This window comes from Sellimonas intestinalis (assembly GCF_001280875.1).
Lineage (GTDB): Bacteria > Bacillota > Clostridia > Lachnospirales > Lachnospiraceae > Sellimonas > Sellimonas intestinalis.
Genome location: NZ_LGAJ01000003.1, coordinates 115344 through 346029, shown reverse-complemented (window position 1 = coordinate 346029; position 230686 = coordinate 115344). Strand labels below are relative to the sequence as shown.

The window sequence follows — 230686 nt, the reverse complement described above, 5'->3', positions numbered from 1 at the left end:
AAAGATCATCTGATGATTATCAGTCCGGATGAAGGTGCAATGCACCGTGCCGTTTACTTCTCCAATGTCCTTGGTGTGGATATGGGGATGTTCTATAAGAGACGGGATTATTCCACCATTGTCAACGGCAAGAACCCGATCGTAGCCCACGAATTCCTGGGCGATGATGTCAAGGGCAAGACCGCTATCATCGTAGACGATATGATTGCATCCGGTGAAAGTATGCTCGATGTTGCAAGGCAGATCAAGGACCGGGGTGCTTCCCGTGTCTTCGTCTGTACGACGTTCGGTCTCTTCACCGAGGGGCTTGAGAAGTTCGACGATTATTACCGAACCGGATATATCGATCGCCTGATCACGACGAATCTGACCTATCTGCCGCCGGAGATCCACAACCGCCCGTATTTCATCGAAGCTGATATGAGCAAGTTTATGGCAATTATTATCGATTCCTTGAATCACGATATCTCCATCAGCTCCGTACTCAATCCGACGGACAAGATCCACGCACTCATCGCAAAGCACAATGCCGAGCGTTTCGGATCTGTAAAATAAAAACGCGGCAGGAAAGAGCAATCAACTTTCCTGCCGTATCTTTATGCCATCTGGCTGTCTTTGAAGAATGAAAGATCAGAAGGATGTATCCGGCTCTTTCCGATTTCCTCCAAAAGAATCAACCGCAGACTGTTCTTGTAGTTTTTCTTATCCCGCTTCATGGCCTCTTTGAGTTCTCCAAGATTCACGCCGCAGGACACCGGGAGTCCATAACTTGCAAGTATCTTCCGAATCTCTTCGGCCGTACCCTCTTTGGTTAGTCCCTGTTCCTCGGAAATCCGGGTGATCTGATACATCCCGATAGCCACTGCTTCTCCGTGGCTCTCCCGCCCGTAGGCAAATTTCTGCTCTATAGCATGCGCCAGTGTATGTCCAAAATTTAAAAGCATCCTCTCTCCGGTGTCAAACTGATCTTCCTCTACAACCCCCCGCTTAATATCAACGCATCTTGTAATGACTTCCGTCATCTTTTCCGCAAGTCTCTCAAAGTTGCCTGCCTCCTTCAAGGTAGCAAACAAAGAAGCGTCTTTGATGCATCCGTATTTGATGACCTCTCCCATTCCATCGTGAATATACCGCTGTGGCAAGGTAGCAAGGACGTCAGGATCGATCAGTACTTTCTTCGGCTGATAAAATGATCCCACGAGATTTTTGCCTTCTTTTAAATCCACCGCGACTTTTCCTCCCACGGAAGAATCTACCTGAGCCAGAAGGGATGTGGGAATCTGGATAAACGGGACTCCCCGCAGATAAGTAGCTGCCACAAATCCTGCCAAATCTCCGATGACGCCGCCCCCCAGAGCGACGATCAGATCACTTCTGGATAGTCCTGACTCCAAAAGCTTGGCATAGACACCTGGAAGGACATTGATGCTTTTGGACGTTTCCCCGTGTGGAAGGATCACCGTGCTGCACTCCCAAGTTGACTTTAGCTGATTCAGAAGCTCTCCTCCATAGATCCTATAGACGCTGTCATCGGAAATGACTGCAATTCGTTTGCCGGAATACACCTCCCGGATCTCTTCCGACGCTTTTTTGAGGAGTCCCTTTTCGATCACAATATCATAACTGTTTTCCCCAAGATTTACATGTAATTTCATCTGATTTTCACGCTCTTTTCTACCATGTCTTCTCTACAATCGGTGCGATCCTGCGGAGCTGCTCTAACAGTACCGCGTATTTTTCCGGTTTCAGGGACTGACCGCCGTCGCACAAGGCGCAGTCCGGATTGTTGTGGACCTCGATCATCAGCCCGTCCGTTCCGGCTGCCAGGGCTGCTTTCGCCATCGTATCTACAAGCCACCATTTTCCTCCGGCATGGCTTGGATCTACGACAACCGGTAGATGGGTCATCTTCTTCAGCACCGGAATCGCCTGAAGATCCAGCGTATTTCTTGTGTAGGTCTCGAAGGTCCGCACGCCTCTCTCACACAGGATGACATTTTCATTTCCGGAAGCCATAATGTACTCTGCTGACATGATCCATTCCTCGTAGGTGGCATTTAATCCTCTCTTTAAGAGAATTGGTCGTTTCGTCCGTCCAAGCTGTTTTAACAGATCAAAATTCTGCATATTGCGGGCACCGATCTGGATCAGATCCACCTTCTCATCGAAGATATCCAGATATTCCCCAGACATCAGTTCCGTTACGATCGGAAGCCCGGTCTCTTCTTTTGCCCTGCACAGCATCTCCAGTCCTTCCAACCCAAGTCCCTGGAAAGAGTATGGGCTGGTGCGTGGCTTGAATGCTCCGCCCCGCAGCATATTGGCCCCCGCCTCTTTCACTGCCTTTGCCACATCGATGACCTGCTCCTCACTCTCCACAGAACATGGTCCGGCGATCATTGCCATATGACCGCCGCCCACCGGAATACCGGACACATCGACGATCGTATCCTCAGGATGGAACGCCCGGTTTGCCAGCTTATACGGCTCCTGAACGTGCATGACTTTATCGACACTTTGATCCACCTCAAAGAGACGCGGATCGATACGGACTGTATCACCAATACAGCCAATGATGGTCATCTCTTCTCCGCGGACAACATGAGCTTCCAGTCCCTTTGTCTCCACCATTTTAATGACCCGGTTTAAATTTTCCTCTGTTGTTCTGGGTTTCAGTACAATAATCATATGCTTTTCCTCCTGCTATCTCACACTCTTCCTGACTTTGAAAATCCTGACAAAAAAACGTCCTCTGATACACTCAGAGGACGATACAATCATCGTGGTTCCACCTCACTTCACAGTCATCTCGCAATGACTGCCTCACCAGGTACGCTGTCTCCAGATATACCCTCGCAGATAACGGCTGCTGCCGGAAATGCCTACTGGTCAATACGTTCAGCACTCTACTCCAAGAGGAATTCGGTAACACTTTCTGTATCCCATTCCACCTTCCGGGACTCTCTGTCACATTCCATGCTGCCTACTACTTCTTTTCTTCGTATTTTCAAAGCAGATTTATAAAGTTGTTCTTATCTTACTTCACATCTTCTTATTTGTCAACACTTTTTTCCACAGCCTCTTTTACCGTTAATATGCCGGACCTGATTTGAATTCTGACTTTTCCTTTCCACTCGCTCTCCAGAGAACTTGTCAGCTCACCGGATAGCCGGATCCGCATCGGAAAATCTCCTGCTTTCGTGCCATCCGCGTCGCAGTCGATCTCATAATCCTCCCCCTCATTCAGATCCCGTAAGAGATCCTCGATCCGGTATCCCGCCTGTTTACTAAGCCACGTCTTCTTTTCCTCTTCTCTTGTCCCTTCTTTTAAGACAGCTTTCGCCTGAAACTCCGGAAGCGCCTCCCCCTTCCGTATTGTCCGTGCTTCTGGCGTCAGCACAATGACTGGTTCCTGTGCTTTATGAAGCCCTGGCACAATCACAAAAAGAAGGTACACCACCAGACAAAAAACGACACCGGCTGCAACAGCGGCCGGCACGTTTCCTTTTACTTTTATTCTTTTCCTATGAAACAGATTCTTTTTCGTCTCTTTTCCAAGACGGAATGTCTCTCTTCTCACTCGTATCTGACCTCGGTTTCTGTATAATCCGATACGATTATAGCGTACTTTTCCTCCTGATACAAGGAAGGAATTCTTAAAATAAATGTAAATCTCTACGATTTTACTTATAGAATCAGTCGTACCTTCAGGACATTCTCAATCCGTAAGAGTTCCTTTTCCAGCTCTGGAAAGGCAGTTTCGTCCATATCAATCATCGTGTAGGCATAGCGTCCCCTGCTCTTGTTTGTCAGATCCGCAATATTGACGCCCCGTTTTGCCAGAAGCATGGTAAACTGCCCGATCATATTCGGTACATTGTAATGAAGTACTGTAAGTCTCGGGTTCTTCCCTTTCTTTCCCATATTGCAGTTTGGATAATTGACGGAATTGACAATATTTCCGTTTTCCAGATAATCCTGTAGCTGACGTACCGCCATTCTGGCACAGTTTTCCTCTGATTCGTCCGTAGAAGCACCCAGATGTGGAATCACGATCACCCGTTCCTTTCCCGAAAGCTTCTTTGTCGGGAAGTCCGTCACATAACTGCGGACGTGTCCTGTCGTCAATGCTTCCAGAAGATCCTCCTCTTTTACGAGAAGATCCCTTGCAAAATTTAAAAGAATGACTCCATCCTTCATCTGAGAAAGTGTCTCCCGATGGATCATCCCCTTTGTATCGTCCACCACCGGTACATGCAACGTAATATAGTCACATTCCCGACAGATTTCCTCCAGATCTCTGACATGATGGATATGGCGTGAAAGATTCCAGGCAGAATCCACAGACAGATATGGATCGTACCCGTACACCTCCATCCCCAGGTGAAGCGCAGCATTGGCTACCAGCGCCCCGATGGCTCCCAGACCGATGACGCCAAGCTTCTTACCTTCAATCTCCTGTCCCGCAAATCGCTTTTTCTCCTTCTCCGCCGCCCCTGCGATCTGCTCCTCTCCAGCGTGTGCTTTCACCCATTCGATCCCGCCGATAATATCCCGGGAGGCTAAAAGCAACCCTGCGATCACCAGCTCTTTTACACCGTTTGCGTTAGCTCCCGGCGTATTAAAGACGACGATTCCTTTTTCGGCACAAGTCTTTAGGGGAATATTATTGACTCCTGCTCCTGCCCTTGCGACAGCTTTTACGTTGTCCGGAAACACTGTCTCGTGTAAGGATGCACTGCGTACAAGCAGGACGTCCGCCTCCTCCATCGACTGTGTCCTCTGATAGCTCTCCGGAAAGAGCGACAATCCCGCCTCAGAGACAGCATTTAAACATTGATACTGATACATTACCCGTTCTCCTTTTCAAATCTTTCCAGAAAGGTCACAAGTTTCTCCACACCTGCATACGGCATGGCATTGTAGATACTGGCACGCATCCCGCCGACACTACGATGTCCTCTCAGATTGACAAGTCCTTCTTTCTCTGCCTCGGCAATGAATTTTTCATCCAGTTCTTTCTTTCCTGTCACAAACGGTACATTCATCAACGACCGGTCCTTCTTCTTCACCGTTCCGGAAAAAAGCCTGCTGTTATCCAGATATTCATACAGAAGCGCCGCCTTTGTCTGATTGCGCTTTTGTATTTCCGGAAGTCCTCCCAGATCCAGAAGCCACCGGAACACCTTTCCGCAGATATAGATACCGTAAGCCGGCGGAGTATTGTAAAGAGACTTGGCGTCCGTATGAATTTTGTAGCGCATCATAGTCGGAGTCCCGGAAAGAACATCATCAGAGATCAGGTCTTTTCGTATAATGACGATTGTCACACCTGCCGGTCCGATATTCTTTTGCACGCCTCCGTACATAATCCCGTATTTTGTAATGTCTGCAGGCTCTGACAAAAAGCAGGAGGAAACATCTGCCACAAGTGGCTTCCCTTTCGTATCCGGAAGCTTATGAAACTTCGTTCCGTAGATTGTATTGTTTTCGCAGATATAGATATAGTCCGCATCCTCTGATACCGGAAGATCACTGACATCTGGAATATAGGAAAAGGTACGGTCTTCCGAAGAGGCAATCACCCTTGCCTCCCCGTACTTTTCTGCCTCTTTCCAGGCTTTTTTCGCCCACTGTCCGGTCACGATATAGTCCGCTTTCCGCTGTTTCATCAAATTCATCGGAATCATGGAAAATTGCAGTGAAGCACCTCCCTGCAAAAACAGTACTTCATAGTCTTCCGGTATCTCAAGCAACGTCCGCAGATCCCTTTCGGCATTCCGGATGATTGTCTCAAAACTAGAGGATCTATGACTCATCTCCATGACAGACATGCCCGACCCCCGGTAATCCAGCATCTCATTTGCAGCTTCCTTTAATACTTCCTCCGGAAGGACCGCCGGCCCCGCCGAAAAATTATACACTCTGCTCATGCTCTCCCTCCCTGCTTCCCATCCAGAAATTCCCCGTCCCCTGGAAGGTATGAAAACTTACTTTTCTACTAAATCCCCCTCATCAAATACCTGATCAATCGCCGCTCCTGGAGCAACCATCGGCCATACTTTTTCATCACAGTCAATCTGACAGTCAATCAGCACTGGTTCGTTTAAACCTCTCGCCTTCTCAAAGATCTGCACAAACTCTTCCCTTGTAGAGGCACGGAATGCTTTTGCTCCCATGGCCTCGGCAAGCTTCACGAAATCCACCTGGTCATTGAGAACGGTAGCGGAATAACGCTTCTCATAGAACAGGTCCTGCCACTGCCTGACCATACCGAGTACATGGTTATTCAAAATGACTTCAATTACTGGAATCTGACTACGTACTGCTGTAGCAATCTCATTCATATTCATCCGGAAACAGCCGTCCCCCGCAATATTCACTACGCATTTATCCGGCCTTGCACATTTGGCTCCGATAGAAGCACCCAGACCATATCCCATCGTTCCCAGTCCTCCGGACGTCAAAAGCGTCCTCGGCTTCGGGTATTTGTAGTACTGTGCGGCCCACATCTGGTTCTGTCCGACTTCCGTCACAATGATGGCCTCTCCCTTTGTCTGACGGTAGATCTCCTCTACCACAAACGGCCCACTTAACACATCTGGATGATAAGTCAGCGGATACTTCGCCTTGTACTCCTCAATCTGGCGTATCCACTCACTGTGATCCTGCTGCGTAAGCATCTCGTTTAGTTTCGAAAGCACGACTTTAATATCCCCGGTCACACCCTGGGTAATGATGACGTTTTTATTCATCTCCGCCGGATCAATGTCGATCTGCAAAATCTTCGCTTTCGAGGCGAATTTCTTCGCATTTCCAGTAACACGGTCACTGAATCTGGCTCCTACAACAATCAGAAGATCACACTCGCTGACTCCATGGTTGGACGTCTTCGTCCCGTGCATTCCCAACATCCCTGTGTAATACGGATCCGTTCCCGGGAAGGCGCCTTTTCCCATCAGGGAATCCGCGACCGGGGCATCCACCTTCTTCGCAAACTCAAGCAATTCCTCAGCCGCATCAGAGAGAACCGCACCTCCGCCTACGAAGATATACGGCTTTTTTGCCTCCTGAATCATATCTGCGGCAGCCTGAAGCTCCACTTCGTCCACACACTCTCTTCTCCTTGGTTGGACGATCTTCTTTGGCTCATATTCTGCCATATTGGCCGTCACGTCCTTCGGAATATCAATGAGCACCGGTCCTGGCCTTCCCCTTCTCGCAATGCCAAATGCTCTGCGGATCGTATCCGCAAGCTGATTTACATCCTTTACAATATAGTTATGCTTTGTGATCGGCATAGTGATGCCAGCGATATCAATCTCCTGGAAACTATCTTTTCCAAGGAGAGAGACTCCTACGTTACAGGTGATGGCCACCACCGGAATGGAATCCATGTAGGCTGTGGCAATTCCGGTCACCAGGTTTGTGGCTCCCGGTCCACTTGTGGCAAAGCATACCCCCACTTTTCCTGTCGCTCTGGCATAGCCGTCTGCCGCATGGGCCGCCCCCTGCTCATGGGAAGTCAGGATATGGCGGATTTCATTCTGGTGCTGATACAGTGCATCGTACACATTGAGGATAGCGCCGCCCGGATATCCGAACACTGTATCTACACCCTGCTCTTTTAAACATTCTATTACAATTTCTGCTCCCGTAAGCTTCATTGTTTTTCATCCTTTCGTCTAGTTTTTCGGAATTTCCAGGATTGCTCCCCGGTTTCCACTTGTCACCATGGAAGCGTACCTTGCAAGATAACCTGTACGAACCTCAGGCTCTTTCGGCTGCCATGCCTGTCTTCTCTTCTCAAGCTCTTCCCCTGATACGGCAAGCTCCAGATTTAATCCTGGAATATCAATACGGATGAGGTCTCCTTCCTCTACAAGAGCGATTGGCCCGCCTACAGCCGCTTCCGGTGACACGTGTCCGATGGAAGCGCCTCTGGACGCGCCGGAAAACCTTCCGTCTGTAATCAGAGCCACGCTGGATCCCAGTCCCATGCCCGCAATCGCTGACGTCGGATTGAGCATTTCCGGCATACCAGGCCCCCCTTTTGGTCCTACATAACGGATCACGACCACGTCGCCCGGATGAATCTCGCCTCCCTTGATAGCCTTGATCGCATCATCCTCACAGTCAAAGACTCTGGCTGGTCCTTCGTGAACCATCATCTCTTCCACAACCGCCGAGCGTTTTACCACACTTCCATCGGGAGCAAGGTTCCCTTTCAGAACAGCAAGCCCTCCCGTCTCACTATATGGATTGTCAATCGGTCTTATGACTTCTGGATTCTTATTGACGCATCCGGCAATATTTTCCTTTACTGTTTTTCCGGTCACAGTTAGGCAGTCTGTATGTAATAGTCCCTTCTTATCCAGCTCCTTCATCACGGCGTAGACTCCTCCCGCCTCGTTGAGATCTTCGATGTAAGTCGGGCCTGCCGGAGCCAAGTGGCAGAGATTCGGCGTCTTTTCACTGATGCCGTTAGCAAAATCAATCTCAAAATCCATACCGATCTCGTGTGCGATTGCCGGGAGATGCAGCATACTGTTGGTGGAGCATCCAAGCGCCATATCCACAGTAAGGGCATTCAAAATCGCCTCTTTTGTCATAATGTCCCGTGGACAGATATTCTTTTTCCAAAGCTCCATCACTTTCATTCCCGCATGTTTTGCGAGACGGATCCGTTCAGAATATACAGCAGGAATCGTACCATTGCCCTGTAATCCCATTCCAAGTACCTCAGTCAGACAGTTCATGCTGTTTGCAGTATACATACCAGAACAAGAGCCGCAGGTTGGACACACCTTGCACTCGAACTCATCCAGTTCTTCCTCTGTAATAGATCCTGCCGCATACGCTCCTACGGCCTCGAACATGCTGGAAAGGCTTCGCTTTTCTCCTTTCACATGCCCCGCAAGCATCGGTCCGCCGCTGACAAAGATCGTCGGAATGTTAATCCTGGCTGCCGCCATCAGAAGTCCCGGCACATTTTTATCACAGTTCGGCACCATGACAAGAGCGTCAAACTGATGTGCCAGCGCCATAGCCTCTGTGGAGTCCGCAATCAGATCTCTTGTTACAAGAGAATACTTCATTCCGATATGTCCCATGGCGATTCCGTCACAGACAGCAATCGCGGGGAATACAATCGGTGTTCCTCCTGCCATAGCGACGCCCATTTTTACCGCCTCCACGATCTTATCCAGATTCATATGTCCTGGCACGATCTCATTGTAGGAGCTTACAATTCCTACAAGTGGCCGTTCCATCTCTTCCTTTGTAATCCCAAGCGCGTTCATTAAAGAACGGTGTGGCGCCTGCTGGCTTCCTTTTGTCACTGTATCACTTCTCATGCTTTTCTTCCTCCTCGTTCTCTGTCTGTCCTGTCTCTTATATCCGCTCACAGATGAGATCTCCCATCTGTTTCGTACCTACTAAAGTGCAGCCCTCAGACAGTATGTCGCCTGTCCGGTATCCATCCAAAAGCACTTGGCTGACTGCCCTCTCCACCGCGTCTGCCTCCTGATCCAGATCAAAAGAGAAGCGCAGCATCATGGCAGCGGAAAGAATGGTCGCGATCGGATTGGCAATTCCCTTCCCCGCAATATCCGGCGCAGAACCACCGCTTGGTTCGTACAGTCCAAACTTACTGTCATTTAAGCTTGCGCTTGCCAACATTCCGATAGAGCCCGTTACCATACTTGCCTCGTCCGACAAAATATCCCCAAACATATTCTCTGTCAAAATCACATCGAACTGCTTTGGATTCCTCACAATCTGCATCGCACAATTGTCAACCAACATATGCTCCAACGTCACGTCAGGATAATCCTTTGCCACCTCCTCTGTCACCTTTCTCCAAAGTCTGGAAGAGTCGAGCACATTCGCCTTATCGACACTGGTCACTTTCTTAGAGCGCTTCTGCGCGATATCAAACGCACGCTTTGCAATCCGGCGGATCTCATTCTCATTGTAGGAAAGAGTGTCCATCGCCGTCATCACACCGCCGATTTCCTCTGTCTTTCTCTCACCGAAATACAGCCCTCCTGTCAGTTCTCTCATAATCATAAAGTCGAATCCACCCTCGGTAAGCTCCGGCTTTAGCGGACAGGCATCTTTCAACTCTTCATAGAGTACTGCCGGCCGTAGATTAGCAAAAAGTCCAAGCTCTTTGCGTATCCTTAAAAGCCCTGCCTCCGGACGTCTGGATGGCTCCAGCTTATACCACGGAGACGTCTTTGCGTCACCTCCGATGGATCCCATCAGAACCGCGCCGCACTGCTTTGCCTCCTCCACAGTCTCGTCTGTCAGCGGAACTCCATGGACATCAATGGATGCACCACCCAACAAAAGTTCTGTATACTCACAGGTGTGGCCAAATCTCTCTCCAACAAGATCCAGCACTTTCATAGCCTCACGGACAATTTCCGGTCCGATGCCATCGCCTTTTATCACTCCGATTTTTAAATTCATTCGTATCCCTCCCAGAAAATCTGTTATCAATTATCATATAATATTTTCGTTTTTGTTTCAACCCTTTACCTTGTAAAAGTGTTTAGCTACATCTTCCAATTCGCCGCAGTGCGCTTCTTGCAAAGCGTTTTTTATCTCATAGGAACACAGTTTCCTAAAAAATAAGAAAAGCAGACCCCGCAAAAAGCGGAATCTGCTCCTTCATTCTTATGCTGTCTCATTCCTATTTGGCATCTCCTGCACCTGGCTTTTCTACTTGCATAATGGCTGCCTTCTGCATCGGGATACGACAGTTTTTATTATTTCCGAATTCTACGATGACGTCCTCTTCTGTGATGTCGATTACAACACCGTAAAATCCGCTTGTTGTCAGAACTGTATCTCCAACTTCCATATCAGCGATCATCGCCGCTACTCTCTTCTGCTCTTTCTTCTGCGGTCTCATCAGGATGAACCAAAGTCCACCAAGAACTACAACATAAAAGAGAATCAAAAAGAGCGGATTCGCAAATAAACCTCCGCTTGACTCTGTCAGTACTGTGTATTCCATCATTCTTTCCTCCTACTTCTAGCTAAACACTATTGCTATCATACACAATTTTTCCCAATTCTTCAAGTACTTTTCCGGATTTTATACATTCTTTACTTCTGGCTTAGGCTCATTCCTTCCAGCTTCTGCTTTTTGTATTCTTTGTAACGTCCTTCCTCAATAGCAGCGCGGATCTCTTCCATCATCGTATTGTAAAAATACAGATTGTGGAGTACGCAGAATCGCATACCAAGCATTTCTTTTGCCTTCAGAAGGTGTCGGATATAAGCTCGTGAATATTTCCGGCAAACCGGACAGCCGCACCCTTCCTCAATCGGACGCTCATCCAGTTCGTACTTCGCGTTGAAAAGATTAAGCTTGCCGTGATTCGTGTACACATGTCCGTGTCGTCCGTTTCGTGTCGGATACACACAATCAAAGAAATCCACGCCCCGGTCTACAGCCTCCAGAATATTAGCGGGCGTCCCTACCCCCATCAGGTAGGTCGGCTTTTCCAGTGGGAGATACGGAACAACCGCATCAAGAATCCGATACATCTCTTCATGGGATTCTCCTACAGCTAGACCGCCGATAGCGTAGCCTGGAAGATCCAGCTCAGCAATCTCCTGAGCGTGGGCGATCCGGACATTTTCCAGGATTCCGCCCTGGTTGATTCCAAAGAGCATCTGATGTGGATTGATCGTATCTGGCAAGCTGTTCAGCCGCTCCATCTCTGCCTTGCACCGTCTGAGCCAGCGGGCCGTGCGGGCAACAGAGCGCTCAATATAATCCCGGTCCTTCGTGCTGGCTGGACATTCGTCAAAGGCCATTGCAATGGTAGACGCCAGATTTGACTGAATCTGCATACTTTCCTCCGGCCCCATGAAAATCTTCCTGCCGTCAATATGGGAATGGAAATGAACGCCCTCCTCCTGAATCTTGCGGAGTCCCGCCAGGGAAAACACCTGGAATCCACCGGAATCTGTCAGTATCGGCTTGTCCCACACCATAAACTTGTGCAGGCCGCCGAGCTTTTTGATAACCTCATCTCCCGGTCTGACGTGGAGATGGTAGGTATTGGAAAGCTCCACCTGCGTCTTAATTTCCCTTAAATCATCCGTGGAAACCGCACCCTTGATGGCCGCTGCCGTACCCACATTCATAAACACCGGCGTCTCAACTGTGCCGTGTACCGTTGTAAAACGGCCTCTCTTTGCGAGGCCGTCTCTTTTTAATAATTCATACATCTGTCTTTTCTCCGTTCTGTCTTTAAAATCTAAAAAGTAACCGTTCAGCCATGGCAGCTTGTATTCGCTGCTACGGGGCTTATATCATCACAAACGTGGCTGAACGGTTGCCTTAAAAATGGCAGATGATCGGTGTCGTCTCATTGATCAGATCATACAGCTTGGCTGCATCGTCATATTTCATATTGATACATCCATGAGACCCGTGTGTCAGATACCAGTCTCCTCCAAATCGAGTCTGCCATGAAGCATCGTGGAATCCAATATCATTATTAAACGGCATCCAGAATGCCACTGGCGATTCGTAGGAATACTTTCCGTTTGGAAGAAGCTGTCCACGAAGCACCGCGTTTTTCGTCTTATAGGTAAGATCATAGCTTCCCTGCGGAGTATCATCCGATCCGTTTGGCTTTCCGGTTACAATGTCGCAGTTCATAATCATCTGACCGTTCTGGAAGAACCAGAATTTCTGTGTCGTCAGATCAACTTCCGCATAGGTATTACCATAGTCATTCTGATCTCCATGATCCGCTCCTCTTCTTGACCACTTCGGCTCTCTTGACACTTCCTGCCCACTTTCTATATTTGCAGTCAAAGCCGCATATTCATCTTTCTGGTTCAGATACCATCCGAAATCCCCGCCTTCTACCTGAACCGTGTCTCCACGACCTGATACAAATGTCCTTGTCGTGCCGACCGTATTGTACTTTGTCGCAAGTTGTGCGATATATTTATTGATTTTCTCAGTATTAAAAGTCACCTGCATCTTGTCATCTACCGTCAGCCACTGCGAAATCATCGTCTTATCCACCACCTCAGTCTTAGGTGAAAAGTCGTAGGTGATCTTCGTCTGGAGATACTTATTCATCGTATCTACTGCCGCCTGTACTTCTGGTGATTCCTTTGTATACGCTGGTGCAAGATAACAGCCGGACGCCTCCATGTCGAGCTCCTTTGTAAAGCCGCTCACCGCTTCCTTTACCTTTGCGGCAAAGGTCTCCTGATTCACCTGGGTGCCGACAACCTCATCCTGGATGACAAACTGATTGCCGTCATAGACCGGCTGCGCATTCTTGGATACAACCTGGTCAGGCGCCGTCACGCATTGTAAAGATGCAAGCAGGCTGTCAAGCTTCCCCTCATCGTACTCGATACCGATCTCTGCTGTAACGTCAGACTCTTTCCAAAACGCCTTCGGCCAGAGGAATGGATTCTGCTTCTCCTTGACTTTCTCAAGGGCATGGTTCTTCTTGTAAATGACATCGATATCCTGTCCGGAAATCTCCTCCGTCTGCCCATTCTTCTCTTTTAACGTCAGAGTATAGCTCTCCACCTGGTTCTTCATATGCTCCTCTGCACTCGCAACGCTCTTCCATGAGAAATCGCTCCCATTGATCGTCGTGTGCGGATAAAAATGACTGTGAAAATAAAAGGCTCCGCCCAGATATACAGCCGCCACAACTCCCACAACACTTCCTAATGTGATAAAAATCCGTTTCTTCGTGTTCTTAGACATTGTTTTTTTCTCTTTTTTCTTTCTTGGCCCTCTTTTATGCTTAATCCTTGTCTTTCTTACCGTCGTATTGTCACTGTCCAATGTATGATCCTGATTCGAAAACTGAAGCTCTTCATTCTGTCTGTTTTCGTTGTTTTCCATAATTCTAATCTACCCCTTGCTTATTAACCTTATACATCGCTATTATAATATGTCTATATGGAAAAGTACAGTGAAAATTTGTTGAAAATTGTCGGATGTATTGCTTACTTTTCGCTGTCTTTCCACAAAATTCGATTGCAGTTTTCCCCCTCCTTCTATATAATATATAACAGTTTATGCAAAATTTTTCGTATTGGGAGGTATGATTATGGCAGGATCATCTTTTGGAACTCTTTTTCAGATTACAACATGGGGCGAATCCCACGGAGCCGGAATTGGCGTGGTGGTGGACGGATGTCCTGCTGGACTTTCTTTGTCCTCTTCTGATATTCAGGTTTTCCTAAACCGCAGGAAACCGGGGCAGACCTCCTACTCCACCATGAGGAAAGAAGCAGACGAGGTAGAAATCCTCTCCGGCGTCTTTGAGGGACACACAACCGGTGTCCCGATCTCTATGCTCGTTCGCAATCAGGATCAGCGCTCCCATGATTATACACAGATCAAAAGCTGTTACCGCCCCGGACACGCAGACTACACCTTTGACGCAAAGTATGGGTGCCGGGACTACCGGGGCGGCGGCCGCTCTTCCGGCCGGGAGACGATCGGCCGGGTGGCTGGAGGAGCTATCGCTTCTTTGCTTTTAAAGAGTCTTGGTATTCATGTACAAGCCTACACCAAGGCAATCGGACCTTACACGATTCCGGAGGAAGAGTACGATTTTTCTGTTCTTACGAAGGATCCGCTTTGTATGCCTCACCTGGGCTATTCCGAAAAAGCGCAGGCATATCTGAATACTTGCATGAAACAGAAAGACTCTGCGGGAGGGATCATTGAGTGTCAGATCACGGGGCTTCCTGCCGGAATCGGAGAACCTGTTTTTGACAAGCTGGACGCTCTGCTTGCCCAGGCAGTGCTCTCTGTCGGGGCCGTCAAAGGCTTTGAAATTGGAGACGGGTTTGCCGCGGCAAAGGCAAAGGGCACAGAAAACAATGATGCGTTCTGCATCCAGAACGGACAATTAGCGAAACAGACCAACCACTCCGGCGGAACGCTGGGCGGAATGAGTGACGGGAGTACTGTCTGCTTCCGGGCGGCCATCAAGCCGACTCCATCGATCTCTTCTGTACAGCACACTGTCAACACTTTCATGGAAGAGGTAGAACTCTCTGTAAAAGGACGACATGATCCGATCATTGTTCCAAGGGCTGTCGTTGTCATAGAGTCCATGGCCGCTCTGACTGTAGCAGACCTGCTTCTGCGCAACATGAGCGCCACCATGGACAACCTGCGCCGGATTTACCAGTAGCTTTTGTTCTATATTGGTTCAACATTCCTCTGAGACTCCAAAAAGGAAAGGAGATTCCCCTATGTCCCGGGAACTGACTTATCTCATCACAGAAGAAAACATCGGAACTTCCCCGCTTACAATCCATGGCTTTTTAAAAGGCCGCGGATATTCTCATGCGGTTCTTGTCTCTCTGAAAAAAACGCCGGAAGGGATTTTGAAAAATGGCGTCTGGGCCAGAGTCCACGATACCCTCTCTCCAGGAGATCGTCTTTTAGTTCGTCTGGCGGAAGAAAAGACCTCCGACCATATTGTTCCAAGACCATTGCCTTTTCCAGTCATCTATGAAGATGAAGATCTGCTCATCGTCAACAAGCCCGCCAACATGCCGATTCACCCTTCTCAGGGGAACTACGAGAATACCCTTGCCAATGCAGCCGCCTGGTATTTCTGTCAGAAAGGCGAATCCTTTGTCTACCGCTGCATCAACCGTCTGGACCGGGATACGACCGGTCTTCTGATTCTTGCCAAACATACTTACAGTGCGGCGCTGCTCTCCCGGATGGTGACAGACCGCAAGATTCACCGGGAATACCTGGCTGTTACAAAAGGTGTTCCGGATGTTTCCGGCATCGTGGATGCTCCGATCGGACGTAAGGATGGCTCGACCATAGAGCGGCAGATAGATTTTGTACACGGAGAAACGGCCAGAACCCATTATGAGCTTCTGACCTCTGAAGATGGATATTCCCTCGTCCGGATCTGGCTTGATACGGGACGCACCCACCAAATCCGGGTCCACATGAAATATCTAGGCTATCCACTTCCGGGCGATTTTCTTTACTGCCCGGATTACACAAAGATAAGACGGCAGGCACTTCACTCCTACCGTCTCTCCTTTTTGCATCCTATCAGCCAAAAGCCGCTTTCCTTTACTGCTTCACTTCCGGATGATATGCGTGCCTTTTTCTCTGCTTCCACATTAGAACAGCTCTAAAGATCAAAGCATCCCCCTCCGATGAACTCCCGTAACAGGGAGTTTGCCGGAATCCGATCTGTTCCGATTCCAAGAAAATAATCCAAAAACTTCAAAAGGCGTTTTGCCTCATGGTATTCTTCCATATCTGGTGTAATCTGAAAGAGAAGGGGCTCTACATACTGCTTAAGCACTGCAAGCTCATAAATCAGGGCCGAATTAAACATAATATCCGCCTCCTCCTGGAACGGAAAGATGTTGCGTTCCTCTCCCCGGCGGACAGAATACCACATGGCAATTGTCCTTGCCGCTGTCGTACCTCTCGTCCTTGCATCACGGACAATCCTCCGGATCAATCTCCCATCTGTCGTCGGAATCCGGTTGTGCTCATCTACATTGAGCTGAGTGAGGGCACTGATATAAATCTTAAACTTCCGGTCATCCGGAAGGGTTTCGGTAAGCTTCGGATTGAGACAATGGATACCTTCGATCACGAGAATATCCCGACTCTCCATCTTCAGCTTTCTGCCGTCATATTTCCTCTGTCCGGTAATGAAATCAAAAGTTGGAATCCCCACCTCTTCTCCCAGAAGCAGACGTCTTAAATCCTCATTAAATTGCTCTACATCGATGGCCTCCAGGCACTCGAAATCATAGTTCCCCCTTTCATCTTTTGGCGTTTGATCCCGGTTGACAAAGTAATTATCCACCGCAAGCGGATGTGGACGCATCCCGTTGACCTTAAGCTGAATCGACAACCGATGTGAGAAAGTCGTTTTACCGGAAGATGATGGACCAGCCACCAGCACAAACTTGACATCGCCCCGCTTTGCAATCTGCTCTGCAATCTCCGCAATTTTTTTCTCCTGCTGCGCCTCCTGTACAAGCACCATATTCTGCGCTCCAGCCTGCACAATTTCCCTGTTTAAATCCCCCACTGTCTCAATATTTTGCAGATCCCCCCATCTCATGGATTCCTTCTGCACCTGGAAAAGCTTCTCTCTTACCGCAAACGGAGGAATCACCCTTGGATTGGCGATTTCCGGCAACTGGATCACAAACCCTTCATCGTACAGATGGAGGGCAAAGTATCTCAGATACCCGGTGGATGGTACCATGTAACCGTAATTATAGTCCTCAAAAGCTCCCATCCGGTACAGATTAACCCGGGAACTTCTCCGGTATTTAAATAGCTCCTCCTTGTCATACATTCCATATTGATGGAATAGTTCTACGGCCTCATCCGTATGGATACTACGCTTTTCGATCGGGAGATCCTGCTCCACGATCCTGTGCATGGTCTCCTCCACCTGCCGTAGAAATACTTCATTCAGGCTGATATCCCCATCGATCGTGCAGTAATAGCCCTGGCCCGCCGCATAATGGATCCTCACTTTCCGAATCCGGTCGTGTCCGGCCGTGTCGTAGACAGCCTTTACGAGCATCAGGCTCATGCTTCTTCGATATGTTTTTAATCCGATATCATCTCCTGTTGTGAGGAACCGGAGGAAACAATCCTTTTCCAGTGTCTTATAGAGCTCCAGGAGCTTTCCATCTGAGATCACGAGCACAATATCATTCTCGTAATGCCCCTGAAAATCCTTCGCAATCTCAAGAAATCTTGTCCCTTCCGGATACTCTCTTGTGGATCCATCCTCCAATGTCACGCAATAACATCTCTTACTCAAGTTGCCACCTTCTTTCCAGCCTTATAAAATTACAGAATACGGCAGTTGTTTTGGCATTGTGAAAATCTCGATCTTTCCTCCTGTCTGCTTCTGCAGATACTGTTTCATGTCCTCCATAAACAGATACTCCAATCCGTAGTGTCCTGCATCCAATACTGCCATTCCCTGGGCAACCGCATCAATCCCGGTATGGTGCCCGACATCCCCGGAAAGGAATACATCTGCTCCTTTTGCAATGGCCTGATCAATCACACTGCTGCCTGATCCGGGACAGACGGCTACCCGCCGAATCTTACGACTGTTTCCAAAACAGCGAAGCTCCTCCAGTCCAAAAATTTCTTTGATACGTTCCCCAAAGGAAAAAAGCTCCTCCGATTCTTCCAAGATACCAAATACTCCGATTCCGCACGGCAATTCCTGCCACTCCCCGGTTTCTTCCAAGGGAACACATTCTTTCAGGCCGATCTTTTCTGCCACAAGTGCTCCCATCCTGCAAACATCATAATTCGTATGCATCGCCTCATAGGCAACGTCCGCCCGCAAAAGCTTTCCGATCCTCCTTCCGATAAACTCTTCGTCAGTGATCCGCTTCACCGCCTGAAACACCAAAGGATGATGGGAAAGGACCAAATCCGCACCCTGCAAAAGTGCCTGGTCTACCGTATTGTCATCAACATCGACCGTGATGAGAATCTTCTTTACTTCCTTATCTGTCCTGCCGAGAATCAGGCCGCTGTTATCCCAGCCCATGGCATATGCCTCAGGCGCGGCCTGTTCCAGCAGGCTTCGGATTTCTTTTACTTTCATCTTGTTTCTCCTTTTAATGATATCTGGCGGCCGCCCTCTCCAGGCTCTCCTTTTCCTCTGTCAGCTCCCTGATACGAGTTTTTCCTCCTCCCCCAAGGTCTGCTCGCTTTGTCAGGCTATCCAGAATCCGCCCCTTTTGCTGTATCTCTCTTTTTAAGAACTCCAACAGAACCGGATGGTTTTCCCTGAGAAGGATACGTCCGTACTTGTACTCTTCCTCCGTATAGGGCACTTCTTCCTTTTTTCCCGGCACCACCCGCATCATCGGGTAAAACTTACCGTCCTCGTATACCATATTCTCTTCTACAATCGCACATGCATGAGCAATGAGAAACTTACGCACTTTCCCGATCTCCGATTGGGGCTGCAAAATACATTCTTTTAGAGAAATCACTATTTCAGGGCAGTCCGATAGTATCTGGATAATAAGAGCGCCGCCCATTCCGGCGGCGATCATGCTCTGTGCTTCCTGAACTTTCAGCTCTTTTAGTCCACTGGATCTTCGGGTCTCGATCTTATGTTCCAGCCCATGCTCTCTAATATGTTTTTCAGCCCGTAAAAGCGGTCCTTCATTAATATCCATCGCAATCGCAGACGGGATCCGCCCCTCTTCCACCAGTTGTATGGGAACATACGCATGATCTGTCCCCACATCCGCTATGATTAGTCCGGGCGAAACAAGATCCGCCACTGCCCGGAGTCTCTTTGATAGTTCCATAGCACTCTCCTAATCCAGGTAGTCTCTTAACTTCCGGCTGCGGCTTGGATGCCGAAGCTTCCGAAGTGCTTTCGCCTCGATCTGACGGATACGCTCTCTTGTAACGTCGAATTCCTTGCCGACCTCTTCCAGCGTTCTTGCCCGCCCGTCATTCATTCCAAAACGTAGTCTCAGAACTTTCTGCTCCCTGTCAGTCAAAGTGTCAAGCACCTCATTTAGCTGCTCTTTTAAGAGGGTTGCAGCAGCAGCCTCAGCAGGAACCGGCACATTGTCGTCCTGGATGAAGTCTCCTAAATGACTATCCTCCTCCTCGCCAATCGGCGTCTCCAGAGAAACCGGCTCCTGGGAAATCTTCAGGATCTCCCTGACACGGTCTACCGGCATATCCAGTTCCTTTGCGATCTCCTCCGGAAGCGGCTCCCTTCCAAGCTCCTGCAAAAGCTGCCTGGATACCCGGATGAGCTTGTTGATCGTCTCTACCATATGGACCGGGATCCGGATCGTCCTTGCCTGATCCGCAATGGCTCTGGTGATAGCCTGACGGATCCACCAGGTCGCATAGGTACTGAACTTAAATCCTTTCTGATAATCAAACTTCTCTACCGCCTTGATCAGCCCTAAGTTTCCTTCCTGGATCAGATCCAAGAAGAGCATCCCACGACCTACATACCGCTTGGCAATACTGACAACAAGACGGAGATTGGCCTCGGCCAGTCTCTTCTTGGCGCTCTCATCGCCTTCAGACATCCTTCTGGCAAGATCGATCTCCTCCTCTGCACTTAAAAGAGGCACCTTTCCGATCTCTTTTAAGTACATACGCACCGGATCCTCAATACTGATTCCGTCCGGCACAGACAGATCGATTTTCTCCATATCGACTTCTTCCTCTTCTTCCGCAAGAATCAGGTCATCTATATCTGCGTCCAGGTCGTCATCACTTCCGATACGCAGCACATCGATATTCATCGCTTCCAGATATTCATATACTTTTTCCATCTGCTCCGGAGATAATTCCAGATCGGACAGAAAATCGCTGATCTCCTGAATTTCGAGAACTTTCTTTTTCTTCTTCCCAAGTTCGACCAGCTCTTTCAGCTTTTCCTCAAATTTTGCTACGTTTTCTTCCATGCTTTTGTCCATCCTCTCATCGCTTGTTCTATCTTTTTATTTTATGGAAATCTGCATCTGAAATAGTTTTTGCAGATCCTTTTTCGCTTCCATTAGCTTCTGCAGTCCCCTGATGTCCGTCGGGCCCAGCGTCCGTCCTGCCTCTTCAATACTGTGGTTCTTTACTCGGATCACCGTCTCTTTGAGCGCCTTTTCCTGCTCTTCCTTCGTAGAAAGCTCTCGAATCTTCGTATGAAACAAGGACGCTGCCTCCCTATGCTCCTCCTCATCGGTAAAATGATTCAGAATTCTGGCAGGATTTACACTTCCTTCTTCGTACTGCTTATAGAGAAGCTCTGCCACTTCCCGGTAAATCCGACCTGTGAAATCCTCCGGCGAAAGATAGGTCTTTACTTGGGAGAACACACTGTGATCCTCGATCATCCAGGTCAGAAGAATCTTCTGGGATTTCAGATTGCCATCCTCCTTCTCCTGAACAGACGTAGTCTGCTTCGGTCTCCTGGCCGGAGCCGCTAGTCCCTTCTCAACTGCCGTCTTTGACACGAGCCTTTTCAGATCCTCAAATGATACCCGGTACGCTCTTGCTACCGCCTCAGTATAATTATCCCGCTCGATCTGCTCTTCAAACTCGCCAAGCCGTGACGCGGCCTCTTTTAAAAATGCGGTCTTCCCTTCCGGAGAGTTTAAGTCAAACTGTCTCTCTAATACTTCCAGGCTGTACATGAAGCCATTTCTGGCCTTCTGGATCCGCTCCTCAAATGCCGGGGCTCCCAGATTCTTGATGAACTCGTCGGGATCCTTATATGGATCCATCCGGATCACCTTCGATGTAATCCCCGCCTCCTTTAAGATCGGCATCGCACGAAGTGCAGCCTTTGTTCCCGCCTCATCGCTGTCATAAGTCAGGTAGACTTCCTGTACATAGCGCCGGATCAGCGAGGCATGCCCAGGTGTAAATGCGGTCCCAAGGGACGCCACTGCATTCGTAAATCCCGCCTGGTGCAAAGCGATCACATCCATATAGCCCTCGCACAAGAGAAAATACGATTTCCTGGAAGTTCTTGCCCGATTCAACCCATAGAGATTGCGGCTCTTATCGAAAATCGGCGTCTCCGGGGAATTCAAATACTTTGGCTTCGCATCCCCCATGACACGTCCGCCAAACCCTATCACACGACTATTGACATCCATAATCGGGAACATGACCCGGTTCCAGAACTTGTCATGGATTCCCTGTTTCTCATCCACGCTTGCAAGCCCTGACTTCACGATCAGCTCATCCGAGTATCCCTGCATCTTTAGGTATCTGCTCAGGTCATCACTATACTTATTGGCATATCCGAGCCCAAAATGTACAATCGTCTCTTCCGTAAGCGACCGGTCCGTCAGATAACGGATCGCCTGTCTTCCCTTCTCAGAGCGGAGCTGTGCATAATAATACTTCGCCGCCAGCTTATTAATAGCAAGAAGCGTCTCCCTTAAATCTGATCTTTCCTTTGCCTCTTTGGAATACTGCTCTTTTGGAAGCTCTACCCCGGCCCGTTCAGCCAGGATCTGAAGTGCCTCCGTAAACGAATCATGCTCATATTCCATCAAGAATGTAAACACATTCCCTCCTGCCCCGCATCCAAAGCAGTAATACATCTGCTTGTCCCGGCTGACAGAAAAGGACGGGGATTTTTCATTATGAAACGGACACAGTCCAAAATAAGAATTTCCTTTTTTTTGCAGTCTCACATAAGAAGAAATCACGTCCACAATGTCGTTTTTCATTCTTACTTCTTCGATAATGTCTTCTGAGTAATACACGCTGTTCCCTTCCTTCTTGTCTGTGTACATTCTCCTACAATATTATATATTCGACAAAAGATGTTGATTTCCTTTTTGTTTTTTTTATTTTTTCAAAAAAAGCGAACAAGCCCGGATTTATTTCTCTTTTTCCTGTGCAATCCGTTTCTGAATAGCATCTACCACTGTCTCAAGAACCTTAATTCGTGCATAATATTTATTATTTCCTTCTACAATAATCCATGGCGCTGACGGCGTGGATGTCTTTACAAGCATCTCTTCTACTGCCCGTTCATAGAGATCCCATTTCTCCCGGTTTCTCCAGTCCTCATCCGTAATCTTCCACTGCTTCTCAGGATTTGCCTGACGCTCTTTAAAACGTCTCTCCTGCTCGTCTTTATCAATCTGCATCCAGAATTTCATCACGATTGCTCCGGAATCCGAAAGCTGTTCTTCCATTTCGTTCATTTCTTTGTAGGCTCGTTTCCATTCCCGCTTCGTACAGAATCCCTCGATCCTCTCTACCATTACTCTTCCGTACCAGGTCCGGTCAAAGATCGTGATATGTCCTTTCTTTGGCATCTTCACCCAGAATCTCCAGAGATAATGGTGCTTCTTCTCCCAGTCGTTCGGAGCCGCCGTGGGGATCACGACATATCCTCTCGGATCCAGTGCCTGGGTCAGCCGCTTAATGGCCCCGCCCTTTCCTCCGGCGTCCCATCCCTCAAATCCAAGGATCATCGGAATCCGTCTGCGGTACAGCTCCCCGTGCAGCCTCGTCAATTCCTTTTGCAACTTTTTCTTCTTCTTTTCATACTCTTCTTTTGTGTAAGCCAGAGACAGATCCGCCTTGTTCAGAACTGACTCCGTCTTTTTCTCGTCTAGCTCCGGCGCCGTTTCATCCGGCTCCGGCTGTTTTTTAACCGCCGTTTCCAGTGCGTGGATTACTGTCTTATAAATTTTCACCGCTGCATAGCGCTTGTCCGTCGCTTCTACGATCGTCCATGGTGCAAAGTCCGTATCTGTCTTTGCCAGCATCTCTTCATTAACTTTCAGGTAAGCGTCATACTCTTCATTTCGTCTCCAGTCGTCCCCAGTTACTCTCCATTTTGTCTCTTTGGAATCCGCCAGCTTTTCAAACCGCTTCCTCTGCTCACGTTTGTCGATGTATAGGAACAGCTTAATGATGACCATCCTGTCATCGGTCAGTTCTTTTTCAAAAGACTGAATCACATGATAGGCTCTTGCCACCTCGTCCGCAGACATTTGATTTTCGAAACGCTCTCCTAAGACTTTACGGTACCAGCTTGTATCAAAAATAGAAACCTTCCCATGCTCCGGGATTTTCGTCCAAAACCGCTTCATATAAGGATAGTACTTCTCCTCTTCCGTCTCTTTCTTCACTGCGAACACTTCAAAGCCTCTCGGATCCAGTGCCTGAATCAGCTTTCCAATCTGCACGCCTTTCCCCGAAGCGTCCAGTCCTTCAAACACAATCATCACCGGAATTTTGGCGCTCTGACAGATTCTTTGCAGTTCACCGAGCTTCACCGAAAGCTTGTTGATCTCTTCTTTATATTCTGCTTTCTTCATCTTTTTTGATAAATCAATTTTTTCTAACATTATCCTTCCTCCTCATAGAAAAAATTTTTTCATTTTTTTGTTGACATTACTCTCCTACTATAGTATTATATTTTTCAGACAGCCGATAAGAAAGGCTTTGCGGAAGTGTCGGAACTGGCAGACGAGCAAGACTAAGGATCTTGTGACTATTGCAGTCGTGTGGGTTCAAGTCCCATCTTCCGCACGGAAGAAACCCTTGCTTTTATAGTAAGGGTTTTTTATTTGTTTTGGCAACAACGTAAAACGCAGGCTTACCAAGGGTTCTGGCGACCGCTTACAATCTCAGAATATGTCATCCATCAGTTTTGGTGTTTCTTCCATGAAATATACTTTTATTTCTGATTTTGCCACATTATCTACCTGTAGATCACCTTTTTATGTTCCTTTGTTCTCCACCTTCCTCCCCTATAATCCGGCAAATACCGTTTTCTTTCCTCCCATTCGCTTCTGAACATATGGTAAGAATATCATATCATGTGCCAGGGCAGATTTCAATCAATCTGATAATTACCATCCTCATACATTTTTCGGATGTGTACAAAACTCAAAAAACAATATTTTACGATTTCTGCTTGACATTACCCTTCTACTATAGTATTATATTTTTCGGACAGCCGATAAGAAAGGCTTTGCGGAAGTGTCGGAACTGGCAGACGAGCAAGACTAAGGATCTTGTGACTATTGCAGTCGTGTGGGTTCAAGTCCCATCTTCCGCATTTTAAATAGGGTGTTGCAAAATTATCTAAACTGATAAAATTGCGGCACCCTATTTTTTCCCCCACTTCATTTCAACCTTATTTTTTCCCTATCTCTGAGCTTTTATATATGCTGCCGCATGGATGGCTGCTACCGCTCCGTCTGCCACAGCCGTGGCCGCCTGCCTTACCTGTTTGACACAGATGTCCCCAGCCGCATAGACGCCTGCAAGATTCGTCTCCTGCTTTTCATTTGTGACAATATATCCGTCTTTCGTCTCAAGTTCCGGGTAGTCTTCTGTATTCGGAGTGGATCCGGCATAGATAAAAATGGCGCATCCTGGTGCTTGAATCGTTTCCAGCGCCCCTGTATGCTCATCTCGTATCACAATCTGATCCGCTTCCTCTTTTCCATTGATTTTGATAAGGCGGCTGTGAAGGCGTACTTCCATATTCCCTGTCTGCCTTACTTTATTTGTAAATTCCGGAATCGCCCCCAGGGTGTCTTCGAAATGAATGATAGTAACTTTTTTTGCGATTTTTGCCAGGTAAAGAGCTTCCTTGACCGCACCATCCGCTCCTCCGACCACAAAGATGTCCTTGCCCACATAACGAGCACCATCTTTCGCCGGATTCATCCCGGTTCCCCGGCCTTGAAACTCCTCTTCACCCTCAATTCCCAGCCTTCTTGGCCTTGTTCCTGCCGCAATAATCACTGCTTTCGCTTCATAGCTGCCCTGATCCGTCTCGATGATCTTAACCTGACCTGTAAGCTTTGCTTTCTTCACCTGTTCCATCACAATCTCTACACCTGCCCCCTCAGCCTGTGCTTTCAATCTAGCTGCAAAGGTCTCTCCTGTCTCCTCCTCGATGATCCCTGCGTAATGCGTGACGGTAGACACGCCCCCAAGCAGTCCTCCTACTGCCTTTTGCTCCAGAACAATCGTCTTTAACCCTCTGCTTACAGCATAGATAGCGCTGCTGATTCCTGCCGGACCTGCCCCGATGATACAAATATCATACATCCTTCTTCCTCCTCTTTCTTTTTCTATAGTCAGCTTTTCTGTAGTCAGAATAGCACAATTTACCCATAAAGAAAAATGATATATTCTTATCATTCCATAAATTTCCTTTATTATTCAGCCATGTGATCAGAAGACACTCGTTTACTCATACATCGTGGTATATTTTCATACTGCTCTTTTCCCTGCTTCAGAGGATATATCTTCATATCTCAGGAATCCTATGTTTGTAAAACAGGAAAGAAAAAACAGAGGCCATGCCCCTGTTTTCCATATCTTCTATATAATTAAGCCTGGTTTCCCTTTGCAAGCTCTGCAAGTGCCGTGAAGCCTGCCGCATCGTTGATTGCCATATCAGCAAGGATCTTTCTGTTGATCTCAACACCTGCAACCTTTAAGCCGTGCATCAGTTTGCTGTAGGATAATCCATTCATTCTTGCCGCTGCATTGATACGTGCGATCCAGAGCTGACGCATCTGACGTTTCTTCTGCTTACGTCCTGCATAGGAACTTGCGAGCGCTCTCATCACAGACTGTTTTGCCACTCTGTACTGTTTGGAACGTGCTCCTCTGTAACCCTTTGCCAGCTTTAATACTCTATTATGTTTCTTCTTTGCGTTCATTCCGCCTTTAATTCTTGCCATGTCTTACTCCTCCTTCTATTCTTCCAACTCTTATAAGTATGGTAATACTTTCTTCATGTTCTTTACATTTGTAGAATCAGTAATGATAGCCTTTCTAAGATTTCTTTTTCTCTTAGTAGACTTCTTCGTTAAGATATGGCTCTTGTAAGCTTTATTTCTCTTTAATTGTCCTGTTGCTGTTTTTTTAAAGCGCTTTGCAGCCGCTCTATTTGTTTTAATTTTTGGCATAATGATAATCCTCCTTAATATTGTAAAATTTATTTTTAACGTCTTTCAGTTAAAACCATGCTCATGCTTCTGCCTTCCATCTTGGCCGGCTTTTCTACTACCGCAATGTCCTTGAGATGCTCTGCAAAATCATCCAGAATATGTTTACTTTGCTGAACGTGGGCCATCTCACGTCCACGGAAACGAAGCGTCACCTTCACTTTGTTTCCTTTCTGGATAAACTTCTTTGCGTTGTTTACTTTCGTGTTCAAGTCATTCGTATCAATATTTGGAGATAATCGAACTTCCTTTACATCTACAGTCTTCTGCTTTTTCTTTGCCTCTTTTTCTTTCCTTGTCTGCTCATATTTGTATTTACCGTAATCGATAATCTTGCATACCGGCGGCTTTGCTGTAGGAGCAATCTTCACGAGATCAAGCTCGGCTTCCAGCGCAATCTTCTGCGCTTCTCTTGCAGACATAATTCCTAATTGTTCTCCATCCTGTCCGATCAGCCGCACTTCTCTGTCGCGGATCTGTTCGTTAATCATTAAATCGCTAATTGTAGTACACCTCCATGTTTTAATACTCATTCCTTGCCATAAAAAAATGGATAGTACAGACTATCCACATGATCTCTCTTTACAAATCCTCTCCTCTAATGTAAAAATACATAAGATTCGGCTGTAATTCAATATCAAACCATCAGTCACTCAATCGTGCTGCGGTGAGAGTGGATACTCTGCTTTCTTTTCACACAAGTTGTATATTAGCATATTTGTCACAGACTGTCAATGGATTTTTTACCTTTTTCCACCTTTTTATTTTCTTACATTGATTCTGCTCCTACTGGTATAAATTCTGGAAAGCCGGAAAGACTTTTCTATATCAAATATCAGATCACGGGAGGAAAAATATGAAGGTTTCCAGAATCGTACAGGAAAATATTGCTTACATGAACGAGCTGCTCCCCGTACAGGAAAGCTATGACATTGTAGAGAGAGACATTGTCATCGGAGGACGGGAAAGCTGCTTCTTTTTTATAGATGGATTTATGAAAGACGAGGTAATGTCCAAGCTGATGGACACATTTTTCAAGATTACCGAGGATCAGATGCCCGACACGGCCACAGAATTTTCCAGATCCTTTGTCTCTTATGTGGAGATTGATACATTTTCCGAATATGACAAAGTCATTAAAAATCTGCTCTCCGGTGCAGCCTGCCTTTTTGTAGAAGGGTACGATGCCTGCATTATCATTGACAGCCGGACGTATCCGGCCCGAAACGTCGGAGAGCCGGAGCAGGACAAGTCGCTGCGTGGATCCAGAGATGGGTTTGTGGAGACCATCGTTTTCAACACTGCCCTCATCCGGCGTAGGATCCGGGATCCGCACCTGACTATGAAAATGATGGAAATCGGGAAATCTTCCCGGACAGACGTGGTGCTCTGTTATATGTCCGACCGCGTAAACACGGATCTTTTGGCTCTTCTAACCCGTAAGATTGAGGAGATGCAGGACGAGGATCTGAAGATGAACCAGCAAAGTCTGGCCGAACTTTTATTTAAGCGGAAATGGTACAATCCTTTCCCCAAATTCAAATACACGGAGCGCCCGGACACAGCCACAGCCTGTTTGTTGGAAGGAAAAATCGTGCTGATGGTAGACACCTCACCTTCAGCCATGATTCTTCCCACCTCCATCTTTGACATGATCGAGGAGGCAAATGACTACTATTTCCCGACTCTGACCGGGATCTACCTAAAGCTCTCCAGAAGCCTTATTACTATTATGACCATTTTCCTCACGCCTCTGTTTCTGCTCTTTATGCAGAATCCGAAATGGATTCCCGATATTTTCGAATTCGTTCTTGTGAGAGATACGGTCAATATTCCCTTGTATTTTCAGCTTCTTCTTCTGGAGCTTGCCATCGACGGTCTCCGGCTTGCCGCCTTAAACACTCCAAGTATGCTCAGTACTCCTTTAAGTGTGATCGCCGGTATTGTCATGGGAGAATTTTCCGTCAAATCCGGTTGGTTTAATTCCGAGGTCATGCTCTACATGGCGTTCGTGGCTGTGGCAAACTATACTCAGCCAAACTTTGAGCTGGGCTATGCACTGAAATTCATGCGTCTGCTGCTTCTTACCCTCACTGCCCTCTTTGACTGGGTTGGTTTTGCGGCAGGTTGCATCATTACCGTCTGCTCCATCTGTTTTAACCGCACGGTTTCCGGAGAAAGCTATCTGAAAATCAGCAAAAATTAATATAAAAATTCATTCTCTCTTCCAGTATAAATCTTTTGCGTCCTGCCATAAAAAATGGTATGATAAGAAAAAACAGGGCGAGGAGGTTACAGCAATGAGAGACTTTGTCATTACTACGGACAGTACCGTGGATCTTCCGAAAGAATGGCTGGAAGAACACAGGGTTCCGACGCTTAGATTAGCATATACGATTGACGGTGAGACCTATCCGGATATGGAGGGTCTGTCAAAGAAAGAATTTTTCGACCGGATCCGAAACGGATCTCTGCCGACGACTTCCCAGGTTACTCCTGGACAGGCAAGAGAACTATTTGAATCTATTATTAAAGAAGGGAAAGACATCATCCACATCGGGTTTTCTTCTGGACTGAGCGGAAGCTGCGGAAGCGAACAGATCGCCGCACAGCAGCTTTCGGAAGAATACCCGGACGCACGGATCACCGTTATCGATTCTCTCTGTGCTTGTCTGGGCGAGGGACTTCTTCTCTACTATGTCTTAAAGCTTCAGAAAGAGGGAAAGAGCTATGACGAGATCGTAACATGGGCGGAGAAGAATAAACTTCATGTTTGCCACAATGTCACGGTTGACGACTTGAACCACCTGCACCGTGGCGGTCGGATTTCCAAAGCCACTGCGATCCTCGGCACAATGGTAAAGATCAAGCCGATGATCCACGTGGACAATGAAGGAAAGCTCAGTGTCATTGGAAAAGAGCGTGGACGAAAAAAATCCCTCAACAGGATCGTGGATGTCATGGAAGAACAGATGAAAGGCTGGGACAATGAGATTGTCATGATTACTCACGGGGACTGCGAGGAGGACGCACAGTATGTCGCCGGACTCATCCGTGAAAAATACGGGATTGACAACATTCTGATTAACGATATCGGAACTGTCATCGGAACTCATACCGGTCCGGGCGTAATAGCCACTTTCTGTATGGGAAATCACAGATAAGAACTAATTGCGGGCAGATCCCCGATGGGATACGCTGCCCGCTTTTTTGTACTGGCAACGGTCCAAAGTCCGGGCTTGCCCGAGACCTTGGCGACCGTTTACAATCCCGGAATGTGCCTTCTGGCACTTCCGGTGATTCATTTCTCTTCTACTGATAAATCGGATATCTGCCGCAGATCTCCGTCACACTTCTTCGTATCTCATCTGCCCGATTCTCAAAATCTTCTGCCGCAAGCCGGATCAATCTTGCAATTTCCTTCATCTCCGTTTCCCTTAATCCCCGTGTCGTTACCGCCGGCGTTCCGATTCGAATACCGCTTGTAATTCCCGGTTTTTGTGGATCGTTCGGAATTCCGTTTTTATTCACTGTGATATAGACTTCATCCAGCCGGCTCTGCATCTCTTTTCCGGTAATGTTCTGTTTCCTTAAATCCACCAGAATCAGATGATTGTCCGTTCCGCCGCTTACCAGATCAAAGCCCTCTGCAAGCATAGCATCTGCAAGCGCTTTGGAATTCTTTACGATCTGCTCCTGATACGTTCTGAATTCCGGCTTCAATGCCTCCCCGAAACAAACTGCTTTCGCAGCAATCACATGCTCCAGCGGTCCTCCCTGGGTACCCGGAAAGACTGCCTTGTCAATCTGCTTTGCGTACATTTCTTTACAGAGAATCAAACCGCCCCTTGGTCCACGCAGGGTCTTATGGGTGGTGGTTGATACCACATCCGCATATGGCACCGGACTCTGATGGAGCCCTGCGGCTACCAGTCCCGCAATATGAGCCATATCTACAAACAAATAAGCGCCGACCTCCTTCGCAATATCGGCAAACAGATCAAAACGGATCTCACGCGGATAAGCGGAAGCCCCTGCCACGATCAGTTTCGGCTTACATTCCCTCGCAATCGCCCGGATCTCGTCATAATCAAGAAATCCATTCTCATTGACATTATATGGTACAAAATGATATAGTTTTCCGGACTGATTGACCGGCGAACCATGGGTAAGGTGTCCTCCATGATTGAGATTCATACCCATCACAACATCCCCAGGCTGAATCAACGCCTGGTAAACCGCCATATTCGCCTGGGCTCCCGAGTGCGGCTGTACACAAGCGTGCTCCGCGCCGAACAACTTTTTCGCCCGCTCGATAGCAAGTATTTCCAGCTCGTCCACATATTCGCATCCGCCATAATAGCGTCTGCCAGGATATCCTTCCGCATACTTGTTAGTCGGCACAGTCCCCATAGCAAGCATCACTGCCGGACTTACAATATTCTCCGACGCGATCAGCTCCAGATTCCTTCTCTGGCGTGCCAGTTCCAGTTCCAGTCCTTTCCCCACTTCCGGATCATATCCACTGATATAATCCATGACTTCCTGTACCAGATTCATTACACATCCTCCTTTTTCTTATATCGTAGTACTTCCAAAACCTCCGTTTCTGATGCCTTTCGCATCATCATCGAGGGTAATGCCATATTCTACAAAAATCCCCTGCATAAAGCCCTCTCCCGCTTTCAAACTGATCGTCTTCCCTTCATTTGTATCATTTGTCAATTTAGCAAAAATATGTCCTTCGTTGTCCGAGTAATAATAATCGCTGTCAATGATCCCCACGGTATTATTGAGCTGAAGCCGGTACTTAAATCCAAGACCACTTCTCGGATAACACTTGAGCACCCACTCCTCTTCCATCCAGACACGGATCCCGGTCGGGATCTTCACTGTCTCTCCTGGTGCGATGGTGATCGGATATGGAGTGAAAAAGTCATACCCTGCAGAGCCTTTGGTCGCGCGCTTTGGCAGCATCAGCTCTTCATACGCCTTTTCAGCATCCCGACTTATCAAAATCCCTTCTGTCCCTTCCAGGAACTGCTCTTTACTTACTTTCTGAAATCTTGCGATTCTCTTCATCATCGTTCTCCTTCTTCTGCCTTTTTCTACAAGTTTTTCATTAATTTCATCATACTATTCCGTCCGAGGAAAGTCAAATGATATTCCATAGAAAAAGGAAGCGCACACTCACGCTTCCCTTTTTCATAAAACATATTCCATTAATTTCCACACTCAATACTGATTTCATTGAAAAGATTCAGAATCATATCCACGGTCGTCTCTTCCTTTTCCTTACCTGCCCGGTCAAGAATACATTTCCCCTGATGCATCATCAACATCCGGTTGCCGTACTCGACCGCATAGCGCAGATTGTGTGTCACCATAATAGTGGTGAGCCTCTTTTCCTTTACAATACGGTCCGTCAGCTCCATAATGATCTCGGCTGTCTTCGGATCCAGAGCCGCCGTATGTTCATCGAGAATCAGGAAATCGATCGGCGTCATGGTGGACATCAAAAGCGCTATAGCCTGCCGCTGTCCGCCGGACAAAGTGCCGACTTTTACATCCATCTTATCTTCCAATCCAAGATTTAACTGACGCAGCAACTCGCGATAATGCTCCTTTCTTCCTTTATGAATCCCACGGCCAAGTCCATAGAATTTCCCTTTGTTGTCCGCCAGGGACATATTTTCCAGGATCGTCATGGATGGGCAGGTGCCAAGGGCAGTATTCTGATACACCCGTCCGATCCTGCGGTTTCTCATATATTCCTTCATTCTGGTGATATCTTCCCCATCCATCAAAATCCTGCCCGAATCCACCGGGATACTCCCACAGAGAATATTCAGCATGGACGTTTTGCCGGATCCATTGCTGCCTACGACAGAGACGAACTCGCCTTTCCGGACGGTCAGGTTGAAATCCTGAAACAGGCACATCTCATTTACCGTGCCCGGATTATAATATTTTGTAATTCCTCTTAATTCAAGCATTTCCCTTTACCTTCTTCTTTCTTTCCATTCCAACAATCAGTATGACCAGGAACAATACCGCCGTAATCAGCTTCATGTCCTGTGGCTCGAAGAATTTCAATGCTGCCGCAACGCAGGCTTTATAAATAATGGCACCGATCAGAACCGCCGTTGTCGCTTTCATAAAGGTCAGTCCCTTAAACAGACTCGTTCCGATGATGACACTTGCAAGCCCGATGACAATCGCTCCTGTACCACTGGAGATCTCAAAGACTCTCTGTTCCTGGCAGAAGATACATCCTGCCAGTGCTACCAGCCCATTTGCAATGGCAAGACCGAGAATCTTTATATTCCCCTGATCTTTTGCAAGAGACGTCACCAGATGTTCATTGTCTCCTACTGCCCGTAGAAGAAAGCCGGACTTGGTCTTCAGATACAGATCTAAAACTATCTTGGCAATCACTGCGATCACAAGGACGATCACACAGACTTTGTAGGAGGCTAGTGTTCCATGAAAGATCCCGTTCATATTGTCATTGTCAAAAATACTCTCCTCCCCAAAGATCGGAACATTCGCTGTCCCGGCAATCCGGAGATTGATCGTCCAAAGTGCTGTCATCATAATAATCCCGGAAAGCAGATCCCTTACCTTGCATTTCACATGGATCAGCCCCGTGCAGACCCCTGCAAGCACACCTGCCCCAAAGGAAATCAAAAGTGTCAGGTATGGATTGACTCCCCTGACAATCAGAGCCGCCGTCACAGCCGCTCCCAGCGGAAAGCTGCCATCCACCGTCAAATCCGGAAAATCCAGAATCTTGTATGTGATATACACTCCCAGCGCCAGGATTCCGTAAATCAATCCCTGCTCTACTGTTGTTACTATAAGGTTCATTTGTCTGCCTCCCGTTATTCCTTTATGATGCGGAAATCTCATCAAAGCTTTCTACAGCCTGACTTACCAGTGATTCATCAATGGTGATTCCAAGATTCTCCGCCGCTTTTGTATTCACATAGAGCCCCGGCTCTGAGATGGTCTCGTATTTTATCTCAGAAGCTTTCTTCTCGCCCTTTAATACCTGTGCTGCCATCTTTCCTGTCTGCTTACCAAGTTTAATATAGTCTAGACCCTCCGCTGCCAGACATCCAAGCTTCACCTGCTCAATCTCGCTTCCGAATACCGGAATCTTCTGCGCATTTGCCTTGTCAAGGATCGTTGCCAAAGAATTGACTACGGTATTGTCCGTCAGGTTTGTCAGACAGTCTACCTCGCCTAACAACTCTTCTGCAGCAAGAGAGATATCTGCTGTCTGCGTCACACCTTTTTCTACGATTTCCAGATCGTAATCACCTGCAAGCTTCTTGTATGTTGAAAGCGCAGATACGGAATTTGCCTCGCTCGTCGTGTAGAGGATGCCGACCTTCTTTGCGTCCGGAAGAATTTCACGGATCATCTCCAACTGCTCCTTGATCGGAAGCTCATCACTCGTTCCTGTGATTTCTCCTACCGGGTTCCCCTCATCGTCCACAAGCTTCGCCTCCGCCGGATCTGTTACAGCCGTGTAGATTACCGGAATATCAGAATTCATTGCTGAGTTAAAAGCTGCCTGGGCGCTTGGCGTCGCAATCCCGCAGATCAGATCTACCTTGTCAGATACGAACGTATCACTGATTTGCTTGGCTGTTCCCTGATCCGCCGCCGCGTTTTTGTACTCGATTTTGAGATTTTCCCCTTCTTCGATACCTTCCTCTTTCAGTCCTTCTATAAAGCCTTCTCTACAGTTATCAAGGGAGCCGTGCTCTGCAAACTGTGAGATCCCAATCGTATACTCAGCATCTCCTGATTGACTGTCGCTGCTTTTGCAGCCCGTAAGAAGTCCCATTGTCATCATTGCGCTTACCAATACTGCTACCATTTTTTTGTTCATGTTTTTTCTCCTTTTCTACTAAAATATCGTTACGCCGGAAGTTATATGCCAAACATCCGGCTCTGTCAGTAAGAAAGGAAGCGGCGTCCCGACAGATAATAAAAAGGTTCCTGGCAACTCCGAACTTTGGCCTATCAGGATACAAAAAATCCGCCCCAAGCTACTGCTTGAGACGGTAATAAACTCTTATTATCGCGGTACCACTCAAATTGGCATCTCTGCCCACTTTCTCATGTACTAACATACACTCCTGATTGATAACGGGTTCGGTTCCCGACAAACCGTACTCACCATTCGGCTTTCAGGCTGCCCTCGAAAGTCCATTCAACCGTCCGCTCCATACAGCAGTTCCACCATCTGCCGCTCTCTGTGATCTCGCCTGACGATCTACTCCTCTTTCTCATCGGTTTGAAATATAAATCTTGTATATACTTTATCACACTGCTTTACTGCTGTCAAGTAATTTTTTAATCTCAATTGCAATCTCATCTGCGCTTTTCTGATCCGTCACTACTTCCAGATCTGCTGCTTCCCGATAATATGGCTCTCGCTCCTTCAAAAGTTCTCCGATATGTTCCGGCGTTTTATTCTGTTCCAGAAGTGGTCTGTCATGGTTATCCTTCACCCGCTCATAGATTGTCTCCGGGCTAGCCGTCAAAAGTACAACGATACCGCACGCTCTCATTGTTTTCACATTTTCTCTGCGTAGAGGCACACCCCCGCCACAGGATACAATGGCTCCCTCTCTCTTTTTCAGTCCCTCCAGGAAACTGGTCTCACACTGCCTAAACCAGGTTTCTCCTTTCTGTACAAAAATCTCCGGGATCGACATTCTTTCCATCCGTTCAATCTCCCGATCCATATCGATCACATCGCATGAAAGTATTTCCCGCAATGCTTTGGAAATCGTAGTCTTTCCCGTCCCCATAAATCCGGTTAAAAAAATATGCTTCATTCTGTCCCTGCCTTCCCTGATCGATTGACATTCCTTTTTTCATTCTTTATAATCTTAGCATAATCAAAACCAGATAGAAAGAGGGAATCCCAATGTCATTACAAATCAGCGGGCACACCGGGCTGCTTGGCTTCTTCGCAGATCCTGCCGCCCACTCCAAATCACCTTTCATGTACAATACTGCCTTTCAAAAGCTTGGAATGGACTATGTCTATCTTGCCTTTCAGATCGATCAGACATCTCTTGCAGATGCGATCCGTTCCATGCGTACCTTGCAAATGCGTGGAGCCAACGTCTCCATGCCGAACAAGACGGCTGTCATACAATACCTGGACGACATTTCCACAGAAGCCAGACTGTGTAATGCAGTCAATACGATTGTCAATGAAAATGGCCGTCTGATCGGGTACAATACCGACGGAATCGGAGCAATGCTCGCTCTCTCCCATGCAGGCGTCTCCATCCAGGAAAAGCATCTTATCATCCTGGGCGCCGGAGGCGCCGGCACTGCTATTATCACTCAGGCTGCTCTGGATGGAGCGTCGAAAATTTCCGTGTTTGTACGAAAACAAAGTTTCTGGAAATCTGAAGACTTCCTGGAAAAGATCCGTAAGAAAACAGGGTGCCGGATTGCACTTCTGAATTTGGAAGATCCGGATCTTTTAAAGGCCGAACTTGTCCACGCAGATATCCTCATCAATGCGACCAGTATTGGAATGGAACCAAATCCGGACTCCTGTGCGGTGTCCGGTCCGAAAGATTTGGGTGACCATCTGTTTGTTATGGATATCATCTACTCCCCTGAGGAGACAACGCTTCTTCGGTATGCCAAAACAGCCGGCCTGAGCTGCTGCAACGGTCTCAGTATGCTGTTATATCAAGGAGCCGCTGCCTTTCGTCTCTATACCGGAGAAGAGCTCCCGGTAGAGGACGTCAGAAGAGCATGGGGCATCTCTACACTATAAAACTGAGGCTGCTAATGCAAAAGCCGGAAAGCATGGTACTATCAACACTCATGATTTGCAATTGCGGAATTAGAAAAAGACTTGCAAGGTTTCTGACCTTACAAGTCCTCCGCCGCATCATAGTACCACTGACGGCCCTCTTCCGTTAATAATTCCCCCGCGGTATATGAGCTTTGCCTTGTTCCTTGCCCCACTAAGGGCTTGCAAACCGGAATTTTACTATAGTGTTTTACTATACAAAAAATATGTTAATGGAACTTTCCCTTTCGACATGTCCAGTACAATCTGTTTTTCCTCTCTTATGTAACTATCTATTTATCATTTGCCATACAAACTAGAAGTTGTTACTTTAATACGAAATATGAATCATATTCCATCCCATCATGTCCTATTAGTTTCTCCTCCGACTGTTTAAAGCCTAACGCTTTTAATGCTGAAATCCGTTCTGTTGCTAATGCGATAGCTTTTGTAGCAATTTTATCACAATGAAAAAGTGCATATGCAGGTTCGATTATCAATTTTAGTATTTTGACAATCTCACTGGCAATTTCATAATCACTCCGAATATCCAATCTAAGCAAGCCACAATTTGTAAAATAATCTTCAGCGTCTCTATGGAAAAGCTCTATCGTGCCGATTGCTTCTTTTGTTGCTTTTGAAACAATCGCCCAACGGACAAACCCTTGTCTATCATATTCCCAAAGCCAATATTCAATCGCCTGTGCCATTCGGTTTTCAGTTGTATAGTGAAAGTTATCTCCGCCACAATTATCACTATTAAAAAATGATACAGCTTTTTCATCAGAATATACCTTTAACAAATCCAATTTATCCGCCTTATCTACCATTCTCAATATATAATATTCATTTTCAAAACTAGGACAATTTTTATATACATCAACCACCATGCTAATTTCCCTCCAAAAATTCCGAATCGATGTCGCTATTTTAAAAATTTCATCACTTCTTCCATAGAACTTTTTCCTAATGTAAATTGTTCTAGTGTTATGTATCTTTTCTCAGCCATAGTATATTCTCTTTCATACAATTCCTTTACCATGTTCTCTTCATTATCTAAAGGCTCGACAATACTTGATTTGGTCTGATAAGCTTTAAAATATCTAATGCCAAACCTTCTTTGAGACTCTGCATTGATATGGATACCATCTGGATTAGGGTATAATTTTTCCCCTGTTACAAAATAACAATTCCTATTATTTTCTACATATTTAAGTAATTCCTGATTAATCAAATCATACTCTACACAACTTCTTCCAAAGCCAGACTTACTTAAATAATTTCCCAAACCGCCAACAATAAACGGAACTTCCAAATCTCCCAGCTCTTTTCTGAATGAATTAACTAAAATATTAAGTTTGTGGTAATAATTTTTGTATTTTTTGCTTCGACCATCGCTTTCTCCTTGATGCCACAAAATTGCAATCAATTCACTGTTTTCCATAGCGAATTTTGCTTCACTGACGGCATGGCGAAATAGAGTGCTTTCCTTACTCCATTCATCAATAGAACTTCCTCCTTCCGCACAAGGGATAAGCCCAATTTGTTCATTTTTATTTGCGTTACACCATGCCTGTGCAAATGACGCTGCAGGACCAACGCCAGCCACTGAGCGGTCAAAGTGGATTGGCTCAGTCATCATCTGCCATCTGCCGTTCCTAAGCATAAAAATATTTTCATTGTAAATTGGCGTAACCTCATGCAAATATCCACGTCCTGCCATATTTGATTGCCCTATAAGTAAAACTGATTTCATTTTTCTCCTATCGTTTAGTTGTTAAACTCTTTCTGTATTCTGCCTCTTTGTCCTGTAGACAAGAAGTATTCCTCGTTTTCAACCCGGTCAATTCCAATTTGCTAATGAAAGTCAGCCTCTAATACTTCTACTCGAAAAAGTAGCTATCTTGAAAACGTTCTTTATCAAAATTCCATTCAGACTACATATTTGAACTCCCATAACAGGAGTTCCCTTACTCCCATTGTACTCCCAAACTTACGATGTTACCCGGTGTTTTCAACATTTTATAATAAGTCCGAATTACAAAATTACCGAGAAACCCGCATTAAAATGGTGTTCCTACCAAATCATACGGTGTGATCTGATATACGTAGTAATTCAGCCAGTTTGTATACAGATTGTTGGCATTGGACCGCCAAGTAAGAAGCGGCCGGTTTTCTGGATTATCATCCGGGTAATAGTTACAAGGAATCTCGATCGGAAGCCCTTTGGATTTGTCCCGTTTGTACTCTTCATCCAGCGTCATGCGATCGTACTCAGGATGTCCCATAACAAAGATCTGCCTGCCGTCCTTTGTCATAGCCAGAAAGACGCCCGCCTCGTCTGATTCTGCCAGAACCATGAGATCTTCACACGCTTTGATCTTCGCAGGATCAATCTGGGTATGCCGGGAATGCGGTGCATAGAATACATCGTCAAATCCGCGTACCAGTGGAATCCTCCGATTCATCACCCGGTGCCGAAAGACGCCAAACAGCTTTTTCTTCAGCGGATATTTGTCGATCCCAAAGTGATAATAGTAGGCTGCCTGTGCTCCCCAGCAAAGATAAATCGTAGAAGTAACGTGGGTCTTGGTCCACTCCATAATTTCCTTCATCTCTTCCCAGTAGTCAACTTCCTCGAATGGAATCTGTTCGATGGGTGCCCCAGTAATGATGAAACCATCAAAATTCTGGTCTTTCACGTCCTGGAACCGAACATAAAATTTATTTAGATGATTCGCGGATGTATTCTTTGACTGGTGATTGGACACCATCACGAAAGTCACATCCACCTGAAGCGGCGTATTGGAAAACGAGCGCAAAAGCTGAAGCTCTGTATCCTCTTTCAGCGGCATCAGATTTAAAAGCCCAATTTTCAGCGGACGGATGTCTTGATGGACAGCACGGTGTTCATCCATCACAAAGATATTTTCTCTCTCCAGAATCTCCTTTGCCGGAAGATCATTTTGTACTCGAATCGGCATCTTCTGTTCTCTCCTTTATATCGTCTTTTACATATTGGAATGTTCCATTGTCATCCAGATATTCTACCCTTCCATAAGCTTCCGTGTCTGCAGGCATCTTTTTCTTCTCCAATTTCTGCTCTACCACCATTTTCACGATATAGTAAATCACGGCAAACGTCGGTACTCCCGCAATCATGCCGACAAACCCAAAGAGTCCGCCGCCAAGCAGAATCGAAAATACGACCCAGAATGCGGAAAGCCCTGTAGAATCCCCGAGAATTTTCGGTCCAATCACATTCCCATCTAACTGCTGAAGTGCAAGAATAAAAATCAGAAAATAAATCCCCTTGATCGGATCAGCCAGTGCGATCAGAATCGCACTGGGGATCGCTCCGATATACGGTCCGAAAAACGGAATGACATTCGTTACCCCGACAATAACGCTCACCAGTAGGATATATGGCATATCCAGAAGTGTCAGTCCCAGGAAACACAGTACTCCGATAATTGCGGAATCAATGATCTTTCCGATGATAAACCCTCCAAAAATTTCATTACTCTTTCTCGTAATATGTAAAGTCATATTGGCGTGCTCAATGGACATCACTCCATAGAGAATCTTCTTCATCTGCGCCGCAAACAGCTCTTTACTGAAAAGCATGTACACAGAAACAATGCAGCCCACGAGAAAATTGAATACCTCGCTCAGTACATTCATAGCCCCCGTAGTAATATTGGTCATCCAGATATTCATCTGCCGCAACAGATCCGTCTGAATCCAGTTCTGAAGCGTCTCAGAAGCATGATTCAGAATATTGCCCAGAAGCAATCCCATAGTAGACTGTTCTTTTTGCAAATTCTCAATAGCCTCAATACCACTGTTCAACTGTCCCGGCAATGTTTCCATAAGGTTCCGGATGCTGTGAAAAAGCTCCGGTATGAGCATATTTAGCAGGGCAAAAATCACAGCAAACAGAACCAGCAGGGCAAACAGGATCCCGGCCGCCCTGGAAAATTGCCGTGCCGTCTTTTCTTTTTTGATTTTTTTCCTTAAAACAGGCAACAGATACTTGTCTGTCTCTTTTACAATTGGATTTAAAAGATATGCGATAGCAAAACCATAAATAATCGGTTTTAAGATCTCAATGATCGTTCCTGCTACCGAAAAGAGAGTATCTGCTCTCAAAAATGCAAAATACAGGATAATACAGGCTGCGATCACAAGAAAAATAGTCAGTCCCCTCCCAAAAGACTGCCGAATCCTGGACGGCCCTTTTCCACCAAAGGCAGGTATCTTCCGGACTTCTTTGTCTTTTTTCCCGACTTCATTTTTGGTATTGGTTTCTTTCATTTCCATCCTCCCGGTCTCCATACACATATACTTCATTATAGCGAAACCTCGGGAAAGCGTCAATCACTGGAAATGGCCAAATGGAACATTCCGAGATTGCAGCTGTGACAAACCTGGATTTTAGCTCCTCTCTGGAGCAACAAAAGAACAGGCGGAAAATCCGCCTGTCCCAATTTTTGCGTCTTAACGGCACTGGAAAGTAGCACACTCAGTGTCTTTGCAGGTACATGCCCCGCCGCCTTCCACACTGATTTTTCCGGCATTACATTTGCAGTTTTCGTTATAACAGCATTCCTGAGCTTTACAGTCGATCGTACTCAGCGGAGAAGCCTCCATAGACGCATTTGTAAACGTCCCGGATTTTCTCTCCTCAAAGCTGTCGCAACATGTGTCGGCAGCATTCTTTGCCTTGTCCCCACCAACCTGAATAGCATCGAGGTTACAGTAATAGTTCTGATTGTGCATACAATTCTGTACAGTACATCTTAATTCTGGCATCTTTTCATCCTCCTTCTAGTTTTCAGAAGGTAGTATGCCCGAATTTCAAGACTTTATTCTTTAGACTCCATGCTTCTTCTTACTTTTCCAGAAATTTCCTTTTTCAAATCACAGAGAAAGTCTTTCAGACATTTTTGCCCTTCATCTCCCGCAAATCTGCTTCTGACGGAAACTTTGCCTTCCTCTTCTTCTTTCGCTCCCACTACAAGCATATATGGGATCTTCTGCATCTGCGCCTCGCGGATCTTGTATCCGATCTTCTCTGCTCTTGTATCAATCTCCACACGAATTCCGGCGTCTTTTAAAGCGGCATAGACTTTCTCACCATACTCCAGATGCTTGTCGGAGATCGGCAGGACTTTTACCTGAACCGGTGCAAGCCAGGTCGGGAATGCTCCCGCAAAATGTTCAATCAGAATTCCGATGAAACGCTCAATAGAACCGAATGCCACGCGGTGTATCATAATCGGGCGGTGCTTCTCTCCGTCTGCTCCTGTATATTCCAGGTTAAAGCGCAGCGGAAGCTGGAAGTCGAGCTGGATGGTTCCGCACTGCCAGGTCCGTCCGATGGAGTCTTCCAGATGAAAGTCGATTTTCGGTCCGTAAAATGCTCCGTCTCCTTCATTGACTACATAGTCCATGCCAAGGGAATCCAGAGCGTCTCTGAGGGCATCTGTTGCCAGTTTCCAGTCCTCATCGCTTCCCATGCTGTCTTCCGGTCTTGTGGAGAGCTCTACATGGTACTTGAATCCGAACATCTTGTATACTTCATCAATCAGAGTCGCAACCCCTTTGATCTCGTCTTTTACCTGCTCCGGCGTCATAAAGATGTGGGCGTCATCTTGTGTAAAGCAACGCACCCGCATCAGGCCGTGCATCTGGCCGGATTTCTCATGACGGTGTACGATACCAAGCTCGCCCATACGAATCGGAAGATCCCTGTAGGAACGCGGCTCAGACTCATATACCAGGATTCCTCCCGGACAGTTCATCGGCTTCACAGCAAAATCCTGCTCGTCAATAACAGTTGTGTACATATTCTCCTTATAATGATCCCAGTGTCCACTTGTCTCCCACAAATGTCTGCTCAACATAATCGGAGTAGAAATTTCCACGTATCCGTTCTTTGTATGAATTTCACGCCAGTACTCCAGAAGAGCGTTTTTGAGCGCCATACCTTTAGGCAGGAAGAACGGGAATCCCGGTCCTTCTTCTCTGAGCATGAAAAGTCCCAGTTCTTTTCCAAGTTTTCTATGGTCACGCTTTTTCGCTTCTTCCAGCCTCTCCAGATATTCATCCAGATCGGCTTTTTTTGTGAAAGAAGTTCCGTAGATTCTTGTGAGCATCTTGTTCTTTTCATTTCCGCGCCAGTAAGCGCCCGCAAGGCTTGTCAGCTTAAACGCTTTGACCGTCTTTGTATTCATCAGATGCGGTCCCGCACACAGGTCCGTGAATTCACCCTGCTTATAGAAGCTGATAATTGCGTCTTCCGGAAGATCTTCAATAAGTTCTACCTTATATGGCTCTTCTTTCTCCTTCATCAGAGCAATCGCTTCCTCTCTTGGAAGCGTAAAGCTCTCAACCGGAAGCGCTTCTTTCACGATCTTCTTCATTTCTTTTTCAATCTTTTCCAGATCTTCTGTTGTAAATGGAATATCTCTGTCCACATCATAGTAAAAGCCGTCCGCAATGGCTGGCCCAATAGCAAGCTTCGTCTCCGGATAGAGGCGCTTTACTGCCTGTGCCAAAATATGCGAGGATGTATGACGGAAGGTATCTTTCCCTCCTTCATCCTGAAATGTCAGAATATTCAGCTCACAGTCCTCGGACACTACCGTTCTGAGATCCACTACTTCCCCGTTTACTTCTCCTGCCATTGCCACTCTGGCAAGTCCTTCGCTGATGTCAGATGCAATCTCATACACTGACATACTTTTGTCGTACTCTCTTACAGAGCCGTCTTTTAATGTGATTTTCATCTTGTTCTTCCCCTTTCTTTCCTAACATACTTTCACCCGATCCCGATCCGGGTGTTCTCCCGACCACCCTGCAGGAGGCATGGTATCTAGTTCAGACATCTCTAACCCGGTCAGTTCAAAGTCAAAGATGTCCTGGTTATTTTTCATTCTTTCCTCGGAAGAGGCTTTTGGAATCGGGACGATGCCCTTTTGCAGCGCATACCGAAGACAGATCTGTGCCGGCGTAACATGGTGCGCTTTTGCAAGCTCTTCCACCAGCTCATCATCCATCACACGCTTTCTTCCAAGCGGACTCCACGCCTGGACGAGAATCCCTCTCTCTTGACAGTAGCAGACGGCGGCCTCCTGGCTGTATCCGGGATGAAACTCCAATTGATCCACCGCAGGCACGACTTCGCAGGAGGAAAGCAGGTTCTCTATGTGATGCGGAAGGAAATTACTCACTCCGATTGCACGAACCCTCTTTTCCCGGTAAAGCTTCTCCATGGCTTTCCATGTTTCCACATCCAACTGCTTCCACTCCTTCGTATCCGGCGAAGGCTTCGGCCAATGGATCAGATACAGATCCAGATAATCCGTACCCAGATTTTCAAGTGTCCGCTCAAAAGCCCGGAGCGTACCATCATAGCCCATCTCATCTTTCCATACCTTAGAGACAAGGAAAAATTCCTCCCTCCTGATCCCACTTTCAGCAACTGCCTCTCCCACATAAGTTTCTGTCTCATAGAAGGATGCCGTGTCCAGATACCGGTATCCGCAGCGGATCGCCGTCTTGATGATCTCAGACGTACTTCCTTCCGCCGCCTTATACGTTCCAAATCCCAGGCAAGGGATTTGCACTCCATTGTTCAAGCTCCATGTTTCTTTCATACTTTTCATTTGAACCATCCTCCTTTCAGACTTTCCGCACTTTCTTTTGTCCGGCACTGTCACTTTTCCGGAAACAAATCACCGTAAGAGCCAAAGAGCTCATGTTGGGATTGTAATCGTTCAATAGGTTTCCCCGCAAACCCGGGCTTTGCTCGTCGCCGCCAATCAAAAAAAGCCCCTGCAGCTTTCCGGCTGCAGGGGACGAGCTTTCACCCGCGGTTCCACCCCGCTTATGTCCTCTCCATTATAAACAAGGAGAAAACATCTCTTGCTAATAATGATAACGGTATTAAACCGGACGGTTTTTCCGCCGCTCAGAGGTAGTCTTCAGATGCTCCGTGATAAGAGGCTTCCAGCCACGGCCTCTCTCTCTGAATCCGGTCTCACACCCTACTCGTCTCGTCAACACGTTTCCTACTCAAATATAGAGTCATTATAATCACTTCGTTATTATTTGTCAATGCCTGATTATGTATCTTTTAAGCGGAAGCATCAAAACTGCCAGCGCTTCCCTCACTACATAATTGAAATACAACACCGGCTCTGATCCGGCAGGTACAGAAAAAAGTCTTTTGTAGCCCACTTGCTTCCCGAGCAGACACGCTCGGTAAATGTGAAAGCTGTTCGTCACCACTCCCACGCGCCTTGTGACTAATCCTGGGAGCATTTGTGCTGTGAAGCGCAGATTTTCCTCTGTCGTAGAGGACTGATCCTCCAAAAAAATCCGCTCTCGTTTCATCCCCCTTGAGACCAGATAATCCGCCATGGCTTTCGCCTCCGGGATGTCCTCACCCCTTCCCTGGCCTCCGGATACTACAATTCTGACGCTAGGATTTGCGGTTGCATAAGTATATGCCCGGTCAAGACGGAGCTTTAGGGAACTCGTAATCCGGGTGCCATCGACTTTTGCCCCAAGGACGATGAGATACTCCAGATTTCCTGCCGCCTGTCGGTGTCCGAATACTGCCATGCGAATCCAGACGGCCAGAATGACTACCCAGAACAGAATCCAGGCGAAAGACAGTGCCTGAATCATCACCGTCGGGAACCATCCTCCCGCTATACCGTAACAGACGGAAACCAGTCCGCAACAGATCCAGAATCTGGAAAAGGTGGAATTCCATCTTCCTACATACCGGCAGATCATCAGGTAATATAACAGGCATACCGCCGCTGTCACAAAAGGCATTATTTATTCTTACCGCAGCAGTGTTTGTACTTCTTGCCACTGCCGCACGGACATGGATCGTTTCTTCCGATCTTCTTTCCCTCTCTTACGAAAGTATGCATCTTTTTCGCTTCTTTATACAGTTCCTTCTGCCGTTCCTCAGAAAGAAGAATGTTCCACTGCGGAAGCTGGTAGAGCCAGTCTGCCTTCGCGTCTACCATGTTCTTGTAAAGTTTCTCTTTATCATAGATCAGAGTGACTTCGGTATCCTCCTCCATCGTCTCAATCGGATTCTCATTGATAAGGCTCTCGTTGATTCCGTCAAGAAATCCTACCATCGTCAGCACTTCCACGCCATATTTCTCCGCCAGTTCTTTGACTGTACCTTTCACCTTCTCATCCGGGTTGGAAAGTAATTTCTCATAAATCCCCTTTTCCGTCTGAAAATAAGCGCCCCAGAATGATTCAAGCTGCTGCTTTGTCATCTCTCTGGAATACGCCGTCTCTCTCCACTGCTCTAATAACGTACTCATATCAAATTCTCCTTTGATTACAAATTGTCTTCACAGAGTTCATTATATAACAGGATATTTTATATTGCAAGGGAAACCACCTGCCTACCATTCGCCGTATCATGTCTCCTGTGTTCTGCATTGCTTTATTCTCCCACATTCTATATAATTATCATAGAAGAATCCATGAGGAGGTTTTTACTATGAAACAAATACGGCAAATTCTGGCCATTCTTGGGATCGTTGTTCTGGTTGCCATGTACACAAGTACCCTTGTGTTTGCGTTTCTTGACCACTCCGCTTCCCTGGGACTTTTGAAAGCGTCCATCGCCTGTACGATCTTTGTGCCGGTACTGCTTTATGGTTTTACATTATTTTCCCGTCTGTTGCGGCACGATGATAAGGACAGCGATCATCCGGGCGGCCCATCCGACTGATCCATCCTTGGCGGACTTTGACTCATCGCCAATACAAAGCAAAACAGTGCATCCTACGGGGAGTTCCCGTGGATGCACTGTCTGTCTCTTTGCGCGGACTTTTGTCTCACACAATAGACTTATCTATTTTATTTCATGCCAGACTAAAGAAAAGGATCGGATCAGTGTCCGCCCCGCTCTCTTTGTCCTGATGGCTTTTTTCTTTTTCCTTTTTCTCTTTTCTTTTGTTTAGGTACTCTTCCATCGATATTGCTTCCATACACCCCGGTATACTCCTTTGCTGCATAAAATAACCTCCTTTTTCTGTTTCCCGGTATCACTATTATATGAAACGAAAAACTGCTTTATGACTCCCCCTTTACGGTTTTCACTTTATCATGTAAATATGTCTGATGTATGGCGGTGTTCTAAAATTTTTCTAATCACTTTCTTAAAATTCCATCCGCCTGCTCTTTTCTCCATGGCAACCATACTTCTGTCTGTCATTGCTTTATGTACTTCTCTTCAACGGCACTTTAACTCTTGACAATACGAAAGTTTTTATGTAAACTAGAAATAATTTTTTTAAAGGAGGACTCAAACATGGAACATTTAACGATACCAGAAGGTTACTGCCCGCCGCTTTCCATCCGTGAGACAGAAGTCGCCATCAAAGAGGTAAAGGATCACTTTGAAAGATCCCTTGCAAAGAATCTGCATCTGACGCGTGTATCTGCTCCTCTTTTTGTGCGTCCGGAGTCTGGACTGAATGACAACTTAAACGGCGTAGAACGCCCGGTAGCTTTTGGAATCAAGGAGCAGGATGATAGGGAGGTGGAGATCGTCCACTCACTTGCAAAATGGAAACGCTATGCATTGAAGCGCTACGGCTTTCACTCGGGCGAGGGACTTTACACTGATATGAGCGCGATCCGCCGGGACGAGGACACCGACAATCTTCACTCTATCTATGTGGATCAATGGGACTGGGAAAAAGTAATTTCCAAAGAAGAGCGTAATGATGAGACACTGGAATATACGGTCCGCAAAGTTTACGCAGCTTTGAAAGAGACGGAGCATTATATGGCACGCCGTTATAATTACATCGGAGAAGTCCTCCCAGACGACATTACTTTCATTACATCTCAGGAACTGGAAAACCTCTATCCGGACTGCACGCCAAAGGAGCGTGAATACCATTTCGCGAAACAGAAAAAGGCTATCTTCATCAAGCAAATCGGAAAGATACTTACGTCCGGGAAGCCGCACGACGGACGTGCGCCGGACTATGACGACTGGGAATTAAACGGTGACATCATCGTCTACTACCCAGTTTTGGATACAGCTCTTGAGCTCTCCTCTATGGGAATCCGTGTGGATGAAGATGCGTTGCGGCGCCAGCTTTCCCTTGCAGGCTGCGAGGATCGTGCCGAGCTTGATTTCCAGAAATCTCTCCTAAACGGAGAACTTCCGTATACCGTAGGCGGTGGTATTGGTCAATCTCGTATCTGTATGTTCTATCTGCGTAAGGCACACATCGGAGAAGTACAGTCCTCCATCTGGCCTTCTGAGGTGGCAGAAGAAGCTGCTACAGGTGGAATCCAGCTTCTCTAAGTTTCCTGGTGGAGCCGGAGTTCCGGTCAGAGTCAGATTTTGCTTCAGGTTTAGAAATGAGGTACTAAAAAAGTGGCTGTATGAACACTCTCATGCAGCCACTTTTTAGATTTTTCTTTATCTGTAAATAATATCATCACGTCCCGGTCCGTTGGATACCAATGTGATCGGATAGCCAATTTTCTCTTCCACAAATTCGATATACTTCCTACAATTTTCCGGCAGTTCTTCATAATTCTTAATTCCACGGATATCGCATTTCCAACCCGGCAGCTTTTCAATCACCGGTTTTGCTTTCTCGAGAAGATAAGTCGGTGGAAATTCTGTCGTGATCTCACCATCAATATCATAAGCAACACATACCGGGATCTCATCCAGATAACCGAGCACATCCAGTACTGTAAAGGCTACATCCGTCGTTCCCTGCATCCGGCAGCCATATTTGGACGCAACCACGTCAAACCATCCCATTCTTCTCGGACGCCCTGTTGTCGCTCCGAATTCTCCGCCATCTCCGCCACGACGTCTCAGCTCATCCGCTTCCTCTCCAAAAATTTCACTGACAAATGCACCTGCTCCGACCGCACTGGAATATGCCTTGCATACTGTCACAATCTTACTGATCTCATACGGCGGAATTCCTGCTCCGATCGCACCGTAAGCAGCCAGCGTAGAAGAAGATGTTACCATCGGATAAATACCATGATCTGGATCTTTGAGCGTACCAAGCTGGCCTTCCAGAAGGATCTCCTTTCCTTCTTTTAATGCTTCGTGAAGAAATAAAGATACATCGCATACATATGGCTCAATCATCTTTTTATATCCCATCAGCTCTTCATAGAGGTCTTCCGGCTGAATCAGCGGTTTATGATATAAATGCTCCAGAAGGACGTTCTTCTGCTCTGCAATACGTACTACCTTTTCTCTTAACAGCTCTTCGTCAAACAGCTCACTTACCTGAAATCCGATCTTTGCATACTTGTCAGAATAAAACGGGGCGATTCCAGACTTCGTAGAACCAAAAGAGTTCTTTCCGAGACGCTCCTCTTCGTACTGGTCGAACAGCTTATGGTAGGACATCACCATCTGCGCACGGTTAGACACCTTGATTTTCGGCATCGGGACGTCTCTGTCCACAATCGACTGAATCTCACTGATCAGAACTGGAATGTCCAGTGCGACTCCGTTCCCGATAACACTTGTTGTATGATCATAGAACACACCGGATGGTAGTGTATGAAGTGCAAACTTTCCATAGTCGTTGATAATCGTATGTCCGGCATTTGCTCCTCCCTGAAAGCGGACGATGATATCGGCCTGCTTTGCGAGCATGTCCGTAATCTTACCTTTTCCCTCATCTCCCCAGTTAGCACCTACTACTGCTTTTACCATAACATATCCTCCTGTATGTGAATCTTTTATTACCACCTAAGCATTATACTATATTTTTCCTTAAATGTACATTTGAATTTCTGTTTTTCGGAAGTTTTTCCACTCGGGCAAGCCAAAAAGAGCCCCCTGCCCCTACATCAGAGGGGCAAAGAGTCTTAATACCTGTCCTTCGATCTTCTCTTTCATCGTTCTTTTCTGTACGTCTTTAAGCGTCACAGAACGACATTTCAAAAGTGTCTCCTGGAAATCCTGTTCAATATCTGCAATTACTTCATTATTATAGATAAAGACTCCATCCTCAAAATGGAGATACAAACTCCGGTAATCCAGATTAATCGTTCCCACAGTGGCCGTGTCGTCATCAGAGACGAAAACCTTCGCATGGACAAATCCCGGCGTATACTCATAGATCTGAACCCCGGCCTCAATCAGCTCTTTATAAAAGGTCTTCGCCACAGCAAAAGCGTATGGCTTGTCCGGAATGTGCGGCATGATAATGATGACTTCCATTCCACTCTTCGCTACACGTGCCAGTGTCTTTGTCATCTCATTGTCGAGAATCAGATACGGCGTCATAATGTGAACATATTCTTTGGCATGGTTCAGAATGTGGAAGTACACCTCCTCGCCTACATTTTCATTGTCATACGGATTGTCCCCGTACGGAAGGACGTAACCGTCCTTCGGATCGAACTCCTGCGCCGGGGGCAGCAGATATTTGTCGTAATCGTTGATTTTCTTCTCCCCGATATTCCACATCTGGAGAAACATGATCGTAAGGCTCCGCACAGCATCGCCCTCCAGCATGATCGCCGTGTCCTTCCAATGTCCAAACCGCTCTCTACGGTTAATGTACTCATCTGCCAGATTGATGCCTCCGGTGAAGCCGACCTTCCCATCGATCACGCAGATCTTTCGGTGATCACGGTTATTCTGAATGGTGGACACGATCGGGTTGATCGGATTGAATACTTTGCAGCGGATCCCTCTTCTTCTCAAATACCACGGGTAGTCGGACGGCAGCTTGGAAATACTGCACATACCGTCATACATAAAACGCACTTCCACACCCTCTGTCACCTTCTCCTCCAGAATATGCCGGATTTCGTCCCACATTTCTCCACCTTCGACAATAAAGTATTCCATGAAGATAAAATGCTCCGCCTTCCTAAGCTCTCGCTTCAGCGCCTCAAACTTATCTTCTCCAAGAGGATAATACTCAAGCCTCGTATTCCCATAAGTAGGAAAGCCCAGATGCTTTCCAAGATAATAGGAAAGATTTTTATTTGCGAGCTTACTCTTCTTCATGGCGTCAATGATTTCCATATCCTGGCGCATATACTCTTCGGTCTCATCCTTGAGAGTCTCCAGTCTCTTTCCGATATATCTCGTACCGATCTGTGCTTTCACATAAATATAGAAAAAGGTTCCGAAAATCGGGAGGGCCATAATACACAGCACCCAGGTCAGCTTAAACGCCGGGTTTTCCTCCGAATTGATGATATAGATTACGGCAATCGTACCGATAATACTAAAGACTCCGTACAGATAGGTCCAGTTGTCCGTAAGGAAATAAATCCCGAAAAACATGACAAGAATCTGGACCAGGATCAGAAGAAGAATGATAGCAGTTCTGCCGTAGATGACGCTGAAAAGTTTCTTTTGTACTTTTCTCTTTTTTCCTGATTCCAACTTAATTACCTCTGTTCTTTTTAAATACGGTTTATTCTACCACATTTCTATCCCGGTCTCAACTCCAATCGCTTCAAACATTCCTTAACTATTCTAAATTAATATTAAGAAAGTATAAAATTATGAATCTTTTCTTTCTTTTTGAAACCGAAAGTATTACAATAAGAATAGTATTATGAATCAAGAGAAAGGAGTTACCCTTTATGGCAAAAAAATGGACAAAAGGTATCGTCGGACTTGCGGCGATCGGCGCGGCAGCGGCCGGGATTCTTTATATGAAGAATAAAAAGGATAATGAAGATCTGGAAGATGAATTTGCTGATGATTTTGAAGATCTCGACTTCGATCTGGATGATGATTTAAGCGACACATCCGGACGCGAATATGTACCTCTGAACAATGCTGTTTCCTCTGAAGAAACAGATGCGGATTCCTCCAGTGAAGAAAATTCATCTGAAGAAACAGAAGCTGTATCCGAAAATCCAGAGGATGACAAGAACGACAAGGAAGCTTAAATCACCAGAAGTGCCAAACGGTACATTTCTGGATGACAGGCGGTCTCTAAAGTTTTGGACAGCCCCGGACTTTGACTTGCCGCCGATACAAATGAAGCGCTGCTCTGGTAACCAGAGCAGCTTTTTCTTTTTTGAAAAGGAGGCTGATAATTTTGACAGATTCTGATCTTACTCTTGTCCCAAGCGGTCATCTAAAGCCATTGGATGTGATCTGCGGCTTTCAGGTGCGCCCCGGATTTTTCCTCTCCCCGGGTACAACCGTAATTCCTGGGGGAGTTAATTTTACGATCCAATCCCAGCAGGCGACGTCCTGCGAGCTGCTTCTCTTCCACCGGGAGGCAGAGAAGCCTTTTGCTGTCCTGACGTTTCCGGATACTTACCGGATCGGTTTTGTCTATTCCATGATTGTCTTTGGTCTGGACATCGAGGAGTTTGAGTATGCCTATCGGCTGGACGGCCCTTACGATCCCCCTAGCGGGCTTGTTTTTGATAAGACACGGATTCTTCTGGATCCCTACGCCAAAGCAGTCACCGGACAGAGCCGCTGGGGATGTAAAAACGACCAGAAACACGGCTATCGTGCCCGGGTCGTAAGGAGTAATTTTGACTGGGGAGAACATAGACAACCAATGATCCCTATGTCCGATACAATCATTTATGAACTGCATGTAAGGGGATTTACAAAAGACGCTTCCTCTAAGGTTAAGGCTCCCGGCACGTTTGCGGGTCTGATCGAGAAGATTCCATATTTACTGGAACTAGGAATTACAACGATCGAACTGATGCCGGTCTTTGAGTTTGATGAAATGCGGGACTGCCGTCTCTTGGATGAGAATGAACTTCTGGATTACTGGGGCTACAATCCGGTCAGCTTTTTTGCTCCAAATACAAGTTACGCTTCCACCTCGGAGTACAACCGCGAAGGGAACGAACTAAAATGCCTCATCCGGGAATGTCATGCCCATGGGCTTGAGGTCATCTTTGACGTAGTATTCAATCACACCGCCGAAGGTGATGAGCGTGGCCCTTATATTTCTCTAAAAGGCTTTGACAATCAGATCTACTATATGTTGACACCGGACGGACACTATTATAATTTCAGTGGCTGCGGAAATACGCTCAACTGTAACCACCCGGTCGTCCAGTCCATGATCCTGAATTGTCTCCGGTACTGGGTAACAGAATACCGTGTTGACGGCTTCCGCTTTGATCTTGCCTCTATTCTTGGGCGCAATGAGGACGGTTCGCCGATGAGCCGGCCGCCGCTTCTGGAGTCCCTGGCCTTTGACCCCATCCTTGGAAATGTCAAGCTGATCGCCGAGGCGTGGGACGCAGGAGGGCTCTATCAGGTCGGATCTTTCCCGTCCTGGAACCGCTGGGCAGAGTGGAACGGAAAATACCGGGATGATCTGCGCCGCTTTTTAAAAGGAGACAGCTATCTGCTTCGTGCCGCCGCCAGACGGATCACAGGTTCCCCGGATCTGTACCCTCCTCAGGGGCGCGGGAGCAATGCTTCGGTCAACTTTTTGACCTGCCACGATGGGTTTACTTTGAACGACCTGTATTCTTATAACGTCAAGCATAATGAGGCCAATGGATGGCAGAATTCGGACGGCACCAATGACAACTATAGTTGGAACTGCGGGGTGGAAGGTGAAACAGAAGATCCTGCTGTCCTCGCCCTTAGAAAACGCATGATGGAAAATGCCTTTGCCGTTCTGCTCTGCAGCCGGGGCACCCCGATGTTTCTCTCAGGGGATGAATTTGGCGACACAAGATATGGAAATAATAATCCATACTGCCAGGATAATCCCATCTCCTGGCTGGACTGGACTCTTCTTGAAAAGAACCGTCCGCTCTTTGAGTTTGTGAAATATATGATTGCCTTCCGCAAGCGGCATCCAGCCATCCGGATGGATCTTCCTTCCGATCGCTTTTCCTTTCCATCAGTCAGTCTTCATGGTGTTCACCCTTGGCAACCGGTACTGAATGAAGACTCCCATATTCTCTGTGTCTTATTTTCCGGGTCTGACCAAGAACAAACAGAACAGGATACCGTCTATCTTGCCATTAATACCTACTGGGAACCCGCCAGCCTTTTGCTGCCGGATCTTCCTTTTGAATGGTGCTGGCAGATCGCAGTCAATACCGGAGATCCTTCCGGCCCTGCCTTTTCGGAGGATACAATGCCGGAGGCATCTCACACTGTTCTTCTTGGCGAACGTTCTGTTATTCTCTTTGTCGCAAAAAGAAGGAGTGTCTGATAAACAATCAGACACTCCTTCTTTTTTTCGTGTGCCGCCGCTAACCTACATAGGCCAGAAGCCCCGGCATCTCTTTCGCGATTCTGTCATCGAGCTTTGCAATCATTTCTTCCCGGTCTCTCGGAAGCACTCCCCTTACACGGAATTCTATCATATCGTGGAATCCATCATAGATCGCCTCATGCTCCCACGGTTTTAACAGCTCCAGAAGTCTCCTCTCCTCCGTCAGATTTTCTCTTTCATCCGCCGGATGGAACCTGCCTTTTCTGATTTCCTGATACAGAGGCGCCCTTTCATGGAGAAACATGGAAAAATTAATCATTCTATAGGGCTGTGTCCGGTTAAAAAACTCGGCAGTATGCTCCGCATTTTCGATCCCTCTTCCCTTTCCGGCAATTCCAGTCATAAAGTGAGCATCAAAAACAAGACCTGCTGCTTTCATCCTGTCAATCTCATAGTACGCCTGCTCCAGCGTGTGGTCTTTGTTCATAAAAGCAAGTACATCATCGAGCCCACTTTCGATTCCCAGATACAAATGCCGGACTCCTGCATCGTAAAGCTGATGCAGCTCTGTGTCACTTTTCCTGCTGATATCTGTCACAGTCGCATCCATATGAATACTCTGACAGCCTGGGAAATAGAAATGAATTTTCTCCCCTATCTTTAACAGTGTTTCCGTGGAGAGTCCGAACGCATTGCCGTCACCAAGAAAAACGGTCTTCGGGTTGCCGTTTATCCGGCTCACCCTTTTTAGCTCTTCTTCGATCTGATCCATTGATAATTCTCTGAACTTCAGATGTTTAAACAGTGTGCAGAACTTACAGCGGTTATATGCGCACCCTACCTCAACCGGAAGCATGAAAGAAGCTCGTTCCATTGGTCCCCTACAGATCTGTCCCTCATAATTCATGGTATCACCTGAACCTTTCCTGATTTCATTATACACCGAAAATCAGTAGAAATGCAGAGGAATCTTTGAGAATCTTTCGAAATTTTTAAGAATTTTGCCAAAATCACTTGCAGTCAAACCATGTTCTAGTATAGTATATTCATGTTTTATAGTTTGCAATACAAAGGAGGATGTTATGTCAAATTCAACTCACCCATCTCAAGGCAGGCAGTATGCCTCTGTGTTTGATCTGAATGGGGTTCCCCGGTTTGGTCAGGCGCTGCCGCTTGCGCTCCAACACGTGGTTGCCATGATCGTGGGATGCGTCACTCCGGCGATCATTGTATCCGGTGTGGCTGGCTTAAACGAACACGATCAGGTCATTCTCGTACAGGCCGCATTGTTTGCGTCCGCAATCAGTACTCTGCTCCAGCTTTTCCCATTCATCCGCTTCGGGAAATTCCAGCTTGGCTCCGCCCTTCCTGTCATCATGGGAATCAGCTTTGCCTATGTGCCAAGTATGCAGGCCATTGCGGAGACCGCTGACGTCGGCACAATTCTTGCCGCACAGCTCGCCGGAGGATTCATCGCGATTTTGGTCGGACTTTCCATCCAGAAAATCCGGATCCTGTTTCCGCCGATTATTACCGGGACTGTGGTCTTTACCATCGGACTGTCCCTTTACCCGACCGCCATCAATTATATGGCCGGCGGTACATCAAGCCCGGATTACGGCTCCTGGAAAAACTGGCTTGCAGCATTCTTTACTCTGGCTGTTGTCGTCGGACTGAATCATTTTGCAAAAGGAACATTAAAGCTTGCTTCGATTCTGATCGGCATTATCACCGGATACATCTTTGCTTCGTTTCTCGGGCTGGTAGACCTTTCCGGTATTCAGTCAGCCGGATACTTTCAGCTTCCAAAGCCGCTCCACTTCGGCCTGAACTTCGATCCTTCTGCCTGCATCGCGATCGGCGTCCTCTTTGCTATCAACTCAATACAGGCGATCGGCGACTTCTCTGCTACTACGGTAGGAAGTATGAACCGGCAGCCAAAGGACAAGGAGCTTCAGGGCGGTATCGTAATGTACGGTGTTACCAACATTTTGTGTTCTCTGATCGGTGGTCTTCCGACTGCCACCTACAGCCAGAATGTCGGGATAGTTACTACAACCAAAGTCATCAACCGCTGTGTTCTCGGACTTGCGGCCGTAATCCTTCTTATTGCAGGATTCGTACCAAAGTTCTCCGCACTTTTGACGACGATTCCACAGTGCGTGCTGGGAGGAGCAACGATCTCCGTCTTTGCTTCCATCGCCATGACCGGAATCAAGCTCATCATGCTCCAGGAGATGAACTACCGCAACACCGCCATTGTAGGGTTGTCCGTAGCTCTTGGTATGGGAATTACACAGGCACCTGCTGCCCTTGCTACATTCCCTGCCTGGGTAACAACTATCTTCGGCAAATCTCCGGTTGTTGTGGCAACTCTGGTGGCAATTCTGTTGAATACCATTCTTCCAAAGGAGAAAAAAGAGGCTTAATACATTGATTGCATCGTAAAATAGCGTGAAACAAAAGAGCCATAGTATGCTGGTTTCCCCACATACCATGGCTCTCATTTCTTCCCGCCGGATATCCTTCTATTCTCTGTGCATGGAAAAGCTGTCCATCTGATAATGGCTCAGATTCTCATGGATACCTCTATCGTCCGCCTGACTGATAAGGGAATCCCTGCTCTTTTTGGAGGAAAACTGATCATTATATGCGCTCGGTCCTCCCACACATCCTCCTTCACATGCCATTCCTTCGATAAAGTCAGCCGGAAGCTTCGCCGCCCGCATCAGAAGTAAAGCTTTCTTGCACTCGGCCGCGCCATTCGCCTTATGGACTTTCACATCCACATCTGCATTGGCCTCTTTCATACTCTGGAGCACCGCCGCCGTCACACCGCCTGCATTGGCAAAGCGTTTGCCAAATGTGGAAGCGATCTGATTCTGGTTCTCACATGGCTTCAGCTCCACATTTTTCGCCCGCATAATAGCACGAATCTCACTGTATGTAAGCACATAGTCCGCATTCCCTTTGATCTGCTGGTCTACCACCTCAGATTTTTTCGCCACGCATGGCCCGATAAATACGGTCACTGCCTCCGGATCCTGTGCCTTAATCAATCTGGACACTCCGCACATTGGAGATACCGTCGCGGAGACACAGTCCGCAAGCTGCGGAAAATGCAGACGCACCATATTGACAAAGGCCGGACAGCAGGAAGTCACTTTTTTCTTTCCTTCTTTGTAGGCTTCGGTCCACTCTTCCGCCTCATATGCAGCCGTCATATCTCCACCAAGTCCCACGTCATAGAAATCCTCAAAACCGACTTGCTTCATCGCTTCGGCCCAACTATCCATCGTGATGTCCGGTCCGAACTGGCCTTCTGTGGCAGGCGCCGCCATCGCATAGACGTGCTTTCCCGACTTGATCGCCTCAATCACCGGTACCATAAAACTCTTCGTTCCAATCGCACCGAACGGACAACTGTGAATACATTTTCCGCAGCGGATACATTTGTCCTTGTTGATGACCGAAAGCCCGTATTCATTGTATGTGATGGCATCTACAGGGCAACTGAACTTACATGGACGTTTCAGATGTGCGATCGCATTATACGGACATGCTTTGGCGCACTGTCCGCACTCCTTACACTTGGAGGCATCAATATGGGAACGAAATCTTCCCGGCTCAATAGCCCCAAACTTACATGCGTTGATACATGCTTTACCAAGGCAGTTCTGGCAGTTCTCCGTCACGGTATAACTGGAAATCGGACAATCCTCACAGGCAGAATTGATAACCTGGATAATATTTCCATCATCCTCAATCCCCGGAGCCTTCCCTTCCGCCAGACGTACTCTCTGACGGATGATTTCTCTTTCCTTGTAGATACAGCATCGAAACTGTGGGAGCGGTCCCGGAATCAGTCTCTCCGCAATATGATCTCTTTCCTCGTCAAGCTTCCCTTCAAAAGCAAGCCGCGCCACTTCAGTTAATACCCTGTGTTTGATTGTGATTACATTTTCATCCGCGTACATGATTTTTTCTCCTGTCTTTCTCCTACTCTTTTCTCAACTCGATGCCTATATTATAAAAGTTTCCAGGTCAAAAGGAAAGTGGTACATATGTATTTATTCAGAAACACATTGCCGTTTGAAACAAGGATGCTTTCGCCTGATAATCCGTGATCCCCGCCCCACTGTTCGGATGAATCAGGGAGAACACAATATCTGCGGCAAAAGCCATCAGAAGCAGGATACATAAAATCCTCGCCGTCCTTTTCGGTATCCGTCTGTAAATCTCATCAAAAAAAGGAGCCGCAATATAAATAAACGCACAGCCTCCAAGGCCAAACACCAACAACCCTTCCGCACAGATCCGGCCATGAAGATTCAGAAAATATCCTGTATAATTCCACCAGTACATTCCCTTGATCTCCCAAAGCAACCATGCGGATAGATACTCAACAACACCGCATACAACAATAGCAAGGAAAAATGTCAGCAATGGCTTTTTTGCAAATCGTTTCAGCAGTACAATAACCAAAATCCCTCCCGTCCCATAGATAGGCAGCCACGGTCCGTGAAAGAAGCCCCTGTTTACAAAAACACCGTCTCCGAACAAATGCAAAGAAACCTCCCACAGCCATCCAATCACTGAAAAAGTAAAAAAGATCAAAACAAGGGAACTCCAGGAATAGGCTCTGTCATATTTTAACCGAATCCATTTTCTTACCTTGGGATTATAGAGCTTATATCGTTCCACCGGATACTCTTCCAGTCCTGTATCTTCATATAGTTGTTTATCATCCAGATAATGAATTCCCGGAATCTGCTTTTCAAACGCCTCTTTTCGAAGTTCTACATAAAGTTCTGCCTCTGTCGTCTGCATATAAGGTGTAAGAAAGGCTCTCCTTAAAATTCCAAAAGTAAACAGATCCAAAACATACCAGCCAAGGAAAGACAGGTCAAGAGCAAAAGCTCTCATCTTGTTTCCTTTCATCATCTGTCTCGAAAGAAGAAACGCCTCCCGATGCGGAATATCCGGATTCTCTGCCACAATATACGGTATCATCTTGTAAGAATATCTTTTAATAAAGCCTCCGATAATCGTATAATCCCATAAAAACAGAAAGATGTATTTTTTCAGCATGATCAACATCGTGTTTTTCCAGCGATTTACACGCCACGGAAAAGTGAGCCTCCCAAGTCTCACCTGGCCGTATATCCGGTTCTCCAGCAGAAATCTGCAATATCCCACTTGAAGCACGCCGGAAATAAAAACCTGAAACATCATCATAAGAAGGGCCCCGATCAAAATGAGAACACCTTCCGTAATCTTATCTTTGAAAAGAACATCGTTCAGTGCATTCAGTAAGCCAAAAAAAGCCGACCGCTCCTTCGTCATATGATTATATACACCGGCGAGCACTCCTTTTTTCGGTGTATAATGTTCACCTAAAAAGCCCAAGATCTGTCCTGTTTGTGTGTCCTCACTCTGTTTGACGCTTGAGAACCAGTCATTCAAAATATGAGCATTACTTTGGGTTCTAACATTTACATCCAGAACCATGGCCACTCCCTCAGGCGTCCGATAAATCACCCTCATCCCTCCGGCCAGAAAAGCCAGCATCAGACTAATGCCAATAAGCCTCCACCAGTTCTTTTTCAGAGCTTCTCTGCCCCGTTTTTTCAGTTGCTTTCTGTTCCACATCCATTTTCCCTCGTTTCCATTCCTTTATCTTTTGCAGCCGCTCCTTGACCTGATGTTCCGCCCCTTCATCCGTCGGTGCATAGTAGATCCGGTCTTTTAAACTGTCCGGCATACACCGCATACGGGTCAGCTTTTCCTCGGTATTATGCGCATACTCATATCCTTTCCCATAATTCAGTTCTCTCATCAGCCCCGTAGGCGCATTTCTCAACACCAACGGCACTGGCTCTGCGGGCTGTTCTCGCACATCCCGCCTGCATGACTCACACGCACGGTACAACGCATTTGATTTTGGCGCCATAGCAAGATAGGTGACTGCATGTGCCAGATGGACATCGCACTCCGGCATCCCCAGGAAATGACATGCCTGATAGGCTGCCACCGCTATCTGAAGCGCTCCACTGTCCGCCATTCCTATGTCTTCGCTGGCAAAGCGGATCAGCCTGCGGGCGATATAAAGCGGATTTTCCCCACCCTCCAGCATCCGGCACATCCAGTAAATGGCCGCGTCCGGATCACTGTTTCGCATGGATTTATGAAGCGCCGAGATCAGATTATAGTGCTCCTCCCCAGTCTTGTCATACAGAAGAGATTTCCGGCTGATACATTGTTCCAAACACTCGTCCGTAATCCGGATCCCTTTTGCGCTCATCTCTCCGTTTAATACCGCCATCTCCAGCGTATTCAGCGCAGTGCGGGCGTCCCCATTGGCAAAGGCGCAGATAGCTTCCTTCTGGTGTTTTTGAATCATAATATGCTGTCCGCCAAACCCGGATGGACTTGTAAGCGCATGATCCAGGAGTTTCATCAAGTCCTTTGGCTCCAGCCCTTTGAGAACAAAAACCTTACACCGGGAGAGCAAAGCAGAATTGACCTCGAAAGACGGGTTTTCCGTAGTGGCACCAATAAGAATAATACTTCCCTTCTCTACAAAAGGCAAAAAAGCATCTTGCTGCGCCTTATTGAAGCGATGGATCTCGTCCACAAACAGCACAGTTCGTCTGCCCATCTGACGCCGCATTTCCGCTTCATTCATTACTTCTTTGATCTCCTTGATGCCACTTGTCACCGCGCTGAAATTGACAAACTCTGCTTTCGTCTTTCCGGCAATAATACTTGCAAGAGTCGTTTTTCCCACTCCCGGAGGTCCCCAAAAGATCATAGAAGAAATCTGATCTCTCTCAATGAGTTGTCTTAGAATCTTTCTCTTTCCTACCAGATGCTCCTGCCCTACAAAGTCTTCCAGCGAATCCGGACGCAGTCTTGAAGCAAGGGGCGCAGTCCGTTCTCTGTCGTCAAATAGTGATAATTGTTCCATCTTCCTCCCTGCCTTTCCTGTTTTAAGCGCTTTCTGACATACTGCTTCTGCACTGCCATCCATGTCCGATTATGACTGGGACATAGTAAAAATCTGCTGCTTCAGATATGGTTCAAAATACGCTTTGATCGTCTCCAACGTGTATTCCTCCCCCGTGGCTTTCGGTACTCCGCTTTTTGCCGCCAGTTCTTCGGTATAATCTTCAAGCGGATACACCCCATAACCTACGAACCCCGGCTCATAATGCATGACAAGCGGTTCCATCGAATATTGCTCCACACGGACCTCGCCGGTGTCCGGATCTTTCTGAAATGTAATATCCGCCATCCCCTCCAAAAGCTGGGATGCACCCTGCTGCCCGGAAACAAAATTTCCAAGAGAATAATATACCAGCATCTTCTTGCCGTCCTGACGCTCCATCTCCCCGTAAGGACGGATAACGTGCGGATGCGTGCCGATCACCACATCGACACCAAGACTTGCTAAATATTCGATCCTTTGCTTCGTGGCCTTGTCCGGCTCACTTTGATATTCAACCCCGGAATGAAGATATACCATTACGATGTCCGCTTCTGCCTTCGCCTTTTCCACATCCGCTTTCACTGTCTCTTCATCGTAGACATCCACGGCATAAGTTTCATTTTCCGGTACCGGAGCTCCGATATTAATGAGTGTAGTATAATTCATCATAGCGATTTTAAACGCCTTCTTCTCAATGATTTTCACTCTGTTTTCTTGTTGGTCCTTGGCGCTTTTGTGGATACCAAGTACGACAGGAGGTGTTTCCCTGGACTCCCAGAACGTAAGTGAATCCAAAATACCTTCTTTTCCTTTATCGTAGGAATGATTAGTAGACATAGTAATGACGTCAAATCCGAGATTCGCCAAAGCCTGCCCACCCTCCTGCGGCATCCCAAACGTTGGATATCCACTCGTCTCCTCGTGAGTATTTACAATCGGTGTCTCCTGGTTTACTACAGCCAGATCCGCGGCTTCTATCTTCTCTTTCACAGGCTCGTAAATCGTATCGTAATTCCATTCCCCGCTATCCTTCTGTCCGTCAAAGATCACAGTGTCATGGTAAAAATGATCCCCAACCGCTACCATATGAAGCGTATGTTCTTCTTTCTCTTTTGCCTTGGCTTCGGCCTTTTTCCTTTCCTCTTTTTCTTCCTTTTCCTTCCGAATCCGTGCCTGCGTTTCTACCGCCTCCTGATGGCAGGACCGGATAGCAGAGATCACAAAAATGATCAGTGCCAGAACAAGCATCATCCCCGCAATTACAATTCTTCTCTTCCAGATCAGTCTCCTGCGCCGCTTCTCCTTCTGAATCTTTCCGCGCCTTGCGGCTTCCCTTCTTTTTTCTTCTTCTGTCAATAGTACTCCTCTTTTCTCTTTTGTAACATTCCTTTTTCTGATCGTGATAGCATGACTCTGTTCTGATTTGTCATGTTTCACGCACGGGAATCAAATAATACTTCGCGCCGCTTGATTCCATGTGTCACATATATTATACCATGGCTGCTTTCCAAAATGTGGGTTATTTTCCGTAACAGTTCAGACATGCAAAAAGCAGGGCTCCGGCTTCTGGATCCACCACTGCGGATCTGTCTGCCGGCCCCCTGCCAATGAGCTTTCATTTATTAAGATTCACTTTAAAACACGTATTCGTTGAGACGGCGAAATGCTTCCTGCACTCTGCTAAACGGCAGTGCAAGGTTCACACGGATGCCGTATTCTGCGTGGAACGGACGGCCGTCCTGCCATGCGACTCCGACATCCCATCCGGCTCTTAAAAGCTCGTCCGTTGTTTTCCCGTGCTTCTTGCACCATTCCTCACAGTTCAGGAACAACATGTAAGTACCCTGCGGCTTCGCAAGACTAATGCCCTCAAAATGCTCCAGAATGTAATTGTACGCATAATCTACATTCCTGGAGAGTACCTGGCGCAGTTCATCTACCCACTCCTGTCCTTCCTTCTGGTATGCTCCCACAAGTGCATGCATGGATAGAACATTCATGGAATTGTAGTGACATTTGCTGCTGCTTGCCAGCACCCGATCCCTTAAATACGGATGATAGATGATGTGGTAGCTTCCAATTAACCCCGCAAGATTAAATGTCTTACTCGGCGCATACAGTGCGATCGTACGATTTTTTGCGTCTTCACTGACAGACTGTACCGGTGTATGATGGTATCCTTCGAGAATCAGATCCGACCAAATCTCATCCGCAATGACAATACAGTCATTCTCCTTGTAAACTTCCATTGCTTTCTGAATCTCTTCCGGCTCCCAGACTCTTCCTGTCGGATTGTGCGGATTACAGAATACTGCTACGTGGATCTTGTTCTCCTTGAGCTTGGCATCCATATCTTCATAGTCCATTCTCCAGACTCCCTGCTCGTCCCGTTTCATCCGGCTATGTACAATCCGATATCCCGCTCCTTCAATACTCTTTGTAAATCCGATATAAGTCGGACTATGAACAAGCACGCCATCCCCGTGGGAGGCAAACGCATTCAGTGCCGAAACAAGTCCGCCAAGGACGCCGTTTTCGTATCCGATTTCTTCTTTTGTCAGCCCTTCAACCCCATTCCGCACTTTCTGCCAGTTGATAATCGCATCGAAATAAGCGTCTGACGGTCCAAAATATCCGAAAGCCGGGTGGGAAATCCTTTTCTGGATGGCCTCAATAATCGACGGTGCTGTGGCAAAATTCATATCCGCCACCCACATCGGGATCAGATCAAAACCTTCCTTCGGCCCACCCGGGGCAAAGCCGCCTCCCTTCCCCGGAAGATCCACCGCAATGGCGTCCTTTCCCCGTCTGTCCATAATGGTTGTAAAATCGTACTTCATGTTGCTAAACCTCCTCCATCTTTGTATCATATAAATGACATGCGGTCCAGTGCCCTTTTTTGACTTCCCTCATCTCCGGCTCCTCTTGGCGGCAGATCTCCATACAGTTTTTACAACGTCCGGAAAACCGGCATCCCGCAGGCGGATTTACCGGACTTGGAACATCGCCCTCTAAAATGATCCTCTTACGCCTTCTGGAGACGTCCGGATCAGCAATCGGAACCGCCGTCAGAAGCGCTTTCGTATAAGGGTGGAGCGGACTGTCGTAAAGCTGTGACGCTTGTGAAATTTCGACCATCTTTCCAAGATACATTACGCCAATCTTGTCCGAAATATGCTTCACTACCGAAAGATCGTGTGCAATAAAAAGCATCGTTAGTCCCTGTTCTTTCTGAAGCTTCATCAGAAGATTGACAATTTGCGCCTGAATCGATACATCCAGCGCAGAGATCGGCTCATCACAGAATAAAAACTTTGGGTTCACTGAAAGTGCCCTGGCGATCCCAATCCGCTGTCTCTGTCCACCAGAAAACTCATGCACATTTCTTGCCGCATGTTCCGCAGTCAGTCCTACCATCTCCAGAAGCTCAAATACTCGTTTTCGCTCTTCCTCTTTATTTGCGGCGAGTCTGTGGATCTGGATTCCTTCTGCTATTATATCATAAACTTTCTGGTGTGGGTCAAGAGATGCGTACGGATCCTGAAAAATCATCTGTACGTCTTTTGTAAACGCAAATCTGTCCTTTGTAGACATACTATGGACGTCTTTTCCTCTAAAATACACCTCGCCGCCACTCTTTTGGAGAATTCCGATGCAGGTTTTTCCACAGGTCGTCTTTCCGCAGCCGGACTCCCCGACAATCCCAAGCGTTTCTCCCTGGAAAATAGAAAATGAAACGTCGTCCACCGCTTTTAGATATCTTCCTTGACCAGCCTTATAGTACTTTTTCAGATTCCTTACTTCCAGCTCGATCTTTTTTGATGTACCATCATTCATCTTCAGTCCTCCTGTCTATCTCAAATGGCACGCCTTCCCGGTTCGCCCGACGATCCAAAAGCCAGCAGGAAACCTCGTGTCCGTCTTTTAAATCCCATGTCGGCGGCTCATGCTCTTTACAGATCCTCATCCCATACGGACACCTCTGACAGAATGCACACCCTTTCGGAGGGTTTGTCATATCTGGAATACTGCCCTCTATTGTCATCAATGTCTGACCATGATAGTCGATCCGGGGAACGGATTTCAAAAGCGCCCATGTGTACGGGTGAGACGCATGATAGAAAATATCTCTGCACCGCCCTCTTTCTACAATTTTCCCCGCATACATGACGACAATACAATCCGCAACGTCCGCTACCACGCCGAGATCATGTGTAATCAAAACCACAGACATATGTAGTTTCTTCTGAAGATTCTTCAAAAGCTCCATAATCTGCGCCTGAATGGTGACGTCCAGGGCGGTCGTCGGTTCGTCCGCAATTAAAAGTTTCGGCCGCGTCACTAGCGCCATTGCGATCATCACTCTCTGACGCATCCCTCCAGACAGTTCGTGTGGATATTTCTCCAGGCAGTTCTTTGCTTCCGGAATCCCGACCAGCTGCAGCATCTCCTGTGCCCTTGTCCGTTTCTCTTGTTTGGACAGCATCGTCTCGTGGTTATCCAGATTTTCTATGATCTGACGTCCTACTTTCATGGTCGGATTCAGGGAGACAAGAGCGTCCTGGAAGATCATTCCGCACTCTTTCCCACAGAACGTATTCCACTGTTTTTTCGTATACTCCACCAGATTCTCTCCCTGGAAGAAGATCTGACTTCCTTCTTTTATTTTTCCCGGCTTTTTAATCAGCCCCATAATTGATTTCGCGGTCACAGTCTTTCCACAGCCGGATTCTCCGACAATGGCTGTCGTCTGGTTTTTCTCTACGGTAAACGATACGCCCCGGACTGCCTGGACTTCCCCCGCATAAGTAAAATAGGATACCTTAAGATCCTGTACTCTTAATAATGTGTCCATTCCTCTTCCCTCCTATTTCACAATCTTCGGTTCCAGAGCCGTTCTCAGTACGTCGCCCAGAAGATTGAAACTTAAGACAGTCAGCATGATCAGCACTCCTGGCAGAATTGCAAGTCTTGGTGTGTCCAGAATATGCACCTGAGCACTTTGAAGCATACTGCCCCAGGATGCCACCGGGATCTGTACCCCAAGTCCAAGGAAACTGAGCGAAGATTCCATCAGAATCGCGCTCGCCACTCCGAGACTCGCCGCCACAACTACCGGACCTAAAATGTTGGGGATAATGTGGTTAAAGGCAATTCTAAGACTTCCCGCTCCCAGGTTTTTTGTCGCGATCACATAATCCCTCTCTTTGACTGACATTGTCTCAGCCCGTGTGATTCTTGCCACCTGCGCCCAGGAAAAAAGGCTCAGTACGAAAATGAGCGTCACCAGTCCTGGCTGCAAAATCGCATTGAGTACGATCATCAGAAGCATACTTGGAAGGGCCAGAAAAATGTCAGTAAACCGCATCAGAATCATATCCAGCTTTCCTCCGATATATCCGGAGAACACGCCGATAGTTGTTCCTATGATTACCGTAATAAACATGGAGCAAAATCCGACAAGCAGAGAGACCCTTCCACCGTAAAGTGCTCTTGTCAGGTAATCTCTTCCATAATCATCCGTCCCAAAGATGTGACTCGCTGACATGCCCTGCATCTTCTGAGAAATGTCGATTTCGTATGGGTCATACGGGCTTAATGGTGCCAGCAAGACAGCGATCAGAATGACCGATAAAAAGACCATGCTGAAAAGCGCCGCCTTATTGGAGAGAAATTCTTTCCGGATTTCTTTCCACACACTGTGCCTGTAGCCTGTCACCTGTTCTGTTTCTTTTTCTTCCAGTCTCTGGAAGGATTGTTCTGTAATTGTTATCTTATCTTCCATTTGAGCTGTCTATCCCCCGTTTTATCCTTGGATCTGCAAATGCATAGAGCATATCCGCCGCAAAGTTTCCAATAACAAGGATGAATCCGGAAAGCATGACATACGCCATGATAATCGGATAATCCCGTTTCCCGATCGCCTCCATTGCAAAGGTGCCGATTCCCGGCCATCCAAACACACTTTCAATGATAAACGAACCACAGACCAGCGTAGCCAGATTCATGCCGATCAGAGTGATAATCGGGAGAAGTGTGTTTTTCAGCACATGGTGGAACAAAATCTTTGATCCCTTTGTTCCTTTCGCCTGCGCCGTGAGCACATATTCCTCTCCCAACTCTCCTATAGTACTGGAGCGGATATACCGAATAAAGGTTGCCAGATTTCCCAGACTTAGCGTGATACACGGCATGATCATATGAAGGAATGTATCCCATGGCGTGTTTACTCCTACCGTATTCATTCCGCTGGATGGCAGAAGATGCAGCTTTGCGGTAAAGACAATCACCAGCACCATCCCAAGCCAGAAAGACGGGATGGACATTCCGATATAGGACAAGGAGCTGATAGCATTATCGACCCAACTGTTTTTCCGATACCCGGACCAGAGTCCTAGAGGGATCGCAAGTACAATGGACAAAAAAAGCGCCGTCCCCATCAAAAGCAGAGTTGCGGGAAGCCGGCTTAAAATCTGTGGCGTCACGGAAGTACGATTGGCAAGGGAGACTCCAAAATCCCCTTTTACCGCCTGTTTCAGCCACCCGAGATACTGCTCCGGCATACTTTTATCCATCCCCAGATGCTCCAGTACCGCCTCTTTCTGCTCATCTGTCATCTCCTGTGAAATATACATACTGGAAATATCTCCCGGCGCAATATAAATCACGGCAAAGGAAAAAAAGGAAATCAAAAGAAGGACGACCGCCAGTTCTACAATTTTTTTCAAACAGTATTTCCACATGTTGTATCCTTTCTGTTATAAAACGGGGGATGTCTTAACCAAGCAGTCAACACAGCCCCCGTTTTCTCTATTCTACTTTCATAGAAAGCCAGTCCGCAAATTCCGGAACGATTGGAGAAGCATCCAGACCCGTCACATTTTTCTGTGATACCATAACATAGTTCGTATAGGTCAGTGGGTATTCCCAGTACTCTCCAAGCGCCTGATCCTGAAGCTCATACCAGAGCGTCTTGGATTCGTCGGCATTTGCCGTTGCGTTTGCTTTGATTGCCATGTCTGTCGTTGTCTGACTGAAGCCCCATGCCTCTGAGTTCTTCAGATAGGAAGCCGCCTGACCTCCACTGGTTCCCCTCTCAGAGTCCCAACCGTTCGTTCCAAGATCCCATGTATTCTCTTGTCCGCTGTTATACATGATTGCGAAGAATCTCTGGAAGAAAGACGTGGAATCCAGACCTTCAATGCTCAGATTGACGCCGATTTTGGCAAGCTGCTGCTGGATCACGGTTGCGACCGCCTCCATATTCGCACGGTCCGCATTGTAAATGTAAGTAAGCGTTTTCCCTGAGAGCCCGGAGGATTCGGCCAGCTCTTTCGCCTTGTCAAGATCCTGTGTATATCCCGCACAATCCGGGTTGTAGTCTACCTGGTCCGGTGTAAGCAGGCTGTTTGCCGGAGCGGCAAGCTCGTCGCTTCCGTAGGCCGCATCCACGATTTCCTGCCCGTCCAGCGCCAGGAAGAGCGCCTTTCTGCCCTCATCTGTTAAGACATCTTTGTTTGGTCCGTGGGGATTTACCTGTAAGTAATTTAATCTGGATTCTGTGATGGAGTAAGTATTATATTCGTCAGAATCACTGTATTTTTCCAATTCCTCTTTTGTCGTAACACGCATGTAGGAAATTTCTCCATTTTCAAATGCCACCTGTCTCGAACTTCCGGATCCTGTATTTCTGAGAACAATCTTTTTCACGCTCGGATCGCCCCGGTAGTAGTCGTCTCTTGCCACGTAAACAATACTGTCGTCATTGATCTCGGAGACCGTATACGCTCCTGACGTCGCCATATCTATTTCATTAAAATAACCGCTGTCATCCACCTTGGACGGATCGTTGTCAAACGCATGGGACGGCATAACCAGTACCCTGTTAGATAAGGTGGTTACATAGCTGGCGTAAGGCTCAGGCAAAGTGATCTCCAGCGTCTTCTCATCGATCTCATTGAATTGTACCGGTTTTCCATTGATGGTATTGTAAGACGATTTTCCGCCGGATGAACGTCCCGCATAATTAAAGGAAAACAGAATATCCTGTACTGTCACAGGTTCTCCGTCACTCCAGTTAGCGTCCTCGTTCAGATGGATCTTGTATGTCAGTCCATCTTCGGATATCTCCAGACTGTCCGCCAGGTAGTACTCAATTCCATCTTTCGTATCCAAAAACAGCGGATCGTAGATCGGCCTCACCATAGAAGTGTAGTCGTCACTTGCTGTATCAGGTTGTAAGGAATCCGGCATATAACTGATTGCCATTGTAAATGTTCCTGCTTCCGTGTTTTTCTTGATACTGCCTCCGGATCCACCGTCACCATCTTGCGAACCACCGCATCCTACCAGCACCCCTGCTGTCATCGCTGTTACCACGAGTATAGACAGCAATTTTTTCTTTCTCATTCGTCGTGTCCTCCTTTTGAGTTATAATAATTCTTATTTAGTATATATTGTATCCCTCTCCGTACACAAATTGATTTTTTCGCTGAATCATTTTACTTATTTGTCAAACAAATAAACAGGGTGGAAATTCCGTAAAGTTTTCACTCACAGAACTTCCACCCATTTTCTTTTCTAATTATTCACCTTTCATCTCATAACAGATTATTTCGCCATTTTGCTCCATAAATACCTGATATGCCTCCTAGGCTCTTTCATCTGTCTCATAAGTATAATTCTTATTCGCAACCCATTGATAGAGATCTGTCTCTACCCGGATTGGAAAATCCTGCTCCCTGGACAAAATTGCTGCTGTCTGTAAAGCTCTCGTATAAGAAGAAGTCAAAATCTCTCAAAATCGTCCTTTTCGTTAAATATCGCTACACTTGCGTCTTTCCACTCCTCAAAGAAATCGGCAAATGTCATATATCGATCCTTCTTGTCAAGACTGACAGCTCTGGCCGCAACCTTGTAACTTTTCTCGTTTAATTGCCAAGTAGAAAATGAACATGGAAGAAACTGATTGTTTTTATATCTCCGGGCAATTTCTTCATCAGAAAAGTAACCAAAACATTCAAAAATCAATGCACCAAGAGTAAAAATATTTGTCTGCTCGTCGATAGCACTTCCTTTTATATATTCTTCTGGTGCTTTAAGGCGTTTTGTTCCAAACCACTCCAATCCTTTATCGTTAATAACAGGTGCCATCTGAAAGAAATCAATATCACAAATCGTAGTTGTGTCTGTCGAAAAATCATACATAATACTTCCATCATAAAAATCAACAGCAACATAACCCCTTTTACTTACATTCTGTAAAAAAGAAAACAACACATCTACTGCATCTAATTTTTTACCAACTGGTAATTGCTTGAATTTATCTTTAGGGCTTTTCAGAGTAGTATCTCTTTGGTATTTATCAAAATTCCAGTGATCAAATAAGCACTCGCCTTTTGCCCATTCAAAAATGGTAACATAGAACTGATTATATTCATAATCTTCTATTATTTTCACTAAATGAGGATGTCTTAAATCATAGTACAGATGGGCAGACTGTTTTAATATTTCAACAGATTCTTTTGGTGAAACCTCTGCCTCAAGTGTATTGACTCCCGCAATTTTGCAAAAATATTTTTTGTTTCTATTCTGCATACCAATACAAATACATCCCGAACCCGTCTGATCAACAACCCAAAAAGCCGTACCATATTTTTTCAGCCAGGTAAAATCATGTAACTCTTTCAGTCTGAATTCGATAGAATCAAGTTTATTTATAATCATTCTTCCTCCTAAATCTGACGGAGGGTTATGCCATGCTGTTCCCCCTCCAATTATTTTTCATGTAACAAATGTTTTTCATATTCATTTACAATCATCCCCTTTTCAATTTCATATCTATCTTAACGCTATCAGAGAATTAAAAATATAGTAATTTTTTCTCTCAAGCGTGAGCTGATTATACCACAGATCTATATCATTATCAATTAAAAGTATGAGGTAGCATTGCCATCGGAAGAACAGATTAAAAAAGTAATATTACAACTCACTCTCAACACAGAGCACCGTCCACATGTCCCAAGGAGATATAGAAAAATAAGCGGCACTCTGTTTTTACAAAGTACCGCTTATAATTAACAAATAATCAACTAATGAACGAGTATTTCCCGTTTTTTACTACTTTCACCAGCTTCTAAAAATCCCGTAAATCCGGCGTTTATTAGAATTTGCCAGCCTTAGCGGCTTCCTCAATGGCAACTGCTACCGCTACGGTCATTCCAACCATCGGGTTGTTTCCTGCTCCGATAAGTCCCATCATCTCTACATGGGCCGGTACAGAAGAAGATCCTGCAAACTGTGCGTCAGAGTGCATACGTCCTAATGTATCTGTCATACCGTAGGAAGCCGGTCCTGCTGCCATGTTGTCTGGATGAAGTGTACGTCCTGTACCACCGCCGGACGCAACAGAGAAGTATTTCTTTCCTGCTTCTACACACTCTTTTTTGTATGTTCCTGCAACCGGATGCTGGAAACGTGTTGGGTTCGTGGAGTTTCCTGTGATAGATACGTCTACGCCCTCTTTCCACATAATCGCAACACCTTCACGTACATCATTTGCTCCGTAGCAGTTTACTTTGGAACGAAGTCCGTCAGAGTATGCGGTACGGGAAACTTCTTTGAGCTCTCCTGTATAATAATCGTACTCTGTCTGTACATAAGTAAATCCGTTGATTCTGGAAATGATCTTTGCAGCGTCTTTTCCAAGCCCGTTTAAAATAACACGGAGAGGTTTTTTCCGTACTTTATTTGCTTTCTCAGCGATACCGATGGCTCCTTCCGCTGCCGCAAAAGATTCGTGTCCCGCAAGGAACGCAAAACAGTCCGTCTCCTCTTCCAGAAGCATCTTTCCAAGATTACCATGTCCCAGACCTACTTTTCTCTGGTCAGCTACAGATCCCGGAATACAGAAAGCCTGAAGACCTTCTCCGATTGCTGCCGCTGCGTCTGCCGCTCTTGTACAGCCCTTTTTGATTGCGATAGCGGCGCCTACGATGTAAGCCCAGCAAGCATTCTCAAAACAGATCGGCTGAATTCCTTTTACCTGATTATAAACGTCAAGTCCTGCATCTTTTGTAATTTTCTCCGCCTCTTCGATGGAAGCGATTCCATAACTGTTCAATACAGCGTTGATTTTATCAATTCGTCTCTCATATGATTCAAATAAAGCCATTTCTAAAGTCCTCCTCTCGCCTATTCCTGTCTTGGGTCGATGATCTTCACTGCATCATCCACACGGCCATACTGTCCCTGCGCCTTTTCCCATGCTTCGTTCGGTGTGTCACCTTTCTTGATGAAATCTGTGAATTTCCCAAGGCTTACAAACTTGTAACCGATGATCTCATTGTTTTCATCTAATGCGATTCCTGTCACATAGCCTTCTGCCATCTCCAGATAACGAGGACCTTTTGCAAGGGTTCCGTACATCGTACCAACCTGGGAACGAAGACCTTTCCCTAAGTCTTCCAGTCCTGCACCGATCGGAAGTCCATCTTCAGAAAATGCGCTCTGTGTACGTCCGTAAACGATCTGTAAGAAAAGCTCTCTCATAGCAGTATTGATTGCATCGCAGACAAGGTCTGTATTTAATGCTTCGAGGATCGTCTTTCCCGGTAAGATCTCGGAAGCCATGGCGGCAGAATGTGTCATACCGGAGCATCCGATTGTTTCAACCAGTGCTTCCTGGATAATTCCGTCTTTGACATTGAGTGTCAGCTTGCATGTACCCTGCTGAGGAGCACACCAGCCTACACCGTGTGTTAAACCGGAAATATCTTTAATTTCTTTTGCCTGTACCCATTTTGCTTCTTCTGGGATTGGAGCTGGTCCATGATTCGCACCCTGTGCTACTGGACACATCATTTCTACTTCGTGTGAATAAATCATCTCAAGGACTCCTTTCAACTATATGTAATCTCTCTTGGAGGCCGTCTTTTGTACAGCCTATATCCGTGTTAATTTTCTCACAAAAAGGAGGTTTCGTCAATCAGCTAGTTGCACAAAACATCTCTTTTTTTACCTATATAGATCCCACTATCTTACCTGTCCGCAGCGAGCAGACATTCCCGCAGAAGAATGAGTGCTCTTGCCACTGCGTACTCACGGTTCTTCTGACGATTCCCCGTAAAGTGGAACTTCTCTACTTTTGTCCGTCCCTTGACCATGCATCCAATATAAACAAGTCCCACCGGCTTTTCCGGCGTTCCACCTTCCGGACCGGCAATTCCTGTCACCGCGATGGAAGCATCCGCCCCGGATAACCGGCAAGCTCCTTCTGCCATAGCCCGTGCTGTCTCTTCACTCACTGCCCCATACTGCTTTAAAATCTCATGTGGCACATGAAGAATCCGTTCCTTTGCCTCGTTAGAATAGGTAATGTGGGCTTCATTAAGAACACTGGACGCACCCGGCACATTTACAAGCCTGCCGCAGAGCAGTCCTCCGGTACAGGATTCCGCCGTCGTAACTGTCATCTTTCTTTCCTCCAGCATCTGGATGACAGCTTCCTCCAATGTCACTTCCTCTTTCGTCGTATAAATGTGATCGCCAAAACGTTTTTTCAGTTCCTCCAGCATGGGAGCCATCAGACACCTCGCCGACTCCTCGTCCTTTGCCTTGGCTGTCACCCGAAAATGTACTTCTCCGGTTTTTGCGTAAGGGGCAAGGGTCGGATTCGTCTGGGCGTCCATCAGGTCCGCCACCATTGTTTCTGCCCTGCTCTCTCCGATGGCGCATACTTTTACCATACTGGAGTAAATCCCTTCCGGTTGAAGGTCAGACAGATACGGAGCAATCTGAGTTTCAAACATGGGAATACACTCATTTGGGGGGCCGGGAATCAAAATTGCCCTCTTTCCTTCGTAGCCGCTGCCTTCGTCCCCAATAACAATCAGCCCTGGCGCCGTTCCATTCTGATTCTCTACAATGATCGCTCCTTCCGGGATAAGCGCCTGTTTCCAGTTATTCTCTGTGATCTTCTCCCCGTTATGAATCTTTTGGAAGAATTCCATGATCCGCTCTTTTGTGTGGGCATCCTCACAGAGCGCTTTTTTGAATACCTTTGCCGTCACTTCTTTTGTCAGATCATCCTTGGTTGGCCCAAGTCCTCCTGTGAGAATTACAACGTCGGACCGCTCCAACGCGCGGCGTATCGTATCTTCCATACGCGCTTCATTGTCCCCTACCACACTTTGGTGATATAAAGACAAACCTAGCAGAGCACACTTCTCTGCTAGGTAAGCTGCATTGGTATTTACGATATTGCCGAGTAGAATTTCAGTACCGACGGAAATCAACTCTGCAACCATCTTACATCCCTCCTTTTGTCAACACTTCTTTGTTCTTTGCAATATAATCAATCAGGGATACTACAGTCAGGATCAGAGCCAGGTAGATCAGCACTGTCTCAATCATTACCGCGGTATGTCCCGGAAGATCCAGAATCAAAAAGATAATCATAAACATCTGTGAAACCGTTTTAAACTTGCCCCAATAGCTTGCGGCAATGACAATCCCGCTGTCTGACGCCACCAGCCGGAATCCGCTGATGATGAATTCACGGCTGATAATGACAATGACGATCCAGGCCGGAAGTTTGTCCATCGGAATCAGGCAGATCATAGCCGCTCCCACAAGAAGCTTGTCCGCAAGCGGATCCATAAACTTTCCGAAATTTGTTACCAGATTGTATTTTCTTGCGATCTTTCCATCCAGCATATCCGTAAGACTTGCCACACAGAAAATCACAAGAGCGATATAATTGCTGTACTGTCCGCCCAGATCCGTCAGCATAAAGACAACGAAAAACGGAATCATAATCACACGCAGTACCGTAAGTTTGTTTGGCAGATTCATTTACATCAACTCTCCTATCAAATCATATTCGCACGCGCCTGTCACCCGGACTTTAGCAAAGTCACCTGACAACAGTTCCGTGTCCGTATTTACGAAAATCAGCCCGTCTACATTCGGCGCGTCTTTGTATGTCCGGCCTACATAGGCATTTTCGTCCGCAACCTTTCCCTCGATCATCACAAGCACTTCCCGGCCAATCATCTGCTCTGCCTGGTCAAATGCAATTTCCTGCTGAAGCTCCATCAGCTCTGCCCTGCGGGCTTCCTTAACGCTTTCTTCTACCTGATCCGGCATCTGTGCCGCCGGGGTGCCGTCCTCTGCTGAGTAAGTGAACACACCAAGCCGACCAAACGCCATCTCATCTACAAAATCCATCAGCTCTTCATGCTGCTCCTTTGACTCCCCCGGAAATCCGGTGATCAGCGTTGTGCGAAGCGTGATGTCCGGGATTTCTTCCCGGATCCTGGAAATGATATGAATAAGCTCCTCCTTTGATGTACGGCGCCCCATCCTTTTCAGGACGTCGTCGCTGGCGTGTTGAATCGGAAGATCCAGGTAATGACAGATCTTCGGCTCCTCTTTGATCGTCTGGATCAGTTCTTCCGTAATCTCCTCCGGATAGCAGTACAAAATGCGGATCCAGCGGATACCGCTGATTTTGCAGAGCCGGCGCAAAAGCTCCGGAAGTTTTTTCTCTCCATAGAGATCCTTCCCATAAAGCGTCGTCTCCTGTGCTACCAGGATGATCTCCTTCACTCCGTCATCCGCAAGCTGCTTTACCTCCCGGAGCAGATGCTCCATCGGAACACTCCGGAAATTCCCCCGAAGCTTTGGAATAATGCAGTAAGTACAATGCTTATCGCATCCTTCCGCAATCTTGAGATACGCATAATGCCCTCCTGTCGTCACCATGCGATGAGTATTCACAAGAGGAAGTGTATCCAGCGGCTCCATTTTTAAATAGGATTGCCCTGCCAACGCCCCGTCTACCGCGTCCAGGATATGCCCGTAAGAAGCAGTTCCAAGGACAGCGTCCACTTCCGGGATTTCCTTTGTGATTTCCTCCCGGTAGCGTTCAGCCATACACCCCGTAACGATCAGCGCTTTCAGGCTGCCGGACTTCTTATACTCTGCCATCTGAAGGATCGTTTCAATGCTCTCCTCCATGGCATCATGGATAAAACAACAAGTATTCACAATAATGACATCCGCATCCTCCTCGGTGTCCACAATCTGATATCCTCTGGAGGCAAGAAGTCCCAGCATGGTCTCAGAGTCGGCAAGATTTTTGTCACACCCCAGTGAGATAAATAAGATCTTCATGTATTCTCTCCTAACATTTCATAAGGCAGATACTTGTTTCAAAAGCACCTGCCTTGTTGTCTCTTATTCTTCGGTATCTTCTCCGATTACCTTTAACTTTCCACTGTTCATTTCATCGATCGCAACGGACAACGGCTTTTCCCCGTCTTTTGTCGGTACGAGTGGATCCGCATGGTCGATCAGCTGTCTTGCTCTCTTTGCGGTGGCAAGTACGATGGAATACCGGCTGTTTACAATTTTGGTATCTCCCTCTTCTACGTCCTGATTCACCACTTTCATTAAATCTGTATAAGATGGATGCAGCATAACATCATTCTCCTTTCTTCTACTTTTACAATTCATTTAATTCTTTTCTGATTTTCGAGATGAACTCCCCGTTCCTTGCGACTTTTTTCTTTTCATTCTGGATCACCGAATGAAGCTCGTCTACACAGCTCTCCAGATCGTCGTTCACAATGAGACAGTCATAATCGTCAATTCCTTCTGCCTCCTCTTTCGCACGGGCAAGCCTCTGTTCAATCACTTCCATGGACTCTGTCCCCCGTCCGATCAGACGTCTGCGAAGCTCTTTGGCACTTGGAGGGGTAATAAAGACTAAGAGCGTATCCGGAAATTTCTCCTTCACCTTCAGCGCCCCTTGGATTTCAATCTCCAGTATCACGTCTTTTCCATTCTCCAACTGCTCCTCCACATAAGAGCGCGGTGTCCCATAATAATGATTAACATATCTAGCATACTCTATTAATTCGTCTTGTGCAATCATTTTTTCAAATTCTTCTGTCGCTTTGAAAAAATATTCTCTTCCGTCCACCTCGCCTTCCCGCGGATTTCTCGTGGTGGCGGAAATAGATAAGGCGTAATCATCGTATTTCTCCATCAGGCGTTTCATTGCCGTCCCTTTACCTGCTCCGGAAAATCCGGACAAAACTGTCAGTATCCCCTTTGGCATCGTTTTCCTTTCCCTTTCCTGCTACTCAATATTCTGAATCTGTTCCCGTACTTTCTCGATCTCCGTCTTTAAATCTATCCCGTAATTGGACACCGTCAGGTCATTTGCCTTGGATAAAATCGTATTTGCCTCCCGGTTCATCTCCTGGGCAATGAAATCCAGTTTCCGTCCGATTCCCTCTCCTGTCAGGAGTGTGGCCCTCATATGGTCGATATGGCTCTTTAAACGGACAAGCTCCTCATCTGTACAGATCTTGTCCGCAAAAATCACAACCTCCGCGGCGATACGGCTTTCCTCGATCTGAGTATCCGCTAGGAGCTCCCTTACTTTTTCCTCCAGATTCGCCCGATACTCGGAAAGAATCTGCGGGGAACGCTCCTCGATCTTCTCCACAAGGGCTTTCATGGCATCAAGCTTTCCGGTCAGATCGTCGCGAAGCTTCTCCCCTTCGGTTTCTCTTGCCTTTACAAACTGCACGCAAGCGCCGTCAAGGGCCTCTTTCAGTCCGTTCCACATCTCGTCTTCGTCCACATCCTGTTCTTCCATCGTAAAGACCTCCGGATAACGGGAAAGCGAAGAAATCCGGACATCATTTTCCAAATTGAATTTCTCCTCCATCTGGCGAAAATAATCCAGATATTCCGCTGCCAGCGCCTCATTGTACTTTAAGGACATCTGCCCCTGGGAGAGATCCTCGTAGGATATAAAGATATCTACCTTTCCTCTCTGAACGTACCTCTTCAAATATGTCCGAATTGCGGTTTCAAAAAAATAGAGCTTTTTCGGCATACGGATATTGGCATCCAGATAGCGGTGGTTGACCCCCTTTATTTCGACCGTAAATTTCTTCTCCCCTCTTTGAATCTCGCACCGGCCAAAGCCCGTCATACTTCTAATCATGGTATCTTCCTCTATATGTTTATTTTGCTGGTTTTCATTATAATTCATTTAATTTTTATCGTCAACTATGTTATACTGTAAAATAAAATGAAAAAACAACGATTCTGCCATGCGGATCAGATTCGCATGACGACTGAATGGTTGGCAAAAAAGGAGAATACCTATGGCATTAGATGGAATTACCATTGCAAATATTGTAACTGAACTGCGCTCCTCTCTCCTTGGAGGGCGGATCGCGAAGATCGCGCAGCCGGAGGCAGATGAGCTCCTCCTCACCATCAAGACGTCCGGAGGTCAAAAAAGACTCTACGCATCCGCCAGTGCTTCCCTTCCCCTTGTCTATCTGACCGGAGAGAATAAACCGAGCCCTTTTACTGCTCCAAACTTTTGTATGCTGCTTCGCAAGCATATTGCAAATGGACGAATTATTTCTATTATACAACCGTCACTGGAGCGGATCATTGTCCTGGAGATCGAGCATTTGGATGAGCTTGGAGATCTCTGCCGTAAGAAGCTGATTCTGGAAATCATGGGAAAACACAGCAACATCATCTTCTGTGATGCGAACAACCGGATCCTTGACAGTATCAAACATGTTCCGGCACAGATGAGTTCCGTGCGCGAGGTTCTCCCGGGACGGACGTATTTCATTCCGGACACGATGCATAAAGCCGACCCACTGACTGTCAGTGAAGATGATTTTGCGGCACTGTTAACAGAAAAACCGACCGCACTTTCAAAGGCTCTCTATACGAGTATGACCGGAATCAGCCCGGTAGCAGCGCAAGAGATCTGCTATCTGGCAGGTCTCGATTCTGATTTGCCGCCATCTGAGCTATCTGAAGACCTGATGACCCACCTGTACCGACAGTTCACGCTGTTCCTCGATCAGGTGCGCCAGGAAGATTTTCATCCTGCAATATATAATCGGAACAATGAGCCTTATGAATTTTCTTCCGTCCCTCTCACTCATCTGACCGGGTGTTCCCATCAAGACTACAGAACGATTTCAGAAGTGCTCTCCTCCTACTATGCGGTGAAAAACCGGATCACCCGGATTCGCCAGAAGTCTGCGGATCTTCGGCACATTGTTCAGACCGCATTGGAGAGGAACCGAAAAAAATATGATCTCCAGGCCCGCCAGCTTCAGGATACACAAAAGCGTGAGACCTACAAGGTCTACGGTGAACTTCTCCAGACCTACGGCTATCAGGCAGATCCGGAATCCAAAGAATTAGAGGCACTCAATTATTATACGAATGAGATGATCCGGATCCCTCTGGATCCTACAAAAACACCTCTGGAAAACTCCAAGCGGTATTTCGAAAAATATAATAAGCTGAAACGGACATACGAAGCTCTTTCCCGTCTCATAGTGGAAACGAAGGATGAAATCATCTATCTCGAGTCCATCAGCAACGCCCTGGATATCGCCCGTACCGAAGACGATCTGGCAGAGGTAAAAGAAGAACTGACTCAGAGTGGCTACGTTCGCCGGAAGTTCACAAAGAAAAAGGAAACATTTAAAAGCCTCCCTCTTCATTATCGTTCCAGCGACGGTTACGATATCTATGTAGGGAAAAACAATTTCCAAAACGAGGAGCTGACCTTTTCTTTTGCGTCTGGGAACGACTGGTGGTTCCACGCAAAAAAAGTGCCCGGATCCCATGTAATTGTCAAATCCAACGGGGAAGAGCTTCCGGACCGGGTCTTTGAAGAAGCCGGAAAGCTTGCTGCTTTTTATTCCAAAAATAATGGAAGTCCAAAGGTAGAGGTGGACTATGTGGAGAAAAAGCACGTCAAAAAAGTGAAAGGCCAGAAGCCGGGATTTGTCATTTACCATACAAACTACTCCCTGGTTGCTGACACCGATATCAGCATGTTGCAGGAAATATCGGAATCCTGACCGGAAACGTTCAAAAAGGAATCAAAAGGTCCTGCGGCTAAACGCCGCAGGACCTTTTCTAAATCCTATTTCTATAACGAACGGATAAAGCGCTGGAATGAAGCTCTTCCCTCTTCCGTGCACTTGTAAACCCCTGCGTCTTCCAGGACATGCACAAAGACTTTTCCGATTTCCTGCTGTAAGATTTCTTCGATGTTTGCTTCGTTGACTTCCGGATAGGACGGAAGGAAAGTTTCTACCCAGTCCGCATGTTTTTCGATCTTTTCGTTGCTTCGGACGTCCTTGCCTGTCAGGATGTACTCTTTTAAAAGCTCCATCTCTTCTTTCAGGCGGGCCGGCAGCACGGCAAGTCCCATGACCTCGATCAGTCCGATGTTTTCTTTCTTGATATGATGGTACTGCACATGTGGATGATAAACGCCAAGCGGATGTTCCGGAGTCGTAATATTGTTCCTGAGCGTCAGATCCAGTTCATATATGCCATCCCTCATTCTGGCAATGGGTGTAATCGTATTGTGCGGCTCTCCATCTGTCTCGGCAAAGATAAACGCCTCTTCATCCGTGTATCCTCTCCAAACTTTCAGCACATGATCCGCAAGATCGATCAGCCGTTTTTCGTCTTTATGGCGGATTCGCAACACGGACAGAGGCCATTTCACAATTCCTGCCTCCACATCCTCATAGCCCGGAATTGTCACTTCCCTTTCGATCGGAGCCTTTGCCATGGCGAAGGTATAATGTCCTCCCTGAAAATGGTCGTGGCTCAAAATGGAGCCTCCTACGATCGGAAGATCCGCATTGGATCCGAGGAAATAATGCGGGAACTGTTTCACAAAATCAAAGAGCTTTACAAAGGCAGGCCGGTCAATTTTCATCGGGATGTGTTCTCCGTTGAATACAATACAGTGTTCATTGTAATAAACATACGGTGAGTACTGGAATCCCCATTTTGTTCCATTGATCGTAAGTGGAATAATCCGGTGATTCTCTCTGGCCGGATGATCCAGTCTCCCGGCATACCCTTCATTTTCCAAGCAGAGCTGACATTTTGGATATGCTGTTGCCTTTGCGTTCTTTGCCGCTGCAATGGCTTTCGGATCTTTCTCCGGCTTGGATAAATTGATCGTAATATCAATCGTTCCATACGGACTTTCCACTGTCCATTTCTTATCCTTTTTTACCCGGTAGCGACGAATATAATCGCTGTCCTGACTGAGTTTATAAAAATATTTCGTCGCTGTCTCCGGGGATGTTTCATAGGCCTCCCAGAATTCTCTCTGCACCTGAGCAGGACGGGGTACAAGACAGTTCATCACCTTGGTATCAAAAAGATCTCTGTAAGCAATACTGTCCTCAATTAGTCCTCTTTTCACTGCCTCATCTAATAAATCTGCCAGTACGTTTTCCAGATCCACATGCTCCTTTGTTTGTTCCGGCTCCACGTAGCTTTCCTCACAAAACAGATCCAAAAGCAAGTTTGTCGCGTAAATCTTCTCACACTCCGGGAGCAGTCCGGTCTCGATCCCATATTGTATCAGTTTGCTGATAGATTCATTTAACATTTTTTCTTCCTTCTTTCCTATAATCTTCTTGCGCCGTCACCGATCTCTACCACATAGAATTCCGCCTCATGTCCTGTCTGCTCTTTGTAACCTTTTCCAACCTGCTCGACAAACGTCTCTACCGCGTCATTTTTCACAATGCTGACAGTACATCCTCCAAATCCTCCTCCTGTAATCCGGGAGCCGACCACACCATTGATCTTCCACGCAAGATCTACCAGAATGTCGATCTCTTCACACGACACTTCATAATCGTCCCGCAGAGAGATGTGGGACTGATTCATCAGACGTCCGAACCCGGCAATATCATTCTCCTTTAACGCCTTCACAGCACGAATCGTTCTCTGGTTCTCGTAAACCGCATGTTTCGCACGCTTCTTACAGATTTCATCTCCAATAGCGTCCTTATGAATTTCAAACTCCTCTTCCGTCAGATCTCCGAGTGTCCTGATATCCACTACTTTCTGAAGATCCTTAAGCGCTGTCTCACTTTCTCTTCTTCTGTCGTTGTAAGCAGAATCCACAAGACTATGTTTTACCTTGCTGTTTGTAATAACAATCTTAGCATCCTCAAGCTTCACAGTCGCATACTCATATTGAAGCGTATTCGTATCAAGGAATACCGCACAGTCTTTTTTCCCCATAGCTACAGCAAACTGATCCATGATACCACAGTTGCATCCGTTATAATGATTCTCAGAATATTGTCCAATCAGGGCGATGTCCTGCATGGAAATTTCAATATCAAATAAATCTTTCAAAATCACGCCTGTCAATACTTCCAAAGAAGCCGAAGAAGAAAGTCCAGATCCGTTTGGAATATTACCATAGACCAGCACATCCATCCCCTGGGCAATAGAATATCCCTTCTTTTCAAACGCCCAGATGACACCCTTTGGATAGTTGGTCCACTTTGCAGCCGGAGACGGTACGAGATCGTCAAGGCTTGTCTCCATGACGCCCAAACCGCTAAAATTGTCGGAATAGAAACGAATCTTTCTGTCGTTTCGCTTTCTTGCAATTCCATAAGTACCAAGAGTCAGCGCACACGGGAAGACATGGCCGCCATTGTAGTCTGTGTGCTCTCCAATCAGATTGACTCTTCCCGGCGAAAAGAAGGTCCGTATATCCCCCTCTCCTCCATACAGCTTTTGAAATGTCTCCATTAGTTTCTTTTCCATACTTCATTACCTGCTTTCTCTTTGTTTTCTGATTGATTTTCTTTAAGTAAAATTATAATGCGTTTTCCAAAACATAACAACAAGGATATTGCTCAAAACTATAACGATATTGAGTTTTTGTAGGTTGATTTTCTCCGGATACCAGCGTATGATACAAAGGAAGAAAACGAAGTTCTTTCTTCTTGATGAAACAAAACATATTCTCGGAATTTCCGGGCAAACCGGAGCGGATTGTAATTGGAGTTTGACAAATCATGCAGATACAGATTAACGAAGAAAAAAAGGAATTAAAACAACACGGGGATTACACATTTCCGGTTCATCTAAGTGGTGAAATGCTTTCCCGCTATGAGGGAGGCTCTTTTTTCTGGCACTGGCACACAGAGGTGGAGCTGACTCTGATTTTAAAAGGGCAGATCGAATACCGGGTCAATGAGCGCACCTATCATCTCAAGGCAGGGGAGGGGCTTTTTTGCAACAGCAACGCCATGCATGCCGGAAAACGGATCGATAATCAGGACTGCCAATACTTTTCCGTCACCTTTCACCCCCGCTTTCTCTATGGATTTGAAAGCAGTATTCTCCAGACAAAATACGTGGATCCTATCCTGAATACGTCCTCTTTCTCCTCCGCCGCCCTCCTTCCCTCAGAAAACTGGGGTGCAAAAGTCGTGCCGCTTTTAGAAGAGATCTTCGGTCTCTACCATACGCCATCTCCGGACCAGGAGCTGCGGCTTCATATCTTGCTCTCGGAAATCTGGAGGCTACTGTACGGCCACTTTACAAGCTGTTCCTTTAAAGAGCCTGCCTTCTCTGATTCCATCGGCCGCCTGAAAGACATTCTCTCTTTCATCCAGGCCTCCTATGCCAAATCTATTACCCTGGCGGAGATCGCAGACTATGTTCATCTTTCTAAGAGTGAATGCTGCCGCTTTTTCAAACGGCATATGAATATGACCTTGTTTGATTATCTGTTATATTATCGGATTCAGCAAAGTCTTCCCTTGCTGCGGGAGGGATTATGTACCATTTCCAAAGCCGCGGAATCGTGCGGATTTTCCAACGTCTGCTATTACGGAAAGCTATTCAAACGCTATATGAACTGTACTCCCAGACAGTATCAGTCCCGGTTCCGCTCCTAATGAGCGTACCGGGACTTTTTTGGCTTTCCTTGATTGCTCTTTCCTTGCGTCAGTCCAGACTGATCGCGTCTATTCTTGCAAGCTCTTCGTCCGTAAACGGCGTCCGGCTGATTTTGGTGGCATTTTCCACAAGCTGGGATGGGCAGGACGCTCCGACAAGGACACTGGTCACCTCATGATCTTTTAACACCCAGTTCAACGCCATCTGAGAAAGAGTCTGCCCTCTCTTTTCGGCTACATCCTGTAAGCCGCGGATCTTCGCCATCCTCTCTTTTGTCAGTGCGTTTTCATTCAGGAAACGTCCGTCCGTGCGGATTCTGCTGTCAGCCGGGATGCCATTGAGATACCGATCCGTCAGCATCCCTTGCGCCAGCGGACTGTACGCGATGATGCCTTTTCCCAGGCTCTTTGCTGCCTCTTTCAGTCCGTTTTCTTCGATCGAACGATCAAAGATCGAGTAGCGGTTCTGGTTAATGACAAACGGGCAGTGGGCTTCCTCCAGAATCTCCGCCGCCCTCCGCATCGTTTCTCCATCATAGTTGGAAATGCCCACATACAGTGCCTTACCGCTCTTCACGATCGAAACCAACGCTCCCATGGACTCGTCAAGCGGCGTATCCGGATCCATGCAGTGATGATAGAATATATCCACATAATCTAACCCCATCCGCTTCAGGCTCTGATCTAGGCTGGCGACCAGATACTTCCTGCTTCCCCCAGATCCATACGGACCATCCCACATATCGTAACCCGCTTTGGTGCTGATGATCATTTCATCCCGGTATAGTGAAAGTTCCCGCTTCAAAATCCGCCCGAAATTCTCCTCTGCACTTCCCGGAACCGGGCCGTAATTATTTGCCAGATCAAAATGGGTAATCCCCAGGTCAAAGGCAGCAAAGCACAACTCTTTCATGGTGTCATACGCCGCGTTGCTTCCAAAATTGTGCCACAGTCCAAAAGAAACGGCTGGCAGTTTCAGCCCGCTTTTTCCACAATTTGTATAACTCATCTGCTGATATCTCTTCTCTGAAGCCTGATACATGATTCTCCTCCTTAATTCCCTCTCTCTTTGATAGTACCGGACCGGTATGCTCCGATCAGTTCTTTTAACTCCGCAATCTTCTTTAAGAGCTGCTTTCCATTATCTGTATCCCCCACCGTCTTTCTTTTCTGATTGTAACTGACTGCAATTTGGTGGGATACAATATCTGTCTCTTCCTGGATCGCGATCTCGGTCGTCTCAAACGGTTCATGCGCCGCAAGAGACATACCATAGGAATTATAAATCAGCGTATATCCAGCGATTCCTGTCTCCCGATGATACGGTCTGGAAAATCCGCCATCGATAATCAGAACTTTTCCTTCACATTTGACCGGGCTTTCCCCCTCTTTTTGATGAATCGGAACATGACCGTTGATAATACGTGGGCTGTCGCCTTCCAGGCCAAATTCTTTCAGAATCAGCTCCGCCGTCTCTTTTCTTTCCAGCAACGTATAATAAGCATTTTTCACCTCTCGGTGAGTCTCCTTATCTTCGATCAGATATCGTTCAAAGGTAGCCATCTGACTTCTGCCATAGAGCGGGGATCCCGGAGCCGACCAGAGAAACCAGAGAATATGTTTGCCACGTTCTTTTTCCTGATCTTCCATAGAGAAAAACGCCTTCCGCACATACTGCTCCAATACGTCATACAGCTCTTTCCCCTGATAATATGTCCCATAGACAGGGACTTCCATCAGTGTCCCATCCCCGTTCATCGGCATACAGCCGTGATAGAGCAGATTGCCATTATAAACTTTGTAAAGGCTTCCCTGCTTAAGCAGAAACTTCACATGCTTTTGCAGTTTCTCACAGTTTTTAAAGGCACGTGTCAGCCGTTCCATTACGTTTTGTTCTTTCTCTGTCAAAGCGTATGGATCTGACGGATCTATCGTCGGAAATATAGTATCCAGAAGTGCATACTGCTTTTGCCCGATCTTCACCTGCATCGTATCATAATCGATCCGCTCTAACAGCCTTCGCCCGTCCATACCGAACTCTGGATTCTCCATGGCGAGCTTCCCCTCGATTTTAAACTGGATCACAGAGATCGCTTTGTGCATACGCTGCTGAAGCGCCAGCGAAATATCTGCTTTCTCCTCCGGCGTCTTAATTGCAAACTGCGCCGCGTCATCGTCACCGTAAGTCTCCAGGGCAAAGGTCACAAGGGGCAGCATGTTGATACCGTATCCGTCCTCCAGGATATCCAGATTGCCATACCGCAGGCAGAGGCGGATCACTGTAGCGATACACGCCTGCTGTCCGGCAGCAGCCCCCATCCAGAGCACGTCGTGATTGCCCCACTGGATATCCAGAGAATGATAATCCATCAGACAGTCCATGATCCGGTGCGGCTGCGGTCCCCGGTCAAAAATATCTCCAATAATATGTAAATGATCCACCACGAGGCGCTGGATCAGCTCTGCCATAGCGATGATAAACGGCTCTGCCCGTCCGATATCCAGAATCGTCTGGATAATTGCCTCATAGTAAGCTTCCTTGTCAGAGAGCTCCGGCTTTTCCGTGATGAGCTCTTCGATCACATAGGCATAATCCTGCGGCAATGCCTTTCTGACCTTGGATCTTGTGTACTTGGACGACACTACCCTGCAAAGCTCGATGAGACGGTAAAGCGTCACCCGATACCAGTTCTGCATATCCTCCCCGGACTGACGAAGCTGCTCTAATTTTTCTCTTGGATAATAAATCAGAGTCGCCACGGATCGCTTCTCTGCCGTCCCCAGCGTATGTCCGAATACATCGTCAATCTTCTTACGCACAGCACCGGATCCATTTTTCAGCACATGGGAAAATGCCTCATATTCCCCGTGTATATCGGAAAGGAAATGCTCCGTACCTTTCGGCAGGTTGATGATCGACTGGAGGTTAATGATCTCTGTGGACGCTTTCTCAATAGTCGGATATAATTCCGCCAGATACTCCAGATATTTATTTTGTTCCATGATTTCCTCCTTTTAGTTCGGATTAGAACGCAGACGAATCTCTGGGGCTTTCTTTTCAACGTATACACACACCTCACAGATCTTCGCACTCCTCCGCATGATTAGGATGATTATATCATACTTTTGGATGTTTGCGGGAGAATAGATATACAACTGACAATCACGTTACCAAAAGAAACCGCTCACGACTTTCCCTTGGAACTGATTTTTCTGTTAGATATCATTTCTGTATTCTTATCATTTTTCTTTATAGAAGAATGATTCCACACTCTCTACAGTCCCATCTCTTCCATCCACTTTTTCACCTGTGCCTCGGACACAGAAGCGTTCATCTTCCTCCCTGCAAGCACGTTTGCCGCCGGACATACCTTTTGCAGAATCTCACTTGTTTTCCCCATACCGCTGCCACCGGACGTTGCGAATGGGACAATGGTTTTGCACGTAAAATCATATTCCTCCAAAAACGTATGAATGATGCGGGGAGCTTCATACCACCAGATCGGAAATCCTACAAATACCGTATCGTATTGATCCATGTGATCCACATGCTCTGCGATTGCCGGACGGGATGACGGATCGTTCTTTTCCAGAGTAGAACGGCTTTTTTTGTCCGTCCAGTCCAGATCCTCACTTGTGTACTTCTGTACCGGTTCAATTTCAAACAGATCCGCTCCTGCCGCCTCTGCCACTGTTTTTGCAAGTCTCTGAGTTACTCCGCTTGCGCTGAAATATGCTACTAATGCTTTTTTCATATCTTACACTCCTCTACTTTATCATCTCTAATTGATCTTTCATCCTTGTTATAATCCGGATCTTCATCGCTGTACGACCCAGATGAAACAAACTTATACAGATCTCCACCTGACCGTTCTGCCGTATATGCCGCAATAGACTTTGTATTGCCTGTCATAGAAAAATATGATATAAGAACCATCCCGTCTTGCGGCGCCTCTGTCCAGGATATTCCCTCATTCATCTATCTCCAGTAACTTCTTGGCCGCTGAAAGAGTCATGTCATAAATGGAAAAACAGTGAACTGGGACTCCTGCCGCCTCCATAGCTGCCTTTTGCTTTGGTGTTATTGAAGAATAAGGGTAAATCCCATACACAAAAGGGAAAAACGCATAGAGAAATTTTATACCGTCTTCTTCTGACAGTTCCGGTATGCAGCGGCTGGCACATTCCGCCGTCAGATTTAACGATTCCCCATACACCTGTTTAAAGTCTATCAGTTTCTCGATGCTGCTATTCTCTTCAATATCATACATATTCATGGAGAGAAGTTTCAGCATCAGTTCCCGTTTGGACAAGGTCTCGGCCAGCAGAATAGCAAAATCCATACGGCTCATAGACGTCTTCTTCCGTAGAGCGCTCCTTAAGTCAATGTTCCAGTGCTCATATTCCCTCTGTAGCAAAGCAAGAAAAATCTCCTCTTTCGTCTGAAAATAATTATAGATCGAAGTTCTTGTAAACGATGTGGTTTTTCCGATTTCCTTGATGGTAATCTCCTTAAAGCTCTTTGTTCTATAAAGTTTCTTACAGGCGTCTATAATTTCGTTTTCCCGCTCTTTCGTCAGTTCTTCCGATCCTTTTGGCATAGTCTACTCCTTTTATTCTGACACTGTGTCACTATATGCAATATAACACTATTCTGACACGTTGTCTACACATGCCGCATATCATAATGGAGATTTGGTGATATTTTAATAGTCTCTCTACATTTCCTGTGGTAAAATCATAGTAATCACTTAATAGACTTCTCCGGACAGGATGTGGAAGCGTTATATTCCCTTTATCGTAATGCAGGAATCGAATTTCTGAAAGGCCATGCTCCCAAACCCAAGCTGTCAGGAAGAATGATAAGGAGGAATCCTATGCAATACATTAGTCATTATTCATCTCCTCTCGGAAATATTTTGCTGGCGGCAGATGAGACTGGCCTGACCGGATTATGGTTTGAGGGGCAAAGATATTTTGCCCTCTATCTTGATAAGGTGTATGAGGAAAAAGAACTGCCTGTACTGAAACGGACGAAACAATGGCTGGATCTATATTTTTCCGGAAAAGAACCGGATTTCATAGTACCATTTCATTTTACAGGAACGAATTTTCAAAATGAAGTGTGGGAAATTCTCTGTACAATTCCCTATGGAAAGACCGTGACCTACGGGCAGATCGCAAAACAGATCTCTGAAAAGTATGGCAAAAAGCAAATGTCTGCCCAAGCTGTAGGTCAGGCTGTGGGACACAATAAAATCTCCATTTTGGTTCCTTGCCATCGTGTAGTCGGAAGCGACGGCAGTCTGACCGGATATGCGGGAGGTATAGAAAAAAAGCAGCTTTGCTGACTCTGGAAAAAGCAGATCTGCACAGAGATAGGTAGCGGCACCAAAGCGGAGTTTAGACTCTATCTGTCAGACGTCAAGAACTGCTTTAACCCAAACTGAATACGGATGACCGGGCAGAAGTGAGGTGACTTGCTTCTGCTTTTTCTCAACCACTCACCTCGAAACTACCACGATACATTCCGTATGCTCAGTATGCGGAAATAAATCTACCGGCTGGATCATCTGTACTCTCCACCCTTTTTTCTTCAAAAACTCCAGATCCCGTTTCTGTGTCTTTGGGTTACAGGAAATGTAAATGAGCTTCTCCGGATTCATCCGGCTGACAGCGTCAAGAAATTCCGGTGTGCTTCCTGTCCGCGGCGGATCCAGAAAGACCACATCCACCCGTTCTCCTCTTGCCACAATCTTACGGATTGCTTTTGTCGCATCCTCGTTTAGAAAGTGCGCGTTGTGGATCCTGTTATCTCTGGTATTCTGGATCGCGCACCGGATGGCGCTTCCATTCTTTTCTACACCCAAAACACTTTTTGCATAGGCTGCCGCCGCAAGTCCGATTGTTCCGACTCCACAGTATGCATCCAGAACTGTCTGCGTTCCATTGAGACCAGCAGCCTCGATCGCCGTCCGGTAAAGAATCTCCGTCTGCACCGGGTTAATCTGATAAAAACTAGAAGCCGCAATCCGAAACCGGATTCCGCAAAGTTCGTCCACAATATAACCTTTTCCGTACAGAATCTTTTCCGAAAAGCCAAGCACGGCGCTAGTGGATCTGTTATTAATATTTTGCACGATCGTACCGACTTTCGGACAGAATTCCCTCACCCTCTTTACAAATGTTTTCGCTCCCGGAAGGAAAGGTGACGCTGTGACCAATACAATCAGTACTTCATCCGTCAGAAGACTGTGCCTTACCAGGACATGGCGTAAAAGTCCTGTCTTTCTATCCTCATCGTAAGGACGATACTTACATAGTCTCGCCGCTTTCCGAACCGCCCGAACCGCCTCATCAAGTCTTGGGTGATGCAGCAGGCAAGTGTGAACAGGAAGGACATAATGAGTACCACGGGCATAGATCCCACTGATCAACTCACGCCCCGGTCCTTCCGCAAAGGTTGAAACTGCCTTATTCCGGTACTGCCAAGGATACTCCATCCCAATCACCGGACGCACTTTCCCAAAATTCCCCATCAGTTTTTTCATTTCCTTTTGTTTCATATGAATCTGCTCTTCATAAGGAATGGAAAGGAGCGGACATCCTCCACATCCTTTTTCCTGTAAATGACATCTGTTTTCCTGTCTATCCATGTTCCACCTCTTCTTCCGTTCTCTTTCCTTATTTTATCATAAAACACGCCACAAAACAGCAAAAAAAGCTTCGACAGCACCGACGGTCTATCCCCTTTACTCTCAGTCCGTTCCTACTGCCAAAAGCTTTTCTCACGTTTTCTATCGCTGGTAGATGCACTCTCCGTTCATATATAATGCTTCCACTTTCACCTGATCGATCTCTTCCTTAGGAATAGTAAACAGGTTCCGGTCCAAAATGGCAAAATGCGCCTTATACCCCTTCTTCAACTGTCCGATTCTCCGAAATCCCGCCGCTTTTGCGGATTCCCCTGTGTACAGTTTCACTGCCGTCTCCACATCCACTTTCTGATCCTGCCCGCAGTCCGTACCGTCATACGCCTTCCTTGTGACAGCAGCCTTTAAACATGGAAACGGGTCGTATGGAACCGCCCAGGATGTGGCGGGAGCGTCTGTAGAAAAACAGAGCTTCACACCCTGATCGAGTATCGTCCTAACCGGATAGCACTGTTTCATCCAGGTTTCTCCCAGATTTTTCAGATAGCTTTCAATCTCTGCATAAAGGAAAATCGGCTGCATCACAAAGAAAATGCCTTTCTCCGCCGCTTTGCGAATACTCTCCCATGGCGGATCAGTCAGATGTTCCAAACGGACATACGGAGTATCATCCAGCATCCAGTTTTCCTCCCGGTATGCTCGTTCCACGGCTCTTGTGATGGCCTGTCCACCCATAGCATGCATGGAAAGCTGGCAATGATATTGCTTGCAAAAAGCAACAGCCGATTCCATCAGAGTATCCGAACAGGTGGAAATCCCGTATTCCCTGTCAGTGTCAAGATATGGCTTATCCATCCATGCCGTTCGCCCTGACACACTTCCATCTCCGATCAGTTTCAATCCTGCCACAAACACCTGTCCGTTTTTATTGCGGCGCTCTTTTGGAATCCTAAACTTCGGATCATCAGCAAAATAGTCCCACATATAATAGATAGCGGTTTCCTGTTGATATCCATGCCGTATCGCTTCTTGATACAGTGAAAAATTGTCCCCGGTGTCCAGATTGCCCATATCACATACAGCCACTATTCCCTGAGATTTCAACCGATTGCCAAGATCCACCAAGTTCTGCACTTTTTCCTCGTAAGTCTCCTTTGGGATAAACGGAAGCACAAGATCTCTTGCGGTTTCTTTGAGCACTCCGGTCGGTTCTCCCGATGCATCTCGTTCGATCTCACCGCCCACCGGATCCGGCGTATTTCGTGTGATCCCGGCAAGCTCCAACGCCCTGCTGTTGACACAGCGAATATGTCCGCACGTCCTTGTAATGGAAACCGGGGCGCCGGCACTGCTCTCATCCAAATCATAGCGGTTTAAAGAACGCTTCTCCTCAAACTTTCCTTCATCATATCCCCATCCTTCGATCCATTCCCCGGCTTTTTTAGTCTTGCGGACTTGCCGGATTCGCTCTTTTAATTCTTCAATCGAATGGACTTCCGGTGGAAGTGCAGAAATCTTTTTGCTGAAATCTGCCAGCATAACCGGGTGCATATGTGCGTCTATAAAACCAGGAACCACACAGGCTCCCTTTAGATTCACACGCTCATAGTCTCCCTCCGCAATAGCTTCCCGTTTCCCAATCCACTGAATCGTTCCGTCAGAGACAAGCATGGCATCTGCATAAAGGTTTGTGTCGTCGGATGTAAAAATCATTCCATTTTCAAATAAACAGTCTTTCATCTCTTTTCCTCCTGCCCCTTATTCATTCAGTATAAGGTCTTCCATTTTTTCTTGCAAGCAGGATAAAGAAGAATTTTTATTATTTACGGTATTAGTCGAAGATGGTTTATGCCGCCGAATGACCTCTTTGACTACCTTTCTGGCAGGCTGCGGCAAATTCACGAAGCTTTTGCTCTGCTTCCGGTGTCAGTGTATCCGGCACCTGAATCTGAACTGTCACATACTGGTCTCCATGTACGGAAGGTTGATTCATCCGGGCGACCCCCTTGCCTCTCAATCGGATTTTCGAGCCGGACTGTGTCCCTTTTCGGATTTTACAAAGTACGCGCCCTGTCAGTGTCTCCACCATTACTTCTCCTCCAAGTGCCGCTGTTGCAAATGGGATCTGAACCGTCGTATAGAGATCGGCACCTTTTCTCTCGAATCCAGGTCTTGCGCCGACATGTATTTTCATAAACAGATCTCCAGGCTGACCGCCTCCTGCTCCTGGCATACCCTTTCCCTTAAGCCGGATGCTTTTTCCATCCTCTATCCCCTCAGGGATGTGTACTTCCAGTGTCTGCGTCGTGCCGTCTCCTCTTTGGATCCGGATTTTCTTGTCACAGCCAAAAGCTGCCTCCTCAAAGCTTATTGATACATCGGTATGAAGATCCTCTCCCTTGGTCTGATGAGACCGCCCCCGAAATCCGCTCTTTGTATATCCTCCGGACCCAAAATTCTGTCCTCCAAAGCTGCCTCTGTGGTGGAAAAATTCACCAAAGAGATCGCCAAACATATCATCCATGTTGCCGCCTTCAAAATGGTATTCCCGGTATTCGCCATCTTGTCGGCTATCATCGTGAAACCTGCCAAAGCCACCGAATCCTCCAAAGCCCTGCCCGGTTCCCTGCGCTCCCTGAGCACTCTGATCAAAAGCTGCTTGACCAAACTGGTCATACAGTTTCTTCTTTTTAGGATCACTCAACACATCGTAAGCTTCCGTCACCTCTTTGAATTTCTTCTCTGCATCCGCATTTCCCTGATTTGTATCTGGATGATATTTCTTCGCCAGTTTTCTGTACGCTTTTTTAATTGCTGCTGCATCTGCGTTTCTGCTAATACCAAGTACGTCGTAATAGTCTCTTTTTGCCGCCATACTGTTCACCCTCTCTTCCATCGATTCTGATTTCTATTACTTTGAAAATACCCCGGAGCAATCCGGGGCACATCGTCGTCTGTTCTATTTATAATATAACAACTGTATTTTCCAAAGTCAATAGGGTGACTACATTTTATAAAAAATATCCTGATGGTTTCAGGATTTCTACCATCTGGCTGTCTGTAATCAAAAAAGTCTGACATGGATTTCCCCCGATGACAGACGGTCAGTGCTGCCATCCTCATATTGAACAAGAAGGTGACAATCCTCATCCACTCCGGTAGCTACTGCTTTTCGCTCACCTTTTGGCGAAAATATGATAATCTCTCTTCCTACTACCAGACTTCGTCTGCGGTACTCTTCCACATAATCTTCCCGTTTGATTCCTTGATAAATACTCAGAAACCGATTCAAAAATTCAGCCGCCAGATGGTTTTTTCCATCATTTTGTTTCTTGTCAAAAATCGCGCCTGCACTCTCCCGGATCTCTTCCGGGAAGCCCTCCTCCGGTACATAGATATTCATTCCAATCCCAAGAATCACATATTCAACACTGCCCGTCTCCATACTGACGGACGCCTCTGTGAGTATGCCGCTGATTTTCCGGTCATCCAGATAGATATCGTTCACCCACTTGATCTGCGCCCGTCTGTTCGATACCAGTTCCACTGCCTCGCAGGCCGCCACAGCCGCTATAGTGGTAATCTTTGACGCCTGAGTGGGCTCCGCCTGCTCAGGCCGCAATAAAATGCTCAGATAAATGCCGGTGTCTGCCGGAGAATGAAAGCTTCGACCAAATCTTCCTCTGCCTTTTGTTTGTAAATTAGCGATCACAACACTTCCTTCCGGTTTTCCAGCATCCGCCCATTCCCGAAGCAGTCCGTTTGTGGATTCCACTTCCGGAAGTACATTCAAATTCAGAAAACCGCATAAAGGAATCAGATATTTCCGGATCCCCTGTGCGGAAAGAATATCTGTCTCCGCCGAAAGACAGTAACCTTTATTGGAGACTGCCGTAATCTCATAGCCATCCTTACGAAGACTGTTGACCGCTTTCCACACAGCCGCCCTTGAAACAGACAACTTCGCCGCAATCTCCTCTCCGGAAAAAAAGACACCCTTATGCTCTTCAAACAAAGCCAGGATACTTTCTCTGGTACTCACGTTTTCACCTCCTTTTCTTCTTGTTGCTGGATATCGAGTCTCATCTACGTTCCAGATATCAGTTTATATACTCTGATTTTCCCATCTTCTCTTCAAAAGCACGATGCTTTCGACATGTACGGTGCCAGGGAACAAATCGACGCATCCGGCCCGCTCCGGCACATACCCTCTACCTTTCAAAAGCTCCAGATCCCGGGCAAGACTGGTCGGTTTACAGGAGATATAGAGGATTTTCTCCGCCCCAAATCCAATGATTTTCTCAAGCGCCTTCGGATGTACGCCATCCCTCGGTGGATCAAGGATAATGAGATCCGGTACCTCATTCAGCTCATCCACTACTTTCAGTACGTCTCCCGCCCAGAAGTTACAGTTGTCAAGCTTATTTAACGCTGCATTTTCTCTCGCCGCTTCCACGGCTTCTTTCACGATCTCCACACCGACTACCTTTTTTGCCACCGACGCCGCAATCTGGGCGATAGTTCCCGTTCCACTGTACAAGTCGAACACGACTTTGTTCTTTGTATCTCCGATATAATCTCTCGCAGTCTCATAGAGCACCTCCGCCCCCAATGAGTTCGTTTGGAAAAAAGAAAACGGTGTGATCTTGAATTTCAGGCCTAGAAGCTCTTCGTAAAAGTAGTTTTCCCCGTAAAGTGTAGTTGTTCCTTCATCTTTCACGGCATCCGCCAGACTGTCGTTTCTCGTATGTAGAATCCCGGCAAAGGTTCCTTTAAGCGGAAGATTAAGCAGTGCCTTCTTCCATCCTTCCAGAAGCGTCTCCTCCCCGAAATAGGAACTGGTCGTAATCAGATCTGCCAGGATCTCCCCTGTCTTTACCGCTTTCCGGACAAGCAAGTGTCGAAGATACCCTTCATGGTGCATCCGGTGATAAAATGGGACTTCCTGCTTTGCGAAGAACGCCAAGGTACAATCCAGAATTTTCCGAAAATCCTCATCCACAATCCGGCACCCCGATACCGTCACGATATCGTGGAAATTTCCCCGCTTGTGCATTCCAAGGGCGAGCGGCCCGTCTTTGTATTCATCTCCAAAGGTAAACTCCATCTTATTTCGGTAAGCCTCCCGCACCGGACTTTCTTTGATCCCCTCAAAGATCTCGTCCGGAATCCGGTCTTTTAACAGATCCCGGACCTGATTTTCCTTTAATTCCAACTGTTTTTCGTATGGAAGACTCTGGTATGCACAGCCTCCACACATCCCGAAATGCGGACATGGGGATTGCATTTCCTCCGGCGATGCTTCCAGCACCTCCAGGATGCGGCCTTCGGCTTTCCCTTTTCTGACCTTATTGACCAAAATTTTCACTTTCTGTCCGGGAATGGCGTATTTTACACTAACTTCCTGCTCTCCATTCTCCACGCTTACGACTCCTTTATTGGGGAATTTCACGCAGCGGACAATACCCTCATAGATCGTTCCTTTTTTCATACTTTCTTTCTCCTATCAATTCTCAAAAAAATAAGGCAGGAAGCTGCTTTCCTACCCTATCTTCTCTTTCTTTTTCTGTCATTATTCTACTTCATCTTCATCATCGAAGAAGTCGTCATCAAAGTCATCGTCAAAATCTTCTTCAAAGTCTTCCAGATAATCCGGTGTAAAGAATGAGTATACGGCATAAGCAATCGCCGCGACAGCCGCAACGGCTCCGATAATAGCCAGTACCCAAACAATCACCTTTTTCGTATGATCTTCATCTTTTTTCTGTAATAATTCGCTTAATTTGGAAGCTGCCATAATCTCTTCGAATTTTCCGCTCATGCTCCCTCTCCTTTCTGATGTTGCCATCTCAACGCTTATTCTTTTTCGTAATTATACCACTATCATAAACAGAATACCATCTTTTTATGTGAAGTTTTCCTGTTTTTGTCAGAATCCCGACTCATCAATTTTCTGTAGTTTGGCAAATGCGGCAAACATCTTTTTCACACCAAACCGATCAAACTCCACTGTCACTTCGTAATCGCGACCACCTTCCGTAATTGCGGTGACAAGTCCCTCTCCAAATTTCATGTGCCGAACACGGTCTCCCACATCATAGCCCGGGCCTTCTCCGGAAGCGACCTTAAACTGCTGAACCGGCCTTTTAATCCCAAAAGCCTGGGAATGAAAAGCTGCCTTTGCCTTAGCATAAGTCTGGTTACGGGCAATCTCCATCTGCGGCCGTTCCCGCAAAGTCCCTGATGCAGTTCCAATAAGGCTCTCTGGTATTTCCTTTAAAAATCGGGACGCTATATTGTACTGTGTTTCTCCGCGGACCATCCGACGCTTGGCACAGGTCAATGTCAGCTCTTTCATGGCACGTGTGATCCCCACATAGCAAAGCCGTCTCTCCTCCTCCAACTCCATCGGGTCATCCGCCGTAATCGTCATATAACTTGGGAAGAGGCCGTCCTCCATCCCTGCCAAAAAGACATACGAAAATTCTAGTCCCTTGGCACTATGCAATGTCATAAGCACCACATAATCGCTCTCTTCGTCCAGATTATCGATATCTGCCACCAGCGCCACTTCTTCCAGAAATCCCGAAAGTGTCGGCTGCTCTCCGGCCTCTTCACAGCTCTCCTCGTAAGAAGCGAGCTTACTCTTTAATTCTTCGATATTCTCAATCCGGCTCTCGGCATCCTCCATATCGATCTCTTCTAAGTAATTTTCATAATCCAATGTCTCAATGATATCTGTAAGGAGGGCAAGGGGCGTCAGCCGTCCTGCCTCTTCCTTAAAATGCTCAATCAATGCCACAAAGGATTCCAATTTTGAAAGGGCACGTCCGATCCCTGGAATCAGATCCGCTGCCAGAAGTGCCTCGTAAAACCCCGTTTCTTTTTGCAGGGCATATTCTTGTACCCGGTTGATGGAAGTCAGACCGATCCCACGTTTTGGCACATTGATAATCCGGCGCACCGCCAGATCATCCCGCCCATTTTCTATGGTACGAAGATAAGCCAACAGATCCTTGATCTCCCGTCTGGCATAAAAGTTCACTCCGCCTATCACCTTATACGGAATGTTCGTGGAGACAAAGCGCTCCTCAAATATACGGGACTGTGCGTTAGTTCGATAGAGAACAGCACAATCCTTGTAGGAAGCCCTCTCCTCCTTGACCTTTTTCTGGATCGCTGCCGCAATATAATCCGCCTCGTCATATGCATTATCAAACTGCTTACAGGCAATCTTTTCCCCCTCCGGATTTTCTGTCCAGAGTGTCTTGTCCTTCCTCCCTATATTGTTATGAATCACCGCATTGGCCGCATTCAGAATATTGGAAGTAGAACGATAATTCTGCTCCAATTTGATGACCGTCGCATCTGGAAACTCACTTTCAAAATTCAGAATATTCTTAATATTGGCTCCCCGGAACTTGTAGATGGACTGGTCGTCGTCCCCCACGACACACAGATTCCGATACTTGGAAGACAGAATCCGGATCAAATGGAACTGTACTGTATTCGTGTCCTGATACTCGTCCACCATAATATAGCGAAACCGCTCCTGGTAGTAATCCAGCACATCCGGCTGGGTCTCAAACAGTTGTACTGCCCGCACCAGAAGGTCATCAAAATCCAGAGCATTGTTCGCCCGAAGTTGCTTTTCGTATTCCAGATATACTTCAGCAATCTTCTGTTTGGAGAAATCACCCTCCGCCTGCAATAAAAACTCCTGCGGACTGATCATCTCGTTCTTCGCCGAGGAGATGGCATTGAGAAGTGCACGTTCCCGGTAGGTCTTGGTGTCAATCTGCAGGTACTTGCAGACTTCCTTCATCAAAGACTTCTGATCGTCTGTATCGTAAATCGTAAAATTCGTATCGTATCCAAGCCGGTCGATAAAACGCCTCAAAATCCGTACGCAGGCTGAATGAAATGTACTCACCCAGATACTCTCCGAACCGAATCCAACCAGATGGTCCACCCTCTCTCTCATCTCACCCGCCGCCTTATTTGTAAATGTGATCGCAAGAATATTCCACGGGTTCACCCCCTTCTCTTCAATCAGATACGCAATTCGGTGAGTCAGCACTCTCGTCTTTCCCGATCCTGCTCCTGCCAGAATCAGGACCGGTCCCTCCGTCTGAAAGACCGCTTTCTTTTGCATCTCATTTAAGGAATCGTAAATACTCATTGTCTTGGTACTCCCATCTCTGCTCGTAGTTTATTCAGTATACCACACATTTGTTCGGTATTTCAAGAGATTGGAAGATTCTTCTTCCGCCCATTTTTACAAATAGCTTGCCATCTAGTTTTGAAAACTATATAATGTATCTATAAAGTTTTGTTATGAGGGGTTGTGCATATGACGATTGATACCAATGATTTACTGAACAGTATTTTACAAAGCCTTGAGCGGATCGATTATATTCATCCTGAAGAGATTCCGAATATCGACCTTTATATGGATCAGGTCACTACGTTTATGGAGACACAATTAAGATCTACTAAGCGTTACGAGCAGGACAAGATTCTCACGAAAACGATGATTAACAATTACGCCAAGAATCATCTGCTCCCACCTCCGGTGAAGAAAAAATATTCCAAAGAACATCTTTTGGTGCTGATCTTTATCTACTATTTTAAAAACCTGCTCTCCATCCACGATATTGAGACCCTGTTAAAGCCACTGACGGACACATATTTCCAGACAAGCGATAATTTCGACCTGTCTGCGGTCTACAAAGAAGTCTGTCACCTGGAAAAGAGCCGCATCTCCTCAGTACAGGAGGATATTAAAAAGCTCTGGAATGAATCTTCCAAAAGCTATCAGGATGCGCCGTCTGAAGATCAGGAATATTTGAAGCTTTTTGCTTTCATCTGTTCTTTAAGCTTTGATGTATATATTAAAAAGACCATTATCGAGAAGATGATCGATTCTTTTGCTGAGAAGACGAACGACAAATAACGGGAACATAGCAGGACACAAAGTAAGACGCTGATGTCATCAAAGCATCAGCGTCTTTATGATTACTCTTTGTTTTCAATTCTGTCAAATACCATATCGTATCCGTCATTTCCGTAGTTCAGAGAACGGTTCACACGGCTGATCGTCGCGGTAGAAGCGCCCGTCTTCTCCGCAATCTCCAGATATGTCTTCTGCTCTCGCAGCATTTTCGCCACCTCAAACCGCTGAGACAAAGATAAAAGCTCATTGATCGTACAGATATCTTCAAAGAAGATGTAACACTCCTCTTTGCTCTTCAGGCTTAGAATCCCTTCAAATAGATTGTCCACAGCCTCTGTCTTAATTTTCCTACTCATATCTACCCTCCATATCGTGTTCGTCGGGCATTCTTTCTGCCAGCTACTATTTTAACACACTAAACTCATAAAGTCCAGTACTTGTTAACCTTTCTGTCTGATCAGACGGGAAAACTTCTCATAAGACGTTGTGGCAATCAGCTCTTCTGGGAAATCGGCCTCCTGAATGAGCTTTTCGATGCAGCTAAACCCACCAACATCGATATCAATGTGAGCGTCGCTTCCTGTTGTGATATAGACGCCTTCTTTTTTACAAAGCTCCAACATTACTTTTGCGTTTTCCTCTGTATTGACCCGGAATCCTTCCGGTCTCTGAGAGGAATTATTCAGCTCCAAGAGAGTGTGCGTCTCCTTTGCCCCTCTCACCAGCCTTTCATAATCTAACGGAAAACGTCCGTCGTCCGGATGCCCAATAATATGGATGTACGGATTCTTCATCACATTCAGGTACGCCTGGGTATTCAAATCCCGACTCCCTTTTTCGATAATTTCGGAATTCGTACTATAACAAGGTCCGTGGATACTTGCAATGGCAAGATCCAAGGACTGTAATACAAAGTCCGGAAGATCTACTGTTCCGAGTTCATCCAGAATATTAAGCTCCGCGCCCATGAAAATGTGCAGTCCGTCCACTGTCCTTGGTACCACCGGATAATTCTGAAAGTAAAATTCATGGCATGTTCCCGGCATCTTCGGTGCGTGTTCTGTCAAAGCGAGTGCCTCTAATCCTTTTGTTTTGGCCGCCTGAATCATCTCCATCCTCGTACTGTAAGCATGTCCACTTACAATCGTATGAGAGTGTGAATCCACTAAATATTTCAAAAAAGATCCCTTCTTTCTTTTCACTTTCCTGCTTTAGTTTAACATATTTTGCCACTTAGAACAACAATACATAATTCTTTTGATTCTGTCCATACTCTTTGTTGAGGTGATCCACATGGAAAAGAATTCTGTTTCAAAGAAAAACCGACAGGTCATCGATTCCTACGATTACCTGGGAAATTCTGCCTCTGCAAATGACTGTACCGGACTCATTCCGTCCGCTCCGCAGTCAGAGGCAGAACTTCAGTCCTATGAAGATGTCTATGCATTTACCTCTCCTAAAATCAGGGCGAAAAAGGAACAAAAGGATTCCTGACAAAGAAGCCATTTTGCAGGGACACTGCAAAATGGCTTTATTTTCGATACGATTCTCTATAATATGCTAAAATAGTGTCATCTGTCCGGTACAGTATCGCACCTGCTTGGCCATCCGAACCTCGTCTTCCGGCCGCAGACGCCCAATCAGAAGCGGAGATTCCGGATCATGCTCCCTCATATTCTGCCGTACCAGTTCCCTATTTTCATTCGCATAGCAGTAAATACAACCATGACCGCATGTATTATACGCTCCAATATCGCTGCCAAGAAGACACCCACAGCCATCCCGCTGCGTCTTCTTCCCTGCCGGAACCCGAATCTCCATTCCGATAGCGTGTTCCAGAATTTCCCTCGTCATGCATCCGGAGACATCGATCCCGAACTGACAAAGATGAGTCCCCTCGCAGCAGGAACGAATCCGGATTCCATAGCTTGCCCCTATTCTTGCAAACTCCCTGCCGATTTCAAGCCGCTCACTTTCCGGAACGTTACACACACCTGGGAAATTCCGCTTTGTCTTCTCATAAAGATCAATAAAACTAATCACACACTGATCCACATATCCACACAACGCCTCACACATCTTCTCAAATGCTGCTATGTGAAAAGAAACGCTGTACTTCTCGGACAGAAAGACCGGGTCATACCGCCAGCTTACCGCCTGCCGTCCAAGGGCGTCTGACAAGGTTCGAAGTGACGCGATCACGACTCTCTTATCCGGAACATGTGGCTCAATCTCTTTCCCGTATGGGGTAATCGTAACAAACCAGAATTGATGAAAATTCCGCAACTCCTCAAGATGCCCCAGCATCGGCTGTGGATTCTTTGTACAAAAGGCCAGACAGTCCACCACGTCAGGAGTCAGCCGAAATCGTGTAACCTGCCGGGGAAAGTACGGATTCCTGACCAGAACATATTTTTCCCGAATCCGTCGAATCAGCCATTTACTGTAGTATGCCGGGATATCGGTTCTCATTCCGGTGTTTACAATCACTTACACCACACTCCCTTCCCTTTTACGACTACTTCTGTCTTTTCCTCATCCGATTAGGACAGTGTAAATGCCTCCTCTGTGCCTATCGTGTCAATGAGGGCTGTCACAAGGGCATCAATATCCTCTGACGGGATCTCCCACACATTATCCTTTTTACTTTCCTGAACATGGACTGTGATCATCGATTTTTCGCCGTACTGCGGATCCTCCAGCACTTGACTCAGACACTCGTAAAGCATTTCCCCTGCTGCCTCTGTCATCTCCTCATCCGTCGGCGCCGCCTGATTGTTCAGGATCTGCTCCTGCACCTTGGCAATGTACTCCTGAAGTTTTTGCTTTAATTCCTCTTCCACACCACCAATCATCTTCACTGGCTCCACTTCAACGCCCACCTCAAAGTTTCCATCTTCCTGCTCCTTTGCTTCCTGAATAGTGTACTTCGTCTTCTTCATCAGATCCGGAATATAGGACCGGAACTTTTCTGTCAGCTCGTCCGAAAATCCGAGGGAATCAAACTCCTGCATATAAGAACTGATCACAGCTTCATACTGCTGCCTTGCCTCCTCCTCGCTGGTATCAGCGAACCCCTCATACGCCTCCGTCTCTCCTCGTGTAATCAAATCCAGAACAGCCTGTGTATATCCGGTAGCATCAAATGGCTTCTGACATCCTGTCAGCACTACAACTGCTGTCGCCACTAGCAAAACAACGACGTTTCTTACATACTTTCTCATTACTCTCTCCTTTCTGCTTTTACTCAGTATAACATATTTTAGAAATCCTGTCATCCGCACAATCAGGAACAAGACAGCGGCATACATCAAGCACCGGGAGCACTAAAAGACATATTACGGAATGGTAAGTCGTCGCCAAGTTCCTTGGCAAGTCCGGACTTTGGCGCATCGCACGCTACAAAAAAGGCTGCCTGTTGCGGGCAGCCTTTTTTGTAATCCTATTCTATGGCTTTTAAATATCTAAATTAATCAATGAATTTATATAAATAAAAGGTACATACAATTTCGATTATAATCTGGTCACATTGACAGCCTGAGGGCCTTTTTCGCCTTCTGTTACTTCAAATTCAACAGCCTGCCCTTCATCCAGGGTCTTAAATCCATCCATATTCAGTCCGGTGTAGTGTACAAAAACATCTTTTCCGGATTCATCGCTGATAAACCCATACCCCTTTTGATTGTTGAACCACTTCACAGTACCCTTGTTCATAGTGCTACCTCCATAAAAAATAAAACAATAAGCAAAACATCGTCTATACGATGTTCCTAGAGCATAGCACTTTTCTTATGAAAAGTCAACGATTTGTCGAGGAATACATAGAATAAAAAGTAAATTGTCCGAATTTCAATAAAATTCAGAAAAATCAGAGACAGATGACAGAGCTTTTCACACTTCATTTATCAGATGCATACCCTGAAATTATAAATGATTTGCTGGAGGCAATTATGAAAAAGAAACTGTTATCAGTACTTCTTATTACCGCCCTTGGGGCATCACTACTTGCCGGATGCTCTTCTGAGAAAGACTCCGTTTCAGACAAAACAGAAAAAAAGGTGGAAGAAAAACTGACCAAAGTTACCTTAAACGAAGTCGCCCATTCCATCTTCTATGCACCTATGTATGTAGCAATTGAAGAGGATTATTTTAAGGATGAAGGAATTGATCTGGAGCTTGTGACAGGATTTGGAGTTCACAAATTAGGCGAAGATTTACCCTCACAAACCGCGTATTTCCGTTATTTTGAAGATTTTTTCTTCAAAAATATTATCAAAACATATGTTTGCTTTTTTCGTTATGTTTCGTAAAAGATGATACAATATTTTCTCCCTCCGAAGTGTATGCCCCGGAGGGATTCTTCAAAAACTTTTCGTCCTTAAATCAGAAATTTATTGACAAAATATTCCTGACCTTTTCCTGTGATTTTAGGTGTTCTTGTAATTCTGTTACACCCGTTCCCGTCTATGTGCACTGATTCTTTGATTTCAAACAGATTTTGTTCCATGCTACGCTGTGTTGGTAAATTCCAGTCCGTCCCTTTTCGTTTAATCAAATACCCATTCTCCCGCATCCACTGGAAAAGACGTTTTGCTCCGATTTCGATTCCATTCTGTTTTAGAATCTTTGCAAGATCACCTACAAGAATTGACGTATTTGCCGTTGTAATTGCTTTTCCCAGTACGGCATGTGGTTTCATTTCCTCGATCTGTCTTTTGTTTTCCTCGATCTTGCTTTGTGCTACCATCAAGGCTTTTGCCAAAAGTTCATCATCGCTCATGTTCTCCTGCCCTGCCATATATCCGCCATGTTTTCGGATTGCTGGAAGGACTTCACTTGTCACCCAGTGTTTGAACCTCCTTGCTGATTCAAGCTTACTTCCAAAGATAAGCGCATATAATCCAGATTCATTAATGACAATCGCCCCGTTATTATTAATTTCGGAGGTTGTAGATGTACACCCTCCAAATGCTCTCTTAGGCAAATGCTTTTTATCTTCATCGGCTACATTTACCCTGATTGCCTGTTTTGTGTCCACATACCCTAATGCCACTGTTACGTCCTTACCCACAAACCACGGCTCATTGTTAATAGTTACTGTCCGGACTTCTCCGAATTCTTCACTTTTGAAAATCTGTAATTCATTCATCTTCTTGACCTCCATGTATTGCAAAAGGCGGAGATTTCTCCCCGCCTTATGACTTCTTTCTTTAATTTTTTACAATCCGGATCTGTACTCGGTCAATCCCAATTCCATAAATTCCGGCGTAGGCATCCACGCCCGTGCTGTACTGGCTGGACCAGGAAAGCCATCCCGTCCGGTCGGTGAGCTGTACTCGTACCTCCGCATGATATCCCGGTTTGTTGACAAGCTTTACCTGGATTCCGTCGATGACGTGTCCATAGATCCCGGCGTAATCATTCGGAGCCTTTCCGGATGCGTCTGTCACCCACGGCAACCACCGGCCTCCTCTCAGGTGTACCCGGTACTGTAAATTTCCAACTGCGGACTGGGAGCCAACTGTATACGCTTTCAGTCCGGTGATCGCCCTGCACGGAATCCCTGCGTAGCCGTCTGAACTGACATTATTATAGTTTGTCACCCAAGGCAGCCATTGCCCATTCACATATGCCTGATACCGGACATTGATTCCGGATGCGGACACAGATCCTCCAGTGGACGGAGCAGACGGCTTGCCGGATGTACTGGAACTTCCCGTATCCGGCGGCAGATCTTTGTCCCCGGCTACCATGCTCTTGAAATAGCTCCATGTTACCGGATCATCGTTCAGTACAAACGGATTCGGACAGTATTTCCCGACCACATCATAGTGCCGGACCACACGGGACAGGGGAACATTGTACTTCTTCATCAGCCCCTGCACCAGCTTCACTGTGCTGTTGATCGTGGCGTTTTCAAAGTACCAGTCCTTGGACGTATCACTTCGGCTCCCGGACGTCCTTACACACATCTCAATATTGATGCTGTTGTAGTTGGTGCATTTCCCATAGACGCTTCCGCCGGCTGTTCCCGGATACTTGTTTCCACCTACCGACCAGGCCGCCAGACTGTCAGACACACTCTGCCAGACCTCTCCGGAGTACCCGACAAAATAGTGGGCGGACGCCCCACGGTATCCAGTTGAAAAATAGGTCGCATTGTTTGCGGCACTTCCCGGAGCCCCGGTATAATGCACTACGATGTACTTGATCCCGTTCCCGTACCGGCTGGACGCATTGATCGTCTGAAGCTTCTGGTTGATCGGCAATCCGTTGATGGACGCCGCCTCCGCCCGGATCGGCGGCGCTAAGGCCATTGTCCCCAAAATGAGGGTACAGAAAAGGACGGCTGCCAACGCAACCGCCCTTCCTCGTTTCAGTAATTTATTCTTCTTCGTCCGCATCTGCCTCATCCCCCTTGTGCTGGAATCTCCAGAACAGATCTGCCACATAGGTCCAGCCCTTGGTCGCTACCAGCGCCAGGACAAATCCGATCACGATCATGGCAATGACAAAGTACCATGTCACCGGGAAGCCCGTCATATCCACATAGGCAAAGTACGCCACCAGGGTAAACACCACAGACAGCACCAGAACCTGTAAATCGGTCGGGATGCTGCGCAGTCCCGGCAGTCCTTTTGTCACCTGGGTAATCACGACGGTCAGGAAACAGATGACCCCTGCCACAAAAATCAGGAGATTGAGATTCTCCATCACCATTTTAAAAATATCCAACTGCATCGCTTCTACCATAAGTCACTCCTCCTTTTATTCACTTTTTTCCAACTTATCAATTCTGTGATGTGCTGATTTAACGGACTGCTCCACAGCCGTGATCCGGCTTCCATGTTCCACGATTTCCTCCCTCAGTCTGTCAACATTTTTTGATGTTTCCCGTACATCAGAGGCAATATTATCCAGTTTTGTACTGATTTTAGTATTCAGTTCCGCTCGTTTCACTGCATCATCTATATCTGTTTTTTTGCTGTTTTTATTGCTGTAATATACTGATGCCAAAAATCCCAACAGCGATATTATAAGCGCAATCCACTGAGTATTCATACCCACTTCTCTCCTATCATTTTTTGCACAAAAATAAGACCGGTTCACGGTCTCGCTCTGATCTCCATTCTTCATTACCCCTTTTATTTTCCTAGTTCTTCTTTCACTTTTTCCTTCCATAAAGTAGGAACCTGTTCTAGTTCCATGAACCCTTTTGCAATTCTATCTACATAAAATGCAACCATTACTTTTCTCCTCCTTCCGCAATTTCAGATACAACTTGGCCAAGATCTTCTAATGCTCCATTTTGAATTTCCTGTCCCCTTTCAATCGCATCCACTCTCTTTTCCAACTCCGTTTTCTCTCGAAAAGCAATAACGGAAACCACATTTCCATCCGGCGTCATATCTGCTTCTTGAAACATAGGCCTTTCCAGATATAAGTCTTCATATTCTCCCGTCACCTCATCGTCTGTTTTAAATTGTACCTTAGCAAGATTCCCTTCTTTTTTGAGCGCCCCTGCTATCTGATCCAGTGCGGCAAAATTATCTGTTTGAATCCGAATGTAATCCAGGCTTGCTCCATCCATAATTTCCAGTTCTGTGTTATCAGTTAATACAAGTTTTTCCATTTTTTCTTCTCCTCTCTGCTCTTGAAAATTCATTATGATTATAAACCGATTGCAATGACCTGTAGCGCAAATGCCGATGCAGTAGGTCTATATTTTTTTAGCGTGAACTGTGTTGTCGTTATAGCATCCGCCCATACTGAGGTATCATTCTGCCCAGTCTGTGCCTGTACAATAACACACGGTGCTTTTGTAAACGCTTTCGGGAATTTTATTACTTGATCCTCCCAAGTATTTGGTTTTGATATATTGACTGTTTTAACTGCAAAAGCCTGAATATTTCCCAAAGAAGTATTGATCGTTTTAATTTCACTATTCAATGTCTTCGTTTCAGATGCGATTTTATCACTCAGCGTCTTCCCCTGTCTTGCATCCAGGACACTTCCCGCTGCTGTGGTAGTCAAATTATTTGCCACAGCCTGTTTTGCGGCACTGCCCAGTGTTTTTATATATTTTTTGTAAAAATACTGTAGTCCGGTTAAATCCAAATATTTCATCGTCTTTCCTCCTTAACTTGATAATGCATCAATATCTGATGTTGTAATGGACTGTACATTCGCATCCGAACCCGCCGGCCCCCGTGGTCCTTGCGGTCCAGTAGCTCCGGTCGCTCCTTTCGGACCTTGCGGGCCGGTGGCTCCTGTCTCTCCTTTTGGTCCCTGTGGGCCGGTAGCTCCGGTCGCTCCACGCGGGATTGTAAAATTGAATACGGCAGCACTTGCTGTACCTGCATTTTTGACGGATGCCTCACTTCCCGCTTCCCCGGTCGTAACAGTTCCCACTTTAATACTAGCCGCTTCCCCGGTTGCTCCTTTCGGACCCTGCGGGCCGGTGGCTCCTGTTTCTCCTTTTGGTCCTTGGATTCCCTGCTTTCCTTGTGGACCTGTCGGTCCGGCTGGGCCGGTGGCCCCTTTTTCTCCGGCTGGTCCTTGCGGTCCAGTGGCTCCGGTCGCTCCTTTCGGACCTTGCGGGCCGGTGGCTCCACATGGAATTGTAATATCCAATACAGCCGCATTTTCTGTACCCGAATTAGTTACTTTAGCACTGCTTCCTTCCTCTCCCGTCGTTACTTTCCCGATTTTAATGGTCGCCGCTTTTCCGGCCACGCCAGTCGGCCCCTGTGGTCCAGTTTTCCCCTGCGGACCTTGTGGACCTTCCGGTCCTGTCACCAGCCCTAAATCAACTTCTTTTACTGCCATAATCCCCTCCTGCTATTCATTTTCATAGCTAACCATCAGATGACCCCTTTCATCAATCCGAAATGTTGGCGTCTTCCCATCCGCCCCCTTTGGACCCTGCGGACCAGTTTCACCTTTCGGCCCCTGTGGGCCGGTGGCTCCTGTTTCTCCTTTTTGTCCCTGTGAACCTGTTTCACCTTTTGGACCCTGTGGGCCTTGAATCTTTCCCACATTATTCCATGTACTCCCATCCCAGACATACAGATTCCCGTCAATAATATATCCGTCACCTGGTTCCGCATCTTCCGGTAGTTCTCCTGTTGTTTCATACGATCCTTTAATATTGACCGATTTCCCATCTTCTCCTTTTGGTCCTTGCGGACCAGTTTCACCTTTCGGGCCTTGCGGGCCGGTAGCTCCTGTTTCTCCTTTCGGCCCCTGCGGGCCGGTTTCGCCTTTTGGGCCCTGAGGGCCAATCACACTACCCAAATCTAATTCCTGTGCCATATTTCCCTATCCTTTCTATGAAATTGTATATATCAATTTACCATCTCTTATTGACAATGGCGGCGCCGGTTCATTATCATTATGTGTCATTATCAGATGCCCCTCTTCATTCACATACATTCCAAACATTCCCGGATTCAGTTGTGTCACAGATGCCACTCCGTCTTCCCCTTTTGGACCCTGCGGTCCTGGCGGACCTGTCTCTCCCTGAGGCCCTGGCGGACCTTGTGGACCTGTCAACTCTCCTGATTCTATTTTCCCTTGTATCTCTCTTGTGATGTCCTCTGCCTTCTTTGATGCATTATTCGTTCTCGTAATCGCATCAGTAGCTTGTCCTATCAACCCCAACAAGACAGATTCTTCTTCCGGATCGGGTTCTGGCAATTCTCCTTCCAGCCCTTCCAATACTTTACATTGGCGATTCACAGTCGTGTTCCATTCATTTTTCAGTGTTCCATCATCGACCGCTTTTTTAGCACATAGAATAAACTTCACATTGCCTTTGTATTTTGTTACTTTCCTCGACAGAAGCCACGAAAACAGGATATTTCCCTCTGATAGTTCTACATCATCAATGCAATACACCCCAAATTCTCCATTGGCGTTTTCATAATTGATAAACAGAATCAGTTCGGATAAATCGATATGATCCCCCACCATCTTGGGACACTGAAATAAAACTCTTTCTACTTTTTCATCCGATTCTACGCCCAATAACTGGATAGCATCAGGAACAATAATCTCTCTTGTCTCCGGATCGATTCTGCATCGTTCTGTCTCCTGAATCTCCTCTTCTTCCAGATTCATCTCCGCAAAAACTTCTTCTAATCCAGTCATTGCCTCACCCCTTCCTGGTGTATAGTTACGGAATTTGTCGTGATCCGGTATCCTTCCCTTTTCCCATACAGTCGCACCTCAAATGACGTAAATGTCAGCGCTTCCTTCGGTATCTGACACCGTCCATTTATCACAGGAGCATAATATTCTTTTCCCAGTTTGGTAAATCCGGCTACTTTTTTGCATCCCTTCCATTCATTACTACAAAAAAATTCCGCATTGAGATATCCTTCTGTCTCCGCTACAATTCCACTAAAATCGCATTGCTGGTCCTTCACAAGGTTCTGGCCTTTCACATGAAATTTCAAGATACGCATCACGAACCGCCTCCCAACGCATCAATATCTGAATTTTCAATTTGTTCTACACCTTCCACCTCCCCAGGCTCCCCTTTTGGACCCTGAGGGCCTTGCGGACCGGTCGGTCCTTGTATGCCTTGTTTCCCCTGCGGACCCTGCGGGCCTGTCGCTCCCCGTTTCCCTGATAGGTCAACCAGAAACTCATACCCCTGGCTCCGTTTCTTATATACTGCCGCATTTTCATCGTCTTCTACATTTCCCGTGTTGACAATCACCAATGACCCTTCTGTCAGTCCGTCTGAAGAAAATCCCTCATTCATATCCTCTATGGAACCATATTCTTTTAGTATATTCATGCTATACATAGTTTCTGTTTCTCCATCATCCAGATCGTCAATCTCTGATTCAGAAATCTCGACTGGATCAATATGTTCCAACCTTCCAAGCGCATCGATCAACGCCTCGTAATCGTCAGAACTCGTTATATTGGACATTGCTACCAAGTTCTGGCTTACTTGAATATGAAACTCAAAAGAGGTTACAACTCTGCTTTTATCCATCAAATGAAGCTGCGCTTTTACTGTCCCACTCTCTGCCAGCATCTGTTCCGTTAATCCAAAAAGTACACAATAATCATTGAATACGGTGCCTTCCGTATATGTTTCTTTCCCAGACGGTTTTTTACAGTAAACACGAGCTTTATAAATCATTCCCTCTGTCCCTGACAGAAGCACCTTAACCAAACGCCCGGTATCATGCTGTGTCGCAAAGATCACATTTGTAATCCCTTGGGCTCTTAAATCCAAACTTAAAACTTTTGTTGATTCCATCGTTCCTCCTCCCTTTTATGCAGGAATCCACCGTACAAACGCTACATTCTCAGGTTCTGGAGGTGTCACACTTCCTCCGCCTGGATATCTCAGACAGTATCCCCACGGATAGTTATAATATCTTGTAACCCAGATCTCTTGTCCTGTCTGGTCTCCTGTCTGTCCTCCAACCGTTCCCCCAAACTCATTGATGCTTGCCTGTACGACCTGGCCGTCTCCGATGCTCATGGCCGTGTGCCCTTTTTGCCTGGTAATTAAAACGTCTCCGCGAATGATTCCAGAGCCTGACCGGAAGTTCACCTGACTTGTCACATCTTGGAAACCCGCCGCCATAAAATAGCTTCTCATATTTGCGGTATTAACTGCCGTTCCTCCGCCGATAGACAGACCCGCTTTTCGGTACGCCGTTGTCAGAAACGAGGAGCAGTCATAATCCGGTCCCCATCGATTCCCTTGGTCATATCCGTGCGAGCTGTCATTTGCTGTATCAATGGCCCATTGTACCGCTTCCTCCACAATATTTTTCAGGATGCCATCAATTCTTGTATCCCATTCCCGCGCATAGCGAAGCCGGTTCTCCATCATTGGAGTCCCGGCTCTTTCATAGTTTGCCTCCCACGCATAGGTAAGCCATTCGATATCCCTTGATGATTTTATGAAATCATTAAAGGAAATATTGTAAGCGCTTGTCGCATAGTACTGGATCCCTGTTCTTCTTTCATAATCAGTAACCGCAAGCTGGCAGTCGATGGTCAAATAATCCGTCCTCCCGATCGCCCGCGCTCTAGTCTGTAGATTCGTTCCCGGTGTCCACTGATTCAAGCCTACGCCAGAATTCCAGTTTCCTTGTCCGCTCTGAAAGGAGGCCGGATTGAGGTTGGACTCCTGCTGGGCATTTGCCAGGTACGCAACAATCGGATTTCTAGCCCATCCGTATTGTTCATTTAGCTTTTTTGCTATCTCTGTTCCATTCTCAATGTATCCCATCAGACAGTTCCCCCTTCGGCAGTCTTCCCTCCTACAAAGATTCCATCTACGAAGTCCATATAGGAGCCGTCAGAGAACTCCGCCCTCCCGGTTTTTGTTGTCTTCTCATCAACTCCAACAGTACCAATATGAATATTGTCTGTCTGTACCACATCCGCCTCTATCCGACCCGACCGGAAATGGGTCTCTCCCGTTTGTCCATCCGGCCCTACTATCGCTCTCCAGTACGAATCACTTGTTGTCTCTCCATGTTTCATATAAAGGAATCCATTAGTCGTCACCTCAAATGGCCCAATAATCATTGACTGCGCATTTATAATTCCTTCATCCAGATCAAAATAATTATTTCCCAGCTTGTCCGACAACTTTCCGGCAACGATCAGATCCGCTATGATTCCCGCTGCTGTAACGGCTGTCTTCCAGTCCCACGTCCCATCCGGCAGCTTCTCTTTCGCCACCCGAAGGCCTTGTGTTCCCGCTTCCATCGCCCCATATAACGCTGATAGTTCATCCAGCACTTCGATCAAAAACGCCGCCGAATTTGTCTTTTTTGCGGCCGTTGATTGTGCGTACAGGTTTGCTTTCATGGCATCAATCGTCCCCTGAACCTGCTCCGCAACCAGGGAACCATCTTCCCGGATTGTCTTCTCCACTCTCTGTGCTACCGATGACATCTCTTTTAAGTAGTTATAACGGAACTCCCCCAGCTCCACTTTGGAATTCTTTTTTCTGACGTTATCGTAAGTGATCGAAATCGCCCTCGCTGTAGTCGTGATTCCCAATTTCTTATTTTTGCATTGTACCGTATCTCCAAGCCCGATCGCTTCCAGGCCTTTTACATTTCGGTATTGTTCTGTATTCTCGATTGCGTACATATCACAAGAATAACTGCATTTCGGTTTGTCCACACCTTCCTGAAATTGTTCCTGGCATCGTCTTACAAGTTCTCTCCTCAGCTCCTCTAAAGAATCAAAGCTTTCCTCTCCTTCTTTGGCATCTGTCGCCAGCTTTACGTCTTTAAACTCTACCGTTTTCGTATAGATCACTGGGTAATTGCCAATCAATGGACTATCCACCCACGGGGTTTCCCCGTCAAGCATGTAATCGTTATACGCCACCGGAACAATCCTTGTTATGACATCCGACATATCAATCTCTTCTTCGATCTCTTTGCAATTATATCCGAATTCCGCCCTTGCCCCATTATCTTCGCCGATCTGCTCATTGATTATCATTTCATAATTGTCATAGAACACCTCCCCTCCGAACTTCTTCAAAAAGGAATGATCGCCATCACCTTGTACAGCCTCAATCAGGTTTGTCCTTATACATTCTACATATGCTGTTTTTATAATATCAGAGGATGCCCGGTACTTTTCCTGCCCTCTTGTCATATAGTTCAATACCTGCTGCCCGGTTCCCGATATTTCCAGCCTGTTCAGATATAGTTCCTTGGCCGCGTCATATAGAATCGGTCTCGCATACGCTGTGACGCGTATCCTGTTTTTTTTCTTTTTGTAAATCCGAAAAAGCTGCTTTTTTGAGTGAAACAAAGGAGCCGCAATCACGGCCCCTTCCTGTATCAATGTCCATCTCCCATCCGGGTCTATTGGATGTGATAATTCCATTTCCCAACTTCCGTTGAGTTCGCACTCTGTTTCACAGCTTTCAGGCAACAATGTCATATCCCCGTTGTGCAGGAAATCCTCGTTTCCCGCCTCATAAATTTCAATCATTATAACCGCCTCCAGTTTGGTATGACCTGGACCTGGAAAGCACCATGATATCCGACTTCATTTTCTCCAGGAAGCAAGAACAGATCTTCAAAGTCCCCTTTCGCGGCCTTATTCACTACAGTCCCATCCGACCTATAAACCAGCTTTCGCTCGGTGTCAATGTATGCTTCTCCGGTAAGTTCTACTGAAAATGAATTCCCATTCACAGAAAGCTCACACACTCCTCTCCCGGAAATATGATATGTTGGATAGGCCAGCAGATAAGGATTATACCTCACCGCTTTACAACTATATTCCGCAAGCCCATCCTGCAAATAGGATAATCCATCCTTTGATATAAATACCGCCTTGAACGATCCTATCCGCCTGCTGCTTCTCTCATTCGTGTCAATTTCTACTTTGGAAATTCTGAAAAAATAATTTCGGTCATCACCCAGAATCAAATCCGTATTCCTTTCAGAAAGCCATCCCTGGATCAGCCTCCACCGTTCCATCCAAGCATCTTCTGGCCCAATATAATTCATCGGAATTTCAATTTCAGATTCTTCATAGGCCTCTTCCTCCAGGTAGAGCATCCCGTCTCTTCCCGCAATCTCAATACTCTCCATCTTCTTTTTCGCCGCTGGAATATCTGGTCTGTCTGATATGCAGACCCCAAACTCAGAGGCCCGCCGTCCACCATAACAGATATCATACATTGCCTTTACTCTCCTTTCGCCGCTCGATATGCCCGATGCTTCTGCCCCATTTTATCCAGGATCATGTCCGTCATCACAGACACTAATTTCGTATCTCCAAGATAAATATTGTTCTCCGCCACAATCTGGAGATCTTTTATTACTTCGGACAATATCTGTGCCATGATGCCATTGTTTCTGGAGTTTTCCTCTCTGATATAAGATTTCAATAAGTCAATCGGAAGAACGGCTTCTTTTCCTGCTTCCCCGCCTCCCATTAGCGTACTACCGTTTGCACCAAATATGGTCGGGCGGTTCAAAATCCCACCTTTCGCATACCATGTGATCGGCATGGATGGTGTACGCAATGACAACGGGTTCACAGAACGGCTTTTTTTGCTGCTTTTCTTTTTGCTCTTCCCACTGGATTTTTTATCTCCAAAAGAAAATAAGTCCTCAAAAAATCCTACTATTTTTTCGACTTTATCCTTAATCCAGTCTAAAATAGGGTCTACCAAATCCCGGAACCACTTGCATTTATTATACAAAGTCACAAGACCGCCCACTAACACACTGATCAGCGTTATCGCTCTGGAAATAGGATTTGCGTTTATTACACCCCAAACCGCTTTGATCTTAGGACTTAGCTTTTCAAATCCCTTCATCAAGTTTCCTACCCCCGTTGTCATTAATCCAATTCCCGTCAGCGCGGGTGCGATCGCCGCAGTCAAGAGGACTATCACTCCGATGATCCTCTGTGTGCTTGGTGGAAGTGCATTGAATTTTTCTAAAAGCCCTGCCGCAATCTGAGTAATCTGCGTAATAATCGGAGCCACTGTTTCCGCAAGCTGTGCGGTTGCTGCCTGAAAGTCTGCCGTTGCCTTATTTCCCTCTACCAGATTTTTGTTATTTTCCTGCCATTTCTGCCCTGCCTGCATCAGTCCCTGGTTTGCCAATTCCTGCATGATAAGGTTTGTCCTCTCAGATTCCGTGCGGCAATTAGCCAGTTTTTCATTAAACGCATCTTCCGAGGTCCCTGCCCAGTTCAGGACATCCGCAAACGTTCCTGTTACTGCTGCTGTTCTTGCTGTTTCATTGATGGATTCTGCCAGCCCATCAATTGGAATACTATCTCCGTACTTCGCCCATGCCCCAATCGTCCCGTTTACCAGTTGGGTAAGTTGCTGTTGGGAAAGCCCCATTGCCTGCAAATTTGCCGTTGTAGTCGCTGCTGTCTGGTCATCCCCAAGAACGCCGAACAATGTCTGATAAATCCGCTTGGTTTCCTCTGCGCTGTATCCTGACAGTTCACTTGACACTTCCAGCGATCCCATGATTTTTCGGTATTCCTCAGTGGCAGGTACTGTGGCCGCTACCGCCCCGATGATCCCCGCCGCCGCTGCGGAAATTCCGCTCATCTTTTCGCCTGCACTTTTCGCCTTATTCCCAACATCATCCAACTTTTTGGCATAATCATTCATTCTGGCGCTTCCGCTTTTTAACTTGTCTTCGACTTCATCCAGCCCTTTTTTGTAGTTATTCAGCGATGTCTTTGCCTGATTCAGTTGATTTCTCTTATTTTGGATTGCTCGTTCATCCCGGTTCTCTGCCGCCTCCAGTTCATCCAGTTGTCGGGACAGTAAAGTCACTTTATCGGAATAATCTTTTGTCTGCTCTGACAAATATTTTTGTGTTTCTTTCAGTTTCTCCGCCGTCTTTGTGCTGTCATCCCATGTTGACTTCACCAGTTCAAATGCGGTCCTGTTTTCCTGTATGGATGCTGTAACTTCCTTCAGGCTTTTATTGAAATCCACAGACCCGTCCGCCTTAAAGACAAGACCTACTCTTTGTAGCTTATCCGACATATAGTGCCTCTACCTCCCTTCTTCTATCTTTCTGGAACACTTCATAACATTCGTTAAAAAAGATCGGGTCTGAATTCCAAAATTCTTCTTCACTCATTCCCATCTTTCTCGCCGCCACCATATATTCCGGCCAGTTTATTTCCCCGGCATCACACTCGACTGTGCCTGTTTTTTTTTAACATACCGGTCATATTCTTCCTGGAATACTTGCAGTACCTTTTCTAATTGTTCCGTATCTGGAGGGACAAGGGAAAGCGCTTCGTCAAATCCTACTGTTTTCCCATTGCTTCTTAAGATTGCGTAAATCACATAGGCCGCCAGCTCAAAGCTTTCTTCTTCCGTCAGTTTCTTTTTGTTTTTCTCTGCTTTCTTCTGGATACGATAAAATCCTTTCTGTTTTTGCAGGTAATAGATCGTCCCAAAATTTACCCTGACAGAAAGCCTTGTGCCGTCTGTCAAATCAATAAAATTTTCCTTCATGCCTCTCTCCTTTATGAACCGGAAACCGCTGACGTCAAATCCTCTTTTGTCAGTATTGGTTTTTCAAAAAACTTTTCTTCCGTCAATCCTGCCGGAAATGCGGATGAGGAAGAATCGACCATCGCTTTGATATCTTCATTATCATTAAAGGCATATGCCTTAATGGTAATCGTGTCTGTCTGTTCAGAAAAGCTCTCTTCCCTCGTTTTCGTTTCGTCTGTATTTTCCGCGAGCCTGCATTTTGGATACCACTCCAGACGTATTTTCCCTTTTTTCAGTTTTACAACCTTTCCATATGCAAAAAATGGACGAATTCCTTTCCCTCCCGAAAGAATCAGACCACCTTCATCCACTGTATCTCCCCGCATTTTAGCCAGTGTTTCTGCCGGGAACGCAATCACTTCTACTTCAATATCCGTTGAAGAGACGCTGGAATCTGTATCGTATACGATGCCACTTGCATATACATCTGTGTTTTCCGCGTTTTCTGTTACAGTTACACTTTTTACCACTTCGGTGCACTCCACCTCTTCACTATATTCCCCTGAATATTCTCCGTCTTCCGACTGATCGAAGCAGATATACTGCGCCCCGACCGTCTCTTTAATTGGCGGTTTCTTTGTCGTAATTGCCATTCTTTTTTCTCCTTTACTTCCATAATTCCTTGTCAATCGCTTGATAATACTTCTGTTTATTTTTCTGGAATGTCGGCATCACATGCGGAACCGCATCTGCCCTCACTGTTCCATTTTCTACCATTGGGCCATAATATTTCCCCCATCCGACTTCTATTTCACCTTTCGTTCTCCTTGTCGTTACGGTATCTAAAAGATGTGTGTATCCGGACCCGGTCATCTTAGAACGTGGTTTTGGGAGTTTCCTTACATCATCGGCCAGCATCTTAGCTCCTGTTTCTATAGCTGACAACGCCTTTTCATCTGTTACCTGATACCGCTGCATAAGGTCTTCCATGAAGTCCAATCCACCCGTGTAAAATTTCATGTCAGACATCTTCTATCACATCCACGGAAAAGTAGGTGTGCCATGTTTTTGAGAATACAGGATCTTTTTCCACATATTCGTGCTGAAATGTAGGGTGAATCCCCTGTTCTCGCAACTTCTTCCGTAACTCTTTATATTTGTCATGCTGAGGTGTGCGGGCAAAGAACGAGATCTGGTATGTAACAACATTCTGGTATTCATTTCCGGAGGCCATTTCGTCTTCTTCCAGATACGGCCAAAATACAATCCTTGGATATTCGTTCGTGTTCTTATCGCTTGTAATTCCTTCATTTACCGGAACTCCCAAACTTTTCAGTAAACTGCTTAATTCCTGTTTTGTCATTGTATTTTCAGCTCCTTTTCTGGACGAATCAACGTAAGTTCCGTTTCCTGAAATCCGTCTTTATCCGTCACATGCGTGGCATTATAAACATGGTGCTGTTTCCCTTCAATCATACATACACACCTGCTATCAATGCCCTTATACACTGGAATCCGAATCTTCATCGTCACTTCTTTCCCGCCCTGATCGAATTCATACTTTGTCCGATCAAACACTGATAATTCCCGATACCATATGTCCCCAACATTGGAATTCTCCAAATGCTCCTCTGGATAATCCTTGGATTCGTCCTGCCGGATGTAATAAAGCTGCATTGCTCCTGATGTATATTCAGGCATCTGCATGTGTCTTCACCTCACTTCCCATCTGCCAGCTTAAAATTAGAGCCTTATAATTATCTTCCCATTCATTCACTTTGTGATGGTAAGCGTAATACACATAGTTTTTTAACAACATTCGGAAAGTATAGTCATCATCCAGACTTTGTCCTGGATTCAAAAAATCCAATCTTGCTTTTCCCTCTTCCAGGTATCTCATTAATCCTGTATCCTGAAAATACGGCGGGATCTGATAATCCTGCCGTATTTCTGTAATCAGTTTTTCCAGCTCCAACGTCATCCCCTCCTGCTACTTATTCCAAAACAGCTTTTTCAAAATTGAAAGTAATTACTTCCGATTCATCCACTTCGATCTTCCATGTATCTTCTTTGGATACTCTCAAAATGATTTCTGGATCAAACGTCATGTTTTCTTTTCCTTCTGCTGCCACTCCATTTTTCTTTAAACTCATTTTCTTTCCGGTCTTTGTAAGCTTGAACGGGAAATAATGCCCGCTTTGTTCTTCCTCTTCGGAGGAGAATCCCGTGTATCCGGTAACAGCTTTCAGTGTTCCTTCAACGGTTCCATCTTCATATACACAAAGATCCTCTCCTACCAAATCAGAAGCTTTCTTACCTAATAAGTCCTGACCTGCCGGAAACAATGTCATAATGTCAGGACTGATTATTTTCCCTGTTCTGGAGTTGTCGCTGTCGTTACTGGAAGCTTATATTCTTCCAGCTTTGTGATATCAAATACAACCGCGCAATTATCATCTACCGCACGCCCGTTTGCATAACACTTTCCAATCACCAGATCCGCGTCGTCCATTGCTTTTGTCTGGTCATACTCCTTTACCTCGAAAGATGTTGCTCCCATCACATAGACATTCGGAATGGTAAAAATTCCCTTCCCCTGCGGGCAGTTCGCGTCCACATGCTTTACAATTGGCATGAAAGATGTATTTCGGTATCCTCCTGTTAATGCCTCGCCATAAAGCGCCGGATCTACATATTCTGCTTCATCTAACGGGTTACAGATCAGATGCAGCTCAGAAACGGTTCTCTTCCCATTATTTGTCAGCGTTTTTCTGACTCCCGCTAGGCCTTTCGGAGAAAACTTTTTCACTGTATTAATCACCGCTTTATCGTCAGCCGTCCCGTCTTCTTTGAATGTTTCAATCTGCTTCATAATCCCGATTGGTCCCGTCTTTCCATCCCCGGAAAGATATCCCGTCACAAATCCATCCTGCATGGCTTCTGCCAGAACTGCCGTAAAATACCGATCAACAAATGGAAGCGCCAGATCCCGGATTGCTTTAGGGATGACAATATACGCTGTCATCTTGTGCTGTTCAATATTCAAGCCGGTAATCGATGCGGATAGCTCGCCCTGAACCGCATCGGTCAGGTTCCCCCAGACTGCTTTTCCGGAGTGTTCCGCTACGATCCATTTCTTTACATCTGCCGGCGCCATCTGTACCATGGACAGAATATCGCTGCTTTTTTTGATATCGTCCAATGTACGGTCAATAATCGATGTTGGAAGGATATCGATCTGCTCTGCCGTAATCGCCTGTTTAATATCCTTGAATTTTTCATAAAAGGATGTTTCCTCTTTTGTCAATACCCGAAGACCCAGCTTCTTTCTGTAGTCTTCGTCCGCCGCTGCCCTTGCGTTCTCCTCTACCAGTTCGCTGATCAGATGCTTATGCTGCTCTTCGGCAATCATCACAGCCGCCTGATAAATCGCTTCACTTTTGTCTTCCGCTTCATTCAGCATGGTTACGACTTTCTGCTGAAGTTCTTTGTCCAATGTGTCAATTTTCATTCTTTTATTCTCCTTTTCCTGAATTAAAAAAAGCACTGAATCCAGTGCTGTCCCCTTGTTCCTTACTATTTTCTTTGATTTGTTTCACAACTTTTTCAGTGACCTTTTGTGCGATCCTGTTTTCGATTTCAGAAGTATCCCGTATTTCCAATCTCGCTTCTGATCCATATAAAAGTCTCTGTTGGATCCATTTCATCGCGGACTGGCTGACGCCTTCCGGCTTTTCATCCATGATCCCCGTTGCAAATCCTTTCTCTTTGGCTTCTTTTGCTGTCAACCATGTTTCGTCATCCATGAGCTGCTTGACTTCTTCTTCGGTAATCGTACATCTACTCATGTACGCATTGACAGACGCCTGGGTAATCTTATCCAAATCATCTGCTTGTTTTCTGAAATCATTCGCGTTTCCCACTCCATATGTCCACGCATTATGAATCATAAGAAGGGAAGCGTCATTCATCACTCGTTCTTCCCCTGCCATAAATATAACAGATGCTGCGGAACACGCAAATCCGTCACAATAGGTCCGCACTTTTGCGTTACTGTTTTTCAGGACATTATAAATTGCCAGACCTTCTGCCACATCTCCCCCATAAGAATTGATGTGGACATTCACTGTCTCAACCTCTAACTCTTGAAGTTCTTTGACAATTCCATAAGCATCTTTGTCTTTTTCATTCCACGGCCAACTCGTAATCCTTCCGAAGATATAGAGATCCGCTTCTTTCCCGGCTGTTTCCAGGGAATAGTATTTCTCCATCTTGCCTTATTTCTCCTTTCCTAAGCGTTATTTACTGTTTCACCCACAGTTGGGAGACCACCGGATCACCTCCTTCCTTCTAAGTTTTTAATTGTCCGCATTTTCTTTTCCACTCTTCTCACCTCCCAGATCATTGGTATAATTCTTTGTAATTACTCTCTGCTGGCTAAACTCCGTATTCAAACATTCCCAACCTGCCATTTCCCGTACCTCATCAAAATTGAATCCGATGCTTCTCAACTTATCCAAATTGGCCGCGCTCTCAATAATATCGACATGTTTATACTTGCTCATATCAATCCAGATCATTTCGCCTTTCAGATAGTCTTCTTCTCCTACCAGTTTTGCGTTCAATGAATCATTCAGCAATTCTACGATCCATCCTACAGCATAGGTAATAAATTCATTGGTACTATCTGCTTTTTCTGTGATTTCTCCAAGAAAGACCGCTTTGGGAATATCAAAGGCAAAGGCACACTCTACCATGATTTCATTTGCCAGCTTTACGATATCCTCACTGGATACGTTTGCCTGTGCCTGAAGCTGGGACACTTTTAGTCCTGACGAATTTGTAAGCACTTCTATTTCATCTGATTCTAACAACTTTTTAATGTCAGATTTATATTGGTCGATTGTAACAACTTTTGGTTTTCCTTCTTTGTCTTTTGTATGAATCACCGGCATCGATCCCTCTACATCCAACGTATATCTTGGAATACTTGAGATCTTCTTGGCCGCGCACATTGCACTGATCGTGCTATTATAAATATTTAACACTTTTTCAAGAAACCCTATAATTTTTTTGTTTCTGCTCCTGAGATGGATAATCTCATTTGATGTAAACCCCCTTTGCAGTTTTATTGTATTATCATTGGATATAATCGTGACATTACTATAGGTCTCTGGGACCATAACAGAATTATTTACTGTAAATGAATCCGCAATGTATAGATGATTTCCTACATAGCAAATCACACACTCCTCATCAAGCAACAAACGCCGGATAGCTTCAATCCAGAAATCCGTGGCCGTTTCATTTGGATTTGGCCGAATATTCAGCAGCCAGTAAATATGATCCTTTTCTCTTTTCCCTTTTCTATTGACGATAAACTCGCTTTTCGCTATTGCATGTGCGATCATTCCTACCGCCTTTTCAATAGCCATTTTTGCTACTTCAAGCTTTTTAATGTTTACGGTAATGCTATCTGTATATGATACCAAATCTCCTTTTTTATTTTGAAATAAGAAATCAAACATATATCACTTTCTCCTTTATTAAATCCTTGGAATACATCGATACCAGAAACGCCATAAACCCATCATTTTTTCTTAGCTTCGGTTCTATTTTCCCATACTGCTTGTTTCCATACCGATCTGTCAACACCTCTGTATTATTGGTATACCACCGCATAATGGCAGACGCTCCATAATTAATCCTCCCTTCCGCAAACAGCTTTTCTATCTCCGGTGCTATAATCCCACACACGGATCCAATCTTCCTTATGAGCCGCATCTGCCCATACGGGTCTTTTTTTGTTTCTTCGCGAATTCCATAAGACTCAAATAACATCTTAAACAATCGGTATCTGTATGTATCCATTGTAATTTTAAGTACATAATATTCATTCATTCGATCCATACACCACCGCACTATATTTTCTGGAGGAATTACCTGTCCTGGTGTGATCTCATAATCCGAAAATTCCGGCTGTCCCATATTTTGAAATATTGGAAATTTAATGGATTTTAAAAACGGGGACTCCTCACATATCCATGTGTGTTGTCTCCAGATATATTCTCCATCTTTCTCCGTCAAAACTCCTGCTGACGCAAAATCCCTAACATCTGCATAATCAATCCCAATGACCGCAAGCCTCCCTTGGGTATCCGGTGTCTCCCGTATCGTCTTCTTTTTGATATCCGAATAACAGCATCGCAAAATATTTTCCCAGGAAGCTACTGTTGCTTCATCATTCCTGTCAGGCCAGTTCATCCTCTTTGTCATAAACTCCGGCCTTTTGCTTGGCAGCTTTTTCATTTCCAGATAATCCTGAAGGATCTGGTGCTCCAAAATCGGCATATATTCCATTGAAGGATTTGGCTTATGCCATGCTAACCGATCATCCGCTTCCTCAATACCGTCAATCTTGCAGATAAAGGGGAAATATCCTAACTGGTTTTCTCCGGTTTCCAGTATTTCCTCCATCAGATCCAACAATTCATCCATTGGCCCCTCTCGTACATACCCATTTGTAGTCAAGATAAATTCCCTTGCATGCTTTACCTTTCCAAACGCGGATTCAAATACATTGATCTGGTCATAATTTTCATAAGCATGAATTTCATTTAAAACCAGACACCCTGGACGTTTCCCATCTTTTGTCGCCGCATTTGATGTGTTATACTTCATTTCTGATCCAGTTGCTGTGTTTGTAATTAATTCTTTCGTAACTTTGAACTTTCCTTTCATGGCTGGAATATTCATCGCATCATACGCTACTTTAAAGGTATCTTTTACCTGCTGTTCCGAATTTGCCACAATCTCTACATGATAATTCTTCACCCCATATAATGGTGTCTGGAAAAAATTGACCAGTGGCACTATAAATCCATCTTTCCCATTCCCTCTTCCCATCATAATAAAAAACTTTCGAAATACCGGCCTGTCGTCCACATACATAAAGGCAAAGGCATAGATGAATTTCTGATATGGAAAGAACTTATAGTAGTGTTTTTCGCAATATTTTAAACAGTTTTGATATGTTTTTTCGTCAAAAAAAACATCATTTCTCCGTAATGTCGGCAAAACGATGTTCTTGATCAGAAGCGATCTCTCCCGATTTATTTTTTTAGGGTTATCCTCTACATACCTAAGATATTCTTCAATTTCTTTGCAATTAATCATTACAAATAATCATCCTCTGCTGAAGAATTTGAAAGAGGTTCTTTTAAATTCAGATCATTTAATATTTTCAGCATGGCAGTTGTGATCTTTGGCAGATTTGTCACGGATTCATTGGGTTTTTCGACCTTGATACCATTTCCATTGACCGTGTCGTACCGGATTCCTTTTTTCCGGATATCTGTAATCAACTTCTTTTTTAGACTCCAGTAATCCATGTAATCACTAACCAGATCCAGATAAAAATCGGATGTTTTATTCTGTAATCTTAACTGTTCTAAAAGCGATTCTTTAATCTCTGTTTTTGTCACACTACCACCTCCCTTTGCGTCAGATATCTTTTACCATTTTTCTTCTGTAGGGAACACATCAATTATCTCAAATTGTATATTTGAATGTTGATATTTTTCATAAATATCTTCATTGGAAGATAATGTACATTCTATATTTTTTATATCCCTCTTCCTGTTTCTCCTGAATATATTTTCATAACACTGTTCCCAACTTGTATTAATCCATACATATTTCACATTTCTATCCGTAAACATTTCCCGCTCTTTTGGGGTTGGAAAACAGGTAATATGAAACACATCTTCCCCTTTATTGTCCATATTCAACGTAAATTTTATCTGTTCGTTTTTATCACCGATTAAATCATAATCGCTGATAATTCCTCCTTGCTTTTCACACCATGTACTCTTTCCACTTGCAATCATTCCACATACACATATAATCATATATACCCCTTTCACGCGCGCGCGAAAATTTCTCCAGAGTCATACCCACATCCCCGTTCTCCACTAAAAAATTTTTCATTGAGAATTCACCCGGGGGGATTTCTTTTTTATTCCGAAATTTTTCTACCATTTTTCTTCTGTGACTGGTTCTTTCTTTTTCACAAATCTTTTTGGTTGTCTCCCATGCCTTATGTTGTGACACTGTGTACATAAGCTAATCAGATTCTCTTCATCAAATGCAAGCTCCGGATTTTCTTTTAGTTCCTTGATATGATGGACCTGTGTCGCCCTCCGGATCTTTGCATCTTCCCCGAATAATCTTTCTTCTTTTTCTGCTGCCGTCCGCAACCTTTGAATACAATCCTGACACTCATGCCGATCCCTAATTAAAATCCTATCCCTAACCTGCTGCCATCGCGCCGAATTATAGACCTGCTTTACTTCCTGATCTGTCATGTAAATCTCCTTAACTATTCTCATATTAATTTACTACATGTAAAAAGCATCCGGTTTCCCGGATGCTCTCTTCTTATTCCTTATTCGATTGGTCTATAAACTCCTTCATCATCTTAGTGATCTGTGTCCCCATCGCAATTCCTTTGCTTTTGCACACAGCCCGAAACTCTTCTGCCACTTTTTCATTTACTTTGTAGGTCTTTGGGACAAGCCCCGCCTTTGCATCCCACTTATCCTGTGGCCTAACCTTTTTCTCTTCCATCTCTCACCTCGTATACAATATTCAAAATATTAGATATCACGCTTATGATCAGTGCAGTTCCAATGATCCAGTCAAGCCCTTTTGTCACAGCGTAGTATCCAAGCAGGAAGAGAGATAATAAATTTGATACAATTATACTTTTTCTCATAGATTTATTTGCTGAGATGACTTATAATATAGGCGATGGGTGGCAAGCCCACCGCCTAGCACCTATTTGAAAAACGTCTCATAGATTAAGCAAATCGCAGTTACCAGACCGTTTATTATGCTGACTATGAGTGCCGCTTTTTCAAGTCGGTGCTTTTTCTTATGTTTTTTAGCCATCTCCATTCTCCTTTCCTCATTTCTTGATTCTATTATACTATATACGTATACGTATGTCAAGGGTTTTAGAGGAAATTTCCAATAGAAACGGCAGGACTCGAACCTGCAACCGCCCGGATATAAGCCGTTTGCTCTTCCATTGCGCTACGTTCCCCTGTAAAAAAAGCACCTGACCTTTGTCAGATGCTTTATGCCTTAAATGAGATTCGATTATTATCTTACCTGCGCCATTTTGCTAAGCGCATCCTGCAATACTTTTGAACAGCTTATTCCATTCTGTTCTACAAATGTATTCAGCCATGCAGGAATTGTCAATGTTTTCTTGACTGCGTTGCTTCCGTATTTTGCTGCGTATGCGTCCATGTCCAGAGCAATCAGACTCACGAACTGCCCTTCTTCCGTTGCAACCTCATTGATTGCGGTTGCTTCCGGTGCTTTATTTCCGTCTTCAAGTTCTGTCAGTACCCATCCGCTTGCGGCATCTTCTGCCATAAATACAGCCTCTGCCATACTGTCTCCTCCCGTTACGCATCCAGTAAGATCTGGAAATTCTACTGCGTATCCACCGGACTCGTCTTCATATGGAGTAAATACTGCTGGATAAACTAATTTCATAAGCACACCTCTTTCTTTCATCTTTCAGGCACTGGGGCTTTACAGCCCCGCCTGTTTTAATATTTTCTTTGCTACTGTAAGGTTTATGTCCTTCCCTCCGTGTTCCGGTACTGTAACCTTTCCCGGCTTTGTTGGATGTTTATACTGGTGATGGGAGCCTCTCTGTGAAACTTCGTACCACCCGTCTTCCTTAAGTATCTTATCCATTTCTCTGAATCTCATTTAATCCCTCCTTGTGATTATATAATAACACGTATTGCACGTATTGTCAATACTTTTATACATATAATACGTATTTTGAGATTCACGAGGTGCGCAAAGAAGCACCCTGTCATTTCTGGTAAGGTGCTTCCCCTTTTGTTTCTTTTCGATGATATCATAATATCACATATCCGGCTGAACTTCTATGAACTCTTTTGGTAATTCAAAATGTGCAAGTGCTCTTCCATGAAGTTGATATATCCATCTTTCTGAAAAACTCATTTTTTCCGCAATCTCCCACCAGTCGAGTCCGGTTATATAGCGATAGAAAAGTATGTCCTTCTCATTCTCGGATCTCAGCTTCTTGATCTGCCTTACAATCTGCTGGTATGTTTTGATCCTGAGATACCGCTCGTGCTGCAACTTCAGAATCATTTCGTCCAGATCTGCTGCATATCCTGATAAGTCCCCCTGCCCTCCGCTGCCATGCGGCATCCCATCATTAAACATCATCCCTGGATACATTTTCATAGATCTAAGTTCCGCAATCTCCGCATTGATTCTATGAATTCTTCTGACATGCTGACGGTAGCTCCGTAGATATTCCTTTTTCTTGTCATTTTCACTCATGGTTTTCTGTTCTCCGTCCATCGGCATCACCTCCAATCCCGAACTTTTTCGCTATGTACTTCGCCACATCAACCGACTTATACGGCTGACGCTTGAAATTCTTCCTGGCATCCTCCCGCACATCCGTCTCCAGGCATTCATAGTGATTCGCTGTATCAATCTTCTTTTCGTGTTCCATCCTGTTTCGTTTCAATTTCTGCTCCTTTCTCCGATCGGTATAAATCTGGAAGAGGTCGCCATGCGATAACAACATATACTTGTCCCGAGTCGTCAAACCATGCGCCGTCTGGACTGTACTTTAGAGTTGTTGCGCGGCTTGCCCCTTTTATTGTTACGTTAAACTCTGGACAATACTCGTCCTCCATATCGTCTGGCACTTCCGGCAAACGCTCCTCCACCGGAATCCAGCCGTCATTTCCCATGTGCTTGTGGATGATATCTACCATCACATTGTAAAAATTATCTGTTCCATCTTCATATCCCTGCGAATACCCGTTGAGGATTTTTCCTTGCTCGTCCTTTGGTGGATACTTTGCGTATAAGTTTTCTTTCCTGTTCCCATCTTTAATTTTCTTCATCTCTTCCAGAATCTTCTCTAATTCCTGCATGTCAGTTCATCCAACCTCCTTCTCACTTCTTCCGGTCCGCAATAAAAGATTAGTTCATCCAGTATAGTGTCAAGAAAATATACTGGCGTTTCTTTCTCCGGATCCTCCCACTCGTCTGCGGAACAGTCAAATACTATTGCGAATTTGTACCCCTGCCCGCCGTATCTCCTGTATAATTCTTCATGTATTTTCTGTGGGTTTGCATCCTTTCCCTTTATCCATATGGGATAGTTTCCAAATCTGTCAGTCTTTTCATCTTCGAATATGTGCATGTCAGTCCTCCTTTTCAAAGAATGTCCTATAGTCAAACCACTTATCTTTTATGATATTACCGATAATTTCAATCGTACTTTCCAAGTCTTTATGAGCAATCCGTATGTATTTCCCTTTTAGCTTCAAAAGTTCACTTTCGCCTACCACATCCATAATTCGCATAATCGCTTCGCAGCCTTTTGAGGATCCTTTAAAAAAATCATCATCCGCTCCGACGTATCCTTTACCCAGAACATAGCCACCATACACGCATCCACAGCCGTCCCATTCCAACGCCAAATCTAAGCACAAACAGCCATGATTTTCCATATTAAGCGACACATTAGTAATCTTTGCGTTTTCAATCCTATACCCTTCATCTATAAGTTGCCATTGATTCCATTTTTTCATCGTTTATTCCTCCCATTTCAACCTCTGTCCGCAATCTGGACAAAAATCGTATTCCATATTTTCTTCGTAGTAGTACACATTGGGACTCTCACAATAAGGGCAATACGGAATATCATCCGCATCCCTTTTTACTCTTTTCGCCGTATCCCGCTCTTTCAGCTCCTGCCACTTCGCAGCTTCTTCGTTGTCAACAGTTCTGCTTTTTCCACTCTGTCTGGATCACCCTGTGCAATATAGAAATCAACGAAAAAATCAATAACCTGATTAACTGTAATTTCATCTCCAAATATATTTTCGAGTTTCTGAACTGCTTCTTTCAACTCCATGATCTGCTCCGGGGTAAGTTCGGTGTCCTCGTATTTCTTTAACGACCAGTAAATAGTCATTGCTTCTTTCCGTACTTCTCGGGCGTCAATGATGGCTCTTCTTAATCCGCCGTCTATCTTCTTATCTGGTATTGTTAATCTCTCCATCTCTGATCTCCTTAATCCTCGAATAAGCCACCGCAGACAGCCTATCCACAGCAAAATTTAGCTGACATACAATCTCTTCGACATCAGTCGAGACAGATATTCTGTTTATGTTTCCCCGCAGCATATCAAGAATCTGCCTCTTTTCTTCGTTCGTATATGGTCTGTTTAATAACTTCGCCATCTCTGATCTCCTTTCGTTTGTTGTGATTTAATTCTCATCACCACAAATTTCATCTAAGAACATTTGACCTGGTATATCATCATTTCCCATCCACCAGCTAAAAACCTCTTCCCCTGTTTCCCATTTGCTTTCTTTCCCTCTTTTGTTTCGCTCTTTAAGCATCCGTTCAAACGCATGTATATATAGGCTTTTGTATTTTGGAAAGTCCGCAAATTCTTTCCAGCGTTTCTTGCCCATCATAGGGCATCCAATACAGCCCACACGGTCGTATCCCATTTTATACAATTCGCATGTTTCAATATGTTCTGAATGGATATACTCCCATACATCGGTATGCGTCCAATCAATAATCGGGTTGACTACCATTTTATTCTTTCGCATACATAACTCTGTCATTCGGCGGGATGCTGTATTGTCGTTCATCAGCATGACTGCATCAAATTTCTCAGTTTCTTTTTTTGTCTTTCCAAGTCTCTCAAATTCTCCGCGATCTGATCTTGCTATACTTTCGTCCCATCTTACTCCTGTTCCAATATATCTATTTTTACATCCCGTTTCCTTTAAGACAGAACAACAGTATCTCACAAGCCGTGTCGGTGGCATAAGTTTCTGAGGTATCAGTTCCCACATGCTTGTTCTTTTTCCTTTGTAGGTTGGTTTCTCAATTTCGCACGGGATACCCTGCATTTCCAAAGCCCGGAATACCTTCCGAATATGCTGAACTGTTTGGGGTGCGTCTGCTGTGGTATGGCTATTATGTACCTCAAATGGGATCTCGGATCGCTTAAAAAGCTCTAATATCACATCACTATCCTTACCTCCGCTATACGTGCAAACAAGCGGTTTTCCATAGTGATGTAGGCTCATTTCACTTGCCATTTTTATTCTCTCTATTGATTTTTTCTCTTTATCCATTTTTCTAAGAAGCCCGGTATACCCTTGCCACGGCCGGAGGCTGGCTCCTTTCGTTTGTTCTGGTTTAAACCCTTTTTAGTTTCCGCCTTGCACTGTTCAGGTACTTCGAAAACGCAGACTGTCCAATCCCAATCATCTGGCCACATTCCTCTTGGGTCTTCTCTGGATGCTGAAACCGAAGCAGTACCGCTTCCCGCTCTTTCTCCGTAAGATCTCTGTTTCGGATCAGATCATGCACTGTTTCCGACATCCCAAAATGGTCTCTGGTATCTGCAATCGTGTCTCCCAGTGTCAATCCTTCTGCCCCACTGACCGGATCCCCAAAATACACGACTTTTTTTCGTCTGTTCCTCTTCCTCAGCTCCATCCGGATCTCATTCTCCATGACACGTACCGCATAAGTGCTGAAACAGAAGCCACGCTCCTCTTCAAAGCTCATTGCCGCCTTGACAAGCCCATACTCCGCTGCCGACAGGGCATCCTCCCACTCTATCCCAGCTTGCTTCACCCAGCGTTTCGCAACGTACCCCGCAAGCGGGACACTCTCTTCTACCAATCTAATCTCTTTTTCTGTCATCATTCACTCAGGAGAAACCGGTTATTATGCGCGCAACTCGCTCTCCTTCCGTTTGTTCTGGTTAATTATCGTCCTTTTCTGGATAGCCTTTCCCATTCATCCGCATAGACTTCCACTGTATTCCACTTATATCCACATTCCAGGCATTTCCGTCTCCGGATGACTCTGTCTACTTTTTTCCGATATCTGCGATCTATAACTTCTGTCTGGAGTGACCCGCATCTCCGGCACTGATCCCCCTCGATCTGCATTTTTTGTCCCTCCTTTCTATTTCCTATGACGTTGTTCCACAGTCTTCCAACGCATACTCCTGTTTTCTTCTCTTGCAATCCTGTACCATACCTTTGAGAATCTCTATCTCCTCTTCATTCAGATAAATGTAATACTTTTCCAGCATTTTCAATACATGGAGCTTTCTTGCATACATTTCATCCTCTTCTTTCGTTGCGGTGTCCAGGATGCTTTCTGTTTTCTGTTCCCGAATCGACGCTTTCTCTTTTGTATCCTGCCGCCCCGGATCCGGGTTCTCCCTATCTTGCCGCTGCCGCTCTTCCTCTACTATCCTCTGAATCTCACTCGTTTTTTCGTCCGCTATGTCTGGAGTGTCTACTTCTTCTGATTCTTCCAGGTAGTCCTCCTCCCTCATCTGTCCTGGGATCTCGTCCTCTTCCTCGCACTCTTCTCTGTGCGTTTCCGCACTTTCCTGTGTTTTTTCTTCCGGCTCTTTCCTGCTGCCCCGGATTTCCATTGCGGTCATTCCCGGATCCACCTCTTCCAGCTTTTCCTCCGGGAGGTACAGCATCTCCTGTAGCTGGCTCTTGTTATACCCCTTATATTCTTCCGCCAGATATGGACTGTATCCTCCTTCGGAGAAACGCCGGTTAATCTCCATCCATCTGCTGGCGGTCGTCCTGGTGATCCCAAACTGGTCTTTCGCACAATCCCAGATTGTTTCATATCCATCCTCTTGATATCCTTCTGTCTCTTTGATCCTCCGCAGGAAGTATCCTACCTTGACGAAGGAGTTCCGGATATTTCCCAGCTCATCCCGTATGATCTCTTTCGCGTCCTCATAATTCGCTTCCTGATACCATTTCCGCGCTCCCGCCGCTTGGATGCTGTTTCCATTCAGCATCTCTATTACATCAAATCCTGCCATGCCATCCACCTCTCCTTCTCATCGGTTTCCCGTGTAGTTTCCTCCAATTATTCGTTTCCTCTCTTTCGATCTTCGCAAATTTTTCTGCAAGCTTTTTCGCAACAGCTTCTATCTCCTGCTCCCAAACTTTGTGAAACTGATCCCATGAGTCCATAGCCTCTTGTGCTGTTTTCCCTATTTCTGAAAGCGCATCATTGAATGACTCTATCTCCTCCACCAGCTCTTGTTCCTGATCTGGTTTCCCCTCACTCTCATCGGGAACCCTTTCACACGCGCTTTCCTCTTCCTGCTTCTTTGTCATCTCTTTTCTCCTGGGTTTCCGGATCCATTCCAGAATTCTTCTACAAATTTCCACCTTCTCTTCCTTCCCTCATCTCCAAAATAGTCTTTGGCGCTTTTACATACTGTTCCAGTGCACGGATCGCCTCGTTCCCACCATAACAGACCAACGCCTGATAGCCCTGGATCGTCAATTTCTCCAGCCAGTCTTTCTGGTTATTACTTGGCCGGTTCTCCCCGACTTTTAGTTCAATGTACAGTCCGGCGTATCCGGCGCGGGGAACCGGGAGCACCAAATCCGGCACCCCTGCCCTCACTCCCATCCGTTTCAATTTGGACGCCTCAGCTTTGTTCCTGCTGCCCCCATTCGGCACATGGTAGAGCAATTCCAGGTCCGGGTAAGCGTTGCTCATCAGTTTGGCCCAGCATACCACCTTCTCCTGCTCTGCATCTTCCGATCCGGTGAGCTGGATCCGGCCATCCGGTGTCTTTCTTTCCTTGACTCGGTAATTTCTCACTTCTTTCTCCTCCACTCCTTTATCATCTCTATGGCTTTGTTCCACTCTCTGGAGAATCTTTCCTTGTCTTCCAGTGTCATGGTTTCCGCTGCCGTTCTCTGATATGTCGTAATATGCTCTTTATTCAGAAAATCCCGGAAGGACCTACTGCTCCCAATCTCCCATTTTTCTTTTACAATTCGATATGACTCTTCCGCGTCATGCTCCCACGCAATTTCTGTGACCTCTTCCAGATGTTTCCGCAAGGTTTTTCTTGTGATTCTTGGCGCTTTTTCCACGGTCGGTCCTCCTTTCTGTGATCTCCACTTCTCCGGTCTCCAGATTCAGGATATAAGATTCTTCCCTCTGCCGTTCCCGGTCTGCCTTGTTGTCCGGCAGTTGTACCAGCGTGTAGGAAAAATACAAATACCCTGTTATCTCGTGCCAAGCCTCCCGGATGCTCTCCTTATCCACGTACCATCCGGCCGGAACCTCAATTTTATGGCTATAGGCGTTCCGTCCCCGGATCTTCTTTTTCTCCGGTTCTGGAATGATAAGATTTTTACTGCTACAGTATCTTTTGTTGATGAATCCTTGCTCCGTCTTCATGGTCTTGTCCGAATACTTGATGAAATACCCGGCCAGTTTCCGGTACTGCCCGCTCTTATCCAAAGGCTTAATACAGATCCATCCCTTTTCCCATAGATCTCTTATGATGTGTGATATATGATCGATCCCATTGACAACAATATGAAGGTGTGCAGCTCCCCTCTCCCCTTTTTCCGCCGTCCATATGTATTTCAGTTCTTTTCCGTGTTTCCGGTAGATCCTCCGCAGTTTTCGTAAAAGTGTTCGGATGTCCCGGTTCAATGTCTCCCGATCCGGCCGCTTCTCTTTCCGGTAGCTGAGTGTAAGGTAATAATCCTCCCCGGAAAGGTTGGCGTTCATCAATCGGGTGAGTTTTTTCTCGGCCATCCTCCGGTTGACTTGTCTCTGTGCTTCTGGAGTCCTGTTCTCTTTCTTTTTCCGGCTCCCCCCTTTCTGGTCAAATCGATATGAATAATAAAATTCATACTCTTTTGTCTTTCCCGCCTTGCAGGTCGTCTTGATGTATGGCATCTCCTCTTTCCTCCGGTTTCTTGTCCTTGAAATAATACCCTTATCGAGTCTCAAAGGGGATTGGCTTCCCCCTGTTTCAAATGCGGATCCGTACCCTCCGGAATCCTGCGTTGTCTTTTCCCGCCATACATGCTATACTGAGTATGTCTAAGATGTATGGCTTACCCTCCCTTGAGCTGTCGGGCTCCGGGAGGGTATTGTATTTCCTATTTCTTCTTTCTGTTCGGATTGTCCTATCTCAGATAATGAAATATCCGGTCCCTTTCTTTTCCGCTTCTCTCTGTGCGTACTCCTCAGCCGCTTGCCTTGTCCCATACAGGCACCCGATATCTCCGTTTTCATAGCGGACAATCCAAAGGATTTCTTTTTCTTCGTTTCCATTCTTTTTCATCTTGGAATTCCGATTATGATAGTTGTACTTTTATGTAAAACAGCATCTGCAAGCTCCATCTGATCCTGATCGAAAGGGTTCTCACCCGTCAGATGGTCTATTAGTTCTCTTGTAATCTCCGCCGCGTACCCACAAATCTCTATCTTTTTCTCCTCACTTGTTTTCTTCTGGTCGCATATTCTGTTTGCTGCCAAGAAGATCAGTGTTTCCAGGTCTTCTTTGGTCAGTTCATATTTTCTTTGTTTCTCCATTTGCTTTTTCCTTTCTTATCTGTCATAATAAAGTTGGTTATTTTAGCGAGTGTATATCTGGGATTGCCGTCCCTATGCACTCTTTTTCATGCCCTGCTGCCGGTGTCTCCGGCGCAGTTCCCTCATCTGGAGATAATGCTTCTCCCGTTCTTTCACACAGTCATGCGTTATGTATGCTACTATCATCATGTCCAGCGCGATCCCGAACGCCATAAAAAACTCTGCCGTTGAGATAATGTTCTGGCTGTAACTGTCAGCGGATCCGGCCATCACCAGTACGGCAATTCCCCCGACCACTGCACAGATGTCTTTCAAGATCCGGTATTTCCGCAGTTTTCTTCGATGCATCGTTATCACCTCCCTCTTCACTTTCCTTTCTCCGGTTCATTTACACCATAATCTCCATATAAAACCCCATCGCTTTAGCAATCTCCTGTGGATTATACGGCGGGACGTGCTTCTTTCCGTTTTTGGACTTGAGCATATCCCTGTAGTTGTAGTAATCCGTAAATGCCAGGATGTTGACCCGTTTCAAGTTTCCATCGCTTAAAATCCCGTAATTTCCATATCGGTCTTTCTGATCTTCCATTTCGCGGACGATCGTTCTGACCGTCCGGTCGCAGATATGGAACTGCTCCGCCAACTGGGGTATTGTTGCGATTGCGTTTCCGTGTAAGATTCGCATGGATGTTATATTCACGCTTTATTCCTCCTTCTCTTTTAATCTCTTGTCATCCTCCAACCGATCTCCTATACTTTAGATACAGGCACTGCCATGCCGAGTACAAAGAAAGGAGACCTCATATGGATAAAAAATTGTTAAAAAATTTGAAGAACTTTTCTTCCGATGACTATGTAAATATTGAGTCTTTTTTGTCATTCACAAAGGATACCCAAGAATTGAGAGATTCCCTTGCTTCTCTTGAGAGCCTCGGATATATCAAAGTGGTTTATTCAAGTGGGCAGATATACGAAATCGTCTTACTACCTTTATGTATTGAATATTTCAAAACGATTTAGTTTATCTTCCGGCCACTCTTTCTGAAGTGGCCGGTCCATTAATTCCCAATCCTTTGCCACCAAATCGTCTCTTGTTGGATTCCAGTGACTCATTATATCTACGACCTTGCCATCTTTTATTTTTGCAATAAGGCACGTCACATATGAGTCTGTCGGAAGTATCCCAATTATAATTTTTCCGTGTATCTGCATTACATTTTTTCGATACATCATTTTATTTTCTTTAACTGCTTTTTTTGTTGCTTGGTGTATATACACGTTTTCACCTCCCTCTCTGCCTATTCATCATCCTGTACCTCAATCAACGCCAAAACCCTGTATGACCACGGTATGTATACATAACCTCATCCCCTTCCTGCTTGTCCATCTGGTTGACCGCCTAAGCGGTTTTCTCAATTTCGTATTTGATTTCTACACCCTCCTGTTCTTCAAGAAGGCTGATTAATACTTCAATGACCTTTTCCATATCCATATCATCACCTCTCTAAAATCTATTCCTCACGGATTGTCCGGGTTGCATTGTCCTTAACTCCTGTTCTTTTTCCTTTTTCTCTGGTATAATTTTCTTATCAATTAATGAAAGGACGGATATCATGCCTTATAAATTTACCCCTGAATACTCAATTCTCTCTTCTATCAGGAAAGAATTAGATCCCGTAAAGGAACTTGCTTCTTCAGCCGAAAAACTTGCGAAATCATCAGAGGAACGCTCTCAAATAGCCGAAAGGCTTGCCAATTCTTCCGAAAGCATCGCTAAGTCATCCGAGACTCATGCCAAAGCTTCCGAAACGCTCTCATCTCTTGCTATCAAAAAAAGCTAAGAAAGCCGACATCAAAGGCTGGATCGCTGTTACTGTTTCTGTTCTTACTTTTATTATGGAAATTTGCGATAGGCTCGGCCTATTCTAAAATGATTCCAGAAAGAACAAATAAAAAGTTTAATATCGCTAATACCAGAGCCACATCCGAAACCGTTATCTTTGACGGTTTCTTTTCTTTTTTATCCTTCTTCATACTTCCCCCTCCTTTTCATCTATCTGGAATAAGTAGGTTTCTCATACTTTGATGGAAATGAATACCTGTGTAAAGATGTAGTTAAAATCGAAATCCCTGCTTCCTCAGTTCCTGTATTGGTTGTAAAATTGAAAATATATAGACTTAATCAGAGAGATGTGTTATTTGTGTATCTCTCAAATCGTGTATGAATAATTTTTCAAAACAGCCCTTGACATAGTTCCCCATATCTTTGTCTCTGTATAAAAGTCCGGTACAGTATTTTTTGCACTTTTGTCGCAATTCCCCGTAATCTTTTGATTCTTCTTTCAAATCTTTGTACGCTTTGGTAGCTAAATCTCGTACTTGTAATCTAAACTTTTCATAATCCATGCTTTCACACCTCCTTAGATTGCTCTTATCTTCCTTGCAGACTTTATTTCGAAGTTCATCCCCTGAATAGTTCCAATCATCAGCCGTGAGGTCATCTGCTGTTGGATTCCATGACCTCGCGGCTCTTTCCGCTTTTCCATATCTGCTTATAATCAGTTGACACGTTTCATAACTATTTGATGGTTTGATCACAGCGAATATTTCTGATTCAGTTCTTCTCATAGATTTTCGGAAGATTATTCCATTTATCTTCATTGCTTCCCTTACAGCTTCATGTATGTACATCTCTATTACTCTCCTTTCTTTCCTGTGATTTTTTTGTATACTCTTGCTATCAAATGATGAAAGGGTATATTAAGGTTCAACAATTAATTTTTCATTTAATACAGACCGACCTTATAAATTTTTAAATTCTTCTTTTGTTCTTTCGACTAATGTTTCTAAAAACATTTCATAAGAACTATTAGTTCTCGATACAGGGACGTTCTCGGCAGATATTTCAACCGATAGCGTTCCTTCTTCTAATTCAAGCGTCTTTTTTATACTTTTTTGAGTTTTCTCCTCCATCTATACCACCTCCTTCTTGTCTGGATCATCCGTTTGGAACAGATAATCCAATGTTTTATCGAGAAATCCTTGTATTTAGAATTTGTTCATTTCATTTATAGAGCTTTTATACAAGATATTGTGCTTTTAAATATTTTTCTGTTGATTTACTCACCCCAATACTTTATACTATATTCAGAACATATATTCGATCAGAAAGGTGGTGAACATATTGAAACACTACTACTTCAACATTCATGCTGACACAAATGGATACCATGAAATTCATACGGAAGATTGCTCTTATCTTCCTTCTCTGTTAAACAGGGAATACATCGGGTATTTTGGTTCGTGTCAATCCGCAAAGCTTGAAGCAATGCGGAAGCATCCGAATAAAACTTTTGACGGTTGCTATTTTTGTTGTCGTGAATGTCATAAAGGATAATAGGGATGGCTGGCTATATTGTCAGCCTTTCATTATTGCATTCTTTCTATAAATCTCTCGTATAACCTCACATGCTTCGTCCAGATTTTCCAATGTCATGTGATTTTCAATCATACATCGAGAAATGACATTACTTAAAATTGCTTTCTGTTCTTCTCTAGAAACACTGTCAAGATTTTTTACATCCATCTATTCCTCACCTCCTCTGTTTTCTCCAAATAAGGTATCTACATCGTAATTAGGGAAAAATGCGTTTCTTATTGCCAATGCTTCATCGATAGAAAACTTGCTTTCTCCGTTTATTTTGTTGTAGACACTATTACGATGGATTCCAAGAAGATTAGCGATTGATTCATTTGTAATATTTTTTTTCGCCATCTCCCCTTTTAAATTCATGTATGCCACTTCTTCAGTTCTCCTTTCTACTCAATTGAGTAAATTTATATTTTTAATATACACGCACTTGAGCATATTGTCAATAATTATTTTTTCACTTGAATATATTTTTGTTTACTTTTCTACTCATCTGTGTTATGTTGTTCATATAGGAGGCATGATAGTATGGGAATTGGAAGCAAACTGACAAAATTAATGAAAGAACAAGACACGAATGCGAATGAATTAGCTTCTAAGGCTGGCGTTCCACCAACAACTATATATTCTTTGATCCGTAGGGACAGCAATCGAGTTGATATAGACTCATTAATTAAAATTGCAAGGGCGCTTGGAGTTACGGCAGAATATTTTTGCAATGAAGAACCAGAGCCTCATACCCGCGCCGCCCACTTTGATGGAACTGAATTCACTGAGGAGCAGCTCGACAGAATAGAAGCTTTTGCGAAATTCATCAAGCAGGAAGATAAGTAAGTCCAGTTTATTACACACCTCTTCTAAATATACTGTAAAATATGGAGGGATTGCCGTGAATAAGCTGGAAAAATTAGAACAGGAAGCCTTTGAAGATAAAGTAAAAATACATGATTACTACTTGGGAGAAGAGAGTCTAAAAGGTATATACATAGATGGCAATATTGCCATTAATACATCAGTATATAATACAACAGAAAAAATCTGTGTTCTTGCAGAAGAGCTTGGACACCATCATACATCAGTCGGAAATATCCTAAATATGGAAGATCTGTCAAACCGGAAACAGGAACGACAGGCTCGCCTGTGGGGATATAACAAGTTGATCGGGCTGACCGGGATCGTCAACGCTTTTGAATCGGGATGCCAGTCAGCATATGAGGCTTCTGAATTTTTAGAAGTAACAGTAGAATATTTACAAGAATGCATCGACTGCTATCGTGATAAGTACGGTATTTGTACCGAAATAGATAATTACATAATTTATTTTATTCCGAATCTGGCAGTCATGGAAAAGGTATAACCGCATAAGCGATTATATAAATGGGTTTACTCAATGTAAGGGGAAAGGGAGGAAAAATGGCATTAAGATTTAGAAAAAGTTTTAAAATTGCTCCTGGCGTAAAGCTGAATCTTAACAAAAAAAGCACCAGTATTACGTTTGGAACTCGTGGTGCCCATTACACGATCAATTCAAAAGGGAAACGCACCAAAAGTATTGGAATTCCCGGGACTGGAATCAGTTATGTAGAAACATCCGGAAGTAAAACATCTTCTACTTCCCACTCTACATCCAATACTCCACAGGCTGATTCTAATTTTCCTGACAATGATGACAAGAAAAATAAAGGCTGCTTAGTATATCTTCTGTATTTTATATTAATTCTTGCAGCGATTATTTTGTCACCAATTTTATGGCTACCAGGAATCTTTATTACTATATTTTTTGCTATTCGAAAGAATCCTGATAAAAAGAAAAAGCGAAAACACATTTTGATTTCAGGATGTATAACATTGGTATCTCTTATTTTATGTATAAATTTACCCTCTACCCCAGACTTGGAAAAATTACATATAAGTTTGGATAAAAAGGATTTTGCAATTACAGAAAAGCCGTCTATTACTTTAGATCTCTCTCCAAAAGATGCGAATATTTCCTCTTTGGATATATCAGATAATGATATTGCATCTGTCAAATACAAAAACGGCAAAGCCATATTGACTTTTAAAAATGAGGGAAGCGCTGATATTTACTTGATTGCAAATGATTCAATAAAAAGTAATAAAGAAAAAATAACCGTTACCGATCCTGACAAAGAAGCCAAACGAAAACAAGCCGAACAAGAGGCAAGGCAAAAGGCCGAAGAAGAAGCTCGCATCCAAGCCGAGCAAGAGGCAAAACAAAAAGCAGAAGAAGAGGCTCGCATCCAAGCCGAGCAAGAGGCAAAACAAAAAGCAGAAGAAGAGGCTCGCATCCAAGCCGAACAGGAAACTCAAAATCAAACATCTTCTCAACAGCAAGTTCAAACTGGAGAGACTGTATATTGGGTGGCAAGTGGTGATGTTTATCATTCAACTCCAAATTGTCCAAGTTTAAGCCGCTCAAAGAATATATATAGTGGTTCTATTTCGGAAAGCGGAAAATCCAGACCTTGTAAAGTTTGCCACTAATTTCAGAGATATAAAGGTAAGTTATTTTAAGGATAGAACAGGTAGCTATCACGCCCTAGCAATCTTAAAGAGATGCCAGAGTTCCACCCGGCTGAATAACTTATCTTTTATAAAATACAAAGCTGTTTATCGGCAATAGTATATACAATCAGGGTAATACTCATATTTAGAAAGGATGTGTCGCACTATGCCATTACCAAAAGAAAGCCATTTTACTATTGATGATATCTATGCACTTCCAGAGGGGGAACGGGCAGAACTGATTGACGGCAATATTTACTATATGGCGCCGCCAAGCCGTAAACATCAGGAATTCTTATTGGAGCTTGCTGGAGTAATACGAGAATACATCAAGAAAAAAGGTGGTTCCTGTAAGCCATATATTGCCCCGTTTGCTGTTTTTCTGAACGAAAATGATAAAACATACGTGGAACCGGATATAAGCGTGATTTGTTCTCCTGAGAAGCTTACAGATAAGGGCTGTAACGGTGCGCCGGACTGGATCATAGAAATTGTATCACCTGGAAGCCGACGCATGGACTACTACACGAAGCTTTTCAAATACCGTACGGCTAAAGTACGGGAATATTGGATTGTAGACCCTGAAAAAGACAGGGTTACAGTTTACAATTTTGAATCAGAGGATACGTCAGAGTATACCTTTTCCGATACGATACAAGTCGGAATCTTTGAGGATTTGAAAATCTGTATTTCAGATACTTTATAAAAAAACCGCCCCGGCGCGCCAACACCAGGACGGGATACATATCCGAAGATATGCGTATATTAAGTCAAAAATATTGTATCATCTTCGGAACAGCCTTACAATCCAGAACTTTTGTTCTGTTTTGGCTGTTATTATTATACAATTACATAAAGGAGATGATACCGTGTCTGAAAAAATCAAACGCTGCGCTATTTACATTCGTGTATCCACATCAGAGCAGCTCGTACATGGAAAATCACTTGAGGCTCAAAAAGATTATCTCACTTCTTATGCAAAGGATCATGGGATGATTCCTGTCGGAGTCTATGCAGATGAAGGTAAGACAGCCAGGAAAGAGCTGAAAAAGCGGAAAGCCATTCATGCCCTCCTGGAGGATGTCAAAGCTGGTAAAATTGATGTAATCCTCTTCTGGCGTTTGGATCGATGGTTTCGTAACATGTCCGATTTCTACAAGGTACAGGACATCCTAGATGAATATAAGGTTTACTGGATTTCTGCATCTGAACCAGGAATCAATATGGAAACCCGTGACGGTCGTCTACAGTTGAATGTCGTACTGTCGATCGGACAAAATGAAGTCGATACGACTTCTGAGCGTATCAAATTTGTAAATGAAGCTTCGATCCGTCAGAAGAAGGTCATCTTTGGAGAGGCCAATATGCCAAGGGGATATAAGATCGGTGTGGTAAACGGCCAAAAATGCATGGTGAAAGATCCTGATCAGGAAGAGCTAGTGAACGCTTTCTTTGATTACTTTGAAAAACATCAGGGAAAACAAGCTACGCTGCGTTACATACAAAGCCATTACGATCCTTCCTTTTCATACAGTTGCCTTCGTACCATGCTCTCAAGCGAGTTTTACAAAGGAACGTACCGAGGAATCCCATATTGTCCTTCCTATGTTTCTGAAGTACGATGGGCACGTTTGCAGAAAATCAGCAAAAAGAACATTAAAAATACACCATCCGGACGAATCTATTATTTCACTGGGATGATCCGCTGTCCTGAATGTGGACAGATTCTGGCCGGTACTGGCTGTCGGTCAATTATCAATCGTAAGACCGGTGAAAAACGAGATTACTGCTACTACCGTTGTAATCGTGCTATGATTGACCGAATCTGCACGAACAGGCACAAAGTAAGCCAGAATCTTATAGAAACATATCTGCTTGAAAACCTGGAAAGAGAGTTCGAGGAATATAAGATTCGTGTGGATGAGATTCAAAAGAAAAACAAACAAAAGCCAAAAGTTCGCACAGAGGAACAAATCGAAAAAGAAATGTCCCGGCTTAATCTTCTCTTTCAGAAAGACCGTATCACCTGGGACTATTATAGCAAAGAATACGATGCTCTTGAATCTGAAAAAAACGGCTTAAAAGCTATTATCATAGAGCCGGAAAGCGATTATTCCTCCGTAGAATCACTTCTTCAAAAAGATTTCCTTGCCATCTACCATTCTCTAGCCGAAGAAAACCGACGGACTTTCTGGCGTAATATTATCCGGCAAATTCACCTAAAGCCGGACTATACCATTAACTATGTTGATTTTGTTCAGAGTGTCTCTGTTTAAGGTGTGGATACGTTTTTCCGTATCTTACAGAGAAAGTCTCTGCCTAACATGTTATCCCCGTTTGGCGCTGACAAAACAATGACCGCCGTTCTTTCCAACCAGGCAGATATCGGATTCATGGGCTCTGAGTCCTCCATCTACACGTATAATGAGGGCGCAAACGATTATGTGGTGAATTTCGCACAGCTTACCCAACGTGCAGGAAACTTCCTCGTATCCAGGGAACCAATCGAAGATTTCTCGTGGGAAGACCTGAAAGGAAAATCTGTACTTGGTGGCAGAAAAGGTGGGATGCCGGAGATGGTATTCGAGTATATTCTGAAGCAAAATGGAATCGATCCGCAAAAAGACTTAGCGATTGACCAGAGTATTGACTTTGGTTCCACCGCCGCAGCTTTCTCCGGCGGGCAAGGAGATTTCACTGTAGAATTTGAGCCGGGTGCCACCACCCTGGAGTCTTCTGGCAAAGGCTATGTAGTTGCTTCCCTTGGAAAAGAGAGCGGTTATGTACCTTATACAGCCTTTTCCGCAAAGAAAAGTTATATTGAGAAACATCCGGATGTGATTCAGAGTTTTACCAATGCGCTTCAAAAAGGAATGGACTATGTCAACAGTCATACACCGGAAGAAATTTCTAAGGTGATTCAGCCACAGTTTAAGGAGAATGATCTAGATACAATCACGACAATCGTTTCCCGGTATTATGAGCAGAAAACATGGAAAGAAGATCTGATTTTCAATCAGGACAGTTTTGAATTGTTACAGGATATTCTGGAGGACGCAGATGAGCTGGATTCTAGGACACCTTACGGAGACCTTGTTACAACGGAATTCGCAAAAAAGGCCGTGAAATAAATTTTTAATACTTTTTTGATATTTTGAACACACTTTTTTCACATTTCAAAGGTATGATTAAATTACAAAGTAGAAATACTTTGTGAATAAACTTTTTCATAACTTTTTCCCTCAGCCAGTACATTCCCTGTACTGGCTACTAAAATGTAAAAAACAGGAAAGATTCCTATATCCACGAATCTTTCCTATTTTCTATTTTCATGCGATTCCCGTTCCAGGTTCTGTACAAAATACCCTGCGGCAATTCCTCCTATCACATTTCCAAGTGTTACGAACAACAGTACTTTCAGAACATCTCCGATGGATGTCCCAAAATTCAAAACATATACGGACAGATAATACATATCTGCAATGATATGTTCAAATCCACAGAAAACAAAAGCAGTGATGAAAAGCCAAACATAAAAGATCTGAGCAAAAGTGCCCTGCTTTTGGCGGATACCTCCTACAAAAACCGCAAAGGCTACAAACAGTGCACAGAAGAGTCCAAGTATTGTCAGGCTGACCGGAGAGTCTGCAAGCTTTGGAATTACAATCTCTTCAATCCGACCTAGTATTCCTGCTTCAAATCGTGTGAAGTGAATCAGAATGGCCACAAGAGCTGTGCCAATCCCATTGCCGATCCACGCAATGAACAGATCGCCGGGACGATAAGAGCCGTTATATGCAAAAAGTGGGCAGACTCTTGTGAAAAGTCTGTTGTGTAAGTTCAAAACGAGTAAAATTCCCGTTGCAAAAAAGAGACTCGCCGCAAGTTTGTCTGAAATGCTTAAATATACCATAGCACCCATAGCGATATAAATACCTGCCATGATACTACTGATCCATTTTTCTTTCATAGGTATTTCCTGTCCTTTTCCTTTGTGATATATGATATGCCGCAAAAATTGTACTCGTATTTACAATAAAAATCAAGTCTTATTTGTCTTTTTATAATCAGTCTCTCTGTGATGCCGGGAAAGAATATGGAAATCTGATTAAAAAATTGAAAATGATACAATAAGTCATTCGATTACCAACAGCTCCGGCCTGATATATTCTGTAACCTGTTCCATTTTACCTCATCCCTCCCCCCCAAATACGTCCGGCTTCTCTATCAATTTATGCAAAGCCCTGGATTTAGAACAACAAGCAGCACCTCTTTATCAGAAATTTCACAAAAAAACCGGTTTTGTCCCATGAATTGTTGACCTTTATCACACTTTTGTGTTAGCATAACTATAGGTATTCATATAATGTGCAGAGTATGTACAGAAGTACCCTCCCGGACAGTGCATACGGATGCGGCAGCACCTTTCCGGAAGAAAGTAAAGAAGAAAAGGAGACGCAAAAATGAAAGAATTTACTTATGTAATTACAGATCCAGAAGGAATCCATGCAAGACCGGCAGGACTGCTTGTAAAGGCCGCAGCAGGATTTAAGAGTGACATCAAGATCGAAAAAGACGGAAAAGCAGCCAATGCAAAGACAATTTTCGGCGTAATGGGACTTGGCGTTAAGAAAGATATGGAAATCAAGGTGACAGCAGATGGCGAAGATGAAGCAGAAGCTGTAGAAGCACTCCAAAAATTTTTTAATGAAAATTTATAGAGCAAGCAGAACGCAAATATAGAGACTTCGCAAGGGGAACGAAAAGCTTGAGAATCCGCAGGTTTCCCCTTGCATTTTTTCTCATAAGTGATATACTATACTTGTTCGCAGATATGGTTCATCGGTAGAACGCTAGCTTCCCAAGCTGGAAAGGCGGGTTCGACTCCCGTTATCTGCTTACAAAAAGCCGGAAACATGGAAAGATCAGTGTTTCCGGCTTTTTAAGGCTACCTCCATCAGGCAGCCTTTTTGTGTTCTTTCATATTCTTTTTTCTCTAGCGGTTTGCCCGGTAAGCTTCATCTGCCTCCCAAACGCCGAATCCGCTTTCGTTTAAGATGTGTGCTGCTCTTTGTGGTTCATTCGTCTTTAAAACGGCAGATGCGTCCTCGCCGTTTGCGAAAGCGTACATATACTCTACATTGATACCACCCTGCACAAGCTGGTGCATCGCTTTACTTAAAGATCCTGTATCGTGCGGAACCCGCAGGGCAATCACCGGCGTCAGCATAGCCATGATACCGATTTTTTTCAGTTCTTCTCTTCCCCTTTCCGGGTCGGAAACAATCATCCGAAGCATCCCGTACTCCGTGGTGTCCGCAAGACTGAGCGCCACAATATTCACTCCATTGCTTCCCAGTGCATCAAGCACCTCATCCAGTCTTCCTTCTCTGTTCTCCAGAAAAACAGACAACTGTTGAATTGTACTCATCCTGATTCCTCCTTCCTACAGATTACGGTTGTCAATCACTCGCTTGGCTTTTCCTTCGCTTCTCTCGATAGTCTTTGGCTCCACCAGTTTGACTCTGACAGAAATGCCAAGAGCCTGTTTTAAGACGTCGCCGATCCGGTGGCGGAGTGCATCCAACTGCCTGATTTCATCAGAGAAGAATTTTTCATCTACTTCTACCATAACGGTCAAGACGTCCATGTTGTCCTCCCGGTCAATGATCAGCAGGTAGTGCGGAACGACTTCCCCGATTCCAAAGAGCGCCGTCTCTACCTGAGTCGGGAATACATTGACTCCCCGAATAACTTTCATATCGTCCGTCCGGCCTTTGAACTTGGAGATTCTCGGCGTAGTCCGACCGCATTTACATGTCTCGTGTGTTATGCTTGTCAGGTCTTTTGTCCGGTAACGGATCAGCGGTACAGCTTCTTTATCCAATGTTGTAAAGACAAGCTCTCCGGTTTCACCGTCTTTGATTGGCTCATGAGTAAGAGGATCTAATACTTCCGGATAGAAGAAATCGGAATGGATGTGCAGTCCTTCATGGTGGATACAGTCCATGGCAACGCCCGGTCCACTGATCTCACAGAGGCCGTAAATATCAAAGCAGTTGATCTTTAAGATCTCCTCGATCTTATTTCTCATCTCTACCGTCCACGGTTCCGCACCACACACCGCAGCCTTGATCTTCATCTTATCTACTACTCCTGCTTCCTGCATAGCTTCCGCAAGATGCATGGCGTAGGATGGAGTACAGGCAAAGGCTGTCGCTTCAAAATCTTCCATACACATCAACTGGCGTTTCGTATTTCCCGCTGACATGGGAATTGCCATGGCCCCCAATTTCTGCGCGCCGAAATCAAGCCCCATTCCTCCTGTAAACAGGCCGTATCCATAACAGACATGAATCCGATCCTTGGCGGTCAGTCCTGCCATTGTCAGACAACGTGCCACACATTCTCCCCAGACATCCACATCCTTCTGGGTGTATGCCATCACCGTTAGTTTCCCGGTTGTTCCGGATGTCCCCTGAACTCTTACGACCTGCTCATTAGGCACCGCAAGGAATCCAAATGGATAATTGTCCCGCAGATCGTCTTTCGTCGTAAATGGAAGCTTTGTGATATCCTCAATGCTTTTGATATCCCCCGGTTCTACACCGAGTTCTTTCATCTTTTCCGTGTAAAACGGGACCGTTCCATATACCCTTTTTACCAGTTTTCTTAATTTTTCTCCCTGGAGAATTCTCCGCTCCTCTTCGCTCATGCACTCAGCATGTGGATCGCGGATTCTCTCCTCCCACTTTTTCTCTGTGATCATTCCTGTTCTCCTCCTACAACTCTTCATCAGAGACCAGCCTGACCCCTTCTTGCAAAAGAATCTTTCCGGCCCGGTCCATGTCATCCGTCGAAAATACCATCACAGGGGCACTCCCGTCACGGATCACAAAAGAATAGATATAATTCAGATTAATCTGTCCGTCTGCCAGAATAGAAAGCATTCTGTTCAGATTGCCTTTTTCATCTTTTAACTCCACTCCAACCACGTCAGTAATCCGGACGACAAATCCAAGATGGGTCAAAGTCTCTTTGGCTTTCTGCGGATTGTCCACCACCATCCGAAGAATCCCAAACTCCGGCGTGTCAAAGGAAGAAACGGCCCGGATATTGATCTCCGCCTCCACAAGCTTTGATGTGACCTCCATCAGACTTCCCGGTCTGTTTTCTACAAATACGGATATCTGTTTCATCTTCTCCCTCCTACTGTGCCGCCCCGGTCTCAAATGCCTTTTTATTGATTTCGATTGTCTTTGGCGGTACAGCTTTCTCAATCACCTGATACCACTGATCTCTGGAAAAATCCATGTGACGGGACGCCATTCCCAGGACGATCATATTAAACACTCGTGGATTTCCCAGTTTTTTAGCCTCCTCCGTAGCATTGATGGTATAGACTTTATGAGTCTGTTCCAGCGTCTCGATGATATGCTCCGGGTATTGTGCCGCTCCGATTACCACCGGCATTGGATCAATTCTCCAGTCGTTTAAAATCATTACACCGTCCGGTTTCAGAAAATGAGCGTACCTAAGCGCCTCCAACCGCTCAAACGCAATGATCACATCTGCCAATCCTTCTTCCACAATAGGCTCCGCCACCTGATCTCCGTAACGTACAAAGGTCACAACACTTCCTCCTCTTTGTGCCATACCGTGTACTTCGGACAGTTTCACGTCATATCCTGCATCCATCGCAAGACCTCCGAGAATACGACTTGTGAGGAGGGTTCCCTGTCCGCCCACGCCGACAATCATGATATTCTTTGTCTTCATTATTGCTCACCTGCCTTTATAAGCCGGATTGCCCCAAATTTGCATAAGGATTCGCAAAGTCCGCATCCGGTACACATCGTATCGTCAATTCGGATCGTATTGTCCGCATTTCTTGTCATGGCCGGACAGCCTGGTTTCATACACATACCACATTTCTTACATTTGTTTGGATCAGCCAGATACACCGGCTTCGGAGATTTATCCAAAAGTACGCACGGCGTCCGTGTAATAATGACAGAGACCTCATCTTTCGCCGTCTCCTCCCGAATGGCTTTTTCCAGTGCTTCAATATCAAACGCATTAATGACCTGCACATTTTCTACCCCGATAGCTTTGCACAGTCCCGGAATATCGATAGCATATGTCGGTTTCCCCTGCAAAGTCTTTCCTGTAGCCGCATGATCCTGATGTCCGGTCATTCCGGTCGTAGAATTATCAAGAATCAGCACTGTGCCCGTTGCCTGGTTGTAGACCATATTCATCAGAGAATTGACCCCGGTATGCAAGAAGGTGGAATCCCCGATAACGGCCACCCAGTTTTTCATGTAATCCCTCCCCTTTGCCTTTTCCATTCCATGTAGACTGGAAATGCTGGCTCCCATACAGATGGTCGTATCCACAACACTAAGAGGTGCAACTGCTCCGAGGGTATAACATCCGATATCTCCCGCCGCGTGCATCTTCAACTTATTGAGTACATAAAAGACGCTTCTGTGCGGACAACCCGGGCAGAGAATCGGAGGTCGCTGCGGAACATCCGCCGCAGAGTCCATCGCAATCTCTTCTCCCAAAATGGCTTTCCTGATCATGTTTGCGCTATATTCACCCTGGATCGTAAAGATTTCCTTGCCGATAGCCGGAATCCCCCAGGATTTCACCTGCTCCTCAATGACCGGGTCCAGTTCCTCCACGATATAGAGTGTCTCCACCCGGGAGGCGAAATCCCGGATCGTCTGCTCCGGAAGTGGATGAACCATGCCAAGCTTCAGAACGGATGCTTCTGGCAACGCCTCCCGTACATACTGATATGGAATTCCGCTTGTAATGACACCAATCTTCAAATCCCGCAATTCTACCCGGTTAATAGCCAGGGTCTCCGCCGCCGCTTTCAGCTCCCTGTTCCGCTTTTCAATTTCCACATGCCGGTATTTGGCATTCCCTGGCATCATTACATTCTTGCGTATATTTTTCTCATACGGCTTATCCGGAATCTCTATCCGTTCTTTCAACTCCACCAGTCCTTGGGAATGTGCCAGTCTGGTGGTAATACGGAAGATCACCGGGCGGTCGTACTGCTCGCTCAACTCAAATCCGATTTTCACAAACTCCTTCGCTTCCTCACTGTCCGACGGCTCCAGTACCGGCACTTTGGCAGCCCTTGCAATCATTCTTGTATCCTGCTCGTTCTGGGAGCTATAAAGCCCAGGATCATCCGCCACCATAAAGAGTAATCCTCCATTCACTCCCATATAGGACACCGTATAGAGCGGATCGGATGCCACATTGAGTCCCACATGCTTCATACACGCCATAGCACGTACGCCCGAAATACTGGCTCCGATGGCCGTCTCTGCCGCCACTTTTTCATTAGGCGCCCACTCAGCGTAAAGATCCTCCTTATACTGGACGAGGTTTTCACTGATTTCTGTGCTTGGGGTTCCCGGATATGCAGAAGATACCTTAACTCCCGCCTCATAAGCGCCTCTTGCGATCGCTTCATTCCCAAGCATAATGACTTTCTTTGTATCTGACATCTTATAATCCATCCTTTCGTAAATCCCGGATTCTTTTTGCCTTTCCTTCGAATCTCTGAAGAGAATAAGGCGCTACCAGCCGGATTTCGGTTGCAAGACCAAGCTGAGATTTCAGTCCCGCCTTGATCTTTTTTTCCAGCTCACTTAACCTTCCATAGCTGTCAAGCAGCCGGTCATCGATCAGCTCTACCGTGATCGTCATTACATCCAGACGGTTCCTTCTCTCCACAAGGATTTCATAATGCGGTCCGATCTCCTCGATCTTTAAAAGCACTTCCTCGATCTGTGTTGGAAAAACATTGACGCCTCGGATCACAAGCATATCGTCCGCCCTTCCTGAAAGGTTCTCCATCCGTACGGTTGTTCTGCCACATTTGCACGGCTCATAAAAAAGTCTCGTCATGTCTCCGGTCCGGTATCTCACAATCGGAAGCGCTTCCTTACCAAGGCAGGTCACCACAAGCTCTCCCCGCGCTCCCGCAGGCAATACTTCCTCTGTTTTCGGATCAATGATCTCCGGAATGAACCAGTCTTCATTAACATGCATTCCACAAAGTTCCCTGCACTCGCCTGCCACACCTGGTCCGCACAGTTCACTCATTCCATAGTTCTGGGTGCAGAAAAACTGCTCGCCCCACACATGACGCATTTCATCCCGCATCGGCTCCGTCATTCCCTCACCTCCGAAAAGTCCGGTCCGAAGATACAGATCCTTTGCCGGATCCAGTCCCATCCTGCGAACCTCCTCCCCTAAGTGCAGTGCATAGGACGGAGTGGCCACCAGAAGTGTCACGCCCATATCCTTTAAAAACATGATCTGCTTTTTCGTATTTCCAGACGACATTGGAATTACGGCAGCTCCGATCTTCTCCAGTCCTCCGTGCAGTCCCAGCGCTCCGGTGAAGGTCCCGTATCCAAAAGAGAGCTGTACGATATCTTCCCCGCAGGCTCCGCCCATGCAGGCGATCCTTGCCACGTTACTCAGCCACATCTCCAAATCATTTTTTGTATATCCGACGACGGTCGGCTTACCCGTCGTGCCGGAGCTTGCGTGGAACCGTATCAATTCCTTTTTGTCCACCGCAAACAGCCCCATCGGATAGTGTTCCCTAAAGTCCTTTTTACTTGTAAATGGGAGTCTCCGCAGATCATCCAATGTACGAATATCTTCCGGTCTGACTCCTGATTTTTCCATTTTTTTTCGATAAGGAGATACCCGTGCATAGATGTAAGAAACGGTCTTTTTCAGTTTCCGAAGCTGAAGCGCCTCCAGTTCATCTCTTGGCAACGTCTCCTCCTTTGCCCATATCATCTTTTCTTCCTCCTGGTCTGATTAATTCCGGAAGCCTTTCCTCTTCTGCTTCATACTTTTTGTATTTGCCAAGGCCTTTGGCAACCCGCTCTTTTTCTCGTCGCTTTTGTAAAGCAAAAAGAGGATACTCCTCTCAGGCTTATCCTCTTTATTATATCATAGTCCTTTATTCATTTAAAGCATTAATCCGCAAAATCGAATAAGGAGAGCTGATTGGATTCCGGCAGATCAGAAAGAAGTCCTAAGTCCGCCATCTTGTCGATGACCGTCTTACTTGCCTTGGTCCGCTGCCGGAAATCATCCTTGGACAGATATTTTCCGTCCCTGGATGCCTGTTCCACCGCCTCCGCCGCCTTATCTCCCATACCGTCGATACTGGAAAGAGGCGGCATGAGTTTTCCGTCAATAATCCGAAATTTGGTTGCCTTCGCCCGATAAATATCAATAGGTGTGAATTCCAGCCCTCTTGCGTACATTTCCTGCACGATCTTCATATCTTTCATCGTATCCTGCTCTTTTTTACTTAAGTGATCCTGACGACTCTTATACTCCCGGTAGTAATAATTTAGCGTCTCTTTGCCCTGACACATGATCTCGTAGGAAAAAGCATCCGCGCGGATCCCAAAATAAGCCGCATAATAAGCCAGCGGGTAGTTCACCTTACAGTAAGCGATCCTGTAAGCCATCATAACATAAGCCGCCGCATGGGCTTTCGGGAACATGTATTTGATCTTCTTGCAGGACCAGATGTACCAGTCCGGTACCCCGGCTTCCTTCATGGACTTCTCAAACTCCGGAGTCAGTCCCTTCCCTTTTCGCACCTTCTCCATAATAGTAAAGGAAAGCTCGCTGTCCATCCCTTTATTAATCAGATAGGTCATAATATCATCACGGGTACAGATGGCCGTAGAGATCGTCGCTTTCCCCTCCAGAATAAGAGTCTGGGCATTATTCAGCCACACATCGGTTCCGTGAGACAGTCCGGAAATCCGGATCAGGTCTGAAAGCGTCTTCGGCTTCGTATCCACCACCATCTGAATAACAAAATCCGTCCCAAATTCCGGGATGCCAAGGCAGCCAACCGGACATCCGTCAATATCCTCCGGCGTAATGCCAAGAGCCGATGTATTGGCAAACAGCGACATGACATCCGGGTCGTCCAATGGAATATCTCTGGCGTCAAAGACATGCTCTTTTCCATCGTATTCATTTTCCATCGCGTCCGAATTGATGAGCTCTTCGAGCGTCTTAATCATGGTCGGATCATCGTGTCCCAGAATATCGAGCTTTAACAGGTTGTGGTCGATGGAATGATAGTCAAAGTGGGTTGTGATAATGTCCGTCGTCATATCGTTGGCCGGATGCTGTACCGGAGTAAAGGAGTTGATATCCTCACCGTGGGGAAGAACAATGATTCCTCCCGGGTGCTGCCCCGTACTTCTGCGGATTCCAGTACATCCCTGCACGATCCGGTCAATTTCGCAATTCCGCTTTCTGCTTCCCCGTTCCTCATAATAATTCTTCACAAATCCAAAGGCCGTCTTATCTGCCAGGGTTCCGATGGTCCCGGCACGGAAGGTCTGCCCCTTTCCAAAAATAACCTCAGTATACTTATGCGCGTTACTTTGATAGTCTCCGGAGAAATTCAGGTCGATATCCGGCTCTTTGTTTCCCTTAAATCCAAGGAATGTCTCAAACGGAATATCAAATCCATCCTTAATCAGAGGATGTCCGCAGACCGGACAGTCCTTATCTTTCATGTCCCATCCACAGCCCCCGGCAAAAGCTCTCACTTCCTCCGAATCAAAATCACTGTAATGGCAATGCGGACAATAGTAATGCGGACTTAAGGGATTGACCTCCGTGATCCCAGCCATAGTAGCGACAAAGGAAGAACCGACGGATCCACGGGACCCTACCAGATAGCCGTCCTCATTGGATTTCCATACCAGCTTCTGGGCTATAATATACATCACGGCAAATCCGTTGGAGATAATAGAGTGAAGCTCTCTCTCCAATCGCTCCGTTACCACATCCGGAAGGTTCTCTCCGTACATCTCATGCGCCTTCTTATAACAGATATCCCGTAGCTGCTGGTCGGAATTGTCGATGACCGGGGGACACTTATCCGGCCGCACCGGAGAAATCTTCTCAATCATGTCCGCAATCTTATTCGGATTTTCAATCACGACTTCATGAGCCTTTGCCGTTCCCAGATAAGAAAACTCCTCCATCATCTCCTCCGTCGTATGGAGGTAAAGCGGTGCCTGCTCGTCGGCATCAGTAAATCCTTTTCCTGCCATAATAATTCTCCGGTACACCTCGTCTTCCGGATCGAGAAAATGCACATCGCAGGTCGCCACCACCGGCTTTTGGAACTTCTCCCCCAGCCGGACGATCTTTCGGTTCAAATCCCGTAAGTCTTCCTCGCTTCTTACATTAGACACCCGGTCGCTCGCAATCATAAAGCGGTTATTCCCGATTGGCTGAATCTCAAGATAATCGTAAAAATCCACAAGCTTCGCGATCTGCTCCTCGGACTTTCCGTTTAATACTGCCTGAAACAGCTCTCCCGCCTCACAGGCGCTTCCGATGATAAGCCCTTCCCGGTACCGCAGGAATTCGCTCTTCGGAATCCTTGGCATCCTGGAAAAATACTGGAGATGGGACATGGAAACCAGACGATACAGATTCACACGTCCGGTCTCGTTTTTTGCCAGAATCACCGCATGATGAGATGGGAGCTTTCTGATGGCATCGGGATTCATGGAGCCAAACTGGTTAAGCTCCTTTAATGTATCGATCTCCCGTTCTTTCAGCATCTCCACAAAACGGACGAAGATCTCTGCCGTCGCCCCGGCGTCATCCACCGCCCGATGGTGGTTTTCCAGAGAGATATTCAGTGCCTTTGCCACTACATTTAATTTATATTTAGAAAGGGTTGGCAACAAAACCCTGGCAAGCGCTACCGTATCCAGGGAGATGAACTCCCGCTCAATCTCCTGGTATCTGCAGTTCTGCTCAATGAAACTGACATCAAATCCGGCATTATGGGCTACCAGGACAGCATCCCCTATAAAGTCCAGAAACTTCGGCAGCACAACATCGATCGTCTCCGCATCCACCACCATATCATCGGTGATACTCGTAAGCTGTGTAATCTTAAACGGAATCGGAATCTTGGGATTGACAAAGGTACTGAACCGCTCCGTGATAACGCCTCTCTCCACCTTGACCGCCCCGATCTCAATGATCTTGTCCTGGATCGGGCTGAACCCTGTCGTCTCCAGATCAAAGACCACATAGGTGCCATCAAGGGACTGACTCCCGGCACCCGGAGCGATCTCTGTCAAATCATCCACCAGGTATGCCTCCACCCCGTAGATAATCTTAAACGGATCTTCTTTATCAAGAGACTGGATGAAATGATTGGCGTCCGGGAACGCCTGCACTACTCCATGATCTGTAATAGCAATAGCCTTATGCCCCCAGTCGTGCGCCCTCTTAACAATGTCATTCACCTCTGACACTCCGTCCATGTCGCTCATCTTCGTATGGCAGTGAAGCTCCACCCTCTTTTCCGGATAAAGATCCTTTCTCGATACGGTAAAATCATGGATCTTTCGGATCCCTGTCACGGATCCAATCGTCAATTCACCATCAAATTTGTCGATAGTGGTGATTCCCTTGACCTTTAAAAAACTTCCTTTCTTGATATCGCCAAGAAGATCCGGAAGCTGATCGTTTCTGGCAAACATCTTCACTGTAATCGTATCGGTAAAATCAGTAACGGCAAACATGAGGATCGTCTTTTCATTCCGGATCTCCCTCGTATCGAAGCTGATAACCTTTCCGCGGATCGTGATCTCACCCATCTCGCCCACCACCTGGGAAAGCTCTATCGGTGTATCGTCAAAGTCCCTCCCGTAAATCATATTCGGATCGTCGGACTTTCTGAAATCCCGTCTCATAATCGGCTTTTTCATCTCTTTTCCAAACCGCTTCTCTTTCGGCATCTTCGGAACAGGCGGAGACTTCTCCTTTCCAGAATCATTTCCACCATTCTCTGATTCCCCGGCTTTCTTCTGTTTCTCTTTTCTGAGCGCTTCATTCCGCTCAATGATCTCATCCACTTCTGCCTGAAGCAAAAGATCGTTAAATTCCAGCGCGCTCTTCTTTTTCGGCGGCAGATAGCCTACCTTTACCGAAAGCGGCACATGAAATCGATTGTTAAACACTTCCAGCAGCAAATTGACGATGGAATCCTTTTTCCCTTCGGCTACGATAGAATTCTGAAGCTTTAAATTGAGCACACCGTCCTCAAACTCGCAGTCCGCATGTTCAAACATACTACGCTCCACTGCGCTTCTTTGCTCCAACTCCAGAAGAATACTTTCGTAATATTCATTCATCAGATTCTCCGGTGTATACTGCCCGGAAAGCTGATAGCTCTCCAGAATCTCTACCTGAATTGACGAGCGGTCAAAAAGCTGATGCTTGATCGAATACTCCAGCTCATAAATCTTTTTTTTCTGTAATAAATGAGTAGAAAACAAATAAATCCGAATAAAATCTCTCGTTGAATTTGTAGCAACCTTGGTAACCCGCACATCTTTCAGAAGAAACCTGACATCTTCCGGAAGATTTAATGTCGGAAATACCTCAAAAAAGTCTTTTCCCATATACTAAGCACTCTCAATCTTTGTTCCAGTGTAAGAGCTCCTCCCGAAGCGCCGGTAAAAGCTCGTCCTCTTTTAGCTTCTTTATAATCTGCCCTTTTTTGATGAGAAGGCCTTCCCCGATTCCGCCCGCAATTCCAATATCTGCTTCCTTTGCTTCTCCCGGTCCGTTGACCACGCACCCCATGACGGCCACTTTCACATCGTCAAGGGGAATATCCTGTACCATATCTTCCACCTGGTTGGCAAGTCCGATCAGATCAATCCGCGTCCTTCCGCAGGTCGGACAGGATACTACCTCGATTCCTCCTTTTCTAAGTCCCAGCGTCCTCAAAATAAGCTTTGCTGATTTGATCTCTTCCAACGGGTCTCCGGTCAGGGACACCCGAATCGTATTACCGATTCCCTGATACAGAATAATCCCAAGACCGATGGAGGATTTTACATTTCCAGAAAGGATCGTTCCCGCCTCTGTAATTCCTACATGAAGCGGATACGCACACTGTGGCGCCAACAGCTCATGTGCCTTGACGCACATAAGGACGTCAGATGCCTTGATGCTTACAACCAGATTGTTGTAACCCAGTTCCTCGATCATATGTACCTTATCAAGGGCACTCTCCACAAGCCCCTCTGCGGTCACACCGCTGTACTTCTCCACAAGATCCTTCTCCAAAGAACCGCTGTTGACTCCCACACGGATTGGCACCTGGTATTCCTTTGCCTTGTCCACAACCATCTTCACCCTATCCCGACCGCCGATGTTGCCCGGATTGATCCGAATCTTATCCGCCCCGTTTTCTATGGCAGCGATGGCAAGTCGGTAGTCAAAGTGAATATCCGCCACCAGCGGAATGTGAATCTGTTTCTTAATCTCACTAAGCGCCTTTGCGGCCTCCATCGTCGGAACCGCACACCGGATGATCTCGCATCCTGCCTTTTCCAGAGCGAGAATCTGGTTGACCGTAGCCCCTACATCTTCCGTCTTCGTATTTGTCATGGACTGGATGGCAACTGGATAGCTGCCTCCGATCTTTATATTTCCAATCTGAATTACTTTCGTCTGTCTTCGCAGCATGATCTTCCTCCTTTACATGAATAAAATCCCCTCTACCCAAGTCACACGCTATATCCGTCTTCCTGTATAGAGGGGAAATCATCTATCTTTTATCAAATATCATCTGTTCACCGTACTCCCGGTCTGTCAGTGTCAGCGTCTGGCGCTCCATGCTGTAGTCGAACGACGTCACAAACCTGGAAAGCGCTGTCTGAAGCACACTCTCTGTGAGCTTTCCATCGTGCTTCTTTAAAATCTCTTCGATCTCACTTGGCTGAAGCCCCTTTATCACCAGCGTCTTCTCGGATTTATCCACCTGACAGTCCATCGTTACTTCAAGTCCTGACACTTCCTGGAGATTCTGAAACAAAAGCTTGACTTTATCATCATTTTGAATTGTCATAGTAATATTGTCATCCTGGTACTCCCAGGTCCCCGCAATCGGATTTCTTGCAAAGGACCGGATCAGGAAATACGCTGCAACAATAATGATGAGAATAGTCGCCGTCCAGATCACAATCCTGAACAAAAAGCTTCTCTCTTTTTCATCATTTTTGGCAATTAACATCTGGATAACCTCCATCTTTCTTCTTCCATTATTCTAAGTAAATTATAAAATTTTTATGCACCTCTGTCAACACGGGATTCTTTTCGTCTGTTTTGTTTCTTTTCGGCACTTTTGCCATAATCTGTGTTGCATTACGGCACAGTTCCTGTTTTACCCATGCATCTATTGCTAAAATGTAGCCACACTAAAGATAGGAGGCTATATATGGGGTTTTCAAAAAGGCTAAAATTACTTCGAAAAAACGCAGACGTTACTCAGGATGAGCTGGCACAATATCTCCAGGTATCCCGCTCCACCATTGCAGGATACGAGACGAAAAACCGACAGCCAGACTATGACAAACTATATATGATTGCACAGTTTTTTCATGTCAGTACCGATTATCTCATTTCCGGCAGCGACATCCGCCCGGTGGAAGTGTCAACCGTCGATTCATCTATGAATGAGCGGATGCTGAAATATCATCTTCGGACAATCTATGCCACGTTGTCGCTCAAATCCAAGCAGGATCTTCTGGAATATGCCAGACTCCTCGCCATGCGAGACGAGCATTAGATGGCCTTCCCTGGATATCTCTCATCAGCATGAAAGGAGGAATCACCTGTTTGATTCCTCCTTTTTTTATGTTACGACTTCAGAATCTCCTCAAGAGCCTCATAGAGCGTCTCCATCTCCTCTTCGGTCCCGATAGTGATCCGAAGATACTCCCGGATCTTTGACTGATTCCAATGTCTGACATAGATCTGTCTCTGTCGCAGCGCTTGAAACAGCACTTCCCCATCGTACTTCGGATGCCGTGCGAAAAGGAAGTTTGCGCTGGAATCCGGAAATTCAAAACCAAGGGCAGCCATCCTTCTCTTTGTCCGCTCTCTCGTGGCAATAATCTGACTTGTCGTCTTCTGGAAGTATGTCTCATCCTCCACTGCTTTTGTCCCACAAAGAATAGCAAGAGCAGACAGGGTGTAGGAATTAAACGAATACTTTACATCCAGAAGCCACCTGATGAGCCGTTCGTTTCCAATAGCAAACCCAATCCTCACACCTGCCATGGATCTGGATTTTGAGAAAGTCTGCGTAACAAGCAGATTTTCATAGCGGTCAACTAAGGAAACTGCCGATGGCTTCCCAGCGAAATCGATGTATGCCTCATCCACGATCACCACCACACCCGGATTCTCTTTTAGTATCTTCTCAATCACATCAAGACTCTCATACAGTCCTGTAGGTGCGTTGGGATTCGCAAGGATGATGCCGCCGTTTTCTCCGCAATAGTCTTCTGCTCTGATGTGCATGGTTCCATCCAGAGACGGGCATGTATACGGAACCCTGTAAAGCTCGGCCCATACCTTGTAAAAAGAGTAGGTAATATCCGGAAACAAAACCGGCTTTCCGGAATTGAAAAATGTTAAAAAACTCATGGCCAGCACATCGTCCGACCCAACGCCCACAAACACCTGCTCCGGCCGCACCTGATAACGGCTGGCAAGACATTCTGTCAACATTTTGATCTCCGGATCAGGATACATCCGAAGCTTCTCCGGGTCCATCTGATGCAGCATCTCCATTGCTCCAGGAGCCGGTGGGTATGGATTTTCATTTGTATTAAGTTTAATGACTTTCTGACGCGGCTGCTCCCCCGGGACATACGGCGTCACGTGTCTGATATTTGCTTCCAGTCCCATAGGCTTACTCCATTTCCCGGTACTCCGCCGCCAATTTTTCAAACTTCGGGAGAGACCGAACGATGGTGTCGTATGCAACGCAGTAGGCAAGCCTTACAAATCCCGGACATCCAAAAGAACTCCCCGGCACCAGTAAAAGATTGTACTTTTTGGCTCTTGTGCAAAATTCTTTCTCATCTTCCACTGGAGATTTGACGAAGAGGTAGAAAGCACCCTCCGGCTTAATACAGGAAAATCCTGCCTTTTTCAGTCCTTCATAGAGGGTCTCCCGGTTCCGGTCATAAAATGCAAGATCCGCTTTTTCGTTTAGGCATCTCGCCACTGCTTTTTGCTGAAGGGTCGGGGCATTGACAAAGCCTAAAATTCTCGTCGCCACATTGGCAGCCGAGATCACTTCCTCACTGTCCGTCACTTCATCTGGGATAACCAGATATCCAATTCGCTCTCCCGGCAAGGACAGCGACTTACTGAATGAATATCCGATAATCGTATTGTCATAGTATTTTGTCAAAAACGGCACTCTGGCCCCACCGTACACAAGCTCCCTGTATGGTTCGTCTGAGATCAGATAGATATCCGTTCCATACTCTTTCTGCTTCGCCTCCAAAATAGCAGCCAGCCTTTTGATGGTCTCTTCCCCGTAAACAACGCCGGTCGGATTGTTTGGATTGTTGACAATCACCGCCTTTGTTTTGGGGGATATTTTTTCTTCAAACTCCACAAGTTTTGGCTGAAATGTCTCCGTATCCGGGGAAATCTCCACCAGCACACCGTCATAATTATTAACATAGCTTCGGTATTCTCCAAAATACGGTGCGAACACAATGACCTCATCCCCAGGATTTATAAGTGTCTTTAATATCACGTTCAGTCCTCCCGCCGCTCCGACTGTCATAGTAATATTCTTCCCTTCAAAAGATGTGCCATACCGTTCGTTTAAGTTTCTTGCTACCGCCTCCCTGACGTCTGCATAACCGGCGTTACTGTTCGTATAACCATGAAGCTCCACCGGATCTTCTTCTAAAAGGACGTCCTTCATTGCTTTTGTCAGTGCCTCCGGAGCCGGAATATTCGGATTTCCGAGGCTGAAATCATAGACATTCTCCGGCCCGTAAATCTGAGCCAGACGGTTTCCTTCCTCAAACATCGCACGGATTGCGGAGCTGTTCGCTACCATCTCTTTCATCTTTTCTGCAATCATTCTGATACCTCCAGTACTTTTGTTACGATTCCTTTTTCAAGCAGCATTACCGGCTTGTAGGAGAGCTTCGCCTTTCTCAGCCCCTCCTCCCCGGCATCGTCCTCTCTGTTGACATAGCGGTATCCCTTACACTCATGCTCCACAAACTGCTGGTTGATCATGGTGTATGCCCCGGGCACTTCTGCAAATGCCTTTTCGATATGCACGACAAAGGTGTCCTCGCTTACTGGTTCCCCTACAGTAAACGCGACAATCTCACTATGGACACGCAGAACTCCTCCCCTTAAATGGAGTTCACGGAACAGCCGCAGGGAATTGAGTGTTACGCACATCTCACAGTTTTTCTCCTCGTCATCTTCACATCCGTTTTCGTTTCTCCACTTGAGCGCCATCTGAAAACATTCCTCCAGATTATCCTCTTCAAGTGGTTCATAAGCCCAGTCTTCATAGGTAGCTTTGAACTTATTGATATGATTACGCTTTCCATGGAGCTTTTTCCCGGAAAGCGTGCAAAGCTTCTCCGACTCGTAAATATAGTCAGCCGCGTCCCTGTCGTACTCAATCTGATATCTTCCCGGATACCAGCTATCCAGAAGCGCAAACTGCGCTTCGGAAAGTCCGTACATCAGAAACTCTCCGCCATGTTTTTCACAGTACATTTCCATCTGAGGGATCAGCTCTCTGATCTCCTCCTCAGAACCCGCCGGCCATGCAAATCCATAGCCGCGCTCGTCCTCCTCCCGGAATAAGAGCGCTTTCCCGGTGTCGGCAAATTTCAGATTGTAATGTCTTCCCCAGAGCAACACCCCGAAAAATGTCCGGTCACAGCTTCTTTCCGGGTATTTCCGGAAGTACTCCTCAATGAGCTTCTGATCTTCTATTCCGACACGCTTAAAATTCCATTCATCCATCCTGTCTCTACCTTCTTTTCTTTTACCCAAAATGCAAAAGCCCTACATCCGGGTCATACCGGTATAGGGCATCCTGCCTGTTAGTTTTCCTGCATATTCGCCAGCTTCGCCGCCTGGTCCGCAGCGATCAGCGAATCGATGATTTCATCCAGATCTCCGTTTAAAATCGTATCCAGCTTGTGAAGCGTAAGCTTAATCCTGTGGTCTGTCACACGGCCCTGCGGGAAATTGTAAGTCCGGATCTTCTCGGAGCGGTCTCCGGTTCCGACCTGGCTTCTTCTGGCCTCAGTTTCCGCATCGTGCTGCTTTTCCTGCTCCAGCTCGTATAGTCTCGCACGCAGTACTTTCAGTGCTTTATCCTTATTCTTGAGCTGAGACTTCTCATCCTGACAGGAAATAACGATTCCGGTCGGAAGATGAGTCAAACGCACAGCAGAGTCCGTTGTATTGACACACTGTCCCCCATTGCCGGAAGCACGGAATACGTCGAACTTACAGTCATTCATATCAATCTGAACATCTACCTCTTCTGCTTCAGGCATGATGGCAACGGTAATGGTTGAAGTATGGATCCGACCGCCGCTTTCTGTCTCCGGCACACGCTGTACCCGGTGTACACCACTTTCGTATTTCAGTCTGGAGTACGCTCCCTGTCCGGAAATCATAAAGACCACTTCCTTGAAGCCTCCGATACCATTCTCGTTGAGGGAAATCATCTCACACTTCCATCTTCTCCGCTCTGCGTAATGAATATACATCCGGTAAATCTCCGCCGCAAATAAAGCCGCCTCATCTCCTCCGGCTCCGGCACGGATTTCAACAATGACGTTCTTATCGTCGTTCGGATCCTTTGGAAGAAGCAGAATCTTCATCTCATGCTCCAGCTCCTCCAGGCGTCTTCTGGCGTCGGAAAGTTCCTCCTTTAAAAGCTCCCGCATTTCCTCATCGCTTTCATCTTCCAGCATGGACAGACTGTCGTCGATGGTCTCATTGCATGTCTTGTATTCTTTATATGCCTCCACAATCGGAACCAGGTCGTTCTGTTCTTTCATCAGACTGCGAAACCGTGCCTGATCGTTGACAACATCCGGTTCCTGAAGCTCTCCCATGATTTCTTCAAAACGAATCAGCAAATCTTCCAGTTTGTCAAACATTTGTTAATTCCTCCTCATTTTCTCTTGCTTTATTGTACACGCCGCCTACTACACGGTCAAGCCCTGCCAGATCCTTTTTTACCCGGATCTGCTCAAAACCTGCCTCCTTAAAAAGCCCTGATACCTCTTCTGCCTGATCGTACCCGATCTCAAAGAGAAGGCTTCCTCCCTTTCGTAAATACAGTTCGGCCTCAGAGATCATACGACGGTAAAAATACAGCCCGTCCTCTTTTCCATCCAGTGCCTCGTATGGATCATAGAGCCTCACTTCTTCCTGAAGCTTTTCGATCTCCTCTGTCCGGATATAAGGCGGATTGGAAACAATCAGATCATAGTCTCCCTCAATCTTTTCAAACAGATCACTTTTAAAAAATGTACATCGTTCTTTCGAGATACCAAGCTTCTCCCGATTCATCTCGGCGACTTTCAGAGCGTCCCCTGAGAGATCCGATCCGACTCCCCTTCTTCTTTCATCCATCTTTAGCAGACTTAAAAGGACGCAGCCTGATCCGGTACAGACGTCCAGAATCCGCTCTGCCTTACTCTGTCTCGCCACACGGTCTGCCTCCTCCACAAGGATTTCCGTATCCTGCCTTGGAATCAATACCGTCTCATCCACGGCAAAAGGATATCCCATGAATTCCTGGACTCCTGTAATGTGCTGAAGTGGAATCCTCTCCCCTCTTCTTTTGATGTACTCTTCATATGCTTTCCGTTTGGCGGAATCCATCTCTTCCTGATCCCTTACATAATACTGGGTTTTTGTCATCCCTGTGACATACTCAAGCAGAAACCAGGCATCCAGATCTGCTTCCGGAATACCGGCATGTCTAAGTATTTCTTTTCCCCAGTTCCAGACTTCCCGATATGTCATACCTTCTCCTTTTCTTCCTGATCTGCCGGTCCGGACGGGAAATTCTCCATGAGATAAGCCCGCCAGTCAAAAACCGCCTCCACAGAGGCGATGGCCACTTCAATCATGGAGTCGTCCGGCTCTTTCGTCGTCAGTCTCTGAAGCATCAGCCCCGGCTTACTGAGGAAATTCACCACTGGATGGTCGCTGCTGCCTGCCACACGGATGATCTCATAGGAGATCCCTGCAATGATCGGTAGGAGCGCGATCCGGATCACCACACGCAGAATGTGGGACTCGGTCTTTACAAAGAACAACAACACAATGCCCACGATCATAACAAACATCAGGAAGCTGGTTCCGCACCGCTTGTGCTCCTTCGAACTCACCCGGACATTCTCTACCGTAAGCGGCAGCCCGTGCTCAATGCAGTTGATACATTTATGCTCTGCTCCGTGATACTGATAGAGCCGTCTGATATCCTCCATCCTGGAGATCAGCCAGATATACGCCACAAAAATCGCTATCCGGATGACTCCTTCCAGAATAATTCGTACCAGATACGATGGAATCACCTTACGAAACAGATTGGAAATCCCGTATGGAAGAACCATAAAAATCGCAATGGCAAGCACAAAGGACACTACCATCACAATCCCATTCATGATTCTATCCGCCCTCTCCTTTTTTCCTGCTTCCTGCTCTGTCAGAATGTCTTCCTCCTCTTCAAACCCGGCAGACCAGGTGAGCGTCCTCATTCCAAGAACCATAGAATCAATAAATTGAAAAATCCCCCGGACAAACGGAATCTTTAGCAGACTATGGTAATTCCCGACTATACTTCGATAGTCCTCCCGGTCGATCTCAATCTCCCCGTCAGGCTTTCGCACCGCCACGGCATAGCGGTCTTTGTGCTTCATCATCACACCCTCCAAAACCGCCTGTCCTCCTATATTTGATGACTTCATAAGTAATACCTCTTTCTATCTGGCTTCAGGCTTTTACCGGAATGAAAAAGAGCTGAGATGTAAAAACCTCAGCCCTGTACTTCTGAATCTTATTTGCTTTCGATTCCGTATTTCTTGTTAAACTTATCAACACGGCCACGAGCCTGAGTTGCTTTCTGCTGTCCTGTGTAGAATGGATGGCATTTGGAGCAGATTTCAACGTGGATATCTTCCTTTGTGGAACCTGTTACAAATGTATTCCCACAGTTGCATGTTACAGTAGCCTGATGATATACTGGATGGATTCCTTCTTTCATGTTTTCACCTCTTCTTGCTTTTATTGTCTCACACAGAATTCTCTGTGACTAATTGTCTCTTAAACAGCGGATTCATTGTATCACACCTGTATTGCTTTTGCAAGCATTTTTTAAATAAACTTCATTTTTTTCACTTTCTGAACCAGTTCAGAGTTTTGCTTCGTCTGCTGAAACAAATTAAGAATCGTATCCACAGCCTCGTCAGATTTCATGCCGTTTAAACCACGCCGCATGATATAGACTGCATCCTGCTCATCCTGGGTAAGAAGAAGATCTTCCCGTCTTGTCCCGGATTTCGGAATATCGATGGCCGGGAACATTCTCTTTTCGGAGAGCCTGCGATCCAGAACAAGCTCCATATTGCCGGTTCCTTTGAATTCCTCATAGATGACATCATCCATCTTGCTTCCGGTATCCACAAGGGCTGTCGCAAGAATTGTCAGACTTCCGCCCTCTCTCATATTTCTGGCTGCTCCGAAGAAACGTTTCGGCATATGCAGTGCGGCCGGATCCAGACCTCCGGAGAGGGTACGTCCGCTCGGCGGCACGACCAAGTTGTATGCTCTTGCCAGTCTCGTGATACTATCCAGAAGGATGATAACGTCCTTTTTGTGCTCCACAAGACGCTTCGCGCGCTCGATAAGCATCTCGGACACCCGCTTATGATGCTCCGGCAGCTCGTCAAAAGTAGAGTAGATGACTTCCACATTCTTACCGCGGATCGTCTCCTTGATATCCGTTACCTCTTCCGGGCGTTCGTCAATCAAAAGCACAAGAAGATGCATTTCCGGATTATTTCGCAAAACAGAGAGCGCTACTTCCTTTAATAAGGTCGTCTTTCCGGCTTTCGGCGGGGAAACGATCATTCCTCTTTGTCCTTTCCCGATCGGAGAAAGAAGATCCACAATCCGCATCGATGTACTGCTGCGCTCATTTTCCAGTTTCAGTCTTTCATTTGGAAAAATCGGCGTCATATCTTCGAAGTTACGTCTTTTTACCGCAATCGCCGGCGGCAGTCCGTTGATCTTTGTTACAAATAACAGAGCGCTGAATTTCTCAGACTGAGTCTTGATTCTGGTGTTTCCGGAAACAATGTCTCCTGTCTTTAATCCGAATTTACGAATCTGGGATGGAGACACATAAACATCATTCTCCCCCGGAAGATAATTTTCACAGCGGATAAATCCATAGCCGTCTGGAAGGACTTCCAGAATCCCGTGGGCGGTGATACCGCTGTCCAAGTCTGCAAGCTCCAGTACAGCGCTTTTCTCCGTTCTTCCCTCATCCCGTTGCGTATGCTCGTGCTCACGCCGTACTTCTCTTACAGATTCCGTTTTTTCGGTCTCTGTCTCTTCCGTGTTTTGCGTTTTTCTATCCTCTTCAAGGAGCCGGTCAATCAGCTCTGACTTTTTCAGTGTTGATGTTCCTTTAAGTCCCCTCGCCTTTGCTACGTCTTTGAGTACTGCCAGTGAAAGTGTTTCATATTTTTCTTTCATATCCATCATATTCTGTTTTCCTTTCTATTCCGGTCTGTGGGGAAAATAGTCTGACTAGACCTATGTGACTTAATGCATCAAGTATACATCACATTTTTAAAATTGAAAAGTCTTTTTTCAAAATTTAATTGCACCCCCGTTTTATCAATGGTATGATGGAAGAGATGAACAAAAATGACAGTACATTAAAATAGAGAAGAAAAGGGGATCGAAATGGCTGAAAATCATACATTGGAAAAAGCATTGAACATGCATGAAATCTGGAATGGTAAGATCGAGACAACGGCAAAGGCGCATGTCCGGTCACGGGAGGATCTTGCGGTAGCATACACCCCGGGCGTCGCGGAGCCCTGTAAGGTCATCGCCAAAGACCCGGAGGCCGCATACAAATATACAATGAAGGCAAATACCGTGGCGGTTGTCTCAGACGGAAGCGCAGTTCTTGGACTTGGCAACATCGGTGCCCTGGCCGCCATGCCGGTAATGGAGGGAAAAGCTGTCCTCTTCAAGGAATTCGGAGGGGTTAACGCTGTACCGATCTGTCTTGATACTCAGGATACGGAGGAGATCATCCGTACGGTTGTCAATCTTGCTCCTGCTTTTGGCGGGATCAACCTGGAGGATATTTCCGCGCCAAGATGTTTTGAGGTCGAGGAGCGTTTAAAGGAGCTTCTTGACATTCCGGTCTTCCACGACGACCAGCACGGGACTGCTATCGTCGTCCTGGCCGGAGTTATCAATGCACTGAAAGTCGTAGGAAAAACAAAGGAGAATTGCCGTGTAGTCGTAAACGGTGCCGGCTCGGCCGGAGTTGCCATCACAAAACTTCTTCTGACTTACGGATTTTCCTACATTACGATGTGTGATATCAACGGTACGATCTGCCGGGATTCAAAACATCTCAACTGGATGCAGCAGAAAATGGCCGAGGTGACAAACCCGGATCAGCTCCACGGCACGCTCGCTGACGCACTAAAAGGTGCGGATATTTTCATCGGGGTATCCGCTCCGAACATCGTTACCAAAGAGATGGTGGCGTCTATGAACAGCGACGCGATCCTCTTCGCCATGGCAAACCCGGTACCGGAGATCATGCCGGATCTGGCAAAAGAAGCAGGCGCCAGAGTGGTCGGGACAGGCCGGAGTGACTTCCCAAACCAGGTCAACAATGTTATCGCTTTCCCAGGTATTTTCCGAGGTGCTTTGGAAGGACGTGCTTCTCAGATCACCGAGGAGATGAAGCTGGCAGCCGCCAATGCCATCGCGTCACTTATAGGCGAGAACCAATTAAGCGACACCAATATCCTGCCGGAAGCTTTTGACCCACGTGTAGCTGATGCTGTAAGCGCCGCCATCAAGGCCCTGATCCGTTAGGATGGAGAGAAGAATGTGCTGGGGCGAGAAACGCTACTATTCTCTCGATTACTATCTGAAAGAGACATTTCACGAGAAGCTTTACAAACTCTCCTTAAATGCAGGCTGTACCTGTCCCAACCGGGACGGTACCTGCGGAAGCAGAGGCTGTATCTTCTGCAGCCGGGGCGGAAGCGGCGACTTTGCCGCAAGCCCTTTCCTTTCCATTGCGGAACAGCTTCGATCAGAAAAAGCGCGGATCGCTTCCAAATACCGAGGCCACGCCTACATTGCCTATTTTCAGGCTTATACCAATACATACGGTCCCGTGAACGTTCTGGAACGTGCTTTTTTCCAGGCTATTGAAGATCCGGAGGTGAAGGTGCTTTCCATCGCCACCCGGCCGGACTGTCTCCCACCTGAGATTCTTAATCTTCTTGGAAGACTGAACCGGATCAAGCCAGTCTGGATTGAGCTTGGATTACAGACGATTCATGCGTCCACTGCCGCCTACATTCGACGGGGCTATCCGCTTTCTGTATTTGAGGAGGCAGTGCGAACTCTTCGTGCCATCGGAATTTCCGTGATCGTCCATACGATCTTATATCTGCCTGGTGAATCGAAAGCCCAGATGCTGGAGACAATAGAATATCTGAACCTTCAAGAGATCCAGGGCATCAAGCTGCAGCTTCTCCACGTTCTTAGGGATACCGATCTATATAACGATTATCAAAGATATCCTTTCCCGCTCCCGTCCATGGAAGAATATCTGGATTTTCTCGGGACATGCCTGTGTGCGCTGCGGCCCGACATTGTCGTCCACCGTCTGACCGGTGACGGCCCCAAGCCCCTTCTTGTGGCTCCGCTCTGGACCAGTAACAAGCGGCTGGTGCTCAATCAAATGGGAAAGGTGTTCAAAGAAAAGGATATCTGGCAGGGAAAAACCTGTCGTACTCTTTAGAAAGGAAGTGTACACCATGTCAGAAACATTTACTCTGTATAAGCTGATCATCCTGTACATGCTCAGTAAAGTGGATTTTCCTCTTACCAACGCACAGATTTCCGATTTTATTCTCGGAAAGGGATATACGACCTACTTCACTCTCCAGAAGGCGCTCTCCGAGCTTACGGAGTCCGGCCTGATCCGTGAGGAAACAACGCACAACCGAACACTGTATCATCTGACGGAGGAAGGCGACGAATCTATCTGTTTCTTTGAAAACAAGATCTCCGACGCCATCAAAAAGGACATCAGCGACTTTTTCATCGAGAAGAAATTTTCCCTCAAAAATGAGGTTTCTGTCAAATCTGACTATTATCGGAATACAAACGGGGAGTTTTCCGTTCACTGCCAGGTAATCGAACACGCTATGCCGCTCATCGATCTGACCGTCACCGTTCCGTCACGTGAGGAGGCCGAGACCATGGCTGCCAACTGGAATGCACGAAACCAGGAGATTTATGCTTATATTATGACGCATCTGCTGTAATAACTGCCCTAAATACAAAAGATGTAAACTGGGATTGGAAGAAGTCTCCATTTTAAAAAGGAGCGGCTCCGACAGCGACTGACAAGCTGTGGTACCGCCCCTTTTTATGTTCTTTTCTATGTTCGAATATATTGAAGCCACTCTTTGATTTCTTTTTCTTTCCCCAAATCTCCCGGATGATAAAAGACAGATCCCTTGATCTCGTCCGGCAGATACTGCTGTTTTACATAGTGGTTCGGATAATCATGGGCATACCGGTACCCAACGCCATGACCCAGATTCTCGTGTCCTCCATAATGGGCATCCTGGAGATGTGCAGGTACAGACGTCCTTTTTGTCTGGACGCTCTCCATTGCTTTGGAGATCGCCATTACCGCCGCATTGCTCTTCGGTGCGGACGCCACGTAGAGCACTGCCTGGGAGAGAATAATCTGGGCCTCCGGCATCCCGATCCGCTCCACAGCCTGGGCCGCGGATACCGCCACCGTAAGTGCCATGGGATCGGCATTTCCTACATCCTCGGAGGCACAGATCATAATTCTGCGGGCAATAAAGCGGATATCCTCCCCTGCGTAGAGCATCTTTGCCAGATAATAGACCGCCGCATCCGGATCAGATCCCCGCATACTTTTGATGAATGCGGAAATTGTGTCGTAATGATTGTCTCCATCCTTATCATAGCGTACAACCCGCTTCTGAATACATTCGGAGACGACCTCAAGCGTCAGGTGAATCATCCCGTCTACACTCCTCTTCGTCGTCAATACGGCAAGTTCCACCGCATTCAGAGCAAGTCTTGCGTCTCCTCCCGCCATATCAGCCAGAAACTGAAGGGCATCCGCTTCGATCTCGGCGTGATAGCTTCCCATTCCTTTTTTCTCATCGTATACCGCCCGCCGGATCAACACTTCGATTTCCTCCAGAGAAAGTGGCTTTAATTCAAAGACCGTAGATCTGGAAATCAACGCCCGGTTTACCTCAAAATACGGATTCTCCGTCGTAGCTCCGATCAGAATCACCGTCCCATCCTCCACAAATGGGAGCAGGTAATCCTGCTGCCCTTTATGAAATCTGTGAATCTCATCAATGAACAATATCGTCTTCTGCTGGTACATTCCCCGTGTCCGCTTGGCTTCCTCAACGACCGCTTCCATATCCTTCTTCCCAGCCACCGTGGCATTGATCTGGCAGAATTTTGCGCTGGTGGCATTTGCGATCACCTTGGCGAGGGTCGTCTTTCCCGTTCCCGGGGGACCATAAAAAATGACAGAGGTTAATTTATCCGCCTTAATCGCCCGGTAAAGCAGCTTGTCCTTCCCGATAATGTGCTGCTGTCCTACGACTTCTTCCAGGGTCTCTGGTCTCAGCCTTGAAGCCAGAGGCGACTCTGTTTCCTTTTGCTTCTCTCTCGCATATTCAAATAAATCCATCTCTTCGTTTCCTCCTTATGCACATCCACTGAGATTTCGAATCACTTCTCCTGCGATCATCAGTCCTGCTACCGGCGGCACAAAAGAGACACTCCCAGGGACAGACCGCCTTTCGCCCTTATCTTCCTCGCTGGCCGCCTCAGAAATATCGATGGGTTTTTCTTTGGAATAAAGAACAGTAAGACCTTCGATTCCTCGTTTTTTCAGCTCTTTTCTCATCACACGGCAGAGCGGGCAGACGGATGTATTGCGGATATCATCAATCTCAAAGAGCTCCGGATGGAGCTTGTTTCCTGTCCCCATGCTACTGATGAGAGAGATCCCGTGCTCCTTCGCATAACGGGCCACCGCCAGCTTGGCTGTCACCGTGTCGATAGCGTCCACGATATAATCCGGACGGATGGCAAACACCTGCTTCAGATTGTCTTCTAGCACAAACTCCTCGTACGTTGTCACCGAAATTTCCGGTGAAATATCAGCAATCTTCGCCTCCATAACCTTTGTCTTATATTGCCCGATGGTGCTGTGAAGGGCAATCGACTGGCGGTTGATATTTGTCAGCGACACCGTATCGTGATCCACAAGCACAAGGTGTCCTACCCCGCTTCTTGCCAGCGCCTCGATACAATGAGATCCTACCCCGCCCACACCAAGCACGGTAACGGTCGCCTCTTTCAGCCTGTCCAGTGCTTCTTTTCCCAATAATAATTCTGTCCTTGAAAACTCATACAGCATGTTTCTTCCCGTTCCTTCATCTATCATAAATTCTATGATTCGTCCACAATTAATCCATAATCAGTTCATCGACTGTGACGAACTGATATCCCTCCTTCTGTAGGGCATCAATGATCTGAAGCCCTGCTTCTACTGAGGTGCCGTAACAGTCATGTAATAAGATAATACCATTTTCTTCTGCCCTCGTCACTACCTTTCTGACGATTTCCCCGGTACTTTTCGTACACCAGTCCAGCGGATCAATATCCCATTTGACCGGAATCAACTCCACATCCTTTAGTGTTTCTTCCCTCAGTTCCCCATAAGGTGGACGGATATAGGTGACTTTCTCTCCTGTGATCCCTTCGATCACTTCGTTTGTCTTTTTGATCTCTTCTTTTTCAGTCTCCATATCCACCCTTGTCAGCTCCACATGGTGATATGTGTGGTTCCCGATGAGATGTCCCTCCTTATACATCCGTAAAATCAGCTCTGGATGTTCCTCTGCTTCCTTTCCGATCACAAAAAAGCTCGCCTTTACCCCCCGTTCCTTAAGTCCGTCCAGAAGCTGCGGGGTATAGGTGCCATCCGGGCCGTCGTCAAAGGTAATGGCGATCCTTTTCTCCTCTTTCTTTGCCACATCGCTGATACTCTCCATCGTCTTCTTCGTGTTCTGCCACATACCAGTCAGACAGACCGCCGCAATCAAAAGGATCTCCCCGATCAATTTCCACCATCTTGTTTTCTGTTTCACTCGATACGCCACTCTCCTTTTCTCTCCTGTAAATGTATTCCGAAGAAAAGACAGATAGAACCCGGAGTACTGGCGCCCTTGCCTGCACTCCGGGTTCCGGATGGATCTTTATTATTTCTTTTTCTTCTTTCTGACGCTGTAGCCAAATGTGCCGATCTTCTTTCCCAGTCCCAGGTATTCTCCATGGGAATAGGCCAGAAGTCCTGTTTTGTTCAGCTCAAACTTTCCATTTTCATTCATGTACCTGCTGCTTACCTGCACACCCGTCACATCCGCTAAAAACATATCATGTGTTCCCAGACGCAGAATCTTGCGCACTTTGCACTCGATGTTGACCGGGCACTCCGCAATGGCAGGAGCATACTGAAGAGAGACGGCCGCTTTTCTCGTCAGACGTGTCTCCTCCCACTTATCCACATCTCTTCCGGATCGGACCCCGCAGAAATCTGTAGCTCTTGCAAGCTTCTCCGTCGTCAGGTTGACGACAAATTCTCCTGTTTCCTCGATCATATGGTGGGAAAACCGTCCCGGACGGACCGAAATGTAAAGCATGGGCGGATCCGAGCAGACCGTCCCGGTCCACGCAACCGTAAGAATATTGTCCTTTCCTGATTTATCCGCACAGCTTACCATGACAGCCGGAAGCGGATAAAGCATATTCCCCGGTTTAAAAATCTCTTTCTCACTCATTTCTCTCTCCTCTACTGCTGCATCTCGCTGACCAGCGTTGGGATAAGCTGCTTCTTTCTGGATACTACACCGTTTAAAATGATATCCTCTGTATCCTCGGAAAGCTCAAAGGCATCCATCACAGTCTCTCTAGCATTCCCACCGCTGCATAGCAGTTCTGTGGACTGTTCTACAATATTTGTCAACATAAAAAATACCATATCAAGTCCGCTTTCCTTGAGCACTTCTACCAGCTTTGGACAGATCTTTTCTTTGATCTCCTCCAGTTCCTCTTTGTCCATAGAATTGATCTGACCTACACCGAATGTCAGCTCATTGACGTGGAATTCCTTAAAATCCTGAAAGCAGATTTCTGCAACAGATTTATTAGCAAGATTGCTGCCCGCTTTAAACATCTCTTTCGCAAACTCCACAACGTCGATCTGCGCAATCTTTGCCAGCGTCCGTGCAGTTGCTTCGTCCATCGGCGTACAGGTCGGCGACTGGAATAAAAGCGTATCCGAAAGGATGGCAGCGCACAGAAGTCCCGCAATCTCTTTGGGCGGCTTGATCTGATTTTCCTGGTACATCTGATAAATAATCGTCGCTGTACAGCCAAGCGGCTGGTTCCGGAAATAAACCGGCCCCATCGTCTCCAAATTGCCAATTCTGTGATGATCGATGATTTCCAGGATCTCCGCCTCCTCAATACCGTCCACCGCCTGGGTTTTTTCATTGTGATCCACTAAAACGACCTGCTTGCGCTTTGGCTTTAACAATCTCCGTCTGGAGATGAATCCGGTAAATCTTCCTTTCTTGTCAATAACAGGAAAATCCCGGTAGCGCTTTTTCGTCATCACTTCCTTGACCTCTTCCAGATAGTCATTTACGTGGAATGTGGTCAGGTGATCCCGCGTCATAAAATGCTTTACCGGAATACTCTGGTTAATCAGGCGGGCCGTCGTAAAGGTGTCAAACGGAGTACTGATGATAACAATATCCCGCTCAGACGCCAGCTTTTTGATCGTCCTTGACACCTCCGCTCCTTGGCAGATCACCAGACAGCTTGCGTCCATCTCAATGGCGCAGAGTTGGGACTCATAGCGGTTTCCCACAATCACCAAATCATCCGGTTCAATAAAATTCTCCATCATATCCGGGGAGGACGCGGCAATCACGACTTTCCCCTTAATGAAGTAAGCGTGCTCATTTCCCGTAATGATCTCCCCGCTTAAAGTATCCTTGATACTCCGGTACTGTGTTCTGGCTTCGGACAACAGATGACTGTCGTGGAGCTCCATGTAGGAATTAGCGATATCGCCAATCGTGATAATCCCTTCCAGCTTTTGATCTTTTAACACCGGAAGGGTTCGGATACTATTCTCTTTCATCATAGCCCAGGCTTCCTTTACAGACGCCTGACTGGATACTCCGTCAATTTTGCGGATATCCACATCTTTAAGCTGCTGGAAAACATTCTGTAAAAGCGCCGGTTCCTGGACATGAAACTGATTCAGCACAAAGAGCGTCTCCTCGGAGACGGTTCCCGCCCGCTTTGCCACATAATTCTTTCCTGTGACCCGCCTTTTCAGCTCCGCATAAGCGATAGCAGAACAGATCGAATCCGTGTCCGGATTTTTATGTCCTACCACATATACCTTTCTGTCTTTCTGATTATCTGACATATGATTTTTATTTCCTCCCACAAAAATCTGCCGTATCGGCAGATCATTTCCTTGATATAAACCTAGATTATCATTTTTTTGATGCCCCGCCAACTGTTTTTTTCTGATTTCGCCAAAATAATCCTCCGCTGTGCCGCAAACTATGATATACTGGCTAAAGAAAACACGAAAAAGGGGTGTATCACCAATGAATGAAGAATTAGAAACAACGACACCGGAAATGGAGACCCGGACAGAGTGCATGAAAGATTATGAAGATCAATTTGATATGTCTGATCCATGGCATATTGTACAGAGATATCTGGACGAAAAGACGAACCTCACCCTGAAGGTGGAAGGTGTTGTCAACGGTGGAGTCATCGTCAAGGTAGAGGGCCTTCGCGGATTCATTCCAGCCTCCCGCCTGTCTCTTTCCTATATTGAAGACCTCGAATCTTACCTCCTCAAGGAGATCACTGTCCGCGTCATCGAGGTGGATCCGGAAGAACACCGGCTTGTGCTTTCCGCACGGGAAATCTTAAAGGAAAAAGACGCAAAAGAGCGCTCCGCACGCATCTCCAGTATCCAGGTTGGAACTGTGATGGACGGTGTAGTAGAGTCTATCCAGTCCTACGGTGCTTTCGTCCGTTTTGAGGATGGACTCTCCGGTCTGGTTCATGTTTCCCAGATCTGTGAAAAGCGTATCAAGACTCCGGCTGACGTCTTAAAGATCGGTGATCCGGTCAAAGTAAAGGTCATTGGAATCAAAGATGGAAAGTTGAGTCTGAGCATCAAGGCACTCCATGAAGAAAAGGACGAGGAAGACGAAAATCTCCACGTAGAGATTCCGAAATCTGAAGAGATCGGGACAAATCTTGGCGATCTGTTCAAAAATATTCGGTTATAGGAAAAGAAAAGGCGGACGCCCCGGGATCTTCCGGATGCTGCATCCGCCTTTTCTTTTTACTGTGCTCTCCTCGCTTACGTTCTACCGTTCTTCTTTTTCTATGCGCTCCAGATCGGAGATCCAAACCGCCGCACAGGCGTCGCTTGGCATCCTCCAGTCTCCTCTCGGCGAGAGGGCGACGGTTCCTACTTTCGGTCCGTCCGGCAGACAGGAACGCTTAAACTGCTGGGAGAAAAATCTCCAGTAAAACTTCTTCAGCCACTTCAGGATTGTTTCATCGTCATAACTTCCAGCAAACGCTTTCTTCGCGATCCGGTAGATCTTGGATGGCTCGTACCCGAAACGTAGCACATAGTAAAGATAAAAATCATGCAGTTCGTAAGGTCCCACCAGATCCTCCGTCTTCTGGGCAATCTCTCCCTCTTTTGGCGGAAGCAGCTCCGGACTTACCGGAGTGTCCAGCACATCGAGAAGTACCTCCCGAAGCTCCCGGTCCCTGCACGTATCCGCATAATATTGAACAAGATGACGCACCAGTGTCTTCGGTACAGAAGCATTTACTCCATACATGGACATATGGTCACCGTTGTAGGTTGCCCATCCAAGGGCAAGCTCCGACATATCCCCGGTTCCGATGACGAGACCTCCAGATTTATTGGCAAGATCCATCAGCACCTGAGTACGCTCCCTGGCCTGTCCGTTTTCGTAGGTCACACTATGATCCTCAAGGTCCTGGCCGATATCCCGGAAATGCACTGTCACCGCCTCCCGGATCGGAACCTCCATCAAAGTAGCTCCAAGCTTTTCGGACATCCGGCAGGCATTCTGATATGTGCGGTCAGTCGTCCCAAAGCACGGCATCGTCACCGCATGGATATTGGCTCTTGGAATTCTTGCCATGTCGAAGGCTTTCGCTGTCACTAGAAGTGCAAGCGTGGAGTCCAGCCCTCCGGAAATTCCTACGACCGCACTGGTAGTCTTTGTATGAAGAAGCCGCTTTTTCAGTCCCATGGCCTGAATCATCAAAATCTCCTCACATCTGTCTGCTCTCTCACGCTCATTTTGAGGAACAAAAGGCGCCGGCGAAAATTCCCTCGTCAAAACAGTCTTCTCCTCCTTTGCGGAGAAGAACACAGCCGGCAGTGTCTTGTGCAGCGCCGAGCGGAAAGTCGTATTCTTCCGACGCTCCGACAACAACCTTCGAATATCAATCTCACTGTAGATCGTCTCGTTGACAAACCGTCCGGACGATTTTAAAATCGTCCCATTTTCCGCAATCAGATTGTGTCCGCCAAAAACGACATCCGTGGTAGACTCCCCTTCTCCCGCATTGGCATAGACGTAACCCGCGATCAATCTTGCCGACTGCCCGGAAATCAGTCCTTCCCGGTAACGGTCCTTTCCGATCGTCTCGTCACTTGCAGAACAGTTTACAAGAATGAGCGCTCCTTCCAGCGCCGCCCGGATACTTGGCGGAACTGGTGACCAGACGTCCTCACAGATCTCTGCCGACACAACCAGATCTTTGGTCTCCCGGGAAACAAACAGAATTTGGGGGCCAAACGGTACTCTCTTCCCGTCAAAAGCGATCTCTCTTGTCACATCCGGTCCCGGCGTAAACTGACGCATCTCATAAAACTCTCCATAATTTGGCAGGAACGTCTTGGTCGTAAACCCAAGGATCATGCCTTTATTCAGTGCCGCCGCCGTATTATACAGCTCTCCATCCACCGCAATGGGACATCCTACAAAAACAAGCGCCTCCAGATCTCTCGTCGCTTCAGTGATCTTCAAAAGACCGCCCTTTGCCGTTTCCAGGAGAGCATCCTGGGTAAACAAATCCCCACAGGTGTATCCGGTCACACACAGCTCTGGAAAGACGATGATCCTGGCGCCGTTTCCCGCGGCCTCCCGCATTCTTTTGATAATTTCTTCCGTATTAAACGCTACGTCTGCCACACGGATATCAGGCGTAGCTGCCGCCACTTTGATAAAGCCCTGTTTCATGCCCTATTCCTCTTTTCCATTTGATTTTTCAGTCTGACTGATGCTCCTAGTTTTTCTTTGCATGGTGTAAAAGCTTTTCCAGCTCTTCCACGGTAAAGGTATATGCCGTATTACAGAAATGACATTTGACCTCAATGTCCTTCCCTTCCGCAATCATCTCTTTGATGTCCCTCTCCCCGATACTTACGATCGCTTTCTCGATCTTCTCTTTTGAACAGTCGCATGCAAATGCTGTCGGAAGCGTATCCGTGATCTCAATATCCATACCTTTTAATACTTCCTGAAGGAGAGACTCCGGTGTATGACCCTGCTCTAAAAGCGCGGTCACAGAATGAATCTTACTGATATTTTCCTCTAGCCGGACGAGTACCTGCTCCTCCACAAACGGCATGACCTGTACGATGAACCCACCTGCACAGCGTACTGTATTATCCTTTTCCATCAAAACACCCAGTCCCACAGAAGACGGTACCTGCTCGGAATTGGCGAAATAGTATGTCAGGTCATCCCCGATCTCTCCGGTCTGGAGAATCGTCTGACCTATATACGGCTCTTTCAGTCCCATATCTTTGATGACATTTAAGATACCAAGACCCAATGCTCCGCCTACATCCAGCTTGCCGTTCTTTGGCGGGAGCATCACGTCCGGGTTTTCTGCGTAGCCCTTGACGTTCGCTTTGCTGTCCGCTGTCACGGTAAGTCCCTGGATCGGCCCGTCGCACTTGATCTGGATCGTCAGTACGTCCGTATCGTTTTTCATCATACTTCCCATCATACCGCCCGCAGTCAGAAGACGTCCCAGTGCCGCTGTTGCCACCGGGCTCGTATTATGGTATCTTCTTGCCGTTTCCACCAATTCTGTGGTGGACGCGGCAAAAGCACGGATCTGACTGCCTGCCGCTGTTGCTCTTACAATATAATCTTTCATCGCTTTTCCTCGTTTCTTTTTATTTCCTGTATTGTATTCTGTCCGGCATTTTTATCTGGACACTTCGCAGCACTTCCGGCACTCTCTTGCTACTACGCAGACGCGGGCGCTATCTTCCCCCGGTTCTTCTCTCGTGAAATCATCATATAAGGCGACCAGTTCAAGACCCGCCTCCCTCAGTGCATCTGCCACCTCTGAAACAGTGTACCCCCTTTGAAAGTGTGTCTCCTCAAACTTCCGGTACAGCTCTCCCTCCCGCACAAAAATCGTCAGATCGTATTCATTGATCCGCTCTTGGAGATCATAGTAGTTTTCCCAGATAAAGCTGCACTCCTCGCGATTCTCCGCAATGGTCGTATCCCCGAGAAGTTCTCTGTACTTATACTCCGTATTGAAGTCAAACAGGAAGAGTCCTCCCGGATCCAGATAATTATTCACCAGGGAAAAGACTTTCACAAGATCCCCCGGTTCTGTCAGGTAATTCACGGAATCGCAGGCACTGATAACCGCCCGGACCGTGCCGTAAAGCTCGAACTTACGCATATCCTGAAGAAGATATAGGATGTCCTGTCCGGACGCGGCGCGCTTTTCCATCGCCAGATCCAGCATCTCCTCGGAATTGTCCACCCCGATCATATCATAGCCCTGCTCCGCAAGCAATTCTGTCATACTCCCGGTTCCGCATCCAAGATCGAGAACGATCCCGTCCATGATCCCATGCTCCCGCAGAATCTCCTTATAATAGTCCGCCCACTCTTCGTATGGAACGTTGTCCATAAAGGTGTCATACACCTGTGCAAATCCTGTATATGCCTCCATCCAATCATCTCCTGCCGACTATAAATCCGGCTTATTATAGCACGATTTTGCCAGTTTTAAAAGGGGCAAAATCCTCCGGACTTTTTGTTATCCGGAGGATCTGTCTGATTTCCTTATTCGATTACATGAATCCAGCCTTTTGGTGCTTCGATGCGTCCCATCTGGATTCCGGTCAGTGTATCGTAAAGTTGCTTTAGTACCGGCCCCATCTCATCCATACCGCTTGCAAAGCAGATCTCCTTGCCGTGATCCACGATCTTTCCTACCGGGGAAACGACAGCAGCCGTACCGCAAAGACCACATTCCGAAAATTCCGGTACTTCCTCAAGCGGCACTTCCCTCTCTTCTGTCTCCAATCCGAGATATTCTTTTGCCACATAGAGCAGGGAGCGCCTTGTGATAGACGGAAGAATCGAGGAGGACTTTGGCGTTACGATCTTTTTATCCTTTGTCACAAAGACAAAGTTGGCTCCACCTGTCTCTTCTACCTTCGTCCTGGTAGCTGCGTCCAGATACATATTTTCCGCATAGCCTTCTTCGTGTGCCGTTACAATGGCATGAAGACTCATAGCGTAATTGAGACCCGCCTTGATGTGTCCAGTGCCATTCGGCGCCGCTCTGTCAAAGTCAGATACCTTGATCGTGATCGGCTTTGCCCCGCCTTTAAAATATGGTCCGACCGGAGTGGTCAAAATACGAAACTGATACTCTTTTGCCGGACTGACGCCGATCACCGGACTGGACCCGAGCATGTACGGCCGGACATAAAGGGTCGCACCAGAACCAAACGGAGGCACCCACGCTGCATTTGCTTTGACAGTCTGTGTGACGGCATCGAGGAAACGATCTTTCGGAAACGCCGGCATCTCCAGCCTCTTTGCGGAATCCATCATACGCTCGGCATTTAAGTCCGGACGAAACGTGACGATTCTTCCATCCTCTGTCGTGTAGGCTTTCAGCCCCTCAAACACGGTCTGTGCGTACTGGAACACACCCGCACATTCATTCAGCACCACATTGGCGTCTGATGTCAGACTTCCATCGTCCCATTTTCCGTCTTTATAGTTGGAAACATATCTCTTATCCGTCTGAATATATTCAAACCCCAGATTTGACCAGTCTAAATTTTTCTTTTCCATTTCGATCCACTCCCATCTTATTATCTTATTTTTCTAGTATAAAACTGTTTGAAAGAAAATTCAAGAGTGCGCTCTGTTTTTATGTAGCGATTCAGCCGTGCAATCTGAAGCAATCTGGTCTGTAGCAAGCTTGCAAATCTGAGCCGTATGGCCGAATTGTTACCTTTATCGCTCAGCCATACTGATGGCTTCGATTCCAACGCTTCCGCCACGCACAACTTCCACATCCCGAAATTCCTCCCGTAAAAGCTTCACCACAGCATCGTTTTTTGTGGCTGTCTGGAGAAACTCCAGAAGCATACTGTCCTTACCGTAGTCAATCACTTCTGCCCGGAAAGTCTGTGCAATCTGAAAGAGCTCTGTCTTATCCTCCAATGTACATTTACGGATCTTGACATAGAGTATCTCTTTCATGCAGACGGATAGATCCGTAAAATCAATGACCTTAATGACTTCCACCATGCGATTTAACTGCTTTTTGATCTGTTCAAATGTCTCCTCGTCACAGTGAGTCTCTATTGTCATCCTGGAGATTGTCGGATCTTCTGTCCGTCCTACTGTAAGGCTCTCCAGATTATAACACTTTGCCGAAAACAGCCCGGAAATCTTAGAAAGCACACCAATCTGGTTTTCCACATAAAGAGAGATCCATCTTTTTTTCAACATTCCATTCATCTGTCCATCCTCCTTATCTTAGCAGTCCATCAGCATTTCCTGTAATGTTCCGTTTGGCTTTACCATCGGGTATACGACTTCTTCCGGATCAATGAGAAATTCGATCAAGGTCGGCACCTTTGTCTCGGCTGCTGCTGCCCGAAGCGCCGTTTCCACGTCTTCCTTTTTCTTTACACGGATGCCCTTTGCTCCGTAGCTCTCGGCAAGCTTTACAAAATCCGGCGTATATTTCGGAAGCTCCTCATCACCTCTCCGAAGTGCGGCCCCTGCAAGAAGGTTCGTCATGGCGTATCGTTTCCCGTAGAAGAGCTTCTGCCACTGACGCACCATCCCAAGGTAAGTATTGTTAAGAACGCAGACTATGATCGGAAGCTCCTCTAACACTGCTGTCGCAAATTCCTGAATGTTCATCTGCATCCCGCCGTCCCCGGAAATGACAATAACCGGTTTATCCGGATTGCCGATCTTGGCTCCGATACCGCCCGGAAATCCGTATCCCATCGTTCCAAGTCCTCCGGACATGAACAGACGTTTCTTTTCCGTAATCTCAGAATACTGAGCCGCAAACATTTGATGCTGTCCCACATCGGTTACGAGGATACCCTCCTCGAACACACAGTTAATTCCCTCTATAATATCTTGAGGCAACAAATTGTTGCCTTTTCTTTTCATTCGCAGCGGATGTTCTTTACTCCACCCGACGATCGCCTTCATCCATTCTATTGTATCCTTCTCCTCGGCATACTCCAGCATCTTCTCAATCGCCTCTTTGGCATCCGCTACGATTGGTACATCCACGTGGATATTTTTAGAGATAGAAGCTGTATCAATATCAATATGGACAATCTTTGCGTTTGGAGCAAAGGCGTGCAGCTTTCCTGTAATCCGGTCATTGAACCTCGTTCCGATGGAGAAGAGGACATCGCACTCTTCTACCGCCATATTGGCCGCGTAGGCACCGTGCATTCCGAGATTTGCCACATAGTAAGGATGATTTGTCGGAATGGCTCCTCTTCCCATAACCGTCGTCACAACCGGGATCTTCGTCTTTTCCACTAATTTTGTAAACGCTTCGTTGGCTCCTGCGATATTGACGCCGCCTCCTGCCAGAAACAGTGGCTTTTTCGCATGGTTTAAAAGCTTGACCGCTCTCTTAAGCTGTCCGATATGAACGTTTGTATTTGGCTTATAGCCTCGGATATTGACTTCTTTCGGATATTCCGGAGATCCAAGCTCTCCCATCACATCTTTTGGCAGATCTACAAGCACTGGTCCTGGCTTCCCGCTGCGTGCAATGTAAAATGCCTCCTTGATGATCCTGCCCAGTTCTTCCCTGCGGTGTACCGTCACCCCATACTTTGTAATACTCCTTGTGATTCCTACAATATCCACCTCCTGAAACGCATCGTTTCCAATCAGATGACGCGCCACCTGCCCGGTAAAGCATACAAGAGGTACGCTGTCATAATTGGCCGTGGCAAGCCCTGTCACCAGGTTCGTTGCTCCCGGTCCGCTTGTCACCAGACAGACGCCGACTTTTCCAGTGGATCTTGCATAGGCATCGGCCTCGTGAACAAGTGCCTGCTCATGTCTTGGGAGAATAACCTTAATGTCTCCCTGTTTGTAAAGCTCGTCGCTGATATCTATTGTACATGCACCGGGATAGCCAAAGAGCGTATCCACCCCTTCCTCTTTTAAAGCCTTTACCAGAAGCTTATTTCCACTGATCTTTCTCATGCCGTTTCCTCCTTCTACATTTCTTTCCCCAACTCCGCCATGCTTCCGAGTCAGACAGCGACTCTGCCATACGTATCCGTCTGCAATATAAAAAATCCTGTTTGGCAGGATTCTCCGCCTGCGGCGGGCCGCTTGAGCGGCAGCTTCTACTCCGCCGCAGTGCGATCCGTGCGGAGCGTTTTTTATTTCATAGGAACGCAGTCCCTATGAAATAAAAAAGACGCCCCAAGCATATGCTTAGGGCGAATAAATCCGTGATACCACCTAACTTCAGAATCTCTCTGCACTCAACCAGTACTTCCATACTGTCTCCGATAACGCCGGAACCACGTCGGAGCCTACTCACATCTTACTTCCTCTATGGAATAAAACCCTTTCAGTCCGCTGCTCGTGGGCCAGTTCCCACCCGCCTTCACGGAAACTTCCACCATCCGTCTCCTCTCTTTGCATCCGGTCGCGAGGTACTCCTCCCAGTCACTACATTTCTCTGTCTCGTTAAAGTAATTACTGCCATTATACGAGGTGGCAGGATCAGTTGTCAAGCTTTTTCTCGGCCTGTTTTCTTCTATATCTCGTAAAAACATATTCCAAGTCAAAATATGTCTGCTCCTCGCTCTCATCTTCCAGCTCCCATTCTGGATCCGCATCCAAATCCGGGAAATAGGTATCCGCCGCATAGCTGTGACGGATCCTTGTGATATACGCCTCCTTGCAGTATGGAAGCAGCATCCGGTAAATGCTCTCCCCTCCGATGACATAGATGGATTCCTCCGGAAAAGACTTTAATTGCTCCAGAAGCTCTTCTAAACTGTGAACGACAACGGCGTCTTTCACCTGATAGCTTTCATCCCTTGACAAGACAATATTCGTTCTCTTTTTCAAAGGCTGTCCCCCCGGAAAACTCTCCATCGTCTTTCTTCCCATGACAACAACATTACCCTTTGTCATCTCCCGGAAAAACTTCATATCAGCAGGAATACTCACCAGAAGCTTATTTCGGTTTCCAATCGCCCAATTTTCATCTACCGCAACAATCAGATTCATCTTTGTCTCCTCCATTTCCTAAACCGCAATCGGAATATCCTTGATCTGCGGACCTGTCACGTAATCGTCCAGGCGTACATCGTCCGGTGTAAAATCATAGAAATCTTTCACATCCGGATTCAGCCAGAACTTCGGTGCCGGATGCTGTTCTCTTTGAATCAACTCCTGCACAAGCGGGATATGGCGGTCGTAAATATGAGCGTCCGCAATCACATGGACAAACGCCCCCACCTGCATATCGCACACCTGTGCCAACATATGCATCAACACTGAGTATTGGCAGACATTCCAGTTGTTAGCCGCCAGCACATCCTGGGAACGCTGGTTTAAAATACCGTTTAAGACAAGTTTATCGCTTTCCGGCTGTTTTGTCACATTAAATGTCATGCTGTACGCGCACGGATACAGATTCATCTCATGCAGATCCTGGTGTACATAGATATTGGTCAGAATCCGTCTGCTGTACGGATTGTGCTTTAGATCGTAGATGACCCGGTCCACCTGATCCATCATGCCCTCCTTGTACTGGTGCTTTACCTGCATCTGGTATCCGTAAGCCTTTCCGATAGATCCGTCCGGATCCGCCCAACTGTCCCAAATATGGGGCTTTAAGTCGTGAATATTATTGGACTTGCGCTGCCAGATCCAGAGCATCTCATCGGTACAGCTCTTGATCCCGGTTCTCCTAAGGGTCAGCGCCGGAAATTCTTTGGAGAGATCGTATCGGTTTACCACCGCGAACTGTTTGATTGTGTAGGCCGGGGCGCCATCCTCCCATTTCGGGCGTACCTTCTCTCCCTCCGTACTCGTACCGTTATCGATAATGTCTTTGCACATACGGACAAATATCTGATCTGCATAACTCATCTTCTTTCCTCCATTCTGAGATGTTTATTGCGATTTCATCAAGGCAAAAACTTTTGCCCTGGCTAGTGTCTTTGCTACGAGGTAAAAAAGCACTGCCTCTACCGGCACCATCACTAATTGCTTTAACAGTCTGGCCGGAAGAAGCGCCACAAAAGAATTTCCGTACATGACGGTAAGCCAGTACGTATTCAGGCAAGTGTTGACAAGGATAGCAACCACCACTTTCGCCGCCACGATCCGCCAGACGGTAAGCGGCTTCTTATACAGGATCAGCCCGTAAAGAATACCTCCTGCCACTGCACTGACCGTAAATCCGGGGAAAAAAGCCCCCACAGGCTTCACCAGATATTTCAGGATGTCAGCTACTCCAGCTACAATTCCACCGACAGACGGTCCAAACAACATGGCCGCAATCTCATTTGGCAGGAAAGAAAATCCGATCTTTAAAAAATCAGTCACCTGCACCGTCCCAAAAATCGCCAAAACAACCGCCAGCGCCAGAAGCATGGCGATCACTGCCATCGTATGGCTGTCTCTTAGCTCCGAAAGTGATTCCCGGAACATGTCTCGTAGTTTCTTACTTTTTTCCATAAAAATATACCTCCTTTGCAGTAGTCCTTTTGCCACGCACAGCAGGTATTTTGCTCTCTGTCTATGTGCAGCAGCGGGATGCAAAATATGTACCGCAAGAATACTCTTTTCGTCCACCGGCAACTCCCCGTCCGTATGGCACTTAACGCACATATTTCTACTCTGCCTGTTCGTTTCGTTTTTGATTATAGCACGAACTCTTTTTATCGTAAAGACATTTTCTGACGATTTTCCCGCCACCTCCATATCGCTTCCCGTCTTTACTCTCTGGTTTTAGTATTCCATGGCTTCTTCCCGTGTCATCCAGAAATGGATCCCGTGGGTAGAATCTTTCCAGCGGTCGTCGGTAAAAGCATCCGCATAGACCCACTCTCCCCTTCGGTAGACGAAGTTTTCATCTACCAAAGACCATGCCTCGTCAAACTCCTGCCTACAGTCAAAGCTTTTAATCGTGAGAACCTTTGCCTTGTCACAGCGGCAGGCCGCCCCGGTGGCAGAACTTCTTTTGGCATCCGCCGGAATCAAAAGCTGGACAATCCGGTCATAAACACATTTCTTGTAGGCTACAAAGGCGCCTGTTTCCGGGCAGCGCATTGCATACCCCTGCGTTGTCTCATCCATCTTGGCTTGTGTCAGATCTGCATTTTCCAGAGCACAAAGCCGAATATCCGCCTCTCTAAAATCAGCATAGCAAAGGATACATCCTCTAAGATCCGCTCCCCGCAAATTAGCTCCCCGAAAATCAGCTCCGGTAAAGTCACACTCCCGGAACCGGGAGTTCACAAGATTCGCCTTCTTAAAATCCGCGCTCCGAAAACTGATTGCAGTGAAATCTCCCCACTCCAGATTCTGTCCATGCAAATCTGATCCGTCCATCTTCCTTTTTTTCCACCTGATCTTCTCCATCCTTTTTCCCTCTTTCTTCCACTCTATCCTCTGTTCGGCTCTTCCATCCTCGCATCCCTGTTTCCCGAACTAATACAGAAAGCCAAAATTTTTCCAAAAAAGTTGTTGACATTTTCTTTTCCTTATAGTATCATAATTTTTGTTCCGAGTGAACAGCTTTTGATAAGCGACAGTGGCTCAGTTGGTAGAGTACGACCTTGCCAAGGTCGGGGTCGCGGGTTCGAGCCCCGTCTGTCGCTCTTCTTTTTCTAATTTCATAGTGTATGCGACAGTGGCTCAGTTGGTAGAGTACGACCTTGCCAAGGTCGGGGTCGCGGGTTCGAGCCCCGTCTGTCGCTCTTCAACACGGTTCTTTGGAACCGTGTTTTTTTGTAGAAAACTGGTTCCTATAAAATAAAAAACGCTCCGCCGTAGGCGGAGAATCCTGCAAAGCAGGATTCTATGCTTCTCCCTCGGATACTTTGTCCGATTTCAGCACACCGATTCCCAACTCTTCCAGCTGCTTCACAGCAACCTCGGACGGAGCTTCGAGCATCAGATCCGATGCGTCCTTTACTTTTGGAAACGCGATGACATCACGGATACTGTCCGCCTTTGCCATCAGCATAACAAGACGGTCCAGCCCATATGCCAGTCCGGCGTGCGGCGGCACTCCGTATTTGAACGCATTCAGCAGGAATCCGAACTGCTCTTGGGCCTCCTCTTTTGTAAATCCTATGACTTCAAACATCTTTGTCTGAATGTCATTCTGGTGAATCCGGACGCTTCCTCCGCCGATTTCCGTACCGTTTAATACGATATCGTAAGCTTTGGCGCGGACTCTTCCCGGATCACTGTCCAAATACTGGAGATCTTCTTCCATCGGCATGGTAAACGGATGATGCATTGCCACGAAACGATTCTCATCCTCGTTCCACTCCAGAAGCGGGAACTCCGTTACCCAGAGAAAGTTGTACTGGCTCTTGTCAAGAAGATCAAGCTGTCTTGCAATCTCCAGACGCAGGTTTCCAAGCACATCCCATACAACCTTATTTTTGTCCGCCGCAAAAAGCAGAATATCCCCCGGCTGTCCATCCATAGCCTGAATGAGAGCAGACAGCTCCTCTTCTGTCATAAATTTCGCAAACGAAGATTTCACACTTCCATCCTCAGCAATCGAAAGGTAGGCAAGCCCTTTCGCTCCATATTCTTTGGCAAAGTCCACAAGTTTATCGATTTTCTTACGCGGCATTGCCCCCTGCCCTTTGGCATTGATTCCTCTGACGCTTCCGCCCTGATCCAATGCTCCTGTAAAGACGCCGAATCCACAGCCCTTTACCACTTCACTGACATTGATAAGTTCCATGCCAAACCGGGTATCCGGCTTGTCAGAACCAAAACGGTCCATTGCTTCCTGCCAGGTTATTTTCGGAATCGGCAGGGTAACATCTACATCCAGTACTTCCTTGAACACATGCGCAAGAAGTCTTTCATTAACATCCAGGACATCGTCTACATCCACAAAGGAAAGCTCCATATCGATCTGGGTAAACTCCGGCTGACGATCTGCCCGGAGATCTTCATCACGATAGCATCTGGCAAGCTGGAAATAGCGATCGCATCCGGAACACATTAACAACTGTTTTAATGTCTGAGGGGACTGTGGAAGCGCATAAAAACTGCCCGGGTGGACACGGCTTGGCACCAGGTAATCTCTGGCTCCTTCCGGTGTACTCTTCACCAGAGTCGGCGTCTCAATCTCCAGAAATCCTTCGTCTGCCAAAAACTGTCTTGTCAGCGTCGCCACCTGGCTCCTCATAAGGAGATTCCTTTGCATGTCCGGTCTTCTCAGATCAAGGAAACGGTATTTCAGACGCAGTTCTTCTTTGGTCTTACTGTCCTCTTCGACCGGGAATGGCGGGGTCTCAGACTCGGAGAGAACCCGAATCTCCCTGACACGGACCTCAATCTCTCCGGTAACCAGGTTTTCATTGACTGCTCCGGAACGTGCTTCCACAGTTCCGACCGCCGCAATGACGAACTCACTTCTAAGCTTCGCGGCTTTCTCAAATCCCTCCTCATCGATGCTGCCGTTCTCAAATATTAACTGCAGGATGCCGGAACGGTCTCTTAAATCCACAAAAATAATCCCGCCTTTGTTTCTGTTCTTCTGTACCCATCCCATAACGGTGACCGTTTCCCCGATGTTTCCTTTCGTAAGCTCGGCGCACCGGTGCGTTCTTTTCAGGCCCTTCATTGATTCTGCCATATCTCTTCCTCCATCTCTTTTGCTCTATTCCTCGCCCTGCGGCGCAAATTCCCGTACAAAACACTCTTTCACATCGGTATATCCGTCCTGTGCAAGCTGGTCTTTCTGGAATTTCTTATTTTTCTTCATATTGGAAACCAGTACCTGATATCCCTTTGCCCGCTCTTCCTTCGCAAGGGCTAAAATCCGGGTCACACCTTCAGAAGGCATCCCTTTTTCAATCAGATAGGCTTTCTTCTCTTTCTTTGTCGGAATCTGGTAGCCGCTCTCTAAAAGCAGAAGGACAATGCGTTCAAATCCGATGGAGAATCCACAGGCCGGGGTATCCTGTCCCGTAAACTTTCCGATCATCTTATCGTAACGTCCGCCGCCTCCCACAGATCCACCGAACTCGTCCATGGAAATTTCAAAAATCGTACCGGTGTAGTAGGACATTCCCCGAACAAGCGTCGGATCGAAGCGCATCGCAAAGTCCGCTTCCTTCGTCTCCTCCACGGTGGAGATAATCGTCTCAAGCCCCTCTGCCACTTCCGGCTCCAGATACCCGGCAAGCTTTTCTTTCAGGTAGTGGATTCCCTCCAGATCGTTCGTCACTTCTTTAAATAAGGTCAGGTAGGTATCTACGACGTTCTCCTTATATCCCGCTTCTTTTAACTCCATCTCCACCCCTTCCGGACCGATCTTATCCATCTTGTCCAGAATGATGAAAACCTCATCAAAGCTCTCCTTAGCAAACCCGCTGTAACCAGCCATAGCCTTTAAAATCTGTCTGTCATTAATACGGATCGTAAAATGTCTGAAATCCAGCTTTCCGAGCAAAGTGCTGGTAGCAAGGATCAGCTCTATCTCCGCAAGATTAGACGGCTCGCCCAGAATATCGATATCGCACTGCATAAACTGGCGGTATCTTCCTCTCTGCGGACGGTCTGCTCTCCAGACATTTCCAACCTGGAGCGCCTTAAATGGGGACGGCAGCTCGTTTGCGTGGTTAGCATAATAACGGGACAGTGGTAGTGTCAAATCATAGCGCAGCCCTCCATCTACCAGATCTGACTCCGTCTTTGCTGTCTCCAGATTCAGCTTTGCCCCACGCTTTAAGATCTTAAAGATCAACTGCTCGTTCTCTCCTCCCTGTTTACTGAGAAGATTTTCGATATGCTCCACACATGGAGTCTCAATCGCGGAAAATCCAAAGGTACGGTATGTATCCTTAATCATCTGTATCACATAGTCCCGGATCTCCATCTCCCGTGGGAGCATGTCATTCATTCCGGTGACCGGTTTTTTCTTTAATGCCATAGCCATTCTCCTTTTCGCTCTATCATCTCATCGATCCGGGCGATGTACTCGTCTACCTGCTTCACATTTTCAATGCGGATCAGATTCGTCATCTTGTGCTTTTTGCTACCCGGCATCTCGACGGCTTTGGGGAGGACAATCTTCGTAGAAGCGCCTGCTCCGGCCGCCACAATGGACTGCTTTTCCTCCATAATTAGTATATTGTAAATTCCCGCTTTGTCAACCTCTGCATATCCGACATTCTCAAAATTCCCCGCCATATTTTTCTGTCGGTACAGATAATACGGCACAAGCCCCATCTCGCCTGCACAGCGGTAAGCCGCGTCAATCATTGCGGTAAGATCCCCGGCGCTTGCTGTATGCCCGGTAAATCCCTCCCCGCTTCTTTGCTCCTGCCGAAGCCTGGAAGCACGCTTGATGGCAAGAGCATGTACCGTCAGGCTGTCCGGGCCAAGTGCCTGGACCTTTGTCAGGGTGTCTTCCATATCCTCCGGCGTCTCCCCAGGAAGACCTGCAATCAGATCCATATTGATATTGTCAAATCCAAGTTCTCTTGCCACACGAAATGTCGTAATCACATCCTCCACTGTATGCCGTCTTCCAACCAGATCCAGTGTCTTTTGCTGCATCGTCTGCGGGTTGACGGAAATCCGCCCAATCCCGTGCCTTTTGAGCACTTTAAGCTTCTCCCTCGTAATACTGTCCGGACGGCCTGCCTCCACGGTAAGCTCCAGAAGATGCTCATAGGAAAACTGTTTTTCCAGATGGGTGAAAAGTCTGTCCAACTGATCAGCTCTAAGAGATGTTGGAGTCCCACCGCCAAGGTAGATCGTATTGAGCTTTTTCTCCCTGGAAACTGCAGCAATATAGGACAGTTCCTTACAGAGGGCTTCCAGATACGCATCTGTCTTCTCCAGATACTGACTGATCGGGTAGGATGTAAAAGAACAATACGAACAGGTCGTCGGACAGAATGGTATCCCAATATACAGGCTGTATCCATTCTCATAGTCTAACCGGGAAAGAAGCCTTTTTTCCCGCTTGGCAATGTCAAGCCCTAGTTTGGCTTTCTCCCCGGAAACAAAGTGCTCCTTTGTGATCCAGTCCAAAATCCTGTCATCCGGTACTCCCTCTTCTAATTTCTGCATCAGCATCTTAGTCGGGCGCACACCGGTCAGACTCCCCCAGGGCAGGCTCTTTTTCGTGGCTCTGCACAGCTTTTCATAAAGCGAACGGACTGCCAGATGTTTTTTCTCTCCTCTGTCCATCTGCAAAAGCTCTGTTTTCTCGCCGGCCAGCGTGACGCAAAAACAAGAATCACAGTCTGATTCAATTCTGATCTGTGACTCTTGCTCCTCGTCTACCTGCTGTTCGATTTCTTCGTCCGGATAAAAAGCTTTCAACAGATGATACGCATCATAAGTATATAAAGTATCATTACATGTCAGCTTCATTATGATTTCTCCTACACATGTCTTCTCAGAAATGGATTGTATTTCTTCTCTTCACCGATCGTCGTAGCATCCATATGTCCCGGCAGGACTTTCGTCTCATCCGGCAGCGGCAAAAGCTTATCCTCGATGCCCCGCACAAGATCTGACATACTGCCGCCCTCAAAATCCGTCCGTCCAACCGAATGGTGGAACAGTGTGTCGCCACTGAACAAAATCCCTTCCGACGCAACATAATAGCAGACTCCCCCCGGTGTATGTCCAGGTGTGAAAAACACCTGGAAATCGTATCCCGCAAGCCGAAGAATCTTCCCGTCCTGTACATAGACCGCCTCAGAAAAAGTATAGCCCTTCGTATAGATATCGGACTGGTTCCAGTGGGCGTCAGTAATCAATCCCGCTTCTTTCTCTCCCACATAGACCGGCACATCATAAACCTTGCGGAAACCATCGATCCCCATAATATGGTCAAAATGGCCGTGAGTCAGGAGGACTGCCTTCATGGAAAGTCCCTCCTCCTCAATAAAGTGCATCAACTTCTTTGTACAGGCGGCCGGATCCACAAGTACGGCCTCCTTTGTAGTCTCATTGTACGCAACATATGTGTTTGTGCCGATAATCCCTGTTACAAACGTCTCTATCTTCATTTGGTCCTCTTTCCGGCCTCTAGCCTGTTGTCCTTTCTATATCAATCACATTTTCAATCTGTCTGAGCTTGCCGATCAGACGTCCCATCTCTTCTTTGCCTCTTACGACAAAGCCCATCTCCACAGTAGAAACGCCCTTCTTACTTGTGCGGACATTCATCGTCTTAATATCGATCTCTGTTTCCGTAAAGACTCTCGAGATCTCCATCAGCGTCCCGGGCTTATCCTCGACATACATCTTGATCTCCGCAAAATACTTGCCTTCGGAAGCCTCATCAGCATCTGCCTCCCACTCCACCGGAATCAGTCTTGCCCGCTCCCTCTCCGTCAGGTGCAGGACGTTGATACAGTCCGTCCGATGGATCGTAAGCCCCCTGCCTCTCGTCACAAAACCCACAATCTCATCTCCCGGAAGTGGATTACAGCACCTGGAAAACCGTACCGCCATGTCGTCAATCCCTTTGACGATGATTCCGCTCTTGGATTTGGCAATGTGAACTACATTCTTTGATGCCTCCGCTACTTTCTCCAGAACAGCCTCATCCGTAATCTCCTGTCTGTGATCTTTATTGTACTCATCCGCAAGGCGGTTTACAATCTGGCCTTCTTTGAGTCCTCCATGCCCGATAGCCGCCAGGACAGAATCCCAGTCCTTAAAACCATATTTCTGCTGTACGATCTGCTGATATTTTGGCTTCAGCAGATTGCCCTGTTCCAATCCTTTGGACTTACAGTAGGAGACCAGCATCTCTTTCCCACGAATGATATTTTCTTCCTTAAACTGCTTCTTAAACCATTGGTTGATCTTATTCTTCGCCTGGGTGCTCTTGACAATATTGAGCCAGTCCCGGCTTGGTCCTTTCGAATTCTGGGAGGTCAGGATCTCGATTCTGTCTCCGTTCTGGATTTTATAATCCACTTTCACAAGCTTTCCATTCACTCTTGCACCTACCATTTTATTACCTACCGCACTGTGGATGGCATAGGCAAAGTCAATCGGTGTCGACCCGTTTGGTAAATTTTTAACGTCGCCGTTTGGCGTGAAGCAATAGACATCTTCAGCAAACAGATCCAGGTCTCCCTTGATTAGGCTTAAAAACTCCCGGTTATCCGACATATCTTTCTGCCAGTCCAGAATCTGGCGGAGCCAGTTCAGCTTCTCCTCCTCCTGCGCCTTGATATTCTTTTTCCCGTCGTTGGACTCCTTATACTTCCAGTGAGCCGCAATACCATACTCTGCTGTCTTGTGCATCTCTTTCGTCCGGATCTGGATCTCAAACGGCTGTCCTACAGTACTCATCAGTGTGGTGTGAAGTGACTGATACATATTGGGCTTTGGCATGGCAATGTAGTCCTTAAAGCGTCCAGGTACCGGCGTATACATCTCATGGATCACTCCCAGGGCCGCATAACAATCCTTAACTGTATTCACGATGATACGCACCGCAAAAAGATCGTAAATCTGATCCACGGTCTTATCCTGGTTTACCATCTTTTTATAAATGCTGAAGAAATGCTTCACACGGCCATTGACTTCTGCCTGAATATTGGCGTTCTCCATATGCTGGGAGACTTCTTTTACAATCTGTGCCACAAACTCTTCCCGCTCAGTCTTTCTCTCGTTGATCTGCTGCACCAGGTCGTAAAAAACCTCCGGGTGCAAATATTTCAACGCCAGATCATCAAGCTCGGTCTTGACCTTGGAAATACCAAGTCTCTGGGCAATGGGAGAGTAGATATCCATTGTCTCCCTTGCCTTTTCCTTTTGTTTTTCCGGTTTCATAAACTGGAGTGTCCGCATATTATGAAGCCGGTCCGCCAGCTTGATGATAATAACCCGGATATCCTTTGCCATAGCAAGGAACATCTTCCTTAAATTCTCCGCCTGCATCTCCAGCTTATCCGAGGAATAAGAAAGCTGCCCTAACTTGGTAACGCCATCCACCAAAAGGGCCACATCCTCCCCGAAATCTCTGGCAATATCCTCCTTCGTCTCTTCGGTATCCTCTACCACGTCGTGCAGGATGCCGGCAGCGATTGTCTCCTTATCCATCTCCAACTGTGCAAGGATAATTCCAACCCACAGGGGGTGAATGATATATGCCTCCCCGGATTTTCTGAACTGATTTGCATGTGCCTTACTCGCCAGCTCATACGCTTTCTCTATCATCGAAACATCTGCCGATGGATGATATTTACGAATATGCCCGATCAGATACTGGTACAGTTCATCCGGATCTTGATAATCTTCAGGCTCTTTGACCGCATGACCGTCTACAATCCGCAGTCCCTGGCGGACTTCCGTCGTCACTTCTTCCGGTCTGATTTTTTCTGCCATATCAATCCCCTCCTTTTCCTGTTTTTCTCCCGCTTTACTCTCAAATATCATGTCGTTTTTTGGAATATATTTTTTAGTATATCATTATTTCAAAAAAGTGTAAAGCAAAGCAAGAATCCATTTTTCGTATGACCTGGCCGTATCCTTCTCTTTTTACAGTATTACCGATAATCCAAAATGGTAATCTGCAATGTCTTTTTCCCCATATATTCATTGACGCCCGGATAATAAGTGACATCCATGAAAAGATCCTGTCCTCTTCCGGAAAGAAGCTGCTCTCTGGCGTCTGGGCCGTATTTTTCTGAAAGACAGGAGAAAAACGACTCCATCTCTCCGAAAAAGACAGCTTCCATAATAGTATGATCCTCGTCCATCACTTCCAGCTTGAGAACGTTTTGATGTTTCCCGAGCAGTCTGCCCCGCAAAAGGGAAAGCTTCCTCTGTGCAAAGACCGGTTTGGTATTCCCTTTTCCAAACGGTTCCAGAAGCGAAAGTTCCTTGATAAACGATTCCGTCACCTCACAAAGCGGAAGCTGCATATCAATGACTATCTTCTCCGTCAGCTCCCGTTCGGTCAATGTTGTCTGGTCATTGAGTGCTTTTCGCAAAAAGAAAATGTTCTCTTCCGGCAGGGAAAGCCCCGCCGCAAGCCGGTGCCCCCCGAAACGGGTGAGAAGATTCCTGCACTTGCACAGTTCGTCATACATATGATATCCCTCAATGGAACGACCGGAACCTTTGGCTCCTTCCTCAGCCCTTGTAAGGACGTACACCGGCTTATAGTAGCGCTCCCTCAGACGACCTGCCACAATCCCCGCAATGCTCTCATGACATTCCGGCAGATAAACGACCAGCACCTTTTCTTCTTTCAGTCCGGTTGTCTCCACCTGGATCACAGCTTCTTTGACCGCCTCCTCGGTCAGATTTTTCCGGCTGTCATTTAGGGCTTTTAAGTCTCCCGCCAGAAGATCTGCCTCCTTCTGCGTACCGGCACACAGAAGTTCCAGCGCCCGTTTTGCGGTATCGAGACGTCCGCCCGCATTGATGCATGGACCGATGACAAAGCCGATATGGTAGGCTGACAGGCACTCCTTGTTGACTCCGGTACATTCCATCAACGCACGCAGCCCCAGATTCTTTGTTCTTTTCAGCATCTCGAGCCCCTGCGCGACGAAAATCCGGTTCTCATCCCTCAGATCCATAACATCCCCGACGGTAGCGATGGCTACATTCTCCATCAGATAATCCACATCCTCCGGGTCTTTTCCCATCACGTTGTACAAAGCCTCGATGAGCTTATAGGCTACTGCTGCTCCGCAAAGCCCCTTGTACGGATACAGGCAGTCCTCCCGTTTGATATCCACCACCGCGTCTGCGGGAGGAATCTGGAACACCCTCGTCCCATCTTCCTTTTCTTCATAGGGTACCTCGTGATGGTCGGTAACAATGATGGACATCCCCATGCTTTTTCCGTAGGCAATCTCATTCTTCGCCGCAATCCCGTTATCACATGTAATAATCGTATCGATATCATCATCCAAAGCCCGGTCGATCAAATCAATATTCAGCCCGTAGCCATCCCGGATCCGGTCTGGAATATCATAATCCACCCGGGCTCCAAGGCCGGTAAGCCCTTCCAGAAGAATATATGTGGCATTGACGCCATCAATGTCATAATCCCCGATAATGCGGATGCTCTGACCTTCTGTGATCTTCTCTTTCAACAAATCGACAGCCTTGTCCATGTCTTTCATCAGCATCCCGTCGTACAGATCCGCAATGGTTCCGTTCAGGTACCGGTCCACCGCTTCCTCCCCGATAATATCCCGGTTGCGGATCAGTGCCGCCGTCCTTGGATGAATATGAAACCGCTCCCCTATTTTCGTAAAATTGCCGCCCTTTCTGAGCAGTACCCAGTTTTTCATCTGTATTCCTCCACTGAAAAGCAAAAGGATGCCGCAAGATCCTGGTGATCCATCCTGCCGCATCCCTTTATTCGCTCTATTTCTTTTTCCCTGTTTCCGTTTTTACAACCTCTTTCTTCTTTCCGACTTTGGTCTTCATCACATACCAGAGCGCACCTGTAATGCACACCGAAGAGTACGCGCCACAGATGATACCCGCCATCAGAGGCAGGGCGAACTCTCTGACCGAAGCAACTCCAAAGAGGAACAGGAAAAATACCATGATAAAGGTCGTAAGAGAGGTGTAGATACTTCTTGTCAGCGTCAGTGTAATACATCTGTTTACAAGCTCGGCAAGAGCTTCTTTCTTCTTTCGTACCTTTAATTCTTCACGGATACGGTCGAAAATCACAATCGTCGCATTGATCGAGTATCCGACGATGGTCAGCATACAGGCGATAAAGGTGCTTCCCACGGTAATTCTGGATACTGCATAAAACGCAAGTACCACCAGTACATCGTGTACTAAGGCCGCCACCGCACTGGTTGCAAACCGGATATCCTTAAACCGGAGCCAGATGTAAAGAAGCATACAGATGGTGGAAATCACAACCGCAATCACCGCATCTTGTCTCATCTCCGCACTGATGGTAGAGCTGATACTGGAATAGGTAATTTCCGAATCCTTGATTTCAAACTTATCTGCCAGAGCCTGGTTTAATGCCTCTCTTTGCTGAAGGCTCAAAGCCTTTGTTCTGATGATAATCTGATTACTTTCCTTTACTTTCTGTGTCTGTACTTCCGAATCTCCTGTTGCCTCCTCGATAACCGGAACAATCTCGGACTCGATCTCGGAAATGCTGTAGTCTTCATGGAACGCTACATTCGTGGACGTACCACCCTGAAACTCCAGACTGTAGTTCAGCATACCGTTCCCTTTGATCTGGTGATATCCCATCACGCCAAATCCAACCACGATGACCGCCAGAGAGATGGCAAAACAGAGCGCTTTCTTGCTGAGGAAATTGACCGGCTTTCTCTCTTTCCATTTCTTTGCATAGAATTTCTCATCCCGGATTCCCACTGCATAGAAGGAGTATACAATCATCCTTGTAATTACCAGAGCCGTAAACATCGATATGACGATACCGAGCGCCAGTGTCTGTGCAAATCCACGAACTGTACCGGAACCACGGAACCAAAGTACTGCAGCTGCAATCAATGTCGTAACATTACCGTCCACAATGGCTGAGAGCGCTTTATGGAAGCCGCCTTTTAAGGCGTTTCGCACACTCTTTCCCGCGGAAATCTCCTCCTTCACTCTGGCGAAAATGATGACGTTTGCATCCACCGCCATGCCAATGGAAAGAATGATACCGGCAATTCCCGGTAAAGACAACGTAATATCAAATGCATTTAGCAGCATCAGCACAAGCCCTGTGTAAATCAAAAGTGCAAGTCCCGAAGCAAGTCCCGGAAGCAGATAGACGATCATCATAAAGAGGATCACAACCGCAAGTCCGACGGCACCCGCATACAAGCTTGTGCTGATCGCCTCTTCACCGAGCTGGGCTCCCTCTACCTGGGAATTCAGCTCTTCCAGCTCCAGGGAAAGTCCGCCGATCCGGATAGAGGCCGCCAGGTTCTCTGCTTCTTCAAAAGTTGCCATACCGTCAATATATGCTGTTCCTCCGGTGATCGCCTCATTCACTCTTGGGGAACTGATCGTCTCCCCATCATAAATAATGGAAATCTGGTTTCCTATGTTCTCCTTCGTAGCCTCGGCAAACTTCTTGGATCCCTCTTTATTGAGCTGGAGCTCTACCATATACTCGTTGGCTCCTGTAGTCTGATCCTGGCCGCTTTTTGCCTCAGCAGTCTTGATATCGCTTCCCGTAAGTACCGTTTCCCCGTCAGACGTCTGGAACTCAAGAGTTCCCGGCTGACCGAGTTCTTCCAGGATTTCATTGGCGTCCGATACACCCGGTATGGAAATACTGATCCGTCTGTCGCCTTCCTGATATACACTCGCCTCCGTGCTGTAGGTCTCCACACGTTTTTGCAGCTTGTAGACCGTATCCCTCATATCTTCATCCGACGGGTTCTTCTCCTTCGTCTGATAGGTGATACTGACCCCGCCGGCCAGATCCAGGCCAAGTTTGATATTTTTCATAGCCCCACTGTGGGATCCGCCCCATCCGAAACTCACTGTATAGGCCAAGAGTGCTATCATCAGAATCGTCCCAAGAAGTCCTGCGATCCCTCTGCTTTTCTTCATATCTTACACCCCCTTCTCTTTAAGCCTGCCGGCTCTCTTCCCCGATGTCCGCCAAAGCAGCTTTTATCATAATCGCACACTCTACTCTTTTTCTCTCCATCTCACATCCGATATCATAAGCATCATGTAAGGTTCCCTCGAAATGGTAGGAGTTTGCCATACAGCCGCCGCTGCAATAAAATCTGGCGAAGCAGTTACGGCATTTCTCCTTGGAGTATACATTGCAGCACCGGAACTCATCCGCAATCTCAGGCTTTGTAATGCCATCGTCTACATTTCCCATCAGGAAGTCCTCATCCCCTACAAACTGGTGACATGGATAGAGATCTCCCCACGGCGTTACTGCCAGGTACTCTGTGCCGGACCCACATCCGGAAAGACGTTTGGCAATACAAGGACCTCCTTCCAGATCGATCATAAAATGAAAGAAATTGAATCCTTTTCCTTCCTTTTCTCTCTGGATCATATAGCTTGCAAGCTTATCGTATTCCTCGAAAATCTGCGGCAAATCTTCCTTGCGAATAGCATAAGGATCTGTCTCATCCCCTACCACCGGCTCAATGGACATCTGCTGAAATCCCAGATCTACGAAATGGCGTACGTCCTCGGAAAAGTCCAGATTCTGTCTGGTAAACGTTCCCCGGACATAATATTTCTGCTGGTTCCTGCTCTTTGCAAGCTTCTGGAATTTCGGAACAATCAAATCATAGCTTCCTTTTCCATTGCGAAATGGCCGCATCCTATCATTGATCTCCCGTCTTCCATCCAGACTTAACACCACATTGTCCATCTCCTGATTGATAAACTCCTGGACCTCGTCGTTCAAAAGCACGCCGTTTGTGGTAACAGTAAATCGGAAATGCTTGTCGTGAATCTTCTCCTGCTCTCTTCCGTATGCCACCAGGTCTTTGACAACCTGCCAGTTCATCAGAGGCTCGCCGCCAAAGAAATCTACTTCCAGGTTTCTTCTGCTGCCGGAATTGGCGATCAGGAAATCCAGTGCTTTCTTTCCGACCTCAAAAGACATAAGCGCCCGTCTTCCGTGGTATTCTCCCTCTTCGGCGAAACAGTACTTGCAAGCCAGGTTGCAGTCATGCGCGATGTGGAGGCAGAGCGCCTTCACTACTGTCTTTCTTTTCATTACGTCCTGGATGCAGGCTTCGTGCGTATCCGGTGCAAAAAGCTGTCCGGCCTCGGTAAGCTCGGCAAGATCGTCAAGAACCGTGTCAATTTCCTCCGGCTCATATGTATTTTCAAACTGTGCTTTTATTGCTTCTCTCGTTTTGGCCGTCTGTATTGTGCTGGCCGTCTGCTCCGGATGGATCGCATTTAAGGCAGCGATTACATCGTATCCCATCTGGTCTACGACATGCACGCACCCACTGTTGACATCCAGAACAATATTGTATCCGTTATTCTGGTACTGGTGAATCACTATCGGTACCCCTTTCTTTTTTCTTTGAACATCAAGAGACAGCGACCAAAAAGCCGCTGTCTTTGTACCCTTCGTTTATAAGTCCTGACTGCCTATTTCTTCTGCTCGCAGGTCTGGTTTCCTACTGTACAGGAAGTCTTACATGCTGACTGGCAGGATGTCTGGCATTCTCCGCATCCGCCCTTCTTCATCGTGTTGTTTAAGGTCTGTGTATTTAATGTTTTAATGTGTTTCATCCTGATTTCCTCCTTCTGCCTTTTGCTAGAAGATATTATAGCATAGCCTCCTTCTTTTTAAAAGCCCTTTTTTCGCAATCTCACGGATGACCTTTGCAGGCCGTTTGATGGCGCCGCACATCTTTTGTTCTCTATGACAACATACCGCCCAACATCCCACCTGCGGCGCACAGTACCAATGTCGTCACGATCTGCATCACATCTCCCTGAAGGGTGTGATATACGCCAAAGGAGACCAGTACCAGCAGAAGGAAATACAAAATCCCAAGCATGAGCCCCCAGATAAATTTGCGGACTTTCTGAAGCTTTCCGATTAAAAATCCTCCGGCAAATGCGGAGACAACATAAATTCCGGTAATCCCTGCCGTCACTTTGCCCTTATCCAGATTCAGTTTATAAAGCAGCACTGCCAGCACCAAGAGCAGGATTCCGGTAATGATATAAGATACCAGAAGTGCCTGAAAAATCCGCATAACCCCTGATTTTTGTCCCTTTACTCTCATCGCATCCTCCTTGTCCTGTTTCTAAGACTATTGTATGATGCGGGCTTGCGCTTTATGACTATGCTTCCATCTGACTTCCGAGAAATGTGGCAGCACACTGGGCAAGCTTCTGACAGATTTCCTTGGATGCTCCCTTCTCCTCTTCCTGCCACAAAAAAACGACAGCGCCGATCACATCGCCTCCCGTAAGAACCGGGCACACCAGGCTCTCAAGGTAGTCCAGATTCTTATATTTCAGCAAAGGAACCATCCCCTTTTCTCTCACCCCTTTTTGTACCATCCGGCGTTCCTCCAGAAGTCCCACGAACTCCTCTGAAATCTCCTGGTCCGCTACATCCTTTTTCCCTGCCCCGGATGCAGCGATCACCTTTTCCATGTCTGTGATACACGTCAGCACTCCCGATGCCTGGGAAAGGCTCTCCGCATAATTCTGTGCAAATGTATAAATTTCTCCAAGCGGGGAATATTTTTTCAGAATCACTTCTCCATCTTTTCCTGTAAAAATCTCTAAAGGCGTGCCCTCCCGAATCCCCAGTGTCCTTCGGATTTCCTTTGGCACGACGACTCTTCCAAGATCATCGATTCTTCTTACAATTCCGGTTGCTTTCATATCGGTCTTGTTCCCTCCATTTCACAATATAACCGTTATTTTCCACGGTTCCACATAAGGCTAGTATCCGCAAAAGGAAAAATTTTATTCTGTTTGCACTTTTTCTTAAGAGATAGTAAAATAGAAAAAAACACGAGGAGGTCGAGCAGACGATGAGTAAAATTGACGACGTAAGAAAAGAAATGGTCGTTGCCATGAAAGCCGGCGACAAAGCAAGAAAAGAGACGCTCTCTTCTCTTCTTGCCGCTCTCAAAAATAAAGCTATCGACAAACGGGAGGATCTGACAGCCGAGGAAGAGGTGCAGGTTGTATTAAAGGAGATCAAGCAGACGAAAGAGACTCTGGAGATGACCCCGGCGGACCGCGCTGAGATCATCGCCGAGTGCAGGGCTCGCATCGCAGTCCTCGAAGAGTTTGCGCCAAAGATGATGGATGAAGAAGAGATCAAAACTGTGATCTCCTCCGTCCTCTCCGATCTGGAGCTGACAACGCCGACTGCAAAAGATAAAGGAAAAATAATGAAAGAGCTGATGCCGAAGGTAAAAGGAAAAGCCGACGGGAAGCTCGTAAATGAGCTGGTCAGCACGTTCTTTGTATAACGCCTTCATCAGATGATAACCATAAAAGAAGCAGCCTACTCGGCTGCTTCCTCTGCGTTATCTGTATTGTCCGTATTCTCGGAATCGTCTGTATTCTCTTCATCCGTACTGTCTTTACTAGTAGAGTTATCCGTACTGTCGGAGTCATCCTCCGCTTTCTTCACCGCAACCCCTTGTTCGTTAAAGTCGATTTTTTTCCAGACGTCCTTATTTTCCTTAATCTTTGTATCGTCTTTCCATCCCTCGACGATCTCATTGTAACAGTCATTCTCCCGTTCGGAGATGATCTGCTGCTTCTTATTATCTGTGGCTGTCTGATCAAATGTGGAAGTCACCTTTGCCACATAGTATCCGGAATCGGTCTCGATCACGTCTGTCACCTGTCCTGCATCCAGCTTGTCAGCCGCAGCGATGACTTCCTCGTTCGGAGACGTCGTCTCAGAATCAAAGGTCAGATCCAGCGCGGAGGTTTCCTGGTCTTTTGCTGCCTGCTCAAAATCCGTGCCTCCCTTAACTGCATCTAAGAATGTATCTGCTTTTGTCTTAGCCTCTTCCTTTGTATCGGATGTGCTCTCAGAGTCCTCGCTCTTTGACTCCTCGGAATAAGTAAATGCCACATACTGCATCGCTTTCTGAGCCGCCTCTTCATCGGAAACCTTGCGGTCTACATCCTTTAACATCTCTGTCCGCATCTTCTGCTGGATCGTAAACAATTGAAGAACTTCTTCCACCGTCTCTTTATCCCCTGAGATCACTTCCCGGACATTTTCGCCGTTCGCTTCTACGAAAGCATCTGCTGCCTCCCCGATTGCTTTTTTCTCGTCCTCTGTCAGGGAAACATCATAATCCCCCACGTGTTCATTTAAAAGATAAAGCTCCTCCAGAGACTGCATAATTGTCTCTTTCGCCGACTCTTCATAAGTCGTATCGTCGTCGACTTTTGTCGTCCACATATTTTCTCCCAGCATGGAACTGTAATAAGTCTCATACATTGCCTGCTGATATCTTGCAAAGAAATTTGCTATATTCCCTTTAATCTCTGTTTTACCTACTGTCGCAACAACGTCGCTGTCCTTAATCGTCTCTTGCCCGCAGCCTGCCATTGCCCCCGCCGCTATCACGGCAGTCAGAAGGACAACTGCCAAACGCTTTTTCATAATATCAAAAGCCTCCTTCGTATTTCTAACTACCCTATTATATCCGGTTTCCCTTTTACAATCAATGTTTTTATGTCATTTAACAGATTTTTCACGACTTCCAGGATATCCGGATCTTTCTCTTTGCGATTTCGCTTTTTCTGCTCGTAAAGGAAATATGGAGGTGCGTCATTTTTGAATAGCAATTCTCCTTTTCTTCGCTCCAGAAGTTTGGGAATCTCCTGAACCTGCACTTTTGCCTTTTCATACATCGTGATTTTGAGTGTGCTGCCTTTTTGCTCGATGGCCGTCACATACACGGAGTGGGCAAGAGCCTTGATCCGTGCAATCAAGATGAGTTTCTGTACTTTCTTAGGAATATCCCCGAAGCGGTCGATGAGCTCTTCCATCATATCGTCCATCTCGTCTTCTGTACTGATGAGGGCAATCCGCTTGTAAATATCGAGTTTTTGGTACTCGTCCGGAATATAGGAGGCCGGAATAAATGCATCCACATTCAGGTCGATCGTCGTGGTAAAGCTCTCCACCTCATCCTGATCTATACCTTGTTTCATGCCTTTAACTGCCTCGTTTAACATTTTACAGTAGAGATCATACCCTACTGCCTCCATGTGGCCATGCTGTGCTTCTCCGAGAAGATTTCCTGCTCCCCGTATTTCCAGATCCCTCATGGCAATCTTAAATCCCGATCCCAGATCGGTAAACTCCCGAATCGCCGCCAGACGTTTCTCCGCCACCTCCCGTAAAAGCCGGTCTCTCCGATAAAGGAGAAAAGCATAGGCCATCCTGTTGGACCGTCCTACACGGCCCCGAAGCTGGTATAACTGAGAAAGCCCCAGTTTGTCCGCGTCGTGGATAATCATCGTATTGACATTAGAAATATCAAGCCCGGTCTCAATAATGGTTGTAGAGACGAGCACGTCGATATCCCCATTGATGAAATCATACATGATCCTTTCCAACTGATGCTCCCGCATCTGCCCGTGAGCGTAAGCCACATTTGCCTCCGGAATCAGGCTCTGGATACGGGCTGTGATCTCCGCAATGTCTTTTACCTTATTATAAACATAATAGACCTGCCCCTGTCTGGAGAGTTCCCGCACGATGGCCTCCCGTACCATCTCATCCTGATATTCCATGACATACGTCTGGATCGGCATCCTGTCCATCGGTGCTTCCTCCAGCACGCTCATATCCCGAATTCCGATGAGGCTCATGTGGAGGGTTCGTGGAATCGGGGTAGCCGTCAGTGTCAGAACGTCCACATTTTCCCGGAGCTTTTTTATCTTCTCCTTGTGTTGAACACCAAAACGCTGCTCCTCGTCAATCACCAGAAGTCCCAGATCTTTAAACGTCACATCCTGACTTAAAATCCGGTGGGTCCCCACAAGAATATCCACCTGCCCTTTCATCAGATCTTCCAGTGTCTTCTTCTGCTGAGCAGGCGTCCGGAAACGGCACATCAGATCTACCCTGACCGGAAAATCCTTCATTCTCTGCACAAGTGTGTTGTAATGCTGCTGTGCCAGAATGGTGGTCGGCACGAGAAATGCAACCTGCTTATTCTCCTGTACAGCCTTAAAAGCGGCTCGGATCGCCACCTCAGTCTTTCCAAATCCCACATCTCCGCAGATCAGACGATCCATAATCTTATGGCTTTCCATATCCTTTTTCGTGTCCTCGATGGCCGCCAACTGGTCATCCGTCTCCTCAAAGGGAAACATCTCTTCAAACTCTTTTTGCCATACAGTATCCGGCTCGTAGGCATAGCCGTCCTTTTCCTGACGCGTCGCATAAAGCTCTACGAGATCTCTTGCAATCTCCTGTACGGCTTTTCGTACCCGCGTCTTCGTCCTCTCCCAGTCCTGGCCTCCCAGCCGGTTCAACTTGGGCTTCTTTGCATCCGCGGAAGCGTACTTTTGGATCAGATCCATCTGGGTGGCCGGAATATAAAGATTGCCGCCCCCGGCGTAGGAGATTTTCATATAATCCTTCTCAATCCGGTCCACTTCAATCTTCTCGATTCCCTGATAGATACCAAGGCCATGATTTTCGTGTACCACATAGTCCCCCGGCTTTAAATCCGTAAAACTCTGGATCTTCTCCCCCTCATAGATCTTTCTGCGCTTCTTTCTCTTCTTTTTTCCGAAGATATCCGTCTCAGAGATAACGGTGAATTTCAGCATCGGATATTCATAACCCACTGCCACGTGGCCGTAGGAGACAAAAATCTCCCCCGGCTTTACCAGGCGGTTTGGATCTTCATCATAAAAGCTGTTTAAATCATAATCCCGCAGATCTTCTGCCAATCTCCTGGCTCTTGTCCGGGAGCCACTCAGAAGGATCACCCGGTATCCATTTCGCTTCAGCCGCTTCAAATCCCTTGTCAGGACTTCAAAACTGCTGTTATATGGGTTGACATTCTTTGCCAGGATACTGTAAGTCTCCCGCACATGGAATTCCTTCAGTTTTCCTTCCAGCGCGGTAAACCCAATACTATGATAGCTATTTAAAAGCCCCACAATCTCACGCACCGGAAACATCCGGATCTCATCCTCCTCTGTCTTTGAGGTCCGCTCCGCTTCCTCTCTTCTTTCCTGCGCCTCTTTGACCTCCTCCTCGATTGTCAGCCCTCTCTCATATAACCTTGCAGGCTCATCCAAAAACAGAAGTGTCTCCTCCGGCTGAAAATACTGCAAAAAAGAAACTCCTTGTTTTCCGGAGACTGTATCCGATGCCGGGTAGAAAGTGATCTCCTCCCGGTTTTCCACAGACCGCTGCGTCTCCACGTCAAACGTCCGGATGGAGTCGATCTCGTCATCCCAGAATTCAATCCGCACCGGCATCTCTTCTGTCAGGGGGTACACGTCCAAAATCCCACCTCGTACAGCAAACTGCCCTGGTCCTTCAATCTGGATTTCTCTGTCGTATCCCATCTTGGAAAGTCTGACCTTTAATTCCTCCAGGTCCGACATGTCTCCCACGCGCAGGGTAAAGATCTGTCCATTGATGCCGGACGGAGGACGGACGCCGTCCATCAAAGCATCGATTGTCGTCACCACCGTGACCTTCTCCTCCTCCCGAAGCGCCCGAATCACTTCCATCCTCTTCTGAGTCAGATATTTTCCCCGGATATCCGCACGGTAAAACAGAAAATCCTTTGCCGGGTAGAAAAAGACCCCGGCATCCAGAAACTGGTATTCCTCCAAGATCTCCTTTGCCTTTTCCTCATCCTGCACAACATAAAGCACCCGTCTGTCCTCCCTGGCAAGGGCATAGGCGAGGTGTCCTTTCTGTGATCCGGTACTTCCGGCAATCTGAATCATCCCCGGTTCCCGGTATTTTGTCTTCTGAATAGTATCAAACTCCGCAAGCTCCAAAAGAGGCGCCGTAAAAGCCTTCATCGTGTCTTACTCCCTTCCATCAACCTTTGCGGTTAAACTGATTCATCGCCTCACAGACGTCACCATGTAAAGCCATCCTCACGGCCTGTACCGCCTTTTCGTAGGCTTCCTCCATCTTCTCTTTGTCCTCTCCTTCAAAATGTCCCAGCACATAATCCGCCAGATCGTAGCCCCTTGGCTTTTCTCCGACTCCGATCTTGATCCGCAAAAACGCGTCATGTCCCAGATGGGAGATGATGCTCTTGATACCATTATGTCCGCCGGCGCTTCCTTTTTTGCGGATCCGGAGCTGTCCCACATCCAGGCTGATATCGTCATAAATGACAATCAGATCCGTTTCCTCGTCCACCTTATAATAGTCCACCAACTCCCGGATACTCTCTCCGCTCAGATTCATAAAGGTCTGAGGCTTTGCGAGTATCACTCTGAAGCCGTCGATCACACCCCTGCCGATGAGCGCCCGGTGCTTTCTCGTGTCCACTGCTATATGGTATTCCTCCGCAATTTTGTCTATGACATCAAACCCTACATTGTGCCTGGTCCCTTCGTATTTTAATCCCGGATTTCCTAATCCTACGATTATAAACATGACTTTCTACCTCTCTTTTTTCGTATCTTTTTATTTTACCGTAAAAACCCTCTTTTGGCAACGCTGCATACAACGTACACAAAAATCTTCGTTTTCAAACAAGTTTGAACTCAGATTTTTTGTGACTTTGTGCATGGCTGAACTGTTACTTTCATATATAGTATAAAGGCAACATCTCACTGTACTGCCAGATTTGACATCTTACCGAAAGGAGAGCTTTTGACTTATGAGTTCCAAAACAAAAATCGTCGTATTTCACATGAAGGAGATCATCTACACCGCCATTTTTGCCGCCCTTGGGATCCTCCTCATCCTGCTTCTGCTCTTTATGTTCCTGCCCGGACATACAAAAGGAAAGCAGACATCCAAAGACTATAAGCCCGGAATCTACACTGCCAGCATGACACTCAATAATACACCTCTGGAAGTGGAGGTGTCCGTGGACAAAAACCATATCAATTCGATCCGGTTTGCCAACCTGGACGAAAGCGTGGAAACGATGTATCCCCTTGTCCAGCCGGCCATGGAAGAAATCGCCGGACAGATTATCAAGTCCCAGTCGACAGACAAGATCAAAGCCGGCGAGGATGACTCCTATACATCCAATCTCATCTTGGATACAATCCAGAAGGCACTGAAAAAAGCCGAGGCAGACTGATATGCTGCCCCGGCTTTTCCTATCCTTCCACGACCAGATACTGTCCTCCCGGAAGTGCGAACACTTCGGATGCGTCCTCAATCTCCCCAAGTGTCATACCGTCCACATCCGCTCCGTACTCATCCAGATAATCTCGAACCTCTTCTAAAGAATCCAGTACGACTGCCATACAGTCCTCCAGAAAAGCCTCCGCCTCCTCCGGCGTCTCCGCCACCGGCTCGTCAAATAGCTGGGATTGTTCTCTTAAGAACACTTCCAAACATTCTTCACTAAATCTCTCCATGCGTCTCCTCCTTGCCCTTTTGTACTGTCACCACCGAAATCAGCTCTTCCGGGTGATCGATCACCACATGGGCCCCTGTCTCATACAGAAGCTCTTTGGAACGAAATCCCCAACTGACACCGACAGTTTTAACTTTTGCATTGTTTCCGGTGTGCATATCCACATCCGAATCTCCGATGTAAACACACTCCTCCCGTGTGATGCCCGCGCGTTCCAGAATGGAAAGCACTGCCGCCGGATCCGGCTTTCTCGGAATCCCTTCCTTTTGTCCCTGCACGGCATCAAAGAAATGATCTCCGAAAAAGGTTCGTACCACATCCCTCGTTTGGCCGTCCGGCTTATTGGAAAGAACTGCCAGAAAGACCCCTTCTTTCTTTAATCGCTCAAGCATCTCTTTGATTCCATCATATGGCTTTGCGTGATAGGTGCAATATTTTGCAAAAACATCGCTGTAAACTGCCATGGCCTCTTCCATACGGGACATCTCTTCATCCCCACACGCCCGCAGGGTACACTCCAAAAGCTTTCTAGCGCCGTTTCCCACAAACCTCCTGCACTGTTCCATCGTAATTGGAGGAAGTCCCATCCTTTCCATGGTCAGATTCACAGAATAAGTAATGGATTCTAATGTATCTGTCAATGTTCCGTCCAAATCAAAAATACAAGCTTTATACATCTTTCTTACTCCATTCTCTTGTTTCATACCATTTACAAGTATAGCATAATATAGGATCTGGAAAATTTCAACACAAAAGAACGCCCCCAGGGAAAAGTTAGTCGCTGTTCCCTGAAAACGTTCTGTTGGTTTTTCTGTCTGATCGTTTCTTTTCAATCCAGATACTGGCGCATCAGACGAAGTGCGTTTTTCTCCAACCTGCTCACCTGCGCCTGGGAAATTTTCACTTCCTTTGCCACCTCCATCTGAGTCTTCCCCTCGAAGAACCGAAGGCGGATAATATATTTCTCTCGCTCATTTAGGTGCTCCATCGCCGCCTGCAAGGACAGATCCTCAATCCAGCGCTCCTCTTTGTTTTTCTTATCGCTGATCTGATCCATCACATAGAGTGCATCCCCGCTGTCATTGTATACCGGTTCGTTTAGACTCACCGGAGCCTGAATGGCGTCCAGAGCAAAGACAATATCCTCCTTGGAAATGCCAATTTCCTCGGATATCTCCTGGACAGTCGGCTCCCGAAGATTCTTCTTGACGTAGTTTTCCTTGGCGTAGATCGCCTTGTACGCCGTGTCCCGCAACGAACGGCTGACCCGGATGGAATTATTGTCCCGCATATACCTGCGGATTTCACCGATAATCATCGGCACCGCATAAGTAGAGAAGCGAACATCCAGCTCTGTATTAAAATTGTTGACCGCCTTTATCAGGCCGATACAGCCAATCTGAAACAGATCGTCCGGATTTTCGCTGCTCCCCGCAAACCGCTTGATTACACTTAACACAAGTCTTAAATTTCCTTTAATGTACTTCTCTTTTGCTTCCTCATCGCCCTCCTTAATCCGGGCGAAAAGTTCTTCCTTTTCTTCCTCTTTCAGAAGCGGAAGCTTTGAGGTATTCACTCCGCATATTTCCACCTTGTTCAGTGCCATCGTACATCCTCCTGTCACAGCAAATCTGCCTTTCTAACAGAAATGATGTGCATACCGGCACACTCTTATACAATGATGGAAAAAATAAAAAAACTTTTAGTCCTTGACATGTTGCACGTTCGGATACTCTGATCAGTCGTTCCGATCCCACTTGTCTGCAAGATTTAAAATCTGACTTTCCAACTTAGCAAGATCTTTATTAGATAGCCCTTCGTTTTTCATTACCACGTCAAGCAGCCTCTTCGCCGCGGATACCGCACGGCCAAATATCTGATTTGCCCGGATTCTGGCAGGTTTTTCCGCAGATTTCTTCGGAATCCTGAGTCCCTCGCTTAAGATCTCATCCGTCAGAAGATCCACGGCTCCCCCAGAAAACGGAGCAAAAGCCTCATATCCGAGCGTCTCCTTGATGGAAGCCGCAAACTCGTCGGTCACCTGATCCTCCCCGTGGACGACAAACACATGACGGATCGGAGTCTCAAAGGCGGACAGCCAGTTTAAAAGCCCGTTTTTGTCCGCATGTCCACTGATACCCTCCAAGGCGCAGATCCTGGCATTAACCTCCACATTTTCACCGAAGAGTTTCACACATTCCGCACCTTCGATGAGTTTTCGCCCCAAGGTGCCGGCCGCCTGGTAACCCACGAACAGAACCGTACACTCCCTGCGCCACAGATTGTGTTTCAGATGATGGCGGATTCGTCCCGCCTCACACATACCGGACGCCGATATGATAATCTTTGGCTTCTCGTCGAAATTGATCTGCTTGGACTCTTCACTTGTAGTCGTCAGTTTCAGTCCTGGAAAACGGAGCGGGTTAACGCCCTTTTGTACTAGTTCCATGGCCTCCTCGTCAAAGCAACCCAACATGTTTTTATTAAATACATTGGTCGCTTCGATTGCCAGCGGACTGTCCACATACACTTCAAAATCCGGATATTCCGGCAGCAGGTTTTTCTCCTTGATCTCCCGGATAAAGTAGAGAACCTCCTGGGTACGGCCCACCGCAAAGGATGGAACGACCACATTTCCACCTTTTGCAAACGTCTCCCGGATCACTTTCGTAAAGTCGCCTACGTAGTCCGGAATGCCAGCCCCATGAATCCGGTTTCCGTATGTAGACTCAATCACTACATAATCCGCCTCCTTCACGGTCATCGGGTCCTTGATGATCGGTTGATTGATATTCCCCACGTCACCGGAGAAAACAATCTTCCTCGTCTCGCCCTCCTCCGTGATCCATACCTCGATACAGGCAGAACCAAGGAGGTGGCCCACATCGTTGAAGCGCACCTCCACACCATCGCAGAGAGAGATCTTCTGTCCATAATCACACGGGGCAAAAAGCGCTGCCGCGTCCACTGCATCCTGCATTGTATAAAGAGGTTCGTAAAACGGCGCCCCGCTTCTTCTGGCCTTGCGGTTTCTCCATTCTGCCTCAAATTCCTGGATATGCGCGCTGTCACGGAGCATGATGCCGCAAAGATCCGACGTTGCAAAGGTAGATACAATCTCTCCCTGGAAACCCTGTTTCACAAGGAGAGGCAGATTGCCGGAATGATCGATATGGGCATGCGTTAACAACACATAGTCTATCTCCGAGGCTGATACCGGGATCTCCTGATTTTCATACAGATCCGGTCCCTGCTCCATTCCACAGTCTACCAAAATGTGCTTTCCGCATACCTCCAAAAGATGGCAGCTTCCTGTTACTTCATGTGCCGCACCGATAAATCTCAATTTCATACCATCGCCTCTTTTCTTTTCGTATCGTATGTAGATATTGTATCACTTTTTTTCAGATAATAGCTATATTTTTATTCCAATTTTGCAATTTCTTTTTTCAACCTCACCATGATTTTCTTTTCCAGTCTGGAGATGTAGGACTGGGAAATTCCAAGTACATCCGCCACTTCCTTTTGCGTCATCTCCTCACCGTCCGGAGTTCCAAGACCAAAACGCATACTGACGATTCTTCGCTCCCTCACAGAAAGCCTTCCCACCGCACGGATCAGCATACTTTTCTCCGCCTCGCTCTCCATATCCTTATAGATCGTATCTTCCTCCGTCCCCAGAATGTCCGAGAGCAGAAGTTCATTCCCGTCCCAATCCACATTCAGCGGCTCGTCAATAGATACCTCCAGCTTTGTCTTATTATTTCTCCGCAGATACATCAGGATCTCATTTTCGATACACCGTGACGCATAGGTCGCAAGCTTAATATTCTTCTCTGGATTAAATGTATTAATAGCTTTAATAAGACCGATGGTCCCAATGGAAATCAGATCCTCCACTCCTACCCCTGTATTGTCAAACTTCTTTGCAATGTACACTACCAACCTTAGGTTATGCTCAATGAGCTGCTTTCTGGCATGTTCATTATGTTCGCTGCAAAGTTGTTCGATTGCCCTTGCCTCTTCCTCCATCTCCAGAGGAGGAGGCAAAATATCCGATCCCCCTATATAATAGACTTCCTGCTTTTCCGGAAATAACCATGTCCGAAACGCAGGCAGGATCTTTTGTCTGAACGCACTTGGCACTGTAAGACTCATAATCATGAATATCCCCTCCTAAAAAATATCCGGATTGACAAGCATCCGGTAAGTTCCATCTGTCGAAATCCGGGTATCAGAAATTCCAATCCATACATCCCGGATCTGCTTTTTGCTCTTTCCCCACAGGGTCAGACTTTCCATCCGCACAAGAAGAATCTTGGCATTCGTATTCCCTACGGATCGAAAACCGATCTGCCGCTGCTCCTTCGCCTTCTCCAGAAGTTCCAAAACCGCCTCTCGTTCCACGATGCATACCGGCTGCCCGGAGAGCGGATCTTTCAGCCTGTTTCCGGTATCAATCAGTCCCTGAAGCCGGATCCGTTTTCCCGCTGTTTCGATCTGCGCCTCGCAGGTATACCCATTCTGCCTATGAACCTGCCGAAAAAAGGCCCACACCGCCTCCAACACTTCATAGCTGACAACAGCAAAAAGGAAAAAAAGGCTCCCTGTACGAATATATTGTCCAAAAAAGCTAAAAATACCTCCAAGCAAGAATCCTCCCCCGTAGAGCATCAGCAAAGCCTTCACGAGCTCCCGGGCAGACTTCACACCAAGTCCTGTCATAACCATAGCTGAATTCACTATCAAATGACACAGAATCAGACGCACGATCCCGCCTGTCGGGATTATAATCACAAGACAGGTAAGAACCGCTCCCATTAAGGCCCCCAGAAGCACCCGCCGCCTCTTAAACTCCATGGACAACATCCGGCAAACCGCCGCAAGAAGCAGATAATCCATCATAAAATTGATGAGGAAAAATACATCAATATAGATTTCATAGTACATCCTTCACACTCTTTTCTCCCGTCGCTGCTAAATCGATTCAGTATACGAACAAAGAGTATTATAAGAAAAAACCACTTGAAAATTTGTCAGAAACTGACAGAGAAATGCGTTTTCTTTCGACATGATTTGTCTATTCCTTCGTGGAGGTGTGTTCCGATGCATCTGGACACATCTCCCTTTTTATCTTAAAGAAAAATGGTAATTTTGCACAGAAAAAGGTATGGAGGCTTTTCTGTCTCCATACCTTTCATTCGTCTTGTAGTCTGTATGATATCTAAAGTGCCAAATATCGGATCTCTTTGTATGTCCGAACCTTCGATTCCTATTTCTTGAAGAAGTCCGGAATCTTGATGGTCTGCTCTTTCACCCTTCCTGTCCCCGCTGTGTAAGATGGTGTGGAAGGTGCTGTAGGAGCATTTGTCTCTGGAGCTGCTGTAGTTGTTCTTGTCTGTTGTGGCATCTGAGTCACTCTTCCCATATCTGTCTTGAGTGCTGTATGTGCCTGTGTATCAGTAGCAAATACAGATCCGGCCGGCTTTGTAACTCCGATCTTGGATTTTAGTCTGGATGCAGTACTCTCTGTACTGTTATGTAAACCTGTCGCAATGACAGTCACTGTGGCCTCGTCGGACTTGGTCTCATCGTACATTGCACCAAAGATAATATTTGCCTCTTCTCCTGCAAGCTCCTGAACGTACTCTGCCGCATCGCTTGCGTCCATCAGAGTGATATCTCCGGAAATGTTGATAATCACGTGGGACGCACCGGAAATGGTCGTCTCAAGCAGCGGACTTGCCACAGCCTGTTTTACAGCCTCAAGCGCCTTGTCGTCTCCTCTTCCATGTCCGATACCGATGTGAGCAATGCCCTTGTCGATCATAACGGTCTGGATATCCGCAAAATCAAGGTTGATCAGAGACGGTACATTGATGAGATCTGTAATGCCCTGGATACCCTGCTGAAGAACTTCGTCCGCCTTTTTCAGAGCGTCCGGCATCGTTGTTCTTCTGTCAACGATCTCAAGAAGCTTATCATTCGGAATGACAATCAGTGTGTCTACATTTTCTTTTAACTTTTCAATACCAGCGAGGGCATTGTTCATACGTGCCCTGGATTCAAAACGGAACGGCTTTGTAACAACGCCGACTGTCAGGGAACCCTGTTCTTTTGCGATACGTGCTACTACTGGTGTCGCACCTGTACCTGTACCGCCGCCCATGCCGCATGTAACAAATACCATATCTGCACCTTTGAGTGCTGCCGCAATCTCATCCGCGCTCTCCTCTGCTGCCTTCTCGCCAACTTCCGGCTTTGCTCCTGCTCCAAGTCCTTTTGTGAGCTTGTCTCCGATCTGCATCAGTGTAGGAGCCTTGCAGAATGAGAGAGCCTGTTTGTCTGTGTTGATGGCGATAAACTCTACGCCTGCAATCTGCTCATCTATCATGCGGTTGACAGCATTGTTACCGCCTCCACCTACACCAACGACGATAATTTTTGCTGCTGCTTCTGATTCATTTGTCTTAATTTCTAACAAGAGTGTCTCCTCCTTTGTTATGCTTTATTATTTATACACCCTACTAGTACATGTATTCTGCCATATATACTATATAATATAGTCTTTCCGGGCAAATTTCAATAGAATTTTTTCTATTTTTCGATTTTTTTAGTAACAGTTCAACCATATACAAAGCCGCAAAAATCTAAGTTCAAACTTGATGAAAATCATAAATTTTTTATGTACTTTGTATATGTGGTTTATCTAAGCGGGATTTTCGCCACAAACCCCAAAAGCTCCTTCTTCCCGCAGTTCGGAAGCATTTATTCCTTGGCCGCTTCACTTTTTTCAAAGCGGATCGTCTCTGTCAACTGCCCGTAATGCTCCAAGTACAATGTACCGCTCTGGTCCTCCAGCTTTTCCAGAATCGACGGAAGCTGCTCAGCCTTTTCTTTCGGATCTCCACTTCCAAGTTTGGCGCAGATCTTCCCAAAATAAAGGGTGATATTCTCTCCGTCTGTGACAATCCGGTCCGGACTTACCTTGTATCTGGTAAGAATCTCCTGAATCTGGACAATATATTCAAAAATAGAGGAATCCTCCACCGGAAGTTTCTCTCCCTGCTCCACCTTTGAGACGTCCAGTCCTTCAACCAGGCTCACACCATCCCTTGGAGCGTCCGTAATGCCAAGTACCGTCCCCTCATTGTCAAAATAAATATAGCTCTCTTGGTTCTGTACATATCCGGCAGGGGATTTTTCCTTGACGACTACACGGATCGTCCACGGATTGACCATGTGGAACTTCATACTCTGAACAGTCGCCGGCTCCGGGAAATCCCCAAACTTTGTACTAAGTAGCAGGACAAGAGAATTGCCATCCCCTCCCTGCTCACGGATATACTGTCTGATCTCACCCTCCGTGAGAAAATCAGACCCCTCCACCCGAATTTCTCTGAGCTGAAATAAGAGGAGAAACAAAATGATGGCAGCAAGAACCGCCGCCCCGCTTCCCAGTCTTTTGATGATCTGCCTGCGCCTGGTACGTTTTAATTCTTTTCTCTTCTCATCCCTTTGCACGACCTGTTCATTCATCGATGTGCCTCCTGTATGTTCCATCATTAACGTTTCTATTTTACCAACTGGCCACGCTGAATACAAGCCCCATTTCCACAAGAAGAAAGACAACCGACGTCCCTCCATAGCTGATAAAGGGGAGCGTGATACCAGTATTCGGAATCGTATTGGTCACGACCGCGATATTTAAGATTACCTGTATCATCATGTGCGCCATGGCTCCTGCCGCAATCAGCGCGCCGAACAAATCCGACGCATGGGAGGCAATCACGAAAAAACGCCAGATCAAAAGGAAAAACAACAAAATCACAAGGATAGCCCCCACAAGTCCGAGCTCCTCACAGATGATGGAAAAAATCATGTCGTTTTGTGCCTCCGGCACGAAGCCGAGCTTCTGGATACTACTGCCAAGCCCTTTCCCGAACAGGCCGCCGGAGCCAATGGCAAAGAGTCCCTGGAGCGTCTGGTACCCTTTCTCATATTTCTCCGGATTCTGCCAGATGGCGATACGCTCCAAACGGTAACTCTCCAGTCCAAGAAAGATAGCCATGAATCCAATCCCTGTCACCGCCATCCATATGAACTGGGCATATTTCGGACTAGCGGTAAAGATCAGGATCACGGCAATGCCAAGAATAATCACCGCCGTGCTTAAGTTGCTGGCCCCCACAAGTCCTACAACAGGAAGGGCAAACAGCATGATCCTGAATAATGTGGTAAGCTTTCCGATTTTTTTGACGTTTTTTGTCACCAGCCATGCGAGAAATACAATCAACGCAACTTTCACGTATTCTGACGGTTGAAAAGAAAATGGCCCCAAAGACAGCCATCTTTTGGAGCCATTATATTCATCGCCGAACAACATGACGGCAATGCAAAGTACAATTGCCATCAGATACCCCGGCACCGCCAGCTTTTCCCAGATATGATAATCGGTTCTGGCGACCGCATACATCCCGGCCAATCCAAGGGATGTAGCGAAGATCTGTTTTTTCAAATAGTAAAAAGGATCTCCGAACTTTATCTGTCCATTATAGGAACTGGTACTGTAAAGGATTATCAGTCCTATTATCACAAGTAAAAAAACAATCACCAGAAGCACCTTATCCGTCCCTCTGGATTCCGGTTTTTCCGCCTGCTTCAATCTATCCCTCTCCTTACAGCGATTTTACCAAGTCTTTAAACTTCTCTCCCCGTTCTTCGTAGCTTCGGAACATATCCCAGCTTGCACACGCCGGCGAAAGCAATACAGCATCCCCCGCTTTGGCTTCTTCTTTCGCACACCGCACTGCATCCTCCAAACTATCCGCAAAGGCGTAGTCGGTAAATCCATATTTCTCCGCAGTCATTGCAATTTTCTCCTTCGTCTCCCCGAGCAGGATGAGTTTCTTTACTTTTCCCTGAAAGCTTTCGATCCATTCATTGTATTCAGACTGCTTATCATAGCCCCCTCCGATCAGAATGGTTGGACGATTCATTGCGGTAATACCACGGATTGCTGCGTCCGGATTCGTCCCCTTCGAATCGTTATAGTATGCCACTCCATCTTTTTCCATCACGAATTCGATCCTGTGTTCCACTCCTGAAAACCCCTTTATGACTTTCCGGATTGTCTCCATCGGTACGCCATAGAGCGCTGCTATCGCCACCGCCGCCATCACATTTTCATAATTATGGGTACCAAGCAGCATGAGCTCCTCCACACGGCAAACCGGAACCACTTCCTGATTCCGGTAGATAATCTCCCCGTCTTTTAAGTAAATCCCCACCGGAAGTTCCCTTTTACTACTAAAATAAAATGGTGTCGCTTCTGTCTCTTCCCCGAACACCCGGAGCACGTCATCTTCATAATTCAGCACACAGTAGTCATCCTTCGTCTGGTTTCTTGTAATGGCCTCTTTGGCGCTGATATAGTTCTCCATGGTGTGGTGTCTGTTCAGATGATCCGGCGTAATATTTAAGATCGCGCTGATCTTCGGTGCAAACCCATGAATCGTCTCCAGCTGGAAACTGCTGATCTCCGCAACAGTTACACTTTGCTCTGTCATCTTCATAGCCTCCATGGTGTACGGATTACCGATGTTTCCAACTACAAACACCTCACTTTGATGAGCCTTCATAATCTCACCAAGAAGTGTCGTGGTGGTCGTCTTTCCATTCGTCCCCGTAATAGCCAGTACATCTCCCCTGCCATAGTGATATGCAAGCTCAATTTCTCCCCAGATCGGGATCCCGTCCGCCTTCATCTTCTCCACAACCGGAAGATCCACTGGAACACCTGGACTTAAAACCGCAAGACCGATTTTTTCCATCTGATCCTCCGGAAACGGTCCGAATATTATTTCCGCCTTACTGTCTTTTGGCAGACGCCTCCGGATTTCTTCCGGATCGAGCTTTTCATTTCCATCATATAAGATCGTATCAACGCCCTCGTGCTCCAGAAGCATCACCGCACCAATCCCACTCTTTCCAGAGCCGAACACGAGTACCTTTTTCCCGTTTTTTAACATTACTCTTCCGTCCTTTCTTCTTATAGTGCCAACAGCGCAATCAGACACAGAATCGCCGTGATAATGGAAAAGACTGCCACGATCCTCGTCTCAGACCATCCACAGAGCTCAAAATGATGATGAATCGGAGCCATCTTAAAGATCCGTTTTCCACCTGTCTTCTTAAAATAAGTAACCTGAATCATCACCGACGCCACCTCTATCAGATAAATCATTCCGACAATGATGATGAAAATGGGCATCTGAAGCATATATGCCGTGGACGCCACGAATCCTCCAAGAGCCAGAGATCCGGTGTCTCCCATAAACACACTGGCCGGATAGACATTAAACAGAAGGAATCCCATAAGCGCACCTACCACCGCACAGGTGACCGGCTCAATCCCACTCTTTGTTCCTACTGCCACCACCGTAAAGAATGTAGCAACAAGCACGGTCACACTGGAGGCAAGCCCATCGAGTCCATCTGTAAAATTGACGCCGTTGACCGTACCGATCACTGCTATAAATAACAGCGGAATGGCAAGCCATCCTATATTCCAGTATCTTCCACCAGAAAATGGAATCAGAAGGGTCAACGGTGTATGAGTAACATGGATCAGATAATAGGCAAATACCGCAGTTATCACAATCTGAAGGGCGAACTTCTGCTTTGGAAAGAGTCCGTCCGAGCGCTTCATCACAACCTTGAGATAATCATCCAGAAATCCGATCAGTCCAAACCCAAGCGTTACGAACAAGATCGGAATAATCTTCGGATAATCCTTTACATAAAAGAGGGAGGTAACTACAATAGAAGCCAGAATCATCACGCCTCCCATGGTCGGCGTCCCCGCCTTCTGTAGATGAGACTCCACCCCCTCCACACGTTCTGTCTGTTTCATTTTCATTTTCCGTAACATCGGAATCACAATCGGCCCCATAATCACACTCAGTACAAATGAGATCAGAACCGGTACTACGAATGTAAAATCCATATCTGCACCTCTTCATCCTTTGGTTTCTAAACAGGCCTATATGCCTGCGTACCATTATAACGTATTTGTACCATCAATGCAAGTCGACCGCCATGGCTCGCTCTTTCTTTCTGCCGCAGGCTGCTCTTCTTTTCTGTCACGGTCACTCTTCCTTTTCAGACTTTGCGTTCTCTTGTTTTTCGATGCCAAGGTACGGCAGTACGTCATCAAAAATCTCCCGCACAACCGGGGCTGCGATCGTTCCGCCATAATAGATTCCCTTAGGGTCATAGATAACACACATTCCCAGAATCTGCGGATTTTCGGCCGGAGCAAAGCCAATAAAGGAAGAAATATATTTGTTGGCGCTTCTTGGCAGAGTCTGGGACGTGGCCGTCTTTCCTCCGATACTGTATCCCTCGATATAGGCGTTTTTCCCGGATCCGACTGAAACCACGCTCTCCAGGATTTTCCGCATCGTCTCTGACGTTTTCTCAGATATGACCCTTCTGCCCTGTTTATCCGAAAATGTCTTAAGCGTCTTCCCGCTCTCACTGTCCAGCACTTCTACCCCAAAATGAGGCGTTACCCTCTTTCCTCCATTGATCAAGGAACTGACTGTGGCGGCCATCTGTACCGGCGTCACCTGGAACGACTGACCGAATGTCATGGTAGCAAGCTCTACCTCCCCGATATCTTCCAGCCGGTGCATGATAGTAGAAGCCTCCCCCGGAAGATCCACCCCGGTCTTTTCCATCAGCCCGAACTGTTCGAAATAGTCACAGAACCGTTCCGCTCCAAGGCGTAGTCCAATTTCCATGAAAACCGGGTTACAGGAATTCTGGACGCCCTCCACAAACGTCTCGGCACCGTGCCCGCCTACCTTGTGGCACCGGATCCTCCGATCCTCCACGATCTTGTATCCCGGACAGACAAACGTATCATCCAGATCAACGACCCCCTCCTCCAGACAGGCGCTGGAGGTGATGATTTTAAAGGTAGAACCCGGCTCATAGGTGTCGTTGATACACCCGTTTCTCCACATCTGGTTTAAAAGTTCCTGCTTTTCATCCTCCGAATCATATGTCGTTCCCTCCGGAAGTTCAAATGGTTCGTTCAGATTAAACTCCGGCCAGTTCACCATAGCATAGATCTCTCCGTTCTGCGGATTCATCAGGATGATCGCCACCTTCTCCGCCTGCTTTTCCTCCATTACCTTCTGCGCCATCTGCTGGGCGTACTTCTGAATGTTATAATCGATGCTGATCCGCAAGGTATTGCCGGCAGTCGGCTCTGCCCGGTCCTCTGCGATCCCCTCCAGCTCCACGCCTCTTGCGTCCGTAGTGGAGAGAATCATTCCATTTTCTCCTTTCAGATAATCTTCGTACTTGACCTCCAGGCCGATAATCCCCTGATTATCACCCCCTGTGAAGCCAAGCACCTTGCTGGCAAGCTCTTCGTACGGATAATACCGTTTGAAATCCTCATCCACCTTGACGCCTGCCAGATTCATCTCCCGGATCCGGTCTCCAACTTCTTTTTCCACGTTGGTTTTGATTCGTTCCATAGAGGAAACTTTCTCCACCTTTTTCCGTACGGTTTCTTCCTCCATCTCCAGTGTCCCGGCAAGAGCTTTCGTCACTGCGTCCGCATCCTCGATCTGACTGTGAATCACCGAAACGGTACAGACCGTCTTATTGGTAGCAAGTACTTTACCGTTCCGGTCGATAATCTCTCCTCTTGCCGCCTTGATCTCCCGCTCCCGCTCGTGGAGAGCCTCGGCCTTCTTCTGATAATATTCCGCGTCAAAAATCATCAGATAACAAAGTCTTGCAATCAGCCCCAGTATCATTAGCGACGCCCCGATAAACACAATGAGAATCTTCCTTTTATTATAGGTTTTATTCTTCATAAAAAACCTCACAGAAGTGATTGATATAGCTTATTAATCCTTCTGTGAGGTTATTCTATTTATTCCGATTTTGTAATATTCAAATATGGAAATGCTTCTTTCATAATGTCCGCAGAAAGTCTTGTCGCCAGATAACTTGCCGCCTGCTGTGCCAGATTCGGCTCGTCCACAACAACGTATATCATAACTTCCGGATTTTCCTGCGGGGCATATCCAATGAAAGAGTTTAAGTTCTTTCCTTGGCTTCGAGGCAGTTTCTCCGCAGTACCGGTCTTTCCGCCAATAGCATACCCCTCTACCTGGGCTGATTTTCCACTTCCCTCTTCTACGACTCCAAGCATATAGTCTTTCAGAATCTCGCACGTTTCCTGGGATACGGTTTTTCTTGCCAGCACCGGAGTCTTCGTCTCCACAACGTCCCCCTGAGCATTGCGGATCTCTTTCACCAGATACGGTTCATAGTAATTTCCCCCATTGATCAGGGAGCAAAAACCCGCCGCAAGCTGTGTCATCGACACATTAAAATTCTGTCCAAAAGCGTTGGTTCCCAGATCGATGGGCTGCATGTTATCAGCCGTGTACAGAAGATTGGATGTATCCCCCTCTCCAGGCAGATCAATGCCTGTGTACTCTCCAAAACCAAAGATATGCTGATACCGGCAGAAGTCCTCCGCGCCGAGTGTATCTGCAATATGCATCATTCCGACGTTGCAGGAATTTTCCAGCACTTGTTTTAATGTTTCTGTCCCATGTCCGTCTGTGGCGATACAGGAAACCGGCTTGGCAACTCCTTCATAGGAATAGGAACCGCCGCATACATATGTCTCATCTCCAGTCAGTTTGCCGGTCTCAAATCCGGCCGCCATCGTAAACGGCTTCATCGTGGATCCCGGTTCAAACGTATCGCTGACGCAGAAGTTTCTCCACAGCGCATTAAGTGTCTCCAGACGCTCCTCCTCAGTCATGGCCTCCTGCTCCTCTGTCGTATAATATTTCGACAGATCCCTTGGCTGATTCAGATCAAAATTCGGGTAACTTGCCTCAGCCAGAATAGCTCCAGTGTTTGGATCCATCATGATCACGGCTGTGTTTTTCGTACCCTCGCCCTCACGGTAGTTATCCCGCAGCCTTTCATTCAATTCCAGAATATGCTTCTCCACGATCGCCTGCAGATTCGCGTCAATCGTTGTGACAATGGAATTGCCGTCCGTCGGGCTTTTCACTACGTTCTCTGAGCTGGATCCAGACGAGAGATACCCTGTTTTTTTCCCATCTGTTCCGTTCAGTTCGTTATTATAATATGCCTCCAGACCGATCGTTCCGCTGTTTCCTGAGGAAGTAAATCCGATCACATCACTTGCCATGGTTCCGTAAGGGTAGGTTCTCGTATAGGAATCTTCCAGTGTCACACTGACAATATTTTTGCTCTTATCCATCTTCGTCTGAAAATCTTTTCCGGTCTCATAATCCACATCTTTTTTCAAGATCACATAGCGACTGTCCGACTCGTCCTGCAAAATCTCCCTGAGATCTGACTCATCCAGGTCAAACCCTTTGACAAGCGCTTCCACTGTGGCATTGATCTTCTTATTCTGATAGGACGTCTTCGTCTCCAGGAGTCCCGCCACATCGAGGATCACGTTGTAGGAACGCTCGCTTGTAGCCAGAACTGTATCATTTGTATCCAGAATATCGCCACGTTTAAAGTGGATGATCTGACTCCCGCTTCGCATCTGGCTCATAACCTGCTTCTGGTACTCCTCCCCTTTGACAAGATTTAAGGCAACTGCCTTTCCTGCCAAAAAAACAAAAGCCAGTACGATTGCCGTAAACACTCCTACCAGCTTTATTTTCATTCTTTTCGGAAATTTTTTATGAAAATTCTGGGATTCTTTTTGAGTTCTCTTTCTTTCCATGGAATTCCCCTTTTCACTATGCTGTTATTTATCCGTCGCTTCTCCATCTTCCGGAATGCTTTCGTACTGTCTGATTTTATGATCTCCTGCGCTTTGGTATTTCACAATCTGGGAATCCTCCGCATATACCATACCAAGCTCCGCTGCCCTTTGCTGAACCTCGTCCAGATTGACGGAATTTGCGATATGATTGTATTCTGATGTATTTTTCTCTTTCAGGCTGGTGATCTCTGTCCGCAGACTTTCAATTTTTCTTGTCTTCTGTTCCAAATCCGCCTGGGCTCCAAGATAATGAAAGCAGACAAATAGTGCGACCGCCACCGCCCCGGCAAAAAATGTCACATAACCAAAGCCGAGCTTCATTGCCCTGCGCTGGTTCTTTTTCGTCTGCGGACTCACAGTCCTGGCCTCCTCTTCGTAGTATCCTGCCTCCTGATGTATCTGCGGTCGTCTGACCCGGACAAGATTATCGTACATATATGCTTCGTTATGTGTTCTTCGTTTCTTTCCTGATGCCATACACGTTCCCTCTTTTCTGTGTCTGATACTTCACACGATGTTTCGTATCAGATATGCTCGAAAATACGAAGCTTCGCGCTCTTTGATCTGCTGTTTTCCACTGTCTCTGTTTCCCCCGGAAGAATTGGCTTTCTCGTGATCACCTTTCCTTTTGACTTCTTCCCACATACACACACTGGAAAATGGCTCGGACAGGTGCACGGATTCTCGTTTCTGCGAAACGCTTCCTTTACAATCCGATCTTCCAGTGAATGGAATGTAATAATGCAGATCCTTCCACCTTTATTAAGTAAGTCAATCATCTCATCCAAAGATTCCCTTAAAACTGTCAGTTCCTGATTCAGCTCAATCCGGATCGCCTGAAACGTCCTCTTGGCCGGATGACCCGACATTTTCTGAAATTTCATTGGGATCGATGCTTTTATAATCTCTGTAAGTTCTAAAGTGGTTGTAATAGGACCTTTTTCCCGTTCCATTACAATGTGCTTTGCGATGTTCTTCGCAAATCTATCTTCTCCGTAATCACGAATGATGCGAAAAAGGTCCATCTCACTGTATCCATTGACAATATCAGCGGCTGTCTTTGCCTGCCGGGTGTCCATCCGCATATCAAGCGGCGCATCCTTTGTGTATGAGAATCCACGCTCTGCCGTATCCAACTGATAAGACGATACGCCCAGATCGAGGACAATCCCATCCACTTTGTCAATGCCTAATTCTTTTAGCCGCAGCTTCATATCACAATAGTTGCTCCTTACGATTGTGACTTTCTCCCCGAAACTGCGAAGCCGGATTCCTGCCGCTTCAATCGCGGCGGCGTCCTGGTCTATTCCGATAAAACTCCCCTTGTCACTTAACTGCTTACATACTTCAAAAGCATGTCCGCCTCCACCAAGCGTTCCATCTACGTAAATGCCGTCTGGCTTGATGTTCAGACCATTTACGACCTCTTCTAATAATACTGATTTGTGTTCAAATGCCATGGTTTCCTCCTTCACCTGCTACACCTAAATGCGAAGGCCCAGATCTTCCATGTCGCCGGCGATATCATCGATATCCGCCTCCACTTCCTCATTGTGTGCATCCCAGGCTTTCTTGTCCCAGATTTCAATCTTATCAAGGACACCTGCCAGTACCACTTCCTTTTCCAGTCCGGCATAAGCTCTCAGGGCAGAAGAGATAAGTACTCGACCTTGCTTGTCAAGTTCGCCATCGACAGCGCTTCCAAGAAAGAACCGTTTGAAGTCTCTGGCTTTTTTGTTGGTAAGTGGTAATTCCCGGAGCTTATCTTCAAAGGCGCTCCATTCATTGTCCGGATACACAAATAAACAGCCGTCCATTCCCTTTGTTATCACGAAATGTTCTCCCAGACTTTCGCGGAACTTAGAAGGGATGATGAGGCGGCCTTTTGTGTCAATGCTATGATTGAATTCTCCGTTCAACATGCAACTCACCTTCTTCCAAAACGGGAATGTCTTCCCCATTTTGTACCACTACTCTCCACTTTCTACCACTTGAAACCATTGTAAACCACACAACTACCTTTTTCAAGTACTTTTTCCAAAATGATTCTTAATAATTTCTTACCTCCTTTGACCCTTTTCGACACTCATTTCACACAATTACCGGAAGCTCTGAAAGCCATACCCTGGGATGATACACAGTTTCCTATACAAAAAAACAGTATGGCCGAAACCATACTGTCTTCTTTCTTCATCCTATTCTATTCTACTGCCTCTGCATTACTAAGTCCTGAAAGATAATCATCGAAAGCGGTGTAATCTGCTGTCACGCTCGCTCTCGGTTTATTCTCCTCAATTTTCTGATATCCGGAATATCCGATCCAAACACAGATCAACACAACAATGACTGCTGCTAGTGCTGTCTTTAGACGGAAGAGCAGCTTCTTTTTCTTTGCTTCTTTTTTTCTCTTTTCCCTGTTATTTTTATAAGAATCTGCATTTGTCAGGCTCATAACTGTTACTCCTTTTGCACTCAACTAGTATATATGATATCACATTCACCGGACAAATACAAGTTTGGAATCCGGATTTCACATTTCCCACACAAAACGGCATTATCTTATACCGCAATGATAATCCCTCCGTCATTTGCATACATGCTGCTGACCCCTCTTGTATCAAGAACAATGATATCTCCAAGCGGCAGCTTCTTTAAAAGCATCTCTCTGACCATCTCTGCCCGCGCCGGACAGTTGCAGTGAGCGATACCAAGTGTCTTCTTCTCCGGGGAAACAATCTCCTCCGACACACGATCCACCATCTTCGCCAGAGCCTTGTTGATTCCCCTTGCCTGCCCGTGCTGGATGATGACGCCCTGCTTTGTGGCTCCCATCACCGGCTTAATATTCAAAACAGACGCCGCCAAGGCTTTCAGTCCGGTGAGTCTTCCGTTCTTACGCAAGGTCTCCAGTGATTCCAGAACAAAATACGTATTTTGTCCGTCGATATATGTCTCCACCGCATTGACCACTTCCTGAAAGCCGAGCCCCCGCTCTTCACACTCCATGATCTTCTTCGTGATCAGCGTCTCACCCACAGAAGCGGACCGGGAATTGAAAATGTAGATATCTTTCTGTCCGTGCTCCTCAAGGAACAGATTTTTCCCAAGGACGGCGCTGTTGTACGAACCGCTCAGCTCTGCTGAAAGCGTCACCACATAGACTCTCTCTTCCTCGCCCTCAAATGCTTTCATATAAGCCTCCGGAGACGGACAGGATGACTTAGGACATTCACTGCATCTTGCCACACGGACCAAAAAGTCCGCCTGGTCAAATGTCTCGTCATCAACAACCAGATGTCCGCCTACATTCAATGTGAGAGAAGCCGTAAAAATATTCCCGGCTTTTTTCATATCAGGCGTAAGTTCTCCGCAGCTATCTACAATGACTTTATAACTCATCTCTATTCCTCCTACATACCATTGTATGATTTTTACATCTATAATATGTAGTTTTCAATACTACTTCCTTATCATAACACAAACCAGGAGGAAAGAAAAGGAATTTTATCTGCGGATTTTGATTTTTCCTGAGACGTTCAACACAATCCCCATCTCAATCATCAGAAAGACCGCTGAAGTACCTCCGTAACTGATAAACGGCAGTGTAATTCCTGTCGTCGGAATCACATTCAGCACAACCGCTACGTTCAAAAGAACCTGGATGGCGATGTGGGCGAAGACTCCGGTCACGATCAGCGATCCATAGAGATCCGGCGCATTCTGTGCGATAAACATCAGACGGTAAAGCAACATTCCAAACAGTACCAGGACAACGATCAGTCCGAAGACCCCCAGCTCCTCACAAATGATAGAAAGAATCATATCATTCTGCGGCTCCGGGATCACCATCTTCTGAGCGCTGCCCCCCAGTCCCTTTCCGAAAAATCCGCCGCTTCCGATTGCCAGAAGTCCCTGCATTGTCTGGAAAGCTCCGCTTTTGGCGTATTTTTCCGGGTCCACCCAGGAGAGGATTCTCTGTAAACGGAAGTTCCCGCTGGACTCCAAAAGCCTTCCCAGAATCTGTCCCGCAATCAGTCCGCCAACCACAAGGCAGACAAAAACAATTCCGATCTTTCTTGTCCGTGGATAAGCCACAAAAAAAATAACAGCCGAAATTCCAAATACAATGATCGCTGTACTTAAGTTTTCCGTCAGCACGAATACACCTGCCGCCGCAAGTATTCCAAACAGGAGAATCTGAAGCGCCCCCTTTTTTGTATACGCTTTTTTCCCAAACTTACAAATCAAGTAAGGAATAAAAAGTATCATTGCAATCTTTGTGATTTCGGACGGCTGAAATCGCTGAATAACAGGAAATCGAAGCCATCTCCTCGCCCCATTGACCTCAACCCCCAACGGCGTCTGCACCAGAGCCATCAGGATGAAGGAAACGACATAAAGGATCGTTGCATACCGTGTGTAACGATGATAATCTACCTTCGTCACTACATACATGACCAAAAGGCTCCCCCCACTAAACAGAAGCTGTCGTCTGAAATAAAAGGCACCGTCCCCCTTATAGTCAATCTGAGCAGAATAATAGCTCGTGCTGTAAAGCATGATCAGTCCAAAACAGATCAGAAAAATCAACACAGCTACAAGTCCGTAATCAAAATAAGCGTACTCGGCGTTTCCCGCCATTTTCTTCTGACGTATCATTCTTTTTCGTTTCAGTCTTTGCCGTTGATCCATATCAAAATCACTCCATATTTTTCTTTATACTTCCCCGATGATTCCTTATTATATCCGCAACAGAAAGGAAAAACAACCTTCTTGCCAAAATGAATTGTAACTTTCGCTTTCTTTTTCCATATGATAATCTTAGAAAAAAGATTGAAAGGAGTTTCGGTATGCAGAATTATTATCAGCGTCCCGCGTTTCGCCAGCCTTATCAAAACCGCGAGAACAGCCGTGAAGCTACTCGCGAAATCAACCGGCAGAAACCTTGCGACGTGAAAGACAAACTGAGAAAAGAATTCCCTGTCGCCATGGCCTACGTTCCTTGGCAGCGCTATCTGGAACCTTATCCGGTCTGCAAAGGTTTTATCAGAGGAACCATTTTTGAAGAACTTGACAAACCATTTCTTGGCAAAGGGGGATGCCGCTTATGAAAAACTTCCCTTCCAGAAAAGAGCTTTTAAATCATATTAATACCGTCAGCTTTGCGGTAGATGACATTCAGCTCTATCTTGATACCCACCCGGACGATGAAGAGGCGCTTGCTTATTTTCACAAATATAAAGAACAGCGTGTTAAAGCACTCAAGGAGTATGCCGCATGTTATGGTCCACTGACAATCGACACGGTGGACGAATCCTGCGGCGACAGATGGACCTGGATCAATGAACCGTGGCCATGGCAGGAAGGAGGGTGCTGATTTATGTGGAATTATGAAAAAAGACTTCAGTTTCCGGTAAAAATTTCCAAACCGGATCCAAAGGCTGCCCAGATTATCATTACACAGTTCGGCGGACCGGACGGTGAACTTGCGGCGTCTATGCGTTATCTGTCCCAACGGTACACCATGCCTTACAAGGAAGTCACCGGAATTCTGACCGATATCGGGACCGAAGAATCCGTACCGAATCCCTCCTTCCTCTTTTTGTCTTTCTTTGTCTATTTCCGTCTAAATATGTCGCTTTTCTGATTTTCTATTTTTCTATATTATAATATGGCATTGTGGGTTTTTCTCAGATGTAAGAGAAAGGAGAAGCATGGAAAACCTGTCACAGCTGATTCACAGGCTCGGAATCAACGCGACATACCGGGGATATCATTATCTTTACAGAGCAGTCCTTCTGGCCCTCTCCGACGAAGACTATCTGCTTTCCATCACAAAGAAGATGTATCTGGATATCGCAGCCTACTATGGCATCCCGGTCAGTAATGTAGAACGGAATCTGCGGACTGTCATCACCATCTGCTGGGAGCGGGGAAACCGGGAATTTCTGACTGAAATCGCATCCTATCCCCTGACTTTCAGGCCATCCGCCGGGGAATTCATCGATATTCTCGTTGCATATTGCCGGGAGCATCAAATCAGCGAATGATCTGGTTACATATTGTTCATGCTTTTTTCAAATCAGAAACATAGTTTTTTCATATTCTTCCTGTATAGTAAAAACCATAGAAAGCAAATACCTTTCTAAGCAAACAATTTTCTTTTTCATAATTCTGCCGGTACAGTATCTGTACCGGCACTCCTCATTTTGGGAGCTTTTCATATTCTCCTGTATTTTTACATAGATTGCTACAAAACCGACAAAGAGGGTTTTGTTTTTGTCCTATTGTATGTATCTTAGAAAATCCAGAAAAGATCTGGAACTGGAGCGTCTCCAGCCTGGAAGTACCTTAGCACGCCATGAATCCATCCTCTGTTCTTTGGCCAAATCCTTGACAATTTCTGTTCAGTCTATCTACCGTGAAGTAGGGTCCGGCGACACGATTCAGGACCGCCCGGTGATGCAGCAGCTTCTTACGGAAGTGGAAAAGGGCCTCTGGGAGGGCGTTCTCGTGATGGAAATAGAACGGCTGGCACGGGGCGATTCCATCGACCAGGGAATTGTCACCCGAACGTTCCAGTACAGTCGCACACGGATCATCACACCCTATAAAATCTATGAACCCGGAAATGACTTTGACCTGGAATACTTTGAATTTAGTCTCTTCATGTCCCGCCGGGAATACAAAACCATCAACCGCAGAATGCAGTCTGGCCGCCTTGCCAGTGTCCGTGAGGGGAAATACGTCGGCAACATCGCCCCATTTGGCTATGACCGTGTCCGGCTCCCGGACCAAAAAGGCTTTACCCTGGAACCAAACAAAGAAGCGAATGCCGTCCGCCTGATTTTTTCTCTGTTCTGTCAGCGTGGATGTACGATCAGGGAGATTGTCTCCCTGATAAACGATCAGAAAGAGTATCGCCCACGTAAAGCCGCTTCCTTCACCTATTCTTCCATTCACGACATTCTTGAAAATCCGGTCTATATCGGAAAGCTTCGCTGGAATTACCGCAAGACAACTCCACAACTAAAAGACGGCGTCCTCACCCGGCACCGTCCCCGTCAAAGTGAGTACCTTCTCGTCCAGGGACTCCACCCCGCCCTGATCTCTGAGGAATGTTTCTTTCTGGCACAGCGCCTCCTTCATCCGGATTCGGGGCAGAAGAACTCGCCCATATGGAAATGATCTGTGCGATTGTCCATCAACTGACGAGAAATCTGACACCAGAGGAAATTGAGCGCTCAGGATTTGGCACCTACTATGTGGATCACACACTGGCGCTCTGGCCTCAAGCCGCAAGTGGTATGCCGTGGACCGCTACGGTCTTCCAGTCTAAGGGAGATCCCATCACAGATCTCCATGAGGATCTCGCCGCAGAACAAAAAGCGCGCACAACATACGACAACATCCTCCGGCTTATCAGCGACCCGGATATCATTGCTCCAATCCGTTTCCTCAGAGAACGTGAAATTGTTCATTACCAAAGATTCGGAGAATCTTTAAGAATCGTGACCGACCGGCTCGACAGCAAAAACTTCTATGCTTTCAACCCGGAATTCGACAATCCGGCCTGCCGTTCTTAAAGAAAAGACGGGACTGCTTCGGTCTGAGAAGGCACAGACAGTTAAAACAAACGGGGGTGTTCTTCGCACACCCCCGTCTCTATAACTGATGGTATCTCGTTATTTCATCAGTTTTTTAATCGTCTCACACAATTCATCCACACATTCAACATTTCCTTCCTGGATATCCTTTACCACGCAGGAATGAATATGCTCGGAAAGCAGTGTCTTATTAAACCCGTTCAAAGCCGCCTGAATCGCCTGTACCTGAACAAGGATATCGATACAGTAGCGATCCTCTTCCACCATCTTCTTCACACCGCGAACCTGACCTTCGATGCGGCTCAGCCGATTAACCAGATCCCGGTATTCCTTACCTTCCCTGTGCTTTGTCTTTTCTTCTTGCATCCTCTTTCCCTTGCTTTCTACTCATCGTCATCCCGTTACTGCCGAAGTTAGAGTATCCATACCCTGTCCCGGTATATATTCATACTACAATGACAACAAGTGTTTGTCAAGTGGCTTTCCCGATTTTCCCAAAAGGCCTTAACTTAATTGCTTTGTCAGGGTAACTTCCACGTCTTTCTCCTTGTACTCTCCCTGTCCCTGTGGGAACTGTACGGTCAGGGTCACTTTCTCACCGATCCGGTAGTAACTGAGCTGCTCCTGTAAGCTTTCCATATTATTCACTCCGGATCCTTCGATTCCGGTAATGACACATCCCTTTGTGATACCCGCCTCAGCCGCGCCGCCGCCTTTCATCACTCTGGAAACATAGACGCCTTCCGGCATCCCGAATTGCTCTGAGCTCTGAGAATCTACATTCGTTCCTTCAATACCGATATATCCTCTCCGTGTTTCCGGCACCTGTGTCCTCGTCTCTTTATTCATCAGGTTAGTAATGATATCAGTCACATCAGAAATCGGGATCGCATATCCCATTCCCTCCACTGCAGAATCGTTTACTTTTACTGTATTGATTCCAATGACCTCCCCCCGGCTGTTTAAAAGCGCTCCGCCGCTGTTTCCCGGATTGATGGCTGCATTCGTCTGAATCAGCTTGCTGTCAAATCCTTCCATTTCAATCTCCCGGTCTTTGGCACTGACAATCCCGTTTGTCACAGACTGCCCATAGCCAAGCGCATTGCCGATCGCAATCACCTCTTCTCCAACGAGAAGATTCTCCGAATCACCAAGTACCGCAACTTTGATGCTGTCCTTTGTATCGCTGCTGATCTGTTTCAGCGGAACAGCAACCACCGCCAGATCCTTGGTGGCATCGGTCCCCTTAACCACCGCTTCCACACTCGTTTCATCATGGAACGTGACCGTCAATGTCTGACTCTTCTCGATCACATGATTGTTTGTCACGATCATCAGCTCTGAATCATTCTGTCCTACAATGATTCCGGATCCTGCACTCGTCTGCTCCTGCTCCCGGATCCCGCCGAAGAAATCCTGTACCTGCTTGACACTCATATTCTGGATAGAGACAACAAACGGCATGGAATTAGCCGCAATCTGCGTGATATCAGATCCTTTCATCTCCCCATCGGCAGAATCTGTCGTCTGCACCGGCTGTACCTGGGAAGAATTCTGGGAACTATTTCCTGTCCCCAGGACTTTTCCGGATATATAATTTACCCCCTGAAAACTCAGCCCTCCGACTACACCGAATAATACAGCAAGTCCCGCGACC

240 protein-coding genes, 5 tRNA genes, 4 pseudogenes, 1 riboswitch and 3 other annotated features (2 of these 253 only partly in view) are annotated in these 230686 nt (G+C 46.4%); of the genes and pseudogenes, 43 read left to right on the top strand and 206 right to left on the bottom strand.

Annotation, left to right across the window (positions count from 1 at the left end; all coding sequences use genetic code 11):
• On the top strand, window positions 1-555 hold the 3' end of the coding sequence (locus AOA56_RS02555; protein WP_024732782.1) for a ribose-phosphate pyrophosphokinase. 633 nt of this gene lie to the left of the window's left edge; only the last 555 of its 1188 coding nucleotides appear in the window; its start codon lies beyond the left edge, outside the window; its stop codon occupies window positions 553-555.
• 41 nt (window positions 556-596) lie between these two features.
• On the opposite strand, the gene aroB is transcribed toward AOA56_RS02555, so the two are convergent.
• The 11 genes from aroB to AOA56_RS02500 form a co-directional block, all read right to left on the bottom strand.
• Window positions 597-1655: a 3-dehydroquinate synthase gene (gene aroB / locus AOA56_RS02550; protein ID WP_048621967.1), complete on the bottom strand. Its 1059-nt coding sequence runs from the start codon at window positions 1653-1655 to the stop codon at window positions 597-599.
• Between the two features lie 19 nt (window positions 1656-1674).
• Window positions 1675-2688 carry a 3-deoxy-7-phosphoheptulonate synthase gene (aroF, locus tag AOA56_RS02545; RefSeq protein ID WP_048621968.1) on the bottom strand — a complete coding sequence of 338 codons (1014 nt, stop codon included), beginning with the start codon at window positions 2686-2688 and terminating at the stop codon, window positions 1675-1677.
• 73 nt (window positions 2689-2761) lie between these two features.
• Window positions 2762-3009 (bottom strand) — a binding site (T-box leader).
• 43 nt (window positions 3010-3052) lie between these two features.
• Window positions 3053-3580: a hypothetical protein gene (locus tag AOA56_RS02540; RefSeq protein WP_053768883.1), complete on the bottom strand. Its 528-nt coding sequence runs from the start codon at window positions 3578-3580 to the stop codon at window positions 3053-3055.
• A gap of 107 nt (window positions 3581-3687) precedes the next feature.
• Window positions 3688-4851 carry a phosphoglycerate dehydrogenase gene (locus AOA56_RS02535; RefSeq protein WP_024732786.1) on the bottom strand — a complete coding sequence of 388 codons (1164 nt, stop codon included), beginning with the start codon at window positions 4849-4851 and terminating at the stop codon, window positions 3688-3690.
• Window positions 4851-5933, bottom strand: a complete 1083-nt coding sequence (gene serC, locus AOA56_RS02530) for a 3-phosphoserine/phosphohydroxythreonine transaminase (protein ID WP_053768882.1) — start codon at window positions 5931-5933, stop codon at window positions 4851-4853. The genes AOA56_RS02535 and serC overlap by 1 nt, the downstream gene beginning before the upstream one ends.
• A 57-nt stretch (window positions 5934-5990) precedes the next feature.
• Window positions 5991-7667: a biosynthetic-type acetolactate synthase large subunit gene (gene ilvB / locus AOA56_RS02525; protein WP_024732788.1), complete on the bottom strand. Its 1677-nt coding sequence runs from the start codon at window positions 7665-7667 to the stop codon at window positions 5991-5993.
• Between the two features lie 18 nt (window positions 7668-7685).
• The gene (gene ilvD / locus AOA56_RS02520; RefSeq protein ID WP_024732789.1) at window positions 7686-9356 is read right to left on the bottom strand and encodes a dihydroxy-acid dehydratase; all 1671 of its coding nucleotides are present in this window, start codon (window positions 9354-9356) and stop codon (window positions 7686-7688) included.
• A 37-nt stretch (window positions 9357-9393) separates the two neighbouring features.
• Window positions 9394-10476, bottom strand: a complete 1083-nt coding sequence (gene leuB, locus AOA56_RS02515) for a 3-isopropylmalate dehydrogenase (RefSeq protein ID WP_024732790.1) — start codon at window positions 10474-10476, stop codon at window positions 9394-9396.
• 223 nt (window positions 10477-10699) lie between these two features.
• A complete protein-coding gene (gene yajC / locus AOA56_RS02510; protein WP_024732791.1) occupies window positions 10700-11026 on the bottom strand; it encodes a preprotein translocase subunit YajC in 327 nt (108 codons plus the stop codon).
• Window positions 11027-11118: 92 nt separating this feature from the next.
• The gene (gene tgt / locus AOA56_RS02505; protein WP_024732792.1) at window positions 11119-12252 is read right to left on the bottom strand and encodes a tRNA guanosine(34) transglycosylase Tgt; all 1134 of its coding nucleotides are present in this window, start codon (window positions 12250-12252) and stop codon (window positions 11119-11121) included.
• 112 nt (window positions 12253-12364) lie between these two features.
• Window positions 12365-13909 (bottom strand): L,D-transpeptidase family protein, encoded by a 1545-nt coding sequence (locus AOA56_RS02500; protein WP_024732793.1) that lies wholly within the window; start codon window positions 13907-13909, stop codon window positions 12365-12367.
• 208 nt (window positions 13910-14117) lie between these two features.
• On the opposite strand from AOA56_RS02500, the gene aroC reads away from it, so the two are divergent.
• Both aroC and AOA56_RS02490 read left to right on the top strand, forming a co-directional pair.
• Window positions 14118-15215, top strand: a complete 1098-nt coding sequence (aroC, locus tag AOA56_RS02495; RefSeq protein ID WP_024732794.1) for a chorismate synthase — start codon at window positions 14118-14120, stop codon at window positions 15213-15215.
• 61 nt (window positions 15216-15276) lie between these two features.
• Complete coding sequence (locus tag AOA56_RS02490; protein ID WP_053768881.1) at window positions 15277-16191, top strand: RluA family pseudouridine synthase; 915 nt, start codon at window positions 15277-15279, stop codon at window positions 16189-16191.
• Here the strand turns inward: AOA56_RS02490 and AOA56_RS02485 are convergent.
• The 6 genes from AOA56_RS02485 to AOA56_RS02460 form a co-directional block, all read right to left on the bottom strand.
• Window positions 16188-17858: a nucleoside kinase gene (locus AOA56_RS02485; RefSeq protein WP_053768880.1), complete on the bottom strand. Its 1671-nt coding sequence runs from the start codon at window positions 17856-17858 to the stop codon at window positions 16188-16190. The two genes, AOA56_RS02490 and AOA56_RS02485, sit on opposite strands and share 4 nt — an antisense overlap.
• Window positions 17859-17879: 21 nt before the next feature.
• On the bottom strand, window positions 17880-18665 hold the full coding sequence (locus AOA56_RS02480; protein ID WP_024732797.1) for a Nif3-like dinuclear metal center hexameric protein: 786 nt from the start codon (window positions 18663-18665) through the stop codon (window positions 17880-17882).
• 13 nt (window positions 18666-18678) lie between these two features.
• On the bottom strand, window positions 18679-19383 hold the full coding sequence (locus tag AOA56_RS02475) for a tRNA (adenine(22)-N(1))-methyltransferase (protein WP_024732798.1): 705 nt from the start codon (window positions 19381-19383) through the stop codon (window positions 18679-18681).
• A gap of 9 nt (window positions 19384-19392) precedes the next feature.
• Window positions 19393-20511, bottom strand: coding sequence for an RNA polymerase sigma factor RpoD (rpoD, locus tag AOA56_RS02470; protein WP_024732799.1), 1119 nt, complete (start codon window positions 20509-20511; stop codon window positions 19393-19395).
• A 36-nt stretch (window positions 20512-20547) separates the two neighbouring features.
• Entirely contained in the window at window positions 20548-22320 is a 1773-nt protein-coding gene (gene dnaG, locus AOA56_RS02465) for a DNA primase (RefSeq protein ID WP_053769086.1), read from the bottom strand.
• Window positions 22321-22437: 117 nt separating this feature from the next.
• The gene (locus AOA56_RS02460) at window positions 22438-23922 is read right to left on the bottom strand and encodes a phosphate--AMP phosphotransferase (protein WP_024732801.1); all 1485 of its coding nucleotides are present in this window, start codon (window positions 23920-23922) and stop codon (window positions 22438-22440) included.
• A 99-nt stretch (window positions 23923-24021) separates the two neighbouring features.
• Between AOA56_RS02460 and AOA56_RS02455 the strand changes: the two genes are divergently transcribed.
• Window positions 24022-24106: transfer RNA gene (locus AOA56_RS02455), tRNA-Leu, on the top strand.
• A gap of 447 nt (window positions 24107-24553) precedes the next feature.
• Window positions 24554-24638 (top strand) — tRNA-Leu (locus AOA56_RS02450).
• 89 nt (window positions 24639-24727) lie between these two features.
• On the opposite strand, the gene AOA56_RS02445 is transcribed toward AOA56_RS02450, so the two are convergent.
• From AOA56_RS02445 to infC, 4 genes are all read right to left on the bottom strand, one after another.
• A complete protein-coding gene (locus tag AOA56_RS02445) occupies window positions 24728-25642 on the bottom strand; it encodes an NAD(P)/FAD-dependent oxidoreductase (RefSeq protein ID WP_024732802.1) in 915 nt (304 codons plus the stop codon).
• A 284-nt stretch (window positions 25643-25926) separates the two neighbouring features.
• The gene (gene rplT / locus AOA56_RS02440) at window positions 25927-26283 is read right to left on the bottom strand and encodes a 50S ribosomal protein L20 (protein WP_048621976.1); all 357 of its coding nucleotides are present in this window, start codon (window positions 26281-26283) and stop codon (window positions 25927-25929) included.
• A 30-nt stretch (window positions 26284-26313) separates the two neighbouring features.
• Entirely contained in the window at window positions 26314-26511 is a 198-nt protein-coding gene (gene rpmI, locus AOA56_RS02435) for a 50S ribosomal protein L35 (protein ID WP_024732804.1), read from the bottom strand.
• Window positions 26512-26546: 35 nt separating this feature from the next.
• Window positions 26547-27041 (bottom strand): translation initiation factor IF-3, encoded by a 495-nt coding sequence (gene infC, locus AOA56_RS02430; RefSeq protein ID WP_024732805.1) that lies wholly within the window; start codon window positions 27039-27041, stop codon window positions 26547-26549.
• Window positions 27042-27406: 365 nt separating this feature from the next.
• Here infC and AOA56_RS02425 point away from each other — a divergent pair, with 365 nt between their 5' ends.
• Window positions 27407-28756: a spore germination protein gene (locus AOA56_RS02425; protein WP_024732806.1), complete on the top strand. Its 1350-nt coding sequence runs from the start codon at window positions 27407-27409 to the stop codon at window positions 28754-28756.
• Window positions 28757-28850: 94 nt separating this feature from the next.
• The gene (locus AOA56_RS02420) at window positions 28851-29714 is read left to right on the top strand and encodes a DegV family protein (protein ID WP_024732807.1); all 864 of its coding nucleotides are present in this window, start codon (window positions 28851-28853) and stop codon (window positions 29712-29714) included.
• Between the two features lie 148 nt (window positions 29715-29862).
• Here AOA56_RS02420 and AOA56_RS02415 read toward each other — a convergent pair whose 3' ends face one another.
• From AOA56_RS02415 to AOA56_RS02390, 6 genes are all read right to left on the bottom strand, one after another.
• Entirely contained in the window at window positions 29863-31104 is a 1242-nt protein-coding gene (locus tag AOA56_RS02415; RefSeq protein ID WP_024732808.1) for a serine hydroxymethyltransferase, read from the bottom strand.
• Between the two features lie 24 nt (window positions 31105-31128).
• Window positions 31129-31632, bottom strand: a complete 504-nt coding sequence (locus AOA56_RS02410; RefSeq protein WP_024732809.1) for a dCTP deaminase/dUTPase family protein — start codon at window positions 31630-31632, stop codon at window positions 31129-31131.
• Between the two features lie 140 nt (window positions 31633-31772).
• Window positions 31773-32546: an ABC transporter ATP-binding protein gene (locus AOA56_RS02405; RefSeq protein ID WP_053768879.1), complete on the bottom strand. Its 774-nt coding sequence runs from the start codon at window positions 32544-32546 to the stop codon at window positions 31773-31775.
• Window positions 32539-33420, bottom strand: a complete 882-nt coding sequence (locus AOA56_RS02400) for an ABC transporter permease (protein WP_024732811.1) — start codon at window positions 33418-33420, stop codon at window positions 32539-32541. The genes AOA56_RS02405 and AOA56_RS02400 overlap by 8 nt, the downstream gene beginning before the upstream one ends.
• Before the next feature lie 22 nt (window positions 33421-33442).
• Entirely contained in the window at window positions 33443-34453 is a 1011-nt protein-coding gene (locus AOA56_RS02395; RefSeq protein ID WP_048621981.1) for an ABC transporter substrate-binding protein, read from the bottom strand.
• A gap of 165 nt (window positions 34454-34618) precedes the next feature.
• Window positions 34619-34866, bottom strand: a binding site (T-box leader).
• Between the two features lie 23 nt (window positions 34867-34889).
• The gene (locus AOA56_RS02390) at window positions 34890-35408 is read right to left on the bottom strand and encodes a shikimate kinase (RefSeq protein ID WP_048621982.1); all 519 of its coding nucleotides are present in this window, start codon (window positions 35406-35408) and stop codon (window positions 34890-34892) included.
• 92 nt (window positions 35409-35500) lie between these two features.
• On the opposite strand from AOA56_RS02390, the gene aroE reads away from it, so the two are divergent.
• Window positions 35501-36373 (top strand): shikimate dehydrogenase, encoded by an 873-nt coding sequence (gene aroE / locus AOA56_RS02385; protein ID WP_053768878.1) that lies wholly within the window; start codon window positions 35501-35503, stop codon window positions 36371-36373.
• Window positions 36374-36717: 344 nt separating this feature from the next.
• On the opposite strand, the gene AOA56_RS02380 is transcribed toward aroE, so the two are convergent.
• The 9 genes from AOA56_RS02380 to AOA56_RS02340 all read right to left on the bottom strand — a co-directional run bounded on the left by AOA56_RS02380 (window position 36718) and on the right by AOA56_RS02340 (window position 45756).
• Window positions 36718-37278 (bottom strand): GNAT family N-acetyltransferase, encoded by a 561-nt coding sequence (locus AOA56_RS02380; protein ID WP_024732814.1) that lies wholly within the window; start codon window positions 37276-37278, stop codon window positions 36718-36720.
• Window positions 37279-37316: 38 nt separating this feature from the next.
• Window positions 37317-38147 (bottom strand): sialate O-acetylesterase, encoded by an 831-nt coding sequence (locus tag AOA56_RS02375; protein WP_053768877.1) that lies wholly within the window; start codon window positions 38145-38147, stop codon window positions 37317-37319.
• A 307-nt stretch (window positions 38148-38454) separates the two neighbouring features.
• Window positions 38455-39375, bottom strand: a complete 921-nt coding sequence (metA, locus tag AOA56_RS02370) for a homoserine O-acetyltransferase MetA (protein ID WP_024732815.1) — start codon at window positions 39373-39375, stop codon at window positions 38455-38457.
• The gene (locus AOA56_RS02365) at window positions 39353-40714 is read right to left on the bottom strand and encodes an AI-2E family transporter (protein WP_048621986.1); all 1362 of its coding nucleotides are present in this window, start codon (window positions 40712-40714) and stop codon (window positions 39353-39355) included. Before AOA56_RS02365 ends, metA begins: the two co-directional genes overlap by 23 nt.
• 177 nt (window positions 40715-40891) lie before the next feature.
• Window positions 40892-41206: a DUF1540 domain-containing protein gene (locus AOA56_RS02360; protein ID WP_024732816.1), complete on the bottom strand. Its 315-nt coding sequence runs from the start codon at window positions 41204-41206 to the stop codon at window positions 40892-40894.
• Window positions 41207-41259: 53 nt separating this feature from the next.
• The gene (thrS, locus tag AOA56_RS02355) at window positions 41260-43185 is read right to left on the bottom strand and encodes a threonine--tRNA ligase (protein WP_053768876.1); all 1926 of its coding nucleotides are present in this window, start codon (window positions 43183-43185) and stop codon (window positions 41260-41262) included.
• Between the two features lie 21 nt (window positions 43186-43206).
• On the bottom strand, window positions 43207-44064 hold the full coding sequence (locus AOA56_RS02350) for an aldo/keto reductase (RefSeq protein WP_053768875.1): 858 nt from the start codon (window positions 44062-44064) through the stop codon (window positions 43207-43209).
• Window positions 44065-44512: 448 nt separating this feature from the next.
• A complete protein-coding gene (locus tag AOA56_RS02345) occupies window positions 44513-45244 on the bottom strand; it encodes a YdcF family protein (RefSeq protein ID WP_024732819.1) in 732 nt (243 codons plus the stop codon).
• Window positions 45244-45756: an SEC-C metal-binding domain-containing protein gene (locus AOA56_RS02340; RefSeq protein ID WP_024732820.1), complete on the bottom strand. Its 513-nt coding sequence runs from the start codon at window positions 45754-45756 to the stop codon at window positions 45244-45246. Before AOA56_RS02340 ends, AOA56_RS02345 begins: the two co-directional genes overlap by 1 nt.
• A gap of 182 nt (window positions 45757-45938) precedes the next feature.
• Here AOA56_RS02340 and AOA56_RS02335 point away from each other — a divergent pair, with 182 nt between their 5' ends.
• Window positions 45939-46172 carry a hypothetical protein gene (locus tag AOA56_RS02335; protein ID WP_024732821.1) on the top strand — a complete coding sequence of 78 codons (234 nt, stop codon included), beginning with the start codon at window positions 45939-45941 and terminating at the stop codon, window positions 46170-46172.
• A gap of 133 nt (window positions 46173-46305) precedes the next feature.
• Here the strand turns inward: AOA56_RS02335 and AOA56_RS15775 are convergent, their stop codons facing one another.
• Window positions 46306-46458, bottom strand: a complete 153-nt coding sequence (locus AOA56_RS15775; RefSeq protein WP_155200385.1) for a hypothetical protein — start codon at window positions 46456-46458, stop codon at window positions 46306-46308.
• Window positions 46459-46754: 296 nt separating this feature from the next.
• Here AOA56_RS15775 and asnA point away from each other — a divergent pair, with 296 nt between their 5' ends.
• Window positions 46755-47765, top strand: a complete 1011-nt coding sequence (gene asnA, locus AOA56_RS02330) for an aspartate--ammonia ligase (protein ID WP_024732822.1) — start codon at window positions 46755-46757, stop codon at window positions 47763-47765.
• A gap of 117 nt (window positions 47766-47882) precedes the next feature.
• Here the strand turns inward: asnA and AOA56_RS02325 are convergent, their stop codons facing one another.
• Together AOA56_RS02325 and cls are read right to left on the bottom strand one after the other, a co-directional pair.
• The gene (locus AOA56_RS02325) at window positions 47883-49157 is read right to left on the bottom strand and encodes an adenylosuccinate synthase (RefSeq protein ID WP_024732823.1); all 1275 of its coding nucleotides are present in this window, start codon (window positions 49155-49157) and stop codon (window positions 47883-47885) included.
• Window positions 49158-49289: 132 nt separating this feature from the next.
• Window positions 49290-50849, bottom strand: coding sequence for a cardiolipin synthase (gene cls / locus AOA56_RS02320; protein ID WP_024732824.1), 1560 nt, complete (start codon window positions 50847-50849; stop codon window positions 49290-49292).
• A gap of 203 nt (window positions 50850-51052) precedes the next feature.
• Between cls and AOA56_RS02315 the strand changes: the two genes are divergently transcribed.
• The gene (locus tag AOA56_RS02315; protein WP_024732825.1) at window positions 51053-51364 is read left to right on the top strand and encodes a hypothetical protein; all 312 of its coding nucleotides are present in this window, start codon (window positions 51053-51055) and stop codon (window positions 51362-51364) included.
• Window positions 51365-51516: 152 nt separating this feature from the next.
• Entirely contained in the window at window positions 51517-53628 is a 2112-nt protein-coding gene (gene glgX, locus AOA56_RS02310) for a glycogen debranching protein GlgX (RefSeq protein ID WP_156316905.1), read from the top strand.
• 40 nt (window positions 53629-53668) lie between these two features.
• Here the strand turns inward: glgX and AOA56_RS02305 are convergent, their stop codons facing one another.
• On the bottom strand, window positions 53669-54538 hold the full coding sequence (locus tag AOA56_RS02305; RefSeq protein ID WP_024732827.1) for a radical SAM protein: 870 nt from the start codon (window positions 54536-54538) through the stop codon (window positions 53669-53671).
• Between the two features lie 175 nt (window positions 54539-54713).
• Between AOA56_RS02305 and AOA56_RS02300 the strand changes: the two genes are divergently transcribed.
• Entirely contained in the window at window positions 54714-56060 is a 1347-nt protein-coding gene (locus tag AOA56_RS02300; RefSeq protein WP_024732828.1) for a uracil-xanthine permease family protein, read from the top strand.
• Window positions 56061-56159: 99 nt separating this feature from the next.
• On the opposite strand, the gene AOA56_RS02295 is transcribed toward AOA56_RS02300, so the two are convergent.
• The 20 genes from AOA56_RS02295 to AOA56_RS02205 form a co-directional block, all read right to left on the bottom strand.
• A complete protein-coding gene (locus AOA56_RS02295) occupies window positions 56160-57608 on the bottom strand; it encodes a 4Fe-4S dicluster domain-containing protein (RefSeq protein ID WP_053768874.1) in 1449 nt (482 codons plus the stop codon).
• 97 nt (window positions 57609-57705) lie between these two features.
• A complete protein-coding gene (locus AOA56_RS02290; protein ID WP_082349824.1) occupies window positions 57706-59283 on the bottom strand; it encodes a DUF975 family protein in 1578 nt (525 codons plus the stop codon).
• Window positions 59207-60601, bottom strand: coding sequence for a replication-associated recombination protein A (locus AOA56_RS02285; RefSeq protein WP_082349859.1), 1395 nt, complete (start codon window positions 60599-60601; stop codon window positions 59207-59209). The genes AOA56_RS02290 and AOA56_RS02285 overlap by 77 nt, the downstream gene beginning before the upstream one ends.
• A 69-nt stretch (window positions 60602-60670) precedes the next feature.
• Window positions 60671-61978 carry a CapA family protein gene (locus tag AOA56_RS02280; RefSeq protein WP_053768872.1) on the bottom strand — a complete coding sequence of 436 codons (1308 nt, stop codon included), beginning with the start codon at window positions 61976-61978 and terminating at the stop codon, window positions 60671-60673.
• 278 nt (window positions 61979-62256) lie between these two features.
• Complete coding sequence (locus AOA56_RS02275; protein WP_034594508.1) at window positions 62257-63462, bottom strand: MalY/PatB family protein; 1206 nt, start codon at window positions 63460-63462, stop codon at window positions 62257-62259.
• A gap of 4 nt (window positions 63463-63466) precedes the next feature.
• Window positions 63467-64459 carry an ABC transporter ATP-binding protein gene (locus AOA56_RS02270; protein ID WP_048621998.1) on the bottom strand — a complete coding sequence of 331 codons (993 nt, stop codon included), beginning with the start codon at window positions 64457-64459 and terminating at the stop codon, window positions 63467-63469.
• The gene (locus AOA56_RS02265; RefSeq protein WP_053768871.1) at window positions 64452-65477 is read right to left on the bottom strand and encodes an ABC transporter ATP-binding protein; all 1026 of its coding nucleotides are present in this window, start codon (window positions 65475-65477) and stop codon (window positions 64452-64454) included. The genes AOA56_RS02270 and AOA56_RS02265 overlap by 8 nt, the downstream gene beginning before the upstream one ends.
• 12 nt (window positions 65478-65489) lie before the next feature.
• Window positions 65490-66407 carry an ABC transporter permease gene (locus AOA56_RS02260; RefSeq protein WP_024732836.1) on the bottom strand — a complete coding sequence of 306 codons (918 nt, stop codon included), beginning with the start codon at window positions 66405-66407 and terminating at the stop codon, window positions 65490-65492.
• On the bottom strand, window positions 66397-67365 hold the full coding sequence (locus AOA56_RS02255; RefSeq protein WP_053768870.1) for an ABC transporter permease: 969 nt from the start codon (window positions 67363-67365) through the stop codon (window positions 66397-66399). Before AOA56_RS02255 ends, AOA56_RS02260 begins: the two co-directional genes overlap by 11 nt.
• 67 nt (window positions 67366-67432) lie before the next feature.
• Window positions 67433-69031, bottom strand: coding sequence for an ABC transporter substrate-binding protein (locus AOA56_RS02250; RefSeq protein WP_053768869.1), 1599 nt, complete (start codon window positions 69029-69031; stop codon window positions 67433-67435).
• A 241-nt stretch (window positions 69032-69272) separates the two neighbouring features.
• Window positions 69273-69413, bottom strand: a complete 141-nt coding sequence (locus AOA56_RS16200; RefSeq protein ID WP_117493170.1) for a histidine phosphatase family protein — start codon at window positions 69411-69413, stop codon at window positions 69273-69275.
• Complete coding sequence (locus AOA56_RS02245; protein WP_053768868.1) at window positions 69410-70348, bottom strand: protein kinase family protein; 939 nt, start codon at window positions 70346-70348, stop codon at window positions 69410-69412. The genes AOA56_RS16200 and AOA56_RS02245 overlap by 4 nt, the downstream gene beginning before the upstream one ends.
• 436 nt (window positions 70349-70784) lie before the next feature.
• The gene (locus AOA56_RS02240; protein WP_024732840.1) at window positions 70785-71795 is read right to left on the bottom strand and encodes a GGGtGRT protein; all 1011 of its coding nucleotides are present in this window, start codon (window positions 71793-71795) and stop codon (window positions 70785-70787) included.
• Between the two features lie 20 nt (window positions 71796-71815).
• The gene (locus AOA56_RS02235; protein WP_048622003.1) at window positions 71816-72508 is read right to left on the bottom strand and encodes an iron-sulfur cluster assembly scaffold protein; all 693 of its coding nucleotides are present in this window, start codon (window positions 72506-72508) and stop codon (window positions 71816-71818) included.
• Between the two features lie 152 nt (window positions 72509-72660).
• The gene (locus AOA56_RS02230; protein ID WP_053768867.1) at window positions 72661-73929 is read right to left on the bottom strand and encodes a competence/damage-inducible protein A; all 1269 of its coding nucleotides are present in this window, start codon (window positions 73927-73929) and stop codon (window positions 72661-72663) included.
• A 1-nt stretch (window position 73930) separates the two neighbouring features.
• On the bottom strand, window positions 73931-74476 hold the full coding sequence (gene pgsA, locus AOA56_RS02225; RefSeq protein WP_048622005.1) for a CDP-diacylglycerol--glycerol-3-phosphate 3-phosphatidyltransferase: 546 nt from the start codon (window positions 74474-74476) through the stop codon (window positions 73931-73933).
• A complete protein-coding gene (rimO, locus tag AOA56_RS02220; protein WP_053768866.1) occupies window positions 74477-75799 on the bottom strand; it encodes a 30S ribosomal protein S12 methylthiotransferase RimO in 1323 nt (440 codons plus the stop codon).
• A gap of 63 nt (window positions 75800-75862) precedes the next feature.
• Entirely contained in the window at window positions 75863-76105 is a 243-nt protein-coding gene (rpoZ, locus tag AOA56_RS02215) for a DNA-directed RNA polymerase subunit omega (RefSeq protein WP_024732844.1), read from the bottom strand.
• A 25-nt stretch (window positions 76106-76130) separates the two neighbouring features.
• Complete coding sequence (gene gmk, locus AOA56_RS02210) at window positions 76131-76748, bottom strand: guanylate kinase (RefSeq protein ID WP_034594672.1); 618 nt, start codon at window positions 76746-76748, stop codon at window positions 76131-76133.
• A gap of 21 nt (window positions 76749-76769) precedes the next feature.
• Window positions 76770-77648, bottom strand: a complete 879-nt coding sequence (locus AOA56_RS02205; RefSeq protein WP_024732846.1) for a YicC/YloC family endoribonuclease — start codon at window positions 77646-77648, stop codon at window positions 76770-76772.
• A gap of 163 nt (window positions 77649-77811) precedes the next feature.
• Between AOA56_RS02205 and AOA56_RS02200 the strand changes: the two genes are divergently transcribed.
• On the top strand, window positions 77812-79554 hold the full coding sequence (locus tag AOA56_RS02200) for an Rqc2 family fibronectin-binding protein (protein ID WP_053768865.1): 1743 nt from the start codon (window positions 77812-77814) through the stop codon (window positions 79552-79554).
• 71 nt (window positions 79555-79625) lie between these two features.
• Here the strand turns inward: AOA56_RS02200 and galT are convergent, their stop codons facing one another.
• Together galT and AOA56_RS02190 are read right to left on the bottom strand one after the other, a co-directional pair.
• Window positions 79626-81116, bottom strand: coding sequence for a UDP-glucose--hexose-1-phosphate uridylyltransferase (gene galT, locus AOA56_RS02195; RefSeq protein ID WP_048622008.1), 1491 nt, complete (start codon window positions 81114-81116; stop codon window positions 79626-79628).
• Window positions 81117-81133: 17 nt separating this feature from the next.
• Window positions 81134-82297 (bottom strand): galactokinase, encoded by a 1164-nt coding sequence (locus AOA56_RS02190; RefSeq protein WP_024732848.1) that lies wholly within the window; start codon window positions 82295-82297, stop codon window positions 81134-81136.
• Between the two features lie 254 nt (window positions 82298-82551).
• Between AOA56_RS02190 and AOA56_RS02185 the strand changes: the two genes are divergently transcribed.
• Window positions 82552-83439 carry an AraC family transcriptional regulator gene (locus tag AOA56_RS02185; protein ID WP_053768864.1) on the top strand — a complete coding sequence of 296 codons (888 nt, stop codon included), beginning with the start codon at window positions 82552-82554 and terminating at the stop codon, window positions 83437-83439.
• Between the two features lie 49 nt (window positions 83440-83488).
• Here AOA56_RS02185 and AOA56_RS02180 read toward each other — a convergent pair whose 3' ends face one another.
• The 5 genes from AOA56_RS02180 to AOA56_RS02160 form a co-directional block, all read right to left on the bottom strand.
• A complete protein-coding gene (locus AOA56_RS02180) occupies window positions 83489-84481 on the bottom strand; it encodes an aldo/keto reductase (protein ID WP_053768863.1) in 993 nt (330 codons plus the stop codon).
• An 11-nt stretch (window positions 84482-84492) separates the two neighbouring features.
• Window positions 84493-86442 (bottom strand): fructose-bisphosphatase class III, encoded by a 1950-nt coding sequence (locus AOA56_RS02175; protein ID WP_053768862.1) that lies wholly within the window; start codon window positions 86440-86442, stop codon window positions 84493-84495.
• Window positions 86443-86714: 272 nt separating this feature from the next.
• The gene (locus AOA56_RS02170; RefSeq protein WP_053768861.1) at window positions 86715-87194 is read right to left on the bottom strand and encodes a flavodoxin; all 480 of its coding nucleotides are present in this window, start codon (window positions 87192-87194) and stop codon (window positions 86715-86717) included.
• Complete coding sequence (locus AOA56_RS02165; protein WP_048622014.1) at window positions 87191-87418, bottom strand: flavodoxin; 228 nt, start codon at window positions 87416-87418, stop codon at window positions 87191-87193. Before AOA56_RS02165 ends, AOA56_RS02170 begins: the two co-directional genes overlap by 4 nt.
• On the bottom strand, window positions 87411-88040 hold the full coding sequence (locus AOA56_RS02160) for a TetR/AcrR family transcriptional regulator (protein WP_048622015.1): 630 nt from the start codon (window positions 88038-88040) through the stop codon (window positions 87411-87413). Before AOA56_RS02160 ends, AOA56_RS02165 begins: the two co-directional genes overlap by 8 nt.
• Window positions 88041-88316: 276 nt before the next feature.
• On the opposite strand from AOA56_RS02160, the pseudogene AOA56_RS02155 reads away from it, so the two are divergent.
• Window positions 88317-88825 (top strand): annotated as a pseudogene (locus AOA56_RS02155) (methylated-DNA--[protein]-cysteine S-methyltransferase).
• Window positions 88826-88943: 118 nt separating this feature from the next.
• On the opposite strand, the gene rlmD (AOA56_RS02150) reads toward AOA56_RS02155, so the two are convergent.
• The 7 genes from rlmD (AOA56_RS02150) to pcrA form a co-directional block, all read right to left on the bottom strand.
• Window positions 88944-90095: a 23S rRNA (uracil(1939)-C(5))-methyltransferase RlmD gene (gene rlmD, locus AOA56_RS02150; protein WP_053768859.1), complete on the bottom strand. Its 1152-nt coding sequence runs from the start codon at window positions 90093-90095 to the stop codon at window positions 88944-88946.
• 141 nt (window positions 90096-90236) lie between these two features.
• Window positions 90237-91832 carry an amidohydrolase gene (locus AOA56_RS02145; RefSeq protein ID WP_053768858.1) on the bottom strand — a complete coding sequence of 532 codons (1596 nt, stop codon included), beginning with the start codon at window positions 91830-91832 and terminating at the stop codon, window positions 90237-90239.
• 106 nt (window positions 91833-91938) lie between these two features.
• Entirely contained in the window at window positions 91939-92967 is a 1029-nt protein-coding gene (locus AOA56_RS02140) for a DnaJ C-terminal domain-containing protein (protein WP_053769084.1), read from the bottom strand.
• A 189-nt stretch (window positions 92968-93156) separates the two neighbouring features.
• Window positions 93157-94134: a biotin--[acetyl-CoA-carboxylase] ligase gene (locus tag AOA56_RS02135; RefSeq protein ID WP_053768857.1), complete on the bottom strand. Its 978-nt coding sequence runs from the start codon at window positions 94132-94134 to the stop codon at window positions 93157-93159.
• Between the two features lie 63 nt (window positions 94135-94197).
• Complete coding sequence (gene rlmD, locus AOA56_RS02130; protein WP_053768856.1) at window positions 94198-95583, bottom strand: 23S rRNA (uracil(1939)-C(5))-methyltransferase RlmD; 1386 nt, start codon at window positions 95581-95583, stop codon at window positions 94198-94200.
• 81 nt (window positions 95584-95664) lie between these two features.
• Window positions 95665-95913, bottom strand: a complete 249-nt coding sequence (locus AOA56_RS02125; RefSeq protein ID WP_024732859.1) for a hypothetical protein — start codon at window positions 95911-95913, stop codon at window positions 95665-95667.
• 108 nt (window positions 95914-96021) lie between these two features.
• Window positions 96022-98274: a DNA helicase PcrA gene (gene pcrA, locus AOA56_RS02120; RefSeq protein ID WP_053768855.1), complete on the bottom strand. Its 2253-nt coding sequence runs from the start codon at window positions 98272-98274 to the stop codon at window positions 96022-96024.
• 171 nt (window positions 98275-98445) lie between these two features.
• Between pcrA and AOA56_RS02115 the strand changes: the two genes are divergently transcribed.
• A complete protein-coding gene (locus AOA56_RS02115; protein ID WP_024732861.1) occupies window positions 98446-99048 on the top strand; it encodes a DUF1836 domain-containing protein in 603 nt (200 codons plus the stop codon).
• Window positions 99049-99110: 62 nt separating this feature from the next.
• Here the strand turns inward: AOA56_RS02115 and AOA56_RS02110 are convergent, their stop codons facing one another.
• Window positions 99111-99404 carry a YerC/YecD family TrpR-related protein gene (locus AOA56_RS02110; protein ID WP_024732862.1) on the bottom strand — a complete coding sequence of 98 codons (294 nt, stop codon included), beginning with the start codon at window positions 99402-99404 and terminating at the stop codon, window positions 99111-99113.
• A gap of 84 nt (window positions 99405-99488) precedes the next feature.
• The gene (locus AOA56_RS02105) at window positions 99489-100226 is read right to left on the bottom strand and encodes a phosphatase (protein WP_053768854.1); all 738 of its coding nucleotides are present in this window, start codon (window positions 100224-100226) and stop codon (window positions 99489-99491) included.
• A 115-nt stretch (window positions 100227-100341) separates the two neighbouring features.
• On the opposite strand from AOA56_RS02105, the gene AOA56_RS02100 reads away from it, so the two are divergent.
• A complete protein-coding gene (locus tag AOA56_RS02100) occupies window positions 100342-100542 on the top strand; it encodes a hypothetical protein (RefSeq protein ID WP_024732864.1) in 201 nt (66 codons plus the stop codon).
• A gap of 66 nt (window positions 100543-100608) precedes the next feature.
• On the opposite strand, the gene AOA56_RS02095 is transcribed toward AOA56_RS02100, so the two are convergent.
• The 3 genes from AOA56_RS02095 to AOA56_RS02085 all read right to left on the bottom strand — a co-directional run bounded on the left by AOA56_RS02095 (window position 100609) and on the right by AOA56_RS02085 (window position 102762).
• Window positions 100609-101538 carry a DUF1848 domain-containing protein gene (locus AOA56_RS02095; protein ID WP_024732865.1) on the bottom strand — a complete coding sequence of 310 codons (930 nt, stop codon included), beginning with the start codon at window positions 101536-101538 and terminating at the stop codon, window positions 100609-100611.
• Window positions 101539-101591: 53 nt separating this feature from the next.
• Window positions 101592-102272: a lipoprotein gene (locus AOA56_RS02090; protein ID WP_053768853.1), complete on the bottom strand. Its 681-nt coding sequence runs from the start codon at window positions 102270-102272 to the stop codon at window positions 101592-101594.
• A gap of 289 nt (window positions 102273-102561) precedes the next feature.
• Window positions 102562-102762: a cold-shock protein gene (locus AOA56_RS02085; RefSeq protein ID WP_048622024.1), complete on the bottom strand. Its 201-nt coding sequence runs from the start codon at window positions 102760-102762 to the stop codon at window positions 102562-102564.
• A gap of 236 nt (window positions 102763-102998) precedes the next feature.
• Here AOA56_RS02085 and AOA56_RS15455 point away from each other — a divergent pair, with 236 nt between their 5' ends.
• Complete coding sequence (locus AOA56_RS15455) at window positions 102999-103358, top strand: ABC transporter substrate-binding protein (RefSeq protein WP_024732867.1); 360 nt, start codon at window positions 102999-103001, stop codon at window positions 103356-103358.
• 68 nt (window positions 103359-103426) lie between these two features.
• On the opposite strand, the gene AOA56_RS02075 is transcribed toward AOA56_RS15455, so the two are convergent.
• The 54 genes from AOA56_RS02075 to AOA56_RS01815 all read right to left on the bottom strand — a co-directional run bounded on the left by AOA56_RS02075 (window position 103427) and on the right by AOA56_RS01815 (window position 134845).
• On the bottom strand, window positions 103427-104197 hold the full coding sequence (locus AOA56_RS02075; RefSeq protein WP_053768851.1) for a phage antirepressor: 771 nt from the start codon (window positions 104195-104197) through the stop codon (window positions 103427-103429).
• 61 nt (window positions 104198-104258) lie between these two features.
• On the bottom strand, window positions 104259-105452 hold the full coding sequence (locus AOA56_RS02070; protein ID WP_053768850.1) for a peptidoglycan recognition protein family protein: 1194 nt from the start codon (window positions 105450-105452) through the stop codon (window positions 104259-104261).
• Window positions 105433-105801 (bottom strand): hypothetical protein, encoded by a 369-nt coding sequence (locus tag AOA56_RS15765; RefSeq protein WP_053768849.1) that lies wholly within the window; start codon window positions 105799-105801, stop codon window positions 105433-105435. The genes AOA56_RS02070 and AOA56_RS15765 overlap by 20 nt, the downstream gene beginning before the upstream one ends.
• A 15-nt stretch (window positions 105802-105816) precedes the next feature.
• A complete protein-coding gene (locus tag AOA56_RS02060; protein ID WP_147323712.1) occupies window positions 105817-106230 on the bottom strand; it encodes a hypothetical protein in 414 nt (137 codons plus the stop codon).
• The gene (locus tag AOA56_RS16475) at window positions 106194-106295 is read right to left on the bottom strand and encodes a CD1375 family protein (protein WP_274600392.1); all 102 of its coding nucleotides are present in this window, start codon (window positions 106293-106295) and stop codon (window positions 106194-106196) included. Before AOA56_RS16475 ends, AOA56_RS02060 begins: the two co-directional genes overlap by 37 nt.
• Complete coding sequence (locus AOA56_RS02055; RefSeq protein ID WP_024732871.1) at window positions 106295-106681, bottom strand: hypothetical protein; 387 nt, start codon at window positions 106679-106681, stop codon at window positions 106295-106297. The genes AOA56_RS16475 and AOA56_RS02055 overlap by 1 nt, the downstream gene beginning before the upstream one ends.
• Window positions 106682-106719: 38 nt before the next feature.
• Window positions 106720-107175 (bottom strand): H-type lectin domain-containing protein, encoded by a 456-nt coding sequence (locus AOA56_RS02050; protein WP_053768847.1) that lies wholly within the window; start codon window positions 107173-107175, stop codon window positions 106720-106722.
• Window positions 107176-107187: 12 nt separating this feature from the next.
• Complete coding sequence (locus AOA56_RS16470) at window positions 107188-107877, bottom strand: collagen-like domain-containing protein (protein WP_053768846.1); 690 nt, start codon at window positions 107875-107877, stop codon at window positions 107188-107190.
• Window positions 107878-107889: 12 nt separating this feature from the next.
• On the bottom strand, window positions 107890-108363 hold the full coding sequence (locus AOA56_RS16465) for a collagen-like domain-containing protein (RefSeq protein ID WP_051411894.1): 474 nt from the start codon (window positions 108361-108363) through the stop codon (window positions 107890-107892).
• A 15-nt stretch (window positions 108364-108378) separates the two neighbouring features.
• Complete coding sequence (locus tag AOA56_RS02035; protein ID WP_034594628.1) at window positions 108379-109200, bottom strand: hypothetical protein; 822 nt, start codon at window positions 109198-109200, stop codon at window positions 108379-108381.
• On the bottom strand, window positions 109197-109517 hold the full coding sequence (locus tag AOA56_RS02030; protein ID WP_024732875.1) for a hypothetical protein: 321 nt from the start codon (window positions 109515-109517) through the stop codon (window positions 109197-109199). Before AOA56_RS02030 ends, AOA56_RS02035 begins: the two co-directional genes overlap by 4 nt.
• The gene (locus AOA56_RS16185) at window positions 109517-110329 is read right to left on the bottom strand and encodes a collagen-like protein (RefSeq protein ID WP_053768845.1); all 813 of its coding nucleotides are present in this window, start codon (window positions 110327-110329) and stop codon (window positions 109517-109519) included. The genes AOA56_RS02030 and AOA56_RS16185 overlap by 1 nt, the downstream gene beginning before the upstream one ends.
• Before the next feature lie 15 nt (window positions 110330-110344).
• Window positions 110345-111316, bottom strand: a complete 972-nt coding sequence (locus AOA56_RS02020) for a phage tail tip lysozyme (protein WP_053768844.1) — start codon at window positions 111314-111316, stop codon at window positions 110345-110347.
• Complete coding sequence (locus tag AOA56_RS02015; protein WP_053768843.1) at window positions 111316-113052, bottom strand: phage tail spike protein; 1737 nt, start codon at window positions 113050-113052, stop codon at window positions 111316-111318. Before AOA56_RS02015 ends, AOA56_RS02020 begins: the two co-directional genes overlap by 1 nt.
• The gene (locus AOA56_RS02010) at window positions 113052-113750 is read right to left on the bottom strand and encodes a distal tail protein Dit (protein WP_053768842.1); all 699 of its coding nucleotides are present in this window, start codon (window positions 113748-113750) and stop codon (window positions 113052-113054) included. Before AOA56_RS02010 ends, AOA56_RS02015 begins: the two co-directional genes overlap by 1 nt.
• 5 nt (window positions 113751-113755) lie before the next feature.
• Entirely contained in the window at window positions 113756-115594 is a 1839-nt protein-coding gene (locus tag AOA56_RS02005) for a hypothetical protein (protein WP_053768841.1), read from the bottom strand.
• Between the two features lie 135 nt (window positions 115595-115729).
• Window positions 115730-116074, bottom strand: a complete 345-nt coding sequence (locus AOA56_RS02000; RefSeq protein ID WP_024732881.1) for a hypothetical protein — start codon at window positions 116072-116074, stop codon at window positions 115730-115732.
• 11 nt (window positions 116075-116085) lie between these two features.
• A complete protein-coding gene (locus AOA56_RS01995; protein WP_053768840.1) occupies window positions 116086-116709 on the bottom strand; it encodes a major tail protein in 624 nt (207 codons plus the stop codon).
• A 13-nt stretch (window positions 116710-116722) separates the two neighbouring features.
• Window positions 116723-117076: an HK97-gp10 family putative phage morphogenesis protein gene (locus tag AOA56_RS01990; protein ID WP_053768839.1), complete on the bottom strand. Its 354-nt coding sequence runs from the start codon at window positions 117074-117076 to the stop codon at window positions 116723-116725.
• 1 nt (window position 117077) lies between these two features.
• Window positions 117078-117419: a hypothetical protein gene (locus tag AOA56_RS01985; RefSeq protein WP_053768838.1), complete on the bottom strand. Its 342-nt coding sequence runs from the start codon at window positions 117417-117419 to the stop codon at window positions 117078-117080.
• On the bottom strand, window positions 117416-117763 hold the full coding sequence (locus AOA56_RS01980) for a hypothetical protein (RefSeq protein WP_024732885.1): 348 nt from the start codon (window positions 117761-117763) through the stop codon (window positions 117416-117418). Before AOA56_RS01980 ends, AOA56_RS01985 begins: the two co-directional genes overlap by 4 nt.
• Complete coding sequence (locus AOA56_RS01975; protein WP_024732886.1) at window positions 117750-118031, bottom strand: hypothetical protein; 282 nt, start codon at window positions 118029-118031, stop codon at window positions 117750-117752. Before AOA56_RS01975 ends, AOA56_RS01980 begins: the two co-directional genes overlap by 14 nt.
• A gap of 19 nt (window positions 118032-118050) precedes the next feature.
• Window positions 118051-118407 carry a hypothetical protein gene (locus AOA56_RS01970; RefSeq protein ID WP_024732887.1) on the bottom strand — a complete coding sequence of 119 codons (357 nt, stop codon included), beginning with the start codon at window positions 118405-118407 and terminating at the stop codon, window positions 118051-118053.
• Window positions 118408-118421: 14 nt separating this feature from the next.
• Window positions 118422-119567 carry a phage major capsid protein gene (locus tag AOA56_RS01965; RefSeq protein WP_053768837.1) on the bottom strand — a complete coding sequence of 382 codons (1146 nt, stop codon included), beginning with the start codon at window positions 119565-119567 and terminating at the stop codon, window positions 118422-118424.
• Between the two features lie 4 nt (window positions 119568-119571).
• Window positions 119572-120327 carry a head maturation protease, ClpP-related gene (locus tag AOA56_RS01960; RefSeq protein WP_053768836.1) on the bottom strand — a complete coding sequence of 252 codons (756 nt, stop codon included), beginning with the start codon at window positions 120325-120327 and terminating at the stop codon, window positions 119572-119574.
• Window positions 120328-120414: 87 nt separating this feature from the next.
• Window positions 120415-121584 (bottom strand): phage portal protein, encoded by a 1170-nt coding sequence (locus tag AOA56_RS01955; protein ID WP_053768835.1) that lies wholly within the window; start codon window positions 121582-121584, stop codon window positions 120415-120417.
• Window positions 121577-123232, bottom strand: coding sequence for a terminase large subunit domain-containing protein (locus AOA56_RS01950; RefSeq protein ID WP_053768834.1), 1656 nt, complete (start codon window positions 123230-123232; stop codon window positions 121577-121579). Before AOA56_RS01950 ends, AOA56_RS01955 begins: the two co-directional genes overlap by 8 nt.
• Entirely contained in the window at window positions 123232-123540 is a 309-nt protein-coding gene (locus AOA56_RS01945) for a P27 family phage terminase small subunit (protein WP_024732891.1), read from the bottom strand. The genes AOA56_RS01950 and AOA56_RS01945 overlap by 1 nt, the downstream gene beginning before the upstream one ends.
• A gap of 30 nt (window positions 123541-123570) precedes the next feature.
• Entirely contained in the window at window positions 123571-123966 is a 396-nt protein-coding gene (locus AOA56_RS01940) for a hypothetical protein (RefSeq protein WP_053768833.1), read from the bottom strand.
• 123 nt (window positions 123967-124089) lie between these two features.
• Complete coding sequence (locus AOA56_RS01935; RefSeq protein ID WP_053768832.1) at window positions 124090-124422, bottom strand: HNH endonuclease; 333 nt, start codon at window positions 124420-124422, stop codon at window positions 124090-124092.
• Window positions 124423-124495: 73 nt separating this feature from the next.
• The gene (locus AOA56_RS01930; protein WP_024732893.1) at window positions 124496-124684 is read right to left on the bottom strand and encodes a hypothetical protein; all 189 of its coding nucleotides are present in this window, start codon (window positions 124682-124684) and stop codon (window positions 124496-124498) included.
• Window positions 124665-124832: a hypothetical protein gene (locus AOA56_RS15750; RefSeq protein ID WP_155200576.1), complete on the bottom strand. Its 168-nt coding sequence runs from the start codon at window positions 124830-124832 to the stop codon at window positions 124665-124667. The genes AOA56_RS01930 and AOA56_RS15750 overlap by 20 nt, the downstream gene beginning before the upstream one ends.
• A 389-nt stretch (window positions 124833-125221) precedes the next feature.
• A complete protein-coding gene (locus tag AOA56_RS01920) occupies window positions 125222-125623 on the bottom strand; it encodes a type II toxin-antitoxin system HicB family antitoxin (protein ID WP_053768831.1) in 402 nt (133 codons plus the stop codon).
• Between the two features lie 39 nt (window positions 125624-125662).
• Window positions 125663-125845 (bottom strand): type II toxin-antitoxin system HicA family toxin, encoded by a 183-nt coding sequence (locus tag AOA56_RS01915; RefSeq protein WP_053768830.1) that lies wholly within the window; start codon window positions 125843-125845, stop codon window positions 125663-125665.
• A gap of 162 nt (window positions 125846-126007) precedes the next feature.
• Window positions 126008-126475, bottom strand: a complete 468-nt coding sequence (locus tag AOA56_RS01910) for a sigma-70 family RNA polymerase sigma factor (protein WP_053768829.1) — start codon at window positions 126473-126475, stop codon at window positions 126008-126010.
• Window positions 126447-126647 (bottom strand): hypothetical protein, encoded by a 201-nt coding sequence (locus AOA56_RS01905; protein ID WP_117565115.1) that lies wholly within the window; start codon window positions 126645-126647, stop codon window positions 126447-126449. Before AOA56_RS01905 ends, AOA56_RS01910 begins: the two co-directional genes overlap by 29 nt.
• Complete coding sequence (locus tag AOA56_RS01900; RefSeq protein WP_053768827.1) at window positions 126610-127062, bottom strand: hypothetical protein; 453 nt, start codon at window positions 127060-127062, stop codon at window positions 126610-126612. Before AOA56_RS01900 ends, AOA56_RS01905 begins: the two co-directional genes overlap by 38 nt.
• Window positions 127050-127334, bottom strand: a complete 285-nt coding sequence (locus AOA56_RS01895; RefSeq protein WP_053768826.1) for a hypothetical protein — start codon at window positions 127332-127334, stop codon at window positions 127050-127052. The genes AOA56_RS01900 and AOA56_RS01895 overlap by 13 nt, the downstream gene beginning before the upstream one ends.
• A gap of 1 nt (window position 127335) precedes the next feature.
• Window positions 127336-127725: a hypothetical protein gene (locus AOA56_RS01890; RefSeq protein WP_053768825.1), complete on the bottom strand. Its 390-nt coding sequence runs from the start codon at window positions 127723-127725 to the stop codon at window positions 127336-127338.
• Between the two features lie 155 nt (window positions 127726-127880).
• Complete coding sequence (locus AOA56_RS01885; protein ID WP_053768824.1) at window positions 127881-128198, bottom strand: hypothetical protein; 318 nt, start codon at window positions 128196-128198, stop codon at window positions 127881-127883.
• A complete protein-coding gene (locus AOA56_RS01880) occupies window positions 128173-128379 on the bottom strand; it encodes a hypothetical protein (RefSeq protein WP_053768823.1) in 207 nt (68 codons plus the stop codon). The genes AOA56_RS01885 and AOA56_RS01880 overlap by 26 nt, the downstream gene beginning before the upstream one ends.
• Window positions 128380-128406: 27 nt before the next feature.
• Entirely contained in the window at window positions 128407-129294 is an 888-nt protein-coding gene (locus AOA56_RS01875; RefSeq protein WP_053768822.1) for a phosphoadenosine phosphosulfate reductase family protein, read from the bottom strand.
• 64 nt (window positions 129295-129358) lie between these two features.
• Window positions 129359-129850 (bottom strand): sigma-70 family RNA polymerase sigma factor, encoded by a 492-nt coding sequence (locus AOA56_RS01870; protein ID WP_053768821.1) that lies wholly within the window; start codon window positions 129848-129850, stop codon window positions 129359-129361.
• A gap of 86 nt (window positions 129851-129936) precedes the next feature.
• The gene (locus AOA56_RS01865) at window positions 129937-130122 is read right to left on the bottom strand and encodes an NrdR family transcriptional regulator (RefSeq protein ID WP_053768820.1); all 186 of its coding nucleotides are present in this window, start codon (window positions 130120-130122) and stop codon (window positions 129937-129939) included.
• A 23-nt stretch (window positions 130123-130145) separates the two neighbouring features.
• Window positions 130146-131030 carry a hypothetical protein gene (locus tag AOA56_RS01860; protein ID WP_053768819.1) on the bottom strand — a complete coding sequence of 295 codons (885 nt, stop codon included), beginning with the start codon at window positions 131028-131030 and terminating at the stop codon, window positions 130146-130148.
• Complete coding sequence (locus AOA56_RS01855) at window positions 131017-131331, bottom strand: hypothetical protein (protein WP_053768818.1); 315 nt, start codon at window positions 131329-131331, stop codon at window positions 131017-131019. The genes AOA56_RS01860 and AOA56_RS01855 overlap by 14 nt, the downstream gene beginning before the upstream one ends.
• Before the next feature lie 40 nt (window positions 131332-131371).
• The gene (locus AOA56_RS01850; protein ID WP_242843428.1) at window positions 131372-131827 is read right to left on the bottom strand and encodes a VRR-NUC domain-containing protein; all 456 of its coding nucleotides are present in this window, start codon (window positions 131825-131827) and stop codon (window positions 131372-131374) included.
• Complete coding sequence (locus AOA56_RS01845) at window positions 131824-132105, bottom strand: hypothetical protein (protein WP_147323289.1); 282 nt, start codon at window positions 132103-132105, stop codon at window positions 131824-131826. The genes AOA56_RS01850 and AOA56_RS01845 overlap by 4 nt, the downstream gene beginning before the upstream one ends.
• Entirely contained in the window at window positions 132026-132925 is a 900-nt protein-coding gene (locus AOA56_RS01840; protein WP_053768816.1) for a rolling circle replication-associated protein, read from the bottom strand. The genes AOA56_RS01845 and AOA56_RS01840 overlap by 80 nt, the downstream gene beginning before the upstream one ends.
• A gap of 238 nt (window positions 132926-133163) precedes the next feature.
• Window positions 133164-133316, bottom strand: coding sequence for a hypothetical protein (locus AOA56_RS15745; RefSeq protein ID WP_156316904.1), 153 nt, complete (start codon window positions 133314-133316; stop codon window positions 133164-133166).
• Window positions 133313-133567, bottom strand: coding sequence for a hypothetical protein (locus tag AOA56_RS01835; protein ID WP_053768815.1), 255 nt, complete (start codon window positions 133565-133567; stop codon window positions 133313-133315). Before AOA56_RS01835 ends, AOA56_RS15745 begins: the two co-directional genes overlap by 4 nt.
• 72 nt (window positions 133568-133639) lie before the next feature.
• Window positions 133640-133915 (bottom strand): hypothetical protein, encoded by a 276-nt coding sequence (locus AOA56_RS01830; protein ID WP_053768814.1) that lies wholly within the window; start codon window positions 133913-133915, stop codon window positions 133640-133642.
• A gap of 40 nt (window positions 133916-133955) precedes the next feature.
• Window positions 133956-134267 carry a hypothetical protein gene (locus tag AOA56_RS01825; RefSeq protein ID WP_147323262.1) on the bottom strand — a complete coding sequence of 104 codons (312 nt, stop codon included), beginning with the start codon at window positions 134265-134267 and terminating at the stop codon, window positions 133956-133958.
• Window positions 134268-134557: 290 nt separating this feature from the next.
• Entirely contained in the window at window positions 134558-134845 is a 288-nt protein-coding gene (locus AOA56_RS01815; protein WP_053768811.1) for a Thoeris anti-defense Tad2 family protein, read from the bottom strand.
• Between the two features lie 335 nt (window positions 134846-135180).
• On the opposite strand from AOA56_RS01815, the gene AOA56_RS01810 reads away from it, so the two are divergent.
• The gene (locus tag AOA56_RS01810; RefSeq protein WP_053768810.1) at window positions 135181-135408 is read left to right on the top strand and encodes a hypothetical protein; all 228 of its coding nucleotides are present in this window, start codon (window positions 135181-135183) and stop codon (window positions 135406-135408) included.
• A 337-nt stretch (window positions 135409-135745) separates the two neighbouring features.
• Here AOA56_RS01810 and AOA56_RS01805 read toward each other — a convergent pair whose 3' ends face one another.
• From AOA56_RS01805 to AOA56_RS01800, 4 genes are all read right to left on the bottom strand, one after another.
• A complete protein-coding gene (locus AOA56_RS01805; protein ID WP_053768809.1) occupies window positions 135746-136258 on the bottom strand; it encodes a Thoeris anti-defense Tad2 family protein in 513 nt (170 codons plus the stop codon).
• A 111-nt stretch (window positions 136259-136369) separates the two neighbouring features.
• Window positions 136370-136540: a hypothetical protein gene (locus AOA56_RS16080; protein ID WP_167337742.1), complete on the bottom strand. Its 171-nt coding sequence runs from the start codon at window positions 136538-136540 to the stop codon at window positions 136370-136372.
• Window positions 136541-136985: 445 nt separating this feature from the next.
• A complete protein-coding gene (locus AOA56_RS15740) occupies window positions 136986-137153 on the bottom strand; it encodes a hypothetical protein (protein ID WP_155200520.1) in 168 nt (55 codons plus the stop codon).
• Window positions 137154-137369 carry a helix-turn-helix transcriptional regulator gene (locus AOA56_RS01800; RefSeq protein ID WP_330376360.1) on the bottom strand — a complete coding sequence of 72 codons (216 nt, stop codon included), beginning with the start codon at window positions 137367-137369 and terminating at the stop codon, window positions 137154-137156.
• A 156-nt stretch (window positions 137370-137525) separates the two neighbouring features.
• Here AOA56_RS01800 and AOA56_RS01795 point away from each other — a divergent pair, with 156 nt between their 5' ends.
• The 6 genes from AOA56_RS01795 to AOA56_RS01770 all read left to right on the top strand — a co-directional run bounded on the left by AOA56_RS01795 (window position 137526) and on the right by AOA56_RS01770 (window position 142654).
• Window positions 137526-137831, top strand: a complete 306-nt coding sequence (locus AOA56_RS01795) for a helix-turn-helix domain-containing protein (protein ID WP_053768808.1) — start codon at window positions 137526-137528, stop codon at window positions 137829-137831.
• 55 nt (window positions 137832-137886) lie between these two features.
• Entirely contained in the window at window positions 137887-138354 is a 468-nt protein-coding gene (locus AOA56_RS01790) for an ImmA/IrrE family metallo-endopeptidase (protein WP_053768807.1), read from the top strand.
• 56 nt (window positions 138355-138410) lie between these two features.
• A complete protein-coding gene (locus AOA56_RS16260) occupies window positions 138411-139502 on the top strand; it encodes a DUF4236 domain-containing protein (protein WP_242843427.1) in 1092 nt (363 codons plus the stop codon).
• A gap of 187 nt (window positions 139503-139689) precedes the next feature.
• Window positions 139690-140229, top strand: coding sequence for a Uma2 family endonuclease (locus AOA56_RS01780; protein ID WP_053768806.1), 540 nt, complete (start codon window positions 139690-139692; stop codon window positions 140227-140229).
• 163 nt (window positions 140230-140392) lie between these two features.
• Window positions 140393-141799, top strand: a complete 1407-nt coding sequence (locus AOA56_RS01775; RefSeq protein WP_024732917.1) for a recombinase family protein — start codon at window positions 140393-140395, stop codon at window positions 141797-141799.
• A 48-nt stretch (window positions 141800-141847) separates the two neighbouring features.
• On the top strand, window positions 141848-142654 hold the full coding sequence (locus AOA56_RS01770) for an ABC transporter substrate-binding protein (RefSeq protein WP_024732918.1): 807 nt from the start codon (window positions 141848-141850) through the stop codon (window positions 142652-142654).
• Between the two features lie 185 nt (window positions 142655-142839).
• On the opposite strand, the gene AOA56_RS01765 is transcribed toward AOA56_RS01770, so the two are convergent.
• Window positions 142840-143493, bottom strand: coding sequence for a formate/nitrite transporter family protein (locus AOA56_RS01765; protein ID WP_024732919.1), 654 nt, complete (start codon window positions 143491-143493; stop codon window positions 142840-142842).
• 493 nt (window positions 143494-143986) lie between these two features.
• Here AOA56_RS01765 and AOA56_RS01760 point away from each other — a divergent pair, with 493 nt between their 5' ends.
• Together AOA56_RS01760 and AOA56_RS01755 are read left to right on the top strand one after the other, a co-directional pair.
• Window positions 143987-144244 (top strand): HPr family phosphocarrier protein, encoded by a 258-nt coding sequence (locus AOA56_RS01760; RefSeq protein ID WP_048622027.1) that lies wholly within the window; start codon window positions 143987-143989, stop codon window positions 144242-144244.
• A 107-nt stretch (window positions 144245-144351) separates the two neighbouring features.
• Window positions 144352-144422: transfer RNA gene (locus AOA56_RS01755), tRNA-Gly, on the top strand.
• Between the two features lie 97 nt (window positions 144423-144519).
• On the opposite strand, the gene AOA56_RS01750 is transcribed toward AOA56_RS01755, so the two are convergent.
• From AOA56_RS01750 to AOA56_RS01710, 9 genes are all read right to left on the bottom strand, one after another.
• Window positions 144520-144954, bottom strand: a complete 435-nt coding sequence (locus AOA56_RS01750; RefSeq protein WP_155200518.1) for an amino acid-binding protein — start codon at window positions 144952-144954, stop codon at window positions 144520-144522.
• Window positions 144955-144969: 15 nt separating this feature from the next.
• A complete protein-coding gene (locus tag AOA56_RS01745) occupies window positions 144970-146292 on the bottom strand; it encodes a phenylacetate--CoA ligase family protein (protein ID WP_053768805.1) in 1323 nt (440 codons plus the stop codon).
• 13 nt (window positions 146293-146305) lie between these two features.
• Window positions 146306-146722, bottom strand: coding sequence for an ACT domain-containing protein (locus tag AOA56_RS01740; protein ID WP_024732923.1), 417 nt, complete (start codon window positions 146720-146722; stop codon window positions 146306-146308).
• Window positions 146723-146732: 10 nt separating this feature from the next.
• Window positions 146733-147302 carry an indolepyruvate oxidoreductase subunit beta gene (locus AOA56_RS01735; RefSeq protein WP_024732924.1) on the bottom strand — a complete coding sequence of 190 codons (570 nt, stop codon included), beginning with the start codon at window positions 147300-147302 and terminating at the stop codon, window positions 146733-146735.
• Window positions 147302-149056 carry an indolepyruvate ferredoxin oxidoreductase subunit alpha gene (iorA, locus tag AOA56_RS01730; RefSeq protein ID WP_053769081.1) on the bottom strand — a complete coding sequence of 585 codons (1755 nt, stop codon included), beginning with the start codon at window positions 149054-149056 and terminating at the stop codon, window positions 147302-147304. Before iorA ends, AOA56_RS01735 begins: the two co-directional genes overlap by 1 nt.
• A 1-nt stretch (window position 149057) precedes the next feature.
• Window positions 149058-150368, bottom strand: coding sequence for a phenylacetate--CoA ligase family protein (locus AOA56_RS01725; protein WP_053768804.1), 1311 nt, complete (start codon window positions 150366-150368; stop codon window positions 149058-149060).
• 182 nt (window positions 150369-150550) lie between these two features.
• Window positions 150551-155050, bottom strand: coding sequence for a PolC-type DNA polymerase III (locus tag AOA56_RS01720; protein WP_053768803.1), 4500 nt, complete (start codon window positions 155048-155050; stop codon window positions 150551-150553).
• Window positions 155051-155063: 13 nt separating this feature from the next.
• Entirely contained in the window at window positions 155064-156125 is a 1062-nt protein-coding gene (ispG, locus tag AOA56_RS01715) for a flavodoxin-dependent (E)-4-hydroxy-3-methylbut-2-enyl-diphosphate synthase (protein WP_048622031.1), read from the bottom strand.
• A gap of 82 nt (window positions 156126-156207) precedes the next feature.
• The gene (locus AOA56_RS01710; RefSeq protein WP_069956215.1) at window positions 156208-156672 is read right to left on the bottom strand and encodes a hypothetical protein; all 465 of its coding nucleotides are present in this window, start codon (window positions 156670-156672) and stop codon (window positions 156208-156210) included.
• 204 nt (window positions 156673-156876) lie between these two features.
• Here AOA56_RS01710 and AOA56_RS01705 point away from each other — a divergent pair, with 204 nt between their 5' ends.
• Window positions 156877-157227, top strand: a complete 351-nt coding sequence (locus tag AOA56_RS01705; RefSeq protein ID WP_024732929.1) for a helix-turn-helix domain-containing protein — start codon at window positions 156877-156879, stop codon at window positions 157225-157227.
• Window positions 157228-157298: 71 nt separating this feature from the next.
• On the opposite strand, the gene hisC is transcribed toward AOA56_RS01705, so the two are convergent.
• From hisC to rho, 8 genes are all read right to left on the bottom strand, one after another.
• Entirely contained in the window at window positions 157299-158354 is a 1056-nt protein-coding gene (hisC, locus tag AOA56_RS01700) for a histidinol-phosphate transaminase (protein WP_024732930.1), read from the bottom strand.
• A gap of 4 nt (window positions 158355-158358) precedes the next feature.
• On the bottom strand, window positions 158359-159555 hold the full coding sequence (locus AOA56_RS01695) for a pyridoxal phosphate-dependent aminotransferase (RefSeq protein ID WP_024732931.1): 1197 nt from the start codon (window positions 159553-159555) through the stop codon (window positions 158359-158361).
• On the bottom strand, window positions 159552-160466 hold the full coding sequence (locus AOA56_RS01690) for a DUF2156 domain-containing protein (protein ID WP_053768802.1): 915 nt from the start codon (window positions 160464-160466) through the stop codon (window positions 159552-159554). The genes AOA56_RS01695 and AOA56_RS01690 overlap by 4 nt, the downstream gene beginning before the upstream one ends.
• An 80-nt stretch (window positions 160467-160546) precedes the next feature.
• Window positions 160547-161620 (bottom strand): peptide chain release factor 1, encoded by a 1074-nt coding sequence (gene prfA, locus AOA56_RS01685; RefSeq protein WP_024732933.1) that lies wholly within the window; start codon window positions 161618-161620, stop codon window positions 160547-160549.
• Window positions 161613-162494, bottom strand: coding sequence for a peptide chain release factor N(5)-glutamine methyltransferase (gene prmC / locus AOA56_RS01680; RefSeq protein ID WP_024732934.1), 882 nt, complete (start codon window positions 162492-162494; stop codon window positions 161613-161615). Before prmC ends, prfA begins: the two co-directional genes overlap by 8 nt.
• A complete protein-coding gene (locus tag AOA56_RS01675) occupies window positions 162491-163441 on the bottom strand; it encodes a DUF1385 domain-containing protein (RefSeq protein WP_053768801.1) in 951 nt (316 codons plus the stop codon). The genes prmC and AOA56_RS01675 overlap by 4 nt, the downstream gene beginning before the upstream one ends.
• An 89-nt stretch (window positions 163442-163530) precedes the next feature.
• Entirely contained in the window at window positions 163531-163737 is a 207-nt protein-coding gene (gene rpmE, locus AOA56_RS01670; RefSeq protein WP_024732936.1) for a 50S ribosomal protein L31, read from the bottom strand.
• A 110-nt stretch (window positions 163738-163847) separates the two neighbouring features.
• Complete coding sequence (gene rho / locus AOA56_RS01665; protein ID WP_024732937.1) at window positions 163848-165233, bottom strand: transcription termination factor Rho; 1386 nt, start codon at window positions 165231-165233, stop codon at window positions 163848-163850.
• Between the two features lie 213 nt (window positions 165234-165446).
• Here rho and AOA56_RS01660 point away from each other — a divergent pair, with 213 nt between their 5' ends.
• Genes AOA56_RS01660 through AOA56_RS01650 form a run of 3 tightly spaced genes read left to right on the top strand, consistent with a single transcriptional unit; the run spans window position 165447 to window position 168076 of the window.
• Window positions 165447-166607 (top strand): NAD(P)-dependent malic enzyme, encoded by a 1161-nt coding sequence (locus AOA56_RS01660; RefSeq protein ID WP_024732938.1) that lies wholly within the window; start codon window positions 165447-165449, stop codon window positions 166605-166607.
• A 13-nt stretch (window positions 166608-166620) separates the two neighbouring features.
• On the top strand, window positions 166621-167547 hold the full coding sequence (gene mnmL / locus AOA56_RS01655) for a tRNA modification radical SAM protein MnmL/YtqA (protein ID WP_330376358.1): 927 nt from the start codon (window positions 166621-166623) through the stop codon (window positions 167545-167547).
• A gap of 16 nt (window positions 167548-167563) precedes the next feature.
• On the top strand, window positions 167564-168076 hold the full coding sequence (locus AOA56_RS01650; protein ID WP_024732940.1) for a DUF4364 family protein: 513 nt from the start codon (window positions 167564-167566) through the stop codon (window positions 168074-168076).
• 116 nt (window positions 168077-168192) lie between these two features.
• On the opposite strand, the gene AOA56_RS01645 is transcribed toward AOA56_RS01650, so the two are convergent.
• The 5 genes from AOA56_RS01645 to AOA56_RS01625 all read right to left on the bottom strand — a co-directional run bounded on the left by AOA56_RS01645 (window position 168193) and on the right by AOA56_RS01625 (window position 173328).
• On the bottom strand, window positions 168193-169506 hold the full coding sequence (locus AOA56_RS01645) for a replication-associated recombination protein A (protein WP_024732941.1): 1314 nt from the start codon (window positions 169504-169506) through the stop codon (window positions 168193-168195).
• Window positions 169507-169521: 15 nt separating this feature from the next.
• A complete protein-coding gene (locus AOA56_RS01640; protein WP_024732942.1) occupies window positions 169522-170241 on the bottom strand; it encodes a tRNA threonylcarbamoyladenosine dehydratase in 720 nt (239 codons plus the stop codon).
• A 49-nt stretch (window positions 170242-170290) separates the two neighbouring features.
• Window positions 170291-170974, bottom strand: a complete 684-nt coding sequence (locus AOA56_RS01635; RefSeq protein WP_024732943.1) for a polysaccharide deacetylase family protein — start codon at window positions 170972-170974, stop codon at window positions 170291-170293.
• 111 nt (window positions 170975-171085) lie between these two features.
• Window positions 171086-171664: a flavin reductase family protein gene (locus AOA56_RS01630; protein ID WP_024732944.1), complete on the bottom strand. Its 579-nt coding sequence runs from the start codon at window positions 171662-171664 to the stop codon at window positions 171086-171088.
• Window positions 171665-171675: 11 nt separating this feature from the next.
• Entirely contained in the window at window positions 171676-173328 is a 1653-nt protein-coding gene (locus tag AOA56_RS01625; protein ID WP_024732945.1) for a putative manganese-dependent inorganic diphosphatase, read from the bottom strand.
• Window positions 173329-173515: 187 nt separating this feature from the next.
• On the opposite strand from AOA56_RS01625, the gene AOA56_RS01620 reads away from it, so the two are divergent.
• Window positions 173516-174214: a S1 RNA-binding domain-containing protein gene (locus tag AOA56_RS01620; RefSeq protein ID WP_024732946.1), complete on the top strand. Its 699-nt coding sequence runs from the start codon at window positions 173516-173518 to the stop codon at window positions 174212-174214.
• A gap of 81 nt (window positions 174215-174295) precedes the next feature.
• Here the strand turns inward: AOA56_RS01620 and AOA56_RS01615 are convergent, their stop codons facing one another.
• The 10 genes from AOA56_RS01615 to AOA56_RS01570 form a co-directional block, all read right to left on the bottom strand.
• A complete protein-coding gene (locus AOA56_RS01615) occupies window positions 174296-176221 on the bottom strand; it encodes an NAD(+) synthase (protein WP_024732947.1) in 1926 nt (641 codons plus the stop codon).
• Window positions 176222-176267: 46 nt separating this feature from the next.
• The gene (hslO, locus tag AOA56_RS01610) at window positions 176268-177149 is read right to left on the bottom strand and encodes an Hsp33 family molecular chaperone HslO (RefSeq protein ID WP_024732948.1); all 882 of its coding nucleotides are present in this window, start codon (window positions 177147-177149) and stop codon (window positions 176268-176270) included.
• A 51-nt stretch (window positions 177150-177200) separates the two neighbouring features.
• Window positions 177201-177968 carry a class I SAM-dependent DNA methyltransferase gene (locus AOA56_RS01605; RefSeq protein ID WP_053768799.1) on the bottom strand — a complete coding sequence of 256 codons (768 nt, stop codon included), beginning with the start codon at window positions 177966-177968 and terminating at the stop codon, window positions 177201-177203.
• Window positions 177969-178081: 113 nt separating this feature from the next.
• Window positions 178082-179107: a branched-chain amino acid aminotransferase gene (locus AOA56_RS01600; protein ID WP_048622045.1), complete on the bottom strand. Its 1026-nt coding sequence runs from the start codon at window positions 179105-179107 to the stop codon at window positions 178082-178084.
• Window positions 179108-179272: 165 nt separating this feature from the next.
• Complete coding sequence (gene ilvN / locus AOA56_RS01595) at window positions 179273-179782, bottom strand: acetolactate synthase small subunit (RefSeq protein WP_024732951.1); 510 nt, start codon at window positions 179780-179782, stop codon at window positions 179273-179275.
• 18 nt (window positions 179783-179800) lie between these two features.
• Window positions 179801-181519 (bottom strand): biosynthetic-type acetolactate synthase large subunit, encoded by a 1719-nt coding sequence (ilvB, locus tag AOA56_RS01590; RefSeq protein ID WP_053768798.1) that lies wholly within the window; start codon window positions 181517-181519, stop codon window positions 179801-179803.
• 235 nt (window positions 181520-181754) lie between these two features.
• Window positions 181755-182006, bottom strand: a binding site (T-box leader).
• A 44-nt stretch (window positions 182007-182050) separates the two neighbouring features.
• The gene (locus AOA56_RS01585) at window positions 182051-182563 is read right to left on the bottom strand and encodes a dihydrofolate reductase (protein WP_024732953.1); all 513 of its coding nucleotides are present in this window, start codon (window positions 182561-182563) and stop codon (window positions 182051-182053) included.
• An 18-nt stretch (window positions 182564-182581) separates the two neighbouring features.
• Window positions 182582-183430 carry a thymidylate synthase gene (gene thyA / locus AOA56_RS01580; protein ID WP_053768797.1) on the bottom strand — a complete coding sequence of 283 codons (849 nt, stop codon included), beginning with the start codon at window positions 183428-183430 and terminating at the stop codon, window positions 182582-182584.
• A gap of 24 nt (window positions 183431-183454) precedes the next feature.
• The gene (locus AOA56_RS01575) at window positions 183455-184021 is read right to left on the bottom strand and encodes a folate family ECF transporter S component (protein WP_034594686.1); all 567 of its coding nucleotides are present in this window, start codon (window positions 184019-184021) and stop codon (window positions 183455-183457) included.
• Window positions 184022-184090: 69 nt separating this feature from the next.
• A riboswitch (THF riboswitch) is annotated at window positions 184091-184188 on the bottom strand.
• Between the two features lie 106 nt (window positions 184189-184294).
• Entirely contained in the window at window positions 184295-184927 is a 633-nt protein-coding gene (locus AOA56_RS01570) for a pentapeptide repeat-containing protein (RefSeq protein ID WP_024732956.1), read from the bottom strand.
• Between the two features lie 166 nt (window positions 184928-185093).
• Here AOA56_RS01570 and AOA56_RS01565 point away from each other — a divergent pair.
• A tRNA-Gly gene (locus AOA56_RS01565) sits at window positions 185094-185166 on the top strand.
• A 26-nt stretch (window positions 185167-185192) separates the two neighbouring features.
• A tRNA-Gly gene (locus AOA56_RS01560) sits at window positions 185193-185265 on the top strand.
• Between the two features lie 101 nt (window positions 185266-185366).
• Here AOA56_RS01560 and aspS read toward each other — a convergent pair.
• From aspS to AOA56_RS01505, 12 genes are all read right to left on the bottom strand, one after another.
• Complete coding sequence (gene aspS / locus AOA56_RS01555; protein ID WP_024732957.1) at window positions 185367-187175, bottom strand: aspartate--tRNA ligase; 1809 nt, start codon at window positions 187173-187175, stop codon at window positions 185367-185369.
• A gap of 24 nt (window positions 187176-187199) precedes the next feature.
• On the bottom strand, window positions 187200-188474 hold the full coding sequence (hisS, locus tag AOA56_RS01550; RefSeq protein WP_053768796.1) for a histidine--tRNA ligase: 1275 nt from the start codon (window positions 188472-188474) through the stop codon (window positions 187200-187202).
• The gene (gene hemZ / locus AOA56_RS01545) at window positions 188465-189931 is read right to left on the bottom strand and encodes a coproporphyrinogen dehydrogenase HemZ (protein ID WP_024732959.1); all 1467 of its coding nucleotides are present in this window, start codon (window positions 189929-189931) and stop codon (window positions 188465-188467) included. Before hemZ ends, hisS begins: the two co-directional genes overlap by 10 nt.
• 8 nt (window positions 189932-189939) lie before the next feature.
• Complete coding sequence (locus tag AOA56_RS01540; protein WP_053768795.1) at window positions 189940-190572, bottom strand: MBL fold metallo-hydrolase; 633 nt, start codon at window positions 190570-190572, stop codon at window positions 189940-189942.
• 19 nt (window positions 190573-190591) lie between these two features.
• Window positions 190592-192910, bottom strand: coding sequence for a RelA/SpoT family protein (locus AOA56_RS01535; RefSeq protein WP_024732960.1), 2319 nt, complete (start codon window positions 192908-192910; stop codon window positions 190592-190594).
• 161 nt (window positions 192911-193071) lie between these two features.
• Entirely contained in the window at window positions 193072-194835 is a 1764-nt protein-coding gene (gene recJ, locus AOA56_RS01530; RefSeq protein ID WP_024732961.1) for a single-stranded-DNA-specific exonuclease RecJ, read from the bottom strand.
• Window positions 194836-194911: 76 nt separating this feature from the next.
• Window positions 194912-197092 (bottom strand): protein translocase subunit SecDF, encoded by a 2181-nt coding sequence (locus tag AOA56_RS01525; RefSeq protein WP_024732962.1) that lies wholly within the window; start codon window positions 197090-197092, stop codon window positions 194912-194914.
• A gap of 19 nt (window positions 197093-197111) precedes the next feature.
• Window positions 197112-198527 carry a thioether cross-link-forming SCIFF peptide maturase gene (scfB, locus tag AOA56_RS01520; RefSeq protein WP_024732963.1) on the bottom strand — a complete coding sequence of 472 codons (1416 nt, stop codon included), beginning with the start codon at window positions 198525-198527 and terminating at the stop codon, window positions 197112-197114.
• Between the two features lie 92 nt (window positions 198528-198619).
• The gene (gene scfA, locus AOA56_RS01515; protein ID WP_008976445.1) at window positions 198620-198763 is read right to left on the bottom strand and encodes a six-cysteine ranthipeptide SCIFF; all 144 of its coding nucleotides are present in this window, start codon (window positions 198761-198763) and stop codon (window positions 198620-198622) included.
• A 25-nt stretch (window positions 198764-198788) separates the two neighbouring features.
• Window positions 198789-198884 (bottom strand): PolB1-binding protein PBP2 family protein, encoded by a 96-nt coding sequence (locus tag AOA56_RS16770; RefSeq protein ID WP_390498888.1) that lies wholly within the window; start codon window positions 198882-198884, stop codon window positions 198789-198791.
• 10 nt (window positions 198885-198894) lie between these two features.
• Window positions 198895-199266: a TIGR04086 family membrane protein gene (locus AOA56_RS01510; RefSeq protein WP_024732964.1), complete on the bottom strand. Its 372-nt coding sequence runs from the start codon at window positions 199264-199266 to the stop codon at window positions 198895-198897.
• A gap of 58 nt (window positions 199267-199324) precedes the next feature.
• Window positions 199325-199876 (bottom strand): stage V sporulation T C-terminal domain-containing protein, encoded by a 552-nt coding sequence (locus tag AOA56_RS01505; protein WP_024732965.1) that lies wholly within the window; start codon window positions 199874-199876, stop codon window positions 199325-199327.
• Window positions 199877-200028: 152 nt separating this feature from the next.
• Between AOA56_RS01505 and AOA56_RS01500 the strand changes: the two genes are divergently transcribed.
• The gene (locus AOA56_RS01500) at window positions 200029-200475 is read left to right on the top strand and encodes a GatB/YqeY domain-containing protein (protein ID WP_024732966.1); all 447 of its coding nucleotides are present in this window, start codon (window positions 200029-200031) and stop codon (window positions 200473-200475) included.
• A 35-nt stretch (window positions 200476-200510) separates the two neighbouring features.
• Here AOA56_RS01500 and AOA56_RS01495 read toward each other — a convergent pair whose 3' ends face one another.
• From AOA56_RS01495 to pth, 3 genes are read right to left on the bottom strand one after another with little or no spacing between them, the layout of a single operon-like run.
• Window positions 200511-201632, bottom strand: a complete 1122-nt coding sequence (locus AOA56_RS01495; protein WP_024732967.1) for a peptidylprolyl isomerase — start codon at window positions 201630-201632, stop codon at window positions 200511-200513.
• 29 nt (window positions 201633-201661) lie between these two features.
• Window positions 201662-205036 (bottom strand): transcription-repair coupling factor, encoded by a 3375-nt coding sequence (gene mfd, locus AOA56_RS01490; protein ID WP_024732968.1) that lies wholly within the window; start codon window positions 205034-205036, stop codon window positions 201662-201664.
• A gap of 19 nt (window positions 205037-205055) precedes the next feature.
• On the bottom strand, window positions 205056-205625 hold the full coding sequence (pth, locus tag AOA56_RS01485; RefSeq protein WP_024732969.1) for an aminoacyl-tRNA hydrolase: 570 nt from the start codon (window positions 205623-205625) through the stop codon (window positions 205056-205058).
• A gap of 226 nt (window positions 205626-205851) precedes the next feature.
• On the opposite strand from pth, the gene AOA56_RS01480 reads away from it, so the two are divergent.
• Window positions 205852-206283, top strand: coding sequence for an FMN-binding protein (locus AOA56_RS01480; protein ID WP_024732970.1), 432 nt, complete (start codon window positions 205852-205854; stop codon window positions 206281-206283).
• 19 nt (window positions 206284-206302) lie between these two features.
• Here AOA56_RS01480 and AOA56_RS01475 read toward each other — a convergent pair whose 3' ends face one another.
• From AOA56_RS01475 to AOA56_RS01385, 19 genes are all read right to left on the bottom strand, one after another.
• Window positions 206303-206566, bottom strand: a complete 264-nt coding sequence (locus tag AOA56_RS01475) for a glyoxalase (protein ID WP_024732971.1) — start codon at window positions 206564-206566, stop codon at window positions 206303-206305.
• Window positions 206553-207242: an HAD family hydrolase gene (locus AOA56_RS01470; RefSeq protein ID WP_024732972.1), complete on the bottom strand. Its 690-nt coding sequence runs from the start codon at window positions 207240-207242 to the stop codon at window positions 206553-206555. Before AOA56_RS01470 ends, AOA56_RS01475 begins: the two co-directional genes overlap by 14 nt.
• Window positions 207243-207394: 152 nt before the next feature.
• A complete protein-coding gene (gene sigG, locus AOA56_RS01465) occupies window positions 207395-208171 on the bottom strand; it encodes an RNA polymerase sporulation sigma factor SigG (protein ID WP_024732973.1) in 777 nt (258 codons plus the stop codon).
• 132 nt (window positions 208172-208303) lie between these two features.
• On the bottom strand, window positions 208304-209917 hold the full coding sequence (locus AOA56_RS01460) for an MBL fold metallo-hydrolase RNA specificity domain-containing protein (protein ID WP_024732974.1): 1614 nt from the start codon (window positions 209915-209917) through the stop codon (window positions 208304-208306).
• Window positions 209918-209988: 71 nt separating this feature from the next.
• Window positions 209989-210729, bottom strand: coding sequence for an RNA polymerase sporulation sigma factor SigE (gene sigE, locus AOA56_RS01455; RefSeq protein ID WP_024732975.1), 741 nt, complete (start codon window positions 210727-210729; stop codon window positions 209989-209991).
• A gap of 12 nt (window positions 210730-210741) precedes the next feature.
• Window positions 210742-211515: a sigma-E processing peptidase SpoIIGA gene (locus AOA56_RS01450; RefSeq protein ID WP_024732976.1), complete on the bottom strand. Its 774-nt coding sequence runs from the start codon at window positions 211513-211515 to the stop codon at window positions 210742-210744.
• A gap of 322 nt (window positions 211516-211837) precedes the next feature.
• Complete coding sequence (gene ftsZ, locus AOA56_RS01445) at window positions 211838-213049, bottom strand: cell division protein FtsZ (protein ID WP_024732977.1); 1212 nt, start codon at window positions 213047-213049, stop codon at window positions 211838-211840.
• A 284-nt stretch (window positions 213050-213333) separates the two neighbouring features.
• Complete coding sequence (locus AOA56_RS01440; RefSeq protein ID WP_024732978.1) at window positions 213334-214104, bottom strand: cell division protein FtsQ/DivIB; 771 nt, start codon at window positions 214102-214104, stop codon at window positions 213334-213336.
• Between the two features lie 40 nt (window positions 214105-214144).
• Window positions 214145-215230 (bottom strand): putative lipid II flippase FtsW, encoded by a 1086-nt coding sequence (ftsW, locus tag AOA56_RS01435; RefSeq protein WP_024732979.1) that lies wholly within the window; start codon window positions 215228-215230, stop codon window positions 214145-214147.
• Window positions 215231-215243: 13 nt separating this feature from the next.
• Window positions 215244-216596 carry a UDP-N-acetylmuramoyl-L-alanine--D-glutamate ligase gene (murD, locus tag AOA56_RS01430; RefSeq protein WP_053768794.1) on the bottom strand — a complete coding sequence of 451 codons (1353 nt, stop codon included), beginning with the start codon at window positions 216594-216596 and terminating at the stop codon, window positions 215244-215246.
• A gap of 20 nt (window positions 216597-216616) precedes the next feature.
• On the bottom strand, window positions 216617-217573 hold the full coding sequence (mraY, locus tag AOA56_RS01425; RefSeq protein ID WP_024732980.1) for a phospho-N-acetylmuramoyl-pentapeptide-transferase: 957 nt from the start codon (window positions 217571-217573) through the stop codon (window positions 216617-216619).
• 142 nt (window positions 217574-217715) lie between these two features.
• Window positions 217716-219464, bottom strand: coding sequence for a peptidoglycan D,D-transpeptidase FtsI family protein (locus tag AOA56_RS01420; protein WP_024732981.1), 1749 nt, complete (start codon window positions 219462-219464; stop codon window positions 217716-217718).
• Window positions 219465-219523: 59 nt separating this feature from the next.
• Window positions 219524-221380 carry a peptidoglycan D,D-transpeptidase FtsI family protein gene (locus AOA56_RS01415; RefSeq protein WP_024732982.1) on the bottom strand — a complete coding sequence of 619 codons (1857 nt, stop codon included), beginning with the start codon at window positions 221378-221380 and terminating at the stop codon, window positions 219524-219526.
• 24 nt (window positions 221381-221404) lie between these two features.
• Window positions 221405-221899, bottom strand: a complete 495-nt coding sequence (locus tag AOA56_RS01410) for a LapA family protein (protein ID WP_024732983.1) — start codon at window positions 221897-221899, stop codon at window positions 221405-221407.
• A 47-nt stretch (window positions 221900-221946) separates the two neighbouring features.
• A complete protein-coding gene (gene rsmH / locus AOA56_RS01405) occupies window positions 221947-222882 on the bottom strand; it encodes a 16S rRNA (cytosine(1402)-N(4))-methyltransferase RsmH (RefSeq protein ID WP_024732984.1) in 936 nt (311 codons plus the stop codon).
• A 24-nt stretch (window positions 222883-222906) separates the two neighbouring features.
• Window positions 222907-223344, bottom strand: a complete 438-nt coding sequence (mraZ, locus tag AOA56_RS01400; protein ID WP_024732985.1) for a division/cell wall cluster transcriptional repressor MraZ — start codon at window positions 223342-223344, stop codon at window positions 222907-222909.
• A gap of 278 nt (window positions 223345-223622) precedes the next feature.
• Window positions 223623-223874, bottom strand: a complete 252-nt coding sequence (locus tag AOA56_RS01395; RefSeq protein ID WP_024732986.1) for a hypothetical protein — start codon at window positions 223872-223874, stop codon at window positions 223623-223625.
• A gap of 107 nt (window positions 223875-223981) precedes the next feature.
• On the bottom strand, window positions 223982-224821 hold the full coding sequence (locus AOA56_RS01390; RefSeq protein ID WP_024732987.1) for a DegV family protein: 840 nt from the start codon (window positions 224819-224821) through the stop codon (window positions 223982-223984).
• A 105-nt stretch (window positions 224822-224926) separates the two neighbouring features.
• The gene (locus tag AOA56_RS01385; RefSeq protein WP_173022083.1) at window positions 224927-226114 is read right to left on the bottom strand and encodes an FtsW/RodA/SpoVE family cell cycle protein; all 1188 of its coding nucleotides are present in this window, start codon (window positions 226112-226114) and stop codon (window positions 224927-224929) included.
• 158 nt (window positions 226115-226272) lie between these two features.
• Here AOA56_RS01385 and AOA56_RS01380 point away from each other — a divergent pair, with 158 nt between their 5' ends.
• The 6 genes and pseudogenes from AOA56_RS01380 (at window position 226273) to AOA56_RS16760 (ending at window position 229008) form a co-directional block, all read left to right on the top strand.
• Window positions 226273-226533, top strand: a complete 261-nt coding sequence (locus AOA56_RS01380) for a spore coat associated protein CotJA (RefSeq protein WP_024732989.1) — start codon at window positions 226273-226275, stop codon at window positions 226531-226533.
• Entirely contained in the window at window positions 226530-226799 is a 270-nt protein-coding gene (locus AOA56_RS01375; protein WP_024732990.1) for a spore coat protein CotJB, read from the top strand. The genes AOA56_RS01380 and AOA56_RS01375 overlap by 4 nt, the downstream gene beginning before the upstream one ends.
• A gap of 3 nt (window positions 226800-226802) precedes the next feature.
• Window positions 226803-226997, top strand: a pseudogene (locus AOA56_RS01370) (manganese catalase family protein); the annotation flags it as partial.
• Window positions 226998-227136: 139 nt separating this feature from the next.
• On the top strand, window positions 227137-227472 hold the full coding sequence (locus AOA56_RS01365) for a sporulation initiation factor Spo0A C-terminal domain-containing protein (protein ID WP_024732992.1): 336 nt from the start codon (window positions 227137-227139) through the stop codon (window positions 227470-227472).
• 241 nt (window positions 227473-227713) lie between these two features.
• Window positions 227714-228157, top strand: a pseudogene (locus tag AOA56_RS16765) (recombinase family protein); the annotation flags it as partial.
• 21 nt (window positions 228158-228178) lie between these two features.
• Window positions 228179-229008 (top strand): annotated as a pseudogene (locus AOA56_RS16760) (manganese catalase family protein).
• Window positions 229009-229107: 99 nt separating this feature from the next.
• Here the strand turns inward: AOA56_RS16760 and AOA56_RS01350 are convergent.
• Window positions 229108-229395 (bottom strand): metal-sensing transcriptional repressor, encoded by a 288-nt coding sequence (locus AOA56_RS01350; RefSeq protein ID WP_024732993.1) that lies wholly within the window; start codon window positions 229393-229395, stop codon window positions 229108-229110.
• Window positions 229396-229533: 138 nt separating this feature from the next.
• Window positions 229534-230686, bottom strand: the 3' portion of a protein-coding gene (locus AOA56_RS01345) for a S1C family serine protease (protein WP_024732994.1). It continues 128 nt past the right edge of the window; 1153 of the gene's 1281 nt are visible here — the last part of the coding sequence; its start codon lies off the right edge, out of view; its stop codon occupies window positions 229534-229536.

Bases quoted from the DNA above. Each gene is read 5' to 3' on its own strand.
- rpmI (WP_024732804.1), bottom strand. From the start codon at position 26,511: ATGCCAAAAATTAAAACAAATAGAGCGGCTGCAAAGCGCTTTAAAAAA.
- ilvB (WP_053768798.1), bottom strand. From the start codon at position 181,519: ATGAGAAAGATCAGTGGAAATAAGCTTCTGGTAAAGGCTTTAAAAGAG.
- AOA56_RS16770 (WP_390498888.1), bottom strand. From the start codon at position 198,884: ATGTGCGGCGCCATCAAACGGCCTGCAAAGGTCATCCGTGAGATTGCG.
- AOA56_RS02005 (WP_053768841.1), bottom strand. From the start codon at position 115,594: ATGTCGGATAAGCTACAAAGAGTAGGTCTTGTCTTTAAGGCGGACGGG.
- AOA56_RS01855 (WP_053768818.1), bottom strand. From the start codon at position 131,331: ATGACAAAGAAGCAGGAAGAGGAAAGCGCGTGTGAAAGGGTTCCCGAT.
- mraZ (WP_024732985.1), bottom strand. From the start codon at position 223,344: ATGTTGAACGGAGAATTCAATCATAGCATTGACACAAAAGGCCGCCTC.
- metA (WP_024732815.1), bottom strand. From the start codon at position 39,375: ATGCCGATTCGAGTACAAAATGATCTTCCGGCAAAGGAGATTCTGGAG.
- AOA56_RS01500 (WP_024732966.1), top strand. From the start codon at position 200,029: ATGAGTAAAATTGACGACGTAAGAAAAGAAATGGTCGTTGCCATGAAA.
- AOA56_RS02175 (WP_053768862.1), bottom strand. From the start codon at position 86,442: ATGGAACAAAATAAATATCTGGAGTATCTGGCGGAATTATATCCGACT.
- AOA56_RS01980 (WP_024732885.1), bottom strand. From the start codon at position 117,763: ATGCAGATGCCTGAATATACATCAGGAGCAATGCAGCTTTATTACATC.
- AOA56_RS01720 (WP_053768803.1), bottom strand. From the start codon at position 155,050: ATGGGAAAAGACTTTTTTGAGGTATTTCCGACATTAAATCTTCCGGAA.
- AOA56_RS01735 (WP_024732924.1), bottom strand. From the start codon at position 147,302: ATGAAGACAAAGAATATCATGATTGTCGGCGTGGGCGGACAGGGAACC.
- AOA56_RS02055 (WP_024732871.1), bottom strand. From the start codon at position 106,681: ATGGAAAAACTTGTATTAACTGATAACACAGAACTGGAAATTATGGAT.
- AOA56_RS02205 (WP_024732846.1), bottom strand. From the start codon at position 77,648: ATGATTAGAAGTATGACGGGCTTTGGCCGGTGCGAGATTCAAAGAGGG.
- infC (WP_024732805.1), bottom strand. From the start codon at position 27,041: ATGATTAACGAACAGATCCGCGACAGAGAAGTGCGGCTGATCGGACAG.
- AOA56_RS01640 (WP_024732942.1), bottom strand. From the start codon at position 170,241: ATGCTGTATGAGTTTTCAAGGACAGAATTATTATTGGGAAAAGAAGCA.
- AOA56_RS01660 (WP_024732938.1), top strand. From the start codon at position 165,447: ATGGCTGAAAATCATACATTGGAAAAAGCATTGAACATGCATGAAATC.
- aroB (WP_048621967.1), bottom strand. From the start codon at position 1,655: ATGAAATTACATGTAAATCTTGGGGAAAACAGTTATGATATTGTGATC.
- AOA56_RS01865 (WP_053768820.1), bottom strand. From the start codon at position 130,122: ATGCAGATCGAGGGGGATCAGTGCCGGAGATGCGGGTCACTCCAGACA.
- AOA56_RS01480 (WP_024732970.1), top strand. From the start codon at position 205,852: ATGAGTTCCAAAACAAAAATCGTCGTATTTCACATGAAGGAGATCATC.
- AOA56_RS15740 (WP_155200520.1), bottom strand. From the start codon at position 137,153: ATGGATGTAAAAAATCTTGACAGTGTTTCTAGAGAAGAACAGAAAGCA.
- AOA56_RS02245 (WP_053768868.1), bottom strand. From the start codon at position 70,348: ATGATTATAAATAAACTTGATTCTATCGAATTCAGACTGAAAGAGTTA.
- AOA56_RS02070 (WP_053768850.1), bottom strand. From the start codon at position 105,452: ATGCGGACGAAGAAGAATAAATTACTGAAACGAGGAAGGGCGGTTGCG.
- AOA56_RS02200 (WP_053768865.1), top strand. From the start codon at position 77,812: ATGGCATTAGATGGAATTACCATTGCAAATATTGTAACTGAACTGCGC.
- AOA56_RS01450 (WP_024732976.1), bottom strand. From the start codon at position 211,515: ATGTACTATGAAATCTATATTGATGTATTTTTCCTCATCAATTTTATG.
- AOA56_RS01475 (WP_024732971.1), bottom strand. From the start codon at position 206,566: ATGGAGAGATTTAGTGAAGAATGTTTGGAAGTGTTCTTAAGAGAACAA.
- rho (WP_024732937.1), bottom strand. From the start codon at position 165,233: ATGAAAGAAAAATATGAAACACTTTCACTGGCAGTACTCAAAGACGTA.
- AOA56_RS02480 (WP_024732797.1), bottom strand. From the start codon at position 18,665: ATGAAAGTAAAAGAAATCCGAAGCCTGCTGGAACAGGCCGCGCCTGAG.
- AOA56_RS01805 (WP_053768809.1), bottom strand. From the start codon at position 136,258: ATGTACATACATGAAGCTGTAAGGGAAGCAATGAAGATAAATGGAATA.
- AOA56_RS02255 (WP_053768870.1), bottom strand. From the start codon at position 67,365: ATGTGGAAATACTGTTTGAAAAAAATTGTAGAACTGGCGGTCGTCCTT.
- AOA56_RS02425 (WP_024732806.1), top strand. From the start codon at position 27,407: ATGAAGGTTTCCAGAATCGTACAGGAAAATATTGCTTACATGAACGAG.
- ilvN (WP_024732951.1), bottom strand. From the start codon at position 179,782: ATGAATGGAATGTTGAAAAAAAGATGGATCTCTCTTTATGTGGAAAAC.
- AOA56_RS02265 (WP_053768871.1), bottom strand. From the start codon at position 65,477: ATGGACACATTATTAAGAGTACAGGATCTTAAGGTATCCTATTTTACT.
- gmk (WP_034594672.1), bottom strand. From the start codon at position 76,748: ATGCCAAAGGGGATACTGACAGTTTTGTCCGGATTTTCCGGAGCAGGT.
- AOA56_RS01570 (WP_024732956.1), bottom strand. From the start codon at position 184,927: ATGGAGAAGATCAGGTGGAAAAAAAGGAAGATGGACGGATCAGATTTG.
- AOA56_RS02190 (WP_024732848.1), bottom strand. From the start codon at position 82,297: ATGGAAAAGAAACTAATGGAGACATTTCAAAAGCTGTATGGAGGAGAG.
- AOA56_RS01350 (WP_024732993.1), bottom strand. From the start codon at position 229,395: ATGCAAGAAGAAAAGACAAAGCACAGGGAAGGTAAGGAATACCGGGAT.
- AOA56_RS02335 (WP_024732821.1), top strand. From the start codon at position 45,939: ATGAAACAAATACGGCAAATTCTGGCCATTCTTGGGATCGTTGTTCTG.
- aroF (WP_048621968.1), bottom strand. From the start codon at position 2,688: ATGATTATTGTACTGAAACCCAGAACAACAGAGGAAAATTTAAACCGG.
- AOA56_RS16465 (WP_051411894.1), bottom strand. From the start codon at position 108,363: ATGGCACAGGAATTAGATTTGGGTAGTGTGATTGGCCCTCAGGGCCCA.
- AOA56_RS01935 (WP_053768832.1), bottom strand. From the start codon at position 124,422: ATGACAGATCAGGAAGTAAAGCAGGTCTATAATTCGGCGCGATGGCAG.
- AOA56_RS01880 (WP_053768823.1), bottom strand. From the start codon at position 128,379: ATGGCGAAGTTATTAAACAGACCATATACGAACGAAGAAAAGAGGCAG.
- hisS (WP_053768796.1), bottom strand. From the start codon at position 188,474: ATGGCATTAAAGAAAAAACCGGTCACCGGAATGAATGACATGCTCCCA.
- AOA56_RS01615 (WP_024732947.1), bottom strand. From the start codon at position 176,221: ATGAAACAGGGCTTTATCAAAGTGGCGGCAGCTACGCCTGATATCCGT.
- AOA56_RS01910 (WP_053768829.1), bottom strand. From the start codon at position 126,475: ATGGACGGAGAACAGAAAACCATGAGTGAAAATGACAAGAAAAAGGAA.
- AOA56_RS02395 (WP_048621981.1), bottom strand. From the start codon at position 34,453: ATGAACAAAAAAATGGTAGCAGTATTGGTAAGCGCAATGATGACAATG.
- murD (WP_053768794.1), bottom strand. From the start codon at position 216,596: ATGTTAAAAAACGGGAAAAAGGTACTCGTGTTCGGCTCTGGAAAGAGT.
- AOA56_RS01535 (WP_024732960.1), bottom strand. From the start codon at position 192,910: ATGGCAGAAAAAATCAGACCGGAAGAAGTGACGACGGAAGTCCGCCAG.
- AOA56_RS01960 (WP_053768836.1), bottom strand. From the start codon at position 120,327: ATGGAGAAATACTATTCCCTGGAAACAGCCGGGAAAGAAGCGGATCTC.
- AOA56_RS02145 (WP_053768858.1), bottom strand. From the start codon at position 91,832: ATGAAAGACTGTTTATTTGAAAATGGAATGATTTTTACATCCGACGAC.
- AOA56_RS16475 (WP_274600392.1), bottom strand. From the start codon at position 106,295: ATGGTTGCATTTTATGTAGATAGAATTGCAAAAGGGTTCATGGAACTA.
- AOA56_RS02250 (WP_053768869.1), bottom strand. From the start codon at position 69,031: ATGAGAAAGAAAAAATTGCTGTCTATACTCGTGGTAACAGCGATGACA.
- AOA56_RS02325 (WP_024732823.1), bottom strand. From the start codon at position 49,157: ATGGTAAAAGCAGTAGTAGGTGCTAACTGGGGAGATGAGGGAAAAGGT.
- rplT (WP_048621976.1), bottom strand. From the start codon at position 26,283: ATGGCAAGAATTAAAGGCGGAATGAACGCAAAGAAGAAACATAATAGA.
- AOA56_RS01955 (WP_053768835.1), bottom strand. From the start codon at position 121,584: ATGTTTGATTTCTTATTTCAAAATAAAAAAGGAGATTTGGTATCATAT.
- AOA56_RS01540 (WP_053768795.1), bottom strand. From the start codon at position 190,572: ATGAAGATAGAGACGTTTGTAACAGGGATTATCGGCACAAACACATAT.
- AOA56_RS02020 (WP_053768844.1), bottom strand. From the start codon at position 111,316: ATGGGATACATTGAGAATGGAACAGAGATAGCAAAAAAGCTAAATGAA.
- AOA56_RS01380 (WP_024732989.1), top strand. From the start codon at position 226,273: ATGCAGAATTATTATCAGCGTCCCGCGTTTCGCCAGCCTTATCAAAAC.
- AOA56_RS02165 (WP_048622014.1), bottom strand. From the start codon at position 87,418: ATGAATGAGGGAATATCCTGGACAGAGGCGCCGCAAGACGGGATGGTT.
- AOA56_RS15775 (WP_155200385.1), bottom strand. From the start codon at position 46,458: ATGCAGCAAAGGAGTATACCGGGGTGTATGGAAGCAATATCGATGGAA.
- AOA56_RS01710 (WP_069956215.1), bottom strand. From the start codon at position 156,672: ATGTTAATTGCCAAAAATGATGAAAAAGAGAGAAGCTTTTTGTTCAGG.
- AOA56_RS01705 (WP_024732929.1), top strand. From the start codon at position 156,877: ATGGGGTTTTCAAAAAGGCTAAAATTACTTCGAAAAAACGCAGACGTT.
- AOA56_RS02375 (WP_053768877.1), bottom strand. From the start codon at position 38,147: ATGAAATCAGTTTTACTTATAGGGCAATCAAATATGGCAGGACGTGGA.
- AOA56_RS02345 (WP_024732819.1), bottom strand. From the start codon at position 45,244: ATGCCTTTTGTGACAGCGGCGGTATGCCTGTTATATTACCTGATGATC.
- AOA56_RS02100 (WP_024732864.1), top strand. From the start codon at position 100,342: ATGGAAAAGAATTCTGTTTCAAAGAAAAACCGACAGGTCATCGATTCC.
- AOA56_RS01675 (WP_053768801.1), bottom strand. From the start codon at position 163,441: ATGAAGTCATCAAATATAGGAGGACAGGCGGTTTTGGAGGGTGTGATG.
- AOA56_RS02360 (WP_024732816.1), bottom strand. From the start codon at position 41,206: ATGCCAGAATTAAGATGTACTGTACAGAATTGTATGCACAATCAGAAC.
- tgt (WP_024732792.1), bottom strand. From the start codon at position 12,252: ATGTATGAATTATTAAAAAGAGACGGCCTCGCAAAGAGAGGCCGTTTT.
- AOA56_RS16185 (WP_053768845.1), bottom strand. From the start codon at position 110,329: ATGGAATCAACAAAAGTTTTAAGTTTGGATTTAAGAGCCCAAGGGATT.
- AOA56_RS01625 (WP_024732945.1), bottom strand. From the start codon at position 173,328: ATGTCAGATAATCAGAAAGACAGAAAGGTATATGTGGTAGGACATAAA.
- aroE (WP_053768878.1), top strand. From the start codon at position 35,501: ATGTCATTACAAATCAGCGGGCACACCGGGCTGCTTGGCTTCTTCGCA.
- AOA56_RS02365 (WP_048621986.1), bottom strand. From the start codon at position 40,714: ATGGAAATGAAAGAAACCAATACCAAAAATGAAGTCGGGAAAAAAGAC.
- AOA56_RS02340 (WP_024732820.1), bottom strand. From the start codon at position 45,756: ATGAGTACGTTATTAGAGCAGTGGAGAGAGACGGCGTATTCCAGAGAG.
- AOA56_RS02035 (WP_034594628.1), bottom strand. From the start codon at position 109,200: ATGACTGGATTAGAAGAAGTTTTTGCGGAGATGAATCTGGAAGAAGAG.
- rimO (WP_053768866.1), bottom strand. From the start codon at position 75,799: ATGAAGATCTTATTTATCTCACTGGGGTGTGACAAAAATCTTGCCGAC.
- AOA56_RS01385 (WP_173022083.1), bottom strand. From the start codon at position 226,114: ATGGATCAACGGCAAAGACTGAAACGAAAAAGAATGATACGTCAGAAG.
- AOA56_RS01575 (WP_034594686.1), bottom strand. From the start codon at position 184,021: ATGGAAAAAAGTAAGAAACTACGAGACATGTTCCGGGAATCACTTTCG.
- AOA56_RS01600 (WP_048622045.1), bottom strand. From the start codon at position 179,107: ATGGAAAAGAAAAATTTAGACTGGTCAAATCTGGGGTTTGAATATATT.
- AOA56_RS02390 (WP_048621982.1), bottom strand. From the start codon at position 35,408: ATGAAGCATATTTTTTTAACCGGATTTATGGGGACGGGAAAGACTACG.
- AOA56_RS01410 (WP_024732983.1), bottom strand. From the start codon at position 221,899: ATGGCATCAGGAAAGAAACGAAGAACACATAACGAAGCATATATGTAC.
- prmC (WP_024732934.1), bottom strand. From the start codon at position 162,494: ATGACATATCGGGAAGTCTGGAACTGGGGAAAAGAAATACTTAGACAT.
- AOA56_RS02110 (WP_024732862.1), bottom strand. From the start codon at position 99,404: ATGAGTAGGAAAATTAAGACAGAGGCTGTGGACAATCTATTTGAAGGG.
- AOA56_RS01835 (WP_053768815.1), bottom strand. From the start codon at position 133,567: ATGGAGAAACAAAGAAAATATGAACTGACCAAAGAAGACCTGGAAACA.
- AOA56_RS02300 (WP_024732828.1), top strand. From the start codon at position 54,714: ATGTCAAATTCAACTCACCCATCTCAAGGCAGGCAGTATGCCTCTGTG.
- rpmE (WP_024732936.1), bottom strand. From the start codon at position 163,737: ATGAAAGAAGGAATCCATCCAGTATATCATCAGGCTACTGTAACATGC.
- AOA56_RS01965 (WP_053768837.1), bottom strand. From the start codon at position 119,567: ATGAAAATTGACACATTGGACAAAGAACTTCAGCAGAAAGTCGTAACC.
- AOA56_RS02270 (WP_048621998.1), bottom strand. From the start codon at position 64,459: ATGAATGATGGTACATCAAAAAAGATCGAGCTGGAAGTAAGGAATCTG.
- AOA56_RS01650 (WP_024732940.1), top strand. From the start codon at position 167,564: ATGTCAGAAACATTTACTCTGTATAAGCTGATCATCCTGTACATGCTC.
- AOA56_RS01690 (WP_053768802.1), bottom strand. From the start codon at position 160,466: ATGGATGAATGGAATTTTAAGCGTGTCGGAATAGAAGATCAGAAGCTC.
- pcrA (WP_053768855.1), bottom strand. From the start codon at position 98,274: ATGAGTATTTACGATTCCTTAAATGAGATGCAAAAGAAAGCGGTCTTT.
- AOA56_RS01505 (WP_024732965.1), bottom strand. From the start codon at position 199,876: ATGAAAGCAACCGGAATTGTAAGAAGAATCGATGATCTTGGAAGAGTC.
- AOA56_RS02410 (WP_024732809.1), bottom strand. From the start codon at position 31,632: ATGAAGAGAATCGCAAGATTTCAGAAAGTAAGTAAAGAGCAGTTCCTG.
- AOA56_RS01770 (WP_024732918.1), top strand. From the start codon at position 141,848: ATGTTATCCCCGTTTGGCGCTGACAAAACAATGACCGCCGTTCTTTCC.
- yajC (WP_024732791.1), bottom strand. From the start codon at position 11,026: ATGGAATACACAGTACTGACAGAGTCAAGCGGAGGTTTATTTGCGAAT.
- AOA56_RS01875 (WP_053768822.1), bottom strand. From the start codon at position 129,294: ATGGATAAAGAGAAAAAATCAATAGAGAGAATAAAAATGGCAAGTGAA.
- AOA56_RS02015 (WP_053768843.1), bottom strand. From the start codon at position 113,052: ATGATTGAAATTTATGAGGCGGGAAACGAGGATTTCCTGCACAACGGG.
- AOA56_RS02115 (WP_024732861.1), top strand. From the start codon at position 98,446: ATGACGATTGATACCAATGATTTACTGAACAGTATTTTACAAAGCCTT.
- AOA56_RS01525 (WP_024732962.1), bottom strand. From the start codon at position 197,092: ATGAAGAAAAGCAGAGGGATCGCAGGACTTCTTGGGACGATTCTGATG.
- AOA56_RS01745 (WP_053768805.1), bottom strand. From the start codon at position 146,292: ATGATCACAGAGAAAAAGTGGGAGGAGAGAATCCGCGATCCACATGCT.
- sigE (WP_024732975.1), bottom strand. From the start codon at position 210,729: ATGATTATGAGTCTTACAGTGCCAAGTGCGTTCAGACAAAAGATCCTG.
- AOA56_RS01630 (WP_024732944.1), bottom strand. From the start codon at position 171,664: ATGAGTGAGAAAGAGATTTTTAAACCGGGGAATATGCTTTATCCGCTT.
- pth (WP_024732969.1), bottom strand. From the start codon at position 205,625: ATGTTTATAATCGTAGGATTAGGAAATCCGGGATTAAAATACGAAGGG.
- AOA56_RS02010 (WP_053768842.1), bottom strand. From the start codon at position 113,750: ATGTATGATATCTGTTATGGTGGACGGCGGGCCTCTGAGTTTGGGGTC.
- AOA56_RS01795 (WP_053768808.1), top strand. From the start codon at position 137,526: ATGGGAATTGGAAGCAAACTGACAAAATTAATGAAAGAACAAGACACG.
- rpoZ (WP_024732844.1), bottom strand. From the start codon at position 76,105: ATGCTGCATCCATCTTATACAGATTTAATGAAAGTGGTGAATCAGGAC.
- mfd (WP_024732968.1), bottom strand. From the start codon at position 205,036: ATGAAGGCTTTTACGGCGCCTCTTTTGGAGCTTGCGGAGTTTGATACT.
- scfA (WP_008976445.1), bottom strand. From the start codon at position 198,763: ATGAAACACATTAAAACATTAAATACACAGACCTTAAACAACACGATG.
- AOA56_RS01605 (WP_053768799.1), bottom strand. From the start codon at position 177,968: ATGGAGGCATATACAGGATTTGCACAGGTGTATGACACCTTTATGGAC.
- AOA56_RS01460 (WP_024732974.1), bottom strand. From the start codon at position 209,917: ATGAAATTGAGATTTATCGGTGCGGCACATGAAGTAACAGGAAGCTGC.
- AOA56_RS01645 (WP_024732941.1), bottom strand. From the start codon at position 169,506: ATGGATTTATTTGAATATGCGAGAGAGAAGCAAAAGGAAACAGAGTCG.
- AOA56_RS02075 (WP_053768851.1), bottom strand. From the start codon at position 104,197: ATGAATGAATTACAGATTTTCAAAAGTGAAGAATTCGGAGAAGTCCGG.
- ispG (WP_048622031.1), bottom strand. From the start codon at position 156,125: ATGCTGCGAAGACAGACGAAAGTAATTCAGATTGGAAATATAAAGATC.
- AOA56_RS02170 (WP_053768861.1), bottom strand. From the start codon at position 87,194: ATGAAAAAAGCATTAGTAGCATATTTCAGCGCAAGCGGAGTAACTCAG.
- AOA56_RS15745 (WP_156316904.1), bottom strand. From the start codon at position 133,316: ATGAAAAAGAATGGAAACGAAGAAAAAGAAATCCTTTGGATTGTCCGC.
- AOA56_RS02060 (WP_147323712.1), bottom strand. From the start codon at position 106,230: ATGGAAGGAAAAAGTGAAAGAAGAACTAGGAAAATAAAAGGGGTAATG.
- AOA56_RS16080 (WP_167337742.1), bottom strand. From the start codon at position 136,540: ATGGAGGAGAAAACTCAAAAAAGTATAAAAAAGACGCTTGAATTAGAA.
- AOA56_RS01760 (WP_048622027.1), top strand. From the start codon at position 143,987: ATGAAAGAATTTACTTATGTAATTACAGATCCAGAAGGAATCCATGCA.
- AOA56_RS02400 (WP_024732811.1), bottom strand. From the start codon at position 33,420: ATGAACCTTATAGTAACAACAGTAGAGCAGGGATTGATTTACGGAATC.
- AOA56_RS01860 (WP_053768819.1), bottom strand. From the start codon at position 131,030: ATGGCAGGATTTGATGTAATAGAGATGCTGAATGGAAACAGCATCCAA.
- AOA56_RS02235 (WP_048622003.1), bottom strand. From the start codon at position 72,508: ATGATTTATTCACACGAAGTAGAAATGATGTGTCCAGTAGCACAGGGT.
- aspS (WP_024732957.1), bottom strand. From the start codon at position 187,175: ATGGCAGAATCAATGAAGGGCCTGAAAAGAACGCACCGGTGCGCCGAG.
- AOA56_RS02160 (WP_048622015.1), bottom strand. From the start codon at position 88,040: ATGCCAAAAGGATCGGAAGAACTGACGAAAGAGCGGGAAAACGAAATT.
- AOA56_RS15455 (WP_024732867.1), top strand. From the start codon at position 102,999: ATGAAAAAGAAACTGTTATCAGTACTTCTTATTACCGCCCTTGGGGCA.
- AOA56_RS02260 (WP_024732836.1), bottom strand. From the start codon at position 66,407: ATGGAAGATAAGATAACAATTACAGAACAATCCTTCCAGAGACTGGAA.
- AOA56_RS01395 (WP_024732986.1), bottom strand. From the start codon at position 223,874: ATGAGCCTGACAAATGCAGATTCTTATAAAAATAACAGGGAAAAGAGA.
- AOA56_RS01990 (WP_053768839.1), bottom strand. From the start codon at position 117,076: ATGAAATTTTACACGGGTGGATTGGACTTCATGGAAGACCTTATGCAG.
- serC (WP_053768882.1), bottom strand. From the start codon at position 5,933: ATGAGCAGAGTGTATAATTTTTCGGCGGGGCCGGCGGTCCTTCCGGAG.
- AOA56_RS01780 (WP_053768806.1), top strand. From the start codon at position 139,690: ATGCCATTACCAAAAGAAAGCCATTTTACTATTGATGATATCTATGCA.
- ilvD (WP_024732789.1), bottom strand. From the start codon at position 9,356: ATGAGAAGTGATACAGTGACAAAAGGAAGCCAGCAGGCGCCACACCGT.
- AOA56_RS02275 (WP_034594508.1), bottom strand. From the start codon at position 63,462: ATGAAGTACGATTTTACAACCATTATGGACAGACGGGGAAAGGACGCC.
- AOA56_RS01620 (WP_024732946.1), top strand. From the start codon at position 173,516: ATGAATGAAGAATTAGAAACAACGACACCGGAAATGGAGACCCGGACA.
- AOA56_RS01695 (WP_024732931.1), bottom strand. From the start codon at position 159,555: ATGATTGCAGAAAAGATGAAAGAGATGGTAGCGAACAGCTCCGCAATC.
- AOA56_RS01920 (WP_053768831.1), bottom strand. From the start codon at position 125,623: ATGAAATTAGTTTATCCAGCAGTATTTACTCCATATGAAGACGAGTCC.
- pgsA (WP_048622005.1), bottom strand. From the start codon at position 74,476: ATGAATCTGCCAAACAAACTTACGGTACTGCGTGTGATTATGATTCCG.
- rlmD (WP_053768859.1), bottom strand. From the start codon at position 90,095: ATGGATAGACAGGAAAACAGATGTCATTTACAGGAAAAAGGATGTGGA.
- AOA56_RS02240 (WP_024732840.1), bottom strand. From the start codon at position 71,795: ATGGCTTTATTTGAATCATATGAGAGACGAATTGATAAAATCAACGCT.
- AOA56_RS01365 (WP_024732992.1), top strand. From the start codon at position 227,137: ATGGAAAACCTGTCACAGCTGATTCACAGGCTCGGAATCAACGCGACA.
- AOA56_RS01895 (WP_053768826.1), bottom strand. From the start codon at position 127,334: ATGCACATATTCGAAGATGAAAAGACTGACAGATTTGGAAACTATCCC.
- AOA56_RS02535 (WP_024732786.1), bottom strand. From the start codon at position 4,851: ATGTATCAGTATCAATGTTTAAATGCTGTCTCTGAGGCGGGATTGTCG.
- AOA56_RS02305 (WP_024732827.1), bottom strand. From the start codon at position 54,538: ATGAATTATGAGGGACAGATCTGTAGGGGACCAATGGAACGAGCTTCT.
- AOA56_RS02085 (WP_048622024.1), bottom strand. From the start codon at position 102,762: ATGAACAAGGGTACTGTGAAGTGGTTCAACAATCAAAAGGGGTATGGG.
- AOA56_RS02315 (WP_024732825.1), top strand. From the start codon at position 51,053: ATGGCAAAAAAATGGACAAAAGGTATCGTCGGACTTGCGGCGATCGGC.
- AOA56_RS02230 (WP_053768867.1), bottom strand. From the start codon at position 73,929: ATGGTTGCAGAGTTGATTTCCGTCGGTACTGAAATTCTACTCGGCAAT.
- sigG (WP_024732973.1), bottom strand. From the start codon at position 208,171: ATGGCACTGAACAAGGTGGAAATATGCGGAGTGAATACCTCAAAGCTT.
- rsmH (WP_024732984.1), bottom strand. From the start codon at position 222,882: ATGGCATTTGAACACAAATCAGTATTATTAGAAGAGGTCGTAAATGGT.
- AOA56_RS02445 (WP_024732802.1), bottom strand. From the start codon at position 25,642: ATGTATGATATTTGTATCATCGGGGCAGGTCCGGCAGGAATCAGCAGC.
- AOA56_RS01840 (WP_053768816.1), bottom strand. From the start codon at position 132,925: ATGCCATACATCAAGACGACCTGCAAGGCGGGAAAGACAAAAGAGTAT.
- prfA (WP_024732933.1), bottom strand. From the start codon at position 161,620: ATGTTTGACAAACTGGAAGATTTGCTGATTCGTTTTGAAGAAATCATG.
- AOA56_RS02350 (WP_053768875.1), bottom strand. From the start codon at position 44,064: ATGAAAAGTATGAAAGAAACATGGAGCTTGAACAATGGAGTGCAAATC.
- thrS (WP_053768876.1), bottom strand. From the start codon at position 43,185: ATGAAAATCACATTAAAAGACGGCTCTGTAAGAGAGTACGACAAAAGT.
- AOA56_RS02185 (WP_053768864.1), top strand. From the start codon at position 82,552: ATGCAGATACAGATTAACGAAGAAAAAAAGGAATTAAAACAACACGGG.
- asnA (WP_024732822.1), top strand. From the start codon at position 46,755: ATGGAACATTTAACGATACCAGAAGGTTACTGCCCGCCGCTTTCCATC.
- AOA56_RS01765 (WP_024732919.1), bottom strand. From the start codon at position 143,493: ATGAAAGAAAAATGGATCAGTAGTATCATGGCAGGTATTTATATCGCT.
- AOA56_RS01420 (WP_024732981.1), bottom strand. From the start codon at position 219,464: ATGAAGAATAAAACCTATAATAAAAGGAAGATTCTCATTGTGTTTATC.
- AOA56_RS01495 (WP_024732967.1), bottom strand. From the start codon at position 201,632: ATGAAAAAGCGTTTGGCAGTTGTCCTTCTGACTGCCGTGATAGCGGCG.
- galT (WP_048622008.1), bottom strand. From the start codon at position 81,116: ATGTTAAATGAATCTATCAGCAAACTGATACAATATGGGATCGAGACC.
- AOA56_RS02090 (WP_053768853.1), bottom strand. From the start codon at position 102,272: ATGAGAAAGTATGTAAGAAACGTCGTTGTTTTGCTAGTGGCGACAGCA.
- thyA (WP_053768797.1), bottom strand. From the start codon at position 183,430: ATGAGTTATGCAGATCAGATATTTGTCCGTATGTGCAAAGACATTATC.
- AOA56_RS01415 (WP_024732982.1), bottom strand. From the start codon at position 221,380: ATGGAAAGAAAGAGAACTCAAAAAGAATCCCAGAATTTTCATAAAAAA.
- AOA56_RS02290 (WP_082349824.1), bottom strand. From the start codon at position 59,283: ATGTGGAACAGAAAGCAACTGAAAAAACGGGGCAGAGAAGCTCTGAAA.
- AOA56_RS02500 (WP_024732793.1), bottom strand. From the start codon at position 13,909: ATGGAAAACAACGAAAACAGACAGAATGAAGAGCTTCAGTTTTCGAAT.
- mraY (WP_024732980.1), bottom strand. From the start codon at position 217,573: ATGGATTTTACATTCGTAGTACCGGTTCTGATCTCATTTGTACTGAGT.
- AOA56_RS01725 (WP_053768804.1), bottom strand. From the start codon at position 150,368: ATGATATGGGCAAAGGAGGAGACGTTGCCAAGAGATGAACTGGAGGCG.
- AOA56_RS01740 (WP_024732923.1), bottom strand. From the start codon at position 146,722: ATGAAACAGATATCCGTATTTGTAGAAAACAGACCGGGAAGTCTGATG.
- AOA56_RS01930 (WP_024732893.1), bottom strand. From the start codon at position 124,684: ATGGAAGAGAAAAAGGTTAGGCCACAGGATAAGTGGGATGCAAAGGCG.
- AOA56_RS01915 (WP_053768830.1), bottom strand. From the start codon at position 125,845: ATGAGATTCAGAGAAATGGATAAGATACTTAAGGAAGACGGGTGGTAC.
- ilvB (WP_024732788.1), bottom strand. From the start codon at position 7,667: ATGAAGCTTACGGGAGCAGAAATTGTAATAGAATGTTTAAAAGAGCAG.
- AOA56_RS01440 (WP_024732978.1), bottom strand. From the start codon at position 214,104: ATGAATGAACAGGTCGTGCAAAGGGATGAGAAGAGAAAAGAATTAAAA.
- AOA56_RS01585 (WP_024732953.1), bottom strand. From the start codon at position 182,563: ATGAATCTGATTGTTGCGGTAGATGAAAATTGGGCGATTGGAAACCGA.
- AOA56_RS15765 (WP_053768849.1), bottom strand. From the start codon at position 105,801: ATGGTAGAAGCGATGCAGTTGGATATTTTTAAAATGGTGATGGAGAAT.
- AOA56_RS01830 (WP_053768814.1), bottom strand. From the start codon at position 133,915: ATGCATCGAAGAAAACTGCGGAAATACCGGATCTTGAAAGACATCTGT.
- AOA56_RS02475 (WP_024732798.1), bottom strand. From the start codon at position 19,383: ATGGAACTATCAAAGAGACTCCGGGCAGTGGCGGATCTTGTTTCGCCC.
- AOA56_RS01900 (WP_053768827.1), bottom strand. From the start codon at position 127,062: ATGCAGGAATTAGAGAAGATTCTGGAAGAGATGAAGAAAATTAAAGAT.
- leuB (WP_024732790.1), bottom strand. From the start codon at position 10,476: ATGAATTTAAAAATCGGAGTGATAAAAGGCGATGGCATCGGACCGGAA.
- AOA56_RS02050 (WP_053768847.1), bottom strand. From the start codon at position 107,175: ATGAAATATTTGGATTTAACCGGACTACAGTATTTTTACAAAAAATAT.
- mnmL (WP_330376358.1), top strand. From the start codon at position 166,621: ATGTGCTGGGGCGAGAAACGCTACTATTCTCTCGATTACTATCTGAAA.
- AOA56_RS02420 (WP_024732807.1), top strand. From the start codon at position 28,851: ATGAGAGACTTTGTCATTACTACGGACAGTACCGTGGATCTTCCGAAA.
- aroC (WP_024732794.1), top strand. From the start codon at position 14,118: ATGGCAGGATCATCTTTTGGAACTCTTTTTCAGATTACAACATGGGGC.
- AOA56_RS01890 (WP_053768825.1), bottom strand. From the start codon at position 127,725: ATGAAAAAATGGAATCAATGGCAACTTATAGATGAAGGGTATAGGATT.
- AOA56_RS02295 (WP_053768874.1), bottom strand. From the start codon at position 57,608: ATGTACGCGGATGAAAATGTAATCACAATCAAACACAGGGTATTAACT.
- AOA56_RS01470 (WP_024732972.1), bottom strand. From the start codon at position 207,242: ATGTATAAAGCTTGTATTTTTGATTTGGACGGAACATTGACAGATACA.
- AOA56_RS01375 (WP_024732990.1), top strand. From the start codon at position 226,530: ATGAAAAACTTCCCTTCCAGAAAAGAGCTTTTAAATCATATTAATACC.
- AOA56_RS16260 (WP_242843427.1), top strand. From the start codon at position 138,411: ATGGCATTAAGATTTAGAAAAAGTTTTAAAATTGCTCCTGGCGTAAAG.
- AOA56_RS02180 (WP_053768863.1), bottom strand. From the start codon at position 84,481: ATGTATCAGGCTTCAGAGAAGAGATATCAGCAGATGAGTTATACAAAT.
- AOA56_RS02140 (WP_053769084.1), bottom strand. From the start codon at position 92,967: ATGGCGGCAAAAAGAGACTATTACGACGTACTTGGTATTAGCAGAAAC.
- AOA56_RS01950 (WP_053768834.1), bottom strand. From the start codon at position 123,232: ATGATTAATTGCAAAGAAATTGAAGAATATCTTAGGTATGTAGAGGAT.
- hslO (WP_024732948.1), bottom strand. From the start codon at position 177,149: ATGAAAGATTATATTGTAAGAGCAACAGCGGCAGGCAGTCAGATCCGT.
- AOA56_RS02405 (WP_053768879.1), bottom strand. From the start codon at position 32,546: ATGCTTGAATTAAGAGGAATTACAAAATATTATAATCCGGGCACGGTA.
- AOA56_RS02000 (WP_024732881.1), bottom strand. From the start codon at position 116,074: ATGAAGGAAAATTTTATTGATTTGACAGACGGCACAAGGCTTTCTGTC.
- AOA56_RS02030 (WP_024732875.1), bottom strand. From the start codon at position 109,517: ATGCGTATCTTGAAATTTCATGTGAAAGGCCAGAACCTTGTGAAGGAC.
- rpoD (WP_024732799.1), bottom strand. From the start codon at position 20,511: ATGGAAGAAAACGTAGCAAAATTTGAGGAAAAGCTGAAAGAGCTGGTC.
- AOA56_RS01940 (WP_053768833.1), bottom strand. From the start codon at position 123,966: ATGATTATATGTGTATGTGGAATGATTGCAAGTGGAAAGAGTACATGG.
- AOA56_RS02285 (WP_082349859.1), bottom strand. From the start codon at position 60,601: ATGGAACAATTATCACTATTTGACGACAGAGAACGGACTGCGCCCCTT.
- recJ (WP_024732961.1), bottom strand. From the start codon at position 194,835: ATGAAAAACTGGGTACTGCTCAGAAAGGGCGGCAATTTTACGAAAATA.
- AOA56_RS01810 (WP_053768810.1), top strand. From the start codon at position 135,181: ATGCCTTATAAATTTACCCCTGAATACTCAATTCTCTCTTCTATCAGG.
- AOA56_RS02490 (WP_053768881.1), top strand. From the start codon at position 15,277: ATGTCCCGGGAACTGACTTATCTCATCACAGAAGAAAACATCGGAACT.
- iorA (WP_053769081.1), bottom strand. From the start codon at position 149,056: ATGTCAGATACAAAGAAAGTCATTATGCTTGGGAATGAAGCGATCGCA.
- AOA56_RS01510 (WP_024732964.1), bottom strand. From the start codon at position 199,266: ATGAGAGTAAAGGGACAAAAATCAGGGGTTATGCGGATTTTTCAGGCA.
- AOA56_RS02460 (WP_024732801.1), bottom strand. From the start codon at position 23,922: ATGTTAGAAAAAATTGATTTATCAAAAAAGATGAAGAAAGCAGAATAT.
- hisC (WP_024732930.1), bottom strand. From the start codon at position 158,354: ATGGGACTGGAAGCAAATATCAGACACGTGACGCCGTATGTCCCGGGG.
- AOA56_RS15750 (WP_155200576.1), bottom strand. From the start codon at position 124,832: ATGAGAAAAAGTATAATTGTATCAAATTTATTATCTCTCTTCCTGCTT.
- AOA56_RS01970 (WP_024732887.1), bottom strand. From the start codon at position 118,407: ATGACATTGTTTCCGGCAGGTCAGGACTTATTAGGTAAGAAAGCTTCT.
- AOA56_RS01885 (WP_053768824.1), bottom strand. From the start codon at position 128,198: ATGGAGAGATTAACAATACCAGATAAGAAGATAGACGGCGGATTAAGA.
- AOA56_RS01985 (WP_053768838.1), bottom strand. From the start codon at position 117,419: ATGACAAAACAGGAATTAAGCAGTTTACTGAAAAGTTTGGGAGTTCCG.
- AOA56_RS01995 (WP_053768840.1), bottom strand. From the start codon at position 116,709: ATGGCAATTACGACAAAGAAACCGCCAATTAAAGAGACGGTCGGGGCG.
- AOA56_RS01750 (WP_155200518.1), bottom strand. From the start codon at position 144,954: ATGAGTACAATTCAACAGTTGTCTGTTTTTCTGGAGAACAGAGAAGGA.
- rlmD (WP_053768856.1), bottom strand. From the start codon at position 95,583: ATGAAAAAAGGAACGATCTATGAGGGTATTGTCCGCTGCGTGAAATTC.
- AOA56_RS16470 (WP_053768846.1), bottom strand. From the start codon at position 107,877: ATGGCAGTAAAAGAAGTTGATTTAGGGCTGGTGACAGGACCGGAAGGT.
- AOA56_RS01390 (WP_024732987.1), bottom strand. From the start codon at position 224,821: ATGAGTTATAAAGTCATTGTAGATAGCTGCGGAGAACTTACGCCTGAT.
- AOA56_RS02125 (WP_024732859.1), bottom strand. From the start codon at position 95,913: ATGAGCGGAAAATTCGAAGAGATTATGGCAGCTTCCAAATTAAGCGAA.